The following is a 226486-nucleotide window of genomic DNA, read 5'->3' as shown; positions in this document are numbered from 1 at the left end:
CCCCCACCAGGATCTGCTTTCCAAGCGTCATAGGTCGGCGCGACTTCCTCGCGCAGCCAACGTTCCACGGCGGCATCGCGCTCTTGCAACGCGCGAAGCCCAGCGCGGATAACTTCGCTGCTGGTTGCATAGGTCCCGGATTGAACGAGCCGATCGATAAAAGCGGCTTGCTCCGCCGGTAGGCTGAACGTGCGTTTTTCAGTGGCGGACATTATTCCTCCTATGAGGTGAACAGTATGATATTATCATACCTGCCGCGAAAGCACTATGAACTTGGATAAATTCACGCGCTCGGCGCGCCGATGCCGAGCAGCGTCTCCATGCCGAACCAAATCACCAGCGACGCCGCGAACATGCCGGCGAAGACAGCAGTGCCGACAGCCGCGCCCCTGCCGATGGCGACGTTTGTCATCCGCCAAGTCAGGACCATCGACAGCGCAAACAAAAGCAGCGATGCCAGCACGACGAACTCGTTGGTGGATGGCAGGAAAAGCCTGATCAACGCCGCCGGCAGCATCACCCAGGCCGTGATCGCCGACGCCCAGTTGCTGGCGACGACATAGTGGACGAAGCGCCCGCCAATGCCGGCGCGCGGAGCGACCAAGGCAAGGCCGGCAAGCGGCAACACCCACGCGCCGATGTCGACCGTCGCCAGGCGGATCAGCATACTGAAGCGCCCTGCGAATGCATCGGGATCGCCGATCTCGTTGGCAAGGCCGACCCAACCGACGATCAGCGCCGGTGCCGCGACGACGATGGCGAAGAAGGAATTCCAGAAACCGTCGACCGAAAGATCGAGCAGGCGCAGCCCGTCGGCCTTGCCGAGCATCAGTCGCCAGGCGCCGTTCAGCGAAGCGTAGGTTTCATCCGACGAAAGCATGATTACGATACGTCTCGCTCGAACCAGTCTTCGATGAAGCGCTGATAGATCTGCGTCAGCGTCTCCAGGTCGGCAAGCGCGACGCGTTCATCGACCATGTGCATGGTTTTGCCGACCAGGCCGAACTCGACCACCGGACAATAGTCCTTGATGAAGCGCGCGTCGGAGGTGCCGCCGGAGGTGGAAAGCGCCGGCTTCCTGCCGATCACCGTCTCGACCGAACCGCTGAGCGCTTCGATCAGCCGGTCGTCTCGGGTGAGGAAGACGTGGCTCGGCCGGTCGCGCCAGACGAGCTCGTAATCGACCGGCGCCTTCTTTCCGGCCCGGTACTTCTTTCGCTTCGCCGCCTTGTCGAGACGGTTGTGGATTTCCGCCTGGATGGTCTCGGCGGTCCATGTGTCGTTGAAACGGATGTTGAAGTTGGCGGTCGCCTTCGCCGCAATGACATTGGTGGCCGGATTGCCGACGTCGATCGAGGTCACCTCCAGATTGGTCGGCTGGAAGTCCTTTGTGCCCCGGTCGAAGACGGGATGCAGCAAGGCATCGACCAGCGTCATCAGACCGCGCACCGGGTTGTCGGCAAGCTGCGGATAGGCGGCGTGGCCCTGTCTGCCATTGACGACGATGCTGCCCGACAGCGAGCCGCGCCGGCCGATCTTGATCATGTCGCCCAGCGCGTCGGGATTGGTCGGCTCGCCGACGATGGACGCGTCCCATTTCTCGCCCTTGGCGGCCGCCCATTCGAGCAGCTTTGTCGTGCCGTTGATGGCCGGTCCTTCTTCGTCGCCGGTGATCAGCAGCGAGACCGAGCCCTTCAGGCTGTCTTTCGCTTCGAGATGACGCGCCACCGCCGCGATAAAACAGGCGATGCCGCCCTTCATGTCGACGGCACCGCGGCCGAACATCTCGCCCTTGGCGATCTCGGCCGCGAAAGGCGGATGCGTCCATGAAGCCTCGTCGCCGACCGGTACCACGTCGGTATGTCCGGCGAACATCAGATGCGGGCCGTTGCCGGAGCGTCGGGCATAGAGGTTCTCGATATCGGGCGTGCCTCCTTCCGAAAACACCGGGCGCTCGACGGAAAAGCCGAGCGGTTTCAGCATTGTTTCCAGCGTGCTCAGTGCCCCGCCCTCAGCGGGCGTCACCGAGGCGCAGCGGATGAGGGCGGCGAGATTTCTGGCGGGATCGGTCGGCAGCGTCATGGGCAAAAGCGATAGTCGAAAGCGTAGGGCCTGTCACGACCAGACATAAGGGCCAGTCATCCCGCCGACATTATGGTTTTCATGTCGTATAGTCGCAGCCACCATCGGATGGCCAACGAGGACAAAACGATCGTCATTGCCGGCGCCGGCAGCATCGGCTGCTATGCCGGCGGCTGCCTGGCGCTCGCCGGGCGGCAGGTGACTCTGCTGGCACGGCCACGCATTGCAGAGGCCTTGCGCAAGCGCGGCTTGCGGGTCACCGACCTTGATGGCCGCGACCGCTCCATCAAGCCGGAGGGGCTTTCGGCCACCGCCGATCCGGCGGCCGCTTTGCGCAGTGCCGAAATCATTCTTGTGACGGTCAAGAGCGGCGCGACTGAAAACATAGCGGCGCTCATTGCCGCCAATGCCCGCCCGGACGCGGCGGTGGTCAGCCTGCAGAACGGCGTCGACAATGCCGACAGGCTGCGGGCAGGGCTTACTGGGCGACCTGTGCTCGCAGGCATGGTGCCGTTCAACGTGGTCCAGTCACTGGATGGCGAATTGCCGCTTCGTGTGCATCGTGCCAGCGAAGGCAAGGTGATGATCGAAGAAGGGGTCGCCGGTCTCGATGAAGTGCTCGACGTCGATGGATTCGCAGTCGCCGCGCATGGCGACATGACCGCGGTGCTGTGGGGCAAGCTTTTGATGAACCTCAACAACGCACTCGTGGCGCTGTCCGGCCTGCCGCTCGCGACAGAGCTCGCCGACCGCCGCTGGCGGCTGATCCTGGCCGGCCAGATCGACGAGGCGTTGGCGGCAATGCGGGCGTCGAGCATCGAGCCGGCGCGGATCGCTGGCCTGAGCCCGGCGCTGCTGCCAAAACTGCTCCGTCTGCCCGACTGGCTGTTCAAGGTCCTGGCGCGGCGCATGCTGGCGATCGATCCCGAGGCACGCTCGTCGATGTGGGACGATCTGCAGCGCGGCCGGCCGACCGAGATCGACGAACTGCAAGGTGCGATCCTGCGCCTGGCTGACAGAGCGGGCACGCCGGCGCCGCTGATAAAGCGTGTCACGGCACTGATTCGCAAGGCAGAGCAGGAAAATCGTGGATCGCCCGGCCTGACGCCGGAAGTGGTCAGTGCCGGCCTTCAATCAGCGTGATCTTCTGCCAGATCTTTCGCGACAGGTTGGAGGCGAGGGTCTCGATGTCGTTGACACCATCGACGACCACATTGTCGTTGATCGACTGGGCGAACAGCGCGGCGATCTTGCCGGTGATCGACAGCATTTCTGAGCAGTAGTCGAGGTAGCGGGCGAGGTCGGCACGGTCGGTTATGCGTGCCGGCGAATGCGACGCCGGTTTGAAATCGGTTGAAAGCACAGCCGGGTCCTTGGTCAGCTGGTGCATGTCGATGACGTGGATCAACGATCGCAAGCCGTGAAGCTTGCGAAACACCTGCTTGCGCTTGATACGTTCCTCGGTTCGGATCAAGGCCAGGAAGCCAAGCGCCGCGAGAATGACCACGTTGATCAAGGATTCGATGCCTTGCACCGACTGGATGGCATCGTGGGTTTCCGAGATACGGCCCAGCGGCAGGATGGTGCCGACGAACAGGAACATCAGCGCACCGGCGGCAATGTGATACGATGCCGCGCAGCCACCAGATCGGCGCTTCCAGCGCCTTCGCCGCCTCCGCCAGATCACGCGACAGCGACACAAGTTCAATGGCGACGCCACGCAAGCCTGCATCGGGAAAACGGTCGGCGACGCGTTTTTCCAGTTGCTCGGCGGTTTGGATGATCAGTTTCGAATCAAGCGTGCGGTAGCGCATGGCAAGAGACCCGATCGACGTTCAGGATTCGGCCGGTGCATTGGTGTGTTTGCCGTAGCGGTTGGGCCCGGGATCGCTTTTGAAAAAGGCCAGAATGACAAGGAGAATGGCGCCGATGACGAGAGAGATCAGTGCATAGTAGGTAGGCTTGCCGAAATCATGGAACCGCTTCGCCGTCAGCGCAAAGGTCGACCATGTCGAGACGACCACAGCGATCCACCAGGCGAGCGCCCAATACTGACTTGCGGCAGTGCCGAGCGGCGTTCGCGAGAACTGGTAGAGCAGAAAAAGCTGAACGAGGAGCGGCAAAAGACCGGCCAAAACGTAGGCACTGGGGTTCACTCGCCCGGAAAGGCTGAAGAAAAGCCATAGAAATCGAGGTCTGTCGAGCAATCGGGTCAGTCCGTCTTTTTGCGAAGGATCAATCGCGAAGCAGTTCGTTGATCGAGGTTTTGGAACGGGTCCTGGCATCGACCCGCTTGACGATGACAGCGCAGTAGAGGCTCGGACCGGGCTCGCCGCTGGGCAACGGCTTGCCGGGCAGCGAGCCGGCGACGACGACGGAATTGGCCGGCACTTCGCCATAGAAGATCTCACCGGTGGCGCGGTCGACGATCTTGGTCGACTGGCCGATGAAGACGCCCATGCCGAGCACCGAGCCTTCGCGCACGATGCAGCCTTCGACCACCTCGGAGCGTGCGCCGATGAAGCAATTGTCCTCGATGATGGTGGGACCGGCCTGCATCGGCTCCAGCACGCCGCCGATGCCGACGCCGCCCGACAGATGCACATTCTTACCGATCTGGGCGCAGGAGCCGACCGAGGCCCATGTGTCGACCATGGTGCCGCTGTCGACATAGGCGCCGACATTGACGAAGGACGGCATCAGCACCGCGCCCGGCGCGACATAGGCCGAGCGCCGCACGATCGACGACGGCACGGCGCGGAAGCCCGCCTTCTCGAAATCGATGGCGCTCCAGCCGTCGAATTTCGACGGCACCTTGTCCCACCAAACGGCCTGGCCGGGACCACCCTTGATGATCTCCATCTGGTTGAGCCGGAACGATAGCAGCACCGCTTTCTTCAGCCACTGGTTGACATGCCATTTGCCGTCGGCCTGGCGTTCGGCGACGCGGACGATACCGCGGTCGAGCAGGTCGAGCGCCGACTGGATGGCGTCGCGCGTCGCGCCGCGGGTCGCCGTCGAAATCGTTTCGCGTTCCTCGAAAGCTTCTTCGACGGTCTTTTCGAGGCTCGCCAGATCGGGCTTCGACATGAATTCGCTCCATTACCAAGCTGTTAAGGGGCCGGACCTTAACCTGTTTTGAAAGTCGCCGGACCCTATGTGAAGGCTTGGTGAGGGTCAATCGCGGCTGCGTCACGGGACGGCGCCAGTGAATAATTGGGCCAGTGAATAATTGGACGGGCAGGTAACATGACTCCTATGGAAAAGGCGGGGTGGACGCCGCTGCCGCATTCGGATGAGGATCTGGAGCGGTCGAAGAGCGTGCCGGACACGCCGCAGACGCGCGCCGAGACCTACCGGCTGGCCTGGAACGATCCCGATTTCATGACACGGCGAGAATTGCGTGCCGTGCGGCTACAACTCGAACTGTTGAAGCCGGAAATGATCCTGGCAGAGCGTGGCATCCGTTCGACCGTCATCCTGTTCGGTGGCGCACGCATCCCCGAGCCGGGCGGTGAAGCTTGGGCGGCCAAGAACGAGACGCAGAAGAAGAACCTTGAGGAGAACAGCAAATATTACGAGGAAGCGCGAAAATTCGCCCGCCTCTGCTCGCAGCAGTCGGCCACCTCCTATTATCGGGAGTTCGTCGTGGTGACTGGCGGCGGACCCGGCGTCATGGAGGCCGGCAACCGTGGCGCAGATGATGTCGGCGCACCGTCGATCGGCCTTAACATCGTGCTGCCGCATGAGCAGGCGCCGAATGCCTATGTGACGCCGGAGCTCTGTTTCAACTTCCACTATTTCGCGGTCCGCAAGATGCATTTCGTCATGCGCGCCAAGGCTGTCGCGGTGTTTCCGGGCGGCTTCGGCACGATGGACGAATTCTTCGAGACGCTGACCCTGATCCAGACCGGCCGCATGGAGCGCGTGCCGGTGATCCTGTTTGGCAAGGCTTTCTGGAAAAGAGCGATCGACCTCGATTTCCTCGCCGAGCAAGGCACGATCACCCCGGGCGACCAGGACATCATCGATTTCGTCGACACCGCCGACGAGGCCTGGGGAATTATCAGCCGCTTTTACAAGCTGTGACGGCGCAGGCTTGATTGGAATTTAGCTCGTTTCAGTCGGAGATTGGCGGAAACGCCTCTTTCTGCGCCTTGGGATGGCGCCGCCGCGTCTACGCCGTGACCTCGACGATCGCCGTCAGAAAAGTTGCAAGATCGTCGGTGACGAAATCCACATCGTCCTCGTTGGCCGGGTCACGTTCCCAGATTTCAGAGAAGGTGGGCTCGAAGTTGCGCGGCACGACCAGCACCGTGGTCATGCCCAGCGATTTCGGCACGGACAGGTTGCGGGCCAGATCCTCGAACATCACCGCATTGTGGCCGGTGACCGCGTGGAGTTCCGCAAACTTTTCGTAAGTCTGGCGCGCCGGCTTGGGATTCAGTCCGGCGGCGACGATATCGAAAATGTCGTCGAAGTGGTCGAGGATGCCGAGTTGGCGCGCGGTGCGTTCGGCATGCCTGCGGTCGCCATTGGTGAAGATGAACTTGCGGCCGGGAAGCTGGCGGATGGCGGTGCCGAGAACGGGATCGGGAACCAGCCAGGAATAGTCGATGTCATGGACCTTCTCTAGAAAGTCGTCGGGATCGATGCCGTGGCGCGCCATCAGACCGTTCAGCGTCGTGCCGTATTCTCGGTAGAGCTCCTTCTGCAGCTTGCGGGCATCGTCGCGCGGCAGCGTCAGCAGTTCTCCGACATAGGCGGTCATCTTCACGTCGATCTGTGAGAACAGGTTCGAATGGTGCGGATAGAGCGTGTTGTCGAGGTCGAATACCCAGTCGGTAACATGGGCGAAGCGGGCGGGATCCGGGAGCGTGGTCATGCAGTCCTTATGGCACGAAACAGTGCTTTTGGCAGAGGCTTTATCCACAACTTATGCGGGTTTCGAGTGGCGAAAATGACGCCATGATTCAAATTTTAGCCATCGCAGAAAGGTGGCATTCAGGGCTTGCTGGCACACAGACGGTCCAGGGGGGAGCCAGCGATGAGCCGCATATTTCTGAAGTCTGCCGCCGTCGCTTTCGCCTCCCTCGCGGTCTCGCTTTTACTGACGCTGATCGTCGTGCCGGCAATGGGCTTTCCGTTCAACCGCACGATGTGGCTGACATCCACAGTGTGCCCGCTCGCTCTTGCCTGGGTCGCCAGTGCCTATACTTTCTGGCAGAGTGAGAGATTGAAAAGCGCCCATCGCGACCTCGCCCGCGCTCATGCCCAGCTCGCCGCCGCGCATCGGCGCCTGTCGGAAAAGGCGAGCCGCGACGATATGACCGGCATGCTCAACCGCGAGAGCTTCTTTGCTGCGCTCGACGCCTCCCGGCGTAAATCCGATCGCGGTGCGTTGCTGGTCGTCGATGCCGATCATTTCAAGGTCATCAACGACAGCTACGGCCATCTGGCCGGCGACGACGCGCTACTCCTCATTGCAAGCGCGATCGAGCGCGGCGTGCGCAGCGGCGACGTGATCGGCCGCATCGGCGGCGAGGAATTCGGTGCGTTCCTGGTCGGCGCCACCGAGCAGGAAGCCAAACGCGTTGCCGAGCGCATCCGCCGTGAAGTCGAGCTGATCCGCTTCCGGCCAGTCGATGAGCGGACCATATCCCTCACCGTCAGCATCGGCGGCGTCACCTGCGGCGAGGATGCCACCGTATCCGACCTGATGCGGACCGCCGACCAGCGCCTTTACCAGGCCAAGCACCGCGGCCGCAATCTGACCATCCTGGATACCGATATTTCCGAAGCGGCTTGAGCGGTCCCGCTCGCTAAGAAAGCGTAAGCCTCTTTTCACTGAGCCGGCCGTTTACACGGTTTAAGCAAATGTGCGGCTAGGTTTGTCTCGGAATTGGCTTCTCTTGGCGAGCAAGTGCCGTTCTGGGAACGCCATGCATGGATCGAAGCCCCATCGAGAGACGTGTCATGAGGTTCTTCAGCAGGAAAATGTCGCGCCGCACGATCATGCAGGCGCTGATTGCGTTGCCGGCCTTGTCGCTGTTCCGCAAGCTGCCCGATGCCGATCCGGACGCGATCGTCGAGATCAACGGTTGGATCCTCAAAAGGAGCGACCTGGCTTGATCTTTGACAGCTACGAGGCATTTCGGGCGGCGAATTTCACCGCCAAGGTCTGCATTCTAGGCTCTGGGCCAGCCGGCACCACGATCGCCAGAAAGCTTGGCGCGGCCGGCATTCCGGTTGTGGTGCTGGAGGCCGGCTCCCGTGAGTTCAGCGATGATTCGCAGGATTTCTACCGCGGCGCCACGGTCGGCGATCCCTATTTCGATCTCGACATCACCCGGCTGCGCTTCATGGGCGGCAGCTCCAATCACTGGGCCGGCTGGTGCCGCGTGCTCGACAGCCAAGATTTCGAGCCCAAGGCCTGGGCGCCGGACACCGGCTGGCCAATCAGCCGCGCCGATATCGAGCCCTATCTGCCTGAAGTCCACGATATCCTCGAACTTGCCGACTTCCGGCCGGATACCTCGATCTCGGACGACATTCGCTGGGTGCAACTGATCAAAAGCCCGGCCGTGCGCTTCGGCGAAAAATTCGCCGACGAGCTCGACAAGAGCCGGAACGTCGCCGTGGTGCTCAACACCTATGCCACCGAGCTTACCGGCAATGGCAGACGAGTGACCGGCGCCAAATTGTGGTCGAACGGCCAGGATGCCGGCTCCTTCACCGCTGACTATTTCATCGTCTGTACCGGCGGCTTGGAAAACTCGCGGCTGCTTCTGTGGTCGAACCAGCGTTCGAATGGCGGCGTGGTGCCGAAGGCTACGGCACTCGGACGCTACTGGATGGAGCATCCGACCTTCGAGGGCGGCAATGCCATCCTTGCCGACTATAGCGCGTTCGAGGTCGACGCCACCAACGAGGCCTTTTTCTCGCCGACGCTTGCCGCCATGGAACGCCTTGAGATCATGAATTTCGGCATCAGGCTGATCGAGACGCCCTACCCCAGCGTCAAACGCATCATCGCCGACCTCGCCTGCACGGCGCCCGAGATGGCCGAATGGGTGTCTTACCAGCTCAGCCAGGACCTGCGCTGCGCCGCCCAGCTCTATGTCACCTGGGAACAGGCGCCGCTGGCCTCGAACCGGGTTCAATTATCGAAGGCCGATATCGACCATGCCGGCGTGCCGCGCATCGAGCTGCATTGGAAAAAGTCGGAGCTGGAGCGTCGCACGCTCCTCGAGGGCTTGAGGCTGTTCGGGACGACGCTCGTCCAGAAGGATCTCGGCCGGGTGCGCATCGCCGACTGGCTTACCAATGGCGGGGACTATCCGACGAATGAGGAACTGGCCGGCCACCACCATATGGGCGGCACGCGTATGGGCACGGATGTGACCAAGAGCGTTGTCGACGCCAACTCAAAGGTGCATGGCATGGACAATCTCTATGTCGGCGGCTCTTCGGTGTTCTGCACGTCCGGCGAATGCAACCCGACGACGACGATCGTCGCATTGGCCTGCCGGCTGGGCGACCACCTTGGCAAAGTCATCGGCGTATAGACGGCCGGCTCAGCCGGCCGGCCAGGGGATCGTCGTCCGCCACAACGCCCGCGCCGGCTGCGAGCCTCCCCTGCGTTTAAAGTTTCGCCGGGTCGAGCGCCGGCTTGCCCTTGTGGCGTCCGACGATCGCTGCCATCTCGTCGACGTTCTGGAATCCATCGCGCAAAACGTCGAAGGACGGCAGCACGAAATAGGCGCGCTGGAACTTGTCGATCTCGTAGCTGGTGCGCATCACCGTTTCCAGATCGAAGGGGACGTGGTGTGCGTCCTTGCTTTCAATCGCGAATTGAAGTTCCGCAAAGGACGACATCAGCCCGGCCCCAAAAGCCTTCAGCGGTTGGCCGGCTTCCTGTATCAACCCATATTCGACGGTGTACCAGTAGAGGCGGCTGATCATCTCGTCGCCACCAAGCGCGATCAGGTCCTCGGCCTTCTCGCCATACATCTGCATGAAATCGGCAAAGACCGGCTGCGTCAGCGCCGGCACGTGGCCGAAGAAGTCGTGGAACATGTCCGGCTCGACGATGTAGTCGAGCTCTTGTTTCGTCCGCAGCCAGTTGGTCACTGGGAAGCGTCGGTTGGCGAGGTGGACAAAGAAGGCTGGTCCGGGAATGAGCCCCGGCACGGCGACGATTTCCCAACCGGTAAGCTTGCGCAGTTTTTCGCCGACCACGCCGAAATCCGGAATCTTGTCGAGCAGGCCCAGCGTGGCGACGCCGTCGAGATAGGACCGGTGCGCCAGCCTTTTGGTCAGCTTCGTCTGGCGATCGCATAGTGTACGCCACACCGCCTGCTCGTCAGCGGTGTAGTTGTAGCTCTGCTCCACGGTGAAATCGGAACGGCAGACCGAATAGTCGCCGCGAAGGCCTTGCGCCGCGCATTCGCGGGCGTAGTCGGCAACGTTGATCGTCATGGCTGTTCTCCCTGGAAATCACGGCTAACCTCATCATAAAAAATCTAGCCGGATCCGGTGAGGTAAATCCGCTTTGATGATGGCTCGAACACGTGATTTGAGGTAAAAGCCACCACAGATAAGCTGTAGGAGAGTGAAAGTGCCTCAGTTTGACGATTTCGAGATCAAGATGCTCGATATCTTGCAACGTGACGGACGCAAGCCTGTGTCCGAACTGGCCCAGGAGATCGGTCTATCCACGACGCCGTGCGCGCGCCGCTTCGAAGCCCTCCAGGGCGCCGGCATCATCAAGGGCTTTGCCGCTGTGCTCAGCCGGCGGGCCGTCGGCTTGATGGTCGAAGTGTTCATTCAAGTGCGCCTCGTAACCCACAGCGACGGTTCGCCCGAAACCTTTATCGCTGCCGTGCAGCGCATGGATGAGGTGTCGTCGTGCTGGACGATGACCGGCGACTACGATTTCCTGCTGCATGTGATGGTGCCATCGGTCGACGAGCTCAATGCCTTCGTCATGCACCGGCTGATGCGGCTCGACGGCGTGCGCGACGTCCACACACAGCTCGTGCTGCAAAACATCAAGGGGCCGGGCCATGTGCCGCTTGGGCACCTCAGGCGATGAATATGCCCCGGTGGGTTCGACCTTGCGTTTTCGCCGATGAGCGCCCGTCAGCCGCCGACGTTCACGGCACGATCAGGGTGCCGGCGCCGTGCTCGGTGAACAGTTCGAGCAGCACCGAATGCGGCGTCTTGCCGTTGAGGATGACGACGCCCTCGACGCCGCGCTCGATCGCCTCGATGCAGGTCTCGACCTTGGGGATCATGCCGCCAGACACCGTGCCGTCCTTGATCAAGGCCTTGGCCTCGGTCACGGTCAGCTCGTCGATCAGCTTCTTGTTCTTGTCGAGCACGCCGGGCACGTCGGTGAGGAACAACAGGCGTGTCGCCTGGCAGGCACCGGCAATCGCGCCGGCAAAGGTGTCGGCATTGATGTTATAGGTGTGGCCGTCGCGGCCGGGCGCCACCGGCGCCAGCACCGGGATCATTTCGGAGCGCGCCAGAAGGTCGAGCAGCGTGCGGTCGACCTCCACCGGCTCGCCGACGAAGCCGAGATCGAGCACGCGCTCGATATTGGAGTCCGGGTCGATCATGGTCTTGCGCGCCTTTTCGGCGAAAACCATGTTGCCGTCCTTGCCGCACAGGCCGATCGCCCATTCGCCCTCGGCATTGATCAGCGCGACGATCTCCTTGTTGATCGAGCCGGCCAGCACCATCTCGACGATCTCGACCGTCTTCTGGTCGGTGACGCGAAGGCCGCCCTCGAATTTCGATTCGATGCCCATCTTGCTCAGCATGGCGCCGATCTGCGGGCCGCCGCCATGAACGACGATCGGATTGACGCCGGATTGTTTGAGCAGCGCGATGTCGCGGGCGAAGGCCTTGCCGAGCGCAATATCGCCCATGGCGTGGCCGCCATATTTCACCACCACCGTCTTGTTCTCGTAGCGCTGCATGTAAGGCAGCGCCCTCGAAAGCAGCGCGGCCTGCATTTCGGCGGTGGCGGCGATGTCCGTCATCGGCGTGGTTCCCAGCTTGAAATGATCGGCGGCGTCTTAGCGGGAATTGCGGCTGGCCGCAAACGGCTTTGCTGTCATGATTGATCAAACTCTACGCCGGCACCTGCAGCGGCGCCCGCCGCGCCTGCCACCCTGAAATCTTCTCCATCTGCGCGGCCAGCGACAAAAGCGTCTCTTCGTCGCCGGGCCGGCCGGCGGCCTGGATGCCGAGCGGCAGGCCGGCATCGGTGACATAGACAGGTAGCGTGATCGACGGCTGGCCGCTGACGTTCTGGATCGCCGGCCAGTGGGTGAACCAAAGGCTCTTGTCCATTAACTGGCCGAACAGCGGTTTGAATTTCAGCAGGCGGGCGAGGCGCATCCTGTCGAGGATGTCCTCCATGAAAGCGTCGGCGCCTTTCGGGTCCATGGCGCCGCAGGCGAGCGGCGGATGGGCGATAACAGGCATCAGCACGGCATCGTATTGCGCGGTCTCGGTGATCAGCCGGCGCGACGTGGCGTGCAGTCGCTGCAGGCCGGCATAGATCTCGCCGGCCGAGACGATCTCGCCGAAACGGCTCATCAGGCGTGTGGCGCGCTCGACGTCGCCCGAGACGGAGCGTCCGACGCGTAAGGCTTCAGCGCGCATCGTACCGGCCACCGCCGCGGCGACGATCTTGCAAAAATCCGCCATGAAATCGCGATCGATACAAGGCAGGTCGATCTCTTCGACCGTGTGTCCGCCATCGCGCGCCATCGCCACTGCCGTATCCAGCGCTGTCAGTGTCTCAGCCGATATCGGCAGGCCGAGCGGCGATTTCCGGTAGACGGCAAGTTTCAGTCTGCCGGGGTCGCGCGCTGCTGCGGCGGCAAAGCTGCCTTTGGGCGGCAGCGCCCCATAGGGCGACAGCGGATCGGGTCCATAGGTCAGGTCGAGCAGCAAGGCCGAATCCCGGACCGAGCGGGCAAGCGCGTGGTCGACGACAAGGCCGTACCAGCTTTCGGTGACAAGCGGCGACAGCGGCACGCGGCCGCGCGAGGTTTTCAGCCCGACCAGCCCGGTGCAGGCTGCGGGAACGCGGATCGAGCCGCCGCCGTCCGAAGCATGCGCCACCGGCACGACGCCGGCCGCGACCAGCGCCGCCGCACCTCCAGACGAGCCGCCGCTGGTATGCGCCGTGTTCCACGGATTGCGGGTGATGCCGAAAGCGGCGGATTCGGTCATCAGCCTCAGCCCATGTTCGGGCGAGGTGCTGGTGGCGATCGGAACAAGGCCGGCGGCCAAATGGCGTTCGGTCATCACCGAATCGAAATCGGCAACGAAAGCCGGAATGCGGCTGCCGCCGTGGGATGGCACGCCCTTCATGGCGATGCCGAGATCCTTCAGTGCGAAGGGCACGCCGGCCAGCGGCAGCTTGCGGTCGATGGTTTTCGCCCGCGTTCGCGCCGCCTCGTAAAGCGGCTCGGCGATGGCGTTGATATCAGAGCGGGTGGCCTCGGCCCGCGCGATCGCCGCATCGACAAGCTCCTGCGGTGGGATCTCGCCCTTGCGCACCAGGCTGGCAAGCCCGGTTGCGTCGTGCTCCCACAAGACCCGTTCAACCGACATTGCCACTCTCCCCGCTATGAGAAGGCTAGCGGCTGCGGGTTTTCTTGGCAATCGAAGCGATGATGCTCTCGGTGACACAAGATCGCTTCCGCCGTTGCAAATACATAGCAATTGCCTAATTTGGCAGCCGATGACGCCGCAGGACATCAGCAACCTGATCGTCCGGACTTCGATGAAGGACCGGGCTGCGTTCGATCTGCTCTACCGGCAGACCAGCGCGAAACTTTTCGGCGTCTGTCTTCGTGTATTGAAGGACCGGGGAGAGGCAGAAGAGGCGCTGCAGGAGGTCTTCGTCAAGATATGGACGAAGGCGGACCGTTTCGCCGTTTCGGATCTAAGCCCGATTTCCTGGCTGGTGGCCATTGCGCGTAATCATGCGATCGATCGCATCAGGGCGCGGCGAGAGCCTGCCGCCTATATCGATGCCGCGCTCGAGGTGGCCGATCCGGCGCCGGGACCAGAGGCTGCGGCTGTTGCGGGCGGTGAATCCGAGCGCATCTATCGTTGTCTCGATGAATTGGAAAAGGACCGGGCGGCGGCCGTCCGGGGCGCCTATCTGGACGGCGAAAGCTATGCCGAACTGGCGGCCCGCCATGACGTGCCGCTGAACACGATGCGGACCTGGCTGCGGCGCAGCCTGCTGAAGCTCAGAGAGTGCCTGGAAAGATGACGCCGGCAGACGATAACGAACCGGAACCTGGGGGCGACGACCTGTTCGCCGCCGAATATGTTCTTGGTGTCCTGGACGCGGACGAACGTGAGATCGCGTCACGCCGCATCGATGCGGACGCAGCGTTTGCGCGCCTTGTCGATGCCTGGGAGGCGCATCTTTCGCCGGTCGCGGGCACCTATCCGGAGACAGAGCCTCCAATCAGGGTCAAGGAAGCAATAGATCGCCGCCTGTTCGTAGCAGAGCCTCGCGCCGGCCTCTGGTCGAGCCTTGCCTTCTGGCGCGGTCTTGCCGCCGCTTCTGTCGCGGCGCTGGCGATCACCGTCGCCGTGCCTTACCTCAACCCGCCAGTCGAACAGCCGCGGCTTGTCGCCTCGCTGGCCGCCGACGGCAGCGACGTCAGATATCTTGCCGTCTATGACGCCGCCCATCGCGAGGTCGGCCTGTCGCATGTCTCGGGCGAGCGTGCCGCCGGCAAGGATTTCGAACTGTGGATGATCGAGGGCAAGAACCAGCCGGTCTCGTTAGGTGTCATCCCGGCCGGTCAGACCGCGCATATGACCCTCTCGCCGGCCGCTCAGGAAAAGCTTGCGCAGGGCGCCGTGCTTGCGGTCAGCCTCGAGCCTGCCGGCGGTTCGCCGACCGGTCAGCCGACCGGCCCCGTGGTCGCTGCGGGCGATTTGAAGAGCATCTGATTGCCCCTGCCGTCTCGCATTATCGAGAATGGCTTAAATCAAACTCCGTGGTGGTATTAGATTAGGGAGCATGAGCCCGAGAAGTCCATGCTCTGAGTCATCGTCATGAAAATTAAAATTTTTCCATGATCGGGGAAACTCACGCACTGATCCCGCCGTATCTCCTTGCGCCCCCAAAGAGGGGAAAAATAAACTGAGGAGATTGAAATTATGCGTAAAATCGCCACCCTTTTGCTTGCCGGAACGATCGCCGTCTCAGCGCTCGCCACCGCCGCCTATGCCGAAAATCCGATGGTCGGCGGCGCCGCCATGTATGCCACCAAGAATATCGTCGAGAACGCCGTCAACTCGAAGGATCACACGACACTGGTCGCGGCCGTCAAGGCCGGTGGTCTCGTCGACACGCTGCAGAGTGACGGTCCCTTCACTGTGTTCGCGCCGACCAACGAGGCCTTTGCAGCACTTCCAGCCGGCACCGTCGACACGCTGCTCAAGCCGGAAAACAAGGAAAAGCTGGTCAAGGTCCTGACCTGCCATGTCATCGGTGCCAAGGCGCTGGCTGCCGACGTCACCAAGATGGTCATGGACGATGGTGGCGCGCACAAGGCCAAGACAGCAGGTGGTTGCGAGCTGACGCTCAAGGCCGATGGCGGCAAGGTCACGGTGACCGACGAGAACGGCAATGTCGCCAACGTGACGATCGCCGATGTCGAGCAGTCGAACGGCGTCATCCACGTCATCGACAAGGTTCTCCTGCCGAAGATGTAACGAACGGCCTGCTGCCAGCGAAGATATGGCTGAGGCTCCATGCCGATGGCGCGGGTTTCCGCTCGCGTGACCCGCGCTATCGACAAGCGTATACTCCGCGCCGTCCGCCCCCTCCGCTTGGGGCAGGTGCGGAGTGCCCGTTGTCAGGAGCTGGCCGTCACCGGCTTTTGATTTCCGTGTGACGGTCGAATTTGGCAAACGGACAACAGGAGGAATGGTGATGATCCGGCGCGACTTTCTTTGGAGCGGTGCCGCCGCCGTGGCATTGCTGGCAGGCACGGCAGCAGCGCTGCGCATGGGCCGGCCGCAGGATGCACGCGCGGCCGAAACCTTCGAGGTCACCAAGACCGAGGCCGAGTGGCGCGCTATCCTGTCCGACGCGGCTTTCAATGTGCTGCGCAAGGAAGGTACCGAATATCCCGGCACCAGTCCGTTGCTCAACGAACACCGCAAGGGCATTTTTGCCTGCGCCGGCTGCGACCTGCCGCTCTATTCCTCCGAAACCAAGTTCGATTCCGGTACCGGCTGGCCGAGCTTCTGGCAGGAGATTCCCAACGCCGTCGGCGAGACCGTGGACAGGTCTATGGGCATGACCCGAACCGAGGTCCACTGCCGCCGCTGCGGCGGTCATCTCGGCCACGTCTTCGACGACGGTCCGCCGCCGACCGGCTTGCGCCATTGCATCAACGGCGTGGCCTTGGCCTTCAAGCCGGCCACGGCCTGAGATGGAAACAAAGAGGTAGAGGGGCGGAGAGTCCGCCGCTCCCAGACATCGTGACAGTTGATTTTCGAATGACCCCGAAAATCGCTTTTCGGGGTCATGCGCGAGGGCGCCAGGCGGGGGATCCGGCGCTCCTCAGTGTCCGCCAGCGCCCCCGCCCTGTGCGGCTGGCTTGCGGATCACCAGGGTGAACAGCCCAAGCGTCGCGAACAGCACCGTCAGCATGACAAACACATCCATGAAGGACAGCAGCGATGCCTGCTGCTGGACCATGCCTGACAGTTTGGAGATCGCCGCCTTGGAAGCGTCGAGCCCGGCAGTTTGCTCAAAGTTAAGCGTCATGTTCTGCAGCTTCTCCTGCGCGGCCGCACTGCCCCATTGCACATGTTCGGAGAGCCTGGCGTAGTGGAAGGCATTACGGTCGATCAGCACCGTGTTGATGACGGCCAGGCCGACCGCGCCGCCGAGATTGCGGGTCAGGTTGAACAGGCCCGACGCGTTCTTCAACCGCTCGGGCGGCAAGGTTCCGAGTGCAATGTTGTTGATCGGCACCATGCACAGCATCATCGAGCAGCCGCGCAGGATCTGCGGGATCAGCAGTTCATAGAAATCCCAGTCGGCGGTGAGATGCGTCATCCACCAGGTACCCGTGGCGAAGCCGAAGAAGCCGATCATCATCATCAGACGCGGGTCCATCTTGTTCGACAGGATGCCGGAAATGGGAGCGGTGAAGAACATAGCCAGGCCGCTGACGAACAGCGCCTCGCCGATCATCAGGGAATCGTAGCCGCGGATGCGCCCAAGGAACACCGGATAGAGATAGGTCAGGCCGTAGAGGCCGATGCCGACGACGAAGGAGAACAGCGAGCCGAAAGCAAAGTTGACGTTGGTGAAGGCCTTCAGGTCGACAATCGGCTCCTCGGCTGTGAAAGCACGCCAGAAGAACAGCACCGCGCCGACAGTCATGATTGTGGCGCAGATGAACACCGCCTGATCCTGTAGCCAGTCGTTGTTCGGACCTTCCTCCAGCACATATTCCATGCAGCCCAGGAAGGCCGCCATGCCGGCAAGGCCCCACCAGTCGAACTTGCTGAACAGCTTGAGATTGGGCTTGTCGAAGTCGATCAGCGACCATGCCGCGGCGGTGACCAGGATGCCGGGCACGACATTGATCAGGAACAGCCAGTGCCAGGACATGGCATGGCTTATATAGCCGCCGACGGTCGGACCGATGGTCGGCGCCAGCGTCGCCACCAGACCGATCATCGGCGACACCATGGCGCGGCGCGACGGCGGAAAGATGGTGAAGGCGGCAGCGAATACGCTCGGAATCATGCCGCCGCCGATGAAGCCCTGGATGGCCCGGTAGACGATCATCTGGTCGATATTGGTGGCGGTCGCCGCCAGCGCACTCGCGGCGGTGAAGCCAGCCGCGGAGACGGTGAACAGCACGCGCGTCGACAGCATCCGGCTGAGAAAACCCGACAGCGGGATCATGATGACTTCGGCGATCAGATAGGCGGTCTGCACCCACGGGATCTCGTCGGAACTGGCGCTCAAGCCCGCCTGGATCTCGGCCAGCGAGGCCGAGACGATCTGGATGTCGAGGATCGCCATGAACATCCCGAACACCATGGCCAGGAAAGCGATGACCCGCCGCGTGGAAATGCTGTCAGGCGTAGTCGGCCGTGCCGGCGGCGATCCTGCTGTCAAGGTCGCGGTTGCCATGGCATTGCTCCCAAGCGGCCGCTTAGTTCGACGCGGCTGGCGCTGTGCGGCTGTCGACGGCGACGACGACGCTTAAGCCCGCGCGCAGCTTGCCTGTCTTCAGCACATCCGCCGGCACATCGATGCGAACCGGCACGCGCTGCACGACCTTGGTGAAATTACCGGTGGCGTTTTCCGGCGGCAGCAGCGAGAACACCGCGCCGGATGCCGGTGCCAGCGACGAGACGGTGCCTTCGAAATCCTCACCGTCGATCGCGTCGACCGAAATCCTGACCTTTTCGCCAGGCACCAGCCGCGCAAGCTGGGTCTCCTTGAAGTTGGCGACGATATAGAGCTTGTCCATCGGCACGATGACGGCGAGCTTCTGTCCCGGGCTGATCAGGTCGCCCTGCTCGACGGAACGGTTGCCGACGACGCCGTCATAGGGCGCGCGCAGCACGGTGAAGGACAGGTCCCGCGCGGCCTTGTCACGGGCAAGCTGCAGCGACGCCAGCGTGCTTGCCGTCTCCGCGCGCTGCGCCTGAAGCACACCGATATTGGCCTGCGCCGCCGCGATCTGGGCATCGGCGCCTACAAGGGCGGCATTGGCCTGCTCGACCGCGGTCTGGGCATCATCCAACTGCGCCTGGGTCCCGACATGTGTCTTGAGCAATTGGGCGGCGCGCGCTTGAACACGCGCCGCATTGTCGGCGGCGGCCTGGTCGGCGGTCTTCTGCGCCTGCGCCTGCTCGAGCGACGCGCGCGCCGCCTCGGTCTGGGCGTCGATGCGGTCGAGCGTCTTGCTCAGGGTGGCGATCTGCGCCTCGGCCTGGGCGACCGCTATTTTGTAGTCGCCATTGTCGACGACCAGCAGCGGATCGCCGGCCTTGACCTGCTGGTTTTCGGTCACCTTGACCTGATCGACATAGCCGGAAATTTTCGGCGAGATGAACGCCATGTCGGCCTGGACATAGGCGTCGTCGGTTGAGATCATGAAGCGCCCGTCGGTCCAGTAGTCATAGCCATACCAGGCGCCTGCGCCCAGCAAGCCAAGCGCGATGATCGGCAACAGCAGGGAGCGCGCCGAACGTTTCTTTTTGGCCGGCGTCTCGGCCGGAGGACTTATTGCGGGCTCGGTCGGTGCATTCGGCGCCTCGATTGCTGGCGCGACCTTGGCGTTGGGGAATGGGCGGACGTCGGCGGTGGGGGTTGCGTTCGAGGACATGGAATCTCTCTTGGCATTTCTCTGGAAACGAGCCATCTCTCTGGAAAGTCTGTCAGACTGAACCGTTCGGTTCGATGTAGGCGTTGACTTAGCGCAGGGAGAGGGCCATATCAAGGGTGATCGAACCGATCGGTTCGAATATTTTTCGAGGTGTGACGTTATGACCGAACCCGACAAGGACCAGTGCGATCTGCTGGATGGCCTGCGTCGCGGCCGCCCCGCGGCGGGACAGGACCCGGTCAAGCGCAGCCAGATCATCGACGGCGCCCGTCGTGTCTTCATCGACAAGGGCTTCGAGGCGGCGTCGATGAACGACATCACGCGCGAGGCCGGTGTCTCCAAGGGCACGATCTATGTCTATTTCGCCAACAAGGAAGAGCTGTTCGAAGCGCTGATCGAGGAAGAACGCGGCACGATCTTCAAGAACATGTACGATCTGCTCGATCGCGCCGACGACCTTCGCGAGACGCTAGTGAAGTTCGGCAAGGTGCTGTCCCTCAAGATCACCTCGGCCAAGGTCGTCCAGGCGCAGCGCACGGTAATCGGCGCATCCGACAGGATTCCCGAACTTGGCGCGCGTTTTTATGAACGCGGCCCGAAACGCGGCCACGACAAGGTCGTTGCTTTTCTCAATGCCGCCATCGAGCGCGGCCTGTTGCGGATCGACGATGTCGATCTTGCCGCCTATCAGTTCACCGAGCTGTGCCTTGCAGGTCTTTTCCGTCAGTGCATTTTCGCCTACCGCACCAAAGCCCCGAGCCAGGAAGAAATCGACCACATCGTCAGGTCGGGCGTCGGCATGTTCCTGAAAGCTTACGGCACCGAAAGGCTTGCCACGGAAGAAAGCACCCAGACGATTGCACTAGAGGCAAAGTCCTAGCCGCCATTGGCCGCCAGCACGATCGCCGCGCGCAATTCCTCGAGGCCTTCGTTTTTTTCCGACGACGTGGCGAGAACGAATGGAAACGCGGCCGGCCGCTTCTTGATCTTCTGCAGTGTTTCTTCGATCAATCGCGGCACGCCGGCGGCCTTGATCTTGTCGGTCTTGGTCAGCACGATCTGGTAGGACACCGCCGCTTTGTCGAGCAGCGACAGCACCTCGTCGTCCTTGGCCTTGATGCCATGGCGGGCGTCGATCAGCACGTAGACACGCTTCAGCGTGACGCGGCCCTTGAGGTAGTCGAAGACGAGTTTCGTCCAGTCGTCGACCTTTTCCTTGGGCGCGGTGGCATAGCCGTAGCCAGGCATGTCGACCAGCGCCATCGGCGGCAGGTCGGCGCCTTCGCCGGAAAATCCTCCAGGAACGAAATAGTTGAGTTCCTGCGTCCGTCCCGGCGTGTTGGATGTGCGCGCCAGCCCCTTCTGATTGACCAGCGCGTTGATCAGCGACGATTTGCCGACATTCGAGCGGCCGGCAAAGGCAATCTCCGGCGGTCCTTCCGGCGGCAGGAATTTCATTGCCGGCACGCCGCGGATGAAGATCCACGACCTCGTGAACAGCTCGGTGCCGATCACGGTCTTGTTCAACGCGTTCAAACCGCTGCCTCCAGAAGAGAAATATCGGCGCCTCTGATGGCATTGAGGTTGCGGCTGATCTTTTCCACCGGCCAATCCCACCACGCCGTTGCCAAAAGCCGCCGGATGGTCCTGTCGTCGAAGCGCATCTTCACCACCTTGGCCGCATTGCCGGCGACGATCGCATAGGGTGGCACGTCATGCGTCACCACTGATTTTGCCGCGACGATGGCGCCATGGCCGACCGTCACGCCGGGCAGGATCACCGCTTCCATGCCGATCCATACATCATTGCCGACCACTGTGTCGCCTCGCAATTCCTTCGACCAGGTGGCCGGGTCGAAACCCTCTTCCCAGCCATGACCGAAGATGTTGAACGGATAGGTCGAAAAGCCGGACATGGCATGGTTGGCGCCGTTCATGATAAAGCGGGCGCCCTCGGCGATGGCGCAGAATTTGCCGATGATCAGCCGGTCGCCGATGAACGGATAATGATGCAGCACGCATCGCTCGGCGAATTTGTCGGGCCCGTCCGGATCGTCATAATAGGTGAAGTCGCCGATCTCGATGTTCGGCGCCGTGACCAATCCCTTCAGGAAACCGACGCGGGTATGCATCGGAATCGGGTGCTTGATGTTGGGGTTGGGTCCGATCATGGTCTGGCTCCATCGGCGAAAAAACAGACAAGGTCAAAATAGTGCGATCCGCCCGGCAGAACCAACCGTATGCGCGCAGGATCATCCTTACCTGTTCAAAGGAACGCTCCTGAAACGAGAGCGAGCTTATAGGGATGCACCGCAGCGGCGTCTACCGCCGGGCCGACTGGTTTCGTCGTCCGTCGGCGGCTTGGCTTGTGCGAAAAAAAGCCCCGGTCTGATGAACCGACCGGGGCTTTTGGATTCGCAAAAAGGGAGCGCCGGCTATTCCGCCGGCGACGGTTTCTTCCGGAAAAGCGCGACCAGATTGTCCCACAATTCGATCTTGGCGCCCTGGCGCTTCATGATCACGCCTTGCTGGATGATCGAAAGCAGATTGTTCCAGGCCCAGTAGATGACGAGGCCGGCCGGAAAACCCGCCATCATGAAGGTGAAGACCACCGGCATCCAGGTGAAGATCATGGCCTGCGTCGGGTCCGGCGGCGTCGGGTTCATGCGCATCTGCAGGAACATGGTCACGCCCATGATCAGCGGCCAAACGCCGATCATCAACATATGCGGCAGTTCGATCGGGATGAGGCCGAACAGGTTGAAGATCGAGGTCGGATCGGGTGCTGCCAGATCCTGGATCCAGCCGAAGAACGGTGCGTGCCGCATCTCGATGGTGATGTAGAGCACCTTGTAGAGCGCGAAGAAGACCGGGATCTGCAACGCCACCGGCCAGCAGCCGGCGAGCGGATTGATCTTTTCGGTCTTGTAGAGCTCCATCATCGCCTGCTGCTGCTTCATCTTGTCGTCCGCGTATTTCTCGCGGATCTCGAGCATCTTCGGCTGCACCTTCTTCATGTTCGCCATCGACGCGTAGGATTTGTTGGCAAGCGGGTAGAAAACGGCTTTGACCACGACGGTTGTGGCCAGGATGGCCAGACCGAAATTGCCGAAGAATTTGTACATCGTGTCGATCAGGTAGAACATCGGCTTGGTGATCCAGATGAACCACCCCCAGTCGATCAAACGGTCGAACAGCCTGATATGGCGGTCTTGTGCATAGGCGTTGACCTTGGCCACTTCCTTGGCGCCGGCGAAGATCTCGGTCTCTACAGTCGCCGATTGGCCGGCATCCACGGTGATCGGGTCGGTGAGGAAATCGGCCTGGTAGCGCGGGCGGCCGTCCTCGAAATAGGCGTAGCGCGGCTGGAACGGCTGCTTCTCGGTCGGCACCAGCGTCACCGCCCAGTATTTGTCGGTGATACCCAGCCAGCCATCGGTCGACTTGCCCGGCGTGAACTGCTTGTCCTCCTCGACGGAAGCGTATTTGTGCTCCTGAAGCCCTTCCGTGCCGGTGACGCCGATCAGCCCTTCATGCAGCACATAGATGCTGGCGACGGCAGGCTTGTCGAAGCGGGTGACACGGCCGTAATTCGACAGGGTAACGGCGGTCGAACCGGAATTCTGCACCGTGTCCGAGACCGTGAACATATAGTCGCTGTCGACGGAGAAGGTGCGCTTGAAAGTCAGGCCCTTGTCGTTGGTGAAGGTCAGCGCAACCGGCGTCGCCGGGGTCAGTGTTGCATTGCCGTCGACGGTCCACACCGTTTCCGGCCCCGGCACCGCGCCGGTCTTGTCGCTGCCGACGAAGCCGATCTCGGCATAATAGCCCGTAGGCAGCGCCGCCGGGTTGAGCAGCTCGATCTCGGGCGAGTTCTTGTCGACCGTCGTCGTGTAGTGCTTGAGCCTGAGATCGTCGAGGCGGGCGCCGGTGAGATTGATCGAGCCCTCCAGGCTCGGCGTGTCTATCTTGACGCGCTGGGTCGACGCCAGCGCCTGCTCGCGGCCGGCCGGCGTCGTGCCGTCGGTTCCGGATGCGTTGGGGCCCGCTGAGTTGGGAATGGCACCTTGCTGCGGCACCGGCGTTTCGCTACCGCCCGGACTGGTGCTTTGGGCCGCCTTCTTCTGCTCCGCTACCCGCTGTTCTTCGATGCGGGCCTTCTCGCGCTGTGCCTCGCTCTGCGGCAGCACATAAAAATACTGCCAAAGCGACAGGATCAGCACCGACAGTGCGATGGTGATGAAGAAGTTCCGGTTGTTTTCCATCGAAAGCCTTGGCCTATCGTGTTCCGCGCAATCGGCGGGAGAGTTCGGCCTTCAATTGGCCGAACGGAGTGGTAAGCACGTCTTCGCGCCCGACGATGACATAGTCATTGCCAGGCGCCATGTCACCCGCGGCATGGGTGCGCACGGCTTCTCTCAGCCGCCGCCGGATGCGGTTGCGCACGACTGCGTTGCCGACCTTCTTGGTGACCGTGTAGCCGACGCGAGGTGCCTCTGCGTCGCTGCGGTCCAGAACTTCGACAAGAAAAAGCCGCCCGCGGCGCTTTTCGCCACGCCGGACAGCCAGGAATTCCGCGCGTTTCAGAAGCCGCTTGGGATGTGCTCCCGCTGGCTTGCCGGTTGCGGACAACGATCTCGTCTTCCGGTCAGGCGCTGAGCCGCTTGCGACCGCGGTTACGGCGGGCTGCGACGACGCCACGACCACCCTTGGTGGCCATGCGGGCACGGAAACCGTGCCGGCGTTTGCGGACGAGTTTGGACGGTTGGTATGTACGCTTCATTTGTTTTAATACCGCGGGGTGCGGCCCTTCTTGATTCTGTCACTCTGTAACAGGAGCTTTGCCGGGTCGGTTTTGGCGCGATCGAAACCGCGCCGGGACGAATGGCCCGAGCGTGAGCGGGCTTATAGAAAGAAGGGTTTTGGAAGTCAATCCAGCGCCGACATCAGGCGCCGTCAGGCTGATGGCGAAGTGATCGCTGAACTCTGGGCGGTCTTATCCCGTACTGGGACGAAGGACGAAATTGGCAAAAAAGCCGCAATGGCCTAATCTTGGCCGATCAAGCGATCGTGAAGAAAAGCAGCATGAGTGAAATCCCATCCGCGGATGACAGGACCGATCGGGCGACGACCGCCGCCCGTACCGTGCCCTTGTCGCGTGGGTTGTCGACAAAGCTCTTGCTGCTCACCATCGTCTTCGTGCTCCTGGCCGAGGTCCTTATCTTTCTGCCCTGGATCGCCAGCTACCGGCTGAGTTGGCTGAAGGAGAGGCTGAACACCGCCGCTGCCGTTTCGATCGTGCTGGTGCAGGGGGAGCCCGCCTCGCTGTCCCGTGCGGCCCAGAACGACGTGCTCACGGCGATCGGCGCCAAGGCGATCGCCGTGCGCGACGGCGGCGTTTCGCGCCTTCTGGTCGTGGCTGAAATGCCGCCGCAGGTCGACGAGCATATCGATATCGCCAATGTCGGCCTGATCGAGGGCATGACCAGTGCTTTGGACACGCTGTTTTTCGGCGGCGAGCGGATGCTGCGCGTTTTTGGGCCTGTCGGCGACAGCGACAAGGAATTCGAGCTGATCATGCCCGACTACAGCTTGCGCAATGCCATGCTCATCTATTCGCGCAACGTCGCCTTCGTCTCGCTGCTGATCTCGCTGTTCACCGCCATGCTGGTTTATGCCGCCATAGACCTGATCATGATCGGGCCGATCCGGACAATGACGCGTTCGATGCTGGCCTTCTCCGAGGCGCCGGACGACCCTGGGCGGATCATCCACCCAGCCGCCCGCGCCGACGAGATCGGCGTTGCAGAGCGCGAGCTCTCGCAGATGCAGGAGCGGCTGCAAAAGATGCTTGCCGAGCAGAAGCACCTCGCCGACCTTGGCCTCGCCGTGTCGAAGATCAACCACGACATGCGCAACATCCTGGCGTCGGCACAGCTGATGTCGGACCGTCTGCGCCAGGTCAAGGACCCGACCGTGCAGGCCTTTGCGCCGAAACTGCTGCGCGCGCTCGATCGAGCCGTATCCTATTCGGAAGGCGTGCTCGCCTATGGCCGCACCCAGGAGCCGCCGCCGTCGCGCCGCAGGCTCAGGCTGCGCCAGCTGGTCGACGACGTTCACGGCCTGCTCGACACCGAAGGCGGCATCGAATTCGTCAACGCCGTCGATCTGGCTTTCGAGGTGGATGCCGATTCCGATCAGCTCTTTCGCGTGCTCACCAATCTTTGCCGCAACGCCGTGCAGGCAATGGCGGCGGATGCGGAAAGCGCGGTGGTGCGCCGGTTGGCGGTATCGGCCGAGCGCGTCGGCAGCGTCAGCCGCATCACCGTCACCGACACCGGCCCCGGCCTGCCGCCGAAGGCGCGCGAGAACCTGTTCGCGGCGTTCCGCGGCTCGGCCCGCAGCGGCGGCACCGGCCTTGGCCTGGCGATCGCCCATGAATTGATCCGCGCTCATGGCGGCACGGTGGAGCTTGTCGAAAGCAGAGGCGGCCGCACCACATTCGCGGTCACCATCCCCGACGAGCCGGTCCGGCTCGACCAGGCCCGCTCCGGCCTGCGCCGCCCGGCCTGATCCAGGGCAATTCCAGGAAAAGTGCGTAACGGTTTTCCGTCCGCAATTGCTCAGAACAACGAGCCGGCCAGCGCGAACAACAAAACTTTTGCCGGATCGGCTTGCTTTTCGGAAATTCAGTCGCTAGGGAACACGTCACATCGCGGCCGGTCGCCAGGATCGGATCGCGGGCCACGCAAAGCATGGCCTGTTGCGCGCCCGTAGCTCAGCTGGATAGAGCACCAGACTACGAATCTGGGGGTCAGGAGTTCGAATCTCTTCGGGCGCGCCAATTGGAATGTACATCCCGACCTAGTTAATGGCACAGATCAAATTGCGACGAAGGGCGAAGCAGCCAGCCCCTGCTGAAGCCGTCATTCAGCAAGGAGGGGTGCAGCGCGTGGTCGGGCCGGCAGGCAAGGCCCGGTCGTTCAATGCGGCGTCGCCGTCGGCCAGTGCGGCTCCGGACGAAGCAGATCATGGCTGACGAAGGTCAGAACGGTATAGGCCACAATCGTCACGCATTTGTGAGCTGTGTATAAGTCTTTCCGGGATTATGGGTCTAATCTTGGGCCGTGCGTCGCCTTAAATATCAGTAACAATAGTCCGTGCGTGGCCCGCCGCTCAGGAATAATGCTGATGGAACGCAAGCTCGCGGCAATTATGGCCGCCGATATCGTCGGCTACAGCCTGCTGATGGCTGAAAACGAGGCTTCCACCTACGCGAAGCTGCGCGCTGTTTTCGATGAGCTCATTGACCCGACCATTGCCAGCCATGGCGGGCGCATCGTCAAGACGGCGGGAGACGGCTTTCTCGCCATGTTTCCCAGCGTCAACGAAGCGGTTGATGCGGCGCTGGCCATCCAGGAAGGCTTCGACAAGGGCCCGTTCGAGCTGCGCATCGGCATCAATCTTGGCGATGTCATCGAAGATGACGGCGACGTATACGGCGACGGCGTCAATGTGGCCGCCCGTCTTGAGACCATGTGCGATCCGGGGCAGATATTCGTCAGCGGCGCCGTGGTGATGGCGGCCGAACGCAACAGCGCGGACAGGTTCGTCCGCATCGGCCGCAGGCGGGCCAAGAACATTCCCGAACTTCTCAACGTCTACCGCGTAAGCCGTGCGGGCTCTCCGTGGTCGCCATGGCGACAGGTGCCGCAGGTGCTGCGCAGCACCGCCGCCCGCTGGTCTTATGGCGCGGCCGCCATAGGCCTCATCCTCATCGGCACCCAAATCCAGCCGCTCTCCCTGGCAGCCATGGTCAGCCGCATCCCGGCGGTCTTGTCGATGGACCAGAGCCGCGCCGACCCCCGGCCGTCAGTGGCGGTCATGCCTTTTGCCGCGATGAGCGGCAGCGACGAGCAATCGTATTTCGCCGACGGACTGACCGAGGATGTGACGACAGCCCTTGCCCGCAATTCAGAACTGCAGGTAATCGCGCGCGATTCCACCTACGCCGTTCGCGGGCAGGATAGGGACGTGCGCAAGCTCGGAGCGAAGCTCGGGGTTGATTATGTGGTTGAAGGCAGCGCCCGCCGTGAAGGCGACCAGCTTCGCGTGTCGGCGCAGCTGATCGATGTAAAGACAGGCACGCACCTGTGGTCGCGCAGTTTTGACCGGCAGGTCGCCGACGTGTTCACGGTCCAGAGCGAACTGACCACTGAAATCGTCGCGCAGATCGCGCCCTATATCGGCAGGAGCGAGGCGGCGGCGGCAGCGGAGCGCCCGACCGACAACCTGCAGGCCTATGACCTCGTGCTGCAGGCCCGCAACCGCTACCGGCACGGCGGCGATGATCCGCAGGACATTCTGGAGGCGCGGGGCCTCTACCAGCGCGCCCTTGAAATGGATCCGTCCTATGCGGCCGCCCGCGCGGGCCTCGCGCTGACCTTTATCGCCAGCGTGGCGCAGAGCGGTGACGGTCGGGAAAACGCGCCCGAGCTCCACCTGGGGCTTAGCGAGGCCCGGCAGGCGGTCCGTCTCGATCCCAATCTTGGCCTTGGCTATCAGGTCATCAGCTTCGGGCTTGCCCTTCAGGGCGACTATTCAGGCGGCTTGCAGGCCGCACGGCGCGCTGTGGAGCTCAACCCTAACGATCCCGACAGCATGATGGCGCTTGCAAAGGCGCAGGTTCGCTTCGGGGAATATGATGATGCCGTCGCCAACGCAGAGCGGGCCCGCCGCCTTCATCCTATGGCGCCTGAGTACTATGCCTATGTGCACGGGCAGGCGCTCTACGCGGCTGACCGCCGCGATGAGGCTTCCGCCGTCATAGAAGAATGCCTGATCCGGGCGCCGCGCGATGCAAACTGCCTTCTGATTCAGGCCGCTTTGCAGGCCGGGGGCGGCGAGGTCGAGGCAGCCCAGCAGACGATGGCAAAGCTGGTCGAGGCGCATCCGGCATTCTCGCTGGAAGCAGAGCGCGCCTACCGCCGGTTCGGTGACAGGCCGCTGATGGAAGAGTTCCTGCAGGACCTCGCACGGGCGAAGGCGCCTGAAACCGCCTGAAGGTTTTAACAGAGCGGCTTCAATCACATAGCGGTGCCCAGTTTCATCTCGTCCGGCGCGCCAATACCGCCGATTTCCCTCCGTTCGTGTTTTAACGGTCAAGACCCCAAACTTCCGGATTTCGTGCGAAGTACTCGATCAGCATCTCGGTGAGGACCCTGACTTTCCGTGTGGGGTGCTTACCCGGCGGTCGGACGACATACGCGCCTGCTGAAGGTGGGGGATAGCGTGTCATAATCGGAACGAGCGCTCCGGAGGCCACATGGTCGTACGTGATGCAATCAGGGAGCCAAGCGATGCCGAGTCCTGCCACCGCGGCGGCGGCGAGCGCCGTGGCGTTGTCGGCCTTGAACCTGCCCTGCGGCTGTACCGTGACGATCTTGTCGCCATTCATGAACTGCCAGGTTTCCGTCCCCTGCATGAGGGCCTGATGGGTAATGAGCTCATCTGGCGTCTGAGGTGAACCGCGCGTTTTGATATAATCCGGACTTGCGACGAGCTTTCCATAGATCGGTCCGATGCGCTTCGCGATCAGGTTGGAGTCCTGAAGGTACCCGACCCGGATCGCGCAGTCGAAACCCTCTGCGATGAGATCGACGAAGCGATCGCTGTAGGAGGTATGGATGTGGAGCTGGGGGTGCTGATGCGCCATTTCCGCAAGCACGGGGGCGAAGTGCGTCGGGCCGAAGGAAAGCGGCATCGCGACCCTCAGGCGGCCGCGCAGATCACCGGCTGGGAGGATCGCTTCCCTGGCCGTATCGATCTCGGCGCTGGCTCGGGCCGCATGGTCCCTGAACGTAATCCCCGCTTCGGTGAGCGCGGCGCCGCGGGTCGTTCGTGCAAGAAGCTGGACGCCAAGCTCCGCTTCAACCCGAAAGAGCCGCCGACTGACGATTGACTTGGAGACGCCGAGCCGGCGCGCGGCGGCCGATACGCCCCCGGCATCGGCCACTGCGACGAATGTCTGTAGGTCTTCGATGTCCAATTCGGCGTTCCTTGTTTCGCGACACAGCTTGCCTGTCTATGACACTACCGCATCGCCAAAGGGAACGGCAAATTGCGTCCAGGCAACGTCGCCCGCTGGCGCATGTCTCCCGTGAGCCCATCGCCGCCCATAGCGGCAGAGAAAGGAAGTCTTGATGACCCCTCGTAACGGCCTCGATTCGCTTCTTCGTCCTGAAGACTCGGTCCTCGTTCTGATCGACCACCAGCCCTATCAGCTCACAAACGTGAACAGCCACGATCCGCAAGCTGTGGTCAACAACACGACCGCGCTGGCGAAGCTGGCAAAAGCCTTCAATGTTCCGACCATTCTCACCAGCGTGATCGCGGCGCGCGGTGGACTTCTCTTTAAGCAGATCACCGACGTATTTCCGGACCAGGAAGTCATCGATCGCACCTGGGTGAACACCTGGCAGGACGAGAATGTGGTGAACGTCGTCAAGGCGACCGGCCGCAAGCAGCTGATCATCGCCGGCCTGTGGACCGAGGTCTGCGTCGCAATGCCTGTGATCCAGGCCGCCGGCCAAGGCTGGGACGTGACCGTGATCACCGACGCGTCGGGCGGGATTTCGAAGGAGTCTCACGAAGTTGCCATCCAGCGAATGATCGCGGCCGGCGCGAACGTGATGACCGTGATGGCGCTCGTTGGCGAATGGCAACGCGATTGGGCACGCACCGAGCATGTCGAGGAGCTGACCGAGATTCTCATCCAGCACTTCGGCGGCAGCGGCATCGCGTATCTTTGGGAGCAGCAGCTTCTCAACACGCCGGTGCCAAGCGCCGCGGGCTGATCTGGGCGGGGGTGACGGAAATCCTGAGCGATCGGCGCCAACACGCTGACTGCTTATCGAGCTCAGTCATCCCCGCCTCCACAAGCCGGCCGCTCATGCCTGAATGCAGGCGGCCGGCATGATCAACGGCCACTTCCTCCAGCCATTACCCGCGACCGATGATCGCCTGGCGTATTGCTCGGAGCGGCGGTCCGCGGACTCAGACTTACATCTCTTTTTCCCACCAGCCGCGGGTGTTCACGTTAGCGGCGTCAGCGAGAGCTTCCAACTCCGCGATGTCGTCGCTGGAGAGCGTCATATCGGTGGCCCGGACCAGACCATCGATGTAGTTGGGCTTGGTGACGCCGATGATCGGCGTCGTGCCCTTGGCGATGGCCCAAGCTGTCGCGACATCGGGCGCTGCTGCACCCTGCTTTTGGCCGATCGAGGCGAGTTTGTCCGTCAGCGCCTTCAGCGGAGGCAGCATGCCATTATAACTCTCCGCCCGGCTGCTGCCTTCCGGCAGCGGGTTCTCCGGACTGTACTCGCCGGTCAGGGCACCCTGTTCAAGCACTATATAGGCGAGGAACGGGATGTCATGGTTGCGGCAGTAGTCCAAGATGCCAGCATCCTCAGAGCTGCGGTAGAGGAGGCTATAGTGATTCTGGATGGCTTCGACCCGAAACCCGGCTTCTCCAAGGATCTGATCGGCGAGCTCGATTTCGCTCAGGTTGTGATTTGAGACGCCGACATGTCTAACCTTCCCGCTCTTCAGCAACGGGATCAGGTACGGCGTCCACCGCGCTACATCTGCTGGATTGTGAATCCAGTAGAGGTCGATGTAGTCGGTACCGAGGCGTGCCAGACTCTGCTCCAGCATGTCCGCCACCGGATCGTCCCTGGTTCCCGCGGCCTGCGGAGTGAACTTCGTGGAGAGCTGATAGTCGCTGCGGGCGTAGCGCTTCAATAGTTCTCCGAGTACGATCTCTGAACGGCCCATGCCGTACACAACGGCGGTGTCCCAGAGGGTAAATCCGGCCGCATGCGCCTTGTCCACGACCTCTTCCAGACCCTCCTGAGTCAGGTGGCTGCCGAAATGGCCGTTGCCAGTCTCGCCGCTGTCGCCCCAAGCCCAGGTGCCCAGTGCGACCGTGGGTGTCTTCAGTTTATCGCTTGTCATGTTTGCTCCATCCTTGTTCCGCGGCCAGGTTTGCTGTGACCAGGCGCCGCTGACACTGTGATGCGCGGCGACGTCGAACCGTTAGCCTGATGCGCCGGAATTACTGCCCAATCCTCCAGAAGCCGCGGGTTCGCGTTGCCGCTCTTCCGCGCGCGTGCGATGGTCCGATTCATGGAAACATTGATCGAAATCGCCGCCGTGATCGCCCGGCACGTCTCGAAGGATGGCTTCCACGCCACCCCCATCGAGCGTGTGACGCTTGTTCGATCCTCCACGGTGACGATGCCGATGCCGAATGTTTACAGGCCGCAACTGTGCCTTGTCGCGCAGGGGCGCAAAGAGGTTACGCTGGGCGACCGCATGTTCAGATATGCACCGGGGCGCTATGGGGTCGTGACCTACGACCTGCCTGTTATAGGCCATGTGGTCGAGGCGACGCCCGACAAGCCCTATCTCTGCCTGTACCTCGATTTCGATCCGGTCATGCTGGGGGAGTTGGCGTTGCGCGTGCCGCCGCCACCGGAAGCACCACCCCCGCCCATAGGCAAGACCGTCTCCGACGCCGGCGCCGGTCTGCTTGACGCGGCTCTACGCCTGCTGCGCCTGCTCGACGATCCGGCAGCGCTGCCCGTGCTCGGGCCGCTTGCCGAGCAGGAAATTCTCTATCGCCTGCTCGCCGGCCCGGACGGCGCCAGGATGCGCCACATCACCTCCAGCCAAGGTCGGGTGGCCCAGGTCGGCCGCGCCATCGCCTGGATCGGGAAGAACTTCCGGGAACGGTTCAGCATCGAGCGGCTTGCCGCGGAAGTAGGGATGAGTCCGTCGAGCCTGCACGAGCATTTCCGCGCCGTGACGGCGATGACGCCGCTGCAGTTTCAGAAGCAACTCAGGCTGCAGGACGCGCGCAGCCTGATGCTGGTCCAGGACATCGACGTCGCGACTGCCGCCTTCCGCGTCGGTTACGAAAGCCCGTCGCAGTTCAGCCGTGAATATCGCCGCCACTTTGGAGATCCGCCGGCGCGCGACATAGCCCGTCTGCGCGCTTCGCCGGGCTTGGCAGTGGTCGCTTGAGTTCAGCTCAGCCCGCCGCCCGCTGCCTCTCGGGCTGCGGCCTAGTCCTGATCATCTCGACCAGGCTGGCCTGGTCGGCATCGCCATAGCCCAATGCGACGGCTTTTTTTAGGAGCTGGAACATCGGCGCGATCAGCTCGGTGCTGACACCCTGGCCCTCGCTGGCCGCGATAAAGTTGTCGAAGGCCGCCGCCTGCATCTCGAGATTCGAGACGACATCGCTGCGGTAGTCGCCGCTGTCGATGCGCTGTGCCATGTCGGGCAGCCATGTCATGACCGCTCCGAGCCAGTTGGTCAGCATTGGCAGGAATTTTTCCGTCGGCACCTTTTCCGATCCGGTCAGCGCGAAGGCATGCGTAACGCCTGAGAACAGGCCATACATGGCGGTGAGCAGGGCAATGTCGTGCAACGGTGCCAGCCCGGCGTCGTCGCCGAGATATTTCGCCGCCCCCAGCGCGCCGAGCGCTTTCTCATGGGCCTCGAACGCCGCGTGCGCACCGCTGTAGAGGATCAGCGCCTCGGCTTGGCCGATCATCGGCGGAACCGCCATAATGCCGCCGTCGAGGTAGTCGGCGCCCTGGGTGGCTGCCCATTGCGCCATCTCGCGCGCCTGCGCTGGCGTGCCGTTGGTGAGGTTGACCAGCGTGCGGCCGGCAAGTGCATCCTTCGCCGGCTCGAGCGCCTCATACACGGTATCGTAGACCAGCAGGCAGGCGACCACGAGTCTGCTCGCCTCGACGGCATCCTTGACGCCCGCGGCGGCGACAGCGCCTTTGGCCACGAGGGCCTCAGCCTTGGCCGGCGAGCGGTTCCACACGGTCACGCTGAGGCCGCTTTTCAGGAGCGCCTCGGCTAAGGCCGAGCCCATGTCGCCAAGGCCGATGACGGATACGTCGGACATCTGTTTTCCTTTCTTTTTCGGTTCGATTGTGAAGTTACGCAGCGAGCTCTGCTGCGGCGTTCCTATTCACCCCATGGCCGGCGACAAGTCCTGGCCGAGGCCGCCGTCGACCTTGATCCGCTCGCCGGTGGTGAAGGTGGCGTCGAAGGCGAGGAACAAAACGGCGCGCGCCACTTCCTCCGGCGTGCCGTGGCGCTTCATCGGCGTCACCTCATCGCCGATCTTCATGAAGGCGGCGCGCTCTTCCGCCGAGGCGCCGGCCACACCCATGGTCGGCGTGTCGATGAAGCCGGGGCTCACCACGTTGACGCGGATTTTTCGCGACAGGAGTTCCGATGCCAGCACCTTGCCGAAGGCGCGCAGCGCCGCCTTGCTGGCGGAATACACCGCCATGCCGGCGATGCCGGAATCCTCGGCGATCGACGAGGTAAAGACGATCGCGCCGCCCTCCTTGATCAGAGGAATGAGGCGCTGGGCGGTGAAAAAGGCGCCCCTGGTGTTGATGTCGAACTGGCGGTCGTAGGACGCTTCAGTGACCTGGTCGAACGGTTCCAGCTCCGACACGCCGGCGTTCACGTGCAGGAAATCGATCTCCCCAAGCTTCTGCTCCACTTCCGCGTTGAGCACCGCGATGTCGCCCATGCTGGCGACATCGGACCGAACCGTATGGACGCTGTCGCCAAGCGCCTGACGGGCGTCCGCGAGGTTCTTTTCACTGCGCCCCGTGATCAGGACCTCGGCGTCGCCGTCGATCAACGCCTGCGCCACCGCCAGTCCCATTCCATGCGTGCCGCCGATGACAACGGCCTTCTTACCCTGAAATCTGCTCATGATTCGTCCTTATCCCGGCGCGAAGGGCGCCGCGGTCTGTCGGTTGAAACTGTCGGGAGCGGCCACTTTTTTGCCGCGCGAAACTATCCCAGTGGAAGCCTTGCCGCTGGCCTTCTGCCCGCATGCTCCGCGTCCTTAACGAAGCTAGGCGGGTGCTTTCGATTGCACAAGTACAGACAAAAAAGTAAGGTACTTACCAGATCCTCAGAATTGGAGACTTCCTTGGAAAAAAAACAAAGAGAACTGCCGGACAGTTGCGGATTGGGTCCCGCGCTCGGGGTGATCGGCGGCAAGTGGAAGGCACTTTTGCTCTGGCAGATCCACCAGGCGCAGCCCTGCCGTTTCGGCGAACTGAAAAGGCTGCAGCCGGCAATCAGCGAGAAGATGCTGATCCAGCACCTGCGCGAGATGGAGGCGGACGGCATCATCCACCGCGAGGTGTTTCACCAGGTGCCGCCGCGCGTGGAATATTCGGCCACGCCGGAAGGCGTCGAGCTCGACCTGGCGCTCGCTCCGCTGGCGGAATGGGGCAAAAAGCACCAGGAGCGGACGGAGAAGGCGAAGGTCGGAGCGGTGAGGGCAGTCCGAACCGCGACGGAAGCAGCCGCGCCGCTGAAATATCAGAATGCCCCAGCGGAAACGTAGCTATTGGTTTCGTCCACGCTGGCGCGCCATTTTTCGCCGCGATAGTCGGTGACCGCAAACGGCAGCGCATGTTTGTTTCTGGCAGATCAGCGGCGATCGGCGGAACACATGGGACGCGCCACCACATTTCCATGTCTACCATGACCCTATTTCGCCGTCGCAACGCCTGGTAATTGTTTGATGAAATCACCCATTTGCTCAACTCACCCGCAAAGCGAGCTTGCCAACATAGTGGGTGGTAAGCGCTCGGTGCGCATCGACAACCTGGTCGAACGGGAATGTACGGGCGACGTGGACGTCGAACGGGCCAGAGTCGATCAGGCGGTTGAGCTTGTCGGTCGCGTGCTGGCTGCGGGCGCCGTTGTAGCGAATGAGCTCCACGCCGGGCCGGACATTTGGCTCGGGCATCACGCCGTGGGGGCAGGCGACCCGACCGCCGTCGCGCACTGACGTCAGCGCGTGGTCGGCCGCCTCACCGCCGACGGTGACAAGGGCAGCGTCGAGGCCGCCAGCGGCGAATTCACGAGCGGCCGCCAGCACGTCGTCCTTGCGCCCGTTGACGATGGCGTCGGCGCCGAGCCGCTGCGATAGCGCCACGCCGTCATCGCCCGAAGCCACCGCCAAGACGCGGGCGCCCAATCGTTTTGCCACTTGGATGGCCACGTGCCCGATGCCGCCGCTGGCGCCGAAGATCATTATCGTATCGCCCTGCTTTATGCCGATCTCTTCCAGGCCGCTGAGCGCGGTCAACGCATCCCAGCCCATGACGCCCGCTTGTTCGATCGTGAGCTTGGCGGAGATGAGCGCCACGTTGTCCGCATCCGTTACTGCGTACGTGGCGTAGGTTCCACCCTTGGGAAGTGGCATGGATGCGGCGTACACCCGGTCGCCTTCCTTGAAGCGGCTGACTTGGCCGCCAACGGCGACGACTGCGCCCGCGCAATCCCAGCCGAGCACATAGGGGAATGTCGACGGCATTCCGAAAGCCCCGTCGTAGCGACCCTCACGCTCGACCGCGTCCCACGAGGCCACGCCCGCCACTTCGACCCGGATCAGGACTTCGCTCGGCCCGACCTTGGGCACTGACACGGCTCGCACAGTAATCAGATCGGCTCCGCCGAACCGGTCGATGGCGGCGGCCTGCATTGTATCCGTTTGTGCATTCGTCATGCGTTTTCTCCTAAGAATACGGTTGGTCATGAAACCCGCTTGTAGCGGCGGTGGATCGAGCATCGCCGACGAGCGCCGATCCCATACTGTCCAGCACTGATTGCAGGCATCATTCCGACACCCCATTTCATTGGCGCAACGCTCGGCTCGCTTGTCGTTCGAGGGAGAGCTATGATTTGGGAAGCGCGACGCCAATACGCACGGAAGCGTAAGTGGTTACCTGCCGGTAAGGAGGGCAAGTGAACAAACCCACCGAGAATGGTTTTGCAACCGCGATAAAGATGGTCTCCGGCAAGTGGAAGCTAGACATCATCTGCGAACTCGGCGCGACACCACGCAGGTTCGGCCGGCTGCGGCAGTCGATTCCGACGATCAGCGAAAAGATGCTGACGCAGCAGCTGCGAGATCTTGAGGCAGACGGGCTTGTGAACCGAAAAGTCCATCCAGGCTCTCCGGCCAAGGTCGTCTATTCGTTGACGGAAATCGGATCGACGCTCTGTGCTGAGGCAGAGGGCTTATGCCGCTGGGGCGAACAGCTCCGTTGCTCGGGTCAGCCGGAATGACCGCGCGCCAGGCTGAGACGATGTGGGCTTCGGCCCCGTTCGAACCGCATTGACAGCCTACTGAAGCCCACAGCTAGGTGCGATCGAATACGGCCTGAATCGCACCGACAAAAGCGAGGGGGTTGGCCGTCTTTTCGAACGCGATCGAAACATGCCCGTCAGGCAGCGCTATGACAAGCTGCAAGAATTTGCCGTAACCCACGATGATGAATTCCGCCCCGCCGCAATCTATGTCACCTCGTTGCTTCACGAGGGTGAGGAGTGCCGGATTGACCAGCAATTCCTCATAGCGATCGCTCTCTGAACTGGACGCATCAGCGATCCCTTCACGCTCCGCCCGATCAAGACGGTCGCCCCGATAGGTCGCGACGTACCGAATGTCAGGTGAAATCTCGAAGATACGATCATGAAAAGTCATCGCCATTCACCATCGAGATGATCGCATGGGCTGCTCACCCAGCCTAGTCTTGGCAGTTCGCCAAAACAACAGGGCTAGCTTATGCGCTTTCCGCCGGGCCGCTCATTGGGTGGTACGAGCTGAGCAGGTGCGCGTGCTTAGAATGCTCCTGCGCGTCCATCCAGTGTGGATAACTTACGTAAACGGCCTCGGTATCGTCTTCTGCCGCTTCGTAGGCGAGCGCGGTACCTTTTGTGAGAAAGATGATTTCACCCGCCTTGGCGGTCTTTGCACCGTCGGCGGTCCGGATCGTAAGGGCACCCTTGGTGACGATGAGGACTTCGTCATACGTGACGACCCATTCATTCTTTTCCCCTTTCCTCTTGTTGCGATAGTAACCCGCGCTCATGTGGCCGCTGTTGGATTGATCGAGGACGTCGCCTACGAAAATCTCTTTGTCGAGGTACTGGAAAAATTTGGCGTCTTCGTTCGTGTAGTGGTTGACAGTCATTTCTCTGCTCCTATGCCATGGATTCTTGAAACGAGGGCGGCGCTTACCCTGGATGGCTTTACTGAGAGGGTCCGCCACGCCAGGGCGCCGCCGTTCCGAGGGCTACGGCTAGCACGTCGGCCAAGCCGCGACCGGCGCTGCCGTCCTCGTCAAGGCGCGGATTGTAGATCGTGACCTCGAGGCCGACCGCTTTTCCGCTCGCGAGGGCGATGCGGAGCGCAGCCTCAAGCTCGTTCCACGACAGGCCGCCCGGCACACGGAAATCGACTGCCGGCATGATGGCATCGTCGAGACAATCGGCGTCGAGGTGGATGAAAAAGCCGTCCAGCTCCGCCCGCATCAGGTGGTCAAGCGCGGCGCGGGCGGCGCTTTCCACACCCATGCTGCGCACAGCGTGAAGATCATAGGCGCGGAGCTCAGGCGGAAGGGGCTGGCTGCCGAATTTGGCTTGGTCTTCGTGATCGCGAAAGGCGAATGCCACGGCATCCTCGGGTCGCACCAGCGGAGAACGGCCCTCAATATTGGTCAGCAGCGCCGGCCCGTGTCCGGTGAGGAAGGCAAGGTCCATGGACGCGCCCTCGCCGTTGGGCTCCGCCTCAGGCTGGAAGAAGTCAGCATTGCCGTCGATGAAGAGCAGGCCGTAGCGCCCGCGTCGCTTGAGGGCGAGCATCGAGCCCAGCACGATCGTGCAGTCGCCACCCAGCACCACCGGAAATTCGCCCGCGTCCAACACTGCTTCTACAGCATTCGCCAGCTTGGGAGACCAATCCGCGATGGCTTTGGCATTCAGCGTCCGCGTGTCGGGATCGGGCGTTGGGTCCTTCTGCGGGACCTGAAGTCGGCCGGCGCGCCGTGCGCCGATGCGCTCGGCCAGGCCGAATCCAAGAAGCCTGCCGGGGAGGCCCTCGACACCGTCGGTCGCCAGACCCAGCGTGGAAGGTGCCTCGATGATGGCATAAGGATGCATGGACATCGATCCTCCTTTTCTCATCCCGTCAGAACCGGTGCCTGACAGTTTGCGGCATCGATCGTCGGGCCTTGTTACAACAGCTGAATGCCCAGACCCTCAGGCAGGTTCCATTGAATATGTATTCCGAACGAATATAATGGAGAAATGGCACGTGACATAACGCCCAACCTGCTCGGCGCTTTCGCGCTTTCTCTCACCGACGAAATCCTGGCCGCCGGCAGAAAAGCCTCGGGGCTCAGTCCCAGCGGATGCGCGGCCGTTGTGACGCTTGGCCCTTATCCCGGCACAACCATCAAACTGCTGGCTCGCGCCCTCGGACTGACGCATTCGGTCGCCGTTCGCCTCGTCGAGGACCTCGTCTCGGACGGGCTGGTCAAGCGCAAGCCGGGCAAGGACCGACGGCAAGTCGAGCTGCGGCTCACCGCCAAAGGCCGCGCCTTGCGTGCGAGGATCGTCACGGCACGCGAGCAGGTGCTGGCCGACGCGTTGGCCGCCGTCGACGCTCGTTCGACGCAAGTGCTTGGTGAAGTCCTGGCAACAATGCTGACCCGGCTGACACGGAGCCGCGCCCGCGCAGACCACATCTGCAGGCTTTGCGACGAAGACATCTGCGCGTCCGACATCTGCCCCGTGGAACGGGAGGCTGTGCGCTTGACCGGGGAGGTGTCATGAACAACAAGGCGTCAGAACGATGCCACGCGTGGCGCCCGAAACTCTGGCAGGCGATCCTGGCGGTGGTTCTGTCCGCCGCCTGCTGGGGGCTGGCGACCGTCATGACCAAGGACGCTCTGTCGGCCGTGCCGCCGTTCCTGATGCTGACCATGCAGCTCAGCGCGAGCATCGCATTTCTATGGCTTGCCGTCGGCGTCACGCAGCAGACGGTCCAACTCGACAAACGCGCGACGAGGCTCGCGCTCTCCGGCGTGCTGGAGCCGGGACTTTCTTATGGCGTCGGCGTACCAGGGCTTGCGCTCACCAGTGCCGCTTCCGCCTCGGTCATCGGCGCGACGGAAACCGCGCTGGTCACGCTGTTTGCCTGGCTGCTGCTCAAGGAGCGGCTGAAACTCCGCCTTCTCGTCATGATCGTCGTGGCAATGGGCGGCGTGATGCTGATCACGGCAAGCGCCGCAGAAGGCGTGGGTAGAGGAAGCGCCGCCGGCAACCTGCTGGTCCTGCTCGGCACGGTTTTTGCGGCGCTCTATGTCATCAACTCGCGTGTGCTGATTGCGGACGTCGCACCGCTGCCGCTTGCCGCTCTGCAGCAGAGCGTCGGCTTCGTTTTCGCTCTTCTGCTGCTGATAGGCAGTTGGCTGTTTGGGCTGGAGCATTTGCCGGAATCGATTCCGGCATGGCTGATTTTCCTCGCGCTTGCCTCGGGCGTCGTCCAATACGCGCTGGCCTTCTGGTTCTATCTGATAGGGCTTCAGGTGCTGCCGGCTGGAACGGCCGCTGCGATCCTGACCTTGATTCCGGTCTTCGGCGTTAGTGGTGCGATGGTTTTCCTTGGCGAGGGGCTGACGCCGCCGCAGTGGCTGGGCTGCACGATTGTGATCGCCGCAACGGCAGCCATGACCTTGCTGGTCAAGAAAGAGAAAGAGGAAGGCGCGGCGGAATGTGACATGCATGACCGGTCCCGAGGCGGGCGCCAAATACTGCCGTAAGCCGCGGCTTTTTCAGCCGGAGCCGATAACGAGAGTGGAGTGGCGCCGGGTCCCTCCCGCAGCGGACGCCGGTTAATGTCACAAGGAGCCGTCCCCGGCGCCGGCGTCCGGGGATTCTTCCCCAAGTGTTTTGGATACGGGATCAGCCCTGCGACGACGGCTTCCAGTCAGCCGACGGAATGACGTTGACCATCCACGGGACGCCGAACCTGTCGATCAGGGAGCCGAAGCCGGGCGACCAGAAAGTCTCGCCGAACGGCATGATCGCCTTGCCGCCTTCAGACAGTTGGTCGAACCAGCGCTGGGCCTCGGCCTTGTCTTCGGTGTGCAGGGTGACGTCGAAGCCGTTCTTGGGCTTGTCGATGTTGGGAGCCCATTCGACGTCCATGTCGGCGCCCATCAGCGCTTGGTTGCCGACATCGAGCCAGCAATGCATCAGCCAGGTCTTGTGCTTCTCATCGGAGATCGGCATGCCCGGAGGCGCATCGCCATAGGGCATGGCAGCGGTGATCTTCCCGCCAAGAACTTTGGCATAGAACTCGAAAGCCTCGCGGCACTGGCCCCGAAAGCTCAAGCTGGTCACGATTTTCATTGTCGTCTCCTTTCTGATCGGGCGTTTGACACTCAGGCGAGATTGAGCTGCCAGGACACGCCGAAGCGGTCGGCGACCCAGGCGAAGCGCTTACTGAAACCGTAATCGTCCAGCGGCATCAGCACCTTGCCCCCCTCCGACAGTTCGGCGCAGAGCCGCTCCTGCTCCTCGCTCGACGTGCAGTCGACGAAGAAGGACCAGGACGGGGTGAAATCGAACGCGTGCTTTACCGGGCTGTCGCTGGCCAGCACGCTCTGCCCGGCAACCCTGAAGCGGGCCAGCTTGATGCTGCCCTCCGCGCCTTGCTCGCCCTTCTGCCAGCGCGTGACATCGAGAATCTCACCATCGTCGAACAGCGAGACATAGAGGTCCATAGCCGTTTCGGCATGGCCGCCCTGGAACATGAGGAATGGTTGCATCGTGGACATTGGTCGCTTTCTGCGTCAGATCCTCAAGGAGAGCGTCATCGACGCCGATTGACGCTTCCTCATCTACGTTGATAGCAACGTAGGAAGTCCGTGGATGTCAACCTTTTCAGATGCACGCTCCTGCCAACCCTTGCCTTCGAGACCACGCTTCTGGTGCGTGACACATGCCTGTGCCGGCAAGCTCAACACGGAAATCCTCTTCTGGCTTTCGACCGCGCATCCAAGATTGCGGAAAAGGCGTGGATCGAGCATATTGTCCAGCTCAGATGGGTCCAAATTGGGACTAACATTCGTAGGTGTAATAGATTTGATCTGAAAATTTACTTTCCAAGTATTTATTGCCACTTATCTAGACGTCGTAGCCGGCAACCGCCAGGATAACTTAGTCCGTCATGACAGGAAACAGAAAATGCTTCGCCGATCTGTCCTCGCAGGTGTCGCTTCCCTACTGCTGCTGACGGCCCCTCTCGTTGCGACAGGAGAAACCATGAGCGAAACTTCATTGCATGCGGCGGCCGGAAACAACGATGTCGCCACGATCACCAGGCTTCTGGCCAAAGGTGCGGAAATCGATGCGCGCGACGATGCCGGCGCCACCGCGCTGCTGGTCGCTACGCACGCCAACCGGATCGACGCTGCCAGGACGTTGATCGAGGCCGGCGCAGACGTCAACGCCAAGGACAAGATCCAGGACAGCCCCTACCTCTATGCCGGTGCCCACGGGCATCTTGAAATCCTCAAGATGACGCTGATGCACGGGGCCGACCTGAAAAGCGTTAACCGCTACGGCGGCACGGCCCTCATACCTGCCTCAGAGCGGGGCCATGTCGAGACGGTGCGAACGCTGATCGAGGCCGGCGTCGCCGTCGATCATGTCAACAAGCTCGGCTGGACCGCGCTTCTGGAGGCGATCATCCTCGGCGATGGCGGCGAGCGGCACCAACAGATCGTCGACCTGCTGGTTAAAGCCGGCGCCGACGTCAACCTCGCCGACGGCAAGGGGATGACGCCGCTCCAGCACGCCCGCGCGGGCGGCTACAAGGAGATCGAGGCAACGCTATTGGCAGCCGGCGCGTCTGAAGATCCAGCACATCGATGAAGGCAATCGACGGGACCCGCTTTCTCGACGCCATCGAACTCGCCCGCGCCAGTATAGGCAAGGGCGGCCGTCCCTTCGGCGCAGTGCTGGTGCGGGACGGCGCGGTGGTCGCCACCGGTGTCAACGAGATCCTTTGATACCGCCCATCCTTGCGTCATCAGGCGGGCCGACCCGGCGGTTCCTTCGCCGCTGCGGTTTCCTCCGAACTGAGGGCGCCCGGCCGCAGCTTGAACAGAATCAGCAGCGGGCCGGCGACGAAGATGGAGGAATAGGTCCCGGCGAGGATGCCGAAGATCATCGCGATCGTGAAGGACTGGATGACTTCGCCGCCCCAGATCGAAAGCGCCGCCAGCGCAAACAGCGTGGTCACGCCGGTCAGGACCGTTCGCGCCAGCGTCTGGTTCATCGACAGGTCGAGCAACTCGGCGATCGGCATCCTTTTGTAGCGGCGTAGATTCTCGCGGACCCGATCATAGACGACAACCGTATCGTTGATCGAATAACCGACGATCGTCAGGATCGCGGCTATCGAGGTCAAATTGAACTCTATGCCCGCGACGACGTAGAAGCCGACCATCAGGATCACGTCGTGGAACGTCGAAATGATGGCGCCGAGCCCGAACTGCCACTCGAACCTGACCCAGATGTAGACGAGCATTGCCAGCAGCGAAGCGAGCACGCCCATTGTGCCGTTGAACGCGAGTTCCGAGGACACAGTCGGACCGACGACCTCGATGCGGCGGAACTCGTAGTCGGCTTCGAGCGCGCTTCTCACTTTCTGGACGGCGGTCTGTTCGGCAACGTCGCCGCCCCCCTGGGTGCCGATGCGTATCAGCACATCCCGGGTCGACCCGAATTCCTGCACCTGCACTTCGCCCAGTTCGAGACCGGTCAGCCGCTCGCGAATGTCGCCGATGTCGGCCTGCTGACCCTTCGCCTGCACCTCGATGCTCGACCCGCCGCGGAAGTCGATGCCGTAGTTCATGCCGACAGTGAAGAACGCCGCAACCGAAGCAATCGACAATAGCAGGGACAGTGTGAAGGCGTACTTTCGGAATGCCATGAAAGGCACGCGCGTATCGTCGGGCACCAGGCGCATGACGCCGCTGGGCATGGCTTTCGGGCGCTGCCGGCGAAGCCAGAATGCGACCAGCCAACGCGTCAGCGTGAACGCCGTGAACACGGTGGTGACGATGCCGATGGCGAGGGTGACGGCAAACCCCTTGATCGGTCCTGAGCCGAGAAAGAACAGGATGACGGCGGCAATCAGCGTCGTCACATTGGCGTCGACGACGGTCGCCAGCGCCTGTTTGAACCCGGAATCCATCGACTGTACGATCGAGCGCCCTTGGCGGCTCTCTTCGCGGACGCGCTCGAAGATAATGACGTTGGAATCCACCGCCATGCCCATCGTCAGCACGATGCCGGCGATGCCAGGCAGCGTCAGCGTCGCGCCGAGAATGGACAGGACGGCGATGATCAATGCGACGTTGGCCAGGAGCGCGACGTTGGCGATAAGTCCCAGCCGGCCATAGGCGAACAGCATGAAGCCGACGACCAGGAATCCGGCGACGATTGCCGCGAACTGGCCCGCGTCGATCGAATCGCTGCCGAGACTCGGGCCAACGGTGCGTTCCTCGACGATGGTGAGGTCGGCAGGCAGTGCGCCGGCGCGCAGCAGGACCGCAAGGTCGTTCGCGCCTTCCACCGTGAAACTGCCGGATATCTGCCCGGTGCCGCCCAGGATCGGTTCGCGGATCTGCGGCGCGGAGATCACCTCATTGTCGAGAATGATCGCGAACAGGCGCCCGACATTGGTCTGAGTAGCCTGACCGAAGCGGCCGGCGCCGCGGCTGTCGAAGCGAAACGAGACCACCGGCTCGTTGGTGCGCTGGTCGAAGGTTGCCTGCGCATCGACGAGGTTTTCACCGGAGACGATGATCCGGTTCTCGATCAGATGGGGAACCCGCGGCTCGTCCGTCGAATACATGACCGTCGAGCCCGCCGGTGGCCGGCCGGAGATCGCCTCCTCGACCGGAATCGAGTGGTCGACCATCTGAAAAGTCAGCTTCGCGGTCTGTCCCAGGATATCCTTCAGCCGCTGCGGATCCTGCAGGCCCGGCACCTGGACCATGATGCGGTCCGAACCCTGGCGCTGGATGATCGGCTCGGTCGTGCCGAGCTCGTTCACGCGCCGGCCCACCACCTCGATCGATTGAGTCAGCGCCGCGGCGATCCGGTAGTCGATCCCGGCTTCGGTCAGCGTAAAACGCAGCAGGCCCGGCTCCGGCTCGGCCATCTCCATCTCGGTCACGGAGCCGCTCATGAAAAGTCCGGTCGAGATCGGCTGCGTCAACTTCTCGAGCGTGCTCTTCGCAGCTTCGATCTGAGCTTGGTCGCGAATGCGGACCTGGATCGAATTCGTGGTGCCGGTAAGCCCGGTATAGCCGATCTGGGCGTCGCGCAACGATGTGCGGACCTCGTCGCGGGCCGATTCGAGGCGTTCGTTGGCGAGGTCCTGCCGATCGATCTGGAGCAGAATATGCGAGCCGCCCTGCAGGTCGAGCCCCAGCGTCAGCCGCTGCTTTGGCAGCCAATGCGGCAGCGATGCCAGAGTAGAGGCGGGAACCAAATTGGGCGCTGCGTAGAGGACACCGGCCAGGACCGTCAGCCAGATGAGAATGGTCTTCCAGCGCGAAAAGTGCAGCATATTTTTATCCGTTCAGCCCATATCGGGCGGAAAACCGCCTCCGACAAGTGCTTTGGCGTTCCGATCGGCGAGCCACCCGATGAGAGCCCGGGAACGCGATGTGAAAGTTTTGGAAGTCGAGGGCCGCGGTCGCGCGGCCAACGTCATGCCGTGAGAAGCGGAGGTGCGCGCGCATCGAAGGCGCGGATCGGCGACAGGTTCGGCCCGTCCTCAGACCATACAGAAAACGGTGCGGCTGACGCGGTTTCGAGCGGCAGGCGCAGATCCGGGATAATGCAAAAGGGCTTGCCGTTTCCCGCAATGGCAGGCGTTCCCGTCTTGAAACGGGAAGTCTCGGCAGCAACACGGCGCGCAATGTCGCGGACATGGAAAGTCGGGTGTGTGGCTGGCTCGGTTGCGCCGAGCCGCATTTGCTCTTTGGCAAGGTCCTGTCCGACGTGGTCGGCTGTTGCCGCAGGGATGGTCCAGATCAAAAAGAGCAACGAAGCGAGCAGCCGCAGACCAGCACCCATGCTGAGCAGAATGCCGGGCCTTAGGCTACCCTGTCTTCGACCGCTTCGTCTCATCTCACCGGTACGGTTCGTCATACACTGCGGCAAAATACGCTTTCGCCGCCGTTGTCTCAGTAAGCGGCAAGCCGCCCTCATCGTCTAACTACAGCACTTGCATCGCGAATTGAAGCGCACCTTTCACGTACCCGAAGAGGCGTCCTCCCGGCATTGTCAGATGCGCATCCTGTTACGGCCGCCCACAGGAGAAGACCGCCCCAAACACCCCTTTTTTCGGATAGGTTCGGCTAGGTATTGAACGGACAGATCGAACTTCGTATACCGGTATACGAATAACCATTCTGTTTAACTTTCGCCACCTTCGTCAGGGAATATTCAGGCTGCGCGCCAAGACGCGGGCCTACGTGCCGCTGACGGAATCCTGCCAGACCATTTGGAGACGCCCATGGCCGACACCTCGAACAGGCTCCGTATTGCAGTCCTCTTTGGCGGACGCTCCGCCGAACATGACGTTTCGGTTCTGTCGGCAACCAATATCATGCGTGCGCTGGAACCCGCGAAATACGATGCCGTTCCCATCTTCGTCACCCGCCAAGGACAATGGCTGCTGAGCAGCTTCGCGCACGGCACGCTGGCGAAACCTTCGAGCGGTACGGAAGTCTGTCTGGTGCCGGGTGGACAAGGACGGGTGTTGGCGATCCCGACGAATAGTGCGCCCCATGAACTGCCTGGTATCGACATCCTGTTTCCCGCCCTGCATGGCCTCCACGGCGAGGACGGCTCCGTGCAGGGGCTCGCGGAGGTGGCGCGCGTTCCGCTTGCCGGCTGCGGCATTCTCGGTTCGGCCACAGCCCTCGACAAGGACATTGCCAAGCGGCTGCTGAACGAGGCGGGCTTGCCCACCGCGCGGTCGATGACAATCGATCGCGGCGCCGCACCGGCCTTTGCGGAACTGCAGAGCGCGCTTGGGCTTCCGCTTTTCATCAAACCGGCCCGGCAGGGCTCCTCTGTCGGCGTCAGTAAGGTTTCGGCTGAAAAAGACTACGAGGCAGCACTGACGGAAGGTTTTAGCCACGACCGCAAGCTGCTGGCCGAAGAATTCATTCGAGGCCGTGAGATCGAGTGCAGCGTGCTGGAGGATACGCAAGGCGGTCTTTTCGTTTCCCGTCCCGGCGAGATCGTGCCAGCACAGAGCCACGGTTTCTACAGCTACGATGCCAAATATGTCGACGCGGACGGCGCGGCGCTGAAAGTCCCGGCCGAACTGCCGCAGGAGATCGAAGACAATATTCGCGCGATAGCGGCAAAGGCCTTCCGGGCGGTCGGCTGCGACGGCATGGCCCGCGTCGATTTCTTCGTGACGCCGGACATGCGCGTCCTCATCAACGAGCTCAACACCATTCCCGGTTTCACCGATATCAGCATGTATTCCAAGGCGATGGCGGCAAGCGGCATCAGCTACCCCGAGATCATCGATCGGCTGGTCGCGCACGGGCTGGCACGCGCGGGCCGATCAGCGTGATGATGGCGAAGGCTTTGTCGCAAAACTCCTAAGTTCTGTTTCGCACTGTTAATCGCAGGAGAGCACTAAAGGCGTGGTTCTTGACGATCTCACGCGAATTTTGCATTTTGAAAATAGCGCTACGTAGGGTGCACCGGCTTTGGGCCGACTGGGCAATGCCCGCCTGCGAACTCTAGAGGTAGCGCCTATGCCGAACCTCGAAAACCTTAAGAAGCAAGCCAAGCAGTATTTGCGGTGGCATCGCGAGCGTTATTATCCGGTCGCGGCTCAGATCCGGGCTGTTTTGCCACGATTTCAGCACCTCGACGATACCCAGATACTGGAATCCAGCTTCAAGCTAAATGACGCGCAAGAACTTGTCGCGCGTCAATTGGGATTCGAGGGATGGCAGGCGCTCAAGTCAGGAGCCCATGCCATGACCACACAAACCAGACAGAACACCCCCCGCCCCATTCTGAGTTCCGCCTCTGCGCAACTGTTCGTCTCCGACATCAAAGCGTCGTGTGACTTTTTCGTGGACAAACTCGGCTTTGCAATCGACTTCGTTTACGGGGATCCACCGTTCTACGGGCAGATTATACGTGACAAAGCGCAGCTCGCACTGCGGCTGGTCTGCGAGCCTGTGTTTGTTGACGATATACGACAACGCGAACATCTGCTCTCCGCCTCAATCACGGTCGAAACCGCAAGCGAGATCAAGCGCCTCTTTCTGGATTTCCAAGCCGCCTGAGTGGATTTTCACCAAACGCTCAAGAAAGAGCCGTGGGGTGCTCGAAATTTCATTATTCTGGACCCGGACGGAAATCTCATACTGTTTGCTGGTCCGGCCGACTGAACATATTCCTTGAATCTCCGGGCGCCGCCTGGATCGACGCGACGATTTTGCGACCGGGACGAGATGCGGTAGCCGCTCGGTCTCTTAAGAGGTGCAGGGGATGTGATTGCCGAAGATGATCGATCGGGTTGTGGCTTATGACGCCGAAGACCTTACCAACGGCCCAAAAAAGCCGATGATGCGCGTTATCCGCTTCTGGCTGGAATCGAGGAAGGCGATGTCCAAACCCTCAGGGAAGGACGATCCATCAGGCATCACAAACTTCCACGCAAAGCGTGCGATCCCGTGATGAACATCCACGTCACTTGTCCGTAAGATGCGGGCACCGGGATGCTTGGCCAGAACTCCTGCGATATGCGCGAGCAATTCTTCCGCGCCAGCCGCATGGACCGTAGGGTCCGTGTACGTTGCGCCCTCGCTCCAGATCGGCAACAGCAACGCCCGTCGCTTCTCGGCGTTCTCATCCGACCAGGCAGCACAATACGAATCGATGAGAAGCGTCAAAGGCATCCTATTCCCCTAATGCAGATCGCTCCTGGCGGGTTGCCGATCCGAACGGACGGGTCAGCGAAGAGATCGGGCTCGAAAGCCGGCGCGGAACGGTGAGCGAGATCAAATCCATTGTACCCTTGGGTACAAGATTTCGCCACAACCAGACTGCGCCGCGACCAGAGTGCGGCAATCGTATATCAGTGCAGCGTTTGCATTTGCCTGAAGTCGGGAGGTCCTCAGCCGGTTGCCGGACCGGTTGCGCGCGCAGGCGCCACAGCACCGACCGATTCCCGTTCGACCAGCGGGCATTCGAGCTTGGTGATCGGGTGCCGTCCGCGGCCGGGCGGTGCGGGAAGCTCAAGTTGCTCGATCGCCCATTGCCCCATCGCCATATGCGGCAGGATCGAGGTCGTCAAAGGCGGGAACAGATGGCGGGCGATTTCCTCGTCGTCATAGCCGACGACCGAGATATCCCGGGGGATGTGCAGGCCGGCTTCCTTGAGCGCCTCGTAGCAGCCGATCGCGGTGCGGTCGTTCTGGCAGAAGATGGCGGTCGGGCGGTCCTTGAGCGCCAGCAACTTGACGGTCGCGGCGTAGCCGGCGCTCGCCGACCAGTCGCCCTCGACCACCAGCTCTGCATCGAACGGGATGTCGGCCGTCGCCAACGCCCGGCGATAGCCCTTCAGCCGGTCCTGCGCCGCCTGCATCCAGGGCTCGCCGGTGATGGTGGCGATGCGGCGGTGGCCATGGCTGATCAGGTGGCGGGTGGAGCTCTGCCCGCCGGCGATTTCGCTCGGCACCACCGCAGGGAAGGCGTAGTCGGCGGTATAGCAGTTGAGCAGGATGACCGGGATGTCGAGACCATAGAGATAATCGGGCGCGACGATCTCGCGCGTGAAGATCGTCATATAGATCAGCGCCGAAATGCCCCGCTTGGTCAGTGCTGCAATGGCGCGCGGCTCCATGACGGAATCGCCCAAGGTCTGCGCGACCAGCACGACATTGCCGGCATTCCACGAGGCCTGGCGCGCACCTTCGATGGCGACGACCGCTTCGGGGCTGGTCGCCAGTTGATCGACTGCAAAGCCGATCACCCCGTCCAGCCCCTCGAACGAGGCGACAGGACCGCGAAGAGCAGAGAAGGCAGGTGGCGCATAGCCGAGACCCCGCGCGGCCTCGATCACCCGATCGCGGGTCTGCTGCGAGAGCCTGATGCCCGGCGTGTTGTTGAGGACGAACGAAACCGTCGCTTGCGAGCAGCCGGCGGCCCTTGCGATATCAGTCATGGTGACGCGGCCCTTGGGTTTCTTGCCCGATGGCTTTCGGCGTCTGGAGGCTTCAAGAGGTGGATCGCGCAGATCCGTCGGGTCGCTCATGGCATTGTGTTCCAAATTTCCGGCTTGCTAACCCAGAGGCCGTTCTAGGCGTCGTTAAAGGCCGCAGGACGGCGCGCCGCGTTTATAAGAGAAGCAATTCATTAATCATTATTACCATCCTGGCAGTCGAATGACCATCAGCGCGAAGAGATCAATATGAGACAAGGTGCGGTCCCGAAAGACGGGTTTCTTCCCTTCTCGCATCCCTGCGGCAGCAGCTATGGGCAGACGGCAGCAAGGTTCGCCCCAGAAGACTAATACTATTTACTAATAGCCGTAAGCGCTCTAAAGTCAATTTGTCATGCCGGCCCGGGATCGAACGGGCGATGACGGGAAGCAGGTGTGTGGCGCGGCATTCGCGGCTCTTGGGCCGGCAAACGCAACGCCACGCAATTACGGAAATGTCGGACAAATCGGACTATACGAACAGCCAATGAGTCTCTAGAGTTCAGATTGCGGCTGGAATGGCGCCGTTCTTTCGCTGCCAGCACCCCTTGAGGAGGAGGGCGTCCAAGCCGCATTCGACAATTCAGATCAGCGAAAATGACTGAATCAAACGGGAGGTTGAACATGAAATCTGCGATACGAAGTGCGTCCGTCGCCGCCGTGGCCTTGGCTCTTGGCCTGTCCATCACGGCAATTGCCCGCGCCCAGGACAAACCGACGCTGGCCTTCGTCGTCAACGGCGCTTCCGACTTCTGGAAGGCGGCCGAAGCCGGCGTCAAGAAGGCGCAGGGCGAATTGCCCGATTACAATCTGGAGCTCAAATATCCGGAGCAGTCGTCGGTCGCCATCCAGCAGCGGCTGATGGACGATCTGGTGACGGCCGGCGTCAAGGCAATCATGGTTTCGGCCGTCGATCCCAAGACCTCGACCGACGGACTGAACAAGATCGCTTCGGAGACGGTGCTATTTACCACCGACAGCGACGCGCCGCAGACCAAGCGGGTCGCCTATATCGGCTCGTCCAATATAGACGCTGGCAAGCAAGCGGCCGAGATCGCCAAGAAGGCGATGCCTGACGGCGGCAAATGCCTTGGCTTCGTCGGCCTGCTCGGCGCCGACAATGCCAAGGAGCGCATCGAGGGCATGAAGGAAGGGCTCGCCGGCACCAAGATCGAGCTGATCGACGTTCGTGGCGACGACATCGACCAGGCCCGCGCCAAGAAGAACGTCGAGGACGCGCTGGTCGCCAGCCCCGACGTCACCTGCATGGTCGGCTTCTATTCCTACAACACGCCGCGCATCTATGAAGCGCTGCGCGACGCCGGCAAGCTTGGCTCGGTCACTGTCGTCGGCTTCGACGACGATCCGATCACACTGGGCGGCGTCAAGGAAGGCACCATCGCCGGCACCGTCGTGCAGCAGCCCTTCGAATGGGCTTACCAGGGCATGAAGCTGATGGCCGCCTATCTCAAGGGCGACAAGTCAGGCGTTCCCGCCGACGGGCTGATCATCGTGCCGACCAAGATCATCGGCAAGGACGACGTCGACACCTATGCCGCCAATCTGAAGGCGATGTCCGGCAATTAAGACGAAGGCAGTTGCGCCGGTTCGGGGTCCGCCCCGGGCCGGCAAGCTCGCATTGACGAACCCTGCGAGGGTCGTCAGTCTGCAGATGTGGCCAGAACGGCCCACCCGGCTGCTGTCAGGCATGATGAATTATTCCGACGCATCCATCGCTTCCACGATCGCCCCGTTCCTCGGTCTTGAGGGCGTGCGCAAGACCTATCCCGGCGTGGTCGCGCTGGATGGATTTTCGATGGAGGTCAGGCCCGGCGAGGTCATCGGTCTCGTCGGCGAAAACGGCGCCGGCAAGTCGACGCTGATGAAGATCCTCGGTGGCGTGACCACCCCCGACACCGGCACGATCACCGTCGACGGCGTCGCGCACGACGGGCTGACCGTCGAGGCCAGCATCCGGTCCGGCATCGCCTTCGTCCACCAGGAACTCAACCTGTTCGAAAACCTTGACGTCGCCGCCAACATCTTCTTCGGCCGCGAGCCGCTGCGTGCTGGGCCGCTCAAGCTGGTCGACCGCGCCAGGCTGCGCGCGCTGGCGGCGCCGCTGCTCAAACGCGTGGGCGCCAATTTCTCGGCCGACATGCCGGTATCGGCGCTGTCGCTTGCCCAGCAGCAGATGGTCGAAATCGCCAAGGCGCTGTCGATCGAGGCGCGGCTGGTTATCCTCGACGAGCCGACTTCGAGCCTGCCCCTTGCCGAAACCGACAAGCTGCTCGACGTCATCAAGGCGCTGAAGGCAGAGGGCATCAGCGTCATCTTCATCTCGCACCGCCTTCACGAGGTCGAGCGGGTCGCCGATCGCGTTGTCGTGCTCAGGGACGGCATGCTCGCCGGGACGCTGCCGAAGAACGCCATCAATCACGACCAGATGGTCAAGCTGATGATCGGCCGCATGCTGAAGGAGAGGGAGAAGGCCGCGGAATCGGCGCGCCCGCCCGGCGCCGTCGCCCTATCGGCCAGGGCCGTTCGCACCAGTGCCTATCCCGACCGGCCGGTCGATCTCGGCGTCAGGCATGGCGAAATCCTCGGCCTGGCGGGTCTTGTCGGCTCCGGCCGCACCGAACTGGCGCGCGTGCTTTTTGGCATCGAAAAGAGCCTAGGCGGTGCGCTCCGGCTTGATGGAAAAGACCTGGTTCTCGGTTCGGCTGCCGACGCGGTCGCCAGCGGGATATTCCTCGTCCCGGAAGACCGCAAACTCACCGGCATCCTCCTCGACCTGTCTATTGCCCAGAATATTTCGCTCCCCAACCTGCCGGCGCATGCCCGGCGGTTCCTGGTTTCTGCCGGCGCCGAAGCCGTCACCGCCGAGAAGCAGAAACGCAATCTCGGCATCAAGGCGCCCTCGGTGGCGACGCGCACCGGCACGCTGTCAGGCGGCAACCAGCAAAAGGTGGTGCTGGCCAAATGGCTTGCCATGAACCCGAAGGTGATGATCCTCGATGAACCGACACGCGGCATCGACATCGGCGCCAAGGCCGAAATCTACGGCCTAATGCGGGCGCTGGCCGATGCCGGCGTCGCCGTGCTGATGATTTCGAGCGACATGGAGGAGGTGATCGGCGTCTCCGACCGCATCGCCGTCATGCATGAGGGCCAGATCTCAGGCATTCTCGACAAGGAACAGTTCAGCCAGGAAAACGTGTTGCTGCTGGCGGTTGGCAAACAGCCGAAATAGTTCGCTGGCAAGGCAACGGGGAGAACACGATGAGCAAGAAAGATCTCGGCCTGCTGATCCTGATCCTTGTGGTGGGGGCGGTGGTGGCGATCATCAATCCGCGCTTCCTGCTGCCGATCAACCTCGCCAACACATCGAACCTGATCGGGCTGTTCGGCATCCTGGCGATTGGCCAGGCCTTCGTCATCATCACCGGCGGCATCGAATTGTCGGTCGGCTCGGTGGTCGCGCTGCTCGGCGTCCTGTTCGTCGATTTCATCGCCACGCGCGGTATGGCATGGCCGGTGGCGCTGCCGCTGATCCTCGTGCTCGGCGGCCTCATCGGGCTGGCGCATGGCTGGCTGATCACGCGGCTAAAACTGCAGCCTTTCGTGGTGACGCTATGCGGCCTTTTGATCTATCGCGGCGTCGCGCGTTTCTACACTGCCGACGGCACGGCGGGCTTCGCCTTCGGACAGAACTTTCCGGAGCTCGAATTCCTGACCGCGGGACGATCCTGGGGCGTGCCGAACAGCTTCATCGCGCTGATCGTCATAGCCATCGTGATGTGGGTGGTGCTGCACCGTTCGGTGTTCGGCCGCTATCTCTACGCCATCGGCAAGAATGAGGAGGCGGCGAAATATTCCGGCATCCGCACCGGGCGCGTCGTCATAGCGGCCTATGTCATCTGCGGTGTGCTGACGGCGCTGTCGGCGATCTATTTCGCCATGTACACGCGCTCGATCTCGCCGGCGAGCCACGGCCAGTTCTACGAACTCTATGCCATTGCCGCAGCCGTGCTCGGCGGCTTCTCGCTGCGCGGCGGCGAAGGCTCGCTGATCGGCGTCATCCTCGGAACGGTTCTCCTGCAGGAGCTGCAAAACCTCGTCAACCTGCTCGGCATCCCGTCCTCGCTCAACTTCGCGGTGATGGGCGGGGTGATCCTCATCGGCGTGCTGGTCGACCAGCAATGGGGCGTGTTCCGGGAGCGGCGGCTGATGCTGGGGGCAGCCCGCAAGAGCGCGGCTGGTGCGGCGGCGGAATAGTGGCTCCGCCTCTCTTCTCCTCTTGTGGGAGAAGGTAAGGGGCAGCCTAGATCAGGCCCGACATATCCGAGAACGCCATCGCCTTGCGCAGCACATCGGCAAAGCGCTCGCCGGCTGCCTCGCGTGGGCCGCTATTGTCGATCGAGGTGACACCTGGCCCGGACAACGCCAGATTGGCGCTGCGCGAAAGCCGCGCCAGCACTTCGCCGCGCGACTCGCGACCGCGCATGGCCAGCCGTTCGGCCAGGATTTCGGGTGAAGCGGTGATCTCGACGATCGCCAGATTGGCGTAACGCTCGCGTAGAACCGGGATGATGGCGCGGGAGACGTTGGCAATGGCGACGCGGCCATTGGCGACCGACCAGTCGACGTCTGCCGGGATGCCGTAGCGCAAGCCATGCGCCTCCCAGGAGATGGCGAAGGCGCCGTCCGCTTCGGCTTCGACAAAGGCTGCGTCGGCCAGCGTGTCGTGATCCTCGCTTGCCGTGTCGCTCGGCCGGGTGATGACCCGGCGGACGAACTCCAGCCGGCTCTCGTCGGCAAACAGGGTGCGGGCATAGCCGATCACCGTGTCCTTGCCGGCGCCGCTAGGCCCGACAACGGCGACGAAGACGCCGTCGCGGATCGGAAACGCCGCGGCCGACAATTCACGCTCGATCAACCCCGACGCCATCATGCGACCCGTCGTCCCTGCCGCCAGACCGTGCGGACCACCGGGACATGGTCGTCGAGACGTACACGAACCAGGTCGGCGCGCCGGTCCTGCTCGATGACGCCGCGATCGGTGAGGCCGACCGCCTCGGCCGGATTCTTCGAAACCATCGCCACCGCCTGAGGCAGGGAAATTCCGTCGACCACTTCGCCGAGGAAAAAGGCCGACTGGATCAGGCTGAACGGAATGTAGTCGGACGACAGTATGTCGAGCAGGCCTTCGCCGGCAAGCGTGCGGGCTGAGACGTTTCCAGAATGCGAGGCGCCGCGCATGACGTTGGGCGCACCCATCAGCACGCCGAGGCCCGCCTCTTTCGAGGCTCTGGCGGCTTCTTCCGTGGTTGGGAACTCGGCGACGCGGACACCTTGTTCGGTTGCTTCGTCCACATGGGCTAATGTCGCGTCGTCATGGCTGGCCAGCACGATGCCGCGCTGATGGCAGGCGGCGGCGATGAAGGCGCGGTTTGGCCCCGAATTCGTCGCCGACTCTGCCATCCGCTTCTCGCAGAATTGCTGGAATTCGCGATCCGTCAGCTTCAGCTTGCGCTGGTAATAATAGGCATAGGTTTCCAAGTCGACGAACTGGCGCTGCCCCGGCGCATGGTCCATCAGCGACGCCAGCTTGATCCTGTCATCGCCGTCGAAATGGGTGAAGCCTGCGAGGCAATCCGGCGCCGAAACCTCGCACCGCAGATGGATGAAATGATCGGCCCGCAGCCGGTCCTGATGGACGCTGTCCTCGATCGCGTCGGCCAGCTTGCGCATATCGGCCGAATTCATGTCGGCATCGTCGTCCATGCCGACGCGCAAGGCATCGAGCACGGTGGTGATGCCGGCGGTCGCCACTTGCGCGTCATGAGCGAGAACCGCGGCGATCGGGTTCCAGCGCACTTTCGGCCGCGGCGCGTAATGACCTTCGAGGTGGTCGGTATGGAGCTCGACCAGCCCGGGAATGATGAAATCGCCTCCCATGTCTTCGCCGCTCCGGCCGGCACCGGCATCGATCCCGGCGATCAAGCCGTCGCGCAGCACGATCGATCCTTCGACGATCTCGTCGGCAAGCACGATGCGGGCATTGTTGAGAACGGTCTCGGCGGTCATTTCAGGGCAGTCCTTGGAGCATCTTGCAGCCAGTTGGGATCAATTGGCGTCGGACAAATGCGGTTAAAACAAATGGTCATTTCAGGCAGTTTTTCTGGCCGGGCGACGTCCGAGCGCGTGATGGGACAGCACCATGAACGGGGCGCCAGGTTCGGTTTCGACAAACAGGGTCAGCGCGTCCACCGGCACCGGTTTTTGCAGGACCTGCGCAAACAGGCTGTCGATTGCTAAGCGAAGACGTGGGCTTTCCTGTGGCGAGGCACGGCCGGACAGGGTCATATGGAACCGAAAGGTCTCGAACACATAGGGGTAGCCCCACTGGCAGAGATTGCGGAATTCAGCCGGCTTCAGCGAATCGGGGCTGCGCCGCTCGATTTCCGCCTCGCTCAGCGGCGCGCGAAAACGGTCGAAGTTGCGCACGACGTCGTCGGCGAAGCGGTTGAGCGCCGGCAGCGGTCCTTCCGGCACCAGCGCGAAGAAGCCATCGATCTGGCTGACGACCAGACGCGGAATCGTCACCACCGGCGTCGTCTCGGCGAAATCGTCGAGGGCCGCGCGAAGCGAGGCCTCCGTCTCGTTCGAGGCCAGCCGGAAGGGCGCCTTCAGCGTCGCATGGAAGCCGTAGCGCCGCGCCGAAGCGGTATGGAAGGCTACCTCCGCCGCCGACAGCTCGCCCACGGCCTCGACCGGCCTTGTGGCGGCGCCGAATGGGTCGCGGCCGAGCCAATTGGCGGCGATCCGCGCCAGCGGTTCGTCCTGCCGGGGGGTGAAATAGATAGCGTAGCGCATCGAAAGTCCTCGTCAACTCCCGCTGCCATAGGCGATTTGCATGACGAAATGACGAAGCTGATGATCGCTGCTGATAACAAAGTTGTTCAGGCGGGTCATTAGCCGACGATTTTTTCGCTTTGGGCCAGTTTGCCGACCCGGAAGAGCCGCGCGATCAGCTCTTCATCAGCCATTCGTGCTCGGGCGCGTTGTGGAACTTCCACGTCCGCTTCGGCCCGGCCATGACGTTGAGATAGTAGAGGTCATAGCCATGGCAGGCGGCACAAGGGTGATAGCCCTTTGGCACCAGCACGACGTCGCCGTCCTCGATCGCCATCGTCTCATCGAGCGAACGAGCGCCATTCCTGTCGGCATCGGTATAGACGCGCTGAAAGGCAAAACCCTGCGGCGGGTTGAGCCGGTGATAGTAGGTCTCCTCGAGATAGGACTCATCAGGCAGATTGTCCTGGTCGTGCTTGTGCGGCGGGTAGCTCGACGTATGGCCTCCCGGCGTGATGACCTCGACCACCAGCAAGGAATCGGCCGGCTTGCCCTCGGGCAGGATGTTGGTGACGTAGCGCGTGTTGGTGCCCTTGCCGCGAACCTCCTGGCCGAGATCCTTCGGCCCGATGACGCGGACCGGCAGTCCGCCGCCATGCCCAGGCGCCGAGCAGACGGCGAGTTCGAGATCGGTGTCGGCAGTCACCGACCAGTCAGAGCCCTGCGGCACATAGACTGACCACGGCTTGCCTTCGAAGGGCGACATGCGTTCGCCGAGCAGGCCGAGATCCTTGTCGCCGGCCTTGGCCTTGCCCTTGCCGGTGACGAATACCAGGCAGACTTCGCGATCCGCTGTCTGCCCCGAGGCCGTCTCGCCTGGCCGCAATCGATGCAGATCAAAACCGACATAGGTCCAGCCGGCACTTTGCGGCGTCACATGGGCTACGCGGCCATGGCCCTTATCGGCTTTGACGAGCAGTTTTGACATCTAGGGTTATTCCTTCGGTTCGGTGTCGGCCGAAGCCTTGTCCCCAGCGGCCGGCTTGTAGAGATAGAAGAACTGCCACACGGCATAGCCGGCGAAGCCGAGCGCGATCGTGCCCCAGAATGGCGCGCCGGTGGCAAACTCGACCACGGCCCAGACCAGGCAGACCGCGACGATTGCAACGCGCCGCCACAGAGGTCGGAAGAACGGATGCTCAGAGTCCTTCATCGGATCAGCCCTCGCATCGGATCAGCCCGCCCCCGGGGACACTGCATTCAAGCATTGGGGAAGCCCTGTGTTTCAACCGTGTAGCCTGCCGCCGTCATCACCCGCATCAGCTCCTTGTAGCCGACTTGCGCCATCTTGAGCGGCGGATTCTTTTTGGGATCCTGCTCGGCCTCGACGACGAACCAGCCTTCATAGCCATAGTTCGCCAACCTTTCCACAATGGCACCAAAATCCAGCGAACCATCTCCCGGCACCGTGAAGGCGCCGAGCGCCACGGCATCGAGGAAGGATTGCTTCTGGCGGTCGAGTTTCTCGATCACCTCCATGCGCACGTCCTTCACATGCACGTGGTTGATGCGCTTGTGGTGGTTGTCGATGGCGCGCAGAACATCGCCGCCGGCAAAAGCCAGATGGCCTGCATCGAGCAGCAGCGGAATGCCTTCTCCGGAGTAGCGCATGAACGCGTCGAGCTCCGGCTCCGTCTCGACGACCGCCGCCATATGATGGTGATAGGAGAGCGGCATGCCCTGCTCGGCGCACCATTCACCGAACTGCGTCAGGCGCCTCGCATAGGCTTTCATCTCGTCGTCCGAAAGCCTCGGCTTGGTGGCGAGCGGTTTCGAGCGATCGCCCTGGATGGAGCGGCCGACTTCGCCATAGACGATGCAAGGCGCGTTCACCGCCTTGAACAGCTCGATCATCGGCTGGATGCGATCCTTATTCCTGGCCATCTCTTCATCGACCAGCGTGCCGGAGAACCAGCCGCCGCAAAGCGTGACGTCGGCCTCTTTCAGGATCGGCAGCATGATATCAGGGTCACTGGGAAAACGACGGCCCATTTCCATGCCGGTGAAGCCCGCCGAACGCGACTGCGCCAGGCATTCCTCCAGCGACACGTCATCGCTGAGTTCCGCAAGATCGTCGTTCCACCATGCAATGGGGGACATACCCAGTTTGGCTTTCAAGTCATTACTCCAGTTCAAGCCTCAGGATCAGCTTCAGGGACGGCTTAAGGCCGCCCGCTCAGCGCTTCCTCGTATTTCTTGCGCGCCGCGTTCACTTGCGGGCGCACCGAGACTTCCGGCACGGCAACATCCCACCAGCTTCCACCGGCTTCGGTCGAAACCAGCGGATCGGTGTCGATGACCAGCACGGTTGTCCTTGTATTTTTCTTCGCTTGCGCCAGCGCCGTTTCCAACCCTGAGATCGACGAGACTTTCTCGGCAATCGCACCAAGGCTCGCGGCATGCGCGGCGAAGTCGATATCGGGCAGAACCTCGTGGCGGGCGTCCTTCAGGAGATTGTTGAAGTTGGCGCCGCCGGTCGCCATTTGCAGCCGGTTGATGCAGCCATAGCCTCTGTTGTCGAGCAGGACGACGGTCAGCTTGAGGCCGAGCATGACAGACGTTGCGATCTCGGAATTGAGCATCAGATAGGAGCCGTCGCCGATCATCACGACGACCTCCTCTTCGGGTTTCGCCATCTTGACGCCGAGCCCGCCTGCGATCTCGTAGCCCATGGTCGAGAAGCCGTATTCGGCGTGGTAGGAGCCGGGTGCGCCCGCCTGCCAGAGCTTGTGCAATTCGCCAGGCAGGCCGCCGGCGGCATGAAGCAATATCACGTCGGAGCCCATGGCGCGCTGCACGGCGCCGATCACTTGCGCGTCGGACGGGTAGGCGGCATTGGTCGAGGCCGTCGCCTTGTCGGCATCGGCCTGCCAGTCCTTCTTGCCCCTGGCCGCATTGTCGGTCCAGGCGGCCGGCGCCTTCCAGCCTTTCAGCGCCGCGCCGAGTTCGGCGAGCCCTTCCGCCGCGTCTGCGACCAGCGGCAACGCCTGGTGCTTTCCCGCATCGAAAGGCTGAACGTTGAGGCCGACGATGGTCTTGCCGGAATTCTTGAACAGTGCCCACGAGCCGGTGGTGAAATCCTGCAACCTGGTGCCGACGGCAAGCACGACATCGGCTTCTTCAGCCAGCCGGTTGGCCGCCGAAGTGCCGGTGACGCCGACCGCCGCCATATTGAGCGGATGATCGTCCGGCAGCGAGGATTTGCCGCCCTGTGTCTCACAGACGGGCATGCCGGCGTCCTGCACCAGCTTCGCCAATTCACCCGATGCCTGCGAAAAAAGCACGCCGCCGCCGGCAATCATCAATGGTTTTTTCGCGCCCGTCAGCGCCGCCACCGCGGCCGCCAACTCGCTACGGTCGGGACGCGGACGGCGCTGATGCCAGACCCGTTCGGCAAAGAAGCTCTCGGGGTAGTCATAGGCCTCGGCCTGCACGTCCTGGCAGAGCGACAGCGTCACCGGTCCGCATTCGGCCGGATCGGTCAGCACCTGCATGGCGCGATTGAGCGCCGGGATGATCTGCTCCGGCCTGGTGATGCGGTCGAAATAGCGCGACACCGGCCGGAAGCAGTCATTGACCGTCGCCGTGCCGTCGGAAAAATCCTCTGCCTGCTGCAGGACAGGGTCGGGGATGCGATTGGCGAAGACATCGCCGGGGAGAAACAGGACGGGCAACCTATTTACATGCGCCAATGCCGCCGCCGTCACCATGTTGAGCGCGCCGGGGCCGATCGAGCTGGTCGCCGCCATGAACCTGCGCCGGAAATTGGCTTTGGCATAAGCGATCGCCGCATGCGCCATCGCCTGCTCATTGTGGGCGCGGAAGGTCGGCAATTCGTCGCGCACCTGATAAAGCGCTTCGCCGACGCCGGCGACATTGCCATGGCCGAAGATCGCCCAGACGCCGCCGAAGATCGGCACTTTTTTGCCGTCGATCTCGGTCATCTGGCGGGCAAGAAAGCGGGTCAGCGCCTGCGCCATCGTCAGGCAGATTGTCTTGGTCATCTTGTTTTCCTCCGCAGTCCTTATGCCGCGCCTTCTTATGCTGCTTTGCGGCCGCGCGCGGCAAGCCATGCCTCGGTCAGTCTCTCGAAGCGAGACGCCATGTCGGTCACCGCCTCCTCGTCCGACATCTTGCCGGCAAGCCACTGTTCGGCGGCGTTGATGAAGATGGTGCGGCCGACGGCAAAACCCTTGACGATGGGCGCGTTGGCAGTGGCAGCGAAGGCCGCTTCCAGTTCGTCCTGCGGCGCCTCCAGGCCGAGCAGCACAATCCCGCGGCACCACGGATCGTTCTTCAGGATCACCGCCTCGATCTTTGCCCAAGCGCCGGCTGAAGCCTGCGGTTCGAGCTTCCACCAGTCGGGCTTGATGCCGAGCGCATAGAGTTCGTCCAGTGCGCGTGGAATTGTCGTGTCGTCGAGCTCTCCATGCTTGCCGGCGATGATCTCGATAAGCAGCTCGCGGCCGACCTTGCGTGCGGCCTCGAACAAGCCTTTGAGCTTCTGCTGCTGCTCGGTCTTCAGCGGCTCCGGGTCGTCAGGGTGATAGAAGCACAGGCATTTGATGCAATGGTCGACCGGCCACTCGATCAGTTGCGAACCGATGTCCTGCGAGAATTCGAAACGAAGCGGGCGAGATCCGGGCAGTTCGACCGGCCGGCCAAGCCAGGCGAAGGAATGGCGGGCAAACTCGAACATCGCCTCGCGGCCATATTTCTCGTCGAGCAGCATGCCGTAACCGGCGCGGCCGGCGGCAACTTTCGCCGCAGCCTTGACAGTCAGCACCTTGAAATCATGGATGCGCGACGGGTCGGCACCGGCCTTCGCGGCGACATCGTCAAGCTGGATACGATGGTCGCAGGCCAGCGCCATCAGCGAGGGAATGTCGCGCCTGCGCGTCGTCGCCCAATGGATATGGTTGATCGCCTCGTCCTTGCGCAACGCCAGATGCCTGCTGCCGTTCTTGAGGAAAAATTGCAATTCCTCGAAGGTCGGGTATTCCGGCGCGCAGAGCAGCCGCGACACGGCGAAGGCGCCGCAGGCATTGGCCCAGGTCGCCGCTGTCTCAAGGCTTTCGCCGCCGAGCCAGCCGCGCAGGAAGCCCGACATGAAGGCATCGCCGGCACCGAGCACATTGTAGATCTCGATCGGAAAGCCCTTGCCGACAATGCCGTCCTCGAGATCGCCGCTGATCGGCCCGTCATAGACGATGCAGCCCATGGCGCCGCGCTTCAGGACGATGGTGGCCTTGGACAGCGAGCGGATCGTCTGCAGCGCGCTCAGGCAATTGTCGGCGCCCGACGCGATCATGATCTCCTCTTCGGTGCCGACGATGAGGTCGCAGTCGGGCAGCACCGTCTTCAACTGGGCGGAGACCCGGTCGGATTTGACATAGCGCTCGAACCCTTCGGCATGGCCGGCGAGCCCCCAGAGGTTGGGGCGATAATCGATGTCGAACACCACCTTGCCGCCTTTGGCCTTGCTAGCACGGATCGCCTTGCGCTGCGCAGCATCGCTGTTGGGCCGCGAAAAATGCGTACCGGTGACGACGATCGCGCGCGCCGAGGCAATGAACGCTTCGTCGATATCGTCTTCCGAAAGCGCCATGTCGGCGCAGTCGGTGCGATAGAAGATCATCGGCGAGACGCCTTCGTCCTCGACCGATAGCAGCACCAGCGCCGTCAGCCGGTCCGGGTCGGTCCTGAGGCCGTCAACCGACACGCCTTCTCGAATCAGCTGCTCGCGGATGAAGCGGCCCATCTGCTCGTCGCCGACGCGGGTGAGCAGTGCCGAGCGCAGGCCAAGCCTCGCCGTGCCGACCGAAATATTGGCCGGGCAGCCGCCGACCGACTTGGCAAAGGAGGTGATGTCCTCAAGGCGCGAGCCAATCTGCTGGCCATAGAGGTCGACCGAGGCTCGGCCGATGGTGATAACATCGAGCGGCGCATGTTTCGCGTCCACGGCTTCGCCCATTCGAACCTCCCATCGGCCTTGTTGTCTTGGGGTACACGCGCGAGCGGCAGCGTGGCGCCGGCAATATGAAATAATAATTCCAATCCATAGTCAATATGGAACGCGCATTCCTTTGCTGAAAAGTGCTGCCGCGATGGCCGCCTAAGCCTTGCGTTTGCGGCCGGCATCGCGCCGCTTCTCGCCAACCGCGACGGTCAGCGCCATGGCCAGTGCCATCGTCGCCGACAGCGAGCGGAAGCCGGCGAAATCGGCCTCGGCGACCTCGAACCAGACCTTGGCGAACTGGGCGAGCGGCGAAAACGAGCTGTCGGTGATCGCCACGATCGGCACGCCTTGCTCCGAGATGACGCGCGCTTCCTCGATGGCCGCCGGGGCATAGGGTGAGAAACTGATGGCGATGACGGCATCCCTGGGCGAGGCAAAGCCGATCATCTCGGCGTTGAGGCCGGCGGCCGATTCGATCAGCTGATTGCGGATCTTGAGCTTGCCCAGCGCATAGGCGATGTAGGAGGCGACCGGATAGGAGCGGCGCTTGGCCAGCACATAAATGGTCTCCGCCTTTGCCAGCAAGGCGATCGCATCTTCGAAATGGTCTTCGTTCAACCTGCCTGAAATATCGTTGAGCGACGTGCTGGCCGCGGCGACGAAGCCGTCGAAGATCGCCCGGTGACCGGCGCCTTCCTCGGCCTTGGCGCGCAAGGCCGCCAGCCTTTCATCATAGGATGAATTGCGCTCGCGCAGCCGCTCGCGAAACACCAGCTGCAGGCTGGTGAAGCCGTCGAAGCCGAGCTGCTGGGCGAAGCGGATCAAAGTCGAAGGTTGGACGCCGGCTGAGGCGGCGATGCTGGCGGCGGTGCCGAAGGCAATATCGTCGGGGTTGTCGAGCGCATAGGCAGCGATCTGCGCGATACGCTTGGGCAGGCTATGGCGCCGTTCCAGGATCGTCGTACGCAGCGTCTCGAAATCGCGGGGCACCCGTTCGTCCATGTCGCTCCGCCTAGGCCATCAATCGATGCCGTGTGTGCCCCATCATAGCGAGCCTGTGCAAGAAGGCCATAAAAAATGAGCCATCCGTTCCATTTCTGGATAAAATGGACTAATTCATCCACACAAATCTTTCTGACGGCGGAGACAAGGGAAATGGTCGGAGTAGGCCTCATCGGCACAGGCTTCATGGGCAAGTGCCACGCCATCGCCTGGAACGCCGTCGGCACCGTCTTTCCCGACGTGGCCAAACCAAGGTTAGTGCATCTCGGCGAGGTCGACGAGGACCTTGCCAGGCGCCGTGCCACCGAATTCGGTTTCGCCAAGGGCTCCGGCGACTGGCGCGCAGTTGTCGACGACCCGGACGTCGATATCGTCTCGCTGACCACGCCGAACCAGTTTCACCCGGAAATGGCCATCGCCATCCTCGAGGCCGGCAAGCATCTATGGTGCGAAAAACCGATGGCGCCGAGTTTTGCGGAGGCGCAAGCGATGGCGGCGGCGGCCCAAAGGTCCGGCAAAGTGGCCGCTCTCGGCTACAACTACATCCAGAATCCCGCGATCCGCCATATCGGTGCGCTGCTCGGCGAGAAAATCATCGGCGAGGTCAATCATCTGCGCATCGAGATGGACGAGGATTTCATGGCCGACCCGGAGGCGCCATTCTTCTGGAAGCACGAGGCGGCGTCCGGTTACGGCGCGCTCGACGATTTCGCCGTGCATCCGCTGTCGCTGGTTGCCGTGTTGTTCGGCCGCGTCGCCCGCGTCATGTGCGACATGGCCAAGCCCTACGTCGACCGCAAACTCGCGTCCGGCGGACGCCGCGCGGTCGAGACCTACGACATCGCCAGCGTGCTGATGCATCTCGAAAACGGCATTGCCGGCACGCTTTTGGTCAACCGTTCGGCCTGGGGTCGCAAGGGCCGGATTGCCATCCAGATCTTCGGCTCGAAGGGCTCGATCCTGTACGACCAGGAGCGGATGAACGAGTTCCAGCTCTATCTCACCGCCGACCGGCCGACCGAGCAGGGCTACCGAACCATCCTGGTGGCGCCGCACCACAAGCCCTACGATGCCTTCCTGCCGGCGCCCGGCCACGGTCTCGGCTTCAACGATCTCAAGATGATCGAATGCCGGGAACTGCTGACCAGGCTGGCCGGCAAACCGGCACGCATCATCGATTTCGACGAAGGCCTTGAGATCGAGCGCACCGTGCACGCCATGGCGCGTTCGTTCGAGGAGCAGCGCTGGGTGGCGGTGCGGTAGAGGCTGCTTCCAGCTGGCCGCCGGCCGCGCTTTCGCGGCCAACGGCGTCCGCTGTCTCAGGCAGCGCCCGGACGGCTGGCGATCATGGCGCGTCGTGCTGACCGGCGCCGCTCGACGGCGTCGGCAAGGCCGTGCAGCACCGTTTCGGTGGTTGCCCAGTCGATGCAGCCATCGGTGATGCTCTGGCCGTAAACGAGCGGCTTGCCGGGTACGACGTCCTGCCGGCCGGCGACGAGGTTGCTCTCGATCATGACGCCGATGATGCGCTCGTCGCCTGCCGCAACCTGGCCCGCCACGTCAGCTGCTACCTTCGGCTGGTTCTCAGGCTTCTGTTGCTGTTGGCGTGACTGACATCGATCATCAGCCGAGGTGCTACGCCGATCCTGGCGAGGTCCGCACTGGCCGCCGCGACGCTTGCCGCGTCATAATTGGGCTGAATGCCGCCGCGCAGGATGACGTGGCAGTCCTCGTTGCCGGTGGTCGTCGCGATGGCGCTGCGCCCGCCCTTCGTAACGGCCATGAAATGATGCGGCTGCGCGGCGGATTTCACCGCCTCGGCGGCGATCCGCAAATTGCCGTCGGTGCCGTTCTTGAAGCCGACCGGGCAGGACAGGCCGGATGCGAGTTCCCGATGGATCTGGCTCTCGGTCGTGCGCGCGCCGATCGCGCCCCAGGCGACGAGGTCGGCAATGTATTGCGGGGTGGCCATGTCGAGGAATTCGGTCGCCGCCGGCAGGCCGAGATTGTTGACGGCCGAGAGCACGTTGCGGGCCAGTCTCAATCCCTTGTCGATGTTGAAGCTGCCGTCGAGGTCAGGATCGTTGATCAGGCCCTTCCAGCCGACCGTTGTGCGCGGCTTCTCGAAATAGACGCGCATCACGATCTCCAGCCGATCCGACAGGCTCTCGCGCAGCGTCGCCAGGCGGCTGGCATAGTCCACGGCAGCGGCCGGGTCGTGGATCGAACAGGGGCCGACGACGACGATCAGCCGATCGTCAATGCCGGTCAGCACGGCGTGGATCGCGTTGCGTGATGCGGTAACGGTACGCGTCGCCGTCAGCGTGCGCGGTATCTCCCGCATCACCTGGTCCGGCGTACTCAGTTCTCGGATTTCCTTGACCCGAAGATCATCTGTGGTGGTCAACACGGCTTTCTGCTCCTGATTGGGAGACCTGCCGGCTGAAACAAAAAAGCCGCCAGGTCTGGCGGCTGTTCGGATGTTGTTGCTGCAATCTTCAGATCGAGCGCAATCCTCCCGCCGCCAGCGAGCTCCTAAAGTACCAATACGTGGCGGTCAGGTTGATCATGAGGCTCATATAGTCGAAGCGAAGGCGCTTGTCACGCGTCTGATATAGGGAACGCCTCAGCTTGAAATCTGACGGCCTGCCTCTCGCGATCCAGCCCAAGCTTCGATACGTTTAGGGGTAATGGACCCAAATCCTGAAGAACCGGTCGATGTTTATGCGCTGCTGCGAGCGGCGGCAGAGGCGCGCCTAAGAACAGCCAAAGCCATGCTGAGCGCTTACGAGGCCAACGCCTTCGGGACGCCAGCTACGCCGGAGGATCTCGCCTACTGGAAACAAGAGTTGGCCGACGTTCAGGTTGAGTTGGCGGGGTTGCACGATGCACACAGGACCTAATCCTCTGCCGACGTTTCAAACTGACGCTGCCTGAAGCTACTCCGGCGAGGCCCCTGCGATGCTCTGGTCGTAGTCGACCAGCGACCCGGTCATGACGCCCGACTGCGGGCTGACCATATAGCTGATCAGCCGGGCAAGCTGGTCCGGCTTCACCAATTGGCCCATCGGCTGCGCCGCCTCGGCCTTTTCCAGCCAGTCGTCAGGCGCGTCGTGCCATTTCTTCTGCACGATCGCCTCGCCCTCGGTGTCCATCCAGCCGGGCAGCACCGCATTGCAGCGGATGCGATGGCCGCGATAGGCATTGGCGACATTCTTGGTCAGCGTCATCAGCGCGCCCTTGCTGGTCGAATAGGGCGTCAGGAAGGACTGGCCGCAATGCGCCGACATCGACAACACATTGACGATCGAGCCCGGCGCCTCGCGTCCGAGCAGATGCGCCACCACGCCCTGCATCAGGAAGAAGGGGCCGCGCACATTGGTCGCAAAGATCGTGTCGAAAAGCTCTTCGCTCGTTTCGACCAGCGACCCGCGCGCCGAGGTGGCGGCGGCATTAACCAGCGCATTGACGGTGCCGAAATGGCGGATCGCAGTGTCGACGGCGCGCTTGCAGTCGGCCACTTTGGAAACATCGGCGCTGATGAAGATGGCGTCGACGCCCGACTTCTTGAGGGTGGCGACGGCTTTGTCGCCCTTCTCCTGCGAGCGGCCGATCAGCGCCAGCGCTCGGCAACCCTCGTCGGCCAGCGCCTCGGCGACGGCGAAGCCGATGCCTTGCGCGCCGCCGGTGACGATGGCGCGTGTTTCGGAATTGCGACCGGCGGAACCGTTCATCGCCTTGCTCCCGTGCTTGGTGTTGCTCAGATGGTCTTGTCGAGGCGAACGGTCTTGCCGTCCTTGGCCGATTTCAGCGCCGCGTCCGCCAGCCTCAGCGCGACGAGACCGTCCTTGCCGCTCGGCGCCGCCTTGTTGCCTGATGTCGCCGCCGCGATGAAGGCGGCGATCTCGTTGGCATAGGCGTCGAGGTAGCGGGTCATGAAGAAGTCGTGCAGCGGCGGGCGCGTATAGCCTTTCTCGTTGGCCAGTTCGATCGATACCGGCCGCTGGTTCTCAGCCGCAACCATGCCTTTCGAGCCATGCACCTCGATGCGCTGGTCGTAGCCATAGGTGGCTCGCCGCGAATTGGAGATGATGCACTGCTTGCCGGAAGCGGTTTCAAGGATGACGCTGACGCTGTCGAAGTCGCCGGCTTCGCCAATCTTCTTGTCGACCAGCACCGAGGCATGGGCGCTGACCGCCACCGGCTCCTCGCCGAGCAGGAAGCGCGCCATGTCGAAATCGTGGATGGTCATGTCGCGGAAGATGCCGCCCGAGCGGCCGATATAGTCGAGCGGCGGCGGGCCGGGATCGCGCGACGTGATGGTCACCATCTCGACCGTGCCGATGGCGCCATCGTCGATCGCCTTACGCACGGCGGCGAAATGCGGATCGAAGCGGCGATTGAAGCCGACCATCAAAGTGGCGCTGGCCTTGTCGACCACTTCAAGGCATTGTTCCACTCTGCCGGCGTCGAGGTCGATCGGCTTCTCGCAGAAGATCGCCTTGCCGGCCCTGGCGAACCGCTCGATCAGATCGGCATGGGTGTCGGTCGGCGTGCAGATGATGACCGCGTCGATATCCCCGGCTTTTTCGATGACCTCGATGGTGCGCACTTCGGCGCCATAGGCCGACGCCAGATCCGTCGCCGCCTTCTCGAACGCGTCCGCCACCGCGACCAACCTGGCCTGCGGATTGGAGCCGACGGCGCGGGCATGGACCTTGCCGATACGACCGGCACCGAGAAGAGCGAAGCGGAGAGGCATGGGAATTCCTTTGAGGGTGGTTTGAAATGGAGTGCGTCTTTACCGCACCGTTCAGGGGGGCGCGGTGGAATTTCTTATGTGACAGCGACAGGCCGATGGCTGGCCGCGCCGGCGCCGCGCTAGGCCGCCAGTTCCGCCTCCCCGGTCTTGGCGCCGGTGATGTATGAGACGATATCGTTGCCGTCGGTGTCCTGCTTGCGCAGATTGGCGACGATCCGGCCGCGCCGGAAGACGACGATGCGGTCGCAAAGGTCGAACACCTGGCGCATGTTGTGACTGATCAGGATCAGCGGCTCGCCATTGGCTTTCAACGTGCGGATGATGTTTTCGACCTGCATCGTTTCCTGCACACCGAGGGCTGCCGTCGGCTCGTCCATGATGATGAGCTTGGAAGCAAAGGTCGCGGTTCTGGCGATCGCCACGCATTGGCGCTGGCCGCCCGACATGTGGCGGATGGTGTTGTTGAGGTTGGGAATCTTGACCGCCGTGCGGATCAACGCCGCCTCGGTCGCCTTGCGCATGAACTTGCGATCGAGGATCGAGAAAGGCCCGAGATTGAAAAGCACCTTTTCGCGACCGAGAAACAGGTTCGACGGCACGTCGAGATCGTCGGCAAGCGCCAGGTTCTGGAACACCGTCTCGATGCCCGCCTCGCGCGCCGCGATCGGGCCGGCGAAGTTCACTTCCTTGCCGTCGAACCACACCTTGCCGCTGGTGCGTTGTTCGACGGCGGTGATCTGGCGCACGAAGGTCGATTTGCCGGCGCCGTTGTCACCCATGATGGCGACATGCTCGCCCTTGCGCAGTTCGAAATTCGCGCTTTCGAGCGCATGCACGCCGCCATAATATTTGGTCAGGTTTTCGGTCTTCAGGACGATATCCGACATGATCAAGCCCTCATTGCCCGCAGGCGCTGGCGCCACTGGTCGAGAACGACTGCGCCGATGATGATCACGCCCTTGACCATCTCCTGGTAATAGGCGTCGAGGCGCAGGAAGGTGAAGCCGGAGATGATGACGCCGAAGATCAGGGCGCCGATCACCGTTCCGATAATCGAGCCGCGGCCGCCAGACAGCGAGACGCCGCCGATGACCGCCATGGCGATCGCGTCGAGTTCGTACATCACGCCCATACCGGCCTGAGCGGTGAGGTTCTTGGAGCTCAGCACCACGGCGGCAAGCGAGGCGAGGATGCCGGCAATGACGAAGACGAGGATCTTGTGGTTCTGGACATTTATGCCGGACATGCGCGCGGCGTCCTCGTTGGAGCCGATGGCATAACAGTGCTTGCCGTACCTGGTGTATGACAGGATCAGCTGGAACAGAATTGCCAGCGATATGAAGATGATGACCGGCATCAGTCCCTTGCCGATGGCGGCGAAACTCTCGGTGGGAAACGAGATCGGCTGCCCCTTGGACCACCATTTGGCGACGCCGCGTGCGGTGACCATCATGCCGAGCGTGGCGATGAACGGCGGGATGCGGGTGTAGGCGATCAGCGTGCCGTTGATCAGGCCCGCCAAGAGGCCGCAGCCGATTGCGACGAGCACCGGCACGATCACCGGCAGATCGGTCCAGCCTTGCGCGAGGAACACTGCCTTGGGGTTAGGGTTGCCGTTGACCGTCGCCACCTGGGCGAAGCTCATGGCGATCATCGCCGTGGCGCCGACGATCGAACCGGAGGAAAGATCGATGCCACCCGAAATGATCACCTGCGTCACGCCGATGGCGATGATGCCGACGATCGACACCTGCAGGATGATGATCTGCAGGCGCGCCTCGTTGAAGATCGTATCGACATTGGCGCGGGTGTTGAACAGGAAGCTGTCGCCAAGAAAGACCCGGCCTATCAGCTCGAAGGCGCCGACGAGGATAAGGAGCGCCAGGAAAACGTTGAATTCGGCAGGCCATGTGCGCTTCTTCGCATCATAGCTGAGTCCGCCGACGCCATGGGTTGTCTGTGCCAATCTTGCTTCCTCCGTCAGCAGTCGCCCCCGCCGCCTGTCTGCGGCGACGAGGGAAAGAGGAGCGGCGCTTTTTGTTTTTCGAACATCGGATTCTTAAAACGGTCCGATGCTCTGCCGCGCCGCTCCCTATCGAAAACGGTCCTCTGCCTCTCAGTTCTTCTGCAGGAACTTGTCGATGTTCGCCGGCGTGACCAGCTGGAAGGGGATGTAGACCTTCTGTTCGACCGCCTCGCCCTTGGAAAGCTTGAGCGCGGCGTCCAGCGCCCCGGCACCCTGGCCGGCCGCATCCTGGAACACGGTCACGTCGAGGTCGCCCGCCTGCATCGCGGAAAGCGCGTCCTGAGTGGCGTCGACGCCGCCGACGACAACCGACTTCATGTCGACATTGGCAGCCTTCATGGCCTGGATGGCGCCGATGGCGCTTTCGTCATTGTTGGCGATCACGCCATCGAACGGCGTGCCGGTCGACAGCCAGTTGGTCATCAGGTTCTGCGCTTCCTCGCGTTTCCAGTTCGACGTCTGCTTGTCGATGATCTTGATGAAGCTGCATTCCGGAGTGGCGATCACATCGTCAATGTCCTTGGTGCGCTGCACCGCGGCCTGGTTCGACAGTTCGCCCATGATCACATAGACATTGGCCTCGGTCTTGCCGGCCTCCTTGAACAGGCGGCAGACTTCCTGGGTTTCGAGAGTGCCTGATTCAACCTCGTTCGAGGCGACGAAGGCCTGGTTGTCCGGCAGGGTATCGACGTTGACGGGCTCTCGGTTGACGTAGACCAGCGGAACCTTGGCCGCAGCGGCGGCGTCCGACATCGCCTGGGTGGCCGAGGTGTCGACCGGATTGACGATGATCGCGTCGACGCCCGAGGCGACGAAATTCTTGATCTGGTCGAGCTGCTTGGCGACGTCGTTCTGCGCGTCCTCGACCTGCAGTTCCACGCCTTCCATGCCCTTGGCCTGCTCGATCATGCCGTTGCGCAGCACGGTGAGAAAATTATCGTCGAACAGCGCCATCGACACGCCGATCTTGGCAGCGAGAGCGGACGAACTCATCAGCGCCGAAAACACGACGCCCAAAAGCAGTTTTTTCATTTTATTTTCTCCTCCACAGAATTGGTGTCCGGCTGCACCGATCTACCCGGAATCCCCGATCTCCAGGGGAATCTCTCCCGATTGCCATCTCCGTTCCCGATGGCGATTTCTGCGTCGACTGGAACGCCAGCCCTCTGCCTGAAACAGATGTTCCGGAACGAAAGAACCAAAATGCCTGTCTAGTGAAATATTTATTCCATTCCGCCTGCGGGCGTCAAGGAGATTCCGAAATCGGATGACGGATTTTCGGATAACGTGGCTGAGGGTCGGCAAATCTTCTGCAAGAATCTATCAGGTTGATGGTTCACATCATTACCGGCGTATCGTGGTGCCTGATCTGAATCTGGATGCATTGGCTGAGCCCAGTTGCCCGACGCTAAATGTTTTCCGGCAGATAGATGTCGAAGGGCAGGAAGGTCTGGCCCGGCGCATTGGCCGCGCCTGCCTCGATGGCATGCGCCATCAGATCGACAAGCTCGCGGCATAGTGCTGCCAGCGGCGTCGAAATCACCATGGTCAGGATGTTGTCGGCGAGCGCCGCGCGCGATTCGGCATTGATCTCGTTGCAGACGACCACCGGCATGTTTGCCGGCCTCGCCGCCCGTAGCGCGGAAACCGCGCCTTCCATGCCGCCGCCGGCCACGTAGCAGCCGGCAAGATCCGGGTACCGCGCCAGAAGATCGATCATCGCATCATGGGTCACCTGGTTGGCCTCCAGATTGACCAGTGTCTCCAGCAACGTGAATTCCGGCGCATGCTCGCGGAAGAATGATCTGAAGCCGATCTCGCGCAGCTCATGGCCATGGAAGCGATGGCTGCCGACAAAAAGCGCGACCTTGCCGGGCCTCCTCGCCGCCCTGGCGATCATCCAGGCCGCGGTGCGGCCGACCTTGCGGTTGTCGAGGCCGACATAACCTTCGCGGATGCCGGCGGCAAAGTCGGACAGCAGCGAGAAGACCGGTTGCCCTCTCGCCTTCAGCGCCTCGACGGCTGCCGTCAGCGTCGGATGGTCCGGGCCGACAAGGGCGACGGCCCTGGATTTCGCCGCCAGCTTGCGCATCTGGGCAGCGATCTCGCCGGGAGCCAGCGAAGTGGCGAAGTCGATGGTTGCGACGCCGCGGAAGCGCTGCGATTGCGACACCGCCAGTTCAAGCTCCCGCGCGAAATCGCCGTAAAAAACATCATTGCCCCTCAGCAGCAGAAAGCCGAGCCGATATTCCGGCAAGTCTTGGCGCATGCGCTGCTTGATCAGCCCGGCGGCGTGGTAGCCGATGCTGGTGGCGGCCTCATAGACGCGGCGCGCGGTCTCCTCGCGCACCGGCAGGCGGTTGTTGAGCACCCGGTCGACGGTGGCGACGCTGACCCCTGAAATACGCGCCAGATCGGTTATGGTTGGTCGCTTGGCCATGGCTCTCTCCGCTTGCCAGCCAATTTACATCATTCTGATAGAAAATGATAGAAACTATCTTCATGACATTGAGCCTATCATGGCTTGGGGTTATTTCTAGACTACGAGATCTGCGGCCGCGGCCTGGTCACTGGCCGGGTAGATTGCAGGATGCTGGTGGAGGCACTTCTCATGGACGCAACCTTGGACGTAGCACCGTCCCGGCGCGACTACAGCCTGATTGGCCGCGACGCCAAGCTCGCCGTCGACAACGGGCTGGCGGCGGCCGAATGGTATCATACCGACGTGCCCCGCAAGCAGATGAAGGCGCTGATGCAGCGCTCCGATGGCCCGGCGATCCGCGACACCATCATCTGGCTCGGCGCCCTGATCCTGAGCGGAGCAGGCGGCGCCTGGTTCTGGGGCACCTGGTGGTGCGTGCCGTTTTTCTTCGTCTATGGCGTCCTTTACGGCTCTTCCACCGATTCACGCTGGCACGAATGCGGTCACGGCACCGCGTTCAGGACGCAGTGGATGAATGACGTGATCTATCAGCTCGCCTGCTTCATGATCATGCGCAACCCGGTGACCTGGCGGTGGAGCCACACGCGGCACCATACCGACACGATCATCGTCGGCCGCGACCCGGAGATCGCGGTGATGCGCCCGCCGGATCTGTTGCGCGTCGTGCTCAATTTCTTCGGCATTCTCGATGCCTGGCATGCCATGAGCGACATGCTGCGCAATGCGGCCGGCATCATCAGCCCGGCGGAAAAGACCTTCATTCCCGAGCAGGAGCAACCGAAGGCAATCCGCATTGCCCGCATCTGGACCGCGATCTATGCCGGGACCATCGCGCTGGCACTTTATAGCGGCTCGTTCCTGCCCTTGATGCTGGTCGGGCTGCCCAGGCTTTACGGCGCCTGGCATCATGTCATGACCGGCCTGCTGCAGCATGGCGGCCTCGCCGAAAATGTCATCGACCATCGCCTCAACAGCCGCACGGTCTACATGAACCCGATCAGCCGCTTCATTTACTGGAACATGAACTACCACGTCGAGCATCACATGTTCCCGATGGTGCCCTATCATGCGCTGCCCAGGCTGCATGAGCTGATCAAGCACGACCTGCCGGCGCCGACACCGTCGATCCTGGCCGGCTATCGCGAGATGGTGCCTGCCTTCCTGCGCCAGCTGCGCAATGAAGACTATTTCCTCAGGCGCGAACTGCCGCCGACCGCGAAGCCCTATCGCGAGGAATTCCACAACGATAACGATGCTGTCGCGGCAGCAGCGGAATGATATGCGCCCATACCAGGCAACATGCCGGGCAAGTTGACCAAGCAAAAAACCATCGGGAGGATTGATGAACGACTGGGTCGAGGCCTGTGATGCCGGAGACATCGATGAAGAGGACGTGATGCGGTTCGACCATGGCGGCCGCACCTTCGCCATCTATCGCAGCCCCGACGACGAATATTTCGCGACGGACGGCCTTTGCACGCATGAGAAGGTGCACCTGGCCGACGGGCTGGTGATGGACGACATCATCGAATGCCCGAAGCACAATGGCCGCTTCAACTACAAGACCGGTGCGGCCAGGGGTGCGCCGGTCTGCGTCAATCTGAAGACCTATCCGGTCAGGGTCGACGCCGGCAAAGTCCTGGTCCAGATCGGGTGACGGTGATGGCGAAAGGAATGGTCATCATCGGTGCCGGCGAATGCGGCGGGCGGGCTGCCTTGGCGCTGCGCGATCTCGGCTATGCTGGGCCGGTGACGCTGGTCGGCGACGAGCCGCATCTGCCCTATGAGCGGCCGCCGCTGTCGAAAGACGCGATGGCTAGCGATGCGCCGGTGATCAAGGCCATCGCCAGCGATGAGATCCTGGCCGAGAGATCGATCCGGCATATCCATTCGGTTCAGGCGGTGGCGATCGACCGCGCGGCGCATGTCGTGCGCCTGTCGGACGGCTCTGGCCTTCCATATGACAAGCTCTTGCTGGCGACGGGTTCTGTGCCGCGCAAGCTGCCGATGCCCGGCCTTGGCGCGCGCTGCGTCTATCTCCGGACCTTCAACGACGCGCTCGCCATTCGCGCCCATCTCCGCGCCGGAAACCGCATCGCCATCGTTGGCGGCGGCTTCATCGGTCTCGAACTCGCCGCTGCGGCGCGACGGCTGGGGGCCGCGGTCACCGTCATCGAGGCGCAGCCGCGCATCCTGATGCGCGGCGTGCCGGCCGAGATCGCCAAAGTCATCCACGAGGCGCATGAAGCCGAAGGCGTGAAAATCCTGTGCGGCGACGGCATCGCCGCGATCGCCGACGACGGCGCCGAGGTGCGCATCACGCTTGCCGGCGGACAGGATATCGTCGCCGATCTCGCGGTGATCGGCATCGGCGCCGTGCCGGTGACCGGACTTGCCGCGGAAGCGGGGCTAACGATCGATAACGGCATAGCAGTCGATGCCGAGCTTCGCACCGACGATCCGGACATCTTCGCCGCCGGCGATTGCTGCTCGTTTCCGCTTGGCGTCTATGGCGGCCGGCGTGTCCGGCTGGAAGCCTGGCGCAACGCGCAGGAACAGGGCGCGCTTGCTGCCAGGAACATGCTGGGCGCCGGCGAGGTCCATGCGGCCGTGCCGTGGTTCTGGTCGGATCAATACGGCCTGACCTTGCAGATCTCAGGGCTTTCCGATGAAGGCAGCACGGTCGTGCGCCGCGACCTCGACGATGGCGCCTTCATCCTGTTCCATCTCGCCGACGACGGCAGGCTGGTCGCGGCAAGCGGCATCGGCCCGGGCAACGCGGTCGCCCGCGACATAAGGCTGGCCGAGATGCTGATCGCCAAAAGGGCAAAGCCGGCGCCTGAGGCGCTCGGTTCGCAAACGGTCAAGCTGAAGTCGCTGCTGGCGGCGTGAGCCGTGGCGCCGATTGCCGAAAGCCAGCGCCGCCCCTCATCTGCCTGCCGGCATCTTCTCCCCGTATAGTGACGGGGAGAAGGACACTGTCGCTTAGGATTTCGCCAATCGCCAGCGCCGCAGAACGGCGTTGCAGCCGATGCCAGCGTTCTTTCTCCCCGTCACTATACGGGGAGAAATGCCCGGCAGGGCAATGAGGGGCAGCGCAGACGCCCGAAAGGGGCGACTTCGATCCGGCTCAAAATCCGAATCTCAACACGCTCTAAAACAGCGCCTTCAGCTCCGGCAATTTATCGTTGACCAGCCAGCCATAGTAATTTTCCTCGGGCAACTTCTCCGGCTCGCCCGCGGCGCGGCGCTTGTCGTTTTCGGCCTTCAGCGCATAGGCTCGCTGTTCCGGACTGCCGACATTGTAGAGCGTCGCTGTGATGCCGGGATTGGCCGAAATGTCGAAGCCGGCAATGCTCTCGTAGGCATCGATCGATTTCCGGATCGTCGCCGCGACATAGGACAAGGTGAGGTCCGGGTCCATGATGGTCTTGTAGACCCCGTTCGGATCGCCGACGTCGAGCTTCGGCAGGCCGGAGACCTGGTGCACGAGATCGCTCATCTGCAACGCGGTCAGCGGATTGAGTTGGCCGAGACCGAAGGTCTGGCCGGCATAATAGGGCTGGAAGAAGGTGGCACCGAAGCGGTCGTTGGGAAAGCTTGTCCCCCCGACATTCTTGCCGCGAAAGGACTGGTTCCAGACCTGCTCGCGGCACGCCCAAAGCGCGTAGCTGTCCGATTTGCCGGCGCATTTGGCAAATTGCGGCCGTTGCACGAAATCCGTGATGTCCTCGCCTTCATAGGCGAAGGACAGCTTGCTCGACAGATAGGAGATCGCCTTGACGTAGTAGGTCTGCAGCCGGTCGTAGGCGTCGACATTGTAGGTGTGCTCGCCGACGATGGCGCCGACGATGTGCATCGGATCGATGCCGTAGGTCGCCGCCGCTTGGCTGATCTTGCCGCGAAGACCGGCGTCGTGCTGCAGCAGCGCATAGACCTTGCGGTATTTCGCCTGGAAGGTGGTGCTGGTGGCCTGAGTGCGCCGGCTCGAGGCGCCCGGTATGTTGGGCTGCTCGGCATGGCGGTTGCCCGGCGGCACCATCGTCGCCGCTTGCGCGGCGAACATGGCTGTCGCCAGCGTCAGCCCGAGAATGACGAGAAAGAGTTTTTTCATGCGCCCGCCGCCTGTGACAGCGCATGACCCCGAAAACCGGAGCCGATTTTCGGGGTCATGCGCCAAATCGAGTGCTACAACGTCCGCTGCGCGTACAAGACGCTCGGCGCTGTAGTCGCCGGGCAAACTAGGTAAAGCTCCAGTTCGAGTCGAGAGCTCTTCGACAACAGAGACAAAAGGTGGCCAGATGCTTCCATTTGGCCACACACTGCAGACTGTCCGGAAATCTTCCCGCCGCCCGGTCCGTCTTACAGGATGAAACGCGACAGATCCGTGTTTCTGGACAGGTCGCCGACATGCTTTTGCACATAGGCGGCGTCGATGCTGACCGACGTTCCGTGGCGGTCCGGCGCGTCATAGGAGATCTCGTCCAGCACCCGCTCCATCACCGTCTGCAGCCGCCTGGCGCCGATGTTCTCGACGCTGGCGTTGAGATCGACGGCGATGCCGGCCAGCGAATCGATGGCGTCGTCGGTGAAGACCAGGTCGACGCCCTCCGTTTTCATCAGCGCGATGTACTGCTTGATCAGACTGGCTTCGGTCTCGGTCAGGATGCGCACGAAATCGTCCTTCTCCAGCGCCCGCAGCTCGACGCGGATCGGCAGACGGCCCTGCAGTTCCGGCAGCAGGTCCGACGGCTTGGCCACGTGGAACGCGCCCGATGCGATGAACAGGATGTGGTCGGTCTTCACCGGTCCGTATTTGGTCGCCACCGTGGTGCCTTCGACAAGCGGCAGCAGGTCGCGCTGCACGCCTTCGCGGGAGACACCGGCGCCCATGCCGCCCTCGCGCGAGGCGATCTTGTCGATCTCGTCGAGGAAGACGATGCCGTCGTTTTCGGTCGATTCGAGCGCTCTGCGCACCACCTCATCCTGGTCGAGCAGCTTGTCGGACTCGTCGCCGACCAGCAGCGCGTAGGATTCCTTCACCGTCGTCTTGCGCGTCTTCGTCTTCTGGCCGCCCATCGCTTTCGACAGCATGTCGTTGATGTTCAACACGCCGATATTGGCGCCCGGCATGCCGGGAATCTCGAAGCCGGGCATGCCGCCAGTGCCGGTGTCGGCCACTTCGATCTCGATCTCCTTGTCGTCAAGCTCGCCGTCGCGCAGCTTCTTGCGGAAGGAGTCGCGCGTGGCCGGGCTCGCCGTCTTGCCGACGAGCGCTTCCAGCACACGCTCCTCCGCATTGATATGGGCGCGCGCCTTGACGTCCTCGCGCATCTTCTCGCGCACCAGCCCGATGGCGATTTCGACCAGGTCGCGGATGATCTGCTCGACGTCGCGGCCGACATAGCCGACCTCGGTGAACTTGGTCGCTTCGACCTTGACGAACGGCGCACCGGCAAGGCGCGCCAGGCGGCGCGAGATCTCGGTCTTGCCGACGCCGGTCGGGCCGATCATCAGGATGTTCTTCGGCATCACCTCTTCACGCATCTGGCCTTCGAGCTGCTGGCGGCGCCAGCGGTTGCGCAAGGCGATGGCCACGGCGCGCTTGGCGTCTTTCTGGCCGATGATGAAGCGATCGAGTTCCGAAACGATTTCGCGGGGCGAGAATGTGCTCATATCCCTAAATTCCACTTTGCCACTGCCGGATGGACTCGAACGGATGCAGCAGCATGATCACGTTGAGCGTCAGATTGTCCCGGATGATGTAGCCGACACCGAATTCGAAGATGACAGCCAGGGCCACGATCACCCATATAGGTAGCTTGCGCGCCATCACAAATCCCAACACCATCGCCAGCGTGTCCGCCGCCGAATTGATGATGCTGTCGCCGTAATAATCGAGCGAAATCGTGCCGGCGCGGTAGCGCTCGATAATCAAAGGGCTGTTCTCGAGAAGTTCCCAGCCGCCCTCTATGGCGACCGCAAATGCCAGCCTGAGCCCGACCGGCGAGCGCGGGAACAGAAACCACGCCAACGCGTAGAACAGGAAGCCATGGATGATGTGCGAGAATGTGTACCAGTCGGAAATATGTTGGGAATTCTCCGAGCTCTGCACGATGCCGTGCCACAGCTTGACATAGCCGCATGTGCAGATCGGCGTTCGGCCCATGCCGTAAAGGGCTCCAGCCTGGAATATGATCAGTCCGAGGACGAGCAGAAGCCCCATCCGCCAGCTGTCTTCATAGGCCGAGACGGGTTTGTCGGCGCCGGTTGTGCTCATGCTGTTTACTGCCCCTCTTCGGCGTCAATTGCCATCAGCACGGCGTCGCCATATTCCGATTGCCTGCGATCGATAGTTCTGAAACCGGCCTTTTCATAGGCGCGGATCGCTCGTCCGTTGGCCGGATCCGGGTCGATGATGACACGCGGCACCCCTTCCTCGAACAGCTGTTCCACGAACTGCCGGACAATTGCCGAGCCGTGGCCGCGTCCGACAAGCTCAGGCCTGCCGATCGACAGATCGATGCCGAGCGTGCCAAACGGCTGATCGCTATAGGGATGGCCATCCTCCAGATGCGGGTCGTAGCTCTGCAGATAGCCGATCGGCTCGCCATCGAGCTCGATGATCAGCGGTTCGACGGAAATCGAGTCGATGTGTTCGCGGATCTGGGCGATCTCCGTCTCTGGATCATCCCACCACGCTGCGACATGCGGCTCGGCCAGCCATGCCGCGATCATCGGCAGGTCCGCCTCCGTCACCGGCCGAAAATCATATCTATTCTCTTGTTTGGCCATGATCTCCCCCCGAACCGGAGGTCAGCGAAGCAAAAACCGGTTTCCACTTTTCGGGATCATGGCCTAGGGCCGGATCAGCCGGCATCGAGCGTTTCGATGACGAAGTTGTTGTTGGTGTAGACGCAAATGTCGGATGCGATCTGCATCGCCTTGCGGGCGATCTCCTCGGCATCCTTGTCGCTGTCCATGAGCGCCCGCGCCGCGGCCAGCGCGTAATTGCCGCCCGAGCCAATCGCCATGACGCCATATTCCGGTTCGAGCACGTCGCCGGTGCCGGTCAGCGCCAGCGAGACCGACTTGTCGGCGACCAGCATCATCGCTTCCAGCCGGCGCAGATAGCGATCGGTGCGCCAGTCCTTGGCAAGTTCGACGCAAGCCCGCGTCAGTTGCTCCGGATATTGTTCGAGTTTGGCTTCCAGCCGCTCCAGAAGGGTGAAGGCGTCGGCGGTGGCGCCGGCGAAACCGGCGATGACGTTGCCGCCCTTGCCGATGCGGCGCACCTTCTTGGCGTTGCCCTTCATGATGGTCTGGCCGAGACTGACCTGGCCGTCGCCGGCGATGACCACCTTGCTGCCCTTGCGCACCGTCACGATGGTCGTGGCGTGCATGGTCAGATTATCAGACATTTCCTGCTCCGATCAGCACCGATCCAAGAAGGCGATTGGCGCGTTACGAGTGACTTGATCGGCCATATGTATGCATAGGTCCGATGATTGCAAACCGGTCATCCGCTAGGCTCGATACCGCCTGGCATGGCAACTGGCAATCGCCGGATCATGCTGCTAGAAGGCTCTCGTTTTTCAAGCAAGTGATCGCTTGGACTGAACTCTGGACAAGGATGAGGTCATGCCGCCCCGTTCCGCCAACGCAAGCCGCAAGACTGGGGAAACCGACATTTCAGTGTCGGTTCAGGTCGACGGCTCGGGAAAATCCGATATTTCGACGGGCGTCGGCTTCTTCGATCATATGCTGGACCAGCTTTCGCGCCATTCGCTGATCGACATGACGGTCAAGGCCAAGGGCGATCTGCACATAGACGACCACCACACGGTCGAGGACATCGGCATCGCGCTCGGCCAGGCACTGGCCAAGGCGCTGGGCGAGCGGCGCGGCATCATGCGCTATGCCTCGATCGATCTCGCCATGGACGAGACGCTGACGCGGGCGGCGATCGATGTTTCCGGCCGTCCCTTCCTTGTCTGGAACGTTGCGTTCTCATCGCCGAAGATCGGCACGTTCGATACCGAACTGGTGCGCGAATTCTTCCAGGCCCTGGCGCAGAATGCCGGCATCACGTTGCATGTCACCAACCACTACGGTGCCAACAATCACCATATCGCCGAAACCTGCTTCAAGGCCGTGGCGCGTGCGCTGCGTTTCGCGCTTGAAAGCGACCCGCGCCAGCCGCACGCGGTTCCTTCCACCAAGGGATCTCTGAAGGGATAAATCATGGCCATCTATGTCGTGATGGAACCGCCCGGCCGCGCCGAAAAGTCTGATATGACGGCCTTTATCCGGGATGGTTTTTCCTGGCTCGGCTTCCTCGTTCCGCCGCTGTGGCTGCTTTGGCACCGGTTATGGATCGAGGCAGCCTTGGCCTTTGTCGCCATGGCTCTCCTTTCGGTGCTTGCCGAAGCATTGAGCCTTGGGCTGGCCGGCCCGCTGCTGTCGCTGCTCGTATCGCTCTATGTCGGGCTGGAAGGGCAGGCCCTGCGGATTGCCGCACTGCGCCGTCGTGGCTGGCATGAATGGGGCGTGGTCGAGGCCGACAGGCTCGACGATGCCGATACGCGCTATGTGCTGGAAGCCGAAACGCATCCGGACGAGCAAGCGCCCGCGCCACGCATCGTCCCGGATGCCGCCCATGCGCGGCCAGCGCAGATGGGCATCGCGCTAGGGCTGAACCACACGCCGGGAAGACCCTGACATGCGGGTCGCGATCATCGACTATGGTTCGGGCAATCTGCGCTCGGCCACCAAGGCCTTCGAGCGCGCCGCGCACGAAGCCGGCATCGCCGCCGCCATCGACCTGACCGCCGATGCCGAGCGCGTCAGAACCGCCGACCGCATCGTCCTGCCCGGCGTCGGCGCCTATGCCGATTGCGCCGCCGGGCTGCGCGCTGTGCCGGGTATGTGGGAAGCGGTGGAGGAGGTCGCGATCGTCAAGCGGCGGCCGTTCCTAGGCATCTGCGTCGGCATGCAGCTGATGTCGGAGCGAGGTCTGGAAAAGACCGTTACAAAAGGCTTTGGCTGGATTGCCGGCGACGTCAGGGAGATCACCCCGGCCGATCCTGCGCTTAAGATCCCGCAGATCGGCTGGAACACGATCGAGCTCAAGCGCAAGCATCCGCTGTTTTCCGGCATTCCGACCGGCGCCAAGGGATTGCATGCCTATTTCGTCCACTCCTACCATCTCGACGCCAGGAAACCCGACGATGTGCTGGCGATTGCCGACTATGGCGGTCCGGTGACGGCCGCTGTCAGCAGTGACAATCTCGCCGGCACGCAGTTCCATCCCGAAAAGAGCCAGGCGCTTGGCCTGGCGCTGATCACCAATTTCCTGCGCTGGAAGCCCTGAAGGAGAAAATCATGAGCAAGAAGGGCTACTGGATGGCGATGGTCGATGTCCGCGACCCTGAGATCTACAAGCAGTATATCGAGGCGAACGCGGCGGCTTTTGCGAAATACGGCGCGAAATTTGCCGTGCGGGCCGGGCGCCATGCGAACCCGGAAGGGCCGACAGGCAATCGCCACGTGCTGGTGGAGTTCGAGTCCTACGATAAAGCGATCGAGTGCTACGAATCGCCTGAATACCAGGAGGCCGTGAAATACAGGCTTGCCGCCTCGACTGGCCACTTCGTCATCGTCGAAGGCGCCTGAACGGTGATCCTGTTCCCGGCCATCGATCTCAAGGACGGCAAGTGCGTGCGCCTGAAGCACGGCGATATGGCGACCGCGACGATCTACAATGACGATCCGGCCGCGCAAGCCAGAGCCTTCGAAGAACAAGGCTTCGAGTGGCTGCATGTCGTCGACCTCAACGGCGCGTTCAAAGGTCAAAGCGTCAACGGCGCGGCGGTCGGCGCCATCCTCAAGGCGACGAAGAACCCGGTGCAGCTCGGCGGCGGCATCCGCACGCTGGCGCAGATCGAGGACTGGCTCGACCGTGGGCTGGCCCGCATCATTCTCGGCACTGTGGCCGTGCGCGATCCCGATCTGGTCAGGCAGGCCTGCAAGGCGTTCCCGGGCAAGATCGCCGTCGGCATCGACGCCAAGGGCGGCAAGGTGGCGGTCGAGGGCTGGGCCGAGGCCTCAAGCCTCGGCGTTATCGAACTGGCGAAGAAGTTCGAGGGCGCCGGCGTCGCCGCCATCATCTACACCGACATCGACCGCGACGGCGTGCTGACCGGCATCAACTGGGACGCCACGATCGGTCTCGCCGAAGCGGTGTCGATCCCGGTCATCGCCTCGGGAGGTCTGGCCTCGATCACCGACATCGTGCGCATGACCATGCCCGATGCGCAAAAACTCGAAGGCGCGATCTCGGGCCGCGCGCTTTACGACGGGCGTATCGACCCGGCCGAGGCACTGGCGATCCTGGCGGCCGGATCTGAGAAGGCGAGGGCGCGATGAAACTCACGATCATCCTCGCCCCCTATGACAGCGGCCTTTACCATTCCGGTTTTGGCCAGGGCCCCGACGCCATTATTGCCGGCGGTCTCGTCGATGAGCTTGCCTTGCGCGGCCACGATGTCGTCGTCGAGGATATCGGCGAGGTCGGCGATGCCCAGAGACGCGAAATCGCAACAGGCTTCGCGGTTTGCCGGGCAGTCGCCACCAAGGTCGAACTGGCGCGCGACGATGAGCGTTTCCCCATCGTGCTCACTGGAAATTGCCTGACCGCCGCCGGTGCGGTGGCCGGCGACGCCGCGGATTCGATCATCTGGATCGATCAGCATGGCGACCTCAACACGCCCGAGACCTCCGCCTACGGCTTCCTCGACGGCATGGCGCTGGCGACGACGCTGGGTCTCTGCTGGCGCCCGATGGCAGCCACGATTCCCGGCTTCCAGGCGATAGATCCGTCCCGGTGCATGCTGGTCGATGCGCGCGACCTCGATCCCGACGAAAAGCGCCTGCTGGACACATTGCCTGTCATTCGCACCCAATGTGCCGATGCGCTCGACAGTGTCGGAAGGCTGAAAGCAGCCGGCGCCGTTCAGGCACATCTGCATCTGGATCTGGACGTCCACGACCCGCATTTGCTGCAAGTGAACCGCTATACGCAGCCAGGAGGCCCAAGCCCGGATCAACTGCGGCGACTCGTTTGCGGGCTGGCCAGGTCGATCCCGATTGCTGGCGTCACCCTGTCCGCTTACGACCCGGCATTTGACGCCAAGGGCGAGGTTCCGCCTGTCGTCGGTCAATTGCTTGGCGATTTTCTTGCCGCCCGTGAGAGGATCTGATGCTGAAAGCCCGCGTCATCCCCTGTCTCGACGTCAAGAACGGCCGTGTCGTCAAAGGCGTCAACTTCGTCGACCTGGTCGATGCCGGCGATCCGGTCGAGGCGGCAAAAGCCTATGACGCCGCTGGCGCCGACGAGCTCTGCTTCCTCGACATCACCGCTTCGTCCGACAACCGCGAGACGATCTTCGACATTGTCGCCCGCACCGCCGAACAATGCTTCATGCCGCTGACCGTCGGCGGCGGCGTGCGCCAGGTCGCCGACATAAGAAAGCTGCTTTTGGCCGGCGCCGACAAGGTGTCGATCAACACGGCGGCCGTGAAGAATCCTGATTTCGTCGCCGAGGCGGCCGACAAATTCGGCAACCAGTGCATCGTTGTCGCCATCGACGCCAAGAAAGTATCCGGTGAAGGCGAGGCCGACCGCTGGCAGATTTTCACCCATGGCGGCCGCGAAAAGACCGGCATCGACGCGGTCGAATTCGCTCGGCAGATGGTCGATCGCGGCGCCGGCGAGATCCTGCTGACGTCGATGGACCGCGACGGCACCAAGGCCGGCTACGACCTTGCCCTGACCCGCGCGATCGCCGACGCCGTGCGTGCGCCGGTCATCGCCTCCGGCGGCGTCGGCACGCTCGATCACCTGGTCGAGGGCATTCGCGACGGCCATGCCGGTGCGGTGCTGGCGGCATCGATTTTCCATTTCGGCACGTACAGCATTGCCGAGGCCAAGGCACATATGGCCGGCGCCGGGCTGCCGATGCGACTGGACTCAACGGGTGATCGGCTCTAAGCATAATCGCGCAAACTGGGAACCGGTTCTCGAAAAAGATCATGCTTAAACAAGCAGATAGATGGCGCCATGACTGAGTTCTCGCTCTCCGACCTCGAGTCGGTCATCAGGGAGCGCGCGCATTCCGGCGATCCGGATTCGTGGACGGCAAAGCTGTTCGCCCGCGGCATCGACAAGGCGGCGCAGAAGCTTGGCGAAGAGGCGGTCGAAACGGTAATCGCAGCCGTTGGCGGGGACAGGCAAGCCCTCGTTTCGGAAAGCGCCGATCTCATCTATCATTGGCTGGTCGTTCTGGGTGTCGCCGGCATTCCGCTTGCCGATGTCCTGACCGAACTCGAGCGCCGCACCAGTCGTTCGGGCATCGCCGAAAAGGCGTCTCGGCAGGACCGGGGCTGATCGCTGCGGAAGGAAACTCGATGGACCAGCTCGCCCCCACCGAGAAGTATTCGCCCTTTCGTTTTTTCTCGGCCGAGCAATGGTCTCAGTTCCGCGCCGACACGCCGATGACGCTGGGCGAGGACGAGATCCATCGCCTGCGCTCGCTCAACGATCCGGTCGACCTCGAAGAGGTCAAGCGCATCTATCTTTCGCTGTCTCGCCTCTTATCGGCCCATGTCGAGGCCAGCCAATTGCTGTTCAGGCAACGCCAGGCCTTCTTCAACGCATTGGATATCGTCAAAACGCCCTTCATTATCGGCATTGCCGGCTCTGTCGCAGTCGGCAAATCGACCACCGCGCGCGTGCTCAAGGAATTGCTGGCGCGCTGGCCGTCGAGCCCCAAGGTCGATCTGATCACCACCGACGGCTTCCTGCTTCCCAACGAAATCCTGCGCCGCAACAATCTGATGGAACGCAAGGGCTTTCCCGACAGCTATGATGTCGGCGCCCTGCTGCGTTTCCTGTCGGGCATCAAGTCGGCGCAGCGCAATGTCCGCGCGCCTGTTTATTCGCACCTGACCTACGACGTCATTCCCGGTGAGTTCCAGACCATCGACCGGCCGGACATATTGATCTTCGAAGGCATCAATGTCCTTCAGCCTGGCAAGCTGCCGAAGGACGGCAAGATCGTGCCTTTCCTGTCGGATTTCTTCGACTTCGCCATCTATATAGATGCCGAAGAGGCACTGATCCATCACTGGTACATCGCCCGCTTCATGCGGCTGCGCGAAACCGCCTTCCGCGACCCGGCCTCCTTCTTCCACCGTTATTCGCAGCTTTCCGAGGACTCGGCCCGCGCCATTGCCGAGGGCCTATGGGCCAACATCAATCTGAAGAACTTGCGCGAGAACATCCTGCCGACCAGGGCCCGGGCCGATCTCATCTTGCGCAAGGGCGCCAACCATCTGGTCGAGGAGGTGGCGCTCAGGAAGCTGTAACGAAGCGGTTAACGGCGCTTTAGGCAGTATCCGCTATCGTTCGTTGCCAATCCCAGAGCAATTGCCGGGAGCAGCCGGTGATCATCATGCCTGCATTGCGCCTGCCCGACATTTCCGCCTGGCGCAGCACACTCGCCCCGCGCCGGCTTCTCAAATTCGCCTCGGTGGGGCTTGCGGCCACCATCCTCTATGCGCTTTGTGCCGGCCTTTTCGCCAGCGCCGGGTCAAGATACCTGTCGCCGGCCCTGGCCTCCGTCGCCGCCTACGCGATTGCAGCCATATTCTCCTATCTCGGCCACAAGTTCTTCACGTTCATGTCGGCCGGCTCGCATCAATTCGAAGCGCCGCGCTTCGCTGTGCTGACCGGATTCGGTCTTGCCGCCGCCTATCTCCTTCCGATGGTCCTCGTCGGACAGTTCGGCCTGCCTGTCGCAATTCCGATACTGCTTACTTGCATCCTCATTCCCGTCGTCAACTTTGTCGTTCTCGACCGCTGGATCTTTTCCGGCCGTTCAGCGGCGGGCCTCGACCGGTGACCCCAAAACGGATGCCGGTTTGGCAAAATCCGATGTTTAACCAAAGGCTTGAAGGTCCGCCTCCCGGCCAGGATATGTCACCCGCCGCAGCGTCAGATTGATCCGCCCGCCATTCCTGAGCAGCGCCGAGGTCGACGGATAGATGCGATCGACGCCGTGAAAACAGAGACGGCCTTCGCCGCCAAGCACGACGACGTCGCCGCTTTTCAGCTTGAATGATTTGGTGCCGCCTTCGCGCGTGCTCTGGCCGACCCTGAACAGGCAATCGTCGCCCAGCGAAACGGAGACGACCGGTGCGGAGAAATCCTCCTCGTCGCGGTCCTGGTGAAGGCCCATCTTCGCGTCCGGTGAATAGAAATTGACCAGGCAGGCCTGCGGCGGATGCGGATAGGCGGACACGTCCCGCCACAGCTCCAGCAGCACGTCCGGGATCGGTGGCCAGGGCGTTCCGGTCACCGGGTGCGTCGGCTGGTAGCGATAGCCGCGCTCCTTGTCGGTGACCCAGCCAAGCGAACCGCAATTGGTCATGCGCACGCTCATTTCCTTGCCGGTGCGCGGCATGGCCGGCACAAACAACGGCGCCTCCTGCACGACCCGTCTCACATCCTCGACCAGCGCCTCCTGCGCTGCGCGGGACAGATAGCCTGGCATGTGGCGGACGCCTTTGGGCAGAACGAGCATCAGTCTGGTCGCTTCATCAGCTTCATCAGGCAGACAATGCCACCAACAAACAAAAACGGCGACCCGAAAGCCGCCGTTCTTGTCCTTGGATGGCAATCGCCAGCTTAAGGTGTGGTGAGATTCAGGTCAGGCCGAGCCGAAAATGGTGGTTTCCGAGAACCGGAGCGGAGCGTACTTAAGTACGTGAGCACCGGAAGCGCAGGAAACCGCCGTTTGCAGGCCGGCATCACCTGAATATCAACATACCTTAGTCGAGGTCCGGTATGCGCAGGACTTGCCCCGGATAGATCTTATCGGGGTGGGTCAGCATCGGCTTGTTGGCCTCGAAGATGATATTGTTCTTCGCGCCCTTGCCCTTGCCATAGCTCTTTTCAGCGATCTTCCAGAGGTTGTCGCCCTTCTTGACCGTATAAAAGGTCGGTTCCTTGGCCGGCGTTGCGGGTGCGCCGGATTCGGGTGTGGCGACCTGCAATTCGTCCGCTTGCACCTTGGAGACGCCGAGTGTGTTGCCGACGGCGACGACCGCCTTTTCGAAGATCGATTGATCCTTGACCACGCCTTTTAGGACGGCCGTATCGCCCTTGACGACGACTTCCACATTGTCGGTGCCGAGCGCATGCGAATCGAGCTCCTTCTTGAGCGTATCGGCGGTCGGCTCCGGCTCATCGTCGCCGATGCCGAGCTTCTTGCCGACACCCTTGACGAAATCAAATATGCCCATCTGTGGTCTCCCTTGCTCTGACGAATACCGAACTTGCCATTTGCAACCTTGAATTGGAAGCCGCTTCGTTCGCGCAATCCATGTCGCGCCTAGTCGTTCTCTACCCGGCCGCGCAGCTTCTTGATCGTGCCGCGCCCAGCCTTAGTCTTCAGCCGCCTTTCTACCGCGCCTTTCGACGGCCTCGTCTTCTTGCGCGGCGGTGGTGGTGGTTCGGCGGCCTTGGCGACCAGTGCCGTAAGCCGCGCCCGCGCATCCGCCCGGTTCTGCTCTTGGGTGCGGAAACGTCCGGCTTCAATGACGATGACGCCGTCCTTGGTGGCGCGCTGGCCGGCCAGCTTTATGGTTCGCTCGCGCACGCGTTCAGACAGGCCCGGCGCATTCGCCGCATCAAAGCGCAATTGCACCGCCGTCGCCACTTTGTTGACGTTCTGGCCGCCAGGGCCGGACGAGCGGATGAAGTCCTCATGCAGGTCATCCGGATGGATCACCGCACCGTCGGCAATGATGATCTTGTCGTCAGCGTTCATGCCCCAGTCATGGCGCGGTGGACGAAAAAAGGAAAGGCCCAATCCCGGGGTCGGGTCTTCCCGATCCCCCCCGGGGTCGGGTCTTCCCGATCCCCAGGTCGGCCTTCCCCCCGGTCGAGCTTTCCCGATCCCGGATCGGGCCCTGAGAAGATATTACCCGCGATTATTCCGCGGCTTCGCGCATGCGCGGCGCGGCGCCGAGTACGACGGCGTCGACATGAGGTTCGAATTTTTCGAAATTGACGGCGAACATGCCGACCAGCCTCGCCGCCTGCAGGTCATAGGCCGATGTGTCGGCCCAGGTCGATCTCGGATCGAGAATGGCGCGGTCGATGCCCGCAACCGCTATCGGCACATCGAAGCCAAAATTGGCGTCGGTCCGGAAATCGGCGCCTTTCAGCGAGCCGTCGAGCGCCGCCGCAAGCAGCGCCCGCGTCGCCTTGATCGGCATCCGCCTGCCGGTGCCGTAGGCGCCGCCGGTCCAGCCGGTGTTGACCAGCCAGCAATCGACACCGTGATGGTCGATCAGCTCGCGCAGCAGATTGCCGTATTCCGACGGATGGCGCGGCATGAACGGTGCGCCGAAACAGGTTGAAAACGTCGCTTCGGGTTCGGTGACGCCCTTTTCCGTCCCTGCCACCTTGGCGGTGTAGCCGGAGAGGAAATGATACATCGCCTGCGCCGGGGTGAGCCGTGCGATCGGCGGCATCACGCCGAATGCGTCGGCGGTCAGCATGATGATGTTTTTCGGGTGACCGGCGCGGCCCGTTTTGCTGGCGTTGGGGATGAAATGCAGCGGATAGGCGCAGCGCGTGTTTTCAGTGAGGCTGCCGTCGTCGAAGTCCGGCATGCGGCCGGCGTCGAGCACCACATTCTCCAGCACCGTGCCGAAGCGTTGGGTGGTGGCGAAGATCTCCGGCTCGGCCTCGGCCGAAAGCTTGATCGTCTTGGCATAGCAGCCGCCTTCGAAATTGAAGATGCCGTGCGGACCCCAGCCGTGCTCGTCGTCGCCGACCAGCGTGCGCGACGGATCGGCCGACAGCGTCGTCTTGCCGGTTCCCGAGAGGCCGAAGAAGATCGCCGTATCGCCGCCGGCGCCCTCATTGGCCGAGCAATGCATCGGCATCACGCCCTTCGCCGGCAACAGGTAGTTGAGCACGGTGAACACCGACTTCTTCATTTCGCCGGCATAGGAGGTGCCGCCGATCAGCACGATCATGCGCGAGAGATCGACGGCGATCACCGTTTCGGTGCGGGTGCCGTGGCGGACCGGATCGGCGCGGAACGACGGCAGGTCGATGATCGTCATTTCGGGCACGAAATGCTCGAGCTCGGCGGCTTCCGGACGAATGAGCAAATTTCGGATGAACAAGGAGTGCCAGGCAAGCTCCGTGACGACCCTGGTCGTCAGCCTCAAATCGTCATCGGCACCGCCGATCAGATCCTGCACATAGAGGTCCTTGTCAGCCGCATGGGCGCGAAAATCGGCCAGCAGTGCGTCGAACTGGGTCGGCGAAATCGCCTTGTTATTGTCCCACCACACATGCGGCCCGGTGGTCTCGTCGCGCACGACGAACTTGTCCTTGGGCGAGCGGCCGGTGTGCTGTCCGGTCTCGGCGACGAGCGCGCCATGGGCGGTGAGGCGGGCCTCGCCGCGGCGGATCGCTTCTTCGTAAAGGACGGCCTCGCCGAAATTATAGCGCACAGCGCCCGTCGTTTTCAGGCCGATCCGATCGATCGCCCATGTGGGATTGCGTTTGCCGGCTTCCGACATGAGGGTCCCTTCTTCGATTTGAGCATCCTGGCCGGCGAATTTCCGGAGCCCCCACTGAGGAGACTGTAAGCGTCAGAACCAGAAAAGCCAAATGATATCAAACAATTAATCGATTTAAATATTTTGAAAGTTGTTTAAATCGTTTATATGTGCAAAAAAACAGGCGGTTGCCCAAAGGATTGGCGGTCTTTATCAGTCCAATCGATATCGAGGTGAGATTGTGGCCGCCGGCATGCCGCTCGTGACAGCGGACGAAGCCTATGCCACATTTTGTACCTAATTTGTCCTGCAAAAGCCCCTTCTCGACCAAAGAAGGGACAGCTCATGAGGGAGCCACTTGAAATGGCAACAATCGCGCTTGTCGACGACGATCGCAACATTCTGACTTCGGTGTCGATCGCCCTTGAATCGGAGGGGTATCGCGTCGAAACCTACACGGATGGGGCATCGGCGCTGGAAGGCCTGGCGGCTCGCCCGCCGAATCTCGCCATCCTCGACATCAAGATGCCGCGCATGGACGGCATGGAACTGCTGCGCCGGATGCGGCAGAAATCCGATCTGCCGGTGATCTTCCTGACGTCCAAGGACGACGAAATCGACGAGCTTTTCGGCCTCAAGATGGGCGCCGACGATTTCATCCGCAAACCCTTCTCGCAGCGTCTTCTGGTCGAGCGGGTCCGTGCGGTGCTGCGCCGTGCCAGTACCCGCGAGGCGTCGGCCAAGACGCCAAACCAGCAGGCCCGTTCCCTTGAGCGCGGCCAGCTTGTCATGGACCAGGAGCGTCACACCTGCACCTGGAAGGGCGAGCCGGTAACGCTTACCGTCACCGAGTTCCTGATCCTGCATTCTCTGGCCCAGCGTCCCGGTGTGGTAAAAAGCCGTGATGCGCTTATGGATTCGGCCTATGATGAGCAGGTCTATGTCGATGACCGCACCATCGACAGTCACATCAAGCGGCTTCGCAAGAAGTTCAAGGCCGTCGATGATGACTTCGAGATGATCGAAACCCTTTACGGAGTCGGATACCGGTTCCGCGAAGCGTAAATAGGCAATAGGCAGTAGGGAATAGTCGGTAGTCAGTTTTGAATGGTGCGAACGGCCACTCAGCACCGTCGCGATTACCCAACCATTTCTCTATTCCCTACTGCCTACTCACTAATCGGGGACTGCTATTCGATGGCAGTGGACGTAGAGCGAGTGAGACGGACGGGCGCCCGGCGCCCGTCGCGGATTCTGCCCGCATTCCTGTCGAGGATCACGGTGCCGATGCGCCGCTTCCTCGGCCACCATATCTTTTCCAGCCTGACGCGGCGCATTCTCTTCCTCAACCTTGCCGGCCTGGCCGTGCTGGTCACCGGCATTCTCTACCTCAACACGTTTCGCGACGGGCTGATCGATGCCCGCGTCGAGAGCCTGATGACCCAGGGCGAGATCATTGCCGGCGCGATTGCGGCGTCGGCGACGGTCGAGACCGATTCGATCAGCATCGATCCGGAAAAACTGCTGGAACTGCAGGCCGGCGAAAGCCTGGGTCCTGGGTCCGACCAGCTCGACAATCTGGATTTCCCGATCAATCCGGAGCGCGTCGCGCCGGTGCTCAGGCGGTTGATTTCGCCAACGCGGACGCGCGCCCGCATCTATGATCGCGACGCCAATCTGCTGCTCGATTCCCGCCATCTCTATTCGCGCGGCCAGATCCTTCGCTACGACCTGCCGCCGGTCGACGCGGAAGAGCCCGACCTCCTGGAGCGTATCCAGAAATTCGTCTTCGACTTCTTCCGCAACACCGCTCTGCCGGTCTATCATGAACAGCCGGGCGGCAATGGCGCTGCATTCCCGGAGGTGGTCAAGGCGCTTACCGGCAGCCCGTCGACCATCGTACGGATATCCGAACAGGGCGAGCAGATCGTTTCGGTTGCCGTGCCGATCCAGCGCTTCCGCGCCGTCCTCGGCGTGCTGATGCTGTCGACGGAAGGCGGCGATATCGACAAGATCGTCGCGGCCGAGCGCAAGGCGATCCTGCGTGTCTTCGGCATCGCCGCCCTTGTCACCGCAATCCTGTCGATGCTGCTCGCCTCGACCATCGCCAACCCGCTGCGCCGGCTGTCGGCGGCGGCGGTCAGGGTGCGGCGCGGCGTCAAGAATCGCGAGGAAATTCCTGATTTCTCGGACCGGCAGGACGAGATCGGCAATCTGTCGATCGCCGTGCGCGACATGACCAATGCGCTCTACGCCCGCATCGAGGCGATCGAAAGTTTCGCGGCCGACGTCTCGCACGAGCTGAAGAACCCGCTGACCTCGCTACGCAGCGCGGTAGAGACCCTGCCGCTGGCCAAGAACGACAATTCGCGCAGCCGTCTGATGGATATCATCCAGCACGACGTCAGGCGACTGGACCGCCTTATCACCGACATTTCCGATGCCTCCCGTCTTGACGCCGAGCTCGCGCGGGAAGACGCAGGAACGGTAGACCTCAAGAAATTCATCACTGATCTGGTCGATGTTTCGCGCACGGCCACGCGCAACAAGAAGACGGTCGAGATCGAGTTCAAGGTCGCCAAGCCGCCACAGGGCGTCAAAGGCTACTTCGTCGCCGGCCATGATCTGAGGATCGGCCAGGTCATCACCAATCTGATCGAGAATGCCCGCTCCTTCGTTCCTGAAGAGCGCGGCCACATCACTATCTCGCTGGCGCGCGCCGGCAAGTTCAACATCATCACCGTCGACGACAACGGTCCCGGTATAAGGGCCGACAACATCGACCGGATCTTCGAACGCTTCTACACCGACCGGCCGGCCGGCGAGGCGTTCGGCCAGAATTCCGGCCTTGGCCTGTCGATCAGCAGGCAGATCGTCGAAGCCCATGGCGGCACGCTGACCGCCGAGAACATCGCGGGCACCAAACCCGGCGAGATCAAGGGTGCGCGCTTCGTCGTGACACTGCCTGCGGAAGACTAAGCATGATCCCGAAAAGTGGGAACCGGTTTTCGGATAAGATCATGCCTCAACCAAAAGGCATGATCCCGAAAGGTGGGAACCGGTTTTCCGACAAGATCATGCCTCAACCAAAAGGCATGGTCCCGAAAGGTGGGAACCGGTTTTCCGACAAGATCATGCCTCAACCAAAAGGCATGGTCCCGAAAAGTGGGAACCGGTTTTCGGACAAGATCATGCCTCAACCAATTGTGCAGGCTGAGAACATTCACGGCACGGCTATCCTGATCGGCGAGCGTGGCATCCTCATCACGGGAGCGTCCGGCTCGGGCAAGACGACGCTGGCGCTCGCCCTCATCGGTCATTGTCGCCAGCATGGATTGTTTTCGCGGCTGATCGGCGACGACAGGCTGCTCGCTGCCGATCACGCGGGGCGGCTTGTCTGTAAGGTGCCCACCACCATAGCCGGCCTCGCTGAGGTGCCTGGTTTCGGTCCACGGCCATTGTCGTTCGAGCCTGGCGGCGTGATCGATCTTCATGTCCGGTTGGTGCCGGCAAGCGAGATGGTCCGCTTCCAGGAAGATGCCAGCGAGCCCGTCGCTGGCTTGCTGGTGCCTCGAATTGATCTTGCCGAACGCAACGTTTCCGTCGCCTTGCTGGCCATGACCGCGCGGCTGTCGATCGCGCCGTTTTTATGATCCGGTTGCGGTTTTTTGCTGCAATGCGTCAAAATGGCCTGGGCCTATGCAATTTTGGGCTTGTCAACGCGTCCCGCGTCGACAAGATAGCGCTCCCGCCGCCTGGAATGGCCGGCGAGCACGAAATACGCCTATAATGCGGCGATGACGGGAGCCACCAAAGAATGATCGGACTCGTGCTTGTAACGCACGGTCAACTGGCCGCCGAATTCCGCCATGCCGTGGAACATGTCGTCGGGCCACAAGACAGTTTCGAGACCGTGGCGATCGGTGCCGATGACGATATGGAGCAGCGCCGCAGCGACATCGTCGACGCCGTTGCCCGTGTCGACACCGGGGCGGGCGTCATCGTTTTGACCGACATGTTCGGCGGCACGCCTTCCAATCTTGCCATATCGGTGATGGAATCCGGTCGAACCGAGGTCATTGCCGGCATGAACCTGCCGATGCTGATCAAGCTGTCCAGCATTCGCAAGGGCGACAATATGAGCGCAGCGCTGGACGAGGCGCAGGCGGCTGGCCGCAAATACATCAATGTCGCCAGCCAGCTTCTGAGCAGCAAATGAACGCGTTGTCGGCCAAGAAGGATGACATCGTCCGGGACTTTCCAATCGTCAACCAGCGCGGGTTGCATGCCCGCGCCTCGGCGAAGTTCGTTCAGGTCGCCAGCGGCTTCGACGCCTCCGTCGAGGTCGAGAAGGACGGCGTCAAGGTCGGCGGCACCTCGATCATGGGCCTGATGATGCTGGCGGCGAGCCCCGGCTATTCGATCCGCGTCACCGCCAGCGGCCCGGAGGCCGAGCAGGTGATCGACGCGCTCGAGAAACTGGTCGCTTCCCGCTTCGGCGAGGAAGCCTGACAGCTGGAGCTGTCGCGCCACTTTGGACGTTAGCACTTTCGGGTCGATGCGCCTCGGAAGACATGCACGGATAAAGATTTCTTTATATCCCATTGTCGTCCGAGCGGCGATCTGCTAGTCAGGCCGGCAACTCGCGCCCTTCGACACGCCTTGGCGCGGGCGCATCCCGAAGACAATTCTTGATCGGAGCACTGCCATGACGGGTAGCAAGGACTATGTGGTCGCCGACATCTCGCTTGCCGGCTGGGGCCGCAAGGAGATCGAGATCGCCGAAACCGAAATGCCGGGCCTGATGGCCTGCCGTGAAGAATTCGGCAAGGCGCAGCCGCTCAAGGGCGCGCGCATCACCGGCTCGCTGCACATGACCATCCAGACCGCGGTGCTGATCGAAACGCTGAAGGCGCTCGGTGCCGACATCCGCTGGGCCTCCTGCAACATCTTCTCGACCCAGGACCATGCGGCCGCCGCCATCGCCGAGGCCGGCATTCCGGTCTTCGCCGTCAAGGGCGAGACGCTCGAAGACTACTGGGTCTACACCGACAAGATCTTCCAGTGGGCCGACGGCGGCACTTCCAACATGATCCTCGACGACGGCGGCGACGCCACCATGTACATCCTGATCGGCGCGCGTGCCGAAGCCGGCGAGGATGTGCTCTCCAATCCGGGCAGCGAGGAGGAAGAAATCCTGTTTGCCCAGATCAAGAAGCGTATGGCGGCTTCACCCGGTTTCTTCACCAAGCAGAAGGAAGCGATCCGCGGCGTCACCGAAGAGACGACGACCGGCGTCAACCGGCTCTATCAGCTGCAGAAGAAGGGCCTGCTGCCGTTCCCGGCGATCAACGTCAACGATAGCGTGACCAAGTCGAAATTCGACAACAAATATGGCTGCAAGGAATCGCTGGTCGACGGCATCCGCCGCGGCACCGACACGATGATGGCCGGCAAGGTCGCGGTAGTTTGCGGCTATGGCGACGTCGGCAAGGGTTCTTCCGCTTCGCTCAAGGGCGCAGGCGCCCGCGTCAAGGTCACCGAGGTCGATCCGATCTGCGCGTTGCAGGCGGCGATGGACGGCTTCGAAGTCGTCACGCTCGAAGATGCAGCACCGACGGCCGACATCATCATCACCACCACCGGCAACAAGGATGTCGTCACCATCGACCACATGCGGGCGATGAAGGACATGGTAATCGTCGGCAATATCGGTCACTTCGACAACGAGATCCAGGTGGCGTCGCTGCGCAATCTGAAGTGGACCAACATCAAGCCTCAGGTCGACATGATCACCTTCCCGGACGGCAAACGGATGATCCTGTTGTCGGAAGGCCGCCTGCTCAATCTTGGCAACGCCACCGGCCATCCGAGCTTCGTCATGTCGGCGTCCTTTACCAATCAGGTGCTGGCGCAGATCGAGCTCTACACCAAGCCCGGCCAGTACGAGAACCAGGTCTATGTCCTGCCCAAGCATCTCGATGAAAAGGTCGCGCGCCTGCATCTCGACAAGCTCGGCGCCCGGCTCACCGAACTGTCCGGCGAGCAGGCCGCCTATATCGGCGTGACCCCGCAAGGACCGTTCAAGCCGGAACACTACCGCTATTAACCACGGCGGAAATTACCACTAGATATTGATGCCGGGCGATTGACTTTTCGCCCGGCTTTATTTTTGCGCTGAATGATTCTTCACGCCGATTCGCGCAAGCGCTATGGTGCTGATTCGCGGGTTCGGGGACGAGGGCCGACGCCCGCATCAGGGCGGTCTTGCATTCAGGCGGCGAAGAGGACCAGGACATGCCGGGGGATTACCCGCCTTGCGCGGGACAGGCCGTTTCCGGCGGCCGCAACGATTCAGGTGTCACGGGTTCCGCTGCCAGAGGCGGAAGCCCTCTATGGCGCGCTGGCACTCGCATCGCAAAATTGCTTGCTTCGTCCGCGCTCGCCGGTCCGTTGTTCGGCTTCGCGGCACATGCTCAAACGGTTGCTGCGCAAAAAGCCGGGCTCTCGGTCAGCACGGTTGAGGTCATGCAATTGGCCATGTTTGTCGGTGTCATGGGCGCGGCACTTGTCTCGGCTATTTTCCTGATCCGCGAAAGAGCGCGCACCGCCGCTCAGAACGTCGAACTCAGAGCCCGTTTGGCCGATGTCAACGCTGCGCTGCGGCGCTCCGAGGCGTTGCTCAATCTGCGCGACCAGCGTGTTATCGTATGGGCCTCGGAAAACAAAAAGCCCGAGCTCGTCGGGACATTGCCGGTCGAGAGCGGCGCCCCGGAAGACCGTGCCGCCTTCCTCGCCTTCGGCCGTTGGCTGACGCCGCGCTCGGCGGCGGCGCTCGAACATGCCGTGACCGGACTGCGGGACAAAGCGAAGTCATTCGATCTCGTCATCGAATCGCAGATCGGTGCGCCGCTCGAAGTGCATGGGCGCAAGAGCGCAGCACACGTGCTTGTACGCTTCGTCTCGCTGTCTGAAACGCAGCGAAGCGAGGCCAGGCTGAGGATCGAGAACCAGCGCCTCGCCGCCGACCACGATACCATGATCGGCCTGCTCGACGCGCTCAGCATGCCGTCATGGCTGCGCACGGCCGACGGGCGGCTGAAATGGGTCAACCGCGCCTATGCCAAGGCAGTCGAAGCGGAAAGCGCCGAGGCGGCGGTGCGCGACGCGAAGGAATTCCTCGGTGGCCAGGCACGCGACGCGATCGCCGCGCAGCACAAGTCGCATCCCGTCTTCGAGCAGGCGCTTTCCACCGTGATCGAAGGCGACCGCCGCATGTTCGCCGTGACCGACTTTGCCGGCGCCGACGGTTCGGCGGGTCTTGCCTACGACACCAGCGCCATCGAAGCGATCCGTAGCGAATATGAGCGGACGGTGCGCAGCCATGCCGACACGCTCGATCAGCTCAACACCGCCGTGGCGATTTTCGATGCCGACGAGAAGCTGCGGTTTTTCAACCAGGCGTTCCAAAAACTATGGGGTCTCGACAGCGGTTTTCTGCACAGCGCTCCGGACAACGCCTTGCTGCTTGACCGGCTGCGCAGCGAAGGCAAGATCGCCGAGCAGCCCGAATGGCGGCGCTGGAAGGAGAGCCTGCTTGGCGCCTATCGCGCGGTCGAGTCGCAGGAACATTGGTGGCATCTGCCGGACGGCAAGACCATCCGTGTCGTCGCCAATCCGCAGCCCAAGGGCGGCGTCACCTGGGTATTCGAGAACCTGACCGAAAAGATGGACTTGGAAAGCCGCTACCAGACCGCGGTGCGGGTCCAGGGCGAGACGCTCGACAATCTTGCCGAAGGTGTGGCCGTGTTCGGCCCGGACGGAAGGCTCAGATTGTCGAACCCGGCATTCGCAGCACTTTGGGGACTGGACGCCGACGCCGCCAAGCCCACCGTCCACGTATCCACAATCCGCGATCTTTGCGACCGGCGCGCCGCCGACAGTCCGTGGGGCGGGTTCGTTGCCGCCATCACCGGTTTCGACGATGAGCGCCGCGACCGCCACGGCCAGACCGAGTTGAACAACGGCACCGTGCTGCGCTACGCGATGATCCCGCTGCCCAACGGGCAGGTGATGATGACCTTCGTCGACGTCACCGACAGCGTCAATGTCGAGCGGGCGCTGAAGGACAAGAACGAGGCACTGGAAAAATCCGATCAGCTCAAGAACGAGTTCGTGCAGCACGTCTCTTACGAATTGCGCTCGCCGCTGACCAACATCATCGGCTTCACCGAGCTTCTCTCGCTGCCGTCGACCGGGCCATTGAGCCAGAAGCAGCGCGAATATGTCGAGCATGTCGGCTCGTCTTCCTCGGTCCTGCTCACCATCGTCAACGACATCCTCGACCTGGCGACGGTGGATGCCGGGATCATGCAGCTCGATATCTCGGAAGTGCATGTCGACCGGACCATCGCCGCCGCCGCCGAGCTTGTTGCCGACCGGCTGGAGGAGCATGCGATCAGGCTCAAGATCGACGCGGCCGCCGCGCCGAAGACCTTCCATGGTGACGAGACCCGCATCCGCCAGATCCTCTATAATCTCTTGAGCAACGCCGCCAATTATGCGCCGGAGGCGAGCACCATCACGCTCGCCTGCCGCCAGCTTGCCGACGGCGTCGAGTTCTCCGTTCATGACGACGGCCCCGGCATGCCGCCGGACCTGCTCGATTCGGTGTTCCGTCGTTTCGAACCGCGCACCAATGGCGGCCGCCGGCGCGGCGCCGGCCTCGGCCTGTCGATCGTCAAGAGCTTCGTCGAGCTGCATGGCGGCAGCGTCCGTATCGAGACCGGCAAGGACAAGGGCACCACGGTCATTTGTGCCTTTCCCGATACGCCGTCCGGCATCCGCGCCGCGGCCGAGTAGAGCGTTCGATGGCAGGCGTGGTGCTGGAGCGTTTTCTCGCCGACGAGGCTGCGACCGCAAGGCTGGGCGAGGATCTGGCCATGTCGCTGCGTCCCGGCGACGTTTTGGCGCTCAAAGGCGATCTCGGCGCCGGCAAGTCGAGTTTGGCACGGGCGCTGATCAGGGCAATGGCTGACGATTGCGGTCTCGATGTGCCGAGCCCGACCTTCACGCTCGTCCAGAGCTATGAGGCGCGCATTCCCGTCCATCACTTCGACCTCTATCGCCTGTCCTCGGCATCCGAACTGGACGAACTGGGTTTCGACGAGGCACTGGCGCAAGGCGCTGCCCTGATCGAATGGCCGGAACGGGCAGAGCACTATTTGCCAGAGACTTCAGTGCTGATCGAACTGATCCACCAGGGCGACGGCCGCCTGGCGAGACTATCGGGACAAGGCGCTGCCTTCGAGCGCGCGGCGCGATCGCTGGCGATGCGCGATTTCCTGGATAAAGCCGGCTGGGGTGAAGCGCAGAGACGATACTTTATCGGCGATGCCTCGGCCCGCTCCTATGAGATCGTCTCGCTGGCCGGCTTGCCGCCTCGCGTGTTGATGAATTCGCCGCGGCTGGTGCTTGGGCCGCCGGTCCGCGACGGCAAGCCCTATGCGGTGATCGCCCACACGGCGCAATCCGTCTCGGCGTTCGTCGCCATCGACCGCGCGCTGCGGGCCGGCGGCGTCAGCGTCCCGGAGATCCACGCGCAGGACCTGGACCAGGGCTTTCTTCTGCTGGAGCATCTCGGCTCGGAGGGATTTCTCGGCCAGCAGGGTCAGCCGGTGGCCGCACGCTATGCGGCGGCGGCCGAACTGCTTGCCATGATGCATAGTAAAACATGGCCCGATCGCATGGAAGCCGCGCCCGGCGTCTTTCACGACGTGCCGCCTTTCGACCACGACGCGATGATGATCGAAGCCGAATTGCTGCTCGACTGGTATGTGCCGGCGATATCGGGCGGCCCGGCAAGCGAGGCCTTGCGCGCCGGTTATGCCGAGCAATGGAATGCGGTACTCGACCGGCTGGAAGGGCGCGAATACACGCTGATGCTGCGCGACTTTCATTCGCCCAACATCATCTGGCGCGGCAATCGTACCGGTCACGACCGCCTTGGGATCGTCGATGTCCAGGATGCGCTGGTCGGTCCGTCCGCCTATGACCTCGCCTCGCTTGCCATGGATGCGCGCGTCACGGTTTCGCCTGAGATCGAGAAGCGGACGCTCGAATCCTATATCGCCGCCCGCCATAAGGCCGGCGCCTTTGACGAAGACGAATTCGTCGAGACCTATGCGATCATGGCCGCGCAACGCAATTCGAAGATACTCGGCATTTTCGTTCGGCTCGAAAAGCGCGACGGCAAGCCCTATTATCTAAAACACCTGCCGCGCATTCGAGATTATCTACGGCGGGCGCTGGCGCATCCGGCGTTGGCAGGCGTCCGGGATTTCTACATCGCCCACGGCTTGCTGGAGGAGCGGGCGCTGTGACGGCGCACCCCAAAACCGCGATGGTGCTCGCCGCCGGGCTTGGCAAGCGCATGCGGCCGATCACCGATACGATGCCGAAACCGCTCGTCAAGATATCGGGCAAGACGTTGCTCGACTGGGGCCTGGACAGCCTGGCCGAGGCAGGCGTCACCAAGGCTGTCGTCAATGTCCATTATTTCCCCGGGCAGATCGTCTCGCATGTCGCCGGACGCGATGCGCCGAAGGTGGTCATATCGGACGAAAGCGAAGCACTGCTCGATTCCGCCGGCGGTATTGTCCATGCCTTGCCGGAATTGGGGGAACGACCCTTCTACATCGTCAACGCCGACACGTTCTGGATCGATGCCGGTTCGCCAAACCTTGCTCGTCTCGCCCTTGCATGGGATGCGACGAAAATGGATATTCTGCTGATGCTCGCAGATATCAAGTCAGCAACCGGACACAGCGGCGGTACCGATTTCCTGATGGCGCCCGACGGCGCCTTGCGGCGTTCGAAGGGCGATCCGGCGGGCTTGGTTTATGCAGGTGCGGCCATTGTCCATCCGCGCCTTTTTAGGGATGCGCCGGCCGGGCCGCATTCGCTCAACGGCTATTTCGATGCCGCCATTGCCACTGGGCGCCTGTTCGGCATGGCGATGCAGGGCCATTGGATCACCGTCGGCACGCCCGACGCCATTCCGCTTGCGGAAGCTGCCGTCGCCGCCGCTCTTGCTCAGTCGCCCAGCGCTCCTGCCGAGTTGACCAGCGCTCCTACCGAGTTGAAATGAGCGGCTCCCGCCGCGTTTTCTCGATCCCGCCCGGAGCGCCGTTCCTGCCGACGCTGGCCGAGGCTCTGCTGTCAGGCCGTCTCGTTCCCGGTTTCCGGTTCGATGGCGACCCGCTGGCGCTGGCCGACGCCACCATCTACGTGCCGACGCGCCGCGCTGCGCGGGCCCTGCGCGGCGTCTTGGTCGACCGTCTCGGCGGCCGTTCGGCGATCCTGCCGGTCATCCGCCCGCTTGGCGAGTTCGACGAGGACGAAGCTGCATTCGAGGCCCATGCATCGGCGGCGATCGATCTCGCGCCGCCGATCGCCGCGATGGAGCGGCTGCTGCTGCTGGCGCCGTTGGTGCGCGCCTGGAAGCGCCGCCTGCCGGCCCATGTCGCAGCACTTTTCGACGAAGAGATCGTTGTGCCGGCCTCTGCCGCCGACGCCATCTGGCTGGCGCGCGACCTGGCCCGGCTGATGGACGAGATCGAGACCGAAGGCACGGACTGGACCAGGCTCGCCGATCTGGTGACCGGCAATCTCGCCGGCTGGTGGCAAGTGACGCTCGACTTCCTGAGCATCGTCACCGAAAACTGGCCAGATATCCTCGATGAACGCAACCGCTCCAACCCGGCCGCACATCGCAATGCGCTGATCAGGCTGGAAGCGGCGCGGCTGAAGCGCAACCCGCCCACTGGGCCGGTGATCGCTGCCGGCTCCACCGGATCGATCCCGGCCACGGCGGAATTGCTTGCCGTGATCGCTGGCCTGCCCGGCGGCGCCGTCGTGCTGCCCGGCCTCGACACGACGCTGGACGAGCCGTCCTTCCAGGCAATCGCGGCGCCCGGCGCGCGGCCTGCCTTGCTTGGCCATCCGCAATACGGCCTGGCAAAACTGGTCGGCAAGATCGGCGTGCTGCGCGGCGATGTCGAGGAGATCGCGATTGCCGAAAGACCGCTCGCGCTGCGCGCCGCACTTGTCGGCGAGGCGCTGCGGCCGGCGGAGACCACCGAGCTCTGGGCCGACACCCGCGCCCGATTTACATCAGGCGATATCACCGACGCCTTCGCCGACGTGACGCTTCTCGAAGCCGCCGGAGAGCGCGACGAAGCCGTGGCGATCGCCGTCGCGCTCAAACGCGCCGTCGAGCAGACCGGTCGGCGCGCAGCACTCGTCACCGGCGACCGCGCCCTGGCGCGGCGGGTCTCAGTAGAGCTGTTGCGCTTCGGCGTCGTCGCCGACGATTCTGGCGGCACGCCGCTCATCAACACGCCGGCCGCCAGCCTGCTCAGGCTGGTGCTTCAGACCGCCTTCCGTCCCGGCGATCCGGTCGCCCTGCTGTCGCTGCTCAAGCATCCCTTGCTTGGCCTCGGCATGGAGCGCGCAAGCGTCCGTCATGCGGCGGAGATCATCGAACTGGTGGCGTTGCGCGGCGGTACCGGCCGCCCCGACATAGCATCGCTGCCGGAGCTCTTCGAAGCCCGGCTCACCGGCCTGGGCAGTACCCGGCCGCCCTTCTGGTTCTCCCGCCTGACCGTGCGAAACATCGAAGGCGCCCGCGAATTGCTCGTCCGCCTTGCCGCGGCACTGGCGCCGCTGATTGCCTTTCGCAGTCAAGCCCAAGCCGATCTTGCCGAATTGACCCGGGCCAGTGTCGTCGTGCTCGAAAACCTGGGCCGCACTACGGACGGCAGCGTGAGCGAACTCTATGCGGGCGATGCCGGCGAGAAACTTGCCGAGCTCTTGCGCGAGCTGGTTGCCGCCTCGGTGTCGTTCTCCTTCGCGGCTGACGAATGGCCTGATGTGATGGAGGCGCTGATCGCGCCCGAGACGGTCAAGCCGGCACAAGGCACCGACAGGAACATTGCCATCTGGGGCGCGCTGGAAGCCCGGTTGCAGAACGTCGACACGCTGGTCGTCGGCGGGCTCAACGAAGGCGTGTGGCCGCGCAAACCGGAAAGCGACCGCTTCATGTCGCGGCTGATGAAGACCGGCATCGATCTCGAACCGCCTGAACGGCGCATCGGCCTGGCCGCCCATGATTTCCAGATGGCGATGGGCGCGAAGAAAGTGGTGCTGGCGCGCTCTGCCCGCTCCGGCGACGCGCCCGCTGTGCCGTCGCGCTGGCTGCAGCGCCTCCTGACCTTCATCGGCAAGGATCATGCGGCGGTGCTACGCCGGCGCGGCGATGAAGTCCTGTCCTGGGCACGTGCGCTCGATGCCGGCGAAAGAAGAGATTTCGCGCCGCGGCCGCAGCCGAAGCCGCCGCTGGCCGTGCGGCCGCAGCATTTTTCCGTCACCGAAATCGAGACGCTGCGCCGCGACCCTTACGCGATCTATGCCAGGAGGATTCTCGGCCTGATGCCGCTCGATCCGGTCATCCGCGACCCGGGCGCCGCCGAGCGTGGCACGCTGTTCCACGCCATCCTGCATCTTTTTTCGCGCACGGTCGCCGATCCGCTTGTGCCGGAGGCGCTGGACGGTCTCATCGCCGCCGGCCGCGCATGCTTTGCCGAGGCGGCTCTTCCTCCCGATGTCGAGGCAGTATGGTGGCCGCGCTTTGAAAAGCTCGCCGCCGGCATCGTGGAATGGGAGCGCGGCCGCGCCTCCGCCGTGACGATGCGGTATGCCGAGGAGCGCGCCGAGAAAACCGGCGTCGGCGGGTCCGGCGTGACGCTGTCGGGCTACGCCGATCGCGTCGACCTGCTGGCCGGCGGCATGGCCGACATCCTGGACTACAAGACCGGCTCCTCGCCATCCAAGGCGCAGGCCCATACGCTGCTTTCGCCGCAACTGGCGCTCGAAGGGGCGCTGCTCAGGCGCGGCGCCTTCAAGGGGCTTGGCCCGCGCGAGCCGTCGCAACTGGCCTTCATCAGGCTGAAGCCGAATGGCGAAGTGTTCGAGGAATCCATCCTCGAACACAACCGCAAGCCGCGAACCGCCGCCGATCTCGCCGAGGAGGCCTGGGCGCGGCTCGAAAAACTGCTGATCCACTATGCCGACCCGGCGACCTTCTATCTGTCGCGCGCGCTGCCCTTCCGCGAGGGCGAGACCGATGGCGACTACGACCATCTCGCCCGTGTGCTCGAATGGTCCGCCGGCGGCGACGCCGACGACGAGGGAGGGGAGGCATGAAGAAGGCCTATCCCATCCCGACCGACACCGCCGCCAGCCAGGCAAGTGCCTCCGACCCGCAAAACTCCGCCTGGGTGTCGGCCAATGCCGGATCGGGCAAGACCCATGTGCTGGCCCAGCGCGTCATCCGGCTCCTGCTTCGCGGCACCGATCCGTCGAAGATCCTGTGCCTGACCTATACCCGCGCCGCCGCCGCCAATATGTCGAACCGGGTGTTTTCGACTTTGTCGGAATGGACAGCGCTTGACGACGCTGAACTGGCGACAAGGATCGAGGCGCTGGACGGCCGACAGCCCGATCGCGAAACCATGCGCCGCGCGCGCCGGCTGTTTGCCGAGGCGCTGGAAACGCCGGGCGGGCTGAAGATCCAGACCATCCATGCCTTCTGCGAATCGGTGCTGCACCAGTTCCCGCTGGAAGCCAACATACCGGCCCATTTCGAAATGCTCGATCCGCAGATGGAGGCGTCGCTCTTCGCCGCTGCCCGCCGTGACATGATCTCGGGCACGGCCGCCGGCGATGCCGGGCTGGCCGAGGCCTTCGCCACCATTCTGGAACGCGGCGGCGAACACGGGCTCGACGCATTGCTGGCCGAGATCGTGCGCAAGCGCGACGGTTTGCGCGCCTTCATAAGTGCGGCCGGCGGCGATGGCTTCCGGGCGCTGTTCGACGAGTTCAGGTTTCGCGCTGGCCAGACCGCCGAAGGCCTGGCGGCGTCCGTCTGGCCGCTGCCGGGCTTCCTGCCGGATTATTTCATCACCTTTGCCCGCGCCGCCGAAGCCGCCGATGCCCGCCTCGTGCTGAACAATCTTCTGCCCTATGCGCGTCTTGCCTTCGCCGAGGATGATCCGGTTCGCCGGCTGCAATTGCTGGCAAAAGCCTTTCTGCGGGCGGATGGCGAGCCTTATGAGCCGGCAAAGACCTTCAAGAAGGCGCTGCTCGACCGGTTGCCGGATCTTGCCGAGCGCTATCTGGCGGCAGCCGATGCGATCCTCGAAATCTCCGACCGGCTGGCCTTGTTCAGGATGCTGGAGGGCACGCGCGCCGCGCTGACCATCGCCGACTGGCTGATCGCCCGTTACGAGCACCTCAAGCGTGCCCGCGGCTTCCTCGACTTCAACGATCTCATCACCCGAACGGTCAATCTTCTGGCGCGGCCTGATGCCGGCCCATGGGTGCAATACAAGCTCGACCAGGGCATCGACCATATCCTGCTCGATGAGGCGCAGGACACAAGTCCGGACCAATGGGAAGTGGTGAAGCGGCTGGCGGAAGAGTTCTTTGCCGGGCTCGGCGCGCGCGACAATGTTCACCGCACGGTCTTTGCCGTCGGCGACGAAAAGCAGTCGATCTATTCCTTTCAAGGCGCGGCGCCCGATTCCTTCGCCGACTCAAGGCTGCTGTTTTCCGGAAGGGTGCGCGATGCCAACGCCGCTTTCGCCGACCTCAAGCTGACCTGGTCCTTCCGCTCGACCGACGACGTGCTTGCGGCGGTGGACCGTGTCTTTGCCGACCCGATCGTGCGGCGCGGCATCAGCCATGATCCCGACCCGCTGAACCACAGGGCGATCCGCACCGATGCGCCGGGCTATGTCGAGGTCTGGCCGTCGATCGGTGCCGACGTCGTCGACGAACCCGACGACTGGACGCAAGCCGTCGACCACGCCCGTGCGCCGGCGGTGCGCGTTGCCGAAAACGTGGCGGCCACCATTGCCGGCTGGATCGGCGCCGGCGAGATCATCGAAGGCCGCGGCACGAAGCTTCGACCCGGCGATGTCCTGGTGCTGGTCCGCAAGCGCGATCGTTTCGTCCATGCGCTGACGCGTGCGCTGAAGCGCCGCGACATTCCGGTCGCCGGCGCCGACCGGCTCAGCCTGCCCGGCCATATCGCGGTGAAGGACCTGATCGCGCTCGGCCACTTTCTCATCCAGCCTGAGGACGATCTGTCGCTTGCCGCCGTGCTGCGCAGCCCGATTTTCGATGTTTCGGAAGAGATGCTTTTCGCGCTCGCGGGCGAGCGGCCGTCCGGTCTCTCGCTGATTACTTCGCTGCGCAGGCAGGCCGGCGAAAGCGCTGCCTTGGCCGCAATCATTGCCCAACTTGACACATGGTCTGATGAAGTCGCCTTCAAGCCGGTGTTCGAATTCTATGCCGGGGCTCTCGCCCGCGACGGCCTGCGCAAGAAAATGATCGCGCGGCTCGGGCCGGAGGCCGGCGACATCCTCGACGAGTTCCTGAGCTTTTGCGTGGCCGAGGAACGGACCGGCCTGCCGGGACTGGAATCGTTCCTGTCAACGCTGGAAAATGCCGGCCCCGAGATCAAGCGCGAAATGGACCAGACCCGCGACGAGGTTCGGGTCATGACCGTGCACGCTGCCAAGGGCCTGGAGGCGCCTGTCGTGTTCCTGGTCGACGGCGGTTCCGCCCCGTTCAGCGACCAGCATTTGCCGAGACTGATGCCGTTCGATGGCTCGGGCGACCATTGGGACGGCAAGGGCTATCTCTGGCGCTCGGCCAGCGACGTCGCCAATGGATTTTCGCGGGCCGCCTCGGTCCGCGCTCGTGAACTGGCCGACGACGAATACCGTCGGCTGCTCTATGTCGGCATGACCCGCGCCGAGGACCGGCTGATCGTCTGCGGCTATCACGGCAAGCGGGCGCCGAATGCCGGCACCTGGCATTCGATCGTCAGCCGCGCTCTGGTCGGCGCTCCCGAAAGCGCTGCAAGGCAGCACCCTGCCACCGGCGAGACCGTGCATCGGTTTCACGTGACAAAATTGCCGCCGGTCGCACATGCTGCTGCCGAGGAGGCGGCGCAGACGCAACAGTTCGAGCCGTTGCCGAAGAGCCTGTTCCAACCCTTGCCGCCCTTCGAGGACCTGCCGCGGCCGCTGTCGCCGTCCGGTGCCTCGGCGTTGATCGACGAGGCCAAGGAGGCCGTGATCGACACCGGCTCGCCGGTGCTGGACACAGAGGCGGAGCCCGGCTTTGCCGTCATGCGCGGATTGGCGCTGCACAAATTGCTGCAGATGCTGCCCGGCATTGCCGAGGCCGAACGCCGGAATGCCGCGGAGCGTTATCTCAGGCGGGCCGGCGCGCAATGGCCTGATGCCGAGCGCGACAAGGCCCTGGCCTCGGTGGCGGCAATTCTTGCCGACAGCCGCTTCGCGCCGCTGTTCGCATCATCGTCGCGCGCCGAAGTTGCGATCATGGGCAGCCTGGAGGTGAAGGGCAAATTACGCTCTATCTCCGGCAAGATTGACCGGCTGGCGGTCACATCAGGCAAGGTGTCGATCGTCGACTACAAGACCAACCGGCCGGCGCCTGCAAGCTTGGCAGACGTTCCGCCGGCCTACGTTCTGCAACTCGCGCTCTATCGCGCGCTGGTCAAGCCACTTTACCCCGGCCATGAGGTCTCCGCGGCGCTGCTGTTCACGGAAGCGCCACGGCTGATCGAGCTGCCACCGGCGGCCATGGACGATGCTCTTGCCCGACTCACGGGAGCGTGACACAACAGCTGCTTGAAGAAGGGCACGATCACCACCACATTTGGTGCGACAATAACTCTCGAAAGGATTTTCGCATGGCCACCGTCAAGGTCGACAAGAGCAATTTCCAGACTGATGTGCTTGACGCCAAGGAGCCGGTCGTGGTCGATTTCTGGGCGGAATGGTGCGGCCCGTGCAAGATGATCGCGCCGGCGCTGGAAGACATCGCCATCGAACTCGGCAGCAAGGTCAAGATCGCCAAGCTCAATATCGACGAGAATCCCGAGCTGGCCGCGCAGTTTGGGGTGCGCTCGATCCCGACGCTGATGATCTTCAAGGGCGGCGAAATGGCCGACATGAAGGTCGGCGCAGCCCCCAAGACGGCGCTGTCGCACTGGATCAACGGCAATCTCGCCTGATCCGACCCGAAATTCCGCAGACAAGCCCGGCCATCGCGCCGGGCTTTTCTTTGGCGTCATCGCTCAACGCCGCTGGCCCTCGCGCGCGATGCCTCCATGTCTTCTGCTTAGAGCAATTCCAGGAAAAGTGCGTAGCGGTTTTCCGTTCGGAATTGCGTAAAAACAAACACTTAGAGCGGGTCAGCGTTTCTATCAAAGCTGAACCGCTCTAGGAAAGACAGGAGAACCCCATGACCGGATCCGCCAAGGCCACCGTCTTCATCGACAATGAACGCGTCATCGTCACCGAATACCGTTTCCAGCCCGGCGACAACACCGGCTGGCACCGCCATGGCCATGACTATGTCATCGTGCCGCTGATGGACGGCAAGCTGAAGCTCTTGACGAAGGATGGCGAATCCTTTGCCGAGATGAAACAGGGAGCGCCCTATTTCCGCAAGGAAGGCGTCGAGCACGACGTCATCAGCGCCAATGAAAGCGAATACGCCTTCATCGAGATCGAGCTGAAGTAGACCGGGAGCGGACCCTCGCAGCATCTCCGGTTGAGGCGGGACCGTGTTTCGGGAAGAGTCCGCCTTGAATGCCACTCGCATCGACGCTATATTGCGTCAGAATATGCGTGGTTCAAAGGAAGGCTGAAATGGCTCTGCTCCAGTATGCGGATGGGGGGTTCTTTGCCCCACGCAAAATCGCTGAGGCGCTGCGCACCACCAGCGAGGAAGTGGCCCGAACTGCCGGGCTCGGTCGCGACGCCGTCCAGCGCAAGGAACGCATCCGTTCCGACAAGACGCAGCGCCGCCTGCGCGAGATGGTTGAAATCATCAACAAGGTCGAACCGCGCTTTGGCTCCGCGCTGATGGCGTATGCCTGGTACCGGTCAGAGCCTCTGCCCGGCTTTTCGGGACAGACAGCCATGCAGCTTGTGCGCGGCGGGCGGGCCGCTGAAGTGCTTGAATATGTCGATGCGATCGATGCCGGCGTTCACGCCTGACAGAGCTGATGCACTATCGCGGCAAACTGTTTCGGGCGATCAACCCGATCTACGCACGTGAACCGCTCTCAGGACGCGGCGCCGCACTGTTCGGCGGGCGTTTCAACCCGAAAAGCATGCCGGCACTCTATACGTCGCTGACCGTCATGACCGCTCTGCGCGAGGCCAACCAGGTTGGCAATCTCCAGCCGACGACGCTCGTCTCGTATGACGCCGAAATCGAAAGGGTCTTCGATAGCCGGGACGAGGAGGCGCTCAGGCAAGAAGGATTGGATGCAACAGCTCTTGTTGACAGCACCTGGCGGGACCAGATGCAGGCAAGCGGAGAAGCAAGAACGCAGGCTCTGGCACGCCGATTGATCGCGAAAGGCTATCAAGCCTTGCTCGTTCGCAGCTTTGTGGTCGGCTCTGTCGAGACGGACCTCAACCTCGTTCTATGGAAATGGGGCGATGATCCCCGGTCGCAGCTCGCGCTGATCGACGACGAAGGCAGACTGTCGAGAGAAGCACAATGACGCAGCAATCCGGCTCCTCGATGAAAAGCGCCCACGACGGCTGAGCTTCTCAGAAGAATTCGTCGATCTCGCGCGCGAAACATCCGCGTTGCGCGGATAACTTGCGGTTCAGGCACCAGCAAGGGTCAAACCGGCGGCGTGCCGTTTTCGGCCAGGACCGCGCCGGCCAGATAGAGCGAACCGCCGATCAGGATGCGCGGCGGTGGTCCGTCCCATGTGTCGCGCAGCAGCATCAGCGCATTGGCAACGGAGCTCACCGGTTCAGCCGACAGGCCAGCCTCGACGGCGCGGACCGCCAGTTCGTCATTTGGCACGCTAGCCTCGCTGAGGCTCACCGGGACCGTGTAGACATGCCGCACCAGACCTTTGAAGGCGCGGAAATAACCGCTCTGGTCCTTGGTGTTGATCATGCCGGAAATCAGGAACAGCGGCCGTGGGTTCTTTTCCTCCTGTTCGGCCAGCGCCTCGGCGACGACCACGCCGGCGCCCGGATTGTGGCCGCCGTCGAGCCAGATGTCGGCGCCCGCCGGCGCCAGTTCCGTCAGCCTGCCTGGCGGCAATTTTTGCATCCGCCCCGGCCAGGCGACGTTGGCCATCGCCTTGTCGGCGACGCGATGGCTGATCTCGAAGCCCGCCGCCTTGACCGCCGCAATCGCCGCCGCCGCATTGGCGAACTGATGGCGCCCCGGCAGCCGCGGTGGCGACAGGTCCATCAATCCGTCTTCGTCCTGATAGACCATGCGGCCGTTTTCCTCGAAGGCCAAGAAATCCTGGCCATAGACGAAGGCGGGACAGTCGAGCCGTTCGGCGGTTTCGATAAGCACCTGAAGCGCCGTCTCGCTTTCCTGCGCGCCGATGACCACCGGGCAACCGCCTTTGATGATGCCGGCCTTTTCGGCAGCGATCAGTTCGACACGGTCGCCGAGAAAGGATTCGTGGTCGAGCGAGACCGGCATGATCACCGACACCGCGGGCTCGGTGATGACGTTGGTGGCGTCGAAGCGGCCGCCGAGGCCAACCTCGATGATGACGGCATCTGCCGGATGTTCGGAAAACAGCAGGAAGGTGACGGCGGTGAGGATTTCGAAGACGGTGATCGTCTCGCCTTCATTGGCCTTGGCGACGCGGGCGATGGCGTCGGCGAAGACATGATCCTCGACCAGCCTGCCGCCGCCTTCGGCGGCCAGCCGGTAGCGCTCATGCCAGTTCACCAGATGTGGCGATGTGTGGACGTGGACGCGGTGGCCGGCTGCTTCGAGCAGCGCCCTCGAGAAGGCGGCACACGAGCCTTTGCCATTGGTGCCGGCAATGTGGATGACCGGCGGCAAATGGTCCTGCGGATTGCCCAACCGTTCCAGCAGCCGCGAAATGCGGTCGAGCGAAAGATCGAAGCCTTTCGGATGGAGCGCCATCAGGCTTTCGATTTCGCGGTCGGCGGCAAGCGTCGTCATGGGAGAATCCTAGGCGTGCCACAGATGGCGCGCAATCGCGGTTCGCGACGAAGGATGTCGCGTCAGGCTTGCGGACGTGCTTCCGCCGGGATCGCCGCCGGCGGCAGGATTTCCGGTTCCAGCGGTTTTTGCCCTTCGGGCAGCTTGAGCAGCATTTTCAGGAGCCGCGCGATCGTCTGGCGCATCTCCAGCCGCGACACCACCATGTCGACCATGCCGTGCTCCATCAGATACTCCGAGCGCTGGAAGCCGTCGGGCAGCTTTTCCCTGATTGTCTGCTCGATGACGCGCGGCCCGGCAAAGCCGATCAGCGCGCCGGGCTCGGCAATGTGCACGTCGCCCAGCATGGCGTAGGACGCGGTGACGCCGCCTGTGGTCGGATTGGTCAGGACGACGATATAGGGAAGACCTGCTTCCTTCAGCCGATCGACGCCGACGGTGGTCCTCGGCAATTGCATGAGCGACAGGATGCCTTCCTGCATGCGCGCGCCGCCGGAGGCGGCGAACAGGATCAGCGGCCGCTTGCGTTGCAGAGCGACCTCGAAGCCACGAACGATGGCCTCCCCGGCGGCCATACCGAGCGAGCCGCCCATGAAGGCGAAGTCCTGCACGGTCACCACCACCGGCAGGCCCTCGACGGTGCCCAGCGCATTGATAATCGCGTCCTCCAGGCCGGTCTTGGCCTTGGCGTCCTTCAGCCGGTCGGTGTAGCGCTTCTCGTCGCGGAATTTCAGCGGATCCTGCACCACCTTGGGGTTTTCGAGCGCTTCGTATTTGCCGTCGTCGAAGAAGAATTTCAGCCGCTCCTTGGCCGAGATCTTCATGTGATGGCCGGAGGACGGGATGACGAACTGGTTCTGTTCCAGATCCTTGTGGAAGACCATCTCGCCGGTCTCGGGATCCTTGATCCAGAGATTCTCAGGCATGTCGGTGCGCCGGCCGAGCATCGAATTGATCTTCGGGCGAACGTAGTTGGTGATCCAGTTCATCGCTTCGGCTCCTGTCCTGACCAAGAGGTAGGAAGACTATTCGGCGGCAGCAAGGCGAGCCGCGCGCACGCCTTGCGAAAGCCCGCTGACCAGCGTGGCGACCGCCTCGGCCGGGTCGGCGGTCTTCTCGCCCTTCGGCCCCAGCACATTGGCGACCGCATTGACGATCGCGGTGCCGACGACGACGCCATCGGCATTGGCGCCGATCACGCGCGCCTGCTCGGCGGTTTTGACGCCAAAGCCGACGCACACCGGCAGGTCGGTATGGCCCTTGATGCGCCTGACCGCCGCTGCGACCTTATCGGTGTCGGCAAGTGCGGAACCGGTGATGCCGGTCATCGACACATAGTAGACGAAGCCGGAAGTGTTCTGCAGCACCTTGGGCAGGCGCTTGTCGTCGGTGGTCGGTGTCGCCAGCCGGATGAAATTGATGCCGGCCTTCAGCGCCGGAATGCACAATTCCTCGTCCATCTCCGGCGGCAGGTCGACGACGATCAGCCCGTCTATCCCGCTGGCCAGAGCGTCGCTGAGGAAGCGTTCGACGCCGTGGATGTAGATCGGATTGTAGTAACCCATCAAAACGATCGGCGTTTCCTGGTCGGTGGCGCGGAATTCCGAAGCCATTTTCAGCGTTTTGACCAGCGTCTGGCCGCCTTTCAGCGCGCGCAGGCCGGCCGCCTGGATAGCCGGGCCGTCGGCCATCGGATCGGAAAACGGCATGCCCATTTCGATGATGTCGGCGCCAGCCTTGGGCAGCGCCTTCATGATCGACAACGCGGTGTCGTAGTCGGGGTCGCCGCTCATGAAGTAGGTGACAAGCGCCGGGCGGCCTTCGTTCTTGAGCTTGGCCATGCGGCGGTCGATGCGGGTGGTCATGATCAGATCTCCATGCCCAGCATATTGGCCACCGTATGCACGTCCTTGTCGCCGCGGCCGGACAGGTTGACGATGACGATCTGGTCCTTGTCCATGGCGGGCACGATCTTCACCGCATGCGCAATGGCGTGGGCGGATTCGAGCGCCGGGATGATGCCTTCGACCCGCGTCGTCAGCTGAAACGCCTCTAGCGCCTCGTCATCGAGAACAGGCACATAGTCGACGCGGCCGGAGTCGCGCAGCCAGGAATGCTCCGGTCCGACGCCCGGATAATCGAGGCCGGCAGAGATCGAGTGGCCGTCCATGATCTGCCCGTCGGCGTTCTGCAGGAGGTAGGTGCGGTTGCCGTGCAGCACGCCGGGAGCGCCGGCACTCATCGAGGCGCAATGCTCGATGCCATCGAGGCCGCGGCCGCCGGCTTCGATGCCGATGATGCGGACCTCTTTGTCGTCGAGGAAGGGATGGAACAGGCCGATGGCGTTCGAGCCGCCGCCGACGGCGGCGATGATCGTGTCCGGCAGCCGGCCTTCCTGCTCGAGGATCTGGGCGCGCGCCTCGGTGCCGATCACCGACTGGAAGTCGCGCACCAGCTCCGGATAGGGGTGTGGGCCGGCAGCAGTGCCGATCAGGTAATAGGTATCCTCGACATTGGTCACCCAATCGCGAAGAGCTTCGTTCATGGCGTCCTTCAGCGTGCCGTGGCCGGCGGTCACCGGCCGCACCTCGGCGCCTAGCAGCTTCATGCGGAAAACATTCGGGCTTTGCCGGGCGACGTCGGTTGCACCCATATAGACGACGCACGGAAAGCCGAAACGCGCCGCCACCGTGGCCGACGCTACGCCGTGCTGGCCGGCGCCGGTTTCGGCGATGATGCGCTTCTTGCCCATCCGCTTGGCCAACAGGATCTGGCCGAGGCAGTTGTTGATCTTGTGCGAGCCGGTGTGGTTCAAATCCTCGCGCTTGAAATAGACTTTCGCGCCGCCGCCCAGGCCCTTCGCGGCGGAAACCTCACGAAGATGCCTGGTCAGGCCCTCGGCGAAATAAAGCTTCGACGGCCGCCCGGCATAGTGGGTCGAAAGGTCAGTCAGCTCGGCCTTGAAGTCCGGGTCGTTTTTGACCTCGTTCCAGTGCCGCTCGAGGTCGAGGATCAGCGGCATCAGCGTCTCGGCGACGAAGCGGCCGCCAAAGATGCCGAACATGCCCTGTTCGTCGGGTCCGGTGCGGAAGGAATTGGGTGTCGCCGGCTTGTTCATCGCCGATCTCCTGGCTTGTAGTTGGAGCGATCAAGCTGCGCGGGTGTTCCGCGCGGCTCTGACGGCCCGGAAAAACTGTTCGATCAGCGCCGGATCCTTGACGCCCGGCGCGCTTTCCACGCCCGAGGAAATGTCTAATCCGGGCGGATTTGCAAGCCGAAGGGCATCGCCGATATTGGCGGCGTTGAGCCCACCGGAAAGCATGTAATCGACGCCTGCGTCAAGGCCGGCCAGAATGCGCCAGTCGAAGGCAACGCCGTTGCCGCCCGGCAGTTCCGAACCCTTCGGCGGCTTGGCGTCGAACAGGAAGCGGTCGGCAATGCCGATGAAGGGTTTTAGCCGTTCCAGATCGGCAGCCTCGCCGACCGACAGCGCCTTCATCACCGGCAGGCCATAGCGGGCCTTGAGTCCGGCCACCCGCTCTGGCGTTTCCGAACCATGCAGCTGTAGCATGTCGGGCTGCATCTTTTCGACAATTTCGTCCAGAAACGCATCGCTGGCGTCGACCGTCACGGCGACCGCCCTGGCCTTGCCGGTCGCTGCTTCACGCAACCGGCCAGCTTCCGTAGGCTCGACATAGCGCGGGCTTTTGGCAAAGAAAATGAAGCCGACATGGCTGGCGCCGCCGGCTAATGCCGCGGCCAACGCCTTGTCGGTCTTCAATCCGCATATCTTGATGTCGAGCGCCATCGCGCGGGATTGGCACGAAACGGCAAAAGAGTCGAGAAAAAGCATCCTGTTTGCCGGCGTTGGGAATAGCCCTAGTTTCAATGGATGGATGAAAGGCGGGAGCAAACCATGACGGACAAGACAGTTGCAGAGCTCAGGCAAAAGATCGCGCAGGCCCGCGAGGTCATTGCGCATTTAATGGACAAGGCCGCCTTCAACGGCGCCGAGGCACACCGCGCGCTCGCCTATTTCAGCAACGATGAATTCGAGAGGAGTTTTTTGCCTTGGCCGCGCCATGGCGAAGAGGGGATGCGGCCGGAAGAACTCAACGCCGCGAACGACGATTGAGCGGCAGGCGAATGCGGTGACATCCGGGCGGCAATGCAAACCTTGATGCGCTCCGGTCGTCGAGCTTGACCGAGAGACAGTGGGCGATCCTGCTCGGAGGCCTTCTCCCCGGAACAGAAATCTCACTCTCGCCAGATTCACAAAATCCCATACCTTATAAAGTCTATATTTTTTATACACTTTAATCCGGCGAGCGCTCAAACGCCGCATGACGTAAGCCGGGATCGCATCTTCATGGACAGACGTACGTTTCTCTCCTTTGCCTCTACATTCTCGCTTGGGCTTGCCTTCGGCCTCCCGGCAAGGGCGGCGTTGACCGAGGATCCGGACACAACGCTTGCCGTCGCCGACCAGAGCGAATTGGTGCGGAACCTGCTCGACGCCAGCGGCGAGGCTTCGAAACTCGGCTTCAAGGGAAGTTTTCCGAATTTTGCAGGTGGCCCGGCCATTCTCGAGGCAATGCGCGCGGGCGCTCTGGACATCGCCTATGTCGGCGACACTCCGCCGATCCAGGCGCGAGCGGCAGGGACGCTGCTGCCGATCGTCGGCACGTTTACGCGTAAGGTTGCACAATACCGCCTTACCAGCCGTCCGGGACTGGTCATCCACAAGTTGGCGGAGCTGAAAGGCAAAAAGCTAAGCTATGTCGAAGGATCCGGACGCCAGGTCTTCCTGATCGAGGCCCTGAACCGCGCGGGCGTCTCGCTGAAAGATGTCGAGCTCGTGAACCTTCGCGTTGCGGATCTGCCGGATGCGATTCGATCCGGGGCGGTTGATGTCGCCGTGCTTACGGAGCCCCATATAACGCGTCTTGTCAAACAGGTAGGCGCTTCCCCGGTTCTCGACCCCCTGGAGCGTCAGATTCTGCCTAGCACCAGCTATTTCTACGCCCGGCCCGAAGTTCTGGCCGAGCCCGGGAAGGCGGCAGCCATCGGGAGCTTCCTTGGCGCATTTGCACGCGCGGCCAAATGGGCCAACGCGAACAGGCAAGCTTGGGCGAAATATTACTATACCGACTTCCAGCGCATCACTCCGGACGACACCGCCGCTATCATTGCGGGCGAATCTCCGCTCGAAATGCAAACCGCGGCGGAGGCAATTCCCCATCATCAGAAGCTGATCGACATCCTTTATCAGGCCGGATCGCTCAAGGAGCGCTTCGACGCGCAGACGTCTTTCGTCGACACCTACGATTCGATCGTATCAGCCGAGCGCTGAAACGAGCCTTGCGCCGGAAAGATAAGCAGGAGGAACCGTGACAGAGTTCATTTCGGACCGTCCCTTTCCGACAAGTGTCCGCAAGCCCTCGGCAAGCGTCGGCCGCGAAGCCATGGGAAGCGTACGCCTCGTGCCGTCTCGCCTTCCCCCGGGTGCGAGGTTGCTTGGTCCTGCTCTCGTGGTCCTGGTTTGGGAGGCAGCGTCCCGCATGGGCATCCTTTCTCCCTATACGCTGACGGCACCCTCCACGGCGGTCGTGACGGGCTATCAACTGTTGGCGGACGGCACCTTGCTGCCGCATCTGCTGGCTTCGGCCGGGCGTGCCTATACAGGACTTTTCCTCGGCGTCACGGTTGGTGTTGTCCTGGCGCTTCTTTCCGGCCTGACGCGGAGCGGCGAGGCACTTATTGACGGAGTCGTGCAGATAAAACGCGCGGTTCCGACGCTGGCATTGGTCCCTCTCGTCATCATCTGGCTGGGGATCGGCGAGGCCATGAAGATATTCCTGATCTTCACTGCTGTCCTCGTGCCCGTCTACATCAATACTCACGCGGCACTCAGAGGCATAGACATAGGCCATGTCGAACTGGCCCGAACCCTTGGCCTGACGCGCTCCGAATTCATACGGAAGGTCGCACTTCCCGGTGCTCTGCCCGGCTTCTTTGTGTCGTTGCGTCTTGCCGTCACGCTCTGCTGGACGGCGCTGGTCGTTCTTGAGCTGATCAACACCCAGACCGGCATCGGTTACCTGATGAACCGCGCCCGCGACTGGGGACAGACCGACGTGATCGTGGTCGGGATATTCATCTACGCAATTCTTGGACTCGTCTCCGACGCCCTCGTTCGGTTGATCGAAGCGCGGATGCTCGCCTATCGGCGGGTTCTGGGAACATGACCATTCACGCTCCCTCGTTCGGGCCGGTGTCCTTGCGCAACTTGTCTAGGGGGTTCGGACAAAAGACGATCCTGAATGACATAACGCTCGACATTCCGAGGGGCCAGTTCGTGGCGCTTCTCGGCGAATCCGGCTCCGGAAAAACGACCCTTTTGCGCGCTCTTGCCGGTCTCGATGACGATGCGGTAACGCAAGGGGATTTCCGCACCCCCCGGAACACTTCCGTTCTGTTTCAGGATGCAAGGCTTCTGCCCTGGATGAGCGTCATCGACAACCTGACGCTTGGCCTGAGAAGGTCCGATGCAAAAGTCGCAGCCTCCGCCATGCTGGATTCCGTGGGGCTCGGCGACAAGGCGGATGTCTGGCCCGCCACGCTGTCCGGCGGCCAGAAGCAGCGGGCGGCGCTGGCGCGTTCCCTGCTTCGGCAGCCGGAACTCCTGCTCGCCGACGAGCCGTTCGGTGCGCTCGATGCGTTAACCCGCATGCGCATGCATGGCCTGTTGTTCCGCCTGGTCGAACGGCGCAAGCCGACGGTTGTCCTCGTCACGCATGATGTCGACGAGGCCCTGCTTCTGTCCGATCGGATACTTGTTCTGAAAGACGGCCGGATCGCCGAAGACCATCAAGTCGCCCTGCCGCATCCCCGAAGCACTGGCCACCCGACCTTTGTCGAACTCCGACAGACCCTGCTGCGCAGTCTCGGCGTTGAAACCAATCTGGTGTGAGAGAAGCTCCATGACGCGTAAAATGCATTTCAACCTTTTCCTGATGCCACGCGGGCACCACGAGGGTGCCTGGCGCCATCCGGATTCAACGCGCCGCGCTCTTACCGATCTGGAACTCTATGTCGAGGCCGCCCGGATCGCCGAAGCGGCGAAATTCGACGCCATATTCCTCGCCGACGTTCTGGTTGCGCCCAATAATGGTGGTTTGGTAGCGTCGGGCGCTCTCGAGCCGATCACGCTTCTTTCAGCTCTGGCCGCCCGCACCAGCCAGATCGGCCTCATTGGCACCGCATCCACCACCTACAGCCTGCCCTTCACGCATGCTCGCCAGTTCGCGTCCCTCGACCATCTGTCCGGTGGACGCGCAGGTTGGAACATAGTCACCTCCTGGGCGCCCCAGGCGGGCGCCAACTATGGTCTGGAGCAGGATGTCGCCCATGGCGATCGCTACGCGCTTGCGGAGGAATTCGTGGAGGCGGTCGATGCCCTATGGCGCAGCTTTCCCGTGGAGGCCATTCTGGATGACCGGGACGCCGGACAGTATCTCGATCCAGCGCGGGTACAGCCGGCAAACTATCGCGGCACCCATTTCCGCACGCACGGACCGCTCAACGTACCAAGCAGCCCGCAAGGGCGGCCGGTATACGTGCAGGCGGGACAATCGGAATCCGGGCGCGCCTTTGCGGCGCGATGGGCGGAAGCCATTTTCACCGCGCACCTTGTGAAGGAAACCGCGCAATCGTTCTACTCGGACGTGAAAGGGCGTGCGACCACTTTCGGTCGTCGCCCGCAGGACATCGTAGTTCTGCCCGGCATCAGCGCCGCAATCGGATCGACTACCCACGAAGCGAAGCAAGTCTGGGAAGAACTCGACGCGCTGACAAGCCCGCAGGTCGGGCTGGCCCGCCTAGCGGCGCGATTCGGCGGTCATGACTTCTCCGGTGTTCCGCTTGACCGGCCACTGACACGCGTTGATTTTCCCGACCCTGCCCAGGTGGAGGCGTCCAGAAGCCGGGCGACCGGCTATATCGACGTCGCGCTGAAGGAGGGACTCACTCTGCGCCAGTTGCTACAGAAGCTGGCTGGCGCGCGCGGGCACTTCACGGCGACGGGAACGCCGGAGCAAGTTGCCGACATTATTGAAGACTGGTTCCATTCCGGCGCGGCCGACGGCTTCAACGTCATGCCGCCGATCGTGCATAAGCAGTTCGAGCTGTTTGCGGCGGAGGTGGTGCCGATCTTGCGCAAACGCGGATTGTTCCGCGACGATTACGAAGGAACGACCCTTCGCTCACATTTCGGTCTGAATTCTATCCAGCAGGATATACCATTCGCCCATTCGGCATGATCAGCAAGGCGCCTGTCGGCCATCACCGCGGACAGATATCAAACCTTGATTCTGGATGAACAATTTGAAGGACATTAGCTGGTCATCTACTCGAACATGATCGCTTGCAGCGCGCCGCCATTGCGCTTGAGCCAGTCCTTGCAGCGCTCGGTGTCAGGGCAAAGCTGCTCGCACAATTTCCAGAATTTCGGGCCGTGGTTCATCTCCTTGAGATGCGCCACCTCATGCGCGACCAGGTAATTTATGACAGGCGACGGCGCCATCATGATGCGCCAGGAGAAGGACAGATTGCCGTCGGAGGTGCACGATCCCCAGCGGCTCGACGTGTCCTTGAAGCGGATTGCCTTGGCGCGCTTGCCGACTGCCCCTGTGTGCTTGACCACCAGCGCCTCGATCTCGCGCTTGGCTTCGCGCTTGAGGAAATCGGCGATACGGCGCGGCAGGTGCACGCGATCGCCATGCACGATCATCAGCGGGCCGCGTTCGTCGCGCGACAGCGTGACGGTGCCGCGTTTCGAAGGCTCATGAACGATGCGGTGCGGCACGCCGCGCACCGGTATTTTGATGCCGGGCCGCACCTGCGGCCGGTTCGGCACCTTGGCCAGGCGCTGCTCCAGCCAGTCCTGATGGCGGTCCAGGAATTTTTCCACCTCGCCCCGGCGCAGGCCCGGCGGCACGGTGATGCGCAAGCCGCGGCCGCCGGAATCGATGCGCAGTGTCAGGCGCCGCGCCCGTTCGCTCTCGACGATCTTGAGCGGCAGCGTGCGGCCGGCAACACAATGCTCTCGCTCCACGACGGGAGCGGGCCTGGGTTTGGTCAGGTTGCGGAAGAAGCCGAATGACATGGCCGGACGATACGCGATTCGAGGAAAACGAATAGAACAAAAAAGAAACGGCGCCGCTGACGCGACGCCGTTTTTGATTATTTATCGGGGCAAGGCGCTTACTCGTCCAGCAGGCCTGGCGTGGATTTGCCACCGCGTTTGCCAGCCCCCGTCGAACCGGTCGATCCACCGGTTGTAGGCGACGTCGATTTGTTGCGGTTCGCCATGAAGCGGTCGAACTCTTCCTGGTCCTTGGCGCGACGCAATTCCCTGGCATATTCGTCGAACTCGCTCAGCATCTCGTCGAGCTTGCGGCGCTCTTCATTGAGCCGCTCGAGTTCCTTCTCGCGCCAATCGTCGAAAGCGACGTTGCCGGTGCGGGCGGAGCCGTGGCCCCAGCGCGCAGCCTTATCGGAACCGCGGCGGCAGCCGGCGAAGATGCCATCGGTGGCGCGGTTGACGTCGCGCTTGAAGCCGTCAAGCCGATCACCCCAGATGATGTAGGCGAGCATGGCGAGGCCGAGCGGCCAGAACACCATGAAGCCGATCACCATCAGTGCGATGGTCGCCGGCGTCCAGGCCGGACGGATCAATGCAGATGTGTTCATTTCTCCCAATCCTTCAGTTGGAGACAGCCAATCCCGGCTGCGTGGAATCGAAATGGGAAGGGAAAAACGGCGATTCAAGACAGTGTCAGCCAAAACCGGACAAGCATCTGAAATGATTATCGCTTTTTGAGCATTTCAAGGAAAAGCACGACCAGGCCCGCAATCAGGCCCCAGAACGCGGCGCCGACGCCGAACAGCGTCAGTCCGGAAGCGGTGACGGCAAAGGTGACGGTTGCGGCCATGCGCTCGCCGTCTTCCTGCAAGGCGATCGACAGCGCGTTGGCAAGCGGCGCCATCAGCGCCAGTCCGGCAACCAGCACGATCAGGCTCTGCGGCAGCACGGCGAAGATCGCCACCAGCGAGGCGCCGAAAATGGCGAACACGAAATAGGCAACCGCGTAGAAGGGCCCGGTCTTCCAGCGTTCGCCCGGGTCGGGATGCACGTCGGGGCCGGTGCAGATCGCCGCCGAGATCGCCGCCAGATTGGTGGTCGATGCCCCGAACGGCGCCGAGAGCAGCGAAAACAGGCCGGTGACGCCGATAAGCGGGCCGGGGTCTGGGTGATAGCCCGCGGCCCTCAGCACGGCGAGGCCGGACAGGTTCTGCGAAGCCATGGTGACCAGATAAAGCGGCAGCGCCAGGCCGATGATTGCCGTGACGGTGAACTGCGGCGCAATCAGCGTCAATGTCGAAAGTTCCGGCGTCGGCAGGCCGCCGACCCGGCCGGTGAGGAAGGCCGCAGCGCCGCCGCCGATCAGCACCGCCAGCACCGAGAGCGCCGGATTGACCAAGCGAATGACAAAGAAGGCGGCGATCAGCGGCAGGATCAGCCACGGGTCGAGCGGAATGGCCTTCACCGCATTGATGGCGAAGGTGACAACGATGCCGGCCAGCATCCCCGAAGCGACAGAGGCTGGTATCCTGGCGATCAGCTTGGTCAAAGGCCTGAACAGGCCGGTGGCAATCAGCAAAATCCCGGTGACGATGAAGGCGCCGACGGCCTCTCCCATCGAAAAGCCGCTCGATGCTGCGATCAGCGCGGCGCCCGGCGTCGACCAGGCGGTGATGACCGGCATCCTGGTGCGCCATGACAGCCATAGGCTCTCGATCGCCATGGCCAGGCAGATCGCCGTCACCCAGCTTGCGGTTTCGACCTGTGTCGCGCCCACTGCCTTGGCGGCGGCGATGAGGATGGCCAGCGTGCCGCCGAAGCCGACGATTGCCGCGACGAAGGCGGATACCGGAATGGAAATGCGCATGTCTCTAGCCTGCCTGCCGCACCATGGCGTCGACCGCTCGCACCAGCATGTCGAGATCCTGCGGCCGCGACAGGCGGTGGTCGCCGTCGGGGATCAGCGACAGCGTGACGTCGTCGGCCGGCAGCAGGCCGACCAGTTTCAGCGCATGGCTCGACGGCACGTCCGCATCGGCCAGCCCTTGCAATATATGGACGGGGCAATGGGTGTCGATCGGCCCGTTCATTGTCAGGTTGTTGCGGCCGTCCTCGATTAGCGCACGGGTGTAGATGTAAGGCTCGGCCGAATAGTCCGACGGCTCCTCGAAGAAGCCCTTTTTGGCAAGATCGCGCTTCTGCGCTTTGGTCAGCGCCGGCTCGACCAGCTCTGCCGTGAAATCCGGCGCCGGCGCCAGAAGCACCAGACCGGCGATGCGGTTCTCGCCTGCCTTTTGTAATTCCTGGACCATGCGCAGTGCGATCCATGCGCCCATCGAGGAGCCGACCAGGATTTGCCTGCCTTGCGTGAAGTGACGGAAGACGGCGAGGCTTTGCGAAAGCCATTTCGAGATGGTGCCGTCGGCAAAGGCGCCACCCGATTCGCCATGGCCGGAATAGTCATGGCGCAGGAAAGCACGGCCTTGCCCGCTCGCCCATTCCGACAGCGTCTCGGCCTTGGTGCCCAGCATGTCGGACTTGTAGCCGCCGAGCCAGACAATGCCAGGTGCTGCACCCGCAGTGCGCCTGGCGGCGATGCTGGTTCCGTCGACATCGAGAAAAACCGGTGCGGCCATGGCTAACTCCTTGCGCAGGTCTTTTGCCACAGCTGGCGGTTCGACGAAAAGTGCTCGGCAACTTTCTTCGTTTGGTGCAGGGGCTGCAGTCAGGGAACAGGTGATTTCCTGTGAACGCTGTGCTATTGACTCCGGCCGCGCGCTCACCACATTGGCGCGTTCACAATCTCGAACTGAAAAACCCTGAACGAAACGGCTCAAGGAGACCACGACCATTCGCAGACCTTTCAAAGCAACGGCGCCCACCAAGGAGGGCCCGCGCTCCAACCGTGACATCCGGGTTCCCCGGGTCCAGCTTATCGACGCCGAAGGCCAGAACCACGGCGATGTCTCCATCAACGACGCATTGCTGCTCGCCGAAGAGGCTGGGCTCGATCTGGTCGAGATATCCCCCAACGCAGTGCCGCCCGTCGTAAAAATCCTCGATCTCGGCAAGCTGAAATACGCCAACCAGAAGAAGGCGGCCGAGGCGCGCAAGAACCAGAAGGTCATCGAGATCAAGGAGATCAAGATGCGCCCGAACATCGACAGTCATGACTACGAGACCAAGATGAAAGCCGTCCGGCGGTTTTTCGAGGAAGGTGACAAGGTCAAGCTGACATTGCGCTTTCGCGGCCGCGAGATGGCGCATATGGAACTCGGCATGCAGCTTCTGAACAAGGTTCGCGAGGAAGTGGCGCTGATCGCCAAGGTCGAAGCCGAACCGAAGCTCGAAGGCCGCCAGATGATGATGGTGCTGGCACCCCGCTAAAAGCGATCCCGTCAAAGCAAAGGCCGCTTCGGCGGCCTTTTGTTTTTGTTTTTGTCTTCGCCATGATTTCTCCGCAAGTTGCCCATGATTTCTCCGCAAGTTGCATCGACAAGGAACCTGGTTGCCGGTCCTCGCGGCAAAGGATTGTTCCATGGCCGCTGCAGCACGCTCTCCGATCGAAAAGTCGTTCGACGAAATGGGCCGCTATCAGCGGCGCCGGCGCATCCTGCTGGCGCTGCTGGTTGGCGTTTTTTGCGCTTTGCTGATCTTCGGCGGCTCCGCGCACGATGAGCTTGGCCACGAACGCATAGAGGGGCAGTACGGCGTCGCGCTGATACTGATCGGGATCGGCGGCCGGCTCTGGTCGATCCTCTATATCGGCGATCGCAAGTCGGCCGAAGTGGTTGCTACCGGCCCATATTCGGTGATGCGCAACCCCTTGTATTTTTTCTCTACCGTAGCGGCCGCCGGCATCGGCGCCCAGACCGGCAGCGTGATCGTCTCGGTGGCGTCGGCGGTTTTGTGCGCGGCCGCGTTCTACATCGTCACGCTGCGCGAGGAACGGCATTTGACGACCGTGCTCGGGGCGCCGTACAAGGACTACCTCGCACGGGTACCGCGGTTTTTCCCCAATCCCCGGCTTTTTCGCGATCAGGCTAAGGTCACCTTCACACCGCGCGTCTTCAATCACACGCTGCGCGACGGTTTGGTGTTCCTGGCTTCCATACCGTTTTTCGAACTCATCGAGTCCGGACAGGAAAGCGGTGTAATTCCCGTCCTCTTCTGGCTGTACTGAGCTGGCGGATGGGCGGACAAAACAGGCGACATGCATTAAATCCGCCTGAATTATCCTGCAAGGCGTCCCGGCGATCGGCGGGGTGCCTGTTTTCTTGGCAAGACGCTGCGATCGCCGGCAAAGTTCCTCGATGATCGGATTCCTGACATGCTCAACCAAGTCAAATCGGCCCGGGCCGAGCAACTGCAGGTCAGCCATACGCTGGGCAGCTATCAGCACGCGCGCAGGATGGTGCTTGCTGCGCTGGTGGTCGTCATGCTCGCGGCGCTGCTGTTCGGCCAGTCTGCTTTTCCTCCCGAAAGCGTGCCGCATGAAACGATCGAAATGGTCGGCGTCCTGCTGATCTTTCTCGGCATTGCCGGGCGCCTGTGGTCGACGCTGTATATCGGCGGACGCAAATCCGCCGAGGTGGTGACCGGCGGACCCTATTCGATCACCCGCAATCCGCTCTATGTCTTCTCCTCGCTGGCTGCCGCCGGCGTCGGCGCCCAAATGGGCTCGATTACCGCGACGATCGGCTTCGCGGTGATTTGCGCCGCCGCCTTTCATGTTGTCATCCTGCGCGAAGAAAAGTTCCTGAAGCAGGCACTTGGTGCTCCATTCCAGGCCTATATGGCGCGGGTGCCGCGCTTCTTCCCGAAGCTTTCACTGTATCAGGAAGGCGACACCGGCAGTTTCAAGCCGCGCCTGCTGCGGACGACGCTGCTGGACGGACTGGTATTCCTTCTCGCCCTGCCGTTTTTTGAATCGATCGACGGCGCCCAGCAATCTGGCATACTGCCGGTGCTGTTCCGTTTCCCATAAGCACCGGTGTTGCTAAGCACTGGGTGTTGCGCACAGGCCCGCTTTGACGTATAGGACCGCCGTTCCCAAAAACCGCCCGGCAGGGCATGCCGTGGCGGTTTCATTTGCTTTTCGGGCTTTGGTCGGCCTGAAGCGAACAAAAAGCGCGATGATGCGCACATAAACGGAGTAGCAAAATGCCCAAGATGAAGACCAAATCGGCCGCCAAGAAGCGGTTCAAGATCACAGGTACGGGTAAAGTCCTGTCGGCTGCGGCCGGCAAGCGTCACGGCATGATCAAGCGTTCCAACAAGTTCATTCGAAATGCCCGCGGCACGATGGTTCTGGCTGAACCGGATGGCAAGAAGGTCATCAAGAATTTTCTGCCGAACGGCCTCTAAGGCATTCGGTCTGGACACGCATTTGTTTTACGCAATTCCGAACGGAAAACCGCTAGGCACTTTTCCTGGAATTGCTTTTAAGGAGATCATGACATGGCACGCGTAAAAAGAGGCGTCACCTCGCACGCCAAGCACAAAAAGGTCCTGAAAGCCGCCAAGGGTTTCTACGGCCGTCGCAAGAACACCATCCGCATCGCCAAGCAGGCGGTGGAAAAGTCGCTGCAGTATGCCTACCGCGACCGCAAGAACCGCAAGCGCTCGTTCCGCGCCCTGTGGATCCAGCGCATCAATGCCGCGACCCACGAGCATGGCCTGACCTATGGCCGTTTCATCGACGGTCTCAACAAGGCCGGCATCGAGATCGACCGCAAGATCCTGTCGGACATGGCCATCCATGAGCCGCAGGCGTTTGCCGCACTTGTGGCCAAGGCCAAGGTTGCGCTCGAATACCTCAAGAACACCACGCCGAACGCTTTTGAAAGCGCTGTCGCCTAAGCCAGCGCTTCCCAAGCATTCGCAATTCTAATTTTGGGGAACCCGCGCTGGCACGGCTGGCGCGGGTTTTCTTTGCTCCTAATGCAACCAAAATGGCGACATGGCACCAAAATGGTGCCGGTTGCCCGATCAAGAGAGTTTCGCCGTGAACGCCACCGCTGGAAATCTTGAAGTTCTTGAAGGCTCGCTGCTTGCCGACATCGCGTCGGCCACCGACGAGGCTGCGATCGAAGCCGTGCGTGTTTCAGCGCTCGGCAAGAAGGGCTCGGTCTCAGAAATGCTGAAGACGCTCGGCTCGATGAGCGCAGAAGAGCGCCAGGTAAAGGGCCCGGCTATCAACGGCCTCAAGAACCGCATCACCGAGGCGCTTACCGCGCGACGCGCCGAGCTGAAGGATGTGGCGATCGCGTCACGGCTCGCGGCGGAAAAGGTCGACGTGACGCTGCCGGTGCGGCAATCACCAGCCGAGCGCGGCCGCATCCATCCGATCAGCCAGGTCAGCGACGAAATCGCCGCGATCTTCGGCGATCTCGGTTTCGCCATCGCCGAAGGTCCCGATATCGAGACCGATTACTACAATTTCACCGCGCTGAACTTCCCGGAAGGACATCCGGCGCGCGAGATGCACGACACCTTCTTCTTCCAGCCGGATGAGAAGGGCGAGCGCAAGCTTTTGCGCACCCACACCTCGCCGGTGCAGATCCGCACCATGGAGGTGCAGAAGCCGCCGATCCGCATCGTCATTCCCGGAAAGACCTACCGGCAGGATTCCGATGCCACCCATTCGCCGATGTTCCATCAGGTCGAGGGGCTGGTGATCGACAAGACAGCCAATGTCGCCAACATGAAATGGGTGCTGGAGGAGTTCTGCAAGGCGTTCTTCGAGGTGCCACAGGTCAAGATGCGCTTCCGGCCGTCTTTCTTCCCGTTCACCGAACCCAGCATGGAGGTCGACATCCAGTGCGACCGCTCGCGGCCGGGCGAGGTGCGCTTCGGCGAAGGCTCCGATTGGATGGAGATCCTCGGCTGCGGCATGGTCCACCCCAATGTGCTCAGATATGGCGGGCTCGATCCCGACGAGTATCAGGGCTTTGCCTGGGGCATGGGCATCGACCGCATCGCCATGCTGAAATACGGCATGCCGGACCTGCGCGCCTTCTTCGACGCCGATGTGCGCTGGCTGTCGCATTACGGCTTCCGGCCGCTCGACATGCCGACGCTATTCGCAGGCTTGAGCGCATGACAGCGGCCCACACCGGCGGCTGCCGCTGCGGCGCCGTGCGGTTCGAGGCTTCGGCCGAACCGCACCATGTCAGCTATTGCCATTGCGGCGATTGCCGGCGGGCCAGCGGCGCGCCGGTGTCGGCCTTTGTCGGCTTTATGACCGATCAGGTCGCCTTCACCGGCAAGGCGCTGAAGATGTTCGAGAACGGCTCGGTGACGCGCTCCTTTTGCGGCGTCTGCGGCTCGCCGATCGCCTATGTCGACGAGCAGCTGGCCGACCACATCTATTTCATGCTCGGCGCCATGGATAGGCCGGCCTATTTCAAGCCGACGCACCACGCCCATGTGCGCGAGCAGCTTCCCTTCCTGCACATGCCCGACGCGCTGCCGCGCCATTTGAATACCAGCGTGCCCAGACCAGCCAACTTGCAAAGGCCTGATGGGCAAAGACCAGACGGAACACAGTCATGAAATTCACCCTCTCCTGGCTCAAGGATCACCTCGAGACCGACGCCTCGCTGGCCGAGATCGTCGAGCGGCTGACCTCGATCGGCCTCGAAGTCGAGCATGTCGACGACAAATCGAGCCTAAAACCCTTCGTCATCGCAAAAGTGCTGACGGCGGTGCAGCATCCCGACGCCGACCGGCTGCGCGTGCTGACCGTCGATACCGGCGACGGCAAGCCCCCTGTGCAGGTTGTGTGTGGAGCGCCGAACGCCCGCGCGGGCCTGATCGGCGCCTTTGCAGCACCCGGCACCTATGTTCCCGGCATCGACGTGATGCTGACCGTCGGCAAGATCCGCGGCGTCGAAAGTCACGGCATGATGTGCTCCGAGCGCGAGCTTGAACTTTCCGACGAGCATGACGGCATCATCGACCTGCCGGAAGATGCGCCGGTCGGCACCAGCTATGCCGCCTACGCCCATCTCGACGACCCGCTGATCGAGATCAATTTGACGCCGAACCGGCCGGACGCAACCAGCGTCTACGGCATCGCCCGCGATCTGGCGGCGAGTGGGCTCGGCCGCCTCGTCGGCGGCGCCATCATGCCGCATGCCGGCAGCGGCATGTGCCCGGTGAAGGTGACGATCGAGGCGCCGGAGCTCTGCCCCGGCTTCGCGCTGCGCCTGGTGCGCGGCGTCAAGAACGGCCCGTCGCCGAAATGGCTGCAGCAGCGGCTGATCGCCATTGGTCTGAGGCCGATCAGCGCACTGGTCGACATCACCAATTACGTCACCTTCGACCGCGGCCGGCCACTGCATGTGTTCGACGCGAACAAGGTCGCCGGCAACCTTACCGTGCGCCGGGCGCGCGACGGCGAAAAGGTGCTGGCGCTCGACGGCCGCGAATACACGCTGACGCCCGAAATGTGCGTCATCGCCGACGAGGACGGCGTCGAATCCATCGCCGGCATCATGGGCGGCGAGCATTCCGGCTGCGACGAGAACACGTCAGACGTGTTGATCGAATCGGCGCTTTGGGATCCGATCACCACGGCCCGCACCGGCCGGACCCTCGGCATCATCAGCGATGCGCGCTACCGGTTCGAGCGCGGCGTCGACCCCGAATTCATGGTCCCGGGGATAGAGCTGGCGACCAAGCTGGTGCTTGATTTCTGCGGCGGCACGCCGAGCGAAACCGAAGTCGTCGGCTATGCCGGCCATCTCGAGAAGATCGTTTCCTTCCCGCTGTCGGAAGTGAGGCGGCTGACCGGCATCGAGGTGCCGAGGGACGAGAGCCTCGGCATCCTCGCCCGCCTCGGCTTCAAGCCGGAGGGCGCGGGTGATGTCGTCGATGTCGCTGTGCCGTCCTGGCGGCCGGATGTCGACGGCAAGGCCGATCTGGTCGAGGAAGTCATGCGCATCCATGGCGTCGACAACATCGCCCCGCAGCCGCTCGGCGCCCATGATGCCGTCAACGCCAAGATCCTGACTGTGCTGCAGGTCCGCACCCGCGCTGCCAAACGGGCGCTGGCGGTACGCGGCATGATGGAGGCCGTCACCTGGTCGTTCATCCCGGCAAAACATGCCGAGCTGTTCGGCGGTGGCCAGGCCGCATTGAAGCTCGCCAATCCGATCGCCGCCGATATGTCGGACATGCGGCCCTCGCTGTTGCCCGGCCTCATTGCCGCCGCGCAGCGCAATGCCGACAAGGGCATCGGCGATGTCGCGCTGTTCGAAGTGTCGGGTACCTATCAGGGCGATGCGGCCGACCAGCAGCGTCGCGTCGCCGCCGGGGTGCGGCGCGGCACGGCCAAGCTCGACGGCTCCGGCCGTCATTGGGCCGGCAATGCCGGCGCTGTCGGCGTGTTCGATGCCAAGGCCGACGCGATCGCAGCACTAGAAGCCTGCGGTGCGCCGGTCGAGCGGCTGCAGATCGAGGCCGGCGGCCCGGCCTGGTATCACCCCGGCCGTTCCGGCACGATCAAGCTCGGGCCGAAAGTCGTTCTCGGCACCTTCGGTGAATTCCACCCGAAGACCTTGGAGGGTTTGGATGTTTCCGGGCCGCTCTGCGGCTTCGAGGTCTTCGTCGACGCCGTGCCCGAACCGAAGGCCAGGCCGACGCTGACAAAACCGAAGCTCGAACTGTCCGCCTTTCAGGCGGTCAAACGCGATTTCGCTTTCGTCGTCGACAAGGCGGTCGAAGCCGGTACGCTGACCCGTGCCGCCCTTGCCGCCGACAAGAAGCTGATCGCCAACGTCTCGGTCTTCGACGTGTTCGAAGGGGCGTCGCTGGGCGCTGCCAAGAAGTCGATCGCCATCGAAGTGTCTATCCAGCCGATCGAAAAAACGCTGACCGACGAGGATTTCGAGGCGCTGGCAAAGCGGATCGTCGAGAATGTGCACAAGCAGACCGGCGGCGTACTGCGCGGCTGAGCTTGCGGATGCCCGGCGATCACTGTTGTGCTGCGATGAGCCCAGTATTCTCCGCAGACGTTGGCGCGAGGCACCCCCCTCTGTCCTGCCGGACATCTCCCCCTCAAGGGGGGAGATTAGCAACTCCACAGTCGTGCTCAGTTGCAGGACTTTTTATGATCGAAAGTGAAGGAGAGCCGATCTCCCCCCTTGAGGGGGAGATGTCCGGCAGGACAGAGGGGGGTGCCTCGCGCCAACGTCTCTCTACCTCCTGCACAAAAAGGGGCGCCGAAGCGCCCCTTTTTTCGGTCAATCACCGCTCACCCATTGACCAGCGCCAGCGCCGCTTCGGTGTAGCGCTTGCCAACAACCTTTTCCGGCGACAGCGCGTCGCCGATGGCCGCCACCTCGGCTTGGCTCAGCGCAATCTGTGCCGCCGCGGCGTTCTGCTCCAAATGGCGGATTTTTCGCGCGCCGGGGATCGGCACGATGAAGTCGCCCTGGTGCAGCACCCAGGCGAGCGCCAGCTGCGCCGGCGTCACGCCTTTCTCAGCAGCCATCGTCTCCAGCGTGGCGATAATAGCCGCATTGGCGGCCATGGCGTCGGCCTGGAAGCGCGGCAGGGTGAGGCGCCAGTCGTCGGCGTCGAGGGCTTCGGGCTTGGCGATCGTGCCGGTCAGCAGGCCGCGGCCGAGCGGGCTGTAGGGAACAAAGCCGATGCCGAGTTCGCGGCAGACGGCAAAGACCTCTTCTTCCGGGTCGCGGCTCCACAGCGAATATTCGCTCTGCACGGCTGATATCGGATGCACTGCATGCGCCCGGCGAATGGTTGCCGCACTCGCCTCCGACAGACCGAGCGCGCGCACCTTGCCTTCGCGCACCAGCTCGGCCATGGCGCCGACCGTATCCTCGATCGGCACATTGGGATCGACACGATGCTGGTAGTAGAGATCGATCACCTCGGTGCCCAGCCGCTTCAATGACGCCTCAGCGACCGCCTTGACGTGTTCGGGACGGCTGTCGACACCGGCCATGCGCTCGACGCCATTGCCTTCTTCAAGAATTTTGAAGCCGAATTTTGTCGCGATCGTCACCTGGTCGCGCACCGGCTTCAACGCCTTGCCGAGCAGGATCTCGTTCTCGTAGGGGCCGTAGACCTCGGCCGTGTCGAAGAAATTGACACCGAGCTCGACGGCGCGGCGCAGCGTGGCCATCGCGTCGGCCTCTGCCTGGCCGCCATAGACGAAGCTCATTCCCATGCAGCCGAGGCCGACCGGATAGACGTCAAGTTCATTTCCAAGCTTGCGGGTTTGCATCGCGTATCTCCTTGTTGTGATGCGGCGGAGATAGCGTCTTGCACCGCGTTCGATAATCGGCTCTCATTCGCACGGGCTGTTCTAAACAATAGATCAATGAACCGAACTCACCTCTCACAGCTTGTAGTGTTGGCAACCGTCGCCCAGTGCGGAAGCTTTCGCGGCGCTGCCAGGGAGCTCGGCATCGCGCCCTCAGCGGTCAGCCATGCCGTATCCAGCCTGGAAGCGCGTCTTGGCGTGCGGCTCCTGGCGCGCAGCACGCGCAGCGTCGCCCCGACCGAGGAAGGCGCGCAGCTGCTCGAACGGTTGAGGCCGGCATTGTCCGAAATCGACCTCGCTTTGGAATCGGCGGTCGAGGCGCGCGACCGGCCGGCCGGCAATCTCAGGCTGACCGTGCCGCGCACCGCAGCCCACCTGGCGCTGACGCCGCGGCTCGGCGCCTTTGCATCGGCCTATCCCGACATCGTGCTGGAGATCGTCATCGAAGATCGCTTCACCGATGTGGTCGAAGGCGGCTTCGACGCCGGCGTCCGGCTCGGCGAGAGCCTGCAGCGCGACATGATCGCGGTGCGCATCGGGCCAAACCTTCGCGGCGCCGTCGTCGGCGCGCCATCCTATTTCGCGACCATGCCCAGACCGCGCCATCCGCACGACCTTGCCGGTCACCGTTGCCTCCGCTTCCGCTTCTCCAGCGGTATCCTCTACCGCTGGGAATTCGAGAAGGACGGTGAGGAGATCGAGCTCGCGGTTCAAGGGCCGCTGATCCTCGACGAGGACCATCTGATCGCCAATGCGGCGGTCGACGGCGCCGGCCTTGCCTTCGTGTTCGAGGATTATGTTCGCGATGCCATCGCCGCCGGCAAACTCATTCGCGTGCTGGAGGACTGGTGCCCGCCCTTCGACGGCTTCTTCGTCTACTATCCGAGCCGCCGCCAGATGCGGCCGGCGCTCAGGGCCTTTGTCGATTTCTTCAAGATAACCGGATGAAGGCCGAGAGCCTTGCAGGACCTGGGTTCCTCGCCCCCGCTTTGCGGGGCGAGGAACCCAAGCTGCGGGGGGCCGCACTTCACCGCCACGCTCCGCATTGGCTTTTCTCCTGAATTCGGGCAAACCTCCATTCCTGTAATCGAGAGGGAGAAACCTGATGTTCCGATGGGGTGTTTTGTCGACGGCCAAGATCGGCCGCGAGCATCTTTTGCCCGCAATAGTCGAGGCGGAGAACGGCGTGCTGTCCGCCATCGCCAGCCGCGACCTGTCGAGGGCCCGTGCCCTGGCCGACCGTTTCGGCGCCCCCCATGCCTTCGGTTCCTATGACGAGCTGCTCGCATCCAAGGACGTCGACGGCGTCTACATCCCGCTGCCGACCGCGCAGCACGTCGAATGGACCGCCAAGGCGATCGAAGCCGGCAAGCATGTCCTGGTCGAAAAGCCGCTGGCGCTCGATGCCAGGGACATTCCGCCGCTGATCAAGCTGCGCGACGCCAAAAACGTGCTGGTCTGCGAAGCCTTCATGGTCGTCTACCACCCGCAATGGATCAAGGTGCGCGAGCTGATCGCCAACGGCGCCATCGGCCGGCTGCGCCATGTCCAGGGCGCGTTTTCCTACTACAATGTCGATCCCAAGAACATGCGCAACCAGCTCGACCTCGGCGGTGGCGCGCTGCCCGACATCGGCGTCTACCCGACGGTGTCGACGCGCTTTTCGACGGGCAAGGAGCCGCTGCGCGTCCAGGCGACGATCGAGCGCGATAAGACATTCGGCACCGACATCTACTCCTCGATCCGCGCTGATTTCGGCGACTTCGAACTGTCGTTCTATCTGTCGACGCAGATGGCGGCGCGGCAGGTGATGGTGTTCCACGGCGAGAAGGGCTTCATCGAGGTGCTTTCGCCGTTCAACGCCGGCATTTACGACCATCATCGCATCGAGCTGCACAACCAGAACCACAGCGAGGCGCAAGTGTTCCGCTTCCCCGGCATGCAGCAATACCGGCTGGAGGTCGAGGCCTTCGCGCGGGCGGCACAGGGCGGCAAGGAGCGTGTCTTCACGCTGGAAGAATCGGTGCTCAACCAGAAGGTCATCGACGCCATCTTCCGCGCCGGCGAGAAGGAAGGCTGGGAGACGGTCTGACAATTTCGTCAAGCCGGGAGGAGAGCCGGGGAGGAGAGAATGGCTGACGATGCCGATGTGATCATTGTCGGCGCCGGCCTTGCCGGCCTCGTCGCCGCGGCCGAGCTGACCGAAGCCGGCAAGAAGGTCATCATCGTCGATCAGGAGCCGGAGCAGTCGCTCGGCGGCCAGGCATTCTGGTCGCTCGGCGGCATCTTCCTCGTCGATTCGCCCGAGCAGCGGCGCATGCGCATCCGCGATTCGCATGATCTGGCGCTCGAGGACTGGCTGGGCACCGCCGCTTTCGACCGCCCGGAAGATCTCTGGCCGCGCCGCTGGGCCGAAGCCTATGTCGGCTTCGCCGCCGGCGAAAAGCGCTCCTGGCTCATGCAGCGCGGCATAAAGTTCTTTCCCGTGGTCGGATGGGCCGAGCGCGGTGGCGGCAATGCCGTCGGCCACGGCAATTCCGTGCCGCGCTTCCACGTCACCTGGGGCACCGGGCCTGGCGTGCTCGACCCGTTCGTTCAGCGCGTGCGCGAGGCCGAAAAGAGCGGCCTGATCCGATTCAGATTCCGCCACCGCGTCAACGAACTGACAAGGACAGGTGGCGCCATCGACGGCGTGCGCGGCGACATCCTGATGCCGAGCGATATCCAGCGCGGCCGCAAGAGTTCGCGTGACATGTCAGGCGATTTCGAGCTCAAGGCGCAAGCGGTCATCGTCGCCTCCGGCGGTATCGGCGGCAATCCCGAGCTTGTCCGGAAAAATTGGCCGCAGCGGCTCGGCACGCCGCCCAGGCGCATGATCTCCGGCGTTCCCGACCATGTCGACGGCCGCATGCTGGCGATCACCGAGGCGGCCGGCGGCAGCATCATCAACCGCGACCGCATGTGGCACTATGTCGAAGGCATCAGGAACTGGGCGCCGCTCTGGACCGACCACGCCATCCGCATCCTGCCCGGCCCGTCGTCGCTATGGCTCGATGCCCGCGGCAAACGCCTGCCGGTGCCGCTCTATCCCGGCTTCGACACGCTGGGCACGCTCAGCCACATCATGAGCACCGGCTTCGACTATTCCTGGTTCATCCTGACGCAAAAAATCATCCAGAAGGAGTTCGCACTGTCGGGCTCCGAGCAGAACCCCGACCTCACCGGAAAAAGCTGGCGCCAGGTGCTCGGCCGCGCCACATCAGGCGTTCCAGGTCCGGTGAAGGCGTTCATGGAGAAGGGCGAGGATTTCATCGTCGAGCCTGATTTGCCGGTGCTGGTCGCCCGCATGAACGCGCTTGTCGGCGGTGAGCCTCTGCTCGAACTGGCGCAGGTCGAGCGCGAGATCCGCGCCCGCGACCGGCAGCTAGACAATCCGTTCTCCAAAGACATGCAGATCATCGCCTTGCGCGGCGCCCGCGCCTATCTCGGCGACCGGCTGATCCGCACGGCCAAGCCGCACAAGATGCTCGATCCTGCCAATGGGCCGCTGATCGCGGTCCGGCTCAACATACTGACGCGCAAGACGCTGGGCGGCTTGCAGACCGATCTCGACAGCCGCGTGCTGGACGCTGAGGGCCAACCGATCGAAGGGCTATATGCCGTCGGCGAAGCCGCCGGTTTCGGCGGCGGCGGCATGCATGGCTATGCGGCACTGGAAGGCACGTTTCTTGGCGGTTGTATTTTTTCCGGCCGCAGCGCCGGCCGCGCCGCGTCACGCGGGGTGGGATAGATCCATCACCAGATCCATTCGCCGCGTCCCAGAGCCGACACCGCTTCGACGATGCGGGTAAAGCTCGAGCGCGCACGGCCGACCGTATGCCTGGCCCTGAGATAGCCATGCACCAGACCCGGCTCCTCCAGCCAGTAGGCGTATCCCTCCGCCGCGACAAGGCGGTCGCGATAGGCCTCGCCGTCTGACGACAGCGGGTCGCATTGGGCAGTGATCAGCACGGTCGGCGGCAGATTGGCAAAATCGGCGTCGGCCAGCGGCGACAAAGTGAGATCGCCGGTGCGGTCTTCGCCGCCTGTCCTGATATTCGTGTAGAAATCGAGGTCGCGCACCGTCAGCATCGGCGCCTCGGCATGGGTCACGTAAGAGCCTTGCGAGCGGTCGCCACCGAGACCGGGATAGATCAGCACCTGGCCGATCGGCCTTCGCGCATGGCCGCGTGTTGCATGGCTGACCGCAGCGGCGAGATTGCCGCCGGCGCTGTCGCCGCAAAGCAGGATCGGGCGCTTGTAGGCCGTCGCCGCCCATTCGAAGGCGCTGATGGCATCGTCGAAAGCGGCCGGGTGAAGATGTTCCGGGGCCAGCCGGTAGTCGACCGAAACCACCTCATAGCCGGTGCGGGCGCAAAGCTCGGCGCAGAGATCGTCATGGCTGCCGAGCCCGCCGAGGATAAAACCGCCGCCATGGAAATAGAGCACCATCGCCGCCGCTTCCGGCGCCGGCGTCCGGTAGATGCGGATCGGGATGGGATGCGACGGCGTGGCAATGGCGGTGGTCTCCGCCGTGACATTGTCTGGGTAGCCGGCAAAGAACTCGCGGCACATGCGATCGTAGATGCCGCGCTGCTGATCGATCGTGAAGTCGATCGTATCAGGCGGATAGTAGGAGTTGGTGCGCTCGATGAAGGCCCAGGTCTCGGCGTCGATCAGTTTTTTGTAGTCGGTCATGGTTGCGGTGCCGACTGCAAACGTCGAGCCCAGGCACCCCCCTCTGCCCTGCCGGGCATCTCCCCCTCAAGGGGGGAGATTGGCAGCTTCGAGCTCGGCGCTTTTCCTGCGACATAGAAGATTGGCGAAAGCCTTAGCGACATCCGATCTCCCCCTTGAGGGGGAGATGCCCAGCAGGGCAGAGGGGGGTGCCTCGCGCCATCATCTCCGACGTTATCGTCCCTTCCACACAGGCTCGCGCTTCTCTGCAAAAGCGCGAAAGCCCTCGAGATTGTCCTCCGAGCCGTACAGCGCGTCAACAGTCGGCAATTGGCGGCGCGTCACCCGGTTCATGGCGTCCTGGAAGGTGAGCGCCTCGGCGACCCGCGCCGTCTCCTTGATCGCGGCAAAGACCAGCGGCGGACCGCTGGCCAGCAGCCGGGCGATCTCCCAGACGCGGTCCTCGAGCCTGTCCTTGGGCAGCACCTCATTGACTAGGCCCCAGCGATGCGCCTCGGCGACATCCATCCAGCGGCCGGTGAGCAGAAGATCCATGGCGACATGATAGGGGATGCGCTTCGGCAGCTTGATCGTCGCCGCATCGGCAAGCGTGCCGGCGCGGATTTCGGGCAGCGCGAAGGAGGAGTGATCCGACGCGTAGATAAGGTCGCAGGACAGCGCCAGCTCGAAGCCGCCGCCAACCGCCATGCCGTTGACGCAGGCGATGACCGGCTTGTTGAGGTCGCGCAGTTCCTGCAGCCCGGCGAAGCCGCCGACGCCATAGTCGTCGTCGACCGCGTCGCCGCCGGCCGCGGCCTTGAGGTCCCAGCCGGCGCAGAAGAACTTGTCGCCGGCGGTCTTGACGATGGCGACCCGCAGATCCGGATCGTCGCGGAACGCCTTGAAGGTCTCGCCCATCAGCCGCGAGGTCTTCAGGTCGATGGCATTGGCCTTGGGCCGGTCGAGCGTGACTTCGAGGATGATGCCCTCGCGGCGGGTAGTGATGACGTCAGACATTCTTTTTCTCTCCCAGCACCAGCAGCGCGTCGGCGATCCAGGCGCCCTTGCCTTGCGCGCAGACGATCAGCGGGTTGATGTCGAGCTCCTCGATCTCGCCGGCATTCTGCTGCACGAAGGCGGCAATGCCCGAAATCGCATCAATAGCAGCCGCAACATCGGCCTTGGGCCGGCCGCGGTAACCTTCGAGCAGCGGGAACAATCTGAGCCCGCGCAATGCCGCCTCGATGTCGTCGCGTGTCGCCGGCAGCATCAGCGTGACGCTGTCGCGCAACAGCTCGACCAGCACGCCGCCGGTGCCGAGCGTCATCACCGCGCCGAACATCGGGTCGCGGGTGAAGCCGACGAGCAGCTCGGCGACGCCGTCGCGCACCATGCGCTCGACATAGAGGCCGGTGCCGAGCGGGTCGAGATCATGGGCGGCGGTGCTGACGGATTCGGCATCCCTGAGGTTGAGCCGCACCGCGCCGAGCTCGGATTTGTGGGTGACGCCCAAAGCCTTCAGCGCCACCGGAAAGCCGAGCGCCATCGACGAGATCACAGCCTCGACGGCATTGCCGGCGCGTTCGCCCCTGGGCACTGGAAGCCCGGCCTCGATCAGCCGCGCTTTCGCCTCGGCCTCATCAGGTGTGATGTGGTCGCCGGCCGGCGCGCCGGACGCGGAGGTGTCGATCGGCTGCGCCTGCGGCTGGCGCCATGCCCAGCCGATGAAGGCGGCCGCCTGGGCGGCGTCCATGGCTTCGGAAATGCCGAACAGCGGCACCATGCCGCGCGCCATCAGCCCGGCGGTGTATTCCTCGGGCAGGTTCTCCGGCAGCGACGAGACGATCGCACCCTGCGCCTTGTTGGTCTTCAGCGCCGATTCGAAGGCACGCAGCGTCGCCCACCAGTCGGTATCCGAGCAGCGGTCGGGACGCGGGAAGTCTAGGACCAGCATGTTGAGGTCGAAGCCGCCCGACACCATGGCGGTGAAGGTGGCGGTCATCGCCGGCTCGTTGTTCCAGATGAAGGTGTGGTAGTCGAGCGGGTTGGCTACCGCAACCAGCGGCCCGAGCGTCGATTTGACATGGGCGCGGTGCGTGTCGGTCAGAACAGGGAAGTTAACCCAGCGGCCTTCGGCGCTGTCGGCCATGACAGAGGCTTCGCCGCCCGAACAGCTCATCGACGACAGCCGGTAGCCGGGCAGGGGTCCGGTGACATGCAGCAGCTTCAGCGCCTCGATGAAGGCCGGGATGGAATCGACGCGGGCGATGCCGAGCCGCTTCAGGAAGGCGCCCGAGGCCGCATCCGAGCCGGCCAACGATGCGGTATGCGAGACCGTCGCTTGCCGCGCCTGCTCGGAGCGGCCGACCTTCATGGCGATGATAGGTTTCTTCAGCTCCCGTGCCCGTGCCGCCAGATTTTCGAAGCCGGCTACCGAATCGAAGGCCTCGATGTGCAGGCCGAGCGAAGTGACGCGATCGTCCTCGATCAGGCCGAGTGCCATTTCGGAAAGCCCGGTCTGCGCCTGGTTGCCGGCCGTCATCAGAAAGGCGATCGGCAGGCCGCGCTTCTGCATCGTCATGTTGATGGCGATGTTGGACGACTGGGTGATGATTGCAACGCCACGGCCGCCCTCGGCCAGCCTGATGCCGCCATGCTGGTCGGGCCACAGAAGCGCGCCGTCGGCATAATTGATCAGGCCATAGCAGTTCGGCCCGATGATCGGCATCCGGCCTGCGGCCGCGACCAGTTCGGCCTGCAGCCGTTCGCCGTCCTCATCATAGGCCTCGGTCTCGAGAAAGCCGGCGGCAAAGCAGACGGCGCCGCCGGCGCCGCGCTCGGCCAGCGCCTTGATCACCTCGATGGTCAAATGCCGGTTGACGCCGACAAAGGCAGCGTCCGGCGCGCCCGGCAGCTCGGCCACGGAACGATAGGCTTTCCGCCCGGCGACCTCATCCTTGGTCGGGTGCACAGGCCAGATCTCGCCGGCAAAGCCCATCTTGATCGATTGCGCGACGACGGCGGCGGCCTGCGCGCCGCCGAAGACGGCAATGGAGCGTGGACGCAGGAGACGTTCAAGTCTGTGCATGGTCATCTTTTCGTCTGATCATGATCTTTTCCAAAAACCGGATTCCACTTTTTGGGATCATGCTCTAAGCCCCAAACGAGCGCAGCAGCGCCCGCGAAATAATGTGGCGCTGGATTTCCGACGTGCCTTCCCAGATGCGCTCGACGCGGGCGTCGCGCCAGATGCGTTCCAGCGGCAGATCGTCCATCAGGCCCATGCCGCCGTGGATCTGGATCGCCTCGTCGGCGACGAAGGCAAGCATTTCGGTGGCCTTCAGCTTGGCCATGGCCATGTCCTGGTCGGTGACGGTGCCCTGATCGTATTTCCAGCCCGCTTCGAACACCATCAGGTCGGCGGCTTTCAGCTCGGTCGCCATGTCGGCGAGTTTGAACGACACGCCCTGGAACTTGCCGATCTGCTGGCCGAACTGCTGGCGCTGTGCGGCATATTCGATGGCATGGCCAAGCGCCCGCTCGGCGCGGCCAAGGCAGGTCGCGCCGACCTGCAGGCGGGTTGCGCCAAGCCACGAATTGGCGACGTCGAAACCCTTGTGAACCTCGCCGAGCACTTGGGTTCCAGGCAGGCGGCAATCGTCGAATTCGAGGATGGCGTTGGTGTAGCCGCGATGCGAGACGTTGCGGTAGCCGTCGCGCACGGCAAAGCCCTTGGTGCCCTTGTCGACGAAGAAGGCGGTGATCTTCTTGCGTTTTCCACGCGAAGTCTCTTCCTCCCCCGAGGCCATGAAGACGATGGCGAAGTCGGCGAGATCGGCATGGCTGATGAAATGCTTGGTGCCGTTCAGCACCCAGTCGTCGCCATCCTGGACCGCGGTCGCCTTCATACCGCGCAGATCGGAGCCGGCGCCCGGCTCGGTCATCGCCAGGCAGTCCCATTTCTCGCCGCGAATGCAGGGATAAAGGTATTTCTCGCGCTGCTCCGGCGTGCCGGCCAGAAGGATGTTGGAAGGCCGCGCCACGCAGGTCCAGTGCAGCGCATAATTGGCACGGCCAAGCTCCTTTTCGTAGAGCAGCCAGGTCACCGTATCGAGCCCGGCGCCGCCGACTTCCGTTGGCATGTTGGCGGCATAAAGCCCGGCTTCGATCGCCTTGGCCTTGATCTCCTCGATCAGCTCGCGGCGCAGCATGCCGGTGCGCTCGACCTCGCGCTCATGCGGGTAAAGCTCGTTCTCGACGAAGGCGCGCGTCGTCTCGACGATGAGCTTCTGTTCTTCTAAAAGGCCGAAATCCATGGTCTTCAGCCTTTCTTCTTTTTCTTCGACTTTTCAGCTTTTGCCTTCACCGGCTTGGTCGCCTTGGCCTTTTCGGCCGCCTTGGAGGCGGTGGGCTTCGTCGCCGCAAGCTTGGCGAGTTGCTTGGTATAGTCCTTGTGCAAGGCGCCGGCGCCCCAGCCCTTGCCTTTGTTCTGCTTCGACAACGCATCCATGATCGCGACCAGATTGTCGTCGCGGATCTTTTCCAGCTCGCGGATCGACAGGCCATGCGCCTGGTCGTCCGACTGGGTGGCGATCAGGTCGACCAGTTCGTCGTTGAACTCCGGCACATCCATCAGCTTGGTCCACGGCCATTTCAGGCACGGCCCGAACTGCGCCATGAAATGGCGCATGCCGGCCTCGCCGCCGGCGACGCGGTAGACCTGGAACATGCCCATCTGCGCCCAGCGCAGGCCGAAGCCATAGCGCATGATGTCGTCGAGTTCCTCGACCGTGCAGATACCGTCCTTGATCAACCACAGCGCCTCGCGCCATGCCGCCTCCAGCAGCCGGTCGCCGACGAAGGCCTCGATCTCCTTGCGAATCACCACCGGCTTCATGCCGATCGAGGCGTACATCTCCTTGGCGACCTCGATCGCCTCGGGAAAGGTCTGTTGGCCGCCGACGATCTCGACCAGCGGCAAGAGGTAGACCGGGTTGAACGGATGACCGACGACCAGCCGCTCCGGATGCTTCTTCATCGCCACCTGCATGTCGGTCGGCTTGATGCCCGAGGTCGAGGAGCCGACGATGGCGTTGGCCGGCGCATAAAGGTCGATCTCGGCCAGCACGCGGTGCTTCAGGTCTAGCCTTTCGGGCACGCTTTCCTGGATGAAATCGGCATCGGCGACGGCATCGGCAATCGTCTTGGCAAAGGTCAGTTTGCCCTCTTTTGGCAGGCCGCCGGGCAGCATCTGCTTGTAAGCGCGGCGCGCGCCTTTCATCACTTCACCGACCTTGCGCGCGGCTTCCGGGTCGGGGTCGAAGATCGACACGTCGATGCCGTTCAAGAGCAGCCGCGCCACCCAACCGGCGCCGATGACGCCGCCGCCGACGGCGGCTGCCTTGGTGATGATGCTCATGCGGAGGCTCCGGTTCTTTTGCTGGCTGTTTTGCGGTCGATCAGAGGCACGCGCTCGCCGGCGCGGATCACCGACGCGTCATAGGCGTTGCGCGCGAACACTTCGAGCACGAAGGGCCGGAAGAACTCGATCGGCAGCGTCTCGTAGTCCGGGTCGAAGCTCGACTGGTCCCAACGTTCGCAGAACTCATCGCAATCGTCGAAATAGTGATGGCCGGCGAAACGGTCGCGCGCATGGGGATTGCCGCCGAGATGATGCGCGTAATAAAGGCGCTGGAAGTCGCCGTGCTTTTCCACCACCCATGTGCATTGCTCGCGCACGAACGGTTTTAGGATCGAAGCTGCATATTCGTCGTGGTTGTAGGGTGCGTAGATGTCGCCGATGTCGTGCAACAGCGCGCAGGCGATCCAGTCCGTGTCGGCCCCATCGCGCCAGGCGCGCGTCGCCGCCTGCAGCGAATGGCCGAGCCGGGTGATCTTATAGCCGGACAGGCCTTCGTCGAGCTGGACAAGCGCGTCGAGCAGCCGTTCGCCGGTCTTCGCCGCATAGTCGATCTCATGCTCGGTGAGGAAGGCGTAATCCTCGCGGTCGCCGTCCTTCATGGAGGTAAATTTCACGGTCTTCATTGGCGGCTCCTCCCTACCGATTCCCTGTTCAAAGCGGCGCGCGCTTCGTCAGATTGAGCTTCTTGCGCACCTCATCCGGGCCGATGACCCTAGCGCCCATGTTCGACACGATGCTGACCGCCCGCTCGACCAACTGCGCGTTGGTGGCGAGCACGCCCTTGTCGAGCCAGAGATTGTCCTCGAGCCCGACGCGGACATTGCCGCCGGCCAGCACCGCGGCGGCAGCATAGGCCATCTGGTTGCGGCCGATCGAGAACGCCGACCAGGTCCAGCTCGTCGGCACGTTGTTGACCATGGCCATGAAGGTGTTGAGATCGTCGGGCGCGCCCCATGGCACGCCCATGCACAATTGCACGAGCGCATCCGGATCCAGCACCTTTTCTTCGACCAGTTGCTTGGCGAACCAGAGATGGCCGGTGTCGAAGGCCTCGATCTCCGGCTTGACGCCGAGCGCCGTCATCATGCCGCCCATGGCGCGCAGCATGCCGGGCGTGTTGGTCATGACATAGTCGGCTTCGGCGAAATTCATCGTGCCGCAGTCGAGTGTGCAGATTTCCGGCAGGCACTGGCGCACATGTTCCACGCGATTGGTGGCGCCGCCCATATCGGTGGCTTTTTCGTTCAGCGGCAGCGGATTTTCCGGCGAACCGAACACCATGTCGCCGCCCATGCCGGCGGTCAGGTTCAGCACCACGTCGACGTCTGCCGCGCGGATGCGCTCGGTCACTTCGCGATAAAGGTGAACGTCGCGGCGCGGCTTGCCGGTTTCGGGGTCGCGCACATGGCAGTGCACGATCGCCGCACCGGCCTTTGCCGCATCGATCGCCGAATCGGCGATCTGCTTGGGCGAACGCGGCACATGCTGAGAGCGGTCCTGCGAGCTGCCGGACCCGGTCACGGCACAGGTAATGAAAACCTCACGGTTCATCGCAAGCGGCATCGACTTTCCTCCCAATCAGCACAGACAGTCCCGATCAAATGTCGCCCAATCAAACATGGGTCCCATCGAACAGATGGCAACAATGCCTGACTTGCCGGAAACTGTTTTGCGTTTTACGAAGGTCATGTGACGAAAAACGAAAAACCGTCGATCTTTCGCGCCGAGCGCTCGCCGCTCAAGGTGACGCTGTTGGTGTTTTCCGGCTCGTCGATCATGTGCGTGGCATCGGCCGTCGATCCATTGCGCGCCGCCAACCGTATTGCCGGCGAAACGCTATTCGATTTCAGGCTGGTTTCGGTAACCGGCGAGGCGCCGATCACCACATGTGGCCTGCCGGTTGCGGTCAGCGGTCGCTTCGATGCGACTGAGACTACCGATATGCTTGTCGTCGTCGCCGGTTTCGGCACGCAGAACTACGCAACCGCTGCCCTGCTTGCTGGCCTGCGCCGTGCTGCCCGCGCGGCGCGCGCTTGCGGCGGCGTCGAGGCCGGCACTTGGCTGGTTGCCCGCGCCGGCCTGCTGGAAGGACGCAGCGCCACCACCCATTGGGAGGATATGGAGGATTTCTCCTCGGCCTTTCCCGGCACCGATGTGCGCCCCGACCGCTACGTCATCGACGGGCCGGTCTTCACCTCCGGCGGCGCCTCGCCGACCTTCGACCTGATGCTGCATCTGGTCCGCACGCGGCTCGGCATGGCGGTGGCGCTCGATGTGGCCAGTGTCTTCATTTACGATCAGGCGCGGGCGGCGACCGATGCGCAGCCGCTGGTCTCGCTCGGCCGCCTCGACGGCTACGATCCGCGACTGGCGCAAGCCATCCGGCTGATGGAGACCCATGTCGACCAGCCCTTGACCATTGCCGCGGTGGCAAAGCGCGCCGGGGTGACGGCGCGAACGCTGGAAAGCATTTTTCGCAAATCGATCGGCGAAACGCCGGGCGCATATTATCTCAGGCTGCGGCTGGGCGCCGCGCGCCGGCTGGTGGTCGACACGCGCGTGGCCATGGCCGATATTGCCGGGCGGACAGGATTCTCGTCCGCCGCGGCATTTTCCAGGGCGTTTTCAAGAGCTTTCGGCGAAGCGCCGGTGAGACTGCGTCGGGGATAATGCATGTCGCCCAAAAGTGTGTAGCGGTTTTGGGGTAACGACATGCATAGACAAAGGTGGATTAGGCAGCGTCCTGGCGGTCGCTGTTGCCGTCGATTTGCGAGCGCATCTGTCTCGCAAGGTGGGTCTCGAAGCGGCTGGCGACCGCGCGATCCCATTCGTTTGCACTGCGCGCACCGTGCTTCGGATGCGGCAGCGCCATCAGCCGGTCGATGATCGATCCAGCCTCGCCAGATGAGAGCAGGGCGTCGATTTCGCGTTCGTGCTGCATATCGTTTCGCCTCCTTCTTTCTGTTCCCGCCACCAACAACACTATACGAGATTCGTGACGGCTGTTTGAAGGCAAGAGCGAGGCGATTGAGGGGCGTGCGAGGCAAAACCTTGTCGTCGGTTCCGCCCTCGCGCAAAGCTGTTCCGGGCCGGCGGGTCGGTTAGGAGACCCGCCGGTGCGACACCTCAGACGTACCGATTGACGATATTCTCGAGCAGTTCCTGGCGGCCGGATCTGGGCTGCGGCTCGATCTTTTTCTTGACGACGCGCTCGGCGATTTCCTCCAGCGTGCGCTTGCCCGAAAGCATCGCCTTGGCCTCGGCGGAGTTCCAGCCGGCATAGCGTTCGGCCAGTGGTCCCGACAGCGCCTTGTCCTCGACCATGCGCGCGGCGGCCTTGAGGCCGCGTGCGCAGCAATCCATGCCGCCGATATGCGCGATCAAAAGATCCTGCGGATCGAGCGACTGACGCCTGAGCTTGGCGTCGAAATTGGTGCCGCCGGTCTTGAACCCGCCAGCCTGCAGGACATGATAATAGGCCAGCGCCATCTCCGGCACATTGTTGGGGAACTGGTCGGTGTCCCAGCCCGACTGATAGTCGTTGCGGTTCATGTCGATCGAGCCGAAGATGCCGAGCGCATTGGCCAGCGCCAGTTCATGCTCGAAGGAATGGCCGGCCAGGATCGCATGGCCCTGCTCGATATTGAGCTTGACCTCCTTCTCAAGTCCGAAGCGTTTCAGGAAACCGTAGACCGTGGCGACGTCATAGTCGTACTGGTGTTTTGTCGGCTCCTGCGGCTTCGGCTCGATCAGGATGGTGCCCTTGAAGCCAATCCGGTGCTTGTAGTCGACGACTAGGTTGAGGAAGCGACCAGCCTGTTCCTGCTCGCGGGCAAGATCGGTGTTGAGCAGCGTCTCATAGCCCTCGCGGCCGCCCCACAGCACGTAGTTCTCGCCTTTCAGCCGCTTGGTGACGTCGATGCAGTGTTTCACCGTCGCTGCCGCATAGGCAAACACATCCGGATCGGGATTGGTGGCCGCCCCCGACATGAAACGGCGATTGGAGAACAGGTTCGCTGTCCCCCAAAGCAGCTTGATGCCGGTCTGCTTCATCTTCGTCGCAAAGTAATCGGCGATCTCGTCGAGCCGCGCGGCACTTTCGGAAAAGTCTTTTCCTTCCGGCCGCACATCGGCATCGTGGAAGCAGAAGTAAGGCGCACCGAGCAGCGAAAACATCTCGAAGGCGACGTCCGCCTTGAGTTTGGCCAACTCCATCGTGTCGGTGCCGCCGGCCTTGGCGAACCATGGCCGCTCGAACGTTTGGCCGCCGAACGGATCGCCGCCCGGCCAGGCAAACGAATGCCAATAGGCCACCGCAAAGCGCAGATGATCCTCCAGCCGCTTGCCGGCAACGACTTCATCGGGATTGTAGAACCGGTAGGCCAGCGGATTGGTCGAATCCGGCCCCTCATATTTGATCGTCTTGATGTCACCGAAAAAGCCGCTGGTCATGTCTGTCTGTCCTCTCGCATGTTTCTGTCCTGATTACCTCAGGCGTAATTGGTTTCACGTTGGCGCTGGATGAAAAGGGTCATGTCAAAGCCACTCAACAACGGAGACAGACCATGACCGACCTCAACACGATCGCCCAGAACTACATCACCGCCTGGAATGAGAGTGACGCCGCGCGTAGGACTGCCCTGCTCAAGGCGGCCTTCACCGAGGACGTCAGCTATCGCGATCCGATCATGCAGGGCGACGGACATGCCGGCGTCGCCGCACTGATCGACGGCGTTCAGCAGCGTTTTGTCGGCTTCCGGTTTTCGCTGAAGGGTAAGCCGGACGGATTTGGCGACACGATCCGTTTCTCGTGGAATCTCGGACCGGAAGGTGCCGACTCGGTCATCGAAGGCACCGACATCGGCATCATCGAGAATGGCCGCCTGAAAAGCGTCACCGGCTTTCTCGACAAGGTTCCGGCACAGTGAGACCATCTCAGGCCTCGGCGGGGGTGGGAAGCCACTCACGCCGTGGCGGCCTTGATCGCGGGATAAAGCGCCCGGTAGCGCTGATAGGCATCCGAATAGGCGCCGCTTAGTGCGGCGACCGGTTCGATGGTGGCATCGGTGGCCGGCGCCGTGCACACTCTGAGCGGATCGGCGCCCGTCGCCGCGATCAGGCCGAGCCGGGCCGCCCCGAAGGCAGCGCCGAAATCGCCGTCGGCGGGAATGTCGACGGGCAGGCCGAGCGCGGTGGCGATTGCCTTCAACCAATAGAGGGAGCGCGAGCCGCCGCCGATCGCCGTCACCCGCGTCAGCGTCGTGCCGGCTTTGGTCAGGGCTTCGAGACTGTCGCGGAAGGCGAAAGCCACGCCTTCCAGCACGGCCTGGATCAACACGGTGCGGCTGGTTTCATGCGCAAGCCCGGTAAACGCGCCGCGAATGGCCGAGTCGTTATGGGGCGTGCGCTCGCCTGAGAGATAAGGCAGGAAGGATACGCCGGACGGAGCCTTCAGCGTATCGCCAAGTTCGGCGGTCAGCTCGCCGGGGCCTTTCCCTGATATCTCCGACAGCCAGTTAAGCGAATCGGTTGCCGACAAAATGACGCCCATCTGGTGCCAGGTGTCGGGCAGCGCATGGCAGAACGTATGCACCGCGCTTTCCGGGTTGGGCAGATAGGACGCGTTGGCCGCGAACAGCACGCCTGACGTGCCGAGCGAGACGAAGGCCTGGCCCGCTCCGACCGTGCCCATGCCGCAAGCCGAGGCCGCATTGTCGCCGGCGCCGCCGGCGATCGGGATGCCGGCCTGCATCCCCCATTTCGAGGCCAGTTCGCTGCGCAAGCCGCCGGCCTTCTCGGTGCCCTCGACCAGCGACGGCATCTGCTTTTCGTCGAGTGACGTGGCAGCGAGCAGATCGGATGACCAGTCCCGCTCGCCGACATCGAGCCAGGACGTGCCGGCCGAGTCAGACATTTCCGAAATGTGCTCGCCGGAGAGCCAGAGCCGCAGGAAATCTTTTGGCAGCAGGACCTTTGCCACCTTGGCGAAAATATCAGGCTCGTTGTTTTTCACCCAGACCAGCTTCGGCGCGGTGAAACCGGGGAAGACGATGTTGCCGGTGAGCTTGCGAAAGCGCGGATCGGCGTCGAGCTTGGCCGCCTCGGCATGGCTGCGCGTGTCGTTCCACAGGATGCAGGGGCGCAGCACATGATCGCCGGCATCGAGCAATGTAGCACCGTGCATCTGGCCGGACAGGCCGATGCCCTTTACGGCAGCGAGCTGCCCTGGATGGGAGGCCTTGAGCTCGGCGATCGCTTCCTCGCAGGCGCGGATCCAGTCGGCGGGGCGCTGCTCCGACCAGCCGGGGTGCGGCCGCGAGACGTCGAGTGAAGCATGGCCGGAGCCGATGACGGTCTGCCCGCCATCGATCAAAAGCGCCTTGACGCCCGACGTGCCCAGATCGAGGCCGAGATACATGGTGTCCTCCCAATGTCATTAATTTTTTCGGATCTCGAAAAAATCTGACTTGGCAGTTTTTAAGACAAGATCCGCCTCCGGTCAATTCTCCGACAAATCGGCCGCCCGCCGCGAGAGCAGTGCCGACAGCGGACTGTCCGGCCGCGCCAGCGCGCGTTCCGCGGCAAGCGCCCTTGTCAACGCATGGTCGCCGGAACGCAGCGCCGCCTCGATCAGCGTCAGGTCGATGACGTCGCGTTGCGCATGGCTGCCGCCGAAGCGGTGGGCGATCGCCCGGATTGGCCGGATCAGGCGTACCGTCTCGGCATAATTGCCGTCGCCGAACGCTTTGATGGCGAGCGTCAAGGGATGGCCGACGTCCCGGGTGAAGACGGCGTTGTCGTCATTGCCGTGCATGGCCTCGCGCTGCGCCTCAAGCAACGTGCGAAGCGGCGCTTCTTGGCCGGCGCCGACGAAGGCCATCGTCGCGTGGGCATCGTTGAAGGCGTAGTTGCCGCCGCCGGTCTTCGCCCAGTTGGCGGCGAGCGCCGCCCAGCGGTCACCGACGTCGACGCCGCCGAGATGCAGCCGCCACAGGATCGCCGAGGCATCGACCATGTTGAGCGCCAGCGTCGATCGCTCGCCATAGATCGGCCCGTCATAGAGCGCCAGCACCTCGTCCGTCTCGCCAAGATCGTAATGGAACAGCGCCAGATGCCACCAATTATGCACTTGCAGGAGGCTCTCTTGTGTCCACGCTTCCGGGTTGGCGCGCATCCACAAAATGCCGTCCTTCTGGCGGCTCTGCATCTCCATGACATGGGCGACGGCGTGCTGCGCCCAGCCATCGCGGGGCTCGATGTCGACTGCCATGCGGCCAAGCCTTTCGGCGCGTGCATAGTCGCCCATTTCCTCCAGCCCGAAGGCCTGCATGCCGAGTATCGCGTGGTAGCCGGGCATGCCGCTCTGCCAGGATGGCAGCGCGCGGCCGATGCGGTCGCGCAGCATGCGGGCGTTGCCGGTGAAGAAATCGATCTGGTGCCCGGTCTGCAGCGCCAGGGCATCGAGAGGGAATTCGATAGCGAGGTCTTCGAGGATGCGGGCGGCTTCATGCCAGCGCCCGGCGGCAAGATGGCCGAGCGCTGCGACATGCGCCCGCTCGCGCGTCGTCGCGGCAAACTGCACCGCCGCCTCATGGCATGTCCTGGCCACGGCCGTCGCGTCGCGCTCGGTGGCGAGGCCGAAGAGATAGCCTTTGAACACATGGGCCATGACGAATCCGGGATCTACGGCGATGGCGCGGTCGACCGAGCCGACCGGATCGCAGACGAAGCATTGCAGCTCGCGGACAGCCTGGCTGTAGGACGAGAACCCGGTGTCGGTTGCGCCCGAAAATGTCAGGCCGAATGCGTCCCTGACTGCCATGTCTTACCCGTCGATGACGACACAATTCCGGAGGTTTCAGCCAATCTTAGAGCATCCGCGGCAGGCGCGCCAACGAGAAACCTGGACTAATCGTTCCATGCCTATCCGAGCGCCTTTGCAGTTTATCAACCATGAGCCACAGATTAGTCTTTGTAAAACCGAGCGGATTATGGCTTCATTGCGACATCGGGCGGGGGCTTGAAATAGCGAATCGGGAGGGGACGCAATGCGGCACCAACAAACCAAGCTGCCGGGCGGCTGTTCAGAGCGCGTCGACACGACGGTTGCTTTGCTGCGGCGAAAGCCATTTTATTCGCGTGCGCGGTTCATTAGTCTTTTTGCAACTACGTCGCTGGCGTTCTTGCCCAATTCTGTGGCCTTCGCCGCCTGCATGCTGGTCCCGTCTGCCGGAAACGACATTTTCACTTGCGACAGCGGTGATTCGGGCGGCAGCCTCACCGATATTGCCGGCAACAACACGCTGACTTTTCCCGCCGCCGGCACCGGGCAGGTGAGCGGGAGCGTCACCTTCGGCGCCGGGACCGACCGTATTGAAATGCAGTCCGGCACCATCACCGGTGGGGTCAACCAAGGCGACGGATCCGATTCCTTCGTCATCGGCGGCGGCACCGTCACCGGCAATGTCCAACAGGGCTCCGGCATCGATGATTTCAACATGAGCGGCGGCCAGATCGGCTCGCTCAACCAGGGCGACGGCCTCGACACGTTCACGATGTCTGAAGGCCGTATCGTCGATTTCTTCGACGATGGTGACCATGCGGTGATGACGGGCGGCCGCATCGGCCGCGTCAACATGAAGCTCGACGACAATGTCTTTGACATGTCCGGCGGCACTATCGACAAGAATCTCGTAACCGGATTCGGCAACGACACGATCATCCTGTCGAACGGCACGATCGGCGGCAATATCAGCGTCAGCGGCGGAACTGACAGCGTGACGGTGACCGGCGGCACGGTCGGCGGCGAAATACGCATGAGCGTCGGCACCGATACTTTCACCTGGGACGGTGGCGGCATCATTTACGGTGCGATCGACTTGGGCGGGGACGCAGACACGGCTTCGCTCAGCAATCTCACCGACGCCAATATCGGTGCAACACCGCAGATCACAGGCGGCGCCGGCATCGACGCTCTCACTTTCAACAACGTAAAGACGGGTGACGTTGCCCGGTTCGACAGTTGGGAAACGATCGATCTCACCAACGACAGCCAGCTCATCTTTGACCAAACGCTGACGCTCGGCGATGCTGGAACGAACACGGGATCGCTCACGGTCGATTCCAGCAGCACCATCTTTGGCGGCCAGGCGAATGGGGGTATCGCCGCCTTCACCGCCGGGCAATTCGCTGAAGTCGTCAATGCCGGTCGCATCGACCTCACCAATGGTGGCGACGGCGCGACCGACACATTCACCATCGCCGGCAATTATACCGGCGAGGGCGGCCAGATCTTCCTGAACACGGTGCTTGGCGACGACACCTCGGCCTCCGACAAGTTGGTGATCGACGGCGGAACGGCCTCCGGGACCACCGGTATGAATATCATAAATTCCGGCGGCACCGGCGACAGCACCAGGCAGGACGGCATCATGGTCGTCGAAGCGATCAACAACGGCACCACCGACAGCGGCGCGTTCGCGCTCAACAGCCGCGTTGCCGCCGGAGCCTATGAATATCTCCTGTTCAAGGGGGGCGTCTCGGCAAATACCGAAGACAATTGGTATCTCCGCTCCACCCTCGTCACGCCTCCGGCTGGTCCGCCGCCGGAACCGGCGCCGGCTCCAGATCCGGTAGAACCGCAGGCGCCGCCACCTCAAGCGGAAGAGCCCGAGATCGTTCCTCCTCCGCCGGCGTCCGAATTGCCGGACACTCCGCTGCCGTCCGAGGGAGACGGGACGACGGAGCCTACCGATCCGACGCCTCCAGTCGATGTGAGCGATCCCGAACCGGAGCCGCCGCCTGCACCGCCGCCGGCCGAGCCAGCCGAGCCGCCGCCACCGCCTCCCGCGCCGCCCACAACCCCGGCGCCTGTCCCGGGCCCAACAGCCACGCCGCCCACACCTGGTGCGACGCCGGTGATTGCGGATGAGGTTCCGCTCTATCGCATAGAAGTACCGACCTATTCCGTCGTGCCTCCGGTCGCGCATCATCTTGCGCTGTCGACGCTTGGCACCTTCCATGAGCGCCGTGGCGAGCAGATACTCCTTCACGGCGGCGGCTATCTGCCGGCGACATGGGGCCGGATCTTCGGCCAGAGCACCGAGATGGGGTGGAGCGGCACTGTCGCGCCGAGCTTCGATGGCAACCTCTTCGGTTTCCAGGCCGGACAGGATCTGTTCGGCCGCGAAACCGACAATGGCCATTTCGACCGCTTCGGCTTCTTCATCGGCCATGCCAACATAGATGGCGACGTGAAGGGCCAGGCGCTTGGCTGGAACGATCTCGCCGTCGGCGACATCGATCTCGGCGGCACCAGCTTCGGCGGCTACTGGACCCATATCGGGCCGCAGGGCTGGTATGTCGATGCCGTGTTGATGGGGACCTGGTTCGACGGCGACGCATCATCGAATTCTGGCGAGAGCATCGATATCGACGGCACCGGCGTCACCGCTTCGCTCGAAGGCGGCTATCCGATTGCCTTGACCGATCGATGGACGCTCGAACCGCAAGGCCAGATTATCTGGCAGCACCTTTCGCTGGACGATTCCGCTGACAGCTTCTCCTCGGTCTCTTTCGACTCTGACGATGCTGTCACAGGCCGCGTCGGCTTCAGGCTGCAAGGCAATTATCAGACCGGCGCCAGCCTGATCCAGCCTTACCTAAAGGCCAATCTCTGGCACAATTTCTCTGCCGATCAGACCATCCTTTTCGACGGCGATCCGATCACCACCGAGCTTGGCGGAACCTCGCTCGAATTCGGTGGCGGCATCGTGGCCAACCTCAACGAGAAGCTCAGTCTCTTCGCCACAGCGGACTACACCACAGATATCGATGGCGAGGAGACCGAGATATTCGAGGGCAATCTCGGTCTCAGCATTAAATGGTGAGGCAGGCTAGACCATGATCCCGAAAAGTGGAAACCGGTTAAAAGAAAGAGTCTGCCCCATCTTGCTCTAATTACCTGAGCGCATCGCCACCGTGGCGATGCCGGCGCCGACCAGCAGCGTGCCGCCGGTGCGGTTGAAGATGCGGATCGCCCGTGGATTGCGCACGACGTTGCGCGCCCTTGCGGCGATCAGCGCATAGCCGAAAGCGTTGGCGAAGGCGAGCGCCAGGAAAGTCGTCTCGAAGATCAGCATCTGCGTCCAGAAATCGGCATGCCGGTCGAGGAACTGCGGCAGGAAGGCAACGAAGAAGGTGATGCTTTTCGGGTTGAGCGCGGTGACCAGCCAGGCATGCGCCATCATCTTGGCCGACGACACCGCATCGAGGCGCGGCTCGGCCTTGAGCGTGCCACCGGCGCGAAACAGCTTTATGCCGAGATAGATCAGATAGAAGGCGCCGATCACCTTGAGCACCGTGAACACGGTGGCCGACGCCGCCAGCAGCGCGCCGATGCCCAGCATCGACAGTGTCATCGCCGTGAAGTCGCCAAGCGCCACGCCGACCGCCATCGGCAGCGCGGTGCGCCAGCCCTGGCCCAGCGCATAGGACACGACCAGAAGTATGGTCGGGCCGGGAATGACAAGAAGGATCGTCGAGGCCGCGACAAAGGCGGCCCAGTTTTCGAAGGACATGCTCGTCTCCTTGGGCTCAAAGAAGAGGATAAATCCTTGACCCGGCGAAGATGTAAAGAGGCAGCATCGAAAACTACGGCATGACCGTTTGGCCAGCAGGTTAAGGCAGGGCAAGACGTCTTCACGCTTTTTCAACCATGATTGGTGAAAATGCTATTCATCCGGCCGGACCGTGTTTCCCGCCGATAGCGTAGGGTTTGGGTAAATGCGTGAGTTGCCGCAAGGTCTGACGCCGCCGTGCAATGGCGACGCCGTCGAAATCGAAATTTCCGAAAACCAGATTTCCCGCCGCGCCGTGTTGTCCGGCGCCGGGGCGTTGGCGCTGCTCGGCGTTGCCGGCTGCAGCCAGACGCTTAATTTGCCATCGTTGCAACTCGACGGCGTCACCACCGGCGCGATCACCCCTGTCCGCCCTAGCATCAGCGTCGACAAGAACATCACCAGCCCTGGTGTTATGTATGCCTCCGTCACCGACGGCGGCTTCACGCTGCCGGAAGTGCCTTACCTCAAGGTCAAGCCGGAGTTCCGCCGCCAGATCGTTGTCGACCCGACCGGCGAGCAACCGGGCACCATCGTCGTCCATTCGCAGGAGCGGCTGCTCTATCTGGTGCAGCCCGGCGGTGACGCGATCCGCTACGGCGTCGGCATCGGCAAGGAGGGCTTCCGCTGGTCCGGCCGCGCCAACATCCAGTACGGCAAGGAATGGCCGACCTGGACGCCGCCGGCCGAGATGATCGCCCGCAAACCGGAACTGGTGAAATGGCAGGGGGGGCAGCCCGGCGGCCTCGACAACCCGCTCGGCGCGCGCGCCCTCTACATCTACCAGAACGGCCAGGACACCGGCTACCGCATCCACGGCTCGCCCGAATGGTGGAGCATCGGCCAGGCGATGTCGTCTGGTTGCGTTCGCCTGATCAACCAGGACATCATCGACCTCTACAGCCGCGTCTCCAGGAAGAACCCGGTCGTCGTCGTCTGACGTGATACAGCGGCCGGCGCGGCCGCTCGACTCTCCCGTTGCGTGATCTCGCAAGACAGGCGAATGTGCCTGCAATTTCACTGCTCGGGAGAACTGAACGATGCCAGGAACTTTTGTGATCGCGCAAGGCGGCGGCCCGACCGCCGTCATCAACCAGACGATGGTGGGCGCCGCGCTCGAGATCCGCAAGCGGCATCCCGGCGCGAAGGTTCTAGGGTCCATCCATGGCGTGCGCGGCATCCGCGACGGCAACTATGTCGATCTTTCCGCCATTGCCGAGGACCGGTTGCGGCTGATTGCGGCGACGCCGAGCGCCGCGCTGGGCTCAACCCGCGACAAGCCGGATGAGGCCTATTGCGAGATCATCCTCAACGGCCTGAAGAAGGCCGGCGCCGACGCCTTCATCTACATCGGCGGCAACGACACGTCGGGCACGCAGCAGATCCTGACCGACGCCGCCGGCGGCAAGATGGCTTTCGTCCATGCGCCGAAAACCATCGACAACGATCTCGAGGAGAACGATCACACGCCCGGCTTCATATCGGCGGCCGAATTCGTCGCCGGCGCCTTTCTCTCGGTCGATCTCGATTTCCGTGCCCTGCCCGGCATCTATGTCGGCATCGTCATGGGGCGGCACGCCGGTTTTCTTACCGCGGCCGCTGCAGCATGGCAGCTCGACCCCGACAGCGGCCCGCATCTCGTCTATGTGCCGGAGCGTCCGTTCTCGGCAGCTAGCTTCATCGACGACGTGCGCGCCACGCTCGATCGCCATAAGCGCTGCATCGTTGCCGTCTCCGAAGGCGTCAGCACCGCCGACGGCAAGGCGCTGGTCGAAAGCCTCGTCCCGCCGGACAAACTGGAGCGCGACGCACATGGCAACGTCAAGCTGTCGGGCAGCGACCTGCCGGCCGCCCTCGAACGTGCGCTGGCTGAAGGATTGCCGGGCAAGCGGGCACGCGTCGATGCGCTAGGCTACATGCCGCGCGGCTATGTCGGCGCCATCAGCGCCGTCGATGCGCAAGAAGCCTTCGACGCCGGTGCTTTCGCCGTCAAGGTGGCGGAGGAGGGCGGCGGTTCGGTAGCGCTGCAATATGACGGCAAGAAAACCGTGCTGAGGAAAGTGCCGCTGAAAAACGTCGCCGGCAAGACGCGCCACATGCCCGACGATTTCATGAAGCCTGATGTCAACCAGCTCTCCGATGCGGGCAGGGCCTATCTGAAGCGGCTGGTCCCCGAGAAATATAAGGTCGGGAAGCCGTTCGTCTAATGCCGGATCTGTTGTGATGACTGACTGGTTCAGCAAGACCGTCGTGGACGCCAAAACGACGATGCTGACCGAGCCGTTCGTGCATGATTTCGTGCGCGCCAACATCTGGCATATGCGCGGCCGCGACGTCGACCTGCTTGTCGACACCGGCATGGGCATCCGCCCGCTGGCGCCGGAGATCGACACGCCTGGTGGCAAGCCGCTGCTCGTCGTCGCCACCCACATCCATCTCGACCATGTCGGCTCGCTGCACGAATTCCCCTCGCGGGCGGGTCCGAGGATGAGTGCCGGGCATTTCGACAGCATGGACGAAGCGGTCACCTACGCCCACATGTTCCACGATCTCGACGGCGCCGTCTCGAAGCTGCCGGCGCCCGGCTGGAAAGCGGCCGATTACAAAATTCCACCGGCCCCGCTGACGCGAACGCTTGACGAGGGCGATCTGGTCGATCTCGGCGACAGGCAGTTCCGCGTGCTGCATCTGCCCGGCCATTCGCCCGATTCGATCGCGCTGTTCGATGAGGCCGACGGCCTGTTCTTCGCCGGCGACGCCATCTACGACGCCATGCTGATCGACGACCTGCCGGACTCCGACCGACCGGCCTACCGCCGCACCATGCAGCGGCTGCTCGATTTGCCGATACGCATCGGCCATGGCGGCCACGGCCCAAGCTTCGACGCTAAACGGATGCGCGAGATCGCTACCGCCTATCTCAGGCGGACTGACGGGATCGGCGCATAGGGGCGGGGCGGGAAGAGATGCGGGGCAGGTGCCGTCGGCGAAGCCGCCGATCACCCCCGCAAGGGCAGGGCAATCGCATACGGCAGCGCCAGCCCCCTCTCCGGCCGCTGCGCGGCCACCTCTCCCCCATTCCATGGGGGTGAGGAAACGCCAACCGCCGACGTCGCGGCCTTGAAGGCTTGGGTTCCTCGCCCCCACAAAGTGGGGGAGAGGTGGCTCGGCGAAGCCGAGACGGAGAGGGGGAGCGCCATATGCGATTGCCCTGCCCGCAAGGGGGGAGTGGCGGTCATCGCGGCTTTCGCCAACCACCGCCACCCAGGCGATTGGGCTCTGGTTGCCAACAATTTCGCTTGACTTGTGACGGCAGTTATGCTAGGAATTTATTCATGGTGCTGACTGCGCCTACGACCCGCCGCCGAGGCGGGTTTTTTGTTTTCGGGTTTCTGCGGGCGACACCCAGCCGTATATTAAATCTTCGTAATATCATCTGGAAACCCCAATCGGCGCCCTAGATGCGGGGGCTGTCGATCCGGTCGGCTGCCGCGCCAGGCGAGACAGGCAAGGCGACCCTCGACACGCCGAATGGGCGGTTCCCCAGCCGGAACGCCACGGTGCCCAACCAATTTCTCGCCCGGACAACGGCCATGTCACCCATTCACATTCTTCGCAGACATCGCGTCGCCGCCTTGCTGGGCGCCGCACTGATCGTCAGCCCTTTCATCGTGCCCCTCGCCCCCAAGCTGAGTAGTGCTCTGGCAGAAACAGTAACGCCTCCCGTCACCGGCATCACGGTACCCAATGGATCGTTCGCCCCGATCGTCGCGGCCGACAAACCGGCAGTGGTGACGATCACCACAGTCATGAAGGCACAGTCGGAGACCATGAGCGATGCTGCTCCCTTCGGCGACGGTTCACCCTTCGACGACTATTTCCGTCAGTTCTTCGGCGACCAGGGACTGCCCGGCCCCAGGACGCCACCTCAGCAGGCGCCTCGCGCAGAGGCGCTCGGCTCCGGCTTCATTGTCGCCGCCGACGGCACCATCGTCACCAACAATCACGTCATCGATGGCGCCACGTCGATCAAGGTAACGCTCGACGACGGTACCGAACTTCCTGCCAGACTGGTTGGCCGCGACGCCAAGAACGACCTCGCTGTCCTCAAGATCAAATCCGACAAGGACCTGCCGACCGTCAAATGGGGCAACTCCGACAAGCTCATGCCGGGTGATCAGGTGCTTGCTTTCGGCAACCCGTTCGGTCTCGGCACCACGGTTACGTCAGGCATCGTCTCGGCGCGCGGCCGCGATCTGCACAGCGGGCCGTTTGACGATTTCATTCAGATCGACGCACCGATCAACCACGGCAACTCAGGCGGTCCGCTGATGGATGTGAACGGCAATGTCGTCGGCATCAACACGGCGATCTTTTCGCCGAATGGCGGCAGCGTCGGCGTCGGCTTCGCCATCCCGTCGGACCAGGCGCAAAAGGTCGTCGCCAAGCTGATGAAGGGCGGCTCCATCCAATATGGCTATCTCGGCGTTCAGATCCAGCCGGTGACGCCGGATGTGGCGAGCGCCGTCGGTCTCGGCCAACCCAGCGGTGCATTGGTTTCCGAGGTCACTGACGGCTCGCCGGCAGCAAAAGCCGGGGTCGAGACCGGCGACGTCGTCACCAGCTTCGCCGGCCAAGAGATAAAGGACCCCAAGGACCTGTCGCGTGCCGTTGCCGACGTCGCGCCGGGAGCCACGGAAACGCTCGATGTCTGGCGCAAAGGGAAGACTGTCGAAATTTCCGTCGACGTCGGGCGCAATGGAGACGATGTGGAGACGGCATCGGCCGGCGGCGGACCAGAGACACCGTCCGCACAGCCGGGCCTTCGTGCTCCTGCGATCGGCCTCGGCCTGATGGACGTCACCCCGGATGTCCGGCAGGCAATGAACCTGGCGCCCAACCAGCGCGGCGCGCTGGTCGAGAGCGTCAATCCTGACAAGGCGGCCTCGGCTTCCGGTATCCAGCCCGGCGACATCATCGTCGCCGTCAATCAGGCACCGGTGAGGGACGCCAGACAGGCGGACCAGGCGATCGCCAAGGCCGGAAAGACTGGCAAGAAGTCCGTGCTGCTGCTCGTCGAACGCGGCGACGCGCAGATGTTCGTCGCCGTGCCCCTCGCCAAGGGCTGAAGCGGCGCATTGCCGCGAGGTTGCGGCCAAAATTATGGTTGCCCGCCAGAGCATCTTCGAGAAGACTGGTGATGGCCGGTAACGGCCTCAAGCAAACGGATTGTCTCGATGGTCACCCGCGGCTTCTCTTCAGGACGAAAGCCCCCGACGGATGCGGATGCGCGCATTCCGCCGGGGCAGTATCTCGAGCAAGGGTTTCCGGTGCTGTCGGCCGGGCCGACGCCGCGTGTGCGCACCGAGGAGTGGTCGTTCACGCTCAAGCACGGGCCGCGGCCGATCAAGAAGTGGAATTGGGCCGAATTCAATGCCTTGCCCATGAGCAAGATGACCCGCGACATCCATTGCGTCACCGCTTGGACCAAGTTCGACACGGCCTGGCAGGGTGTGCTGGTCGACGATATTCTGGCGGATGCCGGCATCGAGCCGCCGACCGGCTTCACGCTGGCGCTGTCGTTCGACGGCTACACCACCAACGTGCCGACGAAGGACCTCACCAGCGGCAAGGCGATGGTGGCGCTGCTTTATGAAGGTAAGCCGATCACGCCGGACCATGGCGGCCCGGCGCGGCTGCTGGTTCCGCATCTCTATTTCTGGAAATCGGCCAAATGGCTGAACGGGCTGCAGTTCACCGAGCGCGACGAGCCTGGCTTCTGGGAGTTGCGCGGCTATCACATCTATGGCGACCCGTGGCGCGAGCAGCGCTATACGAGCGATCCATGAGCGACGGGCCGGCAGCGCAGTCGCCCTGGCAGACGGTCACCATCACCAGCATCGAAAAGCGCACGCCGCGCGTCACCAGCTTTTTCCTCCAGCCGTCGCGGCCTTTCGCCTATCGTGCCGGGCAGCATGTCGATGTCAGGCTGACGGCGCCGGACGGCTACCAGGCGCGCCGCTCCTACTCCATAGCCTCGGCGCCGGAAGCCGGCGAGACGATCGAGCTGGCGATCGAAAAGCTCGATGACGGCGAGGTCTCGCCCTTCTTCCACGAGGTCGCTGCGGTCGGCGACGAGGTCGAGTTGCGCGGACCGCTCGGCGGCCACTTCGTCTGGTCCGACAGCGACGGCGGCCCGCTTCTGCTGGTCGGCGGCGGGTCGGGCGTGGTGCCGCTGATGGCGATGATCCGTCATCGTGCCGCGCGGAAATCGACGGTGCCCGCGGCGTTGCTGTTTTCCGCGCGGGTCTGGGACGAGGTGATCTTTCGCGACGAGCTGATCGATTTCCACGCTAGCCGGGACGGCTTCGATCTGGTGCTGACGCTGACGCGCGAGGCCGCCCGCCGCCCGGCGGACTATTCGCGGCGGGTCGATGTTGCGATGATAGAGCAATCGATGATGCGGCTTCCGGCACCGCCAAGTTTCGCCTTTGTCTGCGGCTCGAATGCCTTCGTGTCGGCCGCCGCCCAGGCGCTGATCGATGCCGGCGTTCCGGCAGGCCTCATCCGCACCGAGCGCTACGGGGTCTGATGCATGTCGCGCAAAAATGTGCCGCGGTTTTGCGATAACGATATGCGTCGCATGATGCCGGTCAGACGCGACGCGCTCTGGGCGCCTGCCTTTCAGGCCTCGATTTCCAACGCCGACAGCGGCTTCGAACAGCAGGCAAGAATGAAGCCGTCGTCGATCTCGTGATCGAGGATGCCGCCATTGTGGCTCATCTCGACTGTGCCTGAGACCTTTTTCACCTTGCAGGTTCCACACAGGCCGAACTCGCAGGCCGCCGGAATGCGCACGCCCGAAGCGCGCGCCGTCTGCAGCACGGTCTGGCCGGCAACGCAGTCGGCATCGATATCCGAAAGCGAAAAGCGGATCGGTGTTGCGGCCTCGGTAGGGGCTTCGATCCCACCCTCTGCCGGCCCACCCTTTGCCGGCGAGCCGAACGGGGCCGGTATTTCCTCCACCACTGGAGCCGCAAAGCTTTCCTGATGATAGTTGGTCATGTCGAAGCCGGCGGCCTCCAGCATCTGCCGCACGGCGCGCATGAACGGGTCGGGGCCGCAGCAGAAGATTTCCCGCTCGCGAAAATCCGGTGCCAGCAGCGGCAGCCGTATCGCGTCGATCCGGCCCATATGGCCGAACCAGCCCTCGCGGCTGGAGCGCTCCTCGATCATGAAGCCGAGCGTCAGGCCCGGCATGCGGCTGCCGAGCAGCTCGAGTTCCTTGCGGAAGATGATCTCCTCGGGCTTTCGCGCGCAGTTGACGAAGCCGACATCGGTCCAGGGCGCGCAGTCGTTTAGCCAGCGCAGCATCGACATCATCGGCGTCACGCCGGAGCCGGCCGAAATGAACAGATATTTGGCCGCGGGATGGCTGTGCAGCGAAAAGTCGCCCGCCGGCCCATAGGCCTTCACGTGAACGCCGGGCTTGAGATTGTCGAACATCCAGCGCGTGCCGACGCTGCCGGCCTGCGCCTTCACCGTCACCGCGATCGAGAATGGCCGCGACGGCGAGGACGACAGCGTATAGGTTCGCATTAGCGGTCCGTCGGCGGTCGGCAGCTCCAGCGTCACGAACTGCCCCGGTCTGTAGCGGAACCAGGTCTGGTTGTCGGAGCGGAAGGTGAAGGTCTTCACGTCAGGCGCCTCGTCGCTGACGCCGATCACTTCCAGAACCTGGAGCCTGTCGTTCCAGGGCGCCATATCGTCGAGATGGCGGTAGAGCCCGAGATCCGTCATTGCGTTCATCTCTTCACGTTTCTCTTCAGGCGACGCTGCGCAGCGCCGGCCGGCCGTCCTCGGCAAGGCGCGGTCCGATAAACGAGGCGTACCATTCGACGAACTGGATGACGCCGCCCTCATGCAGTTCCGAATAAGGGCCGGGCTCGTAAGCCGGCGACAGGATGCCGAAGGCGTTTTCCTCGACGATGCGGCGGTCCTGGTCGTTGGTCTCGGTCCATACATGGGTGAGTTCGGCAAGGTCGTAATCGACGCCTTCGACCGCGTTCCTATGGACCAGCCATTTGGTCGTCACGGCGGTTTCCGTGGCGCTGATCGGCAGCACGCGGAAGGTGACCGCATGATCGCCGAGGATGTGGTTCCAGGTCGTCGGATAGTGATAGAGCAGCAGCGAGCCGATACGGTCCGTGGAAACGCTGTCGGAAAGGTTCTTCTTCACGGCGCGTCTTCCCGTCATCGTATAGCTGACGGCGTCGCGCAGCAGCGGCGCGCGGGTGGCGCGGTACTGTCCGGCCGGATCGATGCGGAACTTGCTCGGCAGGCCCGCTGCCTCGCATATCGCCCAGTGCGCCAGCATCTCCGGATCGCTGTCGGCGCCCTGCACGCCGGTCACGGTCGGCGCTTCCGGGAATGTCTTGCACAGTTCCGGATGATTGCCGGCGCAATGATAGCACTCGCGGTTGTTTTCCCAGACGAGCTTCCAGTTGCCCTTCTCGACGATGGTCGATTCGAAGGCGACCTTTGCCTCGCGCAGCCGGTGCGGCAATAGGTAAGGTTCGATCATGGCGCGCATCGGCGCGAAATCGGCGGGCTCCTTGGCCAGGCAGATGAAGATGTAGCCGCCGACGCTCTCGCAAGCGACCGGCTTCAGGCCGAACTGGCTTTTGTCGAAACTGTCCGCCATCTGGCGGGCGAACAGAAGCCGGCCGTCCAGCTCGTAGGTCCATTGGTGATAAGGGCAGACGAGCTTCGCCGCCGTGCCCTTGTCGGCATTGCAGACGCGGCTGCCGCGATGCCGGCAGGAGTTGTGGAAGGCATTGATCTTGCCTTGCTGGTCGCGGACCAGCACAACCGGATAATCGCCGATCTGGGCGGTGATATAGCTGCCCGGCTTCGGCAATTCGCAATCATGGCCGATGAACAGCCAGTCGCGATACCAGATCAGCTCCATGTCGAGCTTGAAGAAATCAGGATCGGTGTAGAAGGGCTGTTCGAGCGAAAAGCCTTGCCTGCGGCCGTGCAAGAGCCTCAGCATGTCGTTGCGCGCATCCATGTCCTGTCCTCGCTTTCGTCGCATCGGCCCGAAAATCGGAATCGATTTTCGGAAAGCACTATGCGCAGATTCAAAGTCTTGGAGCGTACTTTGTGCGTCCAAGTGGACGCACGTCGCTCCAAGGACTGAACTGGTGGTGATGGAGGAAGGATCGGCCGCAGGCGAGTGAAGAACCGGCATGCATCATCCACCTCTTGACCGCCCACCGCGATCAGTCGAGTTCAACACCTCGGGCTGGTTTCCGGGCTCTGGAGTGTCCTTGCGGGCGGTCGCGACACCTTCCCAGGCTTGTGGCCCAGTGGTCTCCCGTTGCGACTTGAACTCCACCACCGTTGCGGGGGCAGCGCCGGGTTCTGACCGGCTTCCCAATTCTCCGCTTCGTCGTCACCAAGCGGCACCTGAGATGGCGTGATCTAATCATGACGGCCGGCCGACTGTCGGCATGAAAGCGACATCGTATCCATGCGGCGCGACACAGCCGGCCAAACCTGCAGGTTGGCAATAGCAGGGCTGGGACCCCATTTTTCGGCGGCCATTGCTGGCGGTCGTGGCATCGAATCCGACCCGCGGCGGAGGCAAAGAAGGTTAACAGTTTCCAAAAGTGACTATTAGCCACTATTAAAATCGAACCGAACGGTTCGTTTCTGTTGACAATGCGTGCATGACGCTGTGAACGCAGGTCCGCCAATCCGTCAAATGGGCTAATAGTGAATTTGGCTTAAGTGTTTGAAAACAAAAACTAAAGCGATGCAGATAGAAGCACCTGGTACAATTTCAAGGTGTAGATTCTTGGTCCACACGGAACAACTTCGTGATTGGAATCTGCCGGATGGCCTTCCCAGATAGGGGTCGTCCGAACGACGCGAATTCCTTCCAAGACACGCCGCTAGACGGACCGAAAACTAAGATACTGGAGTACCAAAAATGAAAAAGATTGCTCTTACTGCCGTCGCCGTTTTGGCCATCACCGGCAGCGCCTTTGCCGGGAGCGACCATTATGGGTCCAACGGCGCCAACCAGCCGACTGCTGCGGTCGACAGCTCTTACACGGCTTCCATTCAGAAGCCGGCTCACGCTGAAAAGCCCGTTGTCCAGGGCGCCGACCGTAACCTTTTCGGCAATTAACAGCTGATCCCACCATTAACAGCTGATCCCAGACAGCGGCGGCCAAGTCCGCCGCGAGGGATCTGACAAATCTGGAGTACTAGAAATGAAAAAGATCATTCTTGCCACCGCCGCCATTTTGGCCATCTCCGGCAGCGCTTTTGCCGGTAGCGACAACTTTGGATCTAACGGCGCCAACCAGCCGGCGGTTGCGGTCGACAGCTCGTATACGGCTTCGGTTCAGAATTCTGCTTCGGCGCAGAATCCGGTTCCGGCTGACGAGAAGCCCGTCCACGGCAGCGACCGTAACCTCTTCGGCCGCTAACAGCGACTTGAAAGCGCAAGAGCGGCGGGCTTTGCCCGCCGCTCTTGTTTTTTGGCTTCGCCAAACTGCTTATATCGGCAGTCTTGCTGCCGTTCTCAGGCCGCCTTTGCTTCCGCTTCGTGAAGCGTGAAGGACCGCCCGTCCGTATCGAAGATGTGGAGGTCGCCGGCGTCCGCACTCAGCCGCAGCTTTGCCCCACGTTTGACCTCGACATTGCCGGGCAGCTTGGTCACCAGCGGCAGGTCGGCGCGGCCGATGTCGACATAGACGAGTTGGACCTCGCCGAGCTGCTCGACATAGTCGACCATTCCCTCGAAAAGATAATCCGCACCGCTAGCGATCGCCAGATCCTCCGGCCGCACGCCGAAGCTCACCGAAGCACCTTTCACTGACGCCGGCGTGGCGATCGGCACCGTCGCCTTGCGCCCGCCGACATGGCTGACGATGGTCGTGTTGCCTGATTTGTCGATCGTCGCCGGCAGGATGTTCATGGCCGGCGAGCCGATGAACTGGGCGACGAACAGATTGCCGGGTTTCTTGTAGAGCTCCATCGGCGTGCCGACCTGCTCGATATGACCGTCCTTGAGCACCACGATGCGGTCGGCCAGCGTCATTGCCTCGACCTGGTCGTGGGTGACGTAGATCATCGTTGTGGCAGGCATTGACTCCTTGAGCTTGGCGATCTCGATGCGGGTGGCGACGCGCAGTGCCGCGTCGAGGTTCGACAGCGGCTCGTCGAACAGGAAGACCTTCGGGTTGCGCACGATGGCGCGGCCGATGGCGACGCGCTGGCGCTGGCCGCCCGACATCGCCTTGGGCAAGCGGTCGAGATATTTGGTCAGCTGCAGGATTTCCGCCGCCTGGCGTACCCGCTTGTCGATCTCGGCCTTGCTCTCCTTACCGATCTTCATCGAGAACGCCATGTTGTCGTAGACGGTCATGTGCGGATAGAGCGCATAGGACTGGAACACCATGGCGATGCCCCGTTTCGACGGCGGCACGTCGTTGACCACCTCGCCGTCGATCCTGAGCTCTCCGGAGGTGATTTCCTCAAGCCCGGCGATGGACCGCAGCAAGGTCGACTTGCCGCAGCCCGAAGGCCCGACGAAGACGATGAACTCGCCCGACTTTATGTCGAGGTCGATGCCGTGCAGAATGTTGAGATTGCCGTAAGATTTCTTCACTTGCCTTAGCGTGACATCGGCCATGGTTCCCTCCAGTGAATTGCAAACTTAGTCGATGCGCCCAAACGAGGCGCCGTAGCCGCCGAGGCGGATAGAACCGGCGCCAGTCTGTCCCGAAAACCCGTGCCTCGGCAAGGGCTGCAGCGAGCGTCCGCCGAGATTGACTTCCGCCGGTTGGCTGCCGAGATTGAAGACGCAGACGATCTGCTCGTTGCCCTCGCGACGCGTGAAGGCGACAGTGTCTCCCTCGCTTTCAATGAAGTCGATATCGCCCTTGGCCAGGGCCGGATGCAATCGGCGGAAGGCGAGAAAGCGCCGGTAGTGTTCGAGCAGCGAGCTGTCGTCGCCCTGCTGCACATCGACCGCTTGCGAAAGGTGCTTGGCCGGCACCGGCAGCCATGGCTTTGCCTTGGAGAAGCCGCCATTGCTGTCGGCGGCATTCCAGACCATCGGCGTGCGGCAACCGTCGCGACCCTTGAATTCCGGCCAGAAGCGGATGCCGTAGGGGTCCTGGAGATCCTCGAACTGCAATTCCGCTTCGCCTAGACCAAGCTCCTCGCCCTGATAGATGCAGACTGAGCCGCGCAGCGACATCAGCAGTGCCGAGATCACCTTGAGATAGGCGGTCTGGTCGGCTTCACCGGCCGCCCAGCGCGAGGCAGTGCGCATCACGTCGTGGTTGGAGAAGGCCCAGCACGACCAGCCGTCGCTGGCGACCTTGCCGAAGGCTTCCAGCACCGAACGCACCTTGGACGCGCTGATTTTTTCGGGCGCCAGGAAGTCGAACGAATAGCACATGTGCACGCGTTTGCCGCCGGCGGTATAGGCCGCCACCACCTCCAGCCCGCGTTGCGAATCGCCGACCTCGCCGACCGCCGCCGTCGCCGGATACTCGTCGAGCAGGGCGCGGAAGCGCTCGAGGAAACCGAGGTTCTCGGGGCGGCTCTTGTCGTAGAGATGGTCCTGGTAGTTGTAAGGGTTGACGGAAGGCGCCGTCTGGTCGTTGCGCTCTTCGGGCGGCAGCGGCGGATTGTCCTCCAGGCCCTGGCTGTGGAAGTAGAAATTGATTGTGTCGAGGCGGAAGCCGTCGACGCCGCGCTCCAACCAGAAACGGGTGACGTCGAGCAGCGCGTCCTGGACAGCGCGGCTGTGGAAGTTGAGATCAGGCTGCTCGGCCAGGAAGTTATGCAGATAATATTGCTGGCGGCTGGTGTCCCACTGCCAGGCCGAGCCGCCGAAGATCGACAACCAGTTGTTGGGCGGCGTGCCGTCGGGCTTGGCGTCGGCCCAGACATACCAGTCCGCCTTAGGATTGGTGCGGCTCGAGCGGCTTTCCCTAAACCACGGATGGATGTCGGCGGTATGCGACAGCACCTCGTCGATCATCACCTTGAGCCCGAGCCTGTGCGCCTCGGCGGTCAGGGCATCGAAATCGGCCAGCGTGCCGAACATCGGATCGACGTCGCAATAGTCTGAAACGTCGTAGCCGAAATCCTTCATCGGCGACTTGAAGAACGGCGAGATCCAGATGGCATCGACGCCGAGCGCCGCGATATAGGGAAGCCTGCCGATGATGCCTTTGAGGTCGCCGATGCCGTCGCCGTTCGAGTCCTGATAGCTGCGCGGATAGATCTGGTAGATCACGGCGCCTCGCCACCAGTCGCGGTCGACGGCGAGGTCGGGGCTCAACGTCGCTTTCACAGCGGATTGCATGAGCTCAACCTCCCTTTACCGAGCCCGCGAGCAGCCCGCGGACGAAATAGCGCTGCAGCGAGAAGAACACGATCAGCGGCACGATAATCGTGATGAAGGCAGATGTCGTCAGGATCTCCCAGTCGCCGCCGCGCGAGCCGAGCAACGCATTGAGCTTGGCGGTCAGCACGATCTGGTCGCCCTCTGTGCCGAGGAAAACCATCGCAACCAGCAGATCGTTCCATACCCAGAGAAACTGGAAGATGGCGAAGGAGGCCAATACCGGAAACGACAGCGGCAGCACAATCTTGACGAAGATCTCGAAATCGCTGGCGCCGTCGATGCGCGCCGATTCCATGATTTCGCGCGGCAGGCCGGCAATGTAGCTTCTCAGGAGATAGATGGCGAAGGGCAGGCCGAAGCCGGTATGTGCCAGCCAGATGCCGAGATAGGTTTTCGACGGCACGCCGAAGAAGCTGCCGACGCCGTTATAGAGCTTCAGCAGCGGGATCAGCGACATCTGCAGCGGCACCACCAGGAGCCCGATGATGACCGCGATCAGCAACGCCCGGCCGGGAAAGCGCATCCAGGCCAGCGCATAGGCCGCGAACGCCGCGATCAGGATCGGGATGACGGTCGCCGGGATGGTGACGGTAAGCGAATTCATGAAGGAGCGGCCGATGCCTTCCGAAAACAACACGGTCCTATAATTGTCGGTGGTGAATTTCGGTGGCGCCGACGAGGCGTAGTAGACGCGCTGGCCGCGTTCGCCCTCGAAGGGCTTCGTCGAGGTCATGACGAAACTGCCGTCGGCGTTGAGCAGCAAGGTCTCTCCGTCGCCGAGATCGGCCGTCGTGCCCGCGGCATACTGCGTCGGCGCCGACGACTTGACGCCGAAGGCGCTGATCTCGCGGGCCGCATCGTCGCCGAAAATGTTGCCCTCGAGGACGAACTTGCCGTCCCTCTCGATTTGCGCCGAGGCGGGTGGCAGCCGGCCTGCTTCCGTCTGGCTGGAACTGGCGAACGAGTTCCACCAGCCCGAGGCGATGATCTGGTCTTTGTCGCGCAGCGACGAGACAAGAATGCCAAGTGTCGGGATGGTCCAGATCGCGACGAAGATGAAGACCGCGATATGGACGCCGAAACGGCTGGCAAAGGACTTTCCGGTCGCGACGGCCATCTCAATGTCCTCCCGTCTCTTTGTTGGCCTGGCGGATGTTCCAGACCATGATCGGAATGACCGCGATCATGATGATGATGGCAATGGTCGCACCGCGGCCGAAGTCGCCGCCGCCGCGGAACATCCAGTCGAACATCAGATTGGCCAGCACCTGGCTGTTCCACTGGCCGTTGGTCATCGTCAGCACGATGTCGAAAACTTTCAGCACCAGGATGGTGATAGTGGTCCAGACGACAGCGATCGTGCCCCAGATCTGCGGCACCATGATCTTCCAGAAAATCTGGAACGGATTGGCGCCGTCGATGACGGCCGCTTCGAGTGTCTCTTCGGGAATACCGCGCAAGGCAGAGGACAGGATGACCATGGCAAAGCCGGTCTGGATCCAGATCAGGATGACCATCAGGAAGAAATTGTTCCAGAACGGCAGCGATATCCAGACCTGCGGCTGGCCGCCGAAATACTGGATGATAGCGTTGAGCAGACCGATCTGCGTCTGGCCGGCGCCTCTATACTCATAGATGAATTTCCAGATGACGCTGGCGCCGACGAAGGAGATGGCCAGCGGCAGGAAGATGAGGCTCTTGGCGATGGTGCCCCACCAGATCTTGTCGGTCAGGACGGCGATGATCAACCCGAGGAAGGTGCAGGCGGCGGGCACGACCGCCAGCCAGACAATGTTGTTGAGGATGGAGGTGCGGAACTCGCGGTCGCCGAACGCCCATTCATAATTGGCGAAGCCAACGAAATTGGCGCCGCCGCGATCGAGGAAGGACAGCCTGAGCGTCTCCACCACCGGGTAGATCAGGTAGATGGTGAGGATGATCATGGCCGGGCCGACGAACAGCCACGGACGGATCAGTCCTTGCCGGCGCAGATTGTCGATGGCTGCCGCACCCTTGACGCCGCGCGACGGGAAGATGACGTCGACAAGTTTGTTAGCGCCCCAGAAATAGGCGACGCAGCCGCCGACACCGATGATGATGACTGTTATGGCCGAGAAAATCTGAGCCGCCACGGGTCCCTCCCTCTGCGCATGATCCGCCAGTCGAGAATGGCTTTGGCGACGGGATCATGGGCCGATTCAGTTGTTGAGAGCGATCGAACGCAAACCGGTTTCCACCATTGCTGATCGCACTCCAAGCTGGAATGTCTTTGTACTCGTGACAATCGGTGCGGCGCGGGCCGCCGGTCGGATCCGGGCCCTTGAGGTCCGGATCCATTCAGGGTCGATAGTCCGAATGTTCAGCGGGGCCTACTTGATCGCGTCCCAGCTCTTCTGGATGTCGGTGGCGACATCCTGGGCGGACTTGCCGCCGACGAGATCGATCATGCCGGTCCAGAAGGCGCCGGCGCCGATCTTGCCCGGCATCAGGTCGGACCCGTCGAAGCGGAAGGTCGAGGCTTCGGCAAGGATTTCCCCCTGCTTCTTCAGCGCGTCGCTGGCATAGGCGTCCTTGTTGACTGATTTGAACGGCGTCACGAAGCCGCCCTGGGCCATCCAGATCTCATGGGCGAGCGGCATCTTCAGGAATTCGATGAACGCGCGCGCGCCTTTGCTGTCCTTGGTGATCATAGCCAGCGTGCCGGCGCCGAGCACTGGGGTGCCGAGGTCGGGCTTGGACGCGTAAGGTGGGAAGTAGAAGAAGTCGGCGTCCTGGCCGACCTCAGTGCCTTCCGGGAAGAAGGTCGGGATGAACGACGCCTGGTGATGCAAGTAGCATTTCGGCGGTACCGAGAAGAGGCCTTTCGGACTGTCGCGGAAGTCGGTCGCCGCAACCGCCTTGGCGCCGCCCTCGACCATCTTGTCGTCGGTGGCGATCTTGCCGAAAATATCGATGGTGTTGACCACTGCGGGGTCGTTGAACGGGATCTCGTTCTTCACCCATTTGTCATAGGTCTCGGGCGTCTGGGTGCGCAGCATGATGTCCTCGACCCAGTCGGTCGCCGGCCAACCGGTGGCGCCGCCCGAACCGAGCCCGATGCACCATGGCGTGCCACCGTCGGCGATGATCTTCTTTTCGAGCTCGGTGAGCTCTTCCTGCGTCTTCGGCACCTCGTAGTCGGCTTCCTCGAAATTGTCCGGCGAGTACCAGACCAGCGATTTCACGTCGGCCTTGTAGGGGAAGGCGAAGAAGCCCGGCTTGCCGTCCTTATCTTTGAAGGTGCCGAGATCGACCCATGACTGGCCGGCGCCGTAATTGTCCTTGATCCAGTTGGCGGTGTCGTCGCCAAGCGGCGTCAGCAGGCCCTTGGACGCCAGGTCCTGGATCAGGCCCGGCTGCGGCAGCACGGCGATATTGGGCGGGCTGCCGGCCTGCGTGTCGATGACGATCTGCTGTTCGTAATTTTCTGACGAGGAGTATTTGATCTCGGCGCCGGTGGCCTCCGAGAAATAGTCGAGAACCGTGCGGATGAGACCCTCGTCCTCGCCGCGCCAGGGGCCGAAGATCGACAGCGTCTCGCCCTTGAGGTCGACCTTCTTGAGCTCTTCGTAATTCGCCCAGTTGAAGCGGGGATCCTCGCCCGGCTTGAACTTCAGTTCGGCTTGCGCCGGCGCGCCTAGGGCGAGCGTGACAAAAGCGGCGCCCAGCAGAAGCATTTTCGTCATCGGTATTCCCTCCCAGTGGTGACAAACACCGGACGGAACCTCCATTCCGTCCGCCGACGCTGCGGGACTGTGACTCAGTCGGAAAGGAACCGCAACCTTTCGAAGAGCCTTCCAAAGCGCTTTGGTCTTTTGGATGAGGCCACTGAATCGATCGGAAGTCAAGAGAGAGGGAGCCTAATCGATTTAGTTTCCGCGATTTAGGAGCAATAAAGTGCACTGCAGCATGGTTTTTGGCGGTACAGCAGTAAATTTTGCTTCAAACCAGGGAGAAACGGTGCTTATGGTCTTTGTATCGGTCAGCGCTGCTCGTCGCGGCTGGGTCGACGCACAGTTAAAGCGCTTTGAGGCTTGGAGGCCTCCAGTGAACCTCAAACAGCTCTCGCACATGCTGGCGCTTTCGCAGACAACGGTAAGCCGCGCGCTGAACGGCTACCCGGAAGTCAACGAGGAAACGCGCCGGCGGGTGATCGACGCCGCCAAGCGCCACGGCTACCGCCCCAACCCGAGCGCGCGCCGGCTGGCCACCGGCAAGACCGGGATGATCGGCTATGTCTTGCCGACCGGGACGGCAGTCGACATCGATCCGCATTTCGTCGAATTCCTGTCCGGTCTCGGCGACTACGCCCGTTCGCACGAACTCGACCTGGTGCTGTCCCCGGCCGATGCCGACGACCAGGAGACGACCTACCGGCGTATCGTCGCCAACCGGCAGGTCGACGCCGTCTACATCTCGTCGCCGAGGCCGGCCGACCGGCGGGTGGCGCTGGTCAACACGCTCGGCATCCCCTTCATCGTCCATGGCCGCAGCGAAGGGCTCGATTTCGACTACCCCTTCACCGACATCGACAATGAGGGCGCCTTCCACGAGGCGGCACGGCTGCTCGTCCAGCTCGGCCACCGGCGGCTGGCGCTGATCAACGGCGACGATCGCGAGACTTTCGCCATTCACCGTGAGCGTGGCGTGCGCCGGGCGCTGGCGGCGAGTGGTCTGGTGCTTGGCGAAGGCCATGTCTGTTCCCTCGCCATGACCGAGGAGAACGGCTACCGCGCGGCCAGGCGGTTGCTCGAGCAAAGCGACGCGCCGACCGCGATCGCATGCTCCAGCCTGATCATGGCGCTCGGCGTCGTGCGCGCTGTGCGCGATCTCGGCCTGACCATTCCGGGTGACCTGTCGCTGATCGCCCATGACGACGTTTTCCCCTGGCTGAAGCCGGAGAATTTTTCGGTGCCATTGTCGACGACGCGTTCGTCGATCCGTTTGGCCGGCGCGCGCGTCGCCGAGCGCCTGGCGGCGCGGATTTCCGGATTGGAGGAGGGCACCCGCGGCGAAGTCTGGCCGGTCGATCTGGTGGTCAGGGCATCGGTCGCCGGTGCACCGGGTTAGAGGTAACTGAACGGCCGAGGTCGACTCTTGCCGGTGACCACATCCAAGGCGCTGCCGCTCTGCGTCGCACCGGGCATAGACGGATCGTTGCGCGCTAATTCCCCGCGCTGGCCATACGCCGGCCCTTGATCGCCTTTTCCAGCCAGCCGATCTCCATCTCGGGCACCGAAGACAAAAGAAGGTCGGTATAGGCATCGAAGGGTGGCGCCAGCACCTGGCTTTTCGCGCCGTAGCGCACCACTTCGCCGCGATACATCACCGCGATCGAATCGGCGATCGACTTCACCGTCGCGAGATCGTGGGTGATGAACAGATAGGCGACGTTTTCCTCCTTCTGCAACTCGAGCAAAAGCTTGAGAATGCCGTGGGCCACCAGCGGGTCGAGCGCCGAGGTGACCTCGTCGCAGATGATCAGCTTCGGCTTGGCGGCGAGCGAGCGGGCGATGCAGACGCGCTGCTTCTGGCCGCCGGAAAGCTCGGCCGGGTAGCGGTCGATGAAGCCCTTGCCCATCTCGATCTTGTCGAGCAGTTCGGCGACGCGCCTGTCGCGCTCGCGACCGCGCATACCAAAGTAGAATTCGAGCGGCCGGCCGATGATGGTGCCTACGGTCTGGCGCGGATTCATCGCCACGTCGGCCATCTGGTAGATCATCTGCAATTGCCGCAGATCCTCCTTCGGTCGGTCGGCAAGCCGGTTGGCGAGCGGACGTCCGTCGAAGGTGACGGTGCCTTGTTCGGGCGGCAACAGGCCGGTTACGGCGCGCGCCAGCGTCGACTTGCCCGAGCCGGACTCCCCGACCACTGCCAGCGTCTGGCCCGGATAGATGTCGACCGAGACGTTCTTCAGCACCTTGATGTGGCTGCGGCCATAGGCGGCGGTGATGTTCTTGACCGACAGGAACGGGCTCGTGCCGGGCTTCTGTTCCTGGTGCTCGATCTCATGCACCGAGACCAGCGCGTTGGTGTATTCCTGGCGCGGTTCCTTGATGATCTGGCGGGTGCCGCCCCATTCGACCAGTCGGCCGTGGCGCAGCACCATGATCTCGTCCGACACCTGGGCGACGACGGCAAGGTCGTGGGTGATGTAGAGCGCCGCCACATGCGTGTCGCGGATGGCGTCCTTGATCGCCGCCAGCACGTCGATCTGCGTCGTCACATCGAGCGCCGTGGTCGGCTCGTCGAAGACGATCAGGTCGGGCTCGGAACACAGCGCCATCGCCGTCATCACACGCTGCAGCTGACCGCCCGATACCTGGTGCGGAAAACGCTCGCCGATGCTTTCGGGGTTCGGCAGGCTGAGCTTCTTGAACAGCGCGACGGCACGTTTTTCCGCCGCGGCCCGTGTCGCCGTACCGTGCAGCAGCGTCGCCTCGACCACTTGGTCCATCAGTCTGTGCGCCGGGTTGAACGCCGCCGCCGCCGATTGCGCGACATAGCAGACCTCGCGGCCACGCAGCTTGCGAAAGCCCTCTTTGCCGCCCTTGAGGATGTCGCGGCCGTTGAGGATGACCTCGCCGCCGGTGATGCGGACGCCGCCACGGCCATAGCCCATCGACGACAGGCCGATGGTCGACTTGCCGGCGCCGGACTCGCCGATCAGACCGAGCACCTTGCCCTTCTCGAGCGTCAGCGAGACGTCGTGGACGAGCACAATGTTCTTGGGCGCTTCGCCCGGCGGGAACACGGTGGCCTCGATGCGCAGATTGCGGATGTCGAGCAGCACGGACTTCGCTCGCTGATCAGCCATCACCCGCGTCCTCCCTTCAGGCTTGTCGTGCGGTTGAGCACCCAGTCGGCGACAAGATTGACGGAAATCGCCAGCATGGCGATCGCCGCCGCAGGGATGAGTGCCGCCGCGATGCCGAAGACGATGCCGTCCTTGTTCTCCTTGACCATGCCGCCCCAGTCGGCGCTAGGCGGCTGCACGCCGAGCCCGAGGAAGGACAGCGTCGACAGGAACAGAACGGCATAGATGAAACGCAAGCCGAGTTCCGAAACCAGCGGCGACAACGCGTTGGGCAGGATCTCGCGGAAAATGATCCACACGCTGCCTTCGCCGCGCAGCTTGGCCGCTTCGACGAAATCCATGACGTTGATATCGACGGCGACCGCCCGCGACAGGCGGTAGACGCGGGTCGAGTCGAGAATGCCCATGACCAGGATCAGCGTCACCAGATTGGTTGGCAGCACCGAGAGCACGACAAGACCCATGATCAGCGTCGGGATCGACATCAAGAGATCGACGAGGCGCGAAAGCAGCGTGTCGAACCAGCCGCCGAAAACCGCCGCCGAGAAGCCGAGGATGGCGCCAAGCGAGAAGGACAGCGCGGTGGCCAGCACCGCGATGAACAACGTGATGCGGGCGCCGTAGATCATGCGCGACAGCAGATCTCGGCCGAGATTGTCGGTACCCAGCCAATGCGTCGCCGACATCGGCGCCCAGACGTCGCCGACGATCTCGCCATTGCCGTACGGCGCAATCCACGGCGCGAAGATAGCCGCCAGCACGAACAATGCCGTCAGCGCCAGGCCGATCAGCGCCGGGATGGGGATGCGTTTTATGTCGAGCATGCCCGCTCCCTATTTCGGATGTCTGAGACGCGGATTGGCGACGATCGCCGCTATGTCCGCAATGATGTTCAGGCTGATATAGACGGCGGCGAAGATCAGGCCGACCGCCTGCACCACCGGCACATCGCGTTTGGTGACGTGGTCGACGAGATACTGGCCCATGCCCGGGTAGACGAAGATCACCTCGACCACGACGACGCCGACGATAAGGTAGGCGAGGTTGAGCATGACGACGTTGATGATCGGCGCAATTGCGTTGGGGAAGGCATGTCTGCGGATGACGGCGAATGCCGATAGCCCCTTGAGTTCGGCGGTTTCCACATAAGCCGACTGCATGACGTTGAGGATCGCGGCGCGCGTCATTCGCATCATATGGGCGAGCACCACCAGCGTCAGTGCCGCCGCCGGCAGCATGATCGCCTGCATGCGCTCGCCGAAAGGCATTCCGTCATAGACGGTCGAGATGCCAGGGAAGATTTGGTATTTCACGGCGAAGAAATAGACGAGCACGTAGCCGATAAAGAACTCGGGAAACGACGTCGAGGCGAGTGCCAGCCCGGAGATCAGCTTGTCGACCCAGCCATTGCGGTAGCGCACCGCAATCAGGCCAAGGATGATCGCCAGCGGCACAGCCACCGCGGCCGCCCAGAAAGCGAGGAACAGCGTGTTCCACAACCGCCCTTTGATCGATGTCGCAATATCCTGGCCGCTCGACATGGCAGTGCCGAGATCGCCGGTCACGACGCCGCCGAGCCAGCGGAAATAGCGGATGAAGGCCGGATCGTTGAGGCCGAGCTGCTCGCGCAGATTGGCGAGCGATTCCGGTGTTGCCGACTGTCCGAGGATGGCTTGCGCAACGTCGCCGGGCAGGATTTGCGTGCCGGCGAAGATCAGGACCGAAACGGCCAACAGCAGGAGGATGCCCAGCGCAATGCGCTGGGCCACCAGTTTCACGATGGGTGAGGACATATCCGCAAGGCCGGGCTCAGGCTTCGAGCCAGCACTTTGCCAGAGCGTAGCCGTTCATCAGCTCCTGATGCGGATCGTCGACCCAGCCGGCGACCTTGGCGCCCGTCGCGTCGATGAATTGGTTGAACATCGGCAGGATCAGGCCACCTTCGTCGCGGACGACCATCGCCATGTCGCGATACATCGCCTTGCGCTTGGTGTTGTCGAGCTCGGCGCGTGCCGCCAGCACCATCTTGTCGAAATCCGGACGCAGGAAACGCGTGTCGTTCCAGTCGGCTGTCGACAGGTACGCGGTCGAATACATCTGGTCCTGCGTCGAACGTCCGCCCCAGTAAGAGGCACAGAAGGGCTGCTTGTTCCAGACTTCCGACCAATAGCCGTCGCCCGGCTCGCGCTTGATCTCCAGCGTGATGCCGGCCTTGGCCGCGCTTTGCTGAAACAGCTGCGAGGCATCGACAGCGCCGGGGAAGGCGACATCCGAAGTCCTGAGCAAGACGGCGCCGTCATGTCCCGACTTCTTGAAGTGGAACTTGGCCTTGTCGGGATCGTATTTGCGCTGCTCGATGTCTTCGGAAAACAGCGGATAGGCCGAGTTGATCGGGAAGTCGTTGCCGAGCGAGCCGTAGCCTCTGAGGATCTTGTCGAGCATTTCCTCGCGGTCGATCGCCAGTTTCAGCGCGGTACGCAGGTCGTTGTTGTCGAACGGCGCCGTGTTGCAATGCATGATGAATACGTAGTGGCCGGGGCCGGCATGGTTGCGGATGGTCACGCCGGGCAGGCGCTTGATCAGGTCGACGATCTTGGGCTCGACGCGGTTGATCATATTCACCTGGCCGCCCTGCAGGGCCGACGTGCGCGCGGTGGCGTCGTTGATGACGATGATCTCGATCTGGTCGGCATGGCCCATCTTGTCGGCCTGCCAGTAATTGGCGAAACGCTCACCACCGTGGCGCACGCCAGGCTCGTTGGTGGTGATCTTGTAGGGGCCGGCCGAGATGCCGGCATCGGCTCCGTCCTTGCCGCCATTGGGCTGGACGATCAGGTGGTAATCGCTGAGCAGATAGGGCAGGTCGGCATTGGGTTCCTTCAGCGTCAGGATCACCTCCTTGCCACTGGCCTTGATGCTTTCAATGCCTTTCATGTAGCCGAGCGCGCCCGACTTCGACTTCTCGTCCGAATGACGTTCAAGCGTGGCAGCCACGTCCTCGGCGGTCACCGTCTTGCCATTGTGGAACTCGACGCCGTCGCGGATCTTCAGCGTCCAGACCTTGGCGTCGTCGGACGAGCCGATCTCCTCGGCGATACGGTTCTCGAGATCGCCTTCCGGGGAAAGCTCGACGATCAGCTCGCCCCACATCTTGCCGAAGGCGAACGGCACCTGGGTCATGAACAGGGCCGGATCGAGGCTGTTGGTGGACTCGCCGCCGACCAGGCCGGCTTTCAGCATGCCGCCCTTGACCGGGCCCGCGGCGCGCGCCGCGCTAGAAAGCAGCGAGTTGGCGAAGGTCGCGGTGACGCCGAGCGCTGCCGCCCGGCCGAGAAAATCACGACGGCTCAGTTTGCCGGACGCGACGCGCCAGCTGAGAAATTCCAGTTCGTTCGACATGTTGAGTTCCTCACTCTGTTGGTTCGACCTTGTGGTCGTTTTTATCATTTCTTGTGAGGAGAATAATGACCGCAAGGGAAGGTCGTAAGCAAGACCGAATGCGACATGCTGTGGCGTAAATCGTACGTCGCAATTGGACCAATCCGCATAAGCGCTCAAAGCAGCGCGCGCGGGATTTTCTCCTCGAAATTGCGCTCGAAAACCAGTTTCTCGCCTTCATAGGCTTCGATTCTGGCGCTAACCATGAAGCTTTGCGCGTCGGACCGTATTTCGGCTGACGTTTCGGTGCGCACCGACCATCCATTTCGCGACAGCGTCTGCGTCCAGTGCGTCTTGCCCGACGCTGACAGCGGATCGTCCGGATGGATCGCCCATGTCTCACGGGCGATGCTGCCATTGGCAAGGCCATGCTCCAGATCGCGCACCTCACCGAAATCGTCGACGATGGAAAGTGTGACGATTCCGGTCTTCTCGTCGCGGTCGACACGACGCTCGGAATTGGCGGCGCGGACCGTTTCGGTGGCCCAGGGCGCGGCGGCCTCGGGCGTGGGGAACGTGACTTCGTCGCGTTGCGCCAGCGCGCGCAACGGCAGCTTCAGCGTTGCCGCCGACAGGTCGAGCCGGACCGGTTCCGGCGATGGCCAGATCATCGGCCAATAGGCGTTCGAAACGGCAATACGCAGGCGGTGGCCTGATGGCACGCGGTAGGCGCATTGGTCGAGCACCACCCGGGCGCCGACGGTTTCGCCCGGCACCAGCGCTTGCGGGAATTCGTGCGAGTTGCGATGCGTCAGGTTGAGCACGCCGTAGGAGATCAATTCGGATGCGCCGTCGGGATGCACGTCGCACAGCCGGATGGCGATGTTCGCCTGCGGTCGATCCGAGGCGACCCGGATCAAAACCTCCGGCGCGCCGACAATGTCAATCGCCTCGCCGAGAGGCGGCTGGTCGAAACACACCGACAGCGCATCGTCGGGGCGCTGGTCACCGGGCAATTCCGGACCGAAGGTGAAGGGAAAGTATTCGCCGCCGGCAAGCCCGCAGCTTTGCGGCGAAGCCACGATTACAGGCTTGGCCCCTTCCGGGATCAGTTCGATCGCCTCAGCCTTGATGTTGGGCGATGGCCAGTCTGCTTCCGCGACCCAGCGGCCCGGCCGCTCCGGATGCCAGCGCGCGGGGCGCACACTGTCCATCACATAGGCGCGGTAGGCCGGGTCGGCTTCGACGCCGGTGTCGATGTCCTTCAGCCAGCGGTCCCACCAGCGCAAGGCCTCCTGCAGGAAGCCGATCGCTGGTTTCGGTGCTGCGTAATGCGGGTATTTGTGGATCCATGGGCCGACGATGCCCTTGACCGGCGCCTCGATGTTGGCGGCGAGATGCGAAATCGTATTGCGATACCCATCATGCCAGCCGCCGATCGACAGTACGGCGGCTTTAATGGCGGAATAGCCTTCGCAGATCGAACCGCGCTTCCAATAGGCGTCGCGGTGCTGGTGCTTCAGCCACAGCGGCGCCAGGAAGGACTGGTTCTCCAGCCGGGTCAGCCACAGGTCGCGCCATCTGTTGTCGCCGGCCAGCAGCGGATCCGGCGGCCGCGACGAATAGGATAGCATGGTCGAGGCCCAGCCGAAATTCTCGATCAGCAGGCAGCCGCCCTTGTAGTGGATGTCGTCGGCATAGCGATCGACGGTCGAGCACAGGCTGATGACGGCCTTCAGCGCCGGTGGCTGCTTGGCTGCCGTCTGCAGGCAGTTGAAGCCGCCCCAGGAGATGCCCATCATGCCGACATTGCCGTTGCACCAGGGCTGGGCCGCCGCCCAGGCGATCACATCGCAGGCGTCCTGCAATTCCTGCTCGGAATATTCGTCGTCCATCAGCCCTTCGGAATCGCCATTGCCGCGCATGTCGACGCGGATCGAGGCATAGCCGTGGCCGGCGAAATAGGGATGCGTCAGCTGATCGCGAAAGATCGTGCCGTCGCGCTTGCGGTAGGGCAGGTGCTCGAGAATCGCCGGCACCGGATCGTCGCCGGCATCGGCCGGCATCCACACCCGCGCGGACAGCCGACAGCCGTCTGGCATCACGATGCCCATATCAGAGAATTCGACGACCTTGCGGGGAAATTCGGTGACGGTTTTCATGCTGGGCTCCTAGCTGGTCGCATGATGGAGCCCAAGCCTGCCGCGTCGTGGGCCAGCCAACGAATTCCGCTGGTCAATCCGCGTCAACTCAGCGGAATGTCGTTTTCGTCCTTGCTCGCCTGGTAGGCGCCGGACAGTTCGTCGTAGCGCGCGGAGATTGTGCCGATCCGCGTTTCCAGCCGCTGGCGTTCGGTATCGGGCAGCGATCGCACCAGTCTTCGGATCGAAAAGCTATTCCAATAGGCGTTCTCGGCATTGTAGCCGCCGGGGTCGAGGGTGAAGACCTCTTTCAGGATTTTCAAGTCATGCGGGATGGCGAAGCTGTCGCGCGAATCCTCGTGCGAAAACAGATAGTAGAAATTATCGAAACCGGTCCAGGTGATCGCCGACAGGCAGAGCGAGCAAGGTTCGTGCGTGGCGAGAAAAATGGCGTCCTTGGGGTCTACGCGCTCGGCCTTCGGCATTTCGTAGAACCGCTTCAGGCAGTGCACCTCGCCATGCCAGAGCGGATTTTCGATCTCGTTGTTGGTTTCGGCGAGCACCAGCGAGTGGTCGTCCTTTCTCAGGATCGCCGCTCCGAACAGTTTGTTGCCATGGGCAACGCCTTCCGCCGTTTTCGGTACGATGTCATTTTCGATCACGTCGAGCAGGCGGTCGATCAGCGAGACGTCGGTCATCATTTGGTCCCGTCGGGAAGATGGATCTCGCAAGCGTGCGTGAAATGGCACTCCTCCAGGTTGGAGCCGTCGCCGCCGCGGTCGACGACAAGAAAATCCTGGGCCTCGCCGATCGGCATCAGCACGCCGTGCCACAGATTGCGCGGATAGTTGACGCCTTGCCCGGGCGCAGTGATGAAGGCGTGCGGCTCGCCGGGGCCATCCTTGCCGTCACGGCAGACAACGACCAGGAACGGCCGCGGCGACAGCGGGATGAAGGCCTGGCTGCCGAACGGATGGCGCTCGACCATGGTGAGCTTCAGCGGAAAACCGTAAGGCGTGCCGCGCACCATGGAGATCAGCACGCGCCCATTCGGCCCCAGCGCTTGCGCCGTCGCGAGGTCGTGATAGCGCTCGGCCTTGCCGCCATTGATCGGGTAGTGATTGTCGCCGCCCATATCGATGACGTCGCCGAATTCAGCGAAGTTCTCGCGGGTCAGCGGGCGCGCCACAATGCGGCTCATGGAGCGCGCCTCGCGATCCCAGCGCTGCCAAGCTTGGCATGCCGGTTGACATCCTTATAGAGAAGATAGCGGAATTTGCCGGGCCCGCCAGCATAGCAGGCCTGCGGGCAGAAGGCGCGCAGCCACATATAGTCGCCGGCCTCGACCTCGACCCAATCCTGGTTGAGGCGATAGACCGCCTTGCCCTCCAGCACGTAGAGACCGTGCTCCATGACATGGGTCTCGGCGAAGGGGATAACCGCCCCGGGCTCGAGCGTGACGATGGTGACATGCATGTCGTGGCGCATGTCTTCAGGATGGACGAAGCGCGTCGTCGCCCATCTTCCTTCGGTGTCGGGCATGGGCGTGGGCGCAATGTCCTGTTCGTTGGCGAAGAAGGCTTGCGGAACATCAATGCCATCGACAGCGTCGTAAGCCTTGCGGATCCAGTGGAAGCGGACAGCAGCAGCACTCTCGTTGCGAACGGTCCATCCGCTGGCCGGCGGCAGGAAAGCAAATCCACCCGGCTGCAGGACATGTTTCTCGCCAGCCAGCAAGACGCTCAGCTCGCCCTCGACCACGAACAAGACGCCCTCGGCGCCGGCATCCGGTTCCGGCCGGTCGCTGCCGCCGCCGGGCGCGACCTCGACGATATACTGCGAGAACGTCTCGGCGAAGCCGGACAATGGGCGCGACAGCACCCAGACTCGGGTCCTGTCCCAGAACGGCAAGGCGCTGGTGACGATGTCCTGCATCACGCCTCGGGGAATGACGGCATAGGCCTCGGTGAAGACGGCCCGGCCGGTCAGCAGCTCGCTCTGGCCGGGGTGGCCGCCATGCGGCGCGTAATAGGTTCGGTCGGCCATTTTCGTCATATCCATCAGTTCAAAGCCTATTGCGGGATCATGTCCTTGAGGCGAAGCAGCGCGATACGCTCGACCTGTTTGCAGGCGGTGTCGAATTCGACGCCGCGGCTGTTGCCGATGCGCGCCTCGAACTCCGCCAGGACTTCCGCCTTGGTCTTGCCTTTCACCGCGATGATGAAGGGAAAGCCAAAGGACGTGACGTAGGCGGCATTGAGTTTTGAGAACAGCTCGCGCTCCTTATCAGTCAGTGCGTCGAGCCCGGCTGAAGCCTGCTCTCTGGCCGATTCCGCCGTCAGCCGCTTGGCCTGCGCCAATTTGCCGGCAAGGTCGGGGTGGGCGTTGAGCACGGAGAGCCGCTCGGCCTCGCTAGCGCCGCGAAAGACACGGCACAGTGCATTATGGAGGCCGCCGGCGCTGTCATGCGCTGGGCCGAGTTCCAACTCGTAGGCGCGCTCGGCGATCCACGGCGAATGCTCGAACACCCCGCCGAAAGCCTGGACGAAGGCCTCGAACTCCATTTTCGACGGCCGCAGCGCCGGCCGCCGGAACGGATGGGTTTCCTGCCAATGCCTTGCGATGTCGATGCGCCGCGCCAGCCAGACCTTGTCGTGCGATTTGACGTAGTCGACAAAGCGCTTCAGCGCCGCGACCCGGCCCGGCCGGCCGACGAGGCGGCAGTGCAGGCCGATATTCATCATGCGCGGCCGCCCTGCCTTGCCCTCGGCATAGAGCGTGTCGAAACTGTCCTTGAGATAGGCGAAGAACTGGTCGCCCGAGTTGAAGCCCTGCGGTGTGGCGAAGCGCATGTCGTTGGCGTCGAGCGTATAGGGGATGATGAGCTGCGGCTTCGCCGACCCGTCCGGACCGTCATGCTCGAACCAGTAGGGCAATTCGTCGTCATAAGTGTCCGACACGTAGTCGAAGCAGCCTTCTTCCGCCGCCAGCCGCACAGTGTTGATCGACGTGCGGCCGGTGTACCAGCCGGTCGGCCGTGCCCCTGTTACCTCGTAGTGCAGCTGAATCGCCGCTTTCATGTCGCGGCGCTCGTCCTCCGGCGCATGGTCGCGGTAGTCGATCCATCTCAGCCCGTGCGAGGCGATCTCCCAGCCGGCCTCCTGCATCGCCGCGACCTGATCGGGCGAACGCGCCAGCGCTGTGGCGACGCCGTAGCAGGTCACCGGCACCTCAGCCTCGGTGAACAGGCGCAGCAATCGCCAGAAGCCGGCGCGGGCGCCGTATTCGTAGATCGATTCCATGTTCCAGTGGCGCTGGCCAAGCCACGGTGCGGCGCCGACGATCTCGGACAGGAAGGCCTCCGAAGCCTTGTCGCCATGCAGAACGCAGTTCTCGCCGCCTTCCTCGTAATTGACGACGAACTGCACCGCGACATGCGCGCCGCCAGGCCATTTCGGATCCGGTGGATTGGCGCCGTAGCCGCGCATGTCTCGTTCGTAACGCATCGTCACTCCTGCCGGATGGTGTGATCAGGATAGTCGAAAGGGCGGCTTGCGCATTCCCCCGAAAATTTTGAAAGTGTTTTTGCAGCACTCCGCTCGACCGGGACTTATGCATCGCCTTTAATTGGCGCACAATTCGTCAAATATGTTTCGACTGTACCGGGAATGGGAGCAGCCAGTGGCGGAAACGTCGAAAGCCGAAGGCGGACGTCTGACAACCCATGTCCTCGATACCGCGACCGGCAGGCCGGCGGCGGGCCTGTCCATCGAGCTCTACCGCATCGACGGCGACATGCGGACGCATTTGAAGACGGCGGTCACCAATGCCGACGGCCGCTGTGACCAGCCGCTGCTTGCCGACGCACAATTCCGCACCGGCGAATACGAGCTGGTCTTCGCTGCCGGCGACTATCTGCGCCGGCAGGGATTGAGGCTGCCGGAACCGGCCTTCCTCGACAGCGTGCCGATCCGCTTCGGCATGGCCGAGCCGGTGCACTATCATGTGCCGCTGCTTGTCTCCCCCTACGGCTATTCGACTTACCGGGGGAGCTGAGACATGGCCAAGATCACGGAACGCAATCAGATACGCTTCATCCTCAATGGCGAGACCGTTGCACTAACCACCGTGGCGCCCGACGAGACCTTGCTCGACTGGTTGCGGCTCGAGCGCTCGCTGCGCGGCACCAAGGAAGGCTGCGCCGAGGGTGATTGCGGCGCCTGCACCGTGCTGGTCGGAAGGCTCGCGGCCGGTCGGTTGGTTTACGAAAGCGTCAATGCCTGCATCCGCTTCCTCGGCTCGCTCGACGGTAAGCATGTCGTGACCGTCGAGCATCTGCGCGGCGACGGCGATAGGCTGCATCCGGTGCAGCAAGCCATGGTCGACTTCCACGGCTCGCAATGCGGCTTCTGCACGCCGGGCTTCGTCATGTCGCTCTATGCCCTGTGGATGCGGTCGCCGGAGCCGTCAGATGCGGCCATCGAAAAGGCACTGCAGGGCAATCTCTGCCGCTGCACCGGCTATGAAGCGATCGTGCGGGCGGCGCGTGCGATCTCCAGCTACGGCAAGGCGGCGAAGGACCCGCTGGCGGCGGAGCGCGAGGCCATCACGGCCAAGCTTGCGGCCATGAAAGACGGTGCGCGGATCGAGATCGGCGCCGGCAAGCAGCGGCTGGTCGTGCCGGCCGATGCCGACGATCTCGCCACCGTGCTCGACAAGGAGCCGGGCGCCACCATTATTGCCGGTTCGACCGATGTCGGCCTGTGGGTGACCAAGCATATGCGCGAGATATCGCCGGCGATTTTCATCGGCAATCTCGACGGGCTCTGCGCGATCTCCGAAGACAAAGGCGTCATCTCGATTGGAGCTGGCGTTACCTATAGCGAAGCCTTCTCGACACTGGCCAAGCGTATCCCACCGCTGGGGCCGCTGTTCGACCGCATCGGCGGCGACCAGGTGCGCAATATGGGTACGATCGGCGGCAACATCGCCAACGGTTCGCCGATCGGCGACACGCCGCCGCCGCTGATCGCTTTGGGTGCGCGGCTGACGCTGCGCCGGGGCAACAAGCGGCGGACGATCCCGCTCGAAGATTTCTTCATCGCCTATGGCAAGCAGGACCGGCAGCCGGGCGAATTCGTCGAGGCCGTGCATGTCCCGGTGCCGGCGAAAGGCACAAAGTTTGCCGTCTACAAGATCACCAAGCGCCGCGACGAGGACATCACCGCAGCACTTGGCGCGTTCCTGCTGGCCCTGGCCACGGACGGCACGGTCGCGGATATCCGCATCGCCTATGGCGGCATGGCCGCAACGCCCAAGCGGGCTCTCGGCGTGGAAAAGGCGTTGCTTGGCAGGTCTTGGACGGAGGCGACGGTCGAGACGGCGATGGCCGAGTACGCCAGGGATTTCACCCCGCTGACCGACATGCGCGCTTCGGCCGAATATCGGGCGCTAGCGGCGCGCAACCTTCTGCTGCGCTTCTTTGCCGAGACCAGCGGCACCAAGACGCCGATCCAGGTGTCGCGGTACGAGGCGGCGTGATGACCAAGCACGCTCCAAACCTCAAGGCACAGAAGATCGCTGGCGGCGTTGCCACCGACCAGCGCCATGATTCCGCGCACAAGCATGTCCGCGGCACGGCCGTCTATATCGACGACATGCCGGAATCATCAGGCACGCTGCATGGCTGCCTTGGGCTTTCGACGGCCACGCACGCCACCATCACCAGCATGGACCTGTCGGCGGTGCGCGCAGCACCCGGTGTCGTCGACGTGCTGACGGCAAAGGATGTGCCGGGCGAAAACGATATTTCGCCGACCGGCCGTCACGACGAACCGGTGCTGGCCGACGGCAAGGTGCAATTCTTCGGCCAGCCGATCTTCTGCGTCATCGCCGAAACGCGCGAGCAAGCGCGCCGCGCCACAAGGCTGGCCAAGGTCGAATACAAGGAATTGCCTTTCGTCACCGACATCGGCGTGCTCGATCCCAGGAAGGACAAGCTTGTTACGCCGCCGCTGACCCTGAAGCGGGGCGATGCATCGGCTGCAATCAAACAAGCGCCGCGCCGGCTGAAGGGAAAAATGCGTATCGGCGGCCAGGACCATTTCTATCTCGAAGGCCAGATCGCCATGGCCATTCCCGGGGAGGATCAGGACGTCACGATTTATTCCTCGACCCAGCATCCGAGCGAAGTCCAGCACATGGTCAGCCATGCGCTCGGCGTGCCGAGCCACGCGGTCACGGTCGAGATCCGCCGCATGGGCGGCGGCTTCGGCGGCAAGGAAACGCAAGGCAACCAGTTTGCAGTATTGGCCGCTATCGCCGCCAAGAAACATCATCGCGCGGTGAAGATCCGGCCCGACCGTGACGACGACATGATCGCCACCGGCAAGCGCCATGACTTTCTGGTCGATTATGAGGTCGGCTTCGATGACGACGGCAACATCCTCGGCGTCGATTTCATGTTCGCGGCGCGCTGTGGCTTCTCGGCGGACCTATCAGGACCAGTAACCGATCGCGCGTTGTTTCATTGCGACAACACCTATTTCTGGCCGGCGGTGCACGCGCAATCGGCGCCGCTCTATACCAACACCGTGTCGAACACCGCCTTTCGCGGCTTCGGCGGTCCGCAAGGCATGGTCGGCGCCGAGCGTGTCATCGACGAGGTTGCCTTTGCCGTCGGCAAGGACCCGCTCGAAATCCGCAAGAAGAACTTTTATGGCACCTCAGACCGCAACGTCACGCCCTACCACCAGACGGTCGAGGACAACATCATCCACCGCATCGTCGCCGAGCTGGAGGCGAGTAGCGACTATGCGAGGCGCCGCCGCACCATTGAGGCCTTCAACGCCAACAGTCGCTTCATCAAGCGTGGATTGGCGCTGACGCCGGTCAAGTTCGGCATCTCGTTCACCGCAACGCATTACAACCAGGCCGGTGCGCTGGTGCATGTCTACACCGACGGGTCGGTGCATCTGAACCATGGCGGCACCGAGATGGGGCAGGGCCTCTACGTCAAGGTGGCGCAGGTGGTGGCGGAAGAGTTCCAGATCGATCTCGACCAGGTCAAGATCACTGCAACGACAACCGGCAAGGTGCCGAACACCTCGGCGACGGCAGCATCATCCGGCTCCGACCTCAATGGCATGGCGGCCCAGAACGCAGCCCGGCAGATCAAGGAGCGGCTGACCAATTTCGCCGCTGAGAAATACCAGGTGCCGCGCGACCAGATGCTGTTCCTGCCCAACAGGGTACGCATCGGCAATCAAGAGATCGCCTTCGCCGATCTCGTCAGGCAGGCCTACATGGACCGCATCCAGCTTTCGGCGGCAGGTTTCTACAAGACGCCGAAAATCCACTGGGACCGCGACAAGGGTGAGGGCCGTCCGTTCTACTATTTCGCCTACGGCGCCTCGTGCTCGGAAGTCTCGGTCGACACGCTGACCGGCGAATATATGGTTGAGCGCACCGACATCCTGCACGAGACCGGCCGCTCGCTGAATCGCGCCATCGATCTCGGCCAGGTCGAGGGCGGCTTCATCCAGGGCATGGGCTGGCTGACGACGGAGGAATTGTGGTGGGACGACAAAGGCCGGCTGCGCACCCACGCGCCGTCGACTTATAAGATCCCGCTCGCTTCGGACCGGCCGAAGATCTTCAACGTGACTCTGGCCGACTGGCCAGAGGTGAGCGAGCCGACGGTCCACCGCTCCAAGGCGGTCGGCGAGCCGCCGTTCCCGCTCGGCATGTCGGTGCTGCATGCGCTGTCGGATGCGGTGGCGAGCGTTGCCGGCCACCGGATTTGCCCGCGCCTCGACCCACCGGCGACGCCAGAGCGGGTGCTGATGGCGATCGAACGGCTGAAGGGTGAGGCCAAGACGGGCACGTGAATCGGGGCCAAACGTGCAAATCTGGCCGAAGAAACCTATATTTCCCCTTCGGGAACGTGAGCCATGAACTCGAAAGTGCAAAGCCTGAGAGACTTCCTTGCCGGCCACGGCCGCATTGCGCTGGTCGAGGTCGCCGGAACAAAAGGCTCGACGCCGCGCGAGACGGGCGCCTTCATGCTGGTCTCGGCATCGGCGATATCGGGCACGATCGGCGGCGGCCAACTTGAATATATGGCGATCGACAGGGCGCGGCAGCTGCTCTTCTCCCCCCTTGAGGGGGGTGAGGAGCGGTCGGCCAACGGCCGAGAAAAAGCCAACCATTTGGCTTTTTCAGCGACGAACGCCCGGAGCCATAGCGAAGGGCAGGCCGCAAAGCGGCCAGAGGGGGTCGTCTCAGAAGGCACCGCCGGAATGTCGAGCCGAGTCGATCCGACCCCACCCGGCGGCTTCTCCGCCACCCTCCCCTCAAGGGGGAGGGATGTCAGCGCTACCCTCGACATCGCGCTCGGGCCGGAAATCGGCCAGTGCTGCGGCGGCAGGGTCGAGGTGCTGATCCGGCTGGTCGACGCAGCGTTGGCGCAAGAGTTGGTTGCGGCGGCGGAAGCCGCTGAGGCTCAACTGCCGTATGTCTACATCTTCGGCGGCGGCCATGTCGGCGAGGCACTGGCATCGGCGGTGGCCTTGCTGCCGGTGCGTGCCGTCGTTGTCGAGACGCGGGCCGAGGCGCTGGATGGCATTCCGGACACTGTCGAAACCTGTCTGACGCCGATGCCAGAGGCGGTTGCGCGCAAAGCCCCCCGGGGGGCCGCGTTCGTCATCCTTACCCACGACCACGCACTGGATTTCCTGATAGCGACCGAGGCCCTGAAACGCCGAGATGCCGCCTATGTCGGCATGATCGGCTCGAAGACCAAAAAGGCGACGTTCAGGAGCTGGTTCCTGAAGTCGGCGAACGGAAGCGAGGCGGAATTTGCACGCCTCGTCTCGCCGATCGGCGGCGATGCGGTCAAGGACAAACGCCCGCAAGTGATCGCAGCGCTCGCCGCAGCCGAGATCATGACAGCGCTGGTCGCCCAGGCGACGACATCCGCCGCGCTGCACCGTGGCAAGGCAATGGCTGACTGACAGCCAATATTCCGCCGAGTTGTATTTTTGCGCAGGCGCTTCCGTAGCGTGCTGCTCACATCGGTCGTTTCAGGCCCAGATGGTCGCGCAGCGTGGTCCCTTCATAGTCCTTGCGGAACAGGCCGCGTCGCTGCAACTCCGGCACGACGAGCGCGGCAAAGGCGTCGAGCTCGCCGGGAAAATAAGAAGGCATGACGTTGAAGCCATCGGCGGCGCCGCCCGCGAAGCGTGCCTCGAGTTCGTCGGCGACCTGAGCCGGCGTGCCGACGACGCGCCAATGGCCGCGCGCGCCGGCGAAGTGACGCGCAAGCTGGCGAATGGAGAGCTTGTCCCGGCGCGACTGCTCGATGATGAGAGCTTGCCGGCTCTGCATGCCTTCGCTGGCCGGCAGCTCCGGCAATGGTCCATCAAGTGGGTAGCGCCACAGATCGGAGATGCTGAGATAGCTGGACAGCAGCGCGACGCCGACGTCGTCGGGGATCAGCTCTTGCAACTCCTCATGTTTCGCCCGGGCTTCCGCTTCGGTTGCCGCCACGATCGGCGCGACGCCCGGCATGATCTTGATGTCGTCGGGCTCACGCCCATAGGTCGCCAGACGTCCCTTGAGATCGGTGTAGAAGGCCTTCGCCTCCTCAAATGTCTGCGCCGCCGTGAAGACCACATCGGCGGTGCGGGCGGCAAGGTCCCTGCCAACGTCCGAGGCGCCGGCCTGGACCATCACAGGCGCGCCTTGCGGAGAGCGTGGCAGATCGAGCGGGTCGCGAACCGAAAAGCTCTGGCCGTCGTGGCCAGGTCCGGAAACCCCGTCGAGCTTGCCTTGCCAGAGTGCGGTAACCACAGCAGCGAATTCACTAGCGCGCTCATAACGGTCGGCATGCGGGCGCAGGCCGGTCGCGCCGAAATTGGCGGCTTCGATGTGGCTGGCGGAGGTAACCAGGTTCCAGCCGGCACGGCCGCCGCTCAGATGGTCGAGCGACAAGAAGGTCCGCGCCAGCCCGTAGGGTTCGTTGTAGCTCGTCGATGCCGTGGATACGAGACCGATGTGGCTGGTCTGGACCGAGAGGGCCGCAAGCAGGCTGATCGGCTCGAAGCCGATCGAACGCGACGTCTGGCTGGCAATATTGACATTGGCCTCGCGCACGCCTGCGGCGTCCTCGCAGAAGATCATATCGAACTTCGCCGCCTCAGCCGTCCGCGCCAGCCGGATGTAATGCTCGATGTCGACGCCCGCCGTCACATGCGCTTTTGGGTGGCGCCAAGCGGCAATGTGGTGGCCTGTTGCCCACAGGAACGCCCCGAGCTTCATCTGACGGGCGGTCATTGTCCCTCCTCCCCGGCCAGTCCGAGATGGGAGCGCAGCGTCGCGCCGGGATAATCCGACCGAAGAAGGCCGCGGCGACGAAGCTCCGGCAGCACGAGGCCGACGAAGTCGTCGAACACAGCCTCGACCGGCGGCATGACTATGTTGAAACCGTCGCAGCTTTTGGATCGGAAGGGCTCTTCGAGCCTGTCCGCGATAACCTCCGGCCCAGCGGCCAGTTCAGCATCTGGCGCGACGTTCATCAGCGCCTTTATCGCGTCCGGACTGCGCCCGACCGCAAGCGCGCGGCGCTTCAGATCGTCAGCGTTCACGCTCGCTGGCTCGTCAAGCAGGATGACATCGGCGAAGCGGGCGGCGATGTCCATGTCAGCCTCCGACAGGCCAGACATGACGAGCACCGGCATATCCTGCGGTGAGCGTGCAACGTTCAGCGGCCCACGCACGGAGAAAAACTCTCCCTTGTGGTCGAGCAGGTGCATCTTTTCGGGATCGAAGAAGCGGCCATCGCTTTTGTCGAACAGCAACGCATCCGCGTCCCAACCGCGCCACAAGCCCTGCACGATGCCGATGAATTCTTCCGCACGTCGGCGAAAATCGTCGCCGGAAAACCCTTCCGGCCGGCTGAAATTGGCTGCCTCGCGCGGATTGGGGACCATGCTCGCGCTCCAGCCGGCGCGGCCGTGACTGATGATGTCGAGCGAGGCAAAACGGCGCGCCAGATTGTAGGGTTGATGGGCGACCGTCGACGCCGCGGCGACGAGGCCGATCCTGCTGGTCACTGTCGCCAGCCCCGCCAGCAGGGTCGTCGCTTCGAAAGGCAGTTGCCGGTTCGGTGTGTCGCCGCCTGCAGCCGGCGCGGTATCGGCAAGGATCACCATGTCCAAGCCGGCTGCTTCGGCCTTCTGCACGAGCCGCGCCAGAAGATCGAAATCCGGACCGGCGTCGGACGGATGGGAAGGGGCGGTTTCCGGAAGCAGTGAGACGGCGAGATGCATTGTGGCGCCGTTGGCCATAGGTCTTCCCTGGTGAGTGAGATTCCGCAAGAATTATCTTCGCCAGCTGGACGGAAAGCAACCGGTAAGCCGGCGATCATTTTCCGGCCAGAATATCCTTGATCAGCCGCTGACAGCGCTCGGCCATGAAGTCGAGCAGCAGCCGCACCTTCGGGTCCTGCAGCTTCTTGTGCGGGTAGACGGCCGCAAACTGCACCGGCGTCGGCGGCGTGTCGGCCAGGATCACCTTCAGCCGCCGGTCGCGGATGAACGGCTCGACCTCGAATCGCGGCTTGTTGATGATGCCGCGGCCCGACAGCGCCCAGCCGGTCAGCACATCGCCGTCGTCCGTGTCATAGGGCCCGTGCACTTCGAACTTTCGCGGGCCGTCGGCTGTCTGCAGCATCCACACATACTCGCGCGCGCCGGAATAGCGCAGCATCAGGCAGTCGTGCTTCTTGCCGATCAACTCCTGCGGCTCGATCGGCTCGCCGCGCGCCTCCAGATATTTGGGCGCCGCCACCAGTACCCGTTCGCATTCCATGATGCCGCGCATCCTGAGGCTGGAATCCTCGATGATGCCCAGCCGGAAGGCAACGTCGATGCCTTCCTTCATGATGTCGACATTGTGGTCTGAAAGCCTGAGCCGCACCTCGATATCAGGATATTTGTCGTGGAAATCGGGGATGCCCGAGGCCACCAGCCGCCGGCCTAGGCCGAGCGGCGCCGTCACTTTTATGGTGCCGCGCGGCTGGCCGGATAAGGCGCTGACCGCGGCTTCCGCCTCGGTGACCGCCTCAAGCACCTGCTTGGCGCCGGAGTAGAACACGGTGCCGTGCTCGGTCGGCATAAGTTGCCGGGTCGTGCGATTGAACAGCCTGACACCAAGATGCTTTTCGAGCTCCTTGATGCGGTTGGAGGCGACCGCCGGCGAAATGCGCATGTCGCGGCCCGCCGCCGACAAATTGCCGAGTTCGACGACACGGACGAAGACGGCGATGTTGTCGAGGTAGGCCATACGGGTTTCGTGGCTCTCATGCGGCTGCGTGTAACAAGCCTAGTATTTTCCAATTTTTTTTGAAAGTCATCGTGCAGCTCAGCCCTTTCCGTTTGCGCTCCAGTCCGTAAAGTCACCCAATCGGCAGGGACGATCTTTCAATGATGGATTTCGCGATTTTCTGGGACTGGCTGAGTTTCGCCGTGCGCTGGCTGCATGTCGTCACCGGCATCGCCTGGATCGGCTCATCCTTCTATTTCGTCGCGCTCGATCTTGGCCTGCGCCAGCGTCCGGGCATGCCCGCCGGCGCCTTCGGCGAGGAATGGCAGGTGCATGGCGGCGGCTTCTACCACATCCAGAAATATCTGGTGGCGCCGGCCGAAATGCCGGAGCACCTGACCTGGTTCAAATGGGAATCTTACGCCACCTGGCTGTCAGGCTTTGCCATGCTGTGCGTCGTCTACTATGCCGGGGCGGACCTGTTCCTGATCGATCCCAATGTCCTCGCCATGTCGGTGCCTACGGGCATCTTGCTGTCGCTGGCGACGATCGGCGTCGGCTGGGTGGCCTACGACCTCTTATGCCGCTCGCCGCTCGGCAGGAGCGACACCGGCCTGATGCTGGTGCTCTATGGCGTGCTGGTGTTTATCGCCTGGGGTCTCACCCATCTGTTCACCGGTCGCGCCGCCTTCCTGCACCTCGGCGCCATCACCGCAACGATCATGTCGGCCAACGTCTTCATGGTCATCATCCCGAACCAGAAGATCGTCGTCGCCGACCTGATCGCCGGCCGCAAACCCGACCCGAAATACGGCAAGATCGCCAAGCAGCGCTCGCTGCACAACAATTACCTGACCCTGCCTGTTTTGTTCCTGATGCTGTCGAACCACTACCCGCTGGCCTTCGGAACTGAGTTCAACTGGGTGATCGCCTCGCTGGTGTTCATCATCGGCGTGCTGATCCGGCACTATTTCAACACCATGCATGCGCGCAAGGGCAACCCGACTTGGACCTGGCTGGCTGCGGCCGTCCTGTTCGTCGTCATCATCTGGCTGTCGACGGTGCCGAAAGTGCTGACCGGCGAAGTCAAGGCGTCCTCGGCGGCACAAATCTATGTCGCCTCGGCACATTTTCCCACCGTGCGCGACACCGTGCTTGGCCGTTGCTCGATGTGCCATGCGCAGGAGCCGTCCTACGAGGGCATCTATCACGCGCCGAAGGGGGTGATGCTCGACACGGACGCCGGTATCGCCGAGCAAGCCCGCGAGATCTACCTGCAGGCTGGTCGCAGCCACGCGATGCCGCCCGCCAACGTTACCCATATCACCGACAGGGAGCGGGCGCTGCTGGTGGCATGGTTCGAGGAGGCAGGGAAATAAGCATGACCAGCACGCTCCTGCGCGGCCGCACGCTGTCCTTCCTGCGTTGGCCTGAGACCGTCGACGACCATTCCGCCTGGCGCTACGAGGACGATGGCGGCTTGCTGCTCCGCGACGGCAGGATCGTTGCCGCGGGCGCCTATGCCGACGTCGAGAAAAAGGCTGATGAAGGCGCAAAAAAGATCGATCACCGCCCACATCTGCTGCTGCCGGGTTTCATCGACGCGCATGCGCATTTTCCGCAGATGCAGGTCATCGCCTCCCATGGCGCGGAACTGCTCGACTGGCTGAACACCTACACTTTTCCTGAGGAAACCAAATTCCAGAACGCCCAGCATGGCCGCCGCATTGCCAGGCTGTTTCTCGACGAGGTGGTGCGTCACGGCACGACGACAGTCGCCGCCTATTGCTCGGTCCACAGGGAGTCTGCCGAAGCGTTCTTCGCCGAGTCGCATGACCGCAACATGCTCAACATCGCCGGCAAGGTAATGATGGACCGTAACGCGCCGGAGGGCGTGCTCGATACAGCTCAGTCGGCTTATGACGATAGCAAGGCGCTGATCGCCGATTGGCACGGCAAGGGACGCCAGCATTATGCCATCACGCCGCGCTTCGCCATCACCTCGTCGCCGGAGCAGCTGGAAATGGCGGACGCGCTCTGCCGTGAACATCCTGATCTGCACATGCAGACGCATCTGTCGGAAAACCACGCCGAGATCGCCTTTACCCTGCAACTCCATCCAAAGGCGCGCGACTATACCGATGTCTACGAGCATTACGGGCTGCTCGGGCGCAAAAGCCTGTTCGGCCACTGCATCCATCTGTCGGAACGCGAGGCGGATGCGCTTTCGGATTCAGGTTCGGTGGCGGTATTCTGCCCGACCTCGAACCTGTTCCTCGGCTCGGGCTTGTTCGACTATCAGCGCTACCGCCGCCGCGAAAAACCACTCCGCATCGCCGCCGCCACCGATGTCGGCGGCGGCACCAACTACTCGATGCTGCGCACCATGGACGAGGGCTACAAGGTGATCGCCCTGAACGGCGAGAAGCTCAATCCATTCCAGTCATTCTGGCAGCTCACCCGCGGCAATGCCGAGGCGCTGTCGGTCGTGGAAAAAATCGGCACCCTTGACCCAGGCAGCGATGCCGACATCGTCGTGCTCGACGCGCGCGCCACGCCGGCGATGCGGCTGCGGATTGAGACGGTGGGCACGCTGGCAGAGGAGCTGTTTCTGCTGCAGACGCTAGGCGACGACCGCGCCGTGCGCGAGGTCTATGTTGCTGGGCGGGCGGCGAAAAGCGATATGGCGGTTTAGCTGCCGCATACGCCCGGCTTGACCGGGCCGCAGCCATCCGCCAAAGCGTGCGGCGAAGTTGGACAGGGGAACGACATGGCTGCTGCGGACGACATCGCTCTGATCGAGAAACAGGAAGCCACGCTTGTCTTCCCAGCCTTCGACGAGGCTGTCGCCTTCAAGATCGGCTCGGCGATCCGTGAACGGGCGCTAGCCGAGGACCTGCCGATCATCGTCGACATCAGAACCTTCGACCGGCCGCTGTTCTATGCAGCGATGCCAGGCTCGAACGCCTCCAATCCGGATTGGGCGCGGCGCAAGATCAACGTGGTCAGACGTTTCCTGAAAAGCACCTATCGCATGGTGCTCGAGCAGCAACGCCCCGACCGCAGCTTCAAGCCGGGCGAAGGGCTTGATGTCGCCGATTACGTACTCGCCGGCGGCGGCTTCCCCATAACGGTCAAGGGCGCCGGCGTCATCGGCGTGATCGCGGTTTCGGGCCTGCCGGAGCGCGAGGATCACGGCGTCGTGGTCGACGCCCTGTGTGCCCATCTGGGCATCGATGCTCGGGAGCTTGCGCTGCCGCTGGAAGCAAAATGACCGATCCCAAGACCTTCCTCACCGCCATCTTCGATGCCGCCGTTGCCGCAGCCGATCCCCAGAGGACCATCAGGGATCATCTGCCGGCAAAGCCGAAAGGGCGCACTATCGTCATTGGCGCCGGAAAAGGCTCGGCGCAGATGGCGGCGGCTTTCGAGAAGGTGTGGGACGGGCCGATCGAAGGGCTGGTCGTCACCCGTTACGGCTATGGCGCAATCTGCCAGCGCGTCGAGATCATCGAGGCGGCGCATCCGGTGCCGGACGCCGCCGGTCTCGAAGCCTCGCGCCGGTTGCTCGAAAAGGTGCAAGGGCTGACGGCGGACGATCTGGTCGTGGCGCTCATCTCCGGCGGCGGCTCGGCGCTGCTGCCGTCACCTGCTGAAGGTCTGACGCTGGCCGACGAGATCGCCGTCAACGAGGCGCTGCTCGCCTCCGGTGCACCGATCGCTGCGATGAATACCATTCGCAAGCATGTTTCCACGATCAAGGGCGGCAGGCTGGCGGCAGCCGCCTATCCGGCCAAGGTGGTGTCGCTGGTCGTCTCCGACATTCCGGGCGATAATCCGGCGCTGGTCGCTTCCGGCCCGACCGTTCCCGATGCCGGCAGCCGCCAAGACGCCCTGGCATCGATCGCCGCCTATGGCATGAAATTGCCGGCCTCTGTCATGGCGCATATCAATTCGCCGGCCGCCGACGCACCGCGCCCTGACGATCCGCGTTTTTCGCGCAACGAAGTGCATCTGATAGCCTCGGCCGGCGTATCGCTGGAAGCGGCTGCCGCCGAAGCCCGGCGCCGAGGCATCGAAGCGGTTATTCTCTCCGACTCCATCGAGGGCGAAGCGCGCGAGGTCGGCAATGTTCACGCTGCGGTCGCTCGTGAAGTGGCGACGCGCAACCGGCCTTTCCGAAAGCCGGTATTGATCCTGTCGGGCGGCGAGACGACGGTGACCTTGCGGGCAAAAGGCAGGGGCGGCCGCAACTCGGAATTTCTGCTTGCCTTCGCCATCGGCATCAGCGGCATGGCGGGTATCCATGCGCTGGCCGCCGATACCGATGGCATCGACGGTTCGGAGGACAATGCTGGCGCCTTTGCCGACGGTTCGACGGTTTCGCGGATGCGGGCGGCAGGCGTCGATGCCAAGGCGATGCTTGCCGGCAACAACGCCTGGACGGCATTCGACACCGTTGGCGATCTTTTCGTGCCCGGCCCGACCGGGACGAATGTCAATGATCTCCGGGCCATATTGATCAGATAGGCTCAGGCCGCCATCAGCTTTTTTACCGCCTTCATGTCTTGCAGGAACCGCTCGCGTTCGGCCTGTTTGTCCGCCGGCTCGCGGATGCGCAGGATGAAGGACGGGTGGATGGTGACGAATACGCGCAAGCCATCCTCGCGCTCCACCACCGTGCCGCGCATCTTCATAATCGGCACGACCTTGCCGAGCAGCGCCTGCGCCGCGGTTGCGCCGAGCGCCACCACAAGATTGGGCTTGATCAGATCGAGCTCCTTGTCGAGCCACCAGCGGCAGGCCTGCACCTCGCCGGCATTCGGCTTGGAGTGGATGCGCCGCTTGCCGCGCGGCTCGAATTTGAAATGCTTGACCGCGTTGGTGACATAGACTTTCAGCCGATCGACGTCGGCATCTTCTAGGATCGCGTCGAAGACCTTGCCCGCCGGCCCGACGAAAGGTTTGCCGGCCAGGTCCTCCTGGTCGCCAGGCTGTTCCCCCACGAAGATCACCTTGGCCCCGTCAGGCCCTTCGCCGAACACAGTCTGCGTCGCATTGCGCCACAGCGGACAGCGACGGCAGGCTTTCGCCACTTCGCGGAGTTCGGGAATAGATCTTGCGTCGTCGCCTTCCGCCGTCTCAGGCAATTCGCGCTTGGGCAAGCGTCTTGCCTGCACCTTGGCGTGGTGTGGCGTGGGATTTGTCTGCATCCTGGCGATCATGGCTGATGCGGCCTTCGTCCGCTGCTGCGATCAGATGCGGAATGAGCGAAGCCCCGGAAAGGTTCCTTCAAATAACCCGGACCGTGCTTCGCCGGGAGAATGTTCGGCGATGCGATCGCCTCACACCTCGTGCAGATAGAGATGATAGTCCAGTTCGCTGACCGTGCGTGCTACGCGCAGATATTCGGATTGCTTGATCGCCACGAACGTTCGGTGCAGGTCTTCGCCCAGTGCGCCTTTGAGGAATGTCGAAGCCCTCGCCGCCTCGATCGCGGCGCGCCAGTCCACCGGCATCGTCGTGCGCGTGACTGCCGACTCGTAGCCGTTGCCGATGGTTTCGGGGCCGGGATCGAGGCCCTCGTCGAGACCCCTGGTGATGCCGGCCAGCACCGTTGCCGCGACCAGATAGGGATTGGCGTCGACGCCCGACGGCCGGTGCTCGATGCGCCGGTTTTTGGCATCACCCGCAGGCACGCGCAGCGCCACCGAGCGGTTGTTGACACCCCAGCTCGGCGCTACCGGCGCATAGGATTGCGAGACGAAGCGACGCCACGAATTGGCGTGCGGTGCAAACACCAGCATCGATTCGGCCATGGTTTGAATGAGGCCGCCCAGACCGCGCAGCAGGGGCAAGGACCAAGTCTCGCCGCTGGCTTCAGCGAAGACGTTCTTGCCGGCCTTGTCCAGCAGGGAAACGTGGAAGTGCATGCCGGAGCCGGCATATTTTTCGATCGGCTTGGCCATGAAGCAGGCGGTGACGCCGTGGCGGCGCGCCTGCGCCCGTACCAGCCGCTTCAGCATGACGAGATCGTCGGCCGCCCGCATCACGTCCTGGCGGTAGTTCAGCGTCAGCTCGTACTGGCCGGGCGCATATTCGGAAATGACCGTCTCGGCCGGAATGCCTTGCACCTTGGCCGCGGCGTAGATGTCGGAAAACAGCGGCTCCATGCCGTGCAGATGGTCGACGGAATAGACCTCAGTCTTGACCGAGCGGCGGCCGTCGAGCACCGCGTTCGCCGGCTGCACCTTGCCGTCGGCGTCGCGCTCGTTGGCGAGCAGAAAGAATTCGAGCTCGAAGGCGCCGGCAGGATGCAGGCCCTTGGCCGCCAGTATCTCCACCTGACGGGCAAGCGCCAGCCGCGGGTCGGAGGACATCGGCTGACCATCGAGATGATACATCGCCATCAGCACCTGGCCGCGTGGCGGCTGTGTGCCGAACAGCGGCACCAGCGTGCCGGGGATCGGCCATGCCCGCAGGTCGCCGTCGCCGGTCGTCCAGATCAGCCCAGTCTCGTGAACGTCCTCGCCGGTGATGTCGAGGCCGAGGATCGAGATCGGCATGTGCCGGCCACCCTCGAAGATGCTCATCAACTCATGCCGGCGCACGATCTTGCCACGCCCGACGCCATTGGCGTCGGTCAGCACGATGTCGAACGCTTCGATCTCGGGATGGGCGTCGAGAAAGGTTTGCGCCTCGGCGGGCGTCGAGCCCGAAGGGGAGGCGATGATGGCGTTCAAAGTTTGCTTGTGCGCTTCTCTCATACGCAAGCTTGTCTCATGCCGCGAGCCTTGCCGCAACCGCACCGAAGGCGCTGATCAGGCGGTTAACCTGGGTAGCGCTGGTCGCCGGCGAGATCAGCATCATGTTGTGGAACGGCGCGATCAGCACGCCGCGGTTGACCAGCGCGACATGGATCGCCGCTTCGAGCTCCGGCGCGTGCGCTGTTTCCGCTTCGCCGCCATTCCTCAACGGACCGGGTGCGCAGATGAACTCGATGCGCGCGCCGACCCGGGCAACATGCCAGGGCAGGCGGTAGCGGTCGATGACGGCGGTCAGCCCGGCGTCGAGCCGCCGCGCCAGATGGTCCATATGATCATAGTTCTCCTCGGTCATCACTTCTTCGAGCGTGGCGCGCATCGCCGCGAATTGCAGCGGATTGGCCGAGAGCGTCGTGCCCATGCCGGAATAGCCCGGTTGCTTGGTCCTGATATAGTCGGCATAGCGCGTGGCGACTTCTTCGCTCATGCCCCATACGCTGGCCGGCACACCGCCGGCGATCGGCTTGCCGAGCACGAACAGGTCTGGTTCCAACCCATATTGCCTGGTGTAACCGCCGGGACCGGTCGAGATCGTGTGCGTCTCGTCGATCAGAAGCAAGGTGCCGGCCGCGTGGGTGAGACGCCGTAGCGCGTCGTGGAAGCCGGAATCGGGCAGCACCATGCAGGAATTGGTCAACACCGGCTCGGTGATAAGGCAGGCCACCTCCTTGTCTTTGAGTGCGGCCTCAAGTGCCGGCACATCGTTGAACTCGATGACGTCGGTTGCCCGCGTCAGGTCACGGAATTCGCCGGCCAATCCAGGCCGGTTGCCCGGTCTGCCGTCGACCAGCCGCACCATCGTCTCGTCGACCGAGCCGTGATAGCAGCCGTTGAACACCAAGATCTTTTCCCGGCCGGTAATGGCGCGGGCGACGCGCAGCGCAAAGCGGTTGGCATCGGTCGCCGTCGTCGCGATCTGCCAGAACGGCAGGCCGAAGCGCTGTTGCAGCAGCGGGCCGATGGCAAGTGCATCTTCGGAAGGCAGCATGTAGGTGAGGCCGCGTCCAGCTTGCCTACGGATGGCGCGGGCGACCGGCGGCGGCGAATGGCCGAACATCGAGCCGGTGTCGCCAAGGCAGAAATCGTCGAGCCGGTTGCCGTCGATATCCGTGATGGTTGCGCCTCTGGCGCTGCCGACCAGGATCGGGAACGGCGTCGGCCAGTCGTTCATCCAGTGCATCGGTACGCCGCCGAAGAAGCCCTGCAGGCCATTGCCGACATTCGCTGCCGATTTCGGCCGTGCCTGGCGGAAGGCTTCGGCTTCGGTCTCGCGCAGATCGGCGATGCGGGCAGTGCTGATGCCACCGATGGACGTTTTTAAAGGATCGATTGTATGCATGGAGGCCCTCTCGTTCGCCACTCTAGCCAATCGGCGGCCGGAACCGCAATTGGTCACGGGGAATGGGGAATGGGGAATGGGGAATGGGGAATGGGGAATGGGGAATGTATTCTCTATTGCCCTACTCGCTAGGCCGAAATGTCGATGACGCCGCAGTCGCCGGCAGCACTGCCGAAGGCGACGCGGCGCTCTTCCTTGTCCCACATCATCGAGGTGATGGCGCCCTTGCCCGGCCGCCGCAGCAGCACTTCCTTGGCGTCGGTGAAGCGCACCGCCATCACCATGCCGTCATCATAGCCGACGGCGACGACATCCTGGCTCGGATGGCAAGCGACCGAGGTCACCATCGCGTTGCCGCGCGTGCCGAGCTCCAGCGGCGCCTTGCCCATCGGCCCGTCCTTGCCCGAAAACGGCCAGACGATCGCCGCCGGCGCGCCGGAACTCGCCAGCCATTTTCCCTTGGACGCCCACGACAGGCTTTTGACCTTGCCTGGATAGCCGCTCATGCGCATGTGCTTGCCGTCGGCCAGCTTCCAGCCATGCAGCGCGTTTTCCTGCATGGTGGTGACGAGGAAGGCGCCGTCCGGCGAGAAGATGATGCCGGTATGGGCGCCGGCCCATTCGAGCTCGACCGGCTTGCCGTCGGTCGCCGGGAAATGCAGCGTCGCGCCATTGTAGCGGGCGACGCCGAAGCGCATGCCCTTGGGCGAGAACGCCAGCCCCTCGACCGAGCGCGGATGCATGAATTCCTTGGTCTTGCCGTCGGCAAAGCGCACAAAAGCGGTTTTGCCCGCGGCATAGGCGATGGCGCCTTGTGGTCCGGCGGCAACGCTGGTGATCCATTTCTTGCCCGCACTCGCCAGTTCCACCGCCTCGCCGCCGGCTTTGATGGCAAATACCTTGCCGTCCTCGCCACCGGTGATCAGCCGATCGTTAGCCACATCATGGAAGGCGGCGAGCAGCCCGTCATTGGCCTGCACAGTCTTGTGGCCATGATCAAGCCGATGGATCGCGCCGTCGGCCAACGCAAAGTGCGGCACGTCGCCAAGGAAGACGGCGGCGATGCAATGTCCCTGGAGATCAAGTGGGGCGACTGTCGGCATGAGAGACTATTCCAAATCGTTGGCGCGGCTAAGTGCGACGCGACCTTCTCCCCTAGCGGGAGAAGGTGGATTGGCGCGCAGCGCCAAGACGGTTGAGGGGTGTTGGAAGGATCGCCGTTGGTGCCAAGCTGGAACACCCCTCATCCGACCGAGCTTCGCTCGGCCACCTTCTCCCACAAGGGGAGAAGGAAAGAAGGTGCAGCGCTAGCGTTATAAGACTTGGAAATCAAGCGGCCTGGCAGGCCTCAAAGCTCTTCTTCAGCCGCTCGGCATCGAGCTCGCGGCCGATGAACACCAGCCGGCTCTCGTGTTTTTCGCCGTCCTTCCAGGCGCGCTGGTGGTCTCCCTCGATGATCATGTGCACGCCCTGGATGACGTAGCGCTCGTCATCGCCCTTGAGCGCGATGATGCCTTTCAGCCGCAGGATGTTCGGGCCTTCCATCTGGGTGATCTTCTCGATCCACGGGAAGAATTTCTTCGGGTCCATCTCGCCGCCGCGCAACGACACCGATTGCACCGTCACGTCATGGATATCGGAAGGGTGTGCGTGATGATGGTGATCGTGCCCGTCGTGATCATGGTGGTGGCCATCGTGATCATGATGGTCGTGGTCATGATGATCATGGTCGTCATGCGCCTCGAGAAAATGCGGGTCGTTCTCCAGCGCCCGTGAAAGATCGAAGGCGCCGCGGTCGAGCACCTCGGACAACGCCACGCCGGCGCGCGTGGTGCGGTGGATCCTTGCCGCCGGATTGATTGCGCGGATCGTCGCCTCGACCTTGCTCAGCTCCTCCGGCGTGACGAGATCGGTCTTATTGAGCACGACGACGTCGGCAAATGCGATCTGATCCTCGGCTTCGCGGGAATCCTTCAGCCGCAACGGCAGGTGCTTGGCGTCGACCAGCGCCACCACCGCGTCGAGCCTGGTCTTGGAGCGCACGTCGTCGTCCATGAAGAAAGTCTGCGCCACCGGCACCGGATCGGCGAGGCCGGTGGTCTCGACCACGATGGCGTCGAAGCGGCCTGGCCGGCGCATCAAGCCTTCGACAACGCGGATCAGGTCGCCGCGCACCGTGCAGCAGACGCAGCCATTGTTCATTTCGTAGATTTCCTCGTCGGATTCCACGATCAGCTCGTTGTCGATGCCGATCTCGCCGAATTCATTGACGATGACAGCGTAGCGCTTGCCGTGGTTTTCCGAAAGGATGCGGTTGAGCAGCGTGGTCTTGCCGGCGCCGAGATAGCCGGTGAGAACGGTTACGGGGATCTGCGTCGTCTGTGCATCGCTCATGTTGGGCCTCGAAAAGGATTGTTGGCTCCATATAGGGTGCCCCCGGCCGTTTTGCACGCGGCAAACCGATGGGCCAAGCAGGCGCCAACATTGCTGAACTTTCCCAACATTGCTGGACTTTCATTGGCGCGGGCTGGCCTCACTGCCTAGATACGATCAATGCAGCTTGTTCCAGGATCAAAGAGGCGCCGGATGTCCGACAAACCGTTGTCCTTGCCGTTGAGCCGGCGCCAGGCCCTCGGCCTGATTGCCGTTAGCGCCGGCGGCGGCGTCTTTCTGCCGGGCATCGCGCTGGCTCAGCAGGCCTCGCCATATGCCGGACTTGCACTGTTCGATAGCGGTGCCGGCGTCTGCGCCATCACGCCGGAAGCGACCGAAGGGCCGTTCTATTTCGACCCGAAGCTCGAACGCGCCGACATCACCGAAGGCAAAGCGGGCATTGCCCTCAATGTGCGGCTGCAGGTGGTCGACGCGGGCTGCCGGCCGCTTGCCGGCGCGCGCGTCGACATCTGGCATTGCGACGCGCAAGGGCATTATTCGGGCTATCCGGGACAAGGTGACGGCCAGGATGTCGACACGTCAGGCCAGAGTTTTCTGCGCGGCTGGCAAAAGACCGACGACACCGGCATTGTCTCGTTCGCCACCATCTATCCCGGCTGGTATCGCGGCCGCACCACTCATATCCATTTCAAGGTCTTCCCCAACGACAATTCGGTGATGACCGGCCAGCTGTTTTTCCCCGACAGCCTGAGCGAGCAGATATTCACCACTGTCGCGCCCTATACCGACCGGTCCGGCAGGCGCGATACGCTGAATGCCAGGGACGGTATCGCGCGGCGTGCCGGGCCGCTGTCGCAGGCGGCGTTGCGCGAGGTGGCGGACGCCTACCAGGCCTTGATGATCGTCGCTGTAAAGGCTGATTGAGTTCGTTTCGTGTGTACGGCGCTCCGGCTGAAGGCTCCCACCTGCACAGAAAAGTCGTTTGTCATCTAACTGAAATAAACATCTGGCATTAGCCACGGCGGACATCGCATTGCTTGCCGGCAAAGCTGTTTTGCAAAGCCGGATCTTTTTGATCGTCGATTGCCAACCGGGCGGCTGCCTCTATGCTCTCCGCACCGGTTCGGCCGAAGAGGGGTGACCATGGCCAAGGCGGACAAGACTGCGACAATGAGCCGGCTGCATTCGGCGGCGCGGCTGGCGCGTACGGCACTTGCCGCGCGCCTTCTGGCTCACGGCTTCTATGCCGGCCAGGACCAGATCATGCTGGCGCTCGACCGTGAAGACGGGCAGACGCCCGGCAATCTTGCCGGCCGCCTCGGCGTGCGCCCGCCGACCATCACCAAGACCATCAACCGGCTGCAGGCGCAGGGCTTCCTGGAAAAGCGCGCCTCTGCCGCCGACGCCCGCCAGGCGCATATCTTCCTGACCGACACCGGCCGCGAAATCATTCACGCCATCGAGAAATCGGTGAAGAAGACCGAGAAGCTGGCGCTGAAGGGTCTCGACAAAAAGGACCAGAAGGCGCTGTTCAAGCTGCTCGCCCGCGTCGAGGCCAATCTCTCGAACGGCGAGATGGTTCTCGTCGACGACGAGATCGACGCCGACGAATAATCTGCAGCTGACGCCATCAGGCAGCCGCTGCCGGCGATCCACGGATCAGGGCCGACCAGCGGCCCGGCGTGACGCCGAACGCTTTCTTGAAGTGCCTGATAAAATGGCTTTGGTCGCTGAAGCCGGCCGCTATCGCGATTTGCGCCAATGGTTCATTCGCCTCGATCATGCGGCGTGCCCGTTGAAGCCGGCGCATCAAGAGAAAGCGATGCGGGCTGGTGGAGAAGGCAGCACGGAAATGCCGTGATAGGGCGTAGCGGTCCAGCCCGGTGATCGCCTCCAGCTCTTCGGAACGCACGATACGGAAAACATTTTCTTCCAGATAGTCGCGTGCCAGGCTGGCAGCCCGCCACGCTGTCCTTGGGATCGGTTTGGCCGGCAGGCCTGCATGCCGTGCCAGGCTTTGCATCAGCTGCGCAATGAAGTCGGCGGCAAACAGATCGTCCAGCTTCTGGTCCAACGGACCCAGCGCCGAAAGCAGCCTGGTGCGAAAGACAGGATCCGTTACCACGGCATCCCTGACGAAAGGCAGCGGTGCGCCGATCGTATCGAGGCAGTCCAGCATGATGGACGGCTCCAGATAAAGCATTCTGTAACGCAGACCGTCTTCGGTGCCAGCACCCCCGTCGTGCAATTCGTCGGGATGCAGCACGATAATCTGGCCGGGCAGGCTGTGACGCGTCGCGCCGCGATAACGGAAGGTCTGGACGCCATGCAGCGTCACGCCAATGGCGTAGGTATCGTGACGATGGAGATCGAAGGCGCTGCCGTGGAACCGGGCCTCGATACGCTCCATACCGACGGAATCGGGGGCCGAGATGACGCAGTTTTCCGCCGCATCAACGCACAAACGTCCAAGACCCTGGAAGGCCTCGCCATTTAGATCGTGTGACATCGCTTCATTTGCGCCTTCGAATTAGAAAGTCTCTCATGTTCGACACGAAATTTGCAATCGTGCTGCAGGACGATCTTCCCGTCTGGCAGAAACTCAACGTCACCGCCTTCCTCACCAGCGGCATCGTCGCGCAGTATAGAGACATCATCGGCGAACCCTACCGCGACCGCGCCGGCAACATCTACAATCCGCTGTCGATCCAGCCGATCATCGTGCTTTCGGCCGACCGCTCGACGCTCACTGCGATCCACCGGCGGGCGCTGGAGCGCGGTGTGACGACCTCGCTCTATGTCGACGAAATGTTTTCGACCGGCCACGACGCGGCCAACCGCGCCGTCTTTGCCGAATTCGCACCCGACGACGCCAAGGTCGTCGGCATCGCGCTGCGTGCCGAAAGGAAGCTAGTCGACAAGATCACCAAGGGTGCCCGAATGCATCCCTAGCGCATCGGCCCGAAAATCTTATTCGGGCCTCACCCGGGTACGTGCCGGTTTGGTGCGGCGACATGCAGGAGCAAGACCAAGCCTGTGACGGCTGATTGTTGTGCCAGTCTCTTTTGGCTTGCCGGCAAGTGGCAATTCCCGCAAAAGTGAGCTCTATCTCACCATCCGGCCCGAAATTTGAGTCCTCCCCCAAGACAAGACGAAAGCGCGACGCCTCCGACGGCGATCCTTTGCATGCTTTCCGTCTATGTGTTTTTCACTTTCCTCGATAGCAGCAGCAAGTATCTTGTCGTGGCCGGCGTCTCGGCGCTGATCGTCGCCTGGGCTCGCTTCGCCGTCCATGTCGTGCTCGTCGGTATCTTTCTGCGCGGATGGCGCGAGCCGGCGCGCTTTCGCGCCAACAATCTGCCAGCGCATATCATGCGCGGCGCGTTCCTGTTCGGATCGACCATTTGCAATGTCATGGCGCTGCGGACCCTGCAACTGGCCGAAACCACCTCGATCTACTTCTTTGCACCGATGGTGATCACAGCACTCGCCGGTCCTTTGCTCGGTGAGTGGGCGGGCTGGCGGCGCTGGCTGGCTATCCTGAGCGGCTTCGTCGGCGTCCTCATCATCACCCGGCCGGGCGTCGGCGTCTTTGGCATCGGCCACCTCTTCGCGCTCGGCTCGATGCTGTCGAACTGTTTCTACGTCATCATGACGCGGCGCATGTCGGCGACCGAAACTTCGGAAAGCCTCATCCTCTTTTCCGCGCTGGCGCCGGCCGTACTGCTGCTGCCGATGCTGCCGTTTTCGCTTTCGCTGCCACAGGATGGCTGGCACTGGTTCATCCTGCTGATGCTCGGCGTCTTCGGCGCGATCGGCCACTGGCTCCTGGTTCAGGCCTACCGTCTCGCCACCACCACCGCACTGGCCCCCTATCCCTATTCGCAGATGATCTGGATGATCATTGCCGGCTGGATTATCTTCAACCAGTTTCCCGACCGCTGGACGCTTATCGGAGCTGCCGTCATCGTCGCCAGCGGCCTTTATATCGTCCATCGCGAGCACCGGCTACGCGTGCGCAACCGCGCCGCTCTCGACGTCGAGGTGGAAGCGTTGGCAAAAAAACTTTGATTTGTCCCCGAAGGGTGGCATAAGGCCGCGTTTAAACTGTTTAGATCATGATCCCGCAAAGTGGAATCCGGTTTTCGCTGGAGATCATGGATCGGCTCTAGACCGTCGGGGGAGCGCAAGGCGCTGGCACAGAAGATCAAGCTTTCGACGATCGCGGATGCGCTCGGCGTGTCCACGGCCACGGTCTCTCTGGCCCTGCGCGACAGCCCGCTGGTCGCCGGGACCACCCGCGACCGCATCAAGGAACACGCCCGCGCTATCGGCTATATCTATAATCGCCGCGCCGCCAGCCTGCGCACCTCGCGTTCGGGCATCGTCGGCGTCGTTGTCCATGACATCATGAATCCCTTCTTCGCCGAGATCTTGCGCTCGATCGAGAGCGAGCTCGACCGCAGCCGGCAGACCTTCATCCTGTCGAACCACTACGACCAGCTCGAAAAGCAGCGCACCTTCATCGATACGCTGCTGCAGCTCGGCGCCGACGGCGTCATCATGTCGCCGGCCATCGGCACGCCGCCCGAAGATATCCTGATGGCCGAGGAAAACGGCCTGCCGGCGGTGCTGATCGCGCGCACCGTCGAAGGTGCCGACGTACCGGTGTTTCGCGGCGACGATGCGTACGGTACCGGGCTTGCCACCAACCATCTGATCTCGCTCGGCCACAAGCGCATCGCCATGGTCGGCGGCACCGACCAGACCTCGACCGGCCGCGACCGCTACCAGGGCTATGTCAACGCGATGGAGGCGGCCGGGCTGGAAGTCAGGCCGTCCTGGCGCATCGCCGGCCCGCGTACCAAGCAGGCCGGTTTCGAAGCCGCCGGGCAGTTCCTGGCGCTGAAGGACAAGCCGACCGCCGCCTGCTGCTGGAACGACCTCGTTGCCATAGGCCTGATGAACGGCATCGCGCGCGCCGGGCTGGTGCCTGGCATTGACATATCCGTTACCGGCTATGACGATCTCGAGGAAGCCGCCATCGCGACGCCGGCGCTGACCACCGTCTGGAACGGCCAGCGCGAAGTTGGCCGCCGCGCCGCCAGCGCGCTGCTCGACAAGCTCAATGGGCAGGTGGTGCGGCCGTCGCAGGAACTGATCAAGCCGGAACTGCATGTGCGCCAGTCGACCGGCAAACCGGTGGAACGTGCATGACAAAAGCCGAACAGCAGCAAGCAGTCGCCATTCTGGTGCCGGGCCAATTCAACGATCATGCCGTCGGTCGCATCGACCGGACGTTCACCCGCATGGGGATTGAACGGCCTGATGCGTCGCTGGTCACCGACGAGCTGCGCCGGTCGGTGCGCGGCATCGCCGCTTTCGGCGGCATAGATGCCGCACTGATGGACGCGCTGCCGAATCTCGAGATCATCGCCAATTTCGGCGTCGGCTATGATTCGGTCGATGTCCGCCACGCAGCACGGCGCGGCATTATGGTGACCAACACCCCTGACGTGCTGACCGAGGAGGTCGCCGACACCGCACTCGGCCTGCTGATCAACACCGTCCGCGATCTGCCGCGCGCCGAGACATGGCTGCGCGACGGCAGTTGGGCGCGCAAAGGCAACTATCCGCTAAGCCGGCTGACCTTGCGCGGCCGCAGCGTTGGCATTTTCGGCATGGGCCGCATCGGCCTTGCCATTGCGCGGCGGCTGGAGGCCTTCGGGCTGCCGATCGCCTATCATAACCGGCGCCGGGTCGAAGGCCTGTCCTACGAATACCACGGCACGCTGAAGGGGCTCGCCGAGGCGGTGGATACGCTGATCTCGGTGGCGCCCGGCGGCGCCTCGACGCAAAAGGCGATCAATGCCGAGATCCTGTCGGCGCTCGGCCCCAACGGCGTCTTCATCAACATCGGCCGCGGCAGCACGGTGGACGAGGCGGCCCTTGCCGCAGCCCTTGCCAATGGCACCATTGCCGCCGCCGGGCTCGACGTCTTCGCTGATGAGCCGAATGTGCCGCCGGCTCTGCTTGCCGCCCCCAACACGTCGCTTTTGCCGCATGTCGGCTCGGCGTCCGAGCATACCCGCCGCGCCATGGCCGACCTGTGCGTCGACAATCTGGTTTCCTGGTTTTCCCGGGGAAAGGCGCTGACGCCGGTGCCGGAGACGACAAACGTCAAGGCGCAACGTTGAATGGCGATCTGCCACATTTATTAACGTCGGCTTAACGCTTTGAAATCATTCTGCATCCTTCGCTGAACACGCGGAGAAACAGGATGAAGACGCTCCCCGCATTGCTCGCGACGGCCGCTCTGCTCGGCAGCGTTCAGTTGTTAAATAACAGTAGTAGCAAAGGTGGCACAGCCACTGAGCCTGCACCATCGTTCGTTAGCTACAGGCTGGTGGCCAATGGCGACGAAGCGTCCTGCGCGGTCAAGCGCGGCGCCGAAATTTCCAAGGGCTTGTCGCTGCTGACAGTCGCCGTGAATTGCCGCCGGGTTTTGCCGGGCATCGAACGCGCGAAATTCTGGCGTGAGCAGGATGACGGCACGGTCACCTTCAGCGCGAACGGCATCGACCCGATCGTTACTTTCGCCGTCGCCGACGGCGGCGATTACGAATCCTATGCGCCGGCCCTGCCACTGCTGTCGCTGGCCGCCAGCATCCGCTGATTAACTTTTTTATTCCGCGGCGGTGCGCACGCCGGACTTTGCCGCCGCGTGCAGGCGCACCGCGTCGCCGAAGGCGCGGAATATCCCCGCCGAGACGCTGTCGGACTTGACCCAGTATTCGGGATGCCACTGGACGCCGACCGCGAAGGCGCGGGCATCCCGCACCGAAACCGCCTCGACCGTGCCGTCCGTGGCGACCGCTTCTATCTGCAGCTTCGGGCCGAGCCGGTCGACCGCTTGGCGATGCACCGAGTTGACCATGATGTCGCCCGCCCCGAACACGCCGGCGAGGCAACTTCCCGGCTTGATCGAAATCGTCTGGCGGATGGCGAAGCGCTCGTCCTGATTGTCGCTCGCAGGAGCGCGATGGTCCAGCGAACCCTCGCGCTCCTGGATTTCCGCGGCCAGCGTGCCGCCCAGCGCCACATTCATCTCCTGGATGCCGCGGCAGATGGCGAGCAGCGGCACGCCGCGCTCCACCGCCTTGCGGATCAGCGGCAGCGTCGTGGCATCGCGGGCAGGATCGTAGGGGCCGTTGGCCTCGCTGGCGTCGCCGCCATAGAGCGAGGGGTGCACATTGGATTTCGAGCCAGTGATCATGACTCCGTCGACGGATGCCAGGAGTTCATCGAAATCGAGCCGGTCGCCGAAGGATGGCACCAGCACCGGGAACACGCCGGCGGCCGAAAGCGCCGCCTCCAGATATTGCTGCGGAGCGGCATGCCAAGTGTAATTGTCGAATTGGCGGACGTCAGTCGATATGGCGACGAGCGGCTGCTGCATTTTTGATCCGGGTCCATTCAAGTGCAAGGATGCATTCTGCCTTTAAAATAGGCGATCCGAAGGCGCTTTGCCATGGCAAGTTTCGGTGGGTTACATGGGCCACGGAGCGGTCGTTAGACTATAGTTGCAAAGGGGGCATTCACACCGCGAATTCAGCGGAAATACTGCCAGCAAAAACCGGCTGCCATGCTGGACTCGACTTCTTGCCCGTGTATTGTTTGCCGCCAAGCCGATCCGGGAAACAGAGCATTTCCCGAACGTCGGTCTGTTGATCCAATAGGGAGGACTTCATGGATCGTCGATCATTCATCCGCAAGGCCGGCGCGACCGGTGTGGGCGCTGCCGCGGCTGCCGCAACGCTTGCCGCTCCGGCTATCGCCCAGTCCAATCCGAAAGTGACGTGGCGCCTTGCGTCGTCCTTCCCGAAATCCCTCGACACGATCTATGGCGGCGCCGAGGTCTTTTCCAAGATGCTATCGGATGCAACCGACGGTAACTTCCAGGTCCAGGTCTTTGCCGCCGGCGAACTGGTGCCCGGCCTGCAGGTCGCTGACGCCACCACCGCCGGCACCGTCGAGGCCTGCCATACGGTGGCATATTATTATTGGGGCAAAGACCCGACATGGGCGTTGGGCGCTGCGGTTCCGTTCTCGCTTAACGCGCGCGGCATCAATGCCTGGCATTACCACGGCGGCGGTATCGACCTGTTCAACGAGTTTCTGGCCACGCAGGGTCTTTTTGGTTTGCCGGGTGGCAATACCGGCGTGCAGATGGGCGGTTGGTTCCGCAAGGAAATCAATACGGTCGCCGATCTTTCGGGTCTCAAGATGCGCATCGGCGGCTTTGCCGGCAAAGTGGTGCAACGGCTCGGCGTCGTGCCGCAGCAGATCGCCGGCGGCGACATCTATCCGGCGCTGGAAAAAGGCACGATCGACGCTGCCGAGTGGGTTGGCCCTTATGACGACGAGAAGCTCGGCTTCTACAAGGTCGCGCCCAACTATTATTATCCCGGCTGGTGGGAAGGCGGGCCGACCGTCCATCTGATGTTCAACAAGGCGAAATACGAGGAGCTTTCGCCGGCCTACAAGGCGCTGGTGCACACCGCCGCACAGGCAGCCGACGCCAACATGCTGCAGAAATACGATTATCTGAATCCGGCAGCCGTGAAGCGGCTGGTGGCTGGGGGTGCCAAATTGCGCCCGTTCAGCCCGGAAATCATGGCGGCCTGCTTCGAAAAAGCGAACGAGGTCTATGCCGAGATGGAAGCCTCCAACGCGCCGTTCAAGAAGATCTGGGACTCGATCAAGGCCTTCCGCAAGGAGCACTATCTCTGGGCACAGGTGGCCGAATACAATTACGACACCTTCATGATGGTCCAGCAGCGCAACGGCAAGCTCTGACATCGGGTTACGGCGCCACCGCCTTCTTAGGACGCGTGGCGCCGTAACACTTGGATTTGCCGGATCAGCGCGGCACCACCAGCACCTTGACTTCACCTGGCGCTGGCGGACTGGCGATCACTGCGACCGCCTCTTCAAGCGTCACCTGCCGTGAGATGAGCTTGTCGATCTCGATCGCGCCCGACGCGATGAGATCGGCGGCCCGGCGATGCGTAAACGGATTTAGGAACGACCCCAAAACCTTCAATTCTCGGAACAGCAGGTCGAAGGGTTCGAATTCTGCCTTCATGCCTTGAGGCGTCACGCCGACGACGACGATTGTGCCGCCGGCCCTGGCGAGCCGCATCGATTGCTCGACGGTTTCTCTAACGCCAGCACATTCGAACACCACATCGACGCCGCCCGGCAGCAGACCCGACGGGCCGACGACCGTGTCGATGATATCGCAAGCACTGGGATCGACCGTCGCTGTTGCACCCAATTCTTTGGCGAGGGCACGTCGCGAGGCCTGGCGCGTCGACAGAATGATTGTGGTCGCACCGGCAAGCCTCGCCAGTTGCACGGTGAGCAGGCCGATCACGCCGCCGCCAAGCACGGCGACCGAGGAGCCGGGCTTTATCTGGGCCAGGTCCACGCCATGCAGGCAGCAGCCAAGCGGCTCGCAGAACGCGCCATGCGTCGGATTGAGGTCTTTCGGAAGGAGGAAGGCCTGCTTCTGAGGCAGCACGACATAGTCGGCGAAGCCGCCGTCGCGGCGGATGCCGATGGCAACCAGATTATGGCAGAGATTGACCCGGCCGGCATGGCAATGCGGGCAACGCCCGCAGGCGATGTTGGGGTCGCCGGTGACGCGATCGCCGACCGAAAAGCCGGACACTGCAGTTCCAATCGCTTCGACGATCCCGGAGAATTCATGTCCGGGCGTCACCGGCGGCGTACAGGGGAATTCGCCGTGGAAAAGATGCCGATCGGTGCCGCAGACGCCGCACGCCTCGATCCGCACCAGGAGATCGTCCGGCCCGGCGGATGGTTTGCCGACCTCGCGTAGGGCAATGCTGCCCACGCCCTCCAGCCGCACCGCTTTCATATCGGTTGCGTCTCGGGCATCAGTTGAAACTCGGTGGCTGGGACAGGTCGGGTGCTGGCGCTGCTGGCTTGGCAGGCGGGGTTTCACCGAAATTCGGCGGCTGCGACAGATCCGGTGCAGGCGCAGTCGGCGCCGTGCCATCCGCCGGGGGTGCGCCAAGCGGCGACAGCCCCGGCGTTTCCGGCACCTGGTAATCGATCGTGCCCGGATCGACTGGCGTGCCCTTGTAATGCATCACCATTTGCGGGAAGGCGATGGTCAACCCGATCATGATGACCTGGATGCAAACGAAGGGAACCGCCCCCCAATAGATCTGGCCGGTGGTCACCGGCGCGATCTGCTTGCCGGTGAGCCGGTCGAGATAGGGCACGCGGGCGGCGACCGAACGTAGGTAGAACAGCGCGAAGCCGAAGGGTGGATGCATGAAACTGGTCTGCATGTTGACGCCGAGCAGCACGCCGAACCAGATCAGGTCGATGCCGAGCTTGTCGGCGGCCGGCGCCAAAAGCGGCACGATAATGAAGGCGAGCTCGAAGAAATCGAGGAAGAAGGCGAGCAAGAAGACGAGGATGTTCACCCCGATCAGGAAGCCGACTTCGCCACCCGGCAGCGAGGTCAGGAGGTGCTCGACCCAGATATGGCCGTTGACGCCGTAGAAGGTCAGCGAGAACACGCGCGCGCCGATCAGGATAAACAGCACGAAGGACGACAGCCGCGTTGTTGAGGCCAGCGCCTGCTTGATCACATCCAGTGACAGCCGCCCCTTCATCGCCGCCATGACCAGCGCGCCGACAGCGCCCATGGCGCCGCCCTCGGTTGGTGTGGCGATGCCCAGAAAGATGGTGCCCAGCACCAGGAAGATCAGCGCCAGCGGCGGGATCAGCACGATGATCACCTGCTGCGCCAGCCGCGACATCATGTTGATCTTCAGGCGCTGGTCGGCGATCGCCACGACATAGATCAAGACCACGCCGATAGTGGCGCCGAGAATGTCGGCGTTTTGACCCTGCGAGGGCGCAAGATAGCGATAGGCCGCGTAGGAAACCACGACCGTCGCCAGCACTGCCACCAGCAACGACAAGATGCCGTGGCCGAGCGTGCGGGCCTCCAGCGGCAGTGCCGGCATCGACTTCGGCCGGACAATCGACATGATCAGGATATAAAGGGTGTAGAGGCCGGTGAGCACCAGGCCGGGGATCAGCGCACCCGCATACATGTCGCCAACCGAGCGACCAAGCTGGTCGGCCAAAACGATCAGCACCAGCGACGGCGGAATGATCTGGGCCAGCGTCCCCGATGCGGCAATGACACCGGACGCCACGCGCCGGTCATAGCCGTAGCGCAGCATGATCGGCAGCGAGATCAGCCCCATGGCGATGACGGAAGCAGCCACCACACCCGTCGTTGCGGCAAGCAGCGCGCCGACGAAGATCACGGCATAGGCGAGGCCGCCGCGGATCGGCCCGAACAATTGGCCGATCGTATCCAGCAGGTCCTCGGCCATGCCCGATCGTTCGAGCACGATTCCCATGAAGGTGAAGAACGGGATGGCCAGCAGCGTGTCGTTCGACATCACCCGGCTGCCGTAGAAATTGTCCGGCAGTGCGTGCAGCAGCGGCCAGGCGAGATTGATCGAGCCGCCCGAATAGGGCGACAGGAGGACGCCGATAAAGAAGAACAGCAGGCCGTTGGCGGCGAGCGAAAACGCGACCGGATAGCCGATCAGCATGAAGACGATCAGCGAGGCGAACATGATCGGTGCCATGTTCTGCGCGATGAACTCGATCACGAGCGCACCTCTTCAGCGAGCGCCTTCGCCTCAAGTTCGGCCTGCTCATGCACCGATATGAACGGAGTGGGATCATCCATGTCACCACGCATGATGGCGATCTTCTTGATGATTTCCGAGATTCCCTGGAGCGCCAGCAGGAAAAAGCCGACCAGCAGGATCGCCTTTGCCGGCCAGATGATCAGCCCGCCGGAATTGTTCGACATTTCGCCGCTGCGAAACGACAGCGATACGTAGGGAACGAAATAGATCACCATCAGTGTCACAAACGGCATCAGGAAGAAGAGGTGACCGAGAAGGTCGATCCAGTGCTGTACGCGACGCGAGAACATGCCGTAGACGATGTCGATGCGGATATGGTCGTTCTGCTTCAGCGTGTAGGCTGCGGCCAGCATGAAGGCGGCGCCGAACAAATACCACTGCAGTTCCAGCCAGGCGTTCGACGACATGTCGAACGTCTTGCGGATAACCGCATTGGCGGCGCTGACCAGAATTGCCAGCAGGATCAGCCACGACACCCATCTGCCGATGAATTCGTTCACACGATCAATGGTTCTGGATAGAGCGAGAAGCCCTGCCATACATTCCTCCCTTTACGCATCGGCACGATGTGTCACTCAAAGCGTCAGCAGCGGCCCGTTCCCGCTTGTTTTTCGACGCGCCGCTGTGGCCCAACGGTATGCCGTGCGTGGCCCGGCGGGTCAACACAGGGCAGACCGAGTAAAACAATCTTGTGGGATGAGGAAGGGGCGAAACCGCCGCATGACTAGCGCATGACCCCGAAAATCGGAATCGATTTTCGCTGGGATCATGCGCAAAATCAAAGTACTACAGCGTCCTTTGCGCGTCCGAGAGGACGCGCGGCGCTGTAGACGTCATGCAACCAAAGTCTACTCAGGTCCGATGCAATCAGACAATCTTGCTCTGGTCGCGGCCGGTGCCGATCAGCACCAGCATGGCGACCAGGAATAGATACATCCAGGCGTCGCGCCACTCGACCGGGAAATAGCCGGCCCACAGCGATTCGGCCATGCCAAAGGCGGCAGCGCCAAGTGCGGCCCGCAACGGCGAAAGATAGCCGCCCACCGCCGTCACGAACAGGATTTTCAGCCCGTAGACCAGGCCGGAGCCGAAGCTGACATTGCCGTAGTAAAGGCCGGCAAGGACACCGGCCAGCGCCGCGCAAAGGCCGCCGGCGAGCACCGCGTGCCGAAACACCGTACGCACGTCGACGCCGCACATGGCTGCGGCCTTGGGATCGTCGGACACGGCGCGCCAACGCCGCCCGAAGCTCGAATGGGCCAACGCCCAGGCGGCGAGCCCGATGGTTGCCGCGACGGTCGCGCAGTCGAGCAACTGTATGAACGTCAGCGTGGCATTGAAATTATGCCCTCGCGCGAAAATGATGGGCTGGGCCAGCATTGGCGGCAGCCACAGGTCGTGGGTGTTGGCGGCAATGCGGCTTGCCTCCGACAGGAGCAGCAATATGCCCAGCGTCGTCACCACGATCGCATTGGGCGTGCGGTCGGCCAGCGGCTCGAAGATGCTACGCGACAAGACATGGCTGATCAGTGCCGCATACAGGAATGCCGAGACAATGCCGAGCACAACGGCCGCGAATAGGGTCAGCCACAGGGCCTGATAGCCGAAGGCTGCGGTGAGGATCATCGTCTGTCCGCAAAACGCGAACAGCGCGCCATAGGCGAGATTCGTCCGGTGCAGGACGCCATTGGTCAGCACATATCCGAAGGCGAGCAGTGCGTAGAGCGCGCCGGAATGCAGCCCGTTCAGGACCTGCTGGAAGAAATAGAGCATGCGAATTTCCTTGGATCGCGGAAAACCGCGCCCATGCGGAGCAGATTTGCATCGGGGAATCTAACTTGTCAAATGCGATTCATCGGTTAGAAATAGCCTCATGACGGTTTCATGGACCCCGCACCGCTTCACCGGCGGCATGCTTGCGCTCGACACGGCGAATACGGTCGTGCTGCGGTGTGATCCTCAGAAAACCTTCGATCGGTTCAAGGATACCGCCGAGATCGCCCGTTTTGCCGACGCGGCAAGCCGCTATCGCGCCGCCGAGCTTGGCGGCAGGCGGCTCGAAGCGCCGTTGCCGGACAAGATTGCGCCGGTCGTGCTGTCGATCCGCGAGACGACCGACCGGCTGTTTCGTGGTGCGGTGTTGAAAGGTGCGGTCGCCACAGCCGATCTGCCTGACTTCCTTGAAGCCTGCGCCGCGGGTCTCGCGCACAGCCGCACCGAGATCGGTGCGCCGGGACGGCCGTTCGGCGATGCGGCGACGCCCATCGCTTTCGAGGCGGCACTGGCGATTTCCGCACTGTCGCTGCTGCAAGGTGGCACCATCGCAAGGCTGAGGATCTGCCCGAATTGCACCTGGCTGTTCGTCGACAGAAGCCGCAATTCCAGCCGTCTTTGGTGCGACATGGCGGTTTGCGGCAACCGCCAGAAGGCGAGCCGCCACTATCGCCGCCGTCGAACGGCAGCCGGAGGCATAACCAATGTCTAGAAAAATCTTGCACGCGATCGTCGCTGGCGCCGCGCTCGTGGCAGCGGCAACGCTCGGCGCCTGCCGCGACACAGGCAAGGACGGCGAAGGCAGATTGTTCGAGATTTCCGGCAAGCTGTTCGTCTTCAACTATCGCCTCGCAAGGGCGACCTATGTCGTCACGCTGAGACCGTTGCGGCCGATGGAGGAAGGGCAAGTCGCCGTCGCCAGCTTTCAGAATCCGGCCGGCGGCGAGCCGCTGATCGTCGAACAGAAAATCTGGCCGAAGCTCGGCAAGGTGTCGCTGGAGAGCCCGGCACTTTTCTGCATCGTCAAGGACAAGCCCTATGCGATTGCGATCAGCATCAAGAATGCCGACGGTACGGTTCTCCAGAAGATCGACACCACGCTGATGTCGACCCAGGACCAGTCGGTCCTGCCCGACCGGCCGCTGGTCATCGATCAACTCTATACGCCCAACCCCGAGCTTGCCGGCCATCCTGACGGCAAGCTGCCGGGTGCGCCTAAGCCCGACTGTCCGAAGGCCGGCTGACGCCTCACTGCCGGTATCGGCTGCGGCCGAAATTTTCCTGCGCTGTCCGGTCATCCGGTGCGCGACCTGATACGCTGCCAGCCCTTCACCGGATTGTTTGTTGCGCATCGCCTGGCATCTTCGATTTCGTTTGACCTGTCCGGCAAGGGAAGAAAGACTGATCCATCCAGCTCCGACGTTGGCCGCGCCTGAATGCGGTCTCCGCAGAGGAAGTGCCTGATGACGCTGCATGAAGTTGCGCTCGACGACAAGTTCGACCTGGGAAAGGAGCGCATCTTCCTTTCAGGGGCACAGGCGGTCATCCGCATGCTTTTGATGCAGCGCGAGCGCGACCGCCGGGCCGGCCTGAACACCGCCGGCTTCGTCTCCGGCTATCGCGGTTCGCCGCTCGGCGGCCTCGACATGCAGCTTTGGAAGGCCAGGAAGCAGCTCGCCCAGTCGGACATCGTCTTCCAGCCCGGTCTCAACGAGGAACTCGCGGCCACGGCCTGCTGGGGGTCGCAGCAGGCCGAATTGCTGGGTGAGGGCACGCATGACGGCGTCTTTTCGGTCTGGTACGGCAAGGGGCCGGGCGTCGATCGCTCCGGCGACGTCTTCCGCCATGCCAATCTCGCCGGCTCGTCCAGATATGGTGGCGTGCTTGCCTTGATGGGCGACGACCACATGGCCGAATCCTCGACCAACGCGCACGCGACCGAGTTCCTGTTCGTCGACACGATGGTGCCGATCCTCAACCCGGCCGGTGTCCAGGAGATCATCGACTACGGGCTCTACGGCTTTGCCATGTCGCGTTTCGCCGGCACCTGGGCGGCGATCAAATGCGTCAAGGACAACGTCGAATCGACGGCCTCGGTCGATGTCGCGCTCGAACGGCTTGATATCGTCGTCCCGGACTTCGACATGCCGCCCGGCGGCCTCAACATTCGCAATGAGATCGACATGCTCGGCCAGGAGGAGCGGCTGCATGAATATAAGCGCGCCGCCGCTTCGGCCTTTATCCATGCCAACCGGCTGAACCGGATCGTCTATTCGGGTGGACGTGCCCCGAAGCTGGGCATCGTCACCATCGGCAAGAGCTATCTCGACGTTCGCCAGGCGTTGGAAGATATCGGCGTCGACGAGGCCGCCGCCAACCGCATCGGTATCAGGCTGTTCAAGATCGGCTGCCCTTGGCCGCTCGACCTGCACCACATCGCCGACTTCGCTCGCGGCCTCGACACCATCGTCGTCGTCGAGGAGAAACGCTCGCTGATCGAGGTGCAACTGCGCGAGAACCTTTACGGCACCGCCACGCAGCCGGTTATCGTCGGCAAGAAGGACGAGCGCGGCGACGGGCTGTTCCCGGCCAAGGGCGCGCTCGATCCCAATGACATCGCCATAGCGCTCGGCGAGAGAATCTTGCGAACGATCGGGCCGTCGGAAGAGATTGCCGCGCGGGTAGCGAAACTTCGCCAGTTCCAGGCAATGCTCGCCGACACGTCGGACATCGCCTCGCGCACGCCCTTCTTCTGCTCCGGCTGCCCGCACAATTCCTCGACCAAGGTGCCCGACGGTTCGCTCGCTGCCGCCGGCATCGGTTGCCATTTCATGGCGCTGTGGATGGACCGCAACACCGTCGGTTTCACCGCTATGGGCGGCGAGGGTGCGCAATGGGTCGGCCAGGCGCCGTTCTCTAAACGCGACCATATCTTCCAGAATCTCGGCGACGGCACCTACAACCACTCTGGTGCGCTGGCGATCCGCTTTGCGCTGTCGACCGACGCCAACATCACCTACAAGATCCTCTACAACGACGCTGTCGCCATGACCGGCGGCCAGCCGCACGAGGGCGGCCTGACCGTGGATATGATCGCCAGGCAGGTGCGGGCCGAGGGCGTCGAGCGTATCGCCATCGTCACCGACGAGCCGGACAAATATGCCGGCAAGGTCGAATTCCCCGCTGGCGCCACCATCCATCACCGCGACGATCTCGACCTCGTCCAGCGCGAATTGCGCGCGGTCAGCGGCACATCCGTGCTGATCTACGATCAGACCTGCGCTGCCGAAAAGCGCCGCCGCCGCAAGCGCGGCACCTTCCCCGATCCAGACAAGCGCGTCTTCATCAATGAACTGGTCTGCGAAGGCTGCGGCGACTGCGGGGTGCAGTCGAATTGCGTGTCGATCCAGCCGGTCGAGACCGAATTCGGCCGCAAGCGCAGGATCGACCAGTCGAGCTGCAACAAGGATTTCTCCTGTATCAACGGGTTCTGCCCGTCCTTCGTCACCGTGCATGGCGCAAAGATCAGGAAGGCCGAGGGTATTGCCGGCACGACCGACCCGCTCGACGGCGTGCCCGGGCCCGTTGAATTCCCGCTCGGCGAACAAGGCTGGGCGGCGATCATCGACGGCGTCGGCGGCACCGGCGTTGTCACCATCGGCGCGGTGCTCGGCATGGCGGCCCATCTCGAAGACAAGGGCTGCGGCATGATTGACATGGCCGGCCTTGCCCAGAAGGGCGGCTCGGTGTTCACCCATGTCCGCATCGCGCGCCGCCCGGACGATATCCATGCCATCCGCGTTTCGGCTGGGAAGGCCGACCTCGTGCTTGGCTGCGATCTCGTCGTGTCGGGCGCCCAAAAGGTGCTCGCCGCGGTGCGCGAGGGCCATACGATCTTCCTCGCCAACACCGCCGAGATCATGCCCGGCGAGTTTACCCGTTCGGCGGATTTCTCGCTGCCTGTCGAGCGGCTGAAAAAGGCGATCCGCACTGCCGCGGGCGACGACAAGGCGCATTTCTTCGACGCCACCCGCACCGCCACCGCGCTGTTCGGCAGTTCGCTCGGCGCCAACATGTTCATGCTCGGCTTCGCCTTCCAGCATGGCGGTTTGCCGTTGTCGGCCGAGGCAGTCGAAAAGGCGATCGAGCTCAACGGCCAGGCCGTGGCGATGAACGTCTCAGCCTTCCGCTGGGGCCGTCGCGCCGCCCACCAGCCGGATTTCGTCCGCGGCCTCGTGGCCCAGCCAGGCAAGACTGCACAGACAGCCGCTGTCGCCGACACACTGGACGACATTGTCGCCCGCCGTGTCGCCTTCCTCACCGCCTATCAGGACGCCGCTTATGGCAAGCGCTATGCCGACAGATTGGCCGCGCTGCGCAAGGCCGAAGCCAGGGCGGTGCCGGGTTCGACCGATGTGACCGAGGCCGCAGCTAGGAACCTGTTCAAGCTGATGGCAATCAAGGACGAATACGAGGTGGCGAGGCTCTACACCGATGGCTCCTTCGTCGCCGAGCTGGGCAAGCAGTTCCAGAGCTACGACAAACTCGAATTCCATCTCGCGCCGCCGATCATGGGCAGGCGCGGCAAGGACGGCAAGCCGAGGAAGTCGAGCTTCGGTCCCTGGATGATGAAGGGGTTCCGCCTGCTGGCAGCGATGAAAGCCTTGCGCGGCACGGTTTTCGACGTGTTCGGCTACAGCACGGAAAGGCGTATGGAGCGGCAGCTTCTTGCGCAGTACGAGGCCGACCTGGAGCTTATCGCCGGCGCACTGGCGCCGGGCAAGGTCGAGGCCGCGGCAGCGCTTGCCTCGGTGCCGGCGCTCATTCGCGGCTATGGTCACGTCAGGCAAGCCAGTGCCGAAAAGGCCGCTGGCGAGCGGCAGAGGCTGCTCGATCGCCTGGGAAAGACGCCGGTGCGGTCGCAACTGCAAGCCGCCGAGTGAGCGATAGGCCCTGCTTACCGTGAAGAATGATTTCCTGCCTTACGCAAGGTCAACTGGAAATCGTGGCAGGGCTCGAAACGGCCTCTCTAAACCTTTCTTAAGGCGAATGTGACACAGCTTGGCTCCCCAGGGTTGGGATTCAGGCGTGAATCTGAACAGAAAAAACGAGATCCCGGTCGACGTCTACATCCCGTTCGTGGAAACTCTGTTTCGCGACGTGTTGACGCTGGCCATTGGATTCTCTGCCCAAACCCTGCTGGTGGTGCTGGTCTACTGGAAAACCAGGGATCCGACCTACCTCGCGGTGGCCGCCGGATTGCTGATCGTCGCCTTCTTGCGCCTGCGCAATATGAGGAAATACCGCCGCGCCCCACCACCGAAGAATTGGGAGGAGGCGCGCCGCCGCGAGAATGATTACATTCTCTACGGCTCCATGCACGGTTTCATGTTGGGTGCCTTCTGTTTCGCCGGCATCTACCTGGCGCATGACAACTATGCTGAAATAGCCGCCGTCTGCGTTACGCTGGCGTCCGCCACGGCCATAGCCGGCCGCAATTACGGCTCGCCGAGGATGGTCATGATCTTCATCATGACCATGACGTGGTCGATCTCGCTGGGCTTCATCCTGCGTGGCGATGTCTATCATGTCATACTCGGTCTGATGTCGGCTCCCTTCCTGTTCGCGATCAAGCGCTTTGCCGATGTGGTCAGGGAGGTGCTTTTCGCCGCTCTGTCAGAAGAAAAAAAGGCGAACCGCATCGCCCAGCGCTTCAATCGGGCGCTGAACACCATGTCGCATGGGCTTGTCATGCTCGGTCCCGACGGCCGGGTGGCGGTGGCCAATGCCGAAGCCGCGCATCTGATGTCGCTCAAATCGCCCGACGTGCTGCTCGGGCGATCGATCCATGGTTTGCTAATGCGGGGCGTTGCCGGAGGCATGCTGGCGCCGAAGGACTGCCGCTACATCGAAGCCCAGCTGACACGCGCCCTGCGCGAAGGCCGCGACCGCAAGGTTCTCGTCTCGCTTGCCAACGGACAGCATTATGAGTTCTCGGCGCGCGAAGGCAGTCAGGAGCTGGGCGTCATCACCTTCGAGGATGTGACGGCCCGCGTCGAGGCGGAAGATAAGATCCGCTTCATGGCGCGTTACGACAACCTCACCGGTCTGCCCAACCGCGCGTACTTCCACGAGCTGATCGGAGAGGCGATGGCCTCAGGCGATCTCGAGCGTCTGTGCGGGCTCGCCGTGCTCGACCTCGACGACTTCAAGAGCGTCAACGACACGCTTGGCCATCCGGTCGGCGACGGATTGATCTACGCCGTCGCCGAGCGGCTGGCGGCGGTCGCTGGACCAGGCATCACCGTCAGCCGTTTTGGCGGCGACGAGTTCATGATCTTCTTCGACCGCATCGAGGGCGAAAACCACCTGATCAGCCAACTCGACGCGATTTTCGTCGACCTGCAGGGCGAGGTCGACGTCGCCGGCCATGGACTGCGCATTCAGGCCAGCGGTGGCGCGGTGCTGTCGCGGGTCAAGGATACCGATGTCGACGCCATGATCGTCAAGGCGGACCTCGCACTCTACAAGGCCAAGGAACTCGGCAAGAACACTTGGCGGCTGTTCGAGGCATCGATGGACGCCGCTTTCCGCAACCGCCAGCTGATGAAGGCGGATCTGCGCACCGCGGTGGAAAGCAAGGGGTTGCGGGTGGTCTATCAGCCGATCGTGGCGATGAGCACGATGCGCATAGACAGTTGCGAGGCGCTGTGCCGTTGGGACCACCCCGATCTCGGGCCGATCTCGCCCGGTGTCTTCATTCCACTGGCGGAAGAAATGGGCATTATTTCCGAGATCAGCACCTTTGTCCTACTTGCGGCGTGCACCGAATGCGCCAAATGGCCCGCACAGACCAGTGTCTCGGTCAATCTCTCAGCCAAGGACTTCCGTAACCGCGACGTCGTCCAGAAGGTTAGCGATGCGCTCGCCAGTTCCGGTCTCGCCCCCGGTCGCCTGGAGATCGAGGTCACCGAGACGGCGCTGCTCGACGACAAGTCGCAGACGCGTCAATATATCGAGGAATTGAGGCGGCTTGGCGTGCGCATAGCGCTCGACGATTTCGGCACCGGCTATTCGAGCCTGAGCTATCTCCACAAACTGCCGCTCGACAAGATCAAGATCGACCGTTCGTTCCTGATGGATGTCACCCAGAACAGCCGTTCGCTCGAACTGCTCAAAGGCATCGTCAATCTGTCACGGCCGCTGGGGCTTTCGGTCACCGTCGAAGGCGTCGAAACCTTCGAGCAGCTCAAGATCCTGGCGCTGGAGGTCAAGCCGGATCTCGTCCAGGGTTTTCTATTCGGTTCAGCGCTCAGCGCGTCCGGCATCGAGACCATGTCGAACACGGTTTGGCCCTTCGCCAAGGACATCAAGACGGCCCGGAAGTCGACGCGTCGATGATTTCTGTCGGTAGAAAACATCGTACTTTAGTACAATTATCTCAATTATTAACCTTAATGACTGGTAAATGATCCCTATCTTGTTTTCATCTTTACATCGTACGACCCTGCCTTAGTGTCGGTTGCGGGGGTAGTTTACGGGGTTCGGGTTCATGGTTGTTGAGTTGACTTCGCCTCGCCAGGCGGCGAGCGCGGACGGGAGTGATGCGTCTGACGCCATGTCTGGCTTTGCCAGGAATGTTTCGGCGATGCTCGAGCGCACCGAGTACCGCCGATGCGACAAGGGCGAAGACCTCGAAGACATCTACAGGTTGCGCTACAAGTCCTATCGTCTGAGCGATATGGTCCCGGAAAATCCCGACCATATTGTGCATGATGAGCTCGACGAAGCGGCCAATTGCTCGAAGTTCGGAATGTATATCGACGGCGTTCTAGTCAGCACGCTACGCATTCACCATGCCAGCGGCGCCACGCCGCAGTCGCCTTCCACGACAGTCTATGGTGACATATTGCACCCCATGCTGGCGTCTGGTGCACATTTCGTTGACCCCAGCCGCTTTGCCGCCGATCCGGACTGGTCGCGGGTCTATCCGCAGATTCCATATCTGACGCTACGCCTCGCTGGCATGGCATGTTTCTACTTCGACGCGCCTTATTGCCTCTCCACCATCCGCCCGGAACATGCAGGCTTCTACCGTCGCATTTACTGTTCCGAGCAGATCGGCGAGTTACGCGACTATCCGGGCTTGAATTATAAGGTCGTGCTCTACCGCGCCAACGTCAGCGCCATCCGCGAGCGGTCTTTCTCACGGTTTCCGTTCTTCCGGTCGACACCGATGGAGCAGCGGATGCTGTTCGAAGCGCTTAGCGCCGGCGAACTCGCGCCGCTGACCATCCTGCCCACTGCCAAGTATTTTCGCGAAGCCGCCTGATGTACACCGGCCAGAGGTGCGCAGCGATTTCCGACCGGCGATAGGCATCAAAACAGAGATGCGATATGTAGCATTTTTAGAACCGGCCGGAGCTTTCCGGCCGCTTCGGCGTTCTGCCAAGCGCGCCGGTGGCGCATGAACGACGTCGACCCGCATGGGGTTGGCGCAATTATCGAAAGGAACCGACATGACCATTTCCACGCTCGCACTCACGCCGCTGATCTCGCTGATTGCCGGCGTGCTGATCCTGGTGATGCCGCGGCTCCTCAACTATATCGTTGCGCTCTATCTGATCGTCGTCGGCCTGCTTGGGCTGTTTCCGCAGCTCGCCGGCTGAAAATGCCGGCTGGCGCGGGCGCGCGTTGGCCGGCAAGCAAGCGCGAGGTGGCAGCCGCTGGTCGCCTCCGGCGCGTCGTCCTGCGCCGGGCAGCTTCAACTTTTCTTTGACGCTGTTGTCTTCGCCGATGCGGCAATAGCGCCATTGCCCTCAGCCTGGCTTTTCGCTATGTGCCTGAAAGATGTCTTCGAAGGGGTATTCCTATGGCTGATCATGCGCCGACCGGTCCTGTCGAACTGGGCGCGAAGATGGACTATGCCGAGCATGACCGCACCTATGCCGGCTTTGTCATGCTCGCCAAATACGGTTCGCTCTTTTGCGCCGCCGTGCTTCTGGCAATGGCTTTCGGCTTCTTTGCGGGCGGCTTCTTCTCGGCGTTCATCCTGTTCGTTCTGATCCTCGCCGTCGGCGCTTTCATTCTCAGGTAAGTTCTTCAAACCCCCTTGCTCGTGACATCGCCGGAGATCCGGCCGGCGTCCTGCGCAGACAGGTTCCAGCCGAAAGGATCATGCGGTGGGACAGACGGTTTTCATCCCTCGTGAGCTCGATGCGAACGAGCCGCGCATTGCGGCCTCGCCCGACACGGTGAAGCGGCTGGCGGGGCTGGGGCTCGACGTGATCGTCGAAAGCGGCGCCGGAACGGCATCGCGCATTCCCGACGAGGAATTCGCCAAGGCCGGCGCTGTGATCGGTAAGGCCGGCGATGTCGCCAAGGCCGATGTGGTGCTGAAGGTGCGCCGGCCCAGCGAAGTGGAACTGAAGGCCTATCGTGCGGGCACTGCCGTCATCGCCATCATGGACCCCTACGGCAACGACGCCGCGGTCGCAGCACTTGCCAAAGCCGGTGTCACCGCCTTCTCGATGGAATTCATGCCGCGCATCACCCGCGCCCAGTCCATGGACGTCCTGTCCAGCCAAGCCAACCTTGCCGGCTACCAGGCGGTGATCGACGCAGCTGCCGAATATGACCGGGCGCTGCCGATGATGATGACGGCAGCCGGCACGGTACCGGCGGCGAAAGCCTTCATCATGGGCGTCGGCGTCGCCGGCCTGCAGGCAATCGCCACCGCAAGACGGCTCGGCGCCGTCGTCACAGCCACCGATGTGCGTCCTGCCGCCAAGGAACAGGTTGCGTCGCTCGGCGCAAAATTCCTGGCGGTCGAGGACGAGGAGTTCAAGGCGGCCGAGACCGCTGGCGGCTATGCCAAGGAAATGTCGAAGGAGTATCAGGCCAAGCAGGCGGCGCTGACCGCCGAGCATATCGCCAAGCAGGACATCGTCATCACCACGGCGCTGATCCCCGGCCGTCCGGCGCCGAAGCTGGTTTCGGCCGCGATGGTTGCCTCGATGAAGGCGGGCTCGGTGATCGTCGATCTCGCGGTTGAGCGCGGCGGCAACGTCGAAGGAGCCGTGCCCGGGCAGGTGGTGACCACGGCCAACGGGGTAAAAATCGTCGGCCACCTCAACGTACCGGGTCGCGTCGCGGCATCCGCCTCGCTGCTCTACGCCAGGAACCTCTTTGCCTTCCTCGAGACGCTGGTCGACAAGGCCACGAAGACGCTTTCCATCAACCGCGACGACGATCTGGTCAAGGCGACGATGCTGACCGATGGCGGCCAGGTCGTGCATCCGGCTTTCGTCAGGGTTGAGCAAGCGCCGCGTGTCGAACCGCCGGCGATCCCGGCCAAAACGATGGTCGCCGACGCTTCCGCCAAACCGGCTGCTGCAAAGAAGGC

211 protein-coding genes, 1 tRNA gene, 4 pseudogenes and 1 riboswitch (1 of these 217 cut by a window edge) are annotated in these 226486 nt (G+C 62.8%); of the genes and pseudogenes, 108 read left to right on the top strand and 108 right to left on the bottom strand.

Annotation, left to right across the window (positions count from 1 at the left end):
• The 3 genes from ABID19_RS09205 to dapE all read right to left on the bottom strand — a co-directional run.
• A protein-coding gene (locus ABID19_RS09205; protein ID WP_354489852.1) for a type II toxin-antitoxin system ParD family antitoxin crosses the window boundary here: on the bottom strand, window positions 1–212 show its 5' portion. 70 nt of this gene lie to the left of the window's left edge; only the first 212 of its 282 coding nucleotides appear in the window; its start codon is at window positions 210–212; its stop codon lies off the left edge, out of view.
• Between the two features lie 71 nt (window positions 213–283).
• Window positions 284–880 (bottom strand): transporter, encoded by a 597-nt coding sequence (locus ABID19_RS09200; RefSeq protein ID WP_354489850.1) that lies wholly within the window; start codon window positions 878–880, stop codon window positions 284–286.
• 2 nt (window positions 881–882) lie between these two features.
• On the bottom strand, window positions 883–2082 hold the full coding sequence (gene dapE, locus ABID19_RS09195) for a succinyl-diaminopimelate desuccinylase (RefSeq protein WP_354489848.1): 1200 nt from the start codon (window positions 2080–2082) through the stop codon (window positions 883–885).
• 108 nt (window positions 2083–2190) lie between these two features.
• Here dapE and ABID19_RS09190 point away from each other — a divergent pair, with 108 nt between their 5' ends.
• Window positions 2191–3225 carry a 2-dehydropantoate 2-reductase gene (locus ABID19_RS09190; protein WP_354489847.1) on the top strand — a complete coding sequence of 345 codons (1035 nt, stop codon included), beginning with the start codon at window positions 2191–2193 and terminating at the stop codon, window positions 3223–3225.
• Here the strand turns inward: ABID19_RS09190 and ABID19_RS09185 are convergent.
• From ABID19_RS09185 to dapD, 3 genes and pseudogenes are all read right to left on the bottom strand, one after another.
• Window positions 3200–3896: pseudogene (locus ABID19_RS09185) on the bottom strand (hypothetical protein). The gene ABID19_RS09190 and the pseudogene ABID19_RS09185 overlap by 26 nt on opposite strands.
• Before the next feature lie 21 nt (window positions 3897–3917).
• A complete protein-coding gene (locus tag ABID19_RS09180; protein ID WP_354489846.1) occupies window positions 3918–4367 on the bottom strand; it encodes a DUF805 domain-containing protein in 450 nt (149 codons plus the stop codon).
• Window positions 4318–5172: a 2,3,4,5-tetrahydropyridine-2,6-dicarboxylate N-succinyltransferase gene (gene dapD, locus ABID19_RS09175; protein WP_354489844.1), complete on the bottom strand. Its 855-nt coding sequence runs from the start codon at window positions 5170–5172 to the stop codon at window positions 4318–4320. The genes ABID19_RS09180 and dapD overlap by 50 nt, the downstream gene beginning before the upstream one ends.
• Window positions 5173–5331: 159 nt before the next feature.
• On the opposite strand from dapD, the gene ABID19_RS09170 reads away from it, so the two are divergent.
• Window positions 5332–6171, top strand: a complete 840-nt coding sequence (locus tag ABID19_RS09170) for an LOG family protein (protein ID WP_352927095.1) — start codon at window positions 5332–5334, stop codon at window positions 6169–6171.
• An 88-nt stretch (window positions 6172–6259) separates the two neighbouring features.
• Here ABID19_RS09170 and ABID19_RS09165 read toward each other — a convergent pair whose 3' ends face one another.
• The gene (locus ABID19_RS09165) at window positions 6260–6967 is read right to left on the bottom strand and encodes a pyrimidine 5'-nucleotidase (protein ID WP_352927092.1); all 708 of its coding nucleotides are present in this window, start codon (window positions 6965–6967) and stop codon (window positions 6260–6262) included.
• Window positions 6968–7129: 162 nt separating this feature from the next.
• Between ABID19_RS09165 and ABID19_RS09160 the strand changes: the two genes are divergently transcribed.
• From ABID19_RS09160 to ABID19_RS09150, 3 genes are all read left to right on the top strand, one after another.
• Entirely contained in the window at window positions 7130–7891 is a 762-nt protein-coding gene (locus ABID19_RS09160; RefSeq protein WP_354489841.1) for a GGDEF domain-containing protein, read from the top strand.
• A gap of 167 nt (window positions 7892–8058) precedes the next feature.
• Window positions 8059–8214 (top strand): hypothetical protein, encoded by a 156-nt coding sequence (locus ABID19_RS09155; RefSeq protein WP_354489840.1) that lies wholly within the window; start codon window positions 8059–8061, stop codon window positions 8212–8214.
• The gene (locus ABID19_RS09150; protein WP_354489838.1) at window positions 8211–9650 is read left to right on the top strand and encodes a GMC family oxidoreductase; all 1440 of its coding nucleotides are present in this window, start codon (window positions 8211–8213) and stop codon (window positions 9648–9650) included. Before ABID19_RS09155 ends, ABID19_RS09150 begins: the two co-directional genes overlap by 4 nt.
• Window positions 9651–9726: 76 nt before the next feature.
• On the opposite strand, the gene phhA is transcribed toward ABID19_RS09150, so the two are convergent.
• The gene (gene phhA, locus ABID19_RS09145; protein WP_354489836.1) at window positions 9727–10563 is read right to left on the bottom strand and encodes a phenylalanine 4-monooxygenase; all 837 of its coding nucleotides are present in this window, start codon (window positions 10561–10563) and stop codon (window positions 9727–9729) included.
• Window positions 10564–10702: 139 nt separating this feature from the next.
• Here phhA and ABID19_RS09140 point away from each other — a divergent pair, with 139 nt between their 5' ends.
• On the top strand, window positions 10703–11179 hold the full coding sequence (locus ABID19_RS09140) for an Lrp/AsnC family transcriptional regulator (RefSeq protein WP_354489834.1): 477 nt from the start codon (window positions 10703–10705) through the stop codon (window positions 11177–11179).
• 61 nt (window positions 11180–11240) lie between these two features.
• Here ABID19_RS09140 and argB read toward each other — a convergent pair whose 3' ends face one another.
• Both argB and ABID19_RS09130 read right to left on the bottom strand, forming a co-directional pair.
• On the bottom strand, window positions 11241–12134 hold the full coding sequence (gene argB, locus ABID19_RS09135) for an acetylglutamate kinase (protein WP_354489832.1): 894 nt from the start codon (window positions 12132–12134) through the stop codon (window positions 11241–11243).
• A 91-nt stretch (window positions 12135–12225) separates the two neighbouring features.
• Window positions 12226–13722, bottom strand: a complete 1497-nt coding sequence (locus tag ABID19_RS09130; RefSeq protein ID WP_354489830.1) for an amidase — start codon at window positions 13720–13722, stop codon at window positions 12226–12228.
• Window positions 13723–13852: 130 nt separating this feature from the next.
• On the opposite strand from ABID19_RS09130, the gene ABID19_RS09125 reads away from it, so the two are divergent.
• The 4 genes from ABID19_RS09125 (at window position 13853) to msrB (ending at window position 16579) form a co-directional block, all read left to right on the top strand.
• Window positions 13853–14392 (top strand): sigma-70 family RNA polymerase sigma factor, encoded by a 540-nt coding sequence (locus ABID19_RS09125; RefSeq protein ID WP_127291227.1) that lies wholly within the window; start codon window positions 13853–13855, stop codon window positions 14390–14392.
• Entirely contained in the window at window positions 14389–15087 is a 699-nt protein-coding gene (locus tag ABID19_RS09120) for an anti-sigma factor (RefSeq protein WP_354489828.1), read from the top strand. The genes ABID19_RS09125 and ABID19_RS09120 overlap by 4 nt, the downstream gene beginning before the upstream one ends.
• Before the next feature lie 210 nt (window positions 15088–15297).
• Window positions 15298–15855, top strand: coding sequence for a fasciclin domain-containing protein (locus ABID19_RS09115; RefSeq protein ID WP_354489827.1), 558 nt, complete (start codon window positions 15298–15300; stop codon window positions 15853–15855).
• Between the two features lie 220 nt (window positions 15856–16075).
• Window positions 16076–16579 (top strand): peptide-methionine (R)-S-oxide reductase MsrB, encoded by a 504-nt coding sequence (gene msrB / locus ABID19_RS09110; protein WP_354489825.1) that lies wholly within the window; start codon window positions 16076–16078, stop codon window positions 16577–16579.
• 132 nt (window positions 16580–16711) lie between these two features.
• Here msrB and ABID19_RS09105 read toward each other — a convergent pair whose 3' ends face one another.
• Entirely contained in the window at window positions 16712–18304 is a 1593-nt protein-coding gene (locus ABID19_RS09105) for a DHA2 family efflux MFS transporter permease subunit (protein WP_354489824.1), read from the bottom strand.
• Between the two features lie 22 nt (window positions 18305–18326).
• A complete protein-coding gene (locus ABID19_RS09100; RefSeq protein WP_354489822.1) occupies window positions 18327–19508 on the bottom strand; it encodes an HlyD family secretion protein in 1182 nt (393 codons plus the stop codon).
• Window positions 19509–19668: 160 nt separating this feature from the next.
• Between ABID19_RS09100 and ABID19_RS09095 the strand changes: the two genes are divergently transcribed.
• Window positions 19669–20388 (top strand): TetR/AcrR family transcriptional regulator, encoded by a 720-nt coding sequence (locus tag ABID19_RS09095; protein WP_354489820.1) that lies wholly within the window; start codon window positions 19669–19671, stop codon window positions 20386–20388.
• On the opposite strand, the gene yihA is transcribed toward ABID19_RS09095, so the two are convergent.
• The 5 genes from yihA to rpmH form a co-directional block, all read right to left on the bottom strand.
• A complete protein-coding gene (yihA, locus tag ABID19_RS09090; RefSeq protein ID WP_354489818.1) occupies window positions 20385–21044 on the bottom strand; it encodes a ribosome biogenesis GTP-binding protein YihA/YsxC in 660 nt (219 codons plus the stop codon). The two genes, ABID19_RS09095 and yihA, sit on opposite strands and share 4 nt — an antisense overlap.
• Complete coding sequence (locus ABID19_RS09085; RefSeq protein ID WP_354489816.1) at window positions 21041–21679, bottom strand: CatB-related O-acetyltransferase; 639 nt, start codon at window positions 21677–21679, stop codon at window positions 21041–21043. Before ABID19_RS09085 ends, yihA begins: the two co-directional genes overlap by 4 nt.
• 264 nt (window positions 21680–21943) lie before the next feature.
• Window positions 21944–23773: a membrane protein insertase YidC gene (yidC, locus tag ABID19_RS09080; protein WP_354489815.1), complete on the bottom strand. Its 1830-nt coding sequence runs from the start codon at window positions 23771–23773 to the stop codon at window positions 21944–21946.
• A 13-nt stretch (window positions 23774–23786) separates the two neighbouring features.
• Window positions 23787–24140 (bottom strand): ribonuclease P protein component, encoded by a 354-nt coding sequence (gene rnpA, locus ABID19_RS09075; RefSeq protein WP_354489814.1) that lies wholly within the window; start codon window positions 24138–24140, stop codon window positions 23787–23789.
• A 16-nt stretch (window positions 24141–24156) separates the two neighbouring features.
• The gene (rpmH, locus tag ABID19_RS09070; protein ID WP_008833937.1) at window positions 24157–24291 is read right to left on the bottom strand and encodes a 50S ribosomal protein L34; all 135 of its coding nucleotides are present in this window, start codon (window positions 24289–24291) and stop codon (window positions 24157–24159) included.
• A gap of 302 nt (window positions 24292–24593) precedes the next feature.
• On the opposite strand from rpmH, the gene ABID19_RS09065 reads away from it, so the two are divergent.
• The 3 genes from ABID19_RS09065 to ABID19_RS09055 all read left to right on the top strand — a co-directional run bounded on the left by ABID19_RS09065 (window position 24594) and on the right by ABID19_RS09055 (window position 28571).
• Window positions 24594–26081 carry a HAMP domain-containing sensor histidine kinase gene (locus ABID19_RS09065; protein WP_354489813.1) on the top strand — a complete coding sequence of 496 codons (1488 nt, stop codon included), beginning with the start codon at window positions 24594–24596 and terminating at the stop codon, window positions 26079–26081.
• Window positions 26082–26275: 194 nt separating this feature from the next.
• Window positions 26276–26352 (top strand) — tRNA-Arg (locus ABID19_RS09060).
• Between the two features lie 347 nt (window positions 26353–26699).
• On the top strand, window positions 26700–28571 hold the full coding sequence (locus tag ABID19_RS09055) for an adenylate/guanylate cyclase domain-containing protein (RefSeq protein WP_354489811.1): 1872 nt from the start codon (window positions 26700–26702) through the stop codon (window positions 28569–28571).
• A gap of 91 nt (window positions 28572–28662) precedes the next feature.
• Here ABID19_RS09055 and ABID19_RS09050 read toward each other — a convergent pair whose 3' ends face one another.
• On the bottom strand, window positions 28663–29556 hold the full coding sequence (locus ABID19_RS09050; RefSeq protein ID WP_354489809.1) for a LysR family transcriptional regulator: 894 nt from the start codon (window positions 29554–29556) through the stop codon (window positions 28663–28665).
• 154 nt (window positions 29557–29710) lie between these two features.
• Between ABID19_RS09050 and ABID19_RS09045 the strand changes: the two genes are divergently transcribed.
• Window positions 29711–30364: a hydrolase gene (locus tag ABID19_RS09045; protein WP_354489808.1), complete on the top strand. Its 654-nt coding sequence runs from the start codon at window positions 29711–29713 to the stop codon at window positions 30362–30364.
• A 205-nt stretch (window positions 30365–30569) separates the two neighbouring features.
• Here ABID19_RS09045 and ABID19_RS09040 read toward each other — a convergent pair whose 3' ends face one another.
• The gene (locus ABID19_RS09040; RefSeq protein ID WP_354489806.1) at window positions 30570–31523 is read right to left on the bottom strand and encodes an aldo/keto reductase; all 954 of its coding nucleotides are present in this window, start codon (window positions 31521–31523) and stop codon (window positions 30570–30572) included.
• Between the two features lie 171 nt (window positions 31524–31694).
• Between ABID19_RS09040 and ABID19_RS09035 the strand changes: the two genes are divergently transcribed.
• A complete protein-coding gene (locus ABID19_RS09035) occupies window positions 31695–32594 on the top strand; it encodes an AraC family transcriptional regulator (protein WP_354489804.1) in 900 nt (299 codons plus the stop codon).
• A 7-nt stretch (window positions 32595–32601) separates the two neighbouring features.
• Here the strand turns inward: ABID19_RS09035 and ABID19_RS09030 are convergent, their stop codons facing one another.
• Together ABID19_RS09030 and ABID19_RS09025 are read right to left on the bottom strand one after the other, a co-directional pair.
• The gene (locus ABID19_RS09030) at window positions 32602–33495 is read right to left on the bottom strand and encodes an NAD(P)-dependent oxidoreductase (RefSeq protein ID WP_354489802.1); all 894 of its coding nucleotides are present in this window, start codon (window positions 33493–33495) and stop codon (window positions 32602–32604) included.
• Window positions 33496–33561: 66 nt separating this feature from the next.
• Complete coding sequence (locus tag ABID19_RS09025; protein WP_354489800.1) at window positions 33562–34326, bottom strand: SDR family oxidoreductase; 765 nt, start codon at window positions 34324–34326, stop codon at window positions 33562–33564.
• A gap of 222 nt (window positions 34327–34548) precedes the next feature.
• Here ABID19_RS09025 and ABID19_RS09020 point away from each other — a divergent pair, with 222 nt between their 5' ends.
• Complete coding sequence (locus ABID19_RS09020; RefSeq protein ID WP_354489798.1) at window positions 34549–34971, top strand: winged helix-turn-helix transcriptional regulator; 423 nt, start codon at window positions 34549–34551, stop codon at window positions 34969–34971.
• A gap of 198 nt (window positions 34972–35169) precedes the next feature.
• Here ABID19_RS09020 and ABID19_RS09015 read toward each other — a convergent pair whose 3' ends face one another.
• Window positions 35170–36141, bottom strand: coding sequence for a quinone oxidoreductase family protein (locus ABID19_RS09015; protein WP_354489796.1), 972 nt, complete (start codon window positions 36139–36141; stop codon window positions 35170–35172).
• Window positions 36142–36380: 239 nt separating this feature from the next.
• Here ABID19_RS09015 and ABID19_RS09010 point away from each other — a divergent pair, with 239 nt between their 5' ends.
• Window positions 36381–36704, top strand: coding sequence for a winged helix-turn-helix transcriptional regulator (locus ABID19_RS09010; RefSeq protein WP_354489794.1), 324 nt, complete (start codon window positions 36381–36383; stop codon window positions 36702–36704).
• Window positions 36705–36777: 73 nt separating this feature from the next.
• Here ABID19_RS09010 and ABID19_RS09005 read toward each other — a convergent pair whose 3' ends face one another.
• The 3 genes from ABID19_RS09005 to ABID19_RS08995 form a co-directional block, all read right to left on the bottom strand.
• Window positions 36778–37128: a hypothetical protein gene (locus tag ABID19_RS09005; protein WP_354489792.1), complete on the bottom strand. Its 351-nt coding sequence runs from the start codon at window positions 37126–37128 to the stop codon at window positions 36778–36780.
• A gap of 73 nt (window positions 37129–37201) precedes the next feature.
• Window positions 37202–37612, bottom strand: a complete 411-nt coding sequence (locus ABID19_RS09000) for a hypothetical protein (RefSeq protein WP_354489790.1) — start codon at window positions 37610–37612, stop codon at window positions 37202–37204.
• Between the two features lie 58 nt (window positions 37613–37670).
• Window positions 37671–38585: an arginase family protein gene (locus ABID19_RS08995; protein ID WP_354489788.1), complete on the bottom strand. Its 915-nt coding sequence runs from the start codon at window positions 38583–38585 to the stop codon at window positions 37671–37673.
• Between the two features lie 141 nt (window positions 38586–38726).
• Here ABID19_RS08995 and ABID19_RS08990 point away from each other — a divergent pair, with 141 nt between their 5' ends.
• Together ABID19_RS08990 and ABID19_RS08985 are read left to right on the top strand one after the other, a co-directional pair.
• Window positions 38727–39254 (top strand): MarR family winged helix-turn-helix transcriptional regulator, encoded by a 528-nt coding sequence (locus tag ABID19_RS08990; protein ID WP_354489787.1) that lies wholly within the window; start codon window positions 38727–38729, stop codon window positions 39252–39254.
• Window positions 39251–40243: a DMT family transporter gene (locus ABID19_RS08985; RefSeq protein WP_354489785.1), complete on the top strand. Its 993-nt coding sequence runs from the start codon at window positions 39251–39253 to the stop codon at window positions 40241–40243. Before ABID19_RS08990 ends, ABID19_RS08985 begins: the two co-directional genes overlap by 4 nt.
• A gap of 142 nt (window positions 40244–40385) precedes the next feature.
• Here the strand turns inward: ABID19_RS08985 and ABID19_RS08980 are convergent, their stop codons facing one another.
• Entirely contained in the window at window positions 40386–40835 is a 450-nt protein-coding gene (locus tag ABID19_RS08980) for a VOC family protein (RefSeq protein WP_354489783.1), read from the bottom strand.
• Window positions 40836–40867: 32 nt separating this feature from the next.
• The gene (locus ABID19_RS08975) at window positions 40868–41263 is read right to left on the bottom strand and encodes a VOC family protein (protein WP_354489781.1); all 396 of its coding nucleotides are present in this window, start codon (window positions 41261–41263) and stop codon (window positions 40868–40870) included.
• A gap of 487 nt (window positions 41264–41750) precedes the next feature.
• On the opposite strand from ABID19_RS08975, the gene ABID19_RS08970 reads away from it, so the two are divergent.
• A complete protein-coding gene (locus ABID19_RS08970) occupies window positions 41751–42362 on the top strand; it encodes an ankyrin repeat domain-containing protein (RefSeq protein ID WP_435528705.1) in 612 nt (203 codons plus the stop codon).
• A pseudogene (locus ABID19_RS08965) lies at window positions 42359–42496 on the top strand (nucleoside deaminase); the annotation flags it as partial. The gene ABID19_RS08970 and the pseudogene ABID19_RS08965, both read left to right, overlap by 4 nt.
• Window positions 42497–42519: 23 nt before the next feature.
• Here ABID19_RS08965 and secDF read toward each other — a convergent pair.
• Both secDF and ABID19_RS08955 read right to left on the bottom strand, forming a co-directional pair.
• Window positions 42520–45072, bottom strand: coding sequence for a protein translocase subunit SecDF (gene secDF, locus ABID19_RS08960; protein WP_354489777.1), 2553 nt, complete (start codon window positions 45070–45072; stop codon window positions 42520–42522).
• Window positions 45073–45215: 143 nt separating this feature from the next.
• Complete coding sequence (locus ABID19_RS08955) at window positions 45216–45584, bottom strand: hypothetical protein (RefSeq protein WP_354489775.1); 369 nt, start codon at window positions 45582–45584, stop codon at window positions 45216–45218.
• 442 nt (window positions 45585–46026) lie between these two features.
• On the opposite strand from ABID19_RS08955, the gene ABID19_RS08950 reads away from it, so the two are divergent.
• Together ABID19_RS08950 and ABID19_RS08945 are read left to right on the top strand one after the other, a co-directional pair.
• Window positions 46027–47103, top strand: coding sequence for a D-alanine--D-alanine ligase family protein (locus ABID19_RS08950; RefSeq protein WP_354489774.1), 1077 nt, complete (start codon window positions 46027–46029; stop codon window positions 47101–47103).
• Window positions 47104–47290: 187 nt separating this feature from the next.
• A pseudogene (locus tag ABID19_RS08945) lies at window positions 47291–47938 on the top strand (VOC family protein).
• A gap of 135 nt (window positions 47939–48073) precedes the next feature.
• On the opposite strand, the gene ABID19_RS08940 reads toward ABID19_RS08945, so the two are convergent.
• Both ABID19_RS08940 and ABID19_RS08935 read right to left on the bottom strand, forming a co-directional pair.
• Complete coding sequence (locus ABID19_RS08940) at window positions 48074–48442, bottom strand: hypothetical protein (RefSeq protein WP_354489772.1); 369 nt, start codon at window positions 48440–48442, stop codon at window positions 48074–48076.
• A gap of 224 nt (window positions 48443–48666) precedes the next feature.
• Complete coding sequence (locus ABID19_RS08935) at window positions 48667–49806, bottom strand: LacI family DNA-binding transcriptional regulator (RefSeq protein WP_354489770.1); 1140 nt, start codon at window positions 49804–49806, stop codon at window positions 48667–48669.
• 570 nt (window positions 49807–50376) lie between these two features.
• Here ABID19_RS08935 and ABID19_RS08930 point away from each other — a divergent pair.
• The 3 genes from ABID19_RS08930 to ABID19_RS08920 all read left to right on the top strand — a co-directional run bounded on the left by ABID19_RS08930 (window position 50377) and on the right by ABID19_RS08920 (window position 54030).
• Window positions 50377–51339 carry a sugar-binding protein gene (locus ABID19_RS08930; protein ID WP_354489768.1) on the top strand — a complete coding sequence of 321 codons (963 nt, stop codon included), beginning with the start codon at window positions 50377–50379 and terminating at the stop codon, window positions 51337–51339.
• Window positions 51340–51463: 124 nt separating this feature from the next.
• Window positions 51464–53005 carry a sugar ABC transporter ATP-binding protein gene (locus ABID19_RS08925; RefSeq protein ID WP_354490650.1) on the top strand — a complete coding sequence of 514 codons (1542 nt, stop codon included), beginning with the start codon at window positions 51464–51466 and terminating at the stop codon, window positions 53003–53005.
• Between the two features lie 29 nt (window positions 53006–53034).
• Window positions 53035–54030 carry an ABC transporter permease gene (locus ABID19_RS08920; protein ID WP_352926906.1) on the top strand — a complete coding sequence of 332 codons (996 nt, stop codon included), beginning with the start codon at window positions 53035–53037 and terminating at the stop codon, window positions 54028–54030.
• A gap of 46 nt (window positions 54031–54076) precedes the next feature.
• Here the strand turns inward: ABID19_RS08920 and phnN are convergent, their stop codons facing one another.
• The 9 genes from phnN to ABID19_RS08875 all read right to left on the bottom strand — a co-directional run bounded on the left by phnN (window position 54077) and on the right by ABID19_RS08875 (window position 63631).
• On the bottom strand, window positions 54077–54706 hold the full coding sequence (gene phnN, locus ABID19_RS08915) for a phosphonate metabolism protein/1,5-bisphosphokinase (PRPP-forming) PhnN (RefSeq protein WP_354489766.1): 630 nt from the start codon (window positions 54704–54706) through the stop codon (window positions 54077–54079).
• Entirely contained in the window at window positions 54703–55842 is a 1140-nt protein-coding gene (locus tag ABID19_RS08910) for an alpha-D-ribose 1-methylphosphonate 5-triphosphate diphosphatase (protein WP_354489764.1), read from the bottom strand. Before ABID19_RS08910 ends, phnN begins: the two co-directional genes overlap by 4 nt.
• Before the next feature lie 81 nt (window positions 55843–55923).
• Window positions 55924–56631 carry a DUF1045 domain-containing protein gene (locus ABID19_RS08905; protein WP_354489763.1) on the bottom strand — a complete coding sequence of 236 codons (708 nt, stop codon included), beginning with the start codon at window positions 56629–56631 and terminating at the stop codon, window positions 55924–55926.
• A 154-nt stretch (window positions 56632–56785) separates the two neighbouring features.
• Window positions 56786–57598 carry a 5-deoxy-glucuronate isomerase gene (iolB, locus tag ABID19_RS08900; RefSeq protein WP_354489761.1) on the bottom strand — a complete coding sequence of 271 codons (813 nt, stop codon included), beginning with the start codon at window positions 57596–57598 and terminating at the stop codon, window positions 56786–56788.
• A 6-nt stretch (window positions 57599–57604) separates the two neighbouring features.
• A complete protein-coding gene (locus ABID19_RS08895; RefSeq protein WP_352926893.1) occupies window positions 57605–57823 on the bottom strand; it encodes a DUF3329 domain-containing protein in 219 nt (72 codons plus the stop codon).
• A 47-nt stretch (window positions 57824–57870) separates the two neighbouring features.
• On the bottom strand, window positions 57871–58788 hold the full coding sequence (gene iolE / locus ABID19_RS08890) for a myo-inosose-2 dehydratase (RefSeq protein WP_354489760.1): 918 nt from the start codon (window positions 58786–58788) through the stop codon (window positions 57871–57873).
• A gap of 44 nt (window positions 58789–58832) precedes the next feature.
• On the bottom strand, window positions 58833–60674 hold the full coding sequence (iolD, locus tag ABID19_RS08885) for a 3D-(3,5/4)-trihydroxycyclohexane-1,2-dione acylhydrolase (decyclizing) (RefSeq protein WP_354489759.1): 1842 nt from the start codon (window positions 60672–60674) through the stop codon (window positions 58833–58835).
• A gap of 35 nt (window positions 60675–60709) precedes the next feature.
• Window positions 60710–62644, bottom strand: a complete 1935-nt coding sequence (locus tag ABID19_RS08880) for a bifunctional 5-dehydro-2-deoxygluconokinase/5-dehydro-2-deoxyphosphogluconate aldolase (RefSeq protein WP_354489757.1) — start codon at window positions 62642–62644, stop codon at window positions 60710–60712.
• A gap of 141 nt (window positions 62645–62785) precedes the next feature.
• The gene (locus tag ABID19_RS08875; protein ID WP_354489755.1) at window positions 62786–63631 is read right to left on the bottom strand and encodes a MurR/RpiR family transcriptional regulator; all 846 of its coding nucleotides are present in this window, start codon (window positions 63629–63631) and stop codon (window positions 62786–62788) included.
• A 153-nt stretch (window positions 63632–63784) separates the two neighbouring features.
• On the opposite strand from ABID19_RS08875, the gene ABID19_RS08870 reads away from it, so the two are divergent.
• A complete protein-coding gene (locus tag ABID19_RS08870) occupies window positions 63785–64894 on the top strand; it encodes a Gfo/Idh/MocA family protein (protein ID WP_354489753.1) in 1110 nt (369 codons plus the stop codon).
• 56 nt (window positions 64895–64950) lie between these two features.
• On the opposite strand, the pseudogene ABID19_RS08865 reads toward ABID19_RS08870, so the two are convergent.
• From ABID19_RS08865 to ABID19_RS08835, 7 genes and pseudogenes are all read right to left on the bottom strand, one after another.
• A pseudogene (locus ABID19_RS08865) lies at window positions 64951–66041 on the bottom strand (3-deoxy-7-phosphoheptulonate synthase).
• Window positions 66042–66570: 529 nt separating this feature from the next.
• On the bottom strand, window positions 66571–67365 hold the full coding sequence (locus ABID19_RS08860) for an SDR family oxidoreductase (protein ID WP_354489751.1): 795 nt from the start codon (window positions 67363–67365) through the stop codon (window positions 66571–66573).
• A 26-nt stretch (window positions 67366–67391) separates the two neighbouring features.
• On the bottom strand, window positions 67392–68393 hold the full coding sequence (iolG, locus tag ABID19_RS08855; protein WP_354489750.1) for an inositol 2-dehydrogenase: 1002 nt from the start codon (window positions 68391–68393) through the stop codon (window positions 67392–67394).
• A gap of 119 nt (window positions 68394–68512) precedes the next feature.
• A complete protein-coding gene (locus tag ABID19_RS08850) occupies window positions 68513–69280 on the bottom strand; it encodes an ATP-binding cassette domain-containing protein (protein ID WP_095484497.1) in 768 nt (255 codons plus the stop codon).
• A gap of 2 nt (window positions 69281–69282) precedes the next feature.
• Entirely contained in the window at window positions 69283–70359 is a 1077-nt protein-coding gene (locus ABID19_RS08845; RefSeq protein WP_354489748.1) for an ABC transporter permease, read from the bottom strand.
• Between the two features lie 150 nt (window positions 70360–70509).
• Window positions 70510–71451 carry a sugar ABC transporter substrate-binding protein gene (locus tag ABID19_RS08840; protein ID WP_352926868.1) on the bottom strand — a complete coding sequence of 314 codons (942 nt, stop codon included), beginning with the start codon at window positions 71449–71451 and terminating at the stop codon, window positions 70510–70512.
• Between the two features lie 376 nt (window positions 71452–71827).
• Window positions 71828–72859 carry a LacI family DNA-binding transcriptional regulator gene (locus ABID19_RS08835; protein WP_354489746.1) on the bottom strand — a complete coding sequence of 344 codons (1032 nt, stop codon included), beginning with the start codon at window positions 72857–72859 and terminating at the stop codon, window positions 71828–71830.
• Window positions 72860–73030: 171 nt separating this feature from the next.
• On the opposite strand from ABID19_RS08835, the gene ABID19_RS08830 reads away from it, so the two are divergent.
• From ABID19_RS08830 to ABID19_RS08820, 3 genes are all read left to right on the top strand, one after another.
• Entirely contained in the window at window positions 73031–74140 is a 1110-nt protein-coding gene (locus ABID19_RS08830; RefSeq protein ID WP_352926864.1) for a fatty acid desaturase family protein, read from the top strand.
• A gap of 64 nt (window positions 74141–74204) precedes the next feature.
• Window positions 74205–74519, top strand: coding sequence for a MocE family 2Fe-2S type ferredoxin (locus ABID19_RS08825; protein WP_354489743.1), 315 nt, complete (start codon window positions 74205–74207; stop codon window positions 74517–74519).
• A gap of 5 nt (window positions 74520–74524) precedes the next feature.
• Window positions 74525–75754, top strand: a complete 1230-nt coding sequence (locus ABID19_RS08820; RefSeq protein WP_354489740.1) for an NAD(P)/FAD-dependent oxidoreductase — start codon at window positions 74525–74527, stop codon at window positions 75752–75754.
• Between the two features lie 262 nt (window positions 75755–76016).
• Here ABID19_RS08820 and ABID19_RS08815 read toward each other — a convergent pair whose 3' ends face one another.
• From ABID19_RS08815 to hslV, 5 genes are all read right to left on the bottom strand, one after another.
• The gene (locus ABID19_RS08815) at window positions 76017–76976 is read right to left on the bottom strand and encodes a DUF1402 family protein (protein WP_354489738.1); all 960 of its coding nucleotides are present in this window, start codon (window positions 76974–76976) and stop codon (window positions 76017–76019) included.
• A 248-nt stretch (window positions 76977–77224) separates the two neighbouring features.
• A complete protein-coding gene (gene hslU / locus ABID19_RS08810; protein WP_354489736.1) occupies window positions 77225–78538 on the bottom strand; it encodes an ATP-dependent protease ATPase subunit HslU in 1314 nt (437 codons plus the stop codon).
• Between the two features lie 4 nt (window positions 78539–78542).
• Entirely contained in the window at window positions 78543–79142 is a 600-nt protein-coding gene (locus ABID19_RS08805) for a DUF2585 domain-containing protein (protein ID WP_354489735.1), read from the bottom strand.
• Window positions 79143–79147: 5 nt separating this feature from the next.
• The gene (locus ABID19_RS08800; protein WP_354489733.1) at window positions 79148–79657 is read right to left on the bottom strand and encodes a GNAT family N-acetyltransferase; all 510 of its coding nucleotides are present in this window, start codon (window positions 79655–79657) and stop codon (window positions 79148–79150) included.
• Between the two features lie 74 nt (window positions 79658–79731).
• Window positions 79732–80283: an ATP-dependent protease subunit HslV gene (gene hslV / locus ABID19_RS08795; protein WP_354489732.1), complete on the bottom strand. Its 552-nt coding sequence runs from the start codon at window positions 80281–80283 to the stop codon at window positions 79732–79734.
• 220 nt (window positions 80284–80503) lie between these two features.
• On the opposite strand from hslV, the gene hisB reads away from it, so the two are divergent.
• The 10 genes from hisB to ABID19_RS08745 all read left to right on the top strand — a co-directional run bounded on the left by hisB (window position 80504) and on the right by ABID19_RS08745 (window position 86826).
• Window positions 80504–81103, top strand: a complete 600-nt coding sequence (hisB, locus tag ABID19_RS08790; protein WP_354489730.1) for an imidazoleglycerol-phosphate dehydratase HisB — start codon at window positions 80504–80506, stop codon at window positions 81101–81103.
• A gap of 3 nt (window positions 81104–81106) precedes the next feature.
• The gene (locus ABID19_RS08785) at window positions 81107–81583 is read left to right on the top strand and encodes a DUF2628 domain-containing protein (RefSeq protein WP_292505698.1); all 477 of its coding nucleotides are present in this window, start codon (window positions 81107–81109) and stop codon (window positions 81581–81583) included.
• A gap of 1 nt (window position 81584) precedes the next feature.
• Entirely contained in the window at window positions 81585–82235 is a 651-nt protein-coding gene (hisH, locus tag ABID19_RS08780) for an imidazole glycerol phosphate synthase subunit HisH (RefSeq protein WP_354489728.1), read from the top strand.
• 11 nt (window positions 82236–82246) lie between these two features.
• Window positions 82247–82537 (top strand): DUF1330 domain-containing protein, encoded by a 291-nt coding sequence (locus ABID19_RS08775; RefSeq protein WP_354489727.1) that lies wholly within the window; start codon window positions 82247–82249, stop codon window positions 82535–82537.
• Between the two features lie 3 nt (window positions 82538–82540).
• Complete coding sequence (gene hisA / locus ABID19_RS08770) at window positions 82541–83290, top strand: 1-(5-phosphoribosyl)-5-[(5-phosphoribosylamino)methylideneamino]imidazole-4-carboxamide isomerase (protein ID WP_354489725.1); 750 nt, start codon at window positions 82541–82543, stop codon at window positions 83288–83290.
• The gene (locus ABID19_RS08765) at window positions 83287–84123 is read left to right on the top strand and encodes an arginase family protein (protein WP_354489724.1); all 837 of its coding nucleotides are present in this window, start codon (window positions 83287–83289) and stop codon (window positions 84121–84123) included. The genes hisA and ABID19_RS08765 overlap by 4 nt, the downstream gene beginning before the upstream one ends.
• Window positions 84120–84914: an imidazole glycerol phosphate synthase subunit HisF gene (gene hisF / locus ABID19_RS08760; RefSeq protein WP_354490649.1), complete on the top strand. Its 795-nt coding sequence runs from the start codon at window positions 84120–84122 to the stop codon at window positions 84912–84914. The genes ABID19_RS08765 and hisF overlap by 4 nt, the downstream gene beginning before the upstream one ends.
• Window positions 84915–84983: 69 nt before the next feature.
• Window positions 84984–85310: a phosphoribosyl-ATP diphosphatase gene (locus ABID19_RS08755; protein WP_354489723.1), complete on the top strand. Its 327-nt coding sequence runs from the start codon at window positions 84984–84986 to the stop codon at window positions 85308–85310.
• 20 nt (window positions 85311–85330) lie between these two features.
• A complete protein-coding gene (coaA, locus tag ABID19_RS08750; protein ID WP_354489722.1) occupies window positions 85331–86290 on the top strand; it encodes a type I pantothenate kinase in 960 nt (319 codons plus the stop codon).
• Between the two features lie 86 nt (window positions 86291–86376).
• Window positions 86377–86826 (top strand): GtrA family protein, encoded by a 450-nt coding sequence (locus ABID19_RS08745; protein WP_354490648.1) that lies wholly within the window; start codon window positions 86377–86379, stop codon window positions 86824–86826.
• Window positions 86827–86862: 36 nt separating this feature from the next.
• On the opposite strand, the gene ABID19_RS08740 is transcribed toward ABID19_RS08745, so the two are convergent.
• The 4 genes from ABID19_RS08740 to ABID19_RS08725 all read right to left on the bottom strand — a co-directional run bounded on the left by ABID19_RS08740 (window position 86863) and on the right by ABID19_RS08725 (window position 90529).
• Complete coding sequence (locus ABID19_RS08740) at window positions 86863–87507, bottom strand: alpha-ketoglutarate-dependent dioxygenase AlkB family protein (protein ID WP_354489720.1); 645 nt, start codon at window positions 87505–87507, stop codon at window positions 86863–86865.
• Window positions 87508–87754: 247 nt separating this feature from the next.
• On the bottom strand, window positions 87755–88228 hold the full coding sequence (gene lysM / locus ABID19_RS08735; protein ID WP_354489718.1) for a peptidoglycan-binding protein LysM: 474 nt from the start codon (window positions 88226–88228) through the stop codon (window positions 87755–87757).
• Window positions 88229–88317: 89 nt separating this feature from the next.
• Window positions 88318–88755 (bottom strand): alternative ribosome rescue aminoacyl-tRNA hydrolase ArfB, encoded by a 438-nt coding sequence (gene arfB, locus ABID19_RS08730; protein ID WP_354489716.1) that lies wholly within the window; start codon window positions 88753–88755, stop codon window positions 88318–88320.
• A 163-nt stretch (window positions 88756–88918) separates the two neighbouring features.
• Window positions 88919–90529, bottom strand: a complete 1611-nt coding sequence (locus ABID19_RS08725; protein WP_354489714.1) for a phosphoenolpyruvate carboxykinase — start codon at window positions 90527–90529, stop codon at window positions 88919–88921.
• A 342-nt stretch (window positions 90530–90871) separates the two neighbouring features.
• Between ABID19_RS08725 and ABID19_RS08720 the strand changes: the two genes are divergently transcribed.
• From ABID19_RS08720 to ABID19_RS08650, 15 genes are all read left to right on the top strand, one after another.
• Window positions 90872–91573 (top strand): response regulator transcription factor, encoded by a 702-nt coding sequence (locus tag ABID19_RS08720; protein ID WP_354489712.1) that lies wholly within the window; start codon window positions 90872–90874, stop codon window positions 91571–91573.
• A gap of 132 nt (window positions 91574–91705) precedes the next feature.
• Window positions 91706–93487 carry a sensor histidine kinase gene (locus tag ABID19_RS08715; protein ID WP_354489710.1) on the top strand — a complete coding sequence of 594 codons (1782 nt, stop codon included), beginning with the start codon at window positions 91706–91708 and terminating at the stop codon, window positions 93485–93487.
• Window positions 93488–93699: 212 nt separating this feature from the next.
• Window positions 93700–94161 (top strand): HPr kinase/phosphorylase, encoded by a 462-nt coding sequence (locus ABID19_RS08710; RefSeq protein WP_354489708.1) that lies wholly within the window; start codon window positions 93700–93702, stop codon window positions 94159–94161.
• Between the two features lie 164 nt (window positions 94162–94325).
• Entirely contained in the window at window positions 94326–94727 is a 402-nt protein-coding gene (locus ABID19_RS08705; protein WP_029347440.1) for a PTS sugar transporter subunit IIA, read from the top strand.
• A complete protein-coding gene (locus tag ABID19_RS08700) occupies window positions 94724–95020 on the top strand; it encodes an HPr family phosphocarrier protein (RefSeq protein ID WP_354489705.1) in 297 nt (98 codons plus the stop codon). Before ABID19_RS08705 ends, ABID19_RS08700 begins: the two co-directional genes overlap by 4 nt.
• 196 nt (window positions 95021–95216) lie before the next feature.
• On the top strand, window positions 95217–96617 hold the full coding sequence (gene ahcY / locus ABID19_RS08695; protein WP_354489703.1) for an adenosylhomocysteinase: 1401 nt from the start codon (window positions 95217–95219) through the stop codon (window positions 96615–96617).
• A gap of 188 nt (window positions 96618–96805) precedes the next feature.
• On the top strand, window positions 96806–99370 hold the full coding sequence (locus ABID19_RS08690) for a sensor histidine kinase (protein WP_354489701.1): 2565 nt from the start codon (window positions 96806–96808) through the stop codon (window positions 99368–99370).
• 8 nt (window positions 99371–99378) lie between these two features.
• On the top strand, window positions 99379–100890 hold the full coding sequence (tsaE, locus tag ABID19_RS08685) for a tRNA (adenosine(37)-N6)-threonylcarbamoyltransferase complex ATPase subunit type 1 TsaE (protein WP_354489699.1): 1512 nt from the start codon (window positions 99379–99381) through the stop codon (window positions 100888–100890).
• Window positions 100887–101657: a nucleotidyltransferase family protein gene (locus ABID19_RS08680; protein ID WP_354489697.1), complete on the top strand. Its 771-nt coding sequence runs from the start codon at window positions 100887–100889 to the stop codon at window positions 101655–101657. Before tsaE ends, ABID19_RS08680 begins: the two co-directional genes overlap by 4 nt.
• Window positions 101654–104773: a double-strand break repair protein AddB gene (addB, locus tag ABID19_RS08675; protein WP_354489696.1), complete on the top strand. Its 3120-nt coding sequence runs from the start codon at window positions 101654–101656 to the stop codon at window positions 104771–104773. Before ABID19_RS08680 ends, addB begins: the two co-directional genes overlap by 4 nt.
• Window positions 104770–108282 carry a double-strand break repair helicase AddA gene (gene addA / locus ABID19_RS08670; RefSeq protein WP_354489694.1) on the top strand — a complete coding sequence of 1171 codons (3513 nt, stop codon included), beginning with the start codon at window positions 104770–104772 and terminating at the stop codon, window positions 108280–108282. Before addB ends, addA begins: the two co-directional genes overlap by 4 nt.
• A 74-nt stretch (window positions 108283–108356) precedes the next feature.
• Window positions 108357–108680: a thioredoxin gene (gene trxA, locus ABID19_RS08665; protein WP_027152031.1), complete on the top strand. Its 324-nt coding sequence runs from the start codon at window positions 108357–108359 to the stop codon at window positions 108678–108680.
• A 230-nt stretch (window positions 108681–108910) separates the two neighbouring features.
• Window positions 108911–109192: a cupin domain-containing protein gene (locus ABID19_RS08660; RefSeq protein ID WP_354489691.1), complete on the top strand. Its 282-nt coding sequence runs from the start codon at window positions 108911–108913 to the stop codon at window positions 109190–109192.
• Window positions 109193–109320: 128 nt separating this feature from the next.
• Window positions 109321–109671 carry an MbcA/ParS/Xre antitoxin family protein gene (locus ABID19_RS08655; RefSeq protein WP_354489689.1) on the top strand — a complete coding sequence of 117 codons (351 nt, stop codon included), beginning with the start codon at window positions 109321–109323 and terminating at the stop codon, window positions 109669–109671.
• Window positions 109672–109679: 8 nt separating this feature from the next.
• Window positions 109680–110186: an RES family NAD+ phosphorylase gene (locus tag ABID19_RS08650; RefSeq protein WP_354489687.1), complete on the top strand. Its 507-nt coding sequence runs from the start codon at window positions 109680–109682 to the stop codon at window positions 110184–110186.
• A gap of 125 nt (window positions 110187–110311) precedes the next feature.
• On the opposite strand, the gene ABID19_RS08645 is transcribed toward ABID19_RS08650, so the two are convergent.
• The 5 genes from ABID19_RS08645 to ABID19_RS08625 all read right to left on the bottom strand — a co-directional run bounded on the left by ABID19_RS08645 (window position 110312) and on the right by ABID19_RS08625 (window position 115445).
• Window positions 110312–111637 carry a bifunctional folylpolyglutamate synthase/dihydrofolate synthase gene (locus ABID19_RS08645; RefSeq protein ID WP_352926771.1) on the bottom strand — a complete coding sequence of 442 codons (1326 nt, stop codon included), beginning with the start codon at window positions 111635–111637 and terminating at the stop codon, window positions 110312–110314.
• 62 nt (window positions 111638–111699) lie between these two features.
• Window positions 111700–112626, bottom strand: coding sequence for an acetyl-CoA carboxylase, carboxyltransferase subunit beta (gene accD / locus ABID19_RS08640; RefSeq protein WP_354489684.1), 927 nt, complete (start codon window positions 112624–112626; stop codon window positions 111700–111702).
• A 36-nt stretch (window positions 112627–112662) separates the two neighbouring features.
• On the bottom strand, window positions 112663–113502 hold the full coding sequence (gene trpA, locus ABID19_RS08635; RefSeq protein ID WP_354489683.1) for a tryptophan synthase subunit alpha: 840 nt from the start codon (window positions 113500–113502) through the stop codon (window positions 112663–112665).
• A 2-nt stretch (window positions 113503–113504) separates the two neighbouring features.
• On the bottom strand, window positions 113505–114755 hold the full coding sequence (trpB, locus tag ABID19_RS08630) for a tryptophan synthase subunit beta (protein ID WP_354489681.1): 1251 nt from the start codon (window positions 114753–114755) through the stop codon (window positions 113505–113507).
• A 30-nt stretch (window positions 114756–114785) separates the two neighbouring features.
• On the bottom strand, window positions 114786–115445 hold the full coding sequence (locus ABID19_RS08625; RefSeq protein ID WP_354490647.1) for a phosphoribosylanthranilate isomerase: 660 nt from the start codon (window positions 115443–115445) through the stop codon (window positions 114786–114788).
• Window positions 115446–115553: 108 nt separating this feature from the next.
• Here ABID19_RS08625 and ABID19_RS08620 point away from each other — a divergent pair, with 108 nt between their 5' ends.
• The 5 genes from ABID19_RS08620 (at window position 115554) to ABID19_RS08600 (ending at window position 119958) form a co-directional block, all read left to right on the top strand.
• A complete protein-coding gene (locus tag ABID19_RS08620) occupies window positions 115554–115772 on the top strand; it encodes a hypothetical protein (RefSeq protein ID WP_354489680.1) in 219 nt (72 codons plus the stop codon).
• 234 nt (window positions 115773–116006) lie between these two features.
• A complete protein-coding gene (locus ABID19_RS08615) occupies window positions 116007–116990 on the top strand; it encodes an ABC transporter substrate-binding protein (protein WP_354489678.1) in 984 nt (327 codons plus the stop codon).
• Between the two features lie 208 nt (window positions 116991–117198).
• A complete protein-coding gene (locus ABID19_RS08610; RefSeq protein WP_354489676.1) occupies window positions 117199–117885 on the top strand; it encodes an ABC transporter permease in 687 nt (228 codons plus the stop codon).
• On the top strand, window positions 117882–118610 hold the full coding sequence (locus tag ABID19_RS08605; RefSeq protein WP_354489675.1) for an ABC transporter ATP-binding protein: 729 nt from the start codon (window positions 117882–117884) through the stop codon (window positions 118608–118610). The genes ABID19_RS08610 and ABID19_RS08605 overlap by 4 nt, the downstream gene beginning before the upstream one ends.
• A gap of 10 nt (window positions 118611–118620) precedes the next feature.
• The gene (locus ABID19_RS08600) at window positions 118621–119958 is read left to right on the top strand and encodes an LLM class flavin-dependent oxidoreductase (RefSeq protein ID WP_354489673.1); all 1338 of its coding nucleotides are present in this window, start codon (window positions 118621–118623) and stop codon (window positions 119956–119958) included.
• A gap of 86 nt (window positions 119959–120044) precedes the next feature.
• Here the strand turns inward: ABID19_RS08600 and ABID19_RS08595 are convergent, their stop codons facing one another.
• The 4 genes from ABID19_RS08595 to ABID19_RS08580 form a co-directional block, all read right to left on the bottom strand.
• Window positions 120045–120803, bottom strand: coding sequence for a M48 family metallopeptidase (locus ABID19_RS08595; RefSeq protein WP_354489671.1), 759 nt, complete (start codon window positions 120801–120803; stop codon window positions 120045–120047).
• A 98-nt stretch (window positions 120804–120901) separates the two neighbouring features.
• Window positions 120902–121390: a DUF2852 domain-containing protein gene (locus ABID19_RS08590; protein ID WP_354489670.1), complete on the bottom strand. Its 489-nt coding sequence runs from the start codon at window positions 121388–121390 to the stop codon at window positions 120902–120904.
• Window positions 121391–121506: 116 nt separating this feature from the next.
• On the bottom strand, window positions 121507–122649 hold the full coding sequence (locus tag ABID19_RS08585) for a benzoate/H(+) symporter BenE family transporter (protein WP_354489668.1): 1143 nt from the start codon (window positions 122647–122649) through the stop codon (window positions 121507–121509).
• A gap of 4 nt (window positions 122650–122653) precedes the next feature.
• A complete protein-coding gene (locus ABID19_RS08580) occupies window positions 122654–123418 on the bottom strand; it encodes an alpha/beta hydrolase (RefSeq protein WP_354489666.1) in 765 nt (254 codons plus the stop codon).
• A gap of 214 nt (window positions 123419–123632) precedes the next feature.
• Between ABID19_RS08580 and infC the strand changes: the two genes are divergently transcribed.
• The 8 genes from infC (at window position 123633) to pheT (ending at window position 130744) form a co-directional block, all read left to right on the top strand.
• The gene (gene infC / locus ABID19_RS08575; RefSeq protein WP_354490646.1) at window positions 123633–124169 is read left to right on the top strand and encodes a translation initiation factor IF-3; all 537 of its coding nucleotides are present in this window, start codon (window positions 123633–123635) and stop codon (window positions 124167–124169) included.
• Between the two features lie 151 nt (window positions 124170–124320).
• Window positions 124321–124965 (top strand): methyltransferase family protein, encoded by a 645-nt coding sequence (locus ABID19_RS08570; RefSeq protein ID WP_354489664.1) that lies wholly within the window; start codon window positions 124321–124323, stop codon window positions 124963–124965.
• A 147-nt stretch (window positions 124966–125112) separates the two neighbouring features.
• On the top strand, window positions 125113–125769 hold the full coding sequence (locus ABID19_RS08565) for a methyltransferase family protein (protein WP_354489662.1): 657 nt from the start codon (window positions 125113–125115) through the stop codon (window positions 125767–125769).
• A 176-nt stretch (window positions 125770–125945) separates the two neighbouring features.
• Entirely contained in the window at window positions 125946–126149 is a 204-nt protein-coding gene (gene rpmI / locus ABID19_RS08560) for a 50S ribosomal protein L35 (protein WP_006201248.1), read from the top strand.
• Between the two features lie 93 nt (window positions 126150–126242).
• A complete protein-coding gene (gene rplT / locus ABID19_RS08555) occupies window positions 126243–126644 on the top strand; it encodes a 50S ribosomal protein L20 (protein WP_006201247.1) in 402 nt (133 codons plus the stop codon).
• Between the two features lie 145 nt (window positions 126645–126789).
• Window positions 126790–127887, top strand: a complete 1098-nt coding sequence (pheS, locus tag ABID19_RS08550; protein WP_354489660.1) for a phenylalanine--tRNA ligase subunit alpha — start codon at window positions 126790–126792, stop codon at window positions 127885–127887.
• Complete coding sequence (locus ABID19_RS08545; protein WP_354489658.1) at window positions 127884–128339, top strand: GFA family protein; 456 nt, start codon at window positions 127884–127886, stop codon at window positions 128337–128339. The genes pheS and ABID19_RS08545 overlap by 4 nt, the downstream gene beginning before the upstream one ends.
• Window positions 128336–130744: a phenylalanine--tRNA ligase subunit beta gene (gene pheT / locus ABID19_RS08540; RefSeq protein ID WP_354489656.1), complete on the top strand. Its 2409-nt coding sequence runs from the start codon at window positions 128336–128338 to the stop codon at window positions 130742–130744. Before ABID19_RS08545 ends, pheT begins: the two co-directional genes overlap by 4 nt.
• Before the next feature lie 299 nt (window positions 130745–131043).
• Here pheT and ABID19_RS08535 read toward each other — a convergent pair whose 3' ends face one another.
• Window positions 131044–132039 (bottom strand): aldo/keto reductase, encoded by a 996-nt coding sequence (locus tag ABID19_RS08535; protein WP_354489654.1) that lies wholly within the window; start codon window positions 132037–132039, stop codon window positions 131044–131046.
• Between the two features lie 96 nt (window positions 132040–132135).
• Here ABID19_RS08535 and ABID19_RS08530 point away from each other — a divergent pair, with 96 nt between their 5' ends.
• The 3 genes from ABID19_RS08530 (at window position 132136) to ABID19_RS08520 (ending at window position 135868) form a co-directional block, all read left to right on the top strand.
• Entirely contained in the window at window positions 132136–133026 is an 891-nt protein-coding gene (locus tag ABID19_RS08530; protein ID WP_354489652.1) for a LysR family transcriptional regulator, read from the top strand.
• 157 nt (window positions 133027–133183) lie between these two features.
• Window positions 133184–134170, top strand: a complete 987-nt coding sequence (locus ABID19_RS08525; protein ID WP_354489650.1) for a Gfo/Idh/MocA family protein — start codon at window positions 133184–133186, stop codon at window positions 134168–134170.
• A gap of 39 nt (window positions 134171–134209) precedes the next feature.
• Window positions 134210–135868, top strand: a complete 1659-nt coding sequence (locus ABID19_RS08520; RefSeq protein ID WP_354489648.1) for an FAD-binding dehydrogenase — start codon at window positions 134210–134212, stop codon at window positions 135866–135868.
• Between the two features lie 5 nt (window positions 135869–135873).
• Here ABID19_RS08520 and ABID19_RS08515 read toward each other — a convergent pair whose 3' ends face one another.
• The 7 genes from ABID19_RS08515 to ABID19_RS08485 form a co-directional block, all read right to left on the bottom strand.
• The gene (locus tag ABID19_RS08515; protein WP_354489646.1) at window positions 135874–136815 is read right to left on the bottom strand and encodes an alpha/beta hydrolase; all 942 of its coding nucleotides are present in this window, start codon (window positions 136813–136815) and stop codon (window positions 135874–135876) included.
• A gap of 213 nt (window positions 136816–137028) precedes the next feature.
• Window positions 137029–137811 carry a carnitinyl-CoA dehydratase gene (locus ABID19_RS08510; RefSeq protein ID WP_354489644.1) on the bottom strand — a complete coding sequence of 261 codons (783 nt, stop codon included), beginning with the start codon at window positions 137809–137811 and terminating at the stop codon, window positions 137029–137031.
• On the bottom strand, window positions 137804–139882 hold the full coding sequence (locus ABID19_RS08505) for an acetate--CoA ligase family protein (protein WP_354489642.1): 2079 nt from the start codon (window positions 139880–139882) through the stop codon (window positions 137804–137806). The genes ABID19_RS08510 and ABID19_RS08505 overlap by 8 nt, the downstream gene beginning before the upstream one ends.
• A 64-nt stretch (window positions 139883–139946) precedes the next feature.
• Window positions 139947–141110: an acyl-CoA dehydrogenase family protein gene (locus tag ABID19_RS08500; protein ID WP_354489641.1), complete on the bottom strand. Its 1164-nt coding sequence runs from the start codon at window positions 141108–141110 to the stop codon at window positions 139947–139949.
• Between the two features lie 5 nt (window positions 141111–141115).
• Window positions 141116–142213, bottom strand: a complete 1098-nt coding sequence (locus ABID19_RS08495) for a 3-hydroxyacyl-CoA dehydrogenase NAD-binding domain-containing protein (protein ID WP_354489639.1) — start codon at window positions 142211–142213, stop codon at window positions 141116–141118.
• Window positions 142210–142839, bottom strand: coding sequence for an HD domain-containing protein (locus tag ABID19_RS08490; protein ID WP_354489637.1), 630 nt, complete (start codon window positions 142837–142839; stop codon window positions 142210–142212). Before ABID19_RS08490 ends, ABID19_RS08495 begins: the two co-directional genes overlap by 4 nt.
• Window positions 142840–142867: 28 nt before the next feature.
• Window positions 142868–143779 carry a beta-keto acid cleavage family enzyme gene (locus tag ABID19_RS08485; RefSeq protein WP_354489636.1) on the bottom strand — a complete coding sequence of 304 codons (912 nt, stop codon included), beginning with the start codon at window positions 143777–143779 and terminating at the stop codon, window positions 142868–142870.
• Between the two features lie 126 nt (window positions 143780–143905).
• Between ABID19_RS08485 and ABID19_RS08480 the strand changes: the two genes are divergently transcribed.
• A complete protein-coding gene (locus ABID19_RS08480) occupies window positions 143906–144886 on the top strand; it encodes a GlxA family transcriptional regulator (RefSeq protein ID WP_354489635.1) in 981 nt (326 codons plus the stop codon).
• Window positions 144887–144947: 61 nt separating this feature from the next.
• Here ABID19_RS08480 and ABID19_RS08475 read toward each other — a convergent pair whose 3' ends face one another.
• Together ABID19_RS08475 and xylA are read right to left on the bottom strand one after the other, a co-directional pair.
• Window positions 144948–145157: a hypothetical protein gene (locus ABID19_RS08475; protein WP_095484432.1), complete on the bottom strand. Its 210-nt coding sequence runs from the start codon at window positions 145155–145157 to the stop codon at window positions 144948–144950.
• A 185-nt stretch (window positions 145158–145342) separates the two neighbouring features.
• Window positions 145343–146668, bottom strand: coding sequence for a xylose isomerase (gene xylA, locus ABID19_RS08470; RefSeq protein WP_354489633.1), 1326 nt, complete (start codon window positions 146666–146668; stop codon window positions 145343–145345).
• A 113-nt stretch (window positions 146669–146781) separates the two neighbouring features.
• Between xylA and ABID19_RS08465 the strand changes: the two genes are divergently transcribed.
• Window positions 146782–147144 carry a nuclear transport factor 2 family protein gene (locus ABID19_RS08465; protein ID WP_354489631.1) on the top strand — a complete coding sequence of 121 codons (363 nt, stop codon included), beginning with the start codon at window positions 146782–146784 and terminating at the stop codon, window positions 147142–147144.
• Window positions 147145–147179: 35 nt separating this feature from the next.
• Here the strand turns inward: ABID19_RS08465 and xylB are convergent, their stop codons facing one another.
• Together xylB and ABID19_RS08455 are read right to left on the bottom strand one after the other, a co-directional pair.
• Window positions 147180–148634 carry a xylulokinase gene (gene xylB, locus ABID19_RS08460; RefSeq protein WP_354489630.1) on the bottom strand — a complete coding sequence of 485 codons (1455 nt, stop codon included), beginning with the start codon at window positions 148632–148634 and terminating at the stop codon, window positions 147180–147182.
• Window positions 148635–148715: 81 nt separating this feature from the next.
• A complete protein-coding gene (locus ABID19_RS08455) occupies window positions 148716–150038 on the bottom strand; it encodes a tetratricopeptide repeat protein (protein WP_354489628.1) in 1323 nt (440 codons plus the stop codon).
• A 226-nt stretch (window positions 150039–150264) separates the two neighbouring features.
• On the opposite strand from ABID19_RS08455, the gene ABID19_RS08450 reads away from it, so the two are divergent.
• Entirely contained in the window at window positions 150265–153105 is a 2841-nt protein-coding gene (locus ABID19_RS08450; protein ID WP_354489626.1) for an autotransporter family protein, read from the top strand.
• A gap of 66 nt (window positions 153106–153171) precedes the next feature.
• On the opposite strand, the gene ABID19_RS08445 is transcribed toward ABID19_RS08450, so the two are convergent.
• Window positions 153172–153795 (bottom strand): LysE family translocator, encoded by a 624-nt coding sequence (locus ABID19_RS08445; RefSeq protein ID WP_354489625.1) that lies wholly within the window; start codon window positions 153793–153795, stop codon window positions 153172–153174.
• A gap of 205 nt (window positions 153796–154000) precedes the next feature.
• On the opposite strand from ABID19_RS08445, the gene ABID19_RS08440 reads away from it, so the two are divergent.
• The 6 genes from ABID19_RS08440 (at window position 154001) to ABID19_RS08415 (ending at window position 160426) form a co-directional block, all read left to right on the top strand.
• On the top strand, window positions 154001–154774 hold the full coding sequence (locus ABID19_RS08440; protein ID WP_354489624.1) for a L,D-transpeptidase: 774 nt from the start codon (window positions 154001–154003) through the stop codon (window positions 154772–154774).
• 100 nt (window positions 154775–154874) lie between these two features.
• Window positions 154875–156041 carry a diphosphate--fructose-6-phosphate 1-phosphotransferase gene (locus tag ABID19_RS08435; RefSeq protein WP_354489623.1) on the top strand — a complete coding sequence of 389 codons (1167 nt, stop codon included), beginning with the start codon at window positions 154875–154877 and terminating at the stop codon, window positions 156039–156041.
• 16 nt (window positions 156042–156057) lie between these two features.
• Complete coding sequence (locus tag ABID19_RS08430) at window positions 156058–156783, top strand: MBL fold metallo-hydrolase (RefSeq protein WP_354489622.1); 726 nt, start codon at window positions 156058–156060, stop codon at window positions 156781–156783.
• A 644-nt stretch (window positions 156784–157427) separates the two neighbouring features.
• Window positions 157428–158963, top strand: coding sequence for a DegQ family serine endoprotease (locus ABID19_RS08425; protein WP_354489620.1), 1536 nt, complete (start codon window positions 157428–157430; stop codon window positions 158961–158963).
• Window positions 158964–159071: 108 nt separating this feature from the next.
• Entirely contained in the window at window positions 159072–159683 is a 612-nt protein-coding gene (locus ABID19_RS08420; protein WP_354489618.1) for a molybdopterin-dependent oxidoreductase, read from the top strand.
• Window positions 159680–160426 carry an FAD-binding oxidoreductase gene (locus ABID19_RS08415; protein WP_354489617.1) on the top strand — a complete coding sequence of 249 codons (747 nt, stop codon included), beginning with the start codon at window positions 159680–159682 and terminating at the stop codon, window positions 160424–160426. Before ABID19_RS08420 ends, ABID19_RS08415 begins: the two co-directional genes overlap by 4 nt.
• 92 nt (window positions 160427–160518) lie before the next feature.
• Here the strand turns inward: ABID19_RS08415 and ABID19_RS08410 are convergent, their stop codons facing one another.
• A complete protein-coding gene (locus ABID19_RS08410) occupies window positions 160519–161634 on the bottom strand; it encodes an FAD-binding oxidoreductase (protein ID WP_354490645.1) in 1116 nt (371 codons plus the stop codon).
• A gap of 25 nt (window positions 161635–161659) precedes the next feature.
• On the bottom strand, window positions 161660–162907 hold the full coding sequence (locus ABID19_RS08405; RefSeq protein ID WP_354489615.1) for an aromatic ring-hydroxylating oxygenase subunit alpha: 1248 nt from the start codon (window positions 162905–162907) through the stop codon (window positions 161660–161662).
• Between the two features lie 215 nt (window positions 162908–163122).
• A riboswitch (cobalamin riboswitch) is annotated at window positions 163123–163324 on the bottom strand.
• 507 nt (window positions 163325–163831) lie between these two features.
• Here ABID19_RS08405 and ABID19_RS08400 point away from each other — a divergent pair.
• Both ABID19_RS08400 and ABID19_RS08395 read left to right on the top strand, forming a co-directional pair.
• Window positions 163832–164032, top strand: a complete 201-nt coding sequence (locus tag ABID19_RS08400; protein WP_354489614.1) for a DUF680 domain-containing protein — start codon at window positions 163832–163834, stop codon at window positions 164030–164032.
• 85 nt (window positions 164033–164117) lie between these two features.
• Window positions 164118–164336 (top strand): DUF680 domain-containing protein, encoded by a 219-nt coding sequence (locus tag ABID19_RS08395; protein ID WP_354489612.1) that lies wholly within the window; start codon window positions 164118–164120, stop codon window positions 164334–164336.
• A gap of 95 nt (window positions 164337–164431) precedes the next feature.
• Here the strand turns inward: ABID19_RS08395 and ABID19_RS08390 are convergent, their stop codons facing one another.
• The 5 genes from ABID19_RS08390 to ABID19_RS08370 form a co-directional block, all read right to left on the bottom strand.
• Window positions 164432–165544 carry an ABC transporter ATP-binding protein gene (locus ABID19_RS08390; protein WP_354489611.1) on the bottom strand — a complete coding sequence of 371 codons (1113 nt, stop codon included), beginning with the start codon at window positions 165542–165544 and terminating at the stop codon, window positions 164432–164434.
• Between the two features lie 24 nt (window positions 165545–165568).
• Window positions 165569–167233 carry a beta-galactosidase BglA gene (gene bglA / locus ABID19_RS08385; protein ID WP_354489610.1) on the bottom strand — a complete coding sequence of 555 codons (1665 nt, stop codon included), beginning with the start codon at window positions 167231–167233 and terminating at the stop codon, window positions 165569–165571.
• 4 nt (window positions 167234–167237) lie between these two features.
• Window positions 167238–168392, bottom strand: a complete 1155-nt coding sequence (locus ABID19_RS08380; protein WP_354489608.1) for a carbohydrate ABC transporter permease — start codon at window positions 168390–168392, stop codon at window positions 167238–167240.
• 1 nt (window position 168393) lies between these two features.
• Window positions 168394–169407 (bottom strand): carbohydrate ABC transporter permease, encoded by a 1014-nt coding sequence (locus tag ABID19_RS08375; protein ID WP_354489606.1) that lies wholly within the window; start codon window positions 169405–169407, stop codon window positions 168394–168396.
• A 237-nt stretch (window positions 169408–169644) separates the two neighbouring features.
• Entirely contained in the window at window positions 169645–171000 is a 1356-nt protein-coding gene (locus tag ABID19_RS08370; protein ID WP_354489603.1) for an ABC transporter substrate-binding protein, read from the bottom strand.
• 361 nt (window positions 171001–171361) lie between these two features.
• Between ABID19_RS08370 and ABID19_RS08365 the strand changes: the two genes are divergently transcribed.
• Window positions 171362–172384 (top strand): substrate-binding domain-containing protein, encoded by a 1023-nt coding sequence (locus ABID19_RS08365; RefSeq protein WP_354489601.1) that lies wholly within the window; start codon window positions 171362–171364, stop codon window positions 172382–172384.
• A gap of 94 nt (window positions 172385–172478) precedes the next feature.
• Here ABID19_RS08365 and ABID19_RS08360 read toward each other — a convergent pair whose 3' ends face one another.
• From ABID19_RS08360 to puuE, 9 genes are all read right to left on the bottom strand, one after another.
• The gene (locus ABID19_RS08360) at window positions 172479–174131 is read right to left on the bottom strand and encodes an ABC transporter ATP-binding protein (RefSeq protein WP_354489599.1); all 1653 of its coding nucleotides are present in this window, start codon (window positions 174129–174131) and stop codon (window positions 172479–172481) included.
• Entirely contained in the window at window positions 174131–174955 is an 825-nt protein-coding gene (locus ABID19_RS08355) for an ABC transporter permease (RefSeq protein WP_352926621.1), read from the bottom strand. The genes ABID19_RS08360 and ABID19_RS08355 overlap by 1 nt, the downstream gene beginning before the upstream one ends.
• 9 nt (window positions 174956–174964) lie before the next feature.
• On the bottom strand, window positions 174965–175924 hold the full coding sequence (locus ABID19_RS08350) for an ABC transporter permease (protein ID WP_352926619.1): 960 nt from the start codon (window positions 175922–175924) through the stop codon (window positions 174965–174967).
• A 16-nt stretch (window positions 175925–175940) separates the two neighbouring features.
• Window positions 175941–177530 (bottom strand): ABC transporter substrate-binding protein, encoded by a 1590-nt coding sequence (locus tag ABID19_RS08345; protein WP_354489597.1) that lies wholly within the window; start codon window positions 177528–177530, stop codon window positions 175941–175943.
• A gap of 155 nt (window positions 177531–177685) precedes the next feature.
• The gene (locus ABID19_RS08340) at window positions 177686–179671 is read right to left on the bottom strand and encodes a CocE/NonD family hydrolase (RefSeq protein WP_354489595.1); all 1986 of its coding nucleotides are present in this window, start codon (window positions 179669–179671) and stop codon (window positions 177686–177688) included.
• 83 nt (window positions 179672–179754) lie between these two features.
• Complete coding sequence (locus ABID19_RS08335) at window positions 179755–180348, bottom strand: nucleoside deaminase (RefSeq protein ID WP_354489593.1); 594 nt, start codon at window positions 180346–180348, stop codon at window positions 179755–179757.
• On the bottom strand, window positions 180348–180851 hold the full coding sequence (locus ABID19_RS08330; protein WP_354489591.1) for an ureidoglycolate lyase: 504 nt from the start codon (window positions 180849–180851) through the stop codon (window positions 180348–180350). Before ABID19_RS08330 ends, ABID19_RS08335 begins: the two co-directional genes overlap by 1 nt.
• Complete coding sequence (locus ABID19_RS08325) at window positions 180848–181696, bottom strand: bifunctional allantoicase/(S)-ureidoglycine aminohydrolase (protein WP_435528703.1); 849 nt, start codon at window positions 181694–181696, stop codon at window positions 180848–180850. The genes ABID19_RS08330 and ABID19_RS08325 overlap by 4 nt, the downstream gene beginning before the upstream one ends.
• Window positions 181697–181722: 26 nt before the next feature.
• Entirely contained in the window at window positions 181723–183156 is a 1434-nt protein-coding gene (gene puuE / locus ABID19_RS08320) for an allantoinase PuuE (RefSeq protein WP_354489587.1), read from the bottom strand.
• A 175-nt stretch (window positions 183157–183331) separates the two neighbouring features.
• On the opposite strand from puuE, the gene uraH reads away from it, so the two are divergent.
• The 4 genes from uraH to xdhC all read left to right on the top strand — a co-directional run bounded on the left by uraH (window position 183332) and on the right by xdhC (window position 188664).
• On the top strand, window positions 183332–183706 hold the full coding sequence (gene uraH / locus ABID19_RS08315) for a hydroxyisourate hydrolase (protein WP_354489585.1): 375 nt from the start codon (window positions 183332–183334) through the stop codon (window positions 183704–183706).
• 3 nt (window positions 183707–183709) lie between these two features.
• Entirely contained in the window at window positions 183710–185191 is a 1482-nt protein-coding gene (gene xdhA / locus ABID19_RS08310; RefSeq protein ID WP_354489583.1) for a xanthine dehydrogenase small subunit, read from the top strand.
• A complete protein-coding gene (gene xdhB, locus ABID19_RS08305; protein ID WP_354489581.1) occupies window positions 185191–187539 on the top strand; it encodes a xanthine dehydrogenase molybdopterin binding subunit in 2349 nt (782 codons plus the stop codon). Before xdhA ends, xdhB begins: the two co-directional genes overlap by 1 nt.
• 63 nt (window positions 187540–187602) lie before the next feature.
• Window positions 187603–188664 carry a xanthine dehydrogenase accessory protein XdhC gene (xdhC, locus tag ABID19_RS08300; RefSeq protein ID WP_354489579.1) on the top strand — a complete coding sequence of 354 codons (1062 nt, stop codon included), beginning with the start codon at window positions 187603–187605 and terminating at the stop codon, window positions 188662–188664.
• Between the two features lie 55 nt (window positions 188665–188719).
• On the opposite strand, the gene ABID19_RS08295 is transcribed toward xdhC, so the two are convergent.
• From ABID19_RS08295 to ABID19_RS08285, 3 genes are all read right to left on the bottom strand, one after another.
• Window positions 188720–189985 carry an LLM class flavin-dependent oxidoreductase gene (locus ABID19_RS08295; RefSeq protein ID WP_354489577.1) on the bottom strand — a complete coding sequence of 422 codons (1266 nt, stop codon included), beginning with the start codon at window positions 189983–189985 and terminating at the stop codon, window positions 188720–188722.
• On the bottom strand, window positions 189982–190998 hold the full coding sequence (locus tag ABID19_RS08290) for an LLM class flavin-dependent oxidoreductase (protein WP_354489575.1): 1017 nt from the start codon (window positions 190996–190998) through the stop codon (window positions 189982–189984). The genes ABID19_RS08295 and ABID19_RS08290 overlap by 4 nt, the downstream gene beginning before the upstream one ends.
• Window positions 190999–191074: 76 nt before the next feature.
• A complete protein-coding gene (locus ABID19_RS08285) occupies window positions 191075–191995 on the bottom strand; it encodes a LysR family transcriptional regulator (RefSeq protein ID WP_352926577.1) in 921 nt (306 codons plus the stop codon).
• Between the two features lie 140 nt (window positions 191996–192135).
• Here ABID19_RS08285 and ABID19_RS08280 point away from each other — a divergent pair, with 140 nt between their 5' ends.
• From ABID19_RS08280 to ABID19_RS08265, 4 genes are all read left to right on the top strand, one after another.
• The gene (locus ABID19_RS08280) at window positions 192136–193353 is read left to right on the top strand and encodes a urate hydroxylase PuuD (protein WP_354489573.1); all 1218 of its coding nucleotides are present in this window, start codon (window positions 192136–192138) and stop codon (window positions 193351–193353) included.
• 2 nt (window positions 193354–193355) lie between these two features.
• Entirely contained in the window at window positions 193356–194669 is a 1314-nt protein-coding gene (guaD, locus tag ABID19_RS08275) for a guanine deaminase (protein WP_354489571.1), read from the top strand.
• A gap of 75 nt (window positions 194670–194744) precedes the next feature.
• Window positions 194745–195248: a heme-degrading domain-containing protein gene (locus ABID19_RS08270; protein ID WP_354489569.1), complete on the top strand. Its 504-nt coding sequence runs from the start codon at window positions 194745–194747 to the stop codon at window positions 195246–195248.
• On the top strand, window positions 195245–196504 hold the full coding sequence (locus ABID19_RS08265) for a glycerate kinase type-2 family protein (protein ID WP_354489566.1): 1260 nt from the start codon (window positions 195245–195247) through the stop codon (window positions 196502–196504). The genes ABID19_RS08270 and ABID19_RS08265 overlap by 4 nt, the downstream gene beginning before the upstream one ends.
• A 2-nt stretch (window positions 196505–196506) precedes the next feature.
• On the opposite strand, the gene ABID19_RS08260 is transcribed toward ABID19_RS08265, so the two are convergent.
• From ABID19_RS08260 to ABID19_RS08240, 5 genes are all read right to left on the bottom strand, one after another.
• Window positions 196507–197187: a UdgX family uracil-DNA binding protein gene (locus tag ABID19_RS08260; protein ID WP_354489564.1), complete on the bottom strand. Its 681-nt coding sequence runs from the start codon at window positions 197185–197187 to the stop codon at window positions 196507–196509.
• 132 nt (window positions 197188–197319) lie between these two features.
• Complete coding sequence (locus ABID19_RS08255; protein WP_354489563.1) at window positions 197320–198741, bottom strand: glutamine synthetase family protein; 1422 nt, start codon at window positions 198739–198741, stop codon at window positions 197320–197322.
• Window positions 198742–198754: 13 nt separating this feature from the next.
• Window positions 198755–200137 (bottom strand): aspartate aminotransferase family protein, encoded by a 1383-nt coding sequence (locus ABID19_RS08250; RefSeq protein WP_354489562.1) that lies wholly within the window; start codon window positions 200135–200137, stop codon window positions 198755–198757.
• Window positions 200138–200265: 128 nt separating this feature from the next.
• Window positions 200266–201240, bottom strand: coding sequence for a WD40 repeat domain-containing protein (locus tag ABID19_RS08245; protein WP_354489560.1), 975 nt, complete (start codon window positions 201238–201240; stop codon window positions 200266–200268).
• A gap of 226 nt (window positions 201241–201466) precedes the next feature.
• Window positions 201467–202531 (bottom strand): CobW family GTP-binding protein, encoded by a 1065-nt coding sequence (locus ABID19_RS08240; protein WP_354489558.1) that lies wholly within the window; start codon window positions 202529–202531, stop codon window positions 201467–201469.
• Window positions 202532–202723: 192 nt separating this feature from the next.
• Here ABID19_RS08240 and ABID19_RS08235 point away from each other — a divergent pair, with 192 nt between their 5' ends.
• Together ABID19_RS08235 and ABID19_RS08230 are read left to right on the top strand one after the other, a co-directional pair.
• Window positions 202724–203455 carry an intradiol ring-cleavage dioxygenase gene (locus ABID19_RS08235; RefSeq protein ID WP_354489556.1) on the top strand — a complete coding sequence of 244 codons (732 nt, stop codon included), beginning with the start codon at window positions 202724–202726 and terminating at the stop codon, window positions 203453–203455.
• Window positions 203456–203674: 219 nt separating this feature from the next.
• Window positions 203675–204145, top strand: coding sequence for a MarR family winged helix-turn-helix transcriptional regulator (locus ABID19_RS08230; RefSeq protein ID WP_354489554.1), 471 nt, complete (start codon window positions 203675–203677; stop codon window positions 204143–204145).
• A 16-nt stretch (window positions 204146–204161) separates the two neighbouring features.
• Here the strand turns inward: ABID19_RS08230 and ABID19_RS08225 are convergent, their stop codons facing one another.
• Window positions 204162–205040: an AraC family transcriptional regulator gene (locus ABID19_RS08225; protein ID WP_354489552.1), complete on the bottom strand. Its 879-nt coding sequence runs from the start codon at window positions 205038–205040 to the stop codon at window positions 204162–204164.
• Between the two features lie 35 nt (window positions 205041–205075).
• On the opposite strand from ABID19_RS08225, the gene ABID19_RS08220 reads away from it, so the two are divergent.
• The 5 genes from ABID19_RS08220 to ABID19_RS08200 all read left to right on the top strand — a co-directional run bounded on the left by ABID19_RS08220 (window position 205076) and on the right by ABID19_RS08200 (window position 209207).
• The gene (locus ABID19_RS08220) at window positions 205076–205483 is read left to right on the top strand and encodes a DUF2000 family protein (RefSeq protein WP_354489550.1); all 408 of its coding nucleotides are present in this window, start codon (window positions 205076–205078) and stop codon (window positions 205481–205483) included.
• Window positions 205484–205717: 234 nt separating this feature from the next.
• Entirely contained in the window at window positions 205718–206602 is an 885-nt protein-coding gene (locus tag ABID19_RS08215) for a DMT family transporter (protein ID WP_354489548.1), read from the top strand.
• Window positions 206603–206725: 123 nt separating this feature from the next.
• Window positions 206726–207748, top strand: a complete 1023-nt coding sequence (locus tag ABID19_RS08210) for a LacI family DNA-binding transcriptional regulator (protein WP_354490644.1) — start codon at window positions 206726–206728, stop codon at window positions 207746–207748.
• Window positions 207745–208728, top strand: coding sequence for a 2-hydroxyacid dehydrogenase (locus ABID19_RS08205; RefSeq protein ID WP_354489546.1), 984 nt, complete (start codon window positions 207745–207747; stop codon window positions 208726–208728). The genes ABID19_RS08210 and ABID19_RS08205 overlap by 4 nt, the downstream gene beginning before the upstream one ends.
• 83 nt (window positions 208729–208811) lie before the next feature.
• Entirely contained in the window at window positions 208812–209207 is a 396-nt protein-coding gene (locus ABID19_RS08200) for a hypothetical protein (RefSeq protein WP_354489544.1), read from the top strand.
• Window positions 209208–209216: 9 nt separating this feature from the next.
• Here the strand turns inward: ABID19_RS08200 and ABID19_RS08195 are convergent, their stop codons facing one another.
• Window positions 209217–209990: a gamma-glutamyl-gamma-aminobutyrate hydrolase family protein gene (locus ABID19_RS08195; protein ID WP_354489542.1), complete on the bottom strand. Its 774-nt coding sequence runs from the start codon at window positions 209988–209990 to the stop codon at window positions 209217–209219.
• 290 nt (window positions 209991–210280) lie between these two features.
• On the opposite strand from ABID19_RS08195, the gene ABID19_RS08190 reads away from it, so the two are divergent.
• A complete protein-coding gene (locus tag ABID19_RS08190) occupies window positions 210281–211390 on the top strand; it encodes a TRAP transporter substrate-binding protein (protein ID WP_354489540.1) in 1110 nt (369 codons plus the stop codon).
• Window positions 211391–211454: 64 nt separating this feature from the next.
• Here ABID19_RS08190 and ABID19_RS08185 read toward each other — a convergent pair whose 3' ends face one another.
• The 4 genes from ABID19_RS08185 to ABID19_RS08170 form a co-directional block, all read right to left on the bottom strand.
• Window positions 211455–212477 carry a zinc-dependent alcohol dehydrogenase family protein gene (locus ABID19_RS08185; protein ID WP_354489538.1) on the bottom strand — a complete coding sequence of 341 codons (1023 nt, stop codon included), beginning with the start codon at window positions 212475–212477 and terminating at the stop codon, window positions 211455–211457.
• A 19-nt stretch (window positions 212478–212496) separates the two neighbouring features.
• Window positions 212497–214266, bottom strand: coding sequence for a TRAP transporter large permease (locus tag ABID19_RS08180; RefSeq protein WP_354489536.1), 1770 nt, complete (start codon window positions 214264–214266; stop codon window positions 212497–212499).
• Entirely contained in the window at window positions 214263–214847 is a 585-nt protein-coding gene (locus tag ABID19_RS08175; RefSeq protein WP_065006078.1) for a TRAP transporter small permease subunit, read from the bottom strand. Before ABID19_RS08175 ends, ABID19_RS08180 begins: the two co-directional genes overlap by 4 nt.
• A 328-nt stretch (window positions 214848–215175) precedes the next feature.
• Window positions 215176–216081 (bottom strand): branched-chain amino acid ABC transporter permease, encoded by a 906-nt coding sequence (locus ABID19_RS08170; RefSeq protein ID WP_354489534.1) that lies wholly within the window; start codon window positions 216079–216081, stop codon window positions 215176–215178.
• A gap of 100 nt (window positions 216082–216181) precedes the next feature.
• Here ABID19_RS08170 and ABID19_RS08165 point away from each other — a divergent pair, with 100 nt between their 5' ends.
• From ABID19_RS08165 to ABID19_RS08130, 8 genes are all read left to right on the top strand, one after another.
• On the top strand, window positions 216182–216793 hold the full coding sequence (locus ABID19_RS08165; protein WP_354489532.1) for a CGNR zinc finger domain-containing protein: 612 nt from the start codon (window positions 216182–216184) through the stop codon (window positions 216791–216793).
• Window positions 216786–217325 (top strand): hypothetical protein, encoded by a 540-nt coding sequence (locus ABID19_RS08160; protein WP_354489530.1) that lies wholly within the window; start codon window positions 216786–216788, stop codon window positions 217323–217325. The genes ABID19_RS08165 and ABID19_RS08160 overlap by 8 nt, the downstream gene beginning before the upstream one ends.
• A 219-nt stretch (window positions 217326–217544) precedes the next feature.
• A complete protein-coding gene (locus ABID19_RS08155; protein WP_354489528.1) occupies window positions 217545–221024 on the top strand; it encodes an indolepyruvate ferredoxin oxidoreductase family protein in 3480 nt (1159 codons plus the stop codon).
• A 145-nt stretch (window positions 221025–221169) separates the two neighbouring features.
• Window positions 221170–223482, top strand: coding sequence for a putative bifunctional diguanylate cyclase/phosphodiesterase (locus ABID19_RS08150; RefSeq protein ID WP_354489526.1), 2313 nt, complete (start codon window positions 221170–221172; stop codon window positions 223480–223482).
• A gap of 151 nt (window positions 223483–223633) precedes the next feature.
• On the top strand, window positions 223634–224413 hold the full coding sequence (locus tag ABID19_RS08145; protein WP_435528702.1) for an N-acyl amino acid synthase FeeM domain-containing protein: 780 nt from the start codon (window positions 223634–223636) through the stop codon (window positions 224411–224413).
• Between the two features lie 187 nt (window positions 224414–224600).
• Complete coding sequence (locus ABID19_RS08140; RefSeq protein ID WP_065006071.1) at window positions 224601–224750, top strand: DUF3096 domain-containing protein; 150 nt, start codon at window positions 224601–224603, stop codon at window positions 224748–224750.
• A gap of 203 nt (window positions 224751–224953) precedes the next feature.
• On the top strand, window positions 224954–225178 hold the full coding sequence (locus tag ABID19_RS08135) for an aa3-type cytochrome c oxidase subunit IV (RefSeq protein ID WP_352926501.1): 225 nt from the start codon (window positions 224954–224956) through the stop codon (window positions 225176–225178).
• Window positions 225179–225263: 85 nt separating this feature from the next.
• The coding region (locus tag ABID19_RS08130; protein WP_354489521.1) for a Re/Si-specific NAD(P)(+) transhydrogenase subunit alpha at window positions 225264–226486 on the top strand (1223 nt) is incomplete at its 3' end.

It is taken from the genome of Mesorhizobium robiniae (assembly GCF_040545535.1).
Classification (GTDB): Bacteria; Pseudomonadota; Alphaproteobacteria; order Rhizobiales; family Rhizobiaceae; genus Mesorhizobium; species Mesorhizobium robiniae.
The sequence above is the reverse complement of the archived record's forward strand: the minus strand, read 5'-3'. Positions and strand labels throughout refer to the sequence as shown.

Excerpts from the sequence above, each read along its gene's own strand:
- ABID19_RS09200 (WP_354489850.1), bottom strand. The coding sequence starts at position 880 with ATGCTTTCGTCGGATGAAACCTACGCTTCGCTGAACGGCGCCTGGCGA.
- dapE (WP_354489848.1), bottom strand. The coding sequence starts at position 2,082 with ATGACGCTGCCGACCGATCCCGCCAGAAATCTCGCCGCCCTCATCCGC.
- ABID19_RS09190 (WP_354489847.1), top strand. The coding sequence starts at position 2,191 with ATGGCCAACGAGGACAAAACGATCGTCATTGCCGGCGCCGGCAGCATC.
- ABID19_RS09180 (WP_354489846.1), bottom strand. The coding sequence starts at position 4,367 with ATGCCAGGACCCGTTCCAAAACCTCGATCAACGAACTGCTTCGCGATT.
- dapD (WP_354489844.1), bottom strand. The coding sequence starts at position 5,172 with ATGTCGAAGCCCGATCTGGCGAGCCTCGAAAAGACCGTCGAAGAAGCT.
- ABID19_RS09170 (WP_352927095.1), top strand. The coding sequence starts at position 5,332 with ATGACTCCTATGGAAAAGGCGGGGTGGACGCCGCTGCCGCATTCGGAT.
- ABID19_RS09165 (WP_352927092.1), bottom strand. The coding sequence starts at position 6,967 with ATGACCACGCTCCCGGATCCCGCCCGCTTCGCCCATGTTACCGACTGG.
- ABID19_RS09160 (WP_354489841.1), top strand. The coding sequence starts at position 7,130 with ATGAGCCGCATATTTCTGAAGTCTGCCGCCGTCGCTTTCGCCTCCCTC.
- ABID19_RS09155 (WP_354489840.1), top strand. The coding sequence starts at position 8,059 with ATGAGGTTCTTCAGCAGGAAAATGTCGCGCCGCACGATCATGCAGGCG.
- phhA (WP_354489836.1), bottom strand. The coding sequence starts at position 10,563 with ATGACGATCAACGTTGCCGACTACGCCCGCGAATGCGCGGCGCAAGGC.
- argB (WP_354489832.1), bottom strand. The coding sequence starts at position 12,134 with ATGACGGACATCGCCGCCACCGCCGAAATGCAGGCCGCGCTGCTTTCG.
- ABID19_RS09130 (WP_354489830.1), bottom strand. The coding sequence starts at position 13,722 with ATGTCGGTTGAACGGGTCTTGTGGGAGCACGACGCAACCGGGCTTGCC.
- ABID19_RS09125 (WP_127291227.1), top strand. The coding sequence starts at position 13,853 with ATGACGCCGCAGGACATCAGCAACCTGATCGTCCGGACTTCGATGAAG.
- ABID19_RS09120 (WP_354489828.1), top strand. The coding sequence starts at position 14,389 with ATGACGCCGGCAGACGATAACGAACCGGAACCTGGGGGCGACGACCTG.
- ABID19_RS09115 (WP_354489827.1), top strand. The coding sequence starts at position 15,298 with ATGCGTAAAATCGCCACCCTTTTGCTTGCCGGAACGATCGCCGTCTCA.
- msrB (WP_354489825.1), top strand. The coding sequence starts at position 16,076 with ATGATCCGGCGCGACTTTCTTTGGAGCGGTGCCGCCGCCGTGGCATTG.
- ABID19_RS09105 (WP_354489824.1), bottom strand. The coding sequence starts at position 18,304 with ATGGCAACCGCGACCTTGACAGCAGGATCGCCGCCGGCACGGCCGACT.
- ABID19_RS09100 (WP_354489822.1), bottom strand. The coding sequence starts at position 19,508 with ATGTCCTCGAACGCAACCCCCACCGCCGACGTCCGCCCATTCCCCAAC.
- ABID19_RS09095 (WP_354489820.1), top strand. The coding sequence starts at position 19,669 with ATGACCGAACCCGACAAGGACCAGTGCGATCTGCTGGATGGCCTGCGT.
- ABID19_RS09085 (WP_354489816.1), bottom strand. The coding sequence starts at position 21,679 with ATGATCGGACCCAACCCCAACATCAAGCACCCGATTCCGATGCATACC.
- yidC (WP_354489815.1), bottom strand. The coding sequence starts at position 23,773 with ATGGAAAACAACCGGAACTTCTTCATCACCATCGCACTGTCGGTGCTG.
- rpmH (WP_008833937.1), bottom strand. The coding sequence starts at position 24,291 with ATGAAGCGTACATACCAACCGTCCAAACTCGTCCGCAAACGCCGGCAC.
- ABID19_RS09065 (WP_354489813.1), top strand. The coding sequence starts at position 24,594 with ATGAGTGAAATCCCATCCGCGGATGACAGGACCGATCGGGCGACGACC.
- ABID19_RS09055 (WP_354489811.1), top strand. The coding sequence starts at position 26,700 with ATGGAACGCAAGCTCGCGGCAATTATGGCCGCCGATATCGTCGGCTAC.
- ABID19_RS09045 (WP_354489808.1), top strand. The coding sequence starts at position 29,711 with ATGACCCCTCGTAACGGCCTCGATTCGCTTCTTCGTCCTGAAGACTCG.
- ABID19_RS09040 (WP_354489806.1), bottom strand. The coding sequence starts at position 31,523 with ATGACAAGCGATAAACTGAAGACACCCACGGTCGCACTGGGCACCTGG.
- ABID19_RS09035 (WP_354489804.1), top strand. The coding sequence starts at position 31,695 with ATGGAAACATTGATCGAAATCGCCGCCGTGATCGCCCGGCACGTCTCG.
- ABID19_RS09030 (WP_354489802.1), bottom strand. The coding sequence starts at position 33,495 with ATGTCCGACGTATCCGTCATCGGCCTTGGCGACATGGGCTCGGCCTTA.
- ABID19_RS09025 (WP_354489800.1), bottom strand. The coding sequence starts at position 34,326 with ATGAGCAGATTTCAGGGTAAGAAGGCCGTTGTCATCGGCGGCACGCAT.
- ABID19_RS09015 (WP_354489796.1), bottom strand. The coding sequence starts at position 36,141 with ATGACGAATGCACAAACGGATACAATGCAGGCCGCCGCCATCGACCGG.
- ABID19_RS09005 (WP_354489792.1), bottom strand. The coding sequence starts at position 37,128 with ATGGCGATGACTTTTCATGATCGTATCTTCGAGATTTCACCTGACATT.
- ABID19_RS09000 (WP_354489790.1), bottom strand. The coding sequence starts at position 37,612 with ATGACTGTCAACCACTACACGAACGAAGACGCCAAATTTTTCCAGTAC.
- ABID19_RS08995 (WP_354489788.1), bottom strand. The coding sequence starts at position 38,585 with ATGTCCATGCATCCTTATGCCATCATCGAGGCACCTTCCACGCTGGGT.
- ABID19_RS08990 (WP_354489787.1), top strand. The coding sequence starts at position 38,727 with ATGGCACGTGACATAACGCCCAACCTGCTCGGCGCTTTCGCGCTTTCT.
- ABID19_RS08985 (WP_354489785.1), top strand. The coding sequence starts at position 39,251 with ATGAACAACAAGGCGTCAGAACGATGCCACGCGTGGCGCCCGAAACTC.
- ABID19_RS08980 (WP_354489783.1), bottom strand. The coding sequence starts at position 40,835 with ATGAAAATCGTGACCAGCTTGAGCTTTCGGGGCCAGTGCCGCGAGGCT.
- ABID19_RS08975 (WP_354489781.1), bottom strand. The coding sequence starts at position 41,263 with ATGTCCACGATGCAACCATTCCTCATGTTCCAGGGCGGCCATGCCGAA.
- ABID19_RS08970 (WP_435528705.1), top strand. The coding sequence starts at position 41,751 with ATGAGCGAAACTTCATTGCATGCGGCGGCCGGAAACAACGATGTCGCC.
- secDF (WP_354489777.1), bottom strand. The coding sequence starts at position 45,072 with ATGCTGCACTTTTCGCGCTGGAAGACCATTCTCATCTGGCTGACGGTC.
- ABID19_RS08955 (WP_354489775.1), bottom strand. The coding sequence starts at position 45,584 with ATGGGTGCTGGTCTGCGGCTGCTCGCTTCGTTGCTCTTTTTGATCTGG.
- ABID19_RS08950 (WP_354489774.1), top strand. The coding sequence starts at position 46,027 with ATGGCCGACACCTCGAACAGGCTCCGTATTGCAGTCCTCTTTGGCGGA.
- ABID19_RS08935 (WP_354489770.1), bottom strand. The coding sequence starts at position 49,806 with ATGAGCGACCCGACGGATCTGCGCGATCCACCTCTTGAAGCCTCCAGA.
- ABID19_RS08930 (WP_354489768.1), top strand. The coding sequence starts at position 50,377 with ATGAAATCTGCGATACGAAGTGCGTCCGTCGCCGCCGTGGCCTTGGCT.
- ABID19_RS08925 (WP_354490650.1), top strand. The coding sequence starts at position 51,464 with ATGAATTATTCCGACGCATCCATCGCTTCCACGATCGCCCCGTTCCTC.
- ABID19_RS08920 (WP_352926906.1), top strand. The coding sequence starts at position 53,035 with ATGAGCAAGAAAGATCTCGGCCTGCTGATCCTGATCCTTGTGGTGGGG.
- phnN (WP_354489766.1), bottom strand. The coding sequence starts at position 54,706 with ATGATGGCGTCGGGGTTGATCGAGCGTGAATTGTCGGCCGCGGCGTTT.
- ABID19_RS08910 (WP_354489764.1), bottom strand. The coding sequence starts at position 55,842 with ATGACCGCCGAGACCGTTCTCAACAATGCCCGCATCGTGCTTGCCGAC.
- ABID19_RS08905 (WP_354489763.1), bottom strand. The coding sequence starts at position 56,631 with ATGCGCTACGCTATCTATTTCACCCCCCGGCAGGACGAACCGCTGGCG.
- iolB (WP_354489761.1), bottom strand. The coding sequence starts at position 57,598 with ATGTCAAAACTGCTCGTCAAAGCCGATAAGGGCCATGGCCGCGTAGCC.
- ABID19_RS08895 (WP_352926893.1), bottom strand. The coding sequence starts at position 57,823 with ATGAAGGACTCTGAGCATCCGTTCTTCCGACCTCTGTGGCGGCGCGTT.
- iolD (WP_354489759.1), bottom strand. The coding sequence starts at position 60,674 with ATGACCAAGACAATCTGCCTGACGATGGCGCAGGCGCTGACCCGCTTT.
- ABID19_RS08880 (WP_354489757.1), bottom strand. The coding sequence starts at position 62,644 with ATGGGCGAAGCCGTGGACGCGAAACATGCGCCGCTCGATGTTATCACC.
- ABID19_RS08875 (WP_354489755.1), bottom strand. The coding sequence starts at position 63,631 with ATGGACGAACGGGTGCCCCGCGATTTCGAGACGCTGCGTACGACGATC.
- ABID19_RS08870 (WP_354489753.1), top strand. The coding sequence starts at position 63,785 with ATGGTCGGAGTAGGCCTCATCGGCACAGGCTTCATGGGCAAGTGCCAC.
- ABID19_RS08860 (WP_354489751.1), bottom strand. The coding sequence starts at position 67,365 with ATGAACGGTTCCGCCGGTCGCAATTCCGAAACACGCGCCATCGTCACC.
- iolG (WP_354489750.1), bottom strand. The coding sequence starts at position 68,393 with ATGCCTCTCCGCTTCGCTCTTCTCGGTGCCGGTCGTATCGGCAAGGTC.
- ABID19_RS08850 (WP_095484497.1), bottom strand. The coding sequence starts at position 69,280 with ATGTCGGATATCGTCCTGAAGACCGAAAACCTGACCAAATATTATGGC.
- ABID19_RS08840 (WP_352926868.1), bottom strand. The coding sequence starts at position 71,451 with ATGAAAAAACTGCTTTTGGGCGTCGTGTTTTCGGCGCTGATGAGTTCG.
- ABID19_RS08835 (WP_354489746.1), bottom strand. The coding sequence starts at position 72,859 with ATGGCCAAGCGACCAACCATAACCGATCTGGCGCGTATTTCAGGGGTC.
- ABID19_RS08830 (WP_352926864.1), top strand. The coding sequence starts at position 73,031 with ATGGACGCAACCTTGGACGTAGCACCGTCCCGGCGCGACTACAGCCTG.
- ABID19_RS08825 (WP_354489743.1), top strand. The coding sequence starts at position 74,205 with ATGAACGACTGGGTCGAGGCCTGTGATGCCGGAGACATCGATGAAGAG.
- ABID19_RS08820 (WP_354489740.1), top strand. The coding sequence starts at position 74,525 with ATGGCGAAAGGAATGGTCATCATCGGTGCCGGCGAATGCGGCGGGCGG.
- ABID19_RS08815 (WP_354489738.1), bottom strand. The coding sequence starts at position 76,976 with ATGAAAAAACTCTTTCTCGTCATTCTCGGGCTGACGCTGGCGACAGCC.
- hslU (WP_354489736.1), bottom strand. The coding sequence starts at position 78,538 with ATGAGCACATTCTCGCCCCGCGAAATCGTTTCGGAACTCGATCGCTTC.
- ABID19_RS08805 (WP_354489735.1), bottom strand. The coding sequence starts at position 79,142 with ATGAGCACAACCGGCGCCGACAAACCCGTCTCGGCCTATGAAGACAGC.
- ABID19_RS08800 (WP_354489733.1), bottom strand. The coding sequence starts at position 79,657 with ATGGCCAAACAAGAGAATAGATATGATTTTCGGCCGGTGACGGAGGCG.
- hslV (WP_354489732.1), bottom strand. The coding sequence starts at position 80,283 with ATGTCTGATAATCTGACCATGCACGCCACGACCATCGTGACGGTGCGC.
- hisB (WP_354489730.1), top strand. The coding sequence starts at position 80,504 with ATGCCGCCCCGTTCCGCCAACGCAAGCCGCAAGACTGGGGAAACCGAC.
- ABID19_RS08785 (WP_292505698.1), top strand. The coding sequence starts at position 81,107 with ATGGCCATCTATGTCGTGATGGAACCGCCCGGCCGCGCCGAAAAGTCT.
- hisH (WP_354489728.1), top strand. The coding sequence starts at position 81,585 with ATGCGGGTCGCGATCATCGACTATGGTTCGGGCAATCTGCGCTCGGCC.
- ABID19_RS08775 (WP_354489727.1), top strand. The coding sequence starts at position 82,247 with ATGAGCAAGAAGGGCTACTGGATGGCGATGGTCGATGTCCGCGACCCT.
- ABID19_RS08765 (WP_354489724.1), top strand. The coding sequence starts at position 83,287 with ATGAAACTCACGATCATCCTCGCCCCCTATGACAGCGGCCTTTACCAT.
- ABID19_RS08755 (WP_354489723.1), top strand. The coding sequence starts at position 84,984 with ATGACTGAGTTCTCGCTCTCCGACCTCGAGTCGGTCATCAGGGAGCGC.
- coaA (WP_354489722.1), top strand. The coding sequence starts at position 85,331 with ATGGACCAGCTCGCCCCCACCGAGAAGTATTCGCCCTTTCGTTTTTTC.
- ABID19_RS08745 (WP_354490648.1), top strand. The coding sequence starts at position 86,377 with ATGCCTGCATTGCGCCTGCCCGACATTTCCGCCTGGCGCAGCACACTC.
- ABID19_RS08740 (WP_354489720.1), bottom strand. The coding sequence starts at position 87,507 with ATGCTCGTTCTGCCCAAAGGCGTCCGCCACATGCCAGGCTATCTGTCC.
- lysM (WP_354489718.1), bottom strand. The coding sequence starts at position 88,228 with ATGGGCATATTTGATTTCGTCAAGGGTGTCGGCAAGAAGCTCGGCATC.
- arfB (WP_354489716.1), bottom strand. The coding sequence starts at position 88,755 with ATGAACGCTGACGACAAGATCATCATTGCCGACGGTGCGGTGATCCAT.
- ABID19_RS08725 (WP_354489714.1), bottom strand. The coding sequence starts at position 90,529 with ATGTCGGAAGCCGGCAAACGCAATCCCACATGGGCGATCGATCGGATC.
- ABID19_RS08720 (WP_354489712.1), top strand. The coding sequence starts at position 90,872 with ATGGCAACAATCGCGCTTGTCGACGACGATCGCAACATTCTGACTTCG.
- ABID19_RS08715 (WP_354489710.1), top strand. The coding sequence starts at position 91,706 with ATGGCAGTGGACGTAGAGCGAGTGAGACGGACGGGCGCCCGGCGCCCG.
- ABID19_RS08710 (WP_354489708.1), top strand. The coding sequence starts at position 93,700 with ATGCCTCAACCAATTGTGCAGGCTGAGAACATTCACGGCACGGCTATC.
- ABID19_RS08705 (WP_029347440.1), top strand. The coding sequence starts at position 94,326 with ATGATCGGACTCGTGCTTGTAACGCACGGTCAACTGGCCGCCGAATTC.
- ABID19_RS08700 (WP_354489705.1), top strand. The coding sequence starts at position 94,724 with ATGAACGCGTTGTCGGCCAAGAAGGATGACATCGTCCGGGACTTTCCA.
- ahcY (WP_354489703.1), top strand. The coding sequence starts at position 95,217 with ATGACGGGTAGCAAGGACTATGTGGTCGCCGACATCTCGCTTGCCGGC.
- ABID19_RS08690 (WP_354489701.1), top strand. The coding sequence starts at position 96,806 with ATGCCGGGGGATTACCCGCCTTGCGCGGGACAGGCCGTTTCCGGCGGC.
- tsaE (WP_354489699.1), top strand. The coding sequence starts at position 99,379 with ATGGCAGGCGTGGTGCTGGAGCGTTTTCTCGCCGACGAGGCTGCGACC.
- addB (WP_354489696.1), top strand. The coding sequence starts at position 101,654 with ATGAGCGGCTCCCGCCGCGTTTTCTCGATCCCGCCCGGAGCGCCGTTC.
- addA (WP_354489694.1), top strand. The coding sequence starts at position 104,770 with ATGAAGAAGGCCTATCCCATCCCGACCGACACCGCCGCCAGCCAGGCA.
- trxA (WP_027152031.1), top strand. The coding sequence starts at position 108,357 with ATGGCCACCGTCAAGGTCGACAAGAGCAATTTCCAGACTGATGTGCTT.
- ABID19_RS08660 (WP_354489691.1), top strand. The coding sequence starts at position 108,911 with ATGACCGGATCCGCCAAGGCCACCGTCTTCATCGACAATGAACGCGTC.
- ABID19_RS08655 (WP_354489689.1), top strand. The coding sequence starts at position 109,321 with ATGGCTCTGCTCCAGTATGCGGATGGGGGGTTCTTTGCCCCACGCAAA.
- ABID19_RS08650 (WP_354489687.1), top strand. The coding sequence starts at position 109,680 with ATGCACTATCGCGGCAAACTGTTTCGGGCGATCAACCCGATCTACGCA.
- ABID19_RS08645 (WP_352926771.1), bottom strand. The coding sequence starts at position 111,637 with ATGACGACGCTTGCCGCCGACCGCGAAATCGAAAGCCTGATGGCGCTC.
- accD (WP_354489684.1), bottom strand. The coding sequence starts at position 112,626 with ATGAACTGGATCACCAACTACGTTCGCCCGAAGATCAATTCGATGCTC.
- trpA (WP_354489683.1), bottom strand. The coding sequence starts at position 113,502 with ATGACCACCCGCATCGACCGCCGCATGGCCAAGCTCAAGAACGAAGGC.
- trpB (WP_354489681.1), bottom strand. The coding sequence starts at position 114,755 with ATGAACAAGCCGGCGACACCCAATTCCTTCCGCACCGGACCCGACGAA.
- ABID19_RS08625 (WP_354490647.1), bottom strand. The coding sequence starts at position 115,445 with ATGGCGCTCGACATCAAGATATGCGGATTGAAGACCGACAAGGCGTTG.
- ABID19_RS08620 (WP_354489680.1), top strand. The coding sequence starts at position 115,554 with ATGACGGACAAGACAGTTGCAGAGCTCAGGCAAAAGATCGCGCAGGCC.
- ABID19_RS08615 (WP_354489678.1), top strand. The coding sequence starts at position 116,007 with ATGGACAGACGTACGTTTCTCTCCTTTGCCTCTACATTCTCGCTTGGG.
- ABID19_RS08610 (WP_354489676.1), top strand. The coding sequence starts at position 117,199 with ATGGGCATCCTTTCTCCCTATACGCTGACGGCACCCTCCACGGCGGTC.
- ABID19_RS08605 (WP_354489675.1), top strand. The coding sequence starts at position 117,882 with ATGACCATTCACGCTCCCTCGTTCGGGCCGGTGTCCTTGCGCAACTTG.
- ABID19_RS08600 (WP_354489673.1), top strand. The coding sequence starts at position 118,621 with ATGACGCGTAAAATGCATTTCAACCTTTTCCTGATGCCACGCGGGCAC.
- ABID19_RS08595 (WP_354489671.1), bottom strand. The coding sequence starts at position 120,803 with ATGTCATTCGGCTTCTTCCGCAACCTGACCAAACCCAGGCCCGCTCCC.
- ABID19_RS08590 (WP_354489670.1), bottom strand. The coding sequence starts at position 121,390 with ATGAACACATCTGCATTGATCCGTCCGGCCTGGACGCCGGCGACCATC.
- ABID19_RS08585 (WP_354489668.1), bottom strand. The coding sequence starts at position 122,649 with ATGCGCATTTCCATTCCGGTATCCGCCTTCGTCGCGGCAATCGTCGGC.
- ABID19_RS08580 (WP_354489666.1), bottom strand. The coding sequence starts at position 123,418 with ATGGCCGCACCGGTTTTTCTCGATGTCGACGGAACCAGCATCGCCGCC.
- ABID19_RS08570 (WP_354489664.1), top strand. The coding sequence starts at position 124,321 with ATGGCCGCTGCAGCACGCTCTCCGATCGAAAAGTCGTTCGACGAAATG.
- ABID19_RS08565 (WP_354489662.1), top strand. The coding sequence starts at position 125,113 with ATGCTCAACCAAGTCAAATCGGCCCGGGCCGAGCAACTGCAGGTCAGC.
- rpmI (WP_006201248.1), top strand. The coding sequence starts at position 125,946 with ATGCCCAAGATGAAGACCAAATCGGCCGCCAAGAAGCGGTTCAAGATC.
- rplT (WP_006201247.1), top strand. The coding sequence starts at position 126,243 with ATGGCACGCGTAAAAAGAGGCGTCACCTCGCACGCCAAGCACAAAAAG.
- ABID19_RS08545 (WP_354489658.1), top strand. The coding sequence starts at position 127,884 with ATGACAGCGGCCCACACCGGCGGCTGCCGCTGCGGCGCCGTGCGGTTC.
- pheT (WP_354489656.1), top strand. The coding sequence starts at position 128,336 with ATGAAATTCACCCTCTCCTGGCTCAAGGATCACCTCGAGACCGACGCC.
- ABID19_RS08535 (WP_354489654.1), bottom strand. The coding sequence starts at position 132,039 with ATGCAAACCCGCAAGCTTGGAAATGAACTTGACGTCTATCCGGTCGGC.
- ABID19_RS08530 (WP_354489652.1), top strand. The coding sequence starts at position 132,136 with ATGAACCGAACTCACCTCTCACAGCTTGTAGTGTTGGCAACCGTCGCC.
- ABID19_RS08525 (WP_354489650.1), top strand. The coding sequence starts at position 133,184 with ATGTTCCGATGGGGTGTTTTGTCGACGGCCAAGATCGGCCGCGAGCAT.
- ABID19_RS08520 (WP_354489648.1), top strand. The coding sequence starts at position 134,210 with ATGGCTGACGATGCCGATGTGATCATTGTCGGCGCCGGCCTTGCCGGC.
- ABID19_RS08515 (WP_354489646.1), bottom strand. The coding sequence starts at position 136,815 with ATGACCGACTACAAAAAACTGATCGACGCCGAGACCTGGGCCTTCATC.
- ABID19_RS08510 (WP_354489644.1), bottom strand. The coding sequence starts at position 137,811 with ATGTCTGACGTCATCACTACCCGCCGCGAGGGCATCATCCTCGAAGTC.
- ABID19_RS08505 (WP_354489642.1), bottom strand. The coding sequence starts at position 139,882 with ATGCACAGACTTGAACGTCTCCTGCGTCCACGCTCCATTGCCGTCTTC.
- ABID19_RS08500 (WP_354489641.1), bottom strand. The coding sequence starts at position 141,110 with ATGGATTTCGGCCTTTTAGAAGAACAGAAGCTCATCGTCGAGACGACG.
- ABID19_RS08495 (WP_354489639.1), bottom strand. The coding sequence starts at position 142,213 with ATGAGCATCATCACCAAGGCAGCCGCCGTCGGCGGCGGCGTCATCGGC.
- ABID19_RS08490 (WP_354489637.1), bottom strand. The coding sequence starts at position 142,839 with ATGAAGACCGTGAAATTTACCTCCATGAAGGACGGCGACCGCGAGGAT.
- ABID19_RS08485 (WP_354489636.1), bottom strand. The coding sequence starts at position 143,779 with ATGCCGCTTGCGATGAACCGTGAGGTTTTCATTACCTGTGCCGTGACC.
- ABID19_RS08475 (WP_095484432.1), bottom strand. The coding sequence starts at position 145,157 with ATGCAGCACGAACGCGAAATCGACGCCCTGCTCTCATCTGGCGAGGCT.
- xylA (WP_354489633.1), bottom strand. The coding sequence starts at position 146,668 with ATGACCAGCGGCTTTTTCGGTGACATCAAGACGATCAAATATGAGGGG.
- ABID19_RS08465 (WP_354489631.1), top strand. The coding sequence starts at position 146,782 with ATGACCGACCTCAACACGATCGCCCAGAACTACATCACCGCCTGGAAT.
- xylB (WP_354489630.1), bottom strand. The coding sequence starts at position 148,634 with ATGTATCTCGGCCTCGATCTGGGCACGTCGGGCGTCAAGGCGCTTTTG.
- ABID19_RS08455 (WP_354489628.1), bottom strand. The coding sequence starts at position 150,038 with ATGGCAGTCAGGGACGCATTCGGCCTGACATTTTCGGGCGCAACCGAC.
- ABID19_RS08450 (WP_354489626.1), top strand. The coding sequence starts at position 150,265 with ATGCGGCACCAACAAACCAAGCTGCCGGGCGGCTGTTCAGAGCGCGTC.
- ABID19_RS08445 (WP_354489625.1), bottom strand. The coding sequence starts at position 153,795 with ATGTCCTTCGAAAACTGGGCCGCCTTTGTCGCGGCCTCGACGATCCTT.
- ABID19_RS08440 (WP_354489624.1), top strand. The coding sequence starts at position 154,001 with ATGCGTGAGTTGCCGCAAGGTCTGACGCCGCCGTGCAATGGCGACGCC.
- ABID19_RS08435 (WP_354489623.1), top strand. The coding sequence starts at position 154,875 with ATGCCAGGAACTTTTGTGATCGCGCAAGGCGGCGGCCCGACCGCCGTC.
- ABID19_RS08430 (WP_354489622.1), top strand. The coding sequence starts at position 156,058 with ATGACTGACTGGTTCAGCAAGACCGTCGTGGACGCCAAAACGACGATG.
- ABID19_RS08425 (WP_354489620.1), top strand. The coding sequence starts at position 157,428 with ATGTCACCCATTCACATTCTTCGCAGACATCGCGTCGCCGCCTTGCTG.
- ABID19_RS08420 (WP_354489618.1), top strand. The coding sequence starts at position 159,072 with ATGGTCACCCGCGGCTTCTCTTCAGGACGAAAGCCCCCGACGGATGCG.
- ABID19_RS08415 (WP_354489617.1), top strand. The coding sequence starts at position 159,680 with ATGAGCGACGGGCCGGCAGCGCAGTCGCCCTGGCAGACGGTCACCATC.
- ABID19_RS08410 (WP_354490645.1), bottom strand. The coding sequence starts at position 161,634 with ATGACGGATCTCGGGCTCTACCGCCATCTCGACGATATGGCGCCCTGG.
- ABID19_RS08405 (WP_354489615.1), bottom strand. The coding sequence starts at position 162,907 with ATGGATGCGCGCAACGACATGCTGAGGCTCTTGCACGGCCGCAGGCAA.
- ABID19_RS08400 (WP_354489614.1), top strand. The coding sequence starts at position 163,832 with ATGAAAAAGATTGCTCTTACTGCCGTCGCCGTTTTGGCCATCACCGGC.
- ABID19_RS08395 (WP_354489612.1), top strand. The coding sequence starts at position 164,118 with ATGAAAAAGATCATTCTTGCCACCGCCGCCATTTTGGCCATCTCCGGC.
- ABID19_RS08390 (WP_354489611.1), bottom strand. The coding sequence starts at position 165,544 with ATGGCCGATGTCACGCTAAGGCAAGTGAAGAAATCTTACGGCAATCTC.
- bglA (WP_354489610.1), bottom strand. The coding sequence starts at position 167,233 with ATGCAATCCGCTGTGAAAGCGACGTTGAGCCCCGACCTCGCCGTCGAC.
- ABID19_RS08380 (WP_354489608.1), bottom strand. The coding sequence starts at position 168,392 with ATGGCCGTCGCGACCGGAAAGTCCTTTGCCAGCCGTTTCGGCGTCCAT.
- ABID19_RS08370 (WP_354489603.1), bottom strand. The coding sequence starts at position 171,000 with ATGACGAAAATGCTTCTGCTGGGCGCCGCTTTTGTCACGCTCGCCCTA.
- ABID19_RS08360 (WP_354489599.1), bottom strand. The coding sequence starts at position 174,131 with ATGGCTGATCAGCGAGCGAAGTCCGTGCTGCTCGACATCCGCAATCTG.
- ABID19_RS08355 (WP_352926621.1), bottom strand. The coding sequence starts at position 174,955 with ATGCTCGACATAAAACGCATCCCCATCCCGGCGCTGATCGGCCTGGCG.
- ABID19_RS08350 (WP_352926619.1), bottom strand. The coding sequence starts at position 175,924 with ATGTCCTCACCCATCGTGAAACTGGTGGCCCAGCGCATTGCGCTGGGC.
- ABID19_RS08345 (WP_354489597.1), bottom strand. The coding sequence starts at position 177,530 with ATGTCGAACGAACTGGAATTTCTCAGCTGGCGCGTCGCGTCCGGCAAA.
- ABID19_RS08340 (WP_354489595.1), bottom strand. The coding sequence starts at position 179,671 with ATGAAAACCGTCACCGAATTTCCCCGCAAGGTCGTCGAATTCTCTGAT.
- ABID19_RS08335 (WP_354489593.1), bottom strand. The coding sequence starts at position 180,348 with ATGACCGACGTCTCGCTGATCGACCGCCTGCTCGACGTGATCGAAAAT.
- ABID19_RS08330 (WP_354489591.1), bottom strand. The coding sequence starts at position 180,851 with ATGAGCCGCATTGTGGCGCGCCCGCTGACCCGCGAGAACTTCGCTGAA.
- ABID19_RS08325 (WP_435528703.1), bottom strand. The coding sequence starts at position 181,696 with ATGGCCGACCGAACCTATTACGCGCCGCATGGCGGCCACCCCGGCCAG.
- puuE (WP_354489587.1), bottom strand. The coding sequence starts at position 183,156 with ATGCGTTACGAACGAGACATGCGCGGCTACGGCGCCAATCCACCGGAT.
- xdhA (WP_354489583.1), top strand. The coding sequence starts at position 183,710 with ATGGCCAAGATCACGGAACGCAATCAGATACGCTTCATCCTCAATGGC.
- xdhB (WP_354489581.1), top strand. The coding sequence starts at position 185,191 with ATGACCAAGCACGCTCCAAACCTCAAGGCACAGAAGATCGCTGGCGGC.
- xdhC (WP_354489579.1), top strand. The coding sequence starts at position 187,603 with ATGAACTCGAAAGTGCAAAGCCTGAGAGACTTCCTTGCCGGCCACGGC.
- ABID19_RS08295 (WP_354489577.1), bottom strand. The coding sequence starts at position 189,985 with ATGACCGCCCGTCAGATGAAGCTCGGGGCGTTCCTGTGGGCAACAGGC.
- ABID19_RS08290 (WP_354489575.1), bottom strand. The coding sequence starts at position 190,998 with ATGGCCAACGGCGCCACAATGCATCTCGCCGTCTCACTGCTTCCGGAA.
- ABID19_RS08285 (WP_352926577.1), bottom strand. The coding sequence starts at position 191,995 with ATGGCCTACCTCGACAACATCGCCGTCTTCGTCCGTGTCGTCGAACTC.
- ABID19_RS08280 (WP_354489573.1), top strand. The coding sequence starts at position 192,136 with ATGATGGATTTCGCGATTTTCTGGGACTGGCTGAGTTTCGCCGTGCGC.
- guaD (WP_354489571.1), top strand. The coding sequence starts at position 193,356 with ATGACCAGCACGCTCCTGCGCGGCCGCACGCTGTCCTTCCTGCGTTGG.
- ABID19_RS08270 (WP_354489569.1), top strand. The coding sequence starts at position 194,745 with ATGGCTGCTGCGGACGACATCGCTCTGATCGAGAAACAGGAAGCCACG.
- ABID19_RS08265 (WP_354489566.1), top strand. The coding sequence starts at position 195,245 with ATGACCGATCCCAAGACCTTCCTCACCGCCATCTTCGATGCCGCCGTT.
- ABID19_RS08260 (WP_354489564.1), bottom strand. The coding sequence starts at position 197,187 with ATGCAGACAAATCCCACGCCACACCACGCCAAGGTGCAGGCAAGACGC.
- ABID19_RS08255 (WP_354489563.1), bottom strand. The coding sequence starts at position 198,741 with ATGAGAGAAGCGCACAAGCAAACTTTGAACGCCATCATCGCCTCCCCT.
- ABID19_RS08250 (WP_354489562.1), bottom strand. The coding sequence starts at position 200,137 with ATGCATACAATCGATCCTTTAAAAACGTCCATCGGTGGCATCAGCACT.
- ABID19_RS08245 (WP_354489560.1), bottom strand. The coding sequence starts at position 201,240 with ATGCCGACAGTCGCCCCACTTGATCTCCAGGGACATTGCATCGCCGCC.
- ABID19_RS08240 (WP_354489558.1), bottom strand. The coding sequence starts at position 202,531 with ATGAGCGATGCACAGACGACGCAGATCCCCGTAACCGTTCTCACCGGC.
- ABID19_RS08235 (WP_354489556.1), top strand. The coding sequence starts at position 202,724 with ATGTCCGACAAACCGTTGTCCTTGCCGTTGAGCCGGCGCCAGGCCCTC.
- ABID19_RS08230 (WP_354489554.1), top strand. The coding sequence starts at position 203,675 with ATGGCCAAGGCGGACAAGACTGCGACAATGAGCCGGCTGCATTCGGCG.
- ABID19_RS08225 (WP_354489552.1), bottom strand. The coding sequence starts at position 205,040 with ATGTCACACGATCTAAATGGCGAGGCCTTCCAGGGTCTTGGACGTTTG.
- ABID19_RS08220 (WP_354489550.1), top strand. The coding sequence starts at position 205,076 with ATGTTCGACACGAAATTTGCAATCGTGCTGCAGGACGATCTTCCCGTC.
- ABID19_RS08215 (WP_354489548.1), top strand. The coding sequence starts at position 205,718 with ATGCTTTCCGTCTATGTGTTTTTCACTTTCCTCGATAGCAGCAGCAAG.
- ABID19_RS08205 (WP_354489546.1), top strand. The coding sequence starts at position 207,745 with ATGACAAAAGCCGAACAGCAGCAAGCAGTCGCCATTCTGGTGCCGGGC.
- ABID19_RS08200 (WP_354489544.1), top strand. The coding sequence starts at position 208,812 with ATGAAGACGCTCCCCGCATTGCTCGCGACGGCCGCTCTGCTCGGCAGC.
- ABID19_RS08195 (WP_354489542.1), bottom strand. The coding sequence starts at position 209,990 with ATGCAGCAGCCGCTCGTCGCCATATCGACTGACGTCCGCCAATTCGAC.
- ABID19_RS08190 (WP_354489540.1), top strand. The coding sequence starts at position 210,281 with ATGGATCGTCGATCATTCATCCGCAAGGCCGGCGCGACCGGTGTGGGC.
- ABID19_RS08185 (WP_354489538.1), bottom strand. The coding sequence starts at position 212,477 with ATGAAAGCGGTGCGGCTGGAGGGCGTGGGCAGCATTGCCCTACGCGAG.
- ABID19_RS08175 (WP_065006078.1), bottom strand. The coding sequence starts at position 214,847 with ATGGCAGGGCTTCTCGCTCTATCCAGAACCATTGATCGTGTGAACGAA.
- ABID19_RS08170 (WP_354489534.1), bottom strand. The coding sequence starts at position 216,081 with ATGCTCTATTTCTTCCAGCAGGTCCTGAACGGGCTGCATTCCGGCGCG.
- ABID19_RS08165 (WP_354489532.1), top strand. The coding sequence starts at position 216,182 with ATGACGGTTTCATGGACCCCGCACCGCTTCACCGGCGGCATGCTTGCG.
- ABID19_RS08160 (WP_354489530.1), top strand. The coding sequence starts at position 216,786 with ATGTCTAGAAAAATCTTGCACGCGATCGTCGCTGGCGCCGCGCTCGTG.
- ABID19_RS08155 (WP_354489528.1), top strand. The coding sequence starts at position 217,545 with ATGACGCTGCATGAAGTTGCGCTCGACGACAAGTTCGACCTGGGAAAG.
- ABID19_RS08145 (WP_435528702.1), top strand. The coding sequence starts at position 223,634 with ATGGTTGTTGAGTTGACTTCGCCTCGCCAGGCGGCGAGCGCGGACGGG.
- ABID19_RS08140 (WP_065006071.1), top strand. The coding sequence starts at position 224,601 with ATGACCATTTCCACGCTCGCACTCACGCCGCTGATCTCGCTGATTGCC.
- ABID19_RS08135 (WP_352926501.1), top strand. The coding sequence starts at position 224,954 with ATGGCTGATCATGCGCCGACCGGTCCTGTCGAACTGGGCGCGAAGATG.